General features: G+C 68.9%; 215 protein-coding genes, 4 tRNA genes, 1 other RNA gene and 1 pseudogene (1 of these 221 only partly in view). 101 read left to right on the top strand and 120 right to left on the bottom strand.

Annotated features, from left to right (window positions below; translation table 11 throughout):
* From QTI33_RS25595 to QTI33_RS25575, 5 genes are all read right to left on the bottom strand, one after another.
* On the bottom strand, positions 1–200 hold the beginning of the coding sequence (locus QTI33_RS25595; RefSeq protein WP_286509170.1) for a PqiC family protein. The gene continues 430 nt to the left of window position 1, outside the view; 200 of the gene's 630 nt are visible here — the first part of the coding sequence; it begins with the start codon at positions 198–200; its stop codon lies off the left edge, out of view.
* Entirely contained in the window at positions 197–1,831 is a 1,635-nt protein-coding gene (locus QTI33_RS25590) for a PqiB family protein (protein ID WP_286509169.1), read from the bottom strand. The genes QTI33_RS25595 and QTI33_RS25590 overlap by 4 nt, the downstream gene beginning before the upstream one ends.
* A complete protein-coding gene (locus tag QTI33_RS25585; RefSeq protein WP_286509168.1) occupies positions 1,828–2,493 on the bottom strand; it encodes a paraquat-inducible protein A in 666 nt (221 codons plus the stop codon). Before QTI33_RS25585 ends, QTI33_RS25590 begins: the two co-directional genes overlap by 4 nt.
* On the bottom strand, positions 2,490–3,113 hold the full coding sequence (locus QTI33_RS25580) for a paraquat-inducible protein A (RefSeq protein ID WP_286509167.1): 624 nt from the start codon (positions 3,111–3,113) through the stop codon (positions 2,490–2,492). Before QTI33_RS25580 ends, QTI33_RS25585 begins: the two co-directional genes overlap by 4 nt.
* Before the next feature lie 85 nt (positions 3,114–3,198).
* A complete protein-coding gene (locus QTI33_RS25575; protein WP_286509166.1) occupies positions 3,199–4,119 on the bottom strand; it encodes a LysR substrate-binding domain-containing protein in 921 nt (306 codons plus the stop codon).
* A 78-nt stretch (positions 4,120–4,197) separates the two neighbouring features.
* Here QTI33_RS25575 and QTI33_RS25570 point away from each other — a divergent pair, with 78 nt between their 5' ends.
* On the top strand, positions 4,198–5,376 hold the full coding sequence (locus tag QTI33_RS25570; RefSeq protein WP_286509165.1) for an MFS transporter: 1,179 nt from the start codon (positions 4,198–4,200) through the stop codon (positions 5,374–5,376).
* A 40-nt stretch (positions 5,377–5,416) separates the two neighbouring features.
* Positions 5,417–6,457 (top strand): aldo/keto reductase, encoded by a 1,041-nt coding sequence (locus tag QTI33_RS25565; protein ID WP_286509164.1) that lies wholly within the window; start codon positions 5,417–5,419, stop codon positions 6,455–6,457.
* Here QTI33_RS25565 and QTI33_RS25560 read toward each other — a convergent pair.
* Positions 6,454–6,813 carry a DUF1428 domain-containing protein gene (locus tag QTI33_RS25560; RefSeq protein ID WP_286509163.1) on the bottom strand — a complete coding sequence of 120 codons (360 nt, stop codon included), beginning with the start codon at positions 6,811–6,813 and terminating at the stop codon, positions 6,454–6,456. The genes QTI33_RS25565 and QTI33_RS25560 overlap by 4 nt on opposite strands.
* A gap of 149 nt (positions 6,814–6,962) precedes the next feature.
* Here QTI33_RS25560 and QTI33_RS25555 point away from each other — a divergent pair, with 149 nt between their 5' ends.
* Positions 6,963–8,786, top strand: coding sequence for an SLC13 family permease (locus QTI33_RS25555; protein ID WP_286509162.1), 1,824 nt, complete (start codon positions 6,963–6,965; stop codon positions 8,784–8,786).
* Here QTI33_RS25555 and QTI33_RS25550 read toward each other — a convergent pair whose 3' ends face one another.
* From QTI33_RS25550 to QTI33_RS25460, 19 genes are all read right to left on the bottom strand, one after another.
* Positions 8,787–9,692 carry an SDR family oxidoreductase gene (locus QTI33_RS25550; protein ID WP_286509161.1) on the bottom strand — a complete coding sequence of 302 codons (906 nt, stop codon included), beginning with the start codon at positions 9,690–9,692 and terminating at the stop codon, positions 8,787–8,789.
* A gap of 90 nt (positions 9,693–9,782) precedes the next feature.
* Positions 9,783–10,721: a glutathione S-transferase family protein gene (locus tag QTI33_RS25545; protein WP_286509160.1), complete on the bottom strand. Its 939-nt coding sequence runs from the start codon at positions 10,719–10,721 to the stop codon at positions 9,783–9,785.
* Positions 10,722–10,743: 22 nt separating this feature from the next.
* The gene (locus QTI33_RS25540; protein ID WP_286509159.1) at positions 10,744–12,384 is read right to left on the bottom strand and encodes an isovaleryl-CoA dehydrogenase; all 1,641 of its coding nucleotides are present in this window, start codon (positions 12,382–12,384) and stop codon (positions 10,744–10,746) included.
* A 22-nt stretch (positions 12,385–12,406) separates the two neighbouring features.
* Positions 12,407–13,423, bottom strand: coding sequence for an NADP-dependent oxidoreductase (locus tag QTI33_RS25535; protein WP_286509158.1), 1,017 nt, complete (start codon positions 13,421–13,423; stop codon positions 12,407–12,409).
* Positions 13,424–13,445: 22 nt separating this feature from the next.
* Entirely contained in the window at positions 13,446–13,907 is a 462-nt protein-coding gene (locus QTI33_RS25530) for a PaaI family thioesterase (protein ID WP_286509157.1), read from the bottom strand.
* A 1-nt stretch (position 13,908) separates the two neighbouring features.
* Entirely contained in the window at positions 13,909–14,703 is a 795-nt protein-coding gene (locus QTI33_RS25525; RefSeq protein ID WP_286509156.1) for an SDR family oxidoreductase, read from the bottom strand.
* Positions 14,690–15,004, bottom strand: coding sequence for a Dabb family protein (locus QTI33_RS25520; RefSeq protein ID WP_286509155.1), 315 nt, complete (start codon positions 15,002–15,004; stop codon positions 14,690–14,692). The genes QTI33_RS25525 and QTI33_RS25520 overlap by 14 nt, the downstream gene beginning before the upstream one ends.
* The gene (locus tag QTI33_RS25515; RefSeq protein ID WP_286509154.1) at positions 15,001–15,222 is read right to left on the bottom strand and encodes a hypothetical protein; all 222 of its coding nucleotides are present in this window, start codon (positions 15,220–15,222) and stop codon (positions 15,001–15,003) included. Before QTI33_RS25515 ends, QTI33_RS25520 begins: the two co-directional genes overlap by 4 nt.
* On the bottom strand, positions 15,222–17,054 hold the full coding sequence (locus QTI33_RS25510; RefSeq protein WP_286509153.1) for an acyl-CoA dehydrogenase: 1,833 nt from the start codon (positions 17,052–17,054) through the stop codon (positions 15,222–15,224). Before QTI33_RS25510 ends, QTI33_RS25515 begins: the two co-directional genes overlap by 1 nt.
* A 233-nt stretch (positions 17,055–17,287) precedes the next feature.
* Complete coding sequence (locus tag QTI33_RS25505) at positions 17,288–18,463, bottom strand: acetyl-CoA C-acyltransferase (RefSeq protein WP_286509152.1); 1,176 nt, start codon at positions 18,461–18,463, stop codon at positions 17,288–17,290.
* A 31-nt stretch (positions 18,464–18,494) separates the two neighbouring features.
* Complete coding sequence (locus QTI33_RS25500) at positions 18,495–19,964, bottom strand: M20 family peptidase (protein WP_286509151.1); 1,470 nt, start codon at positions 19,962–19,964, stop codon at positions 18,495–18,497.
* Between the two features lie 19 nt (positions 19,965–19,983).
* Positions 19,984–22,089 (bottom strand): 3-hydroxyacyl-CoA dehydrogenase NAD-binding domain-containing protein, encoded by a 2,106-nt coding sequence (locus QTI33_RS25495; protein ID WP_286509150.1) that lies wholly within the window; start codon positions 22,087–22,089, stop codon positions 19,984–19,986.
* A 178-nt stretch (positions 22,090–22,267) separates the two neighbouring features.
* On the bottom strand, positions 22,268–22,963 hold the full coding sequence (locus tag QTI33_RS25490) for an ABC transporter ATP-binding protein (RefSeq protein ID WP_286509149.1): 696 nt from the start codon (positions 22,961–22,963) through the stop codon (positions 22,268–22,270).
* Between the two features lies 1 nt (position 22,964).
* On the bottom strand, positions 22,965–23,735 hold the full coding sequence (locus QTI33_RS25485; RefSeq protein ID WP_286509148.1) for an ABC transporter ATP-binding protein: 771 nt from the start codon (positions 23,733–23,735) through the stop codon (positions 22,965–22,967).
* Positions 23,732–25,030: a branched-chain amino acid ABC transporter permease gene (locus tag QTI33_RS25480; RefSeq protein ID WP_286509147.1), complete on the bottom strand. Its 1,299-nt coding sequence runs from the start codon at positions 25,028–25,030 to the stop codon at positions 23,732–23,734. Before QTI33_RS25480 ends, QTI33_RS25485 begins: the two co-directional genes overlap by 4 nt.
* A gap of 4 nt (positions 25,031–25,034) precedes the next feature.
* Positions 25,035–25,988 carry a branched-chain amino acid ABC transporter permease gene (locus tag QTI33_RS25475; protein WP_286509146.1) on the bottom strand — a complete coding sequence of 318 codons (954 nt, stop codon included), beginning with the start codon at positions 25,986–25,988 and terminating at the stop codon, positions 25,035–25,037.
* Positions 25,989–26,069: 81 nt separating this feature from the next.
* Entirely contained in the window at positions 26,070–27,308 is a 1,239-nt protein-coding gene (locus QTI33_RS25470) for a branched-chain amino acid ABC transporter substrate-binding protein (protein ID WP_286509145.1), read from the bottom strand.
* Positions 27,309–27,475: 167 nt separating this feature from the next.
* The gene (locus tag QTI33_RS25465; RefSeq protein ID WP_286509144.1) at positions 27,476–29,119 is read right to left on the bottom strand and encodes a 3-(methylthio)propionyl-CoA ligase; all 1,644 of its coding nucleotides are present in this window, start codon (positions 29,117–29,119) and stop codon (positions 27,476–27,478) included.
* Between the two features lie 159 nt (positions 29,120–29,278).
* The gene (locus QTI33_RS25460; protein WP_444814887.1) at positions 29,279–31,075 is read right to left on the bottom strand and encodes a carboxylesterase/lipase family protein; all 1,797 of its coding nucleotides are present in this window, start codon (positions 31,073–31,075) and stop codon (positions 29,279–29,281) included.
* A gap of 234 nt (positions 31,076–31,309) precedes the next feature.
* Here QTI33_RS25460 and QTI33_RS25455 point away from each other — a divergent pair, with 234 nt between their 5' ends.
* A complete protein-coding gene (locus QTI33_RS25455; protein WP_286509195.1) occupies positions 31,310–32,287 on the top strand; it encodes an AraC family transcriptional regulator in 978 nt (325 codons plus the stop codon).
* A gap of 41 nt (positions 32,288–32,328) precedes the next feature.
* Here QTI33_RS25455 and QTI33_RS25450 read toward each other — a convergent pair whose 3' ends face one another.
* Positions 32,329–32,637: an addiction module antidote protein gene (locus QTI33_RS25450; RefSeq protein ID WP_286509143.1), complete on the bottom strand. Its 309-nt coding sequence runs from the start codon at positions 32,635–32,637 to the stop codon at positions 32,329–32,331.
* Positions 32,588–32,884 carry a type II toxin-antitoxin system RelE/ParE family toxin gene (locus QTI33_RS25445; protein ID WP_353506356.1) on the bottom strand — a complete coding sequence of 99 codons (297 nt, stop codon included), beginning with the start codon at positions 32,882–32,884 and terminating at the stop codon, positions 32,588–32,590. The genes QTI33_RS25450 and QTI33_RS25445 overlap by 50 nt, the downstream gene beginning before the upstream one ends.
* 109 nt (positions 32,885–32,993) lie before the next feature.
* Here QTI33_RS25445 and QTI33_RS25440 point away from each other — a divergent pair, with 109 nt between their 5' ends.
* From QTI33_RS25440 to QTI33_RS25420, 5 genes are read left to right on the top strand one after another with little or no spacing between them, the layout of a single operon-like run.
* Entirely contained in the window at positions 32,994–34,475 is a 1,482-nt protein-coding gene (locus QTI33_RS25440) for a protein adenylyltransferase SelO (RefSeq protein ID WP_444814890.1), read from the top strand.
* Positions 34,472–34,891, top strand: coding sequence for a peptide-methionine (R)-S-oxide reductase MsrB (msrB, locus tag QTI33_RS25435; RefSeq protein WP_286509141.1), 420 nt, complete (start codon positions 34,472–34,474; stop codon positions 34,889–34,891). The genes QTI33_RS25440 and msrB overlap by 4 nt, the downstream gene beginning before the upstream one ends.
* An 8-nt stretch (positions 34,892–34,899) precedes the next feature.
* Positions 34,900–35,439, top strand: coding sequence for a septation protein A (locus QTI33_RS25430; RefSeq protein WP_286509140.1), 540 nt, complete (start codon positions 34,900–34,902; stop codon positions 35,437–35,439).
* On the top strand, positions 35,436–35,699 hold the full coding sequence (locus tag QTI33_RS25425) for a BolA family protein (protein ID WP_286509139.1): 264 nt from the start codon (positions 35,436–35,438) through the stop codon (positions 35,697–35,699). Before QTI33_RS25430 ends, QTI33_RS25425 begins: the two co-directional genes overlap by 4 nt.
* Positions 35,700–35,751: 52 nt before the next feature.
* Positions 35,752–36,537, top strand: coding sequence for a foldase protein PrsA (locus tag QTI33_RS25420; RefSeq protein ID WP_286509138.1), 786 nt, complete (start codon positions 35,752–35,754; stop codon positions 36,535–36,537).
* A 167-nt stretch (positions 36,538–36,704) separates the two neighbouring features.
* On the opposite strand, the gene purL is transcribed toward QTI33_RS25420, so the two are convergent.
* The gene (gene purL / locus QTI33_RS25415; protein WP_286509137.1) at positions 36,705–40,778 is read right to left on the bottom strand and encodes a phosphoribosylformylglycinamidine synthase; all 4,074 of its coding nucleotides are present in this window, start codon (positions 40,776–40,778) and stop codon (positions 36,705–36,707) included.
* 80 nt (positions 40,779–40,858) lie between these two features.
* Between purL and map the strand changes: the two genes are divergently transcribed.
* The 3 genes from map to QTI33_RS25400 are packed head-to-tail and all read left to right on the top strand — an operon-like array spanning position 40,859 to position 44,704.
* The gene (map, locus tag QTI33_RS25410; RefSeq protein ID WP_286509136.1) at positions 40,859–41,683 is read left to right on the top strand and encodes a type I methionyl aminopeptidase; all 825 of its coding nucleotides are present in this window, start codon (positions 40,859–40,861) and stop codon (positions 41,681–41,683) included.
* Positions 41,684–41,709: 26 nt separating this feature from the next.
* Positions 41,710–44,298 (top strand): [protein-PII] uridylyltransferase, encoded by a 2,589-nt coding sequence (locus tag QTI33_RS25405; protein WP_286509135.1) that lies wholly within the window; start codon positions 41,710–41,712, stop codon positions 44,296–44,298.
* A 10-nt stretch (positions 44,299–44,308) separates the two neighbouring features.
* Positions 44,309–44,704 (top strand): PPC domain-containing DNA-binding protein, encoded by a 396-nt coding sequence (locus QTI33_RS25400; RefSeq protein ID WP_286509134.1) that lies wholly within the window; start codon positions 44,309–44,311, stop codon positions 44,702–44,704.
* A gap of 10 nt (positions 44,705–44,714) precedes the next feature.
* On the opposite strand, the gene QTI33_RS25395 is transcribed toward QTI33_RS25400, so the two are convergent.
* The 3 genes from QTI33_RS25395 to QTI33_RS25385 form a co-directional block, all read right to left on the bottom strand.
* Entirely contained in the window at positions 44,715–45,764 is a 1,050-nt protein-coding gene (locus tag QTI33_RS25395) for an amino acid ABC transporter permease (RefSeq protein ID WP_286509133.1), read from the bottom strand.
* Positions 45,761–46,768, bottom strand: coding sequence for an amino acid ABC transporter permease (locus QTI33_RS25390; protein ID WP_286509132.1), 1,008 nt, complete (start codon positions 46,766–46,768; stop codon positions 45,761–45,763). The genes QTI33_RS25395 and QTI33_RS25390 overlap by 4 nt, the downstream gene beginning before the upstream one ends.
* A gap of 61 nt (positions 46,769–46,829) precedes the next feature.
* Complete coding sequence (locus QTI33_RS25385) at positions 46,830–47,861, bottom strand: amino acid ABC transporter substrate-binding protein (RefSeq protein ID WP_286509131.1); 1,032 nt, start codon at positions 47,859–47,861, stop codon at positions 46,830–46,832.
* Between the two features lie 153 nt (positions 47,862–48,014).
* On the opposite strand from QTI33_RS25385, the gene QTI33_RS25380 reads away from it, so the two are divergent.
* Positions 48,015–48,461 (top strand): hypothetical protein, encoded by a 447-nt coding sequence (locus QTI33_RS25380; RefSeq protein ID WP_286509130.1) that lies wholly within the window; start codon positions 48,015–48,017, stop codon positions 48,459–48,461.
* Between the two features lie 27 nt (positions 48,462–48,488).
* Here the strand turns inward: QTI33_RS25380 and QTI33_RS25375 are convergent, their stop codons facing one another.
* The gene (locus QTI33_RS25375) at positions 48,489–48,626 is read right to left on the bottom strand and encodes a hypothetical protein (protein WP_286509129.1); all 138 of its coding nucleotides are present in this window, start codon (positions 48,624–48,626) and stop codon (positions 48,489–48,491) included.
* A gap of 104 nt (positions 48,627–48,730) precedes the next feature.
* Between QTI33_RS25375 and QTI33_RS25370 the strand changes: the two genes are divergently transcribed.
* Positions 48,731–49,135, top strand: coding sequence for a DoxX family protein (locus tag QTI33_RS25370; RefSeq protein ID WP_286509128.1), 405 nt, complete (start codon positions 48,731–48,733; stop codon positions 49,133–49,135).
* Here the strand turns inward: QTI33_RS25370 and def are convergent, their stop codons facing one another.
* The 5 genes from def to smc form a co-directional block, all read right to left on the bottom strand.
* Positions 49,136–49,675, bottom strand: coding sequence for a peptide deformylase (def, locus tag QTI33_RS25365; RefSeq protein WP_286509127.1), 540 nt, complete (start codon positions 49,673–49,675; stop codon positions 49,136–49,138).
* Between the two features lie 19 nt (positions 49,676–49,694).
* Positions 49,695–50,009: a hypothetical protein gene (locus QTI33_RS25360; protein WP_286509126.1), complete on the bottom strand. Its 315-nt coding sequence runs from the start codon at positions 50,007–50,009 to the stop codon at positions 49,695–49,697.
* A 71-nt stretch (positions 50,010–50,080) separates the two neighbouring features.
* Complete coding sequence (gene ligA, locus QTI33_RS25355; RefSeq protein ID WP_286509125.1) at positions 50,081–52,171, bottom strand: NAD-dependent DNA ligase LigA; 2,091 nt, start codon at positions 52,169–52,171, stop codon at positions 50,081–50,083.
* 12 nt (positions 52,172–52,183) lie between these two features.
* The gene (locus QTI33_RS25350; RefSeq protein WP_286509124.1) at positions 52,184–53,278 is read right to left on the bottom strand and encodes a cell division protein ZipA C-terminal FtsZ-binding domain-containing protein; all 1,095 of its coding nucleotides are present in this window, start codon (positions 53,276–53,278) and stop codon (positions 52,184–52,186) included.
* 13 nt (positions 53,279–53,291) lie between these two features.
* Positions 53,292–56,807 (bottom strand): chromosome segregation protein SMC, encoded by a 3,516-nt coding sequence (gene smc / locus QTI33_RS25345; RefSeq protein WP_286509123.1) that lies wholly within the window; start codon positions 56,805–56,807, stop codon positions 53,292–53,294.
* Between the two features lie 129 nt (positions 56,808–56,936).
* Here smc and QTI33_RS25340 point away from each other — a divergent pair, with 129 nt between their 5' ends.
* Together QTI33_RS25340 and QTI33_RS25335 are read left to right on the top strand one after the other, a co-directional pair.
* Positions 56,937–57,689 carry a hypothetical protein gene (locus tag QTI33_RS25340; protein ID WP_286509122.1) on the top strand — a complete coding sequence of 251 codons (753 nt, stop codon included), beginning with the start codon at positions 56,937–56,939 and terminating at the stop codon, positions 57,687–57,689.
* Between the two features lie 105 nt (positions 57,690–57,794).
* Positions 57,795–58,487 (top strand): P-loop NTPase family protein, encoded by a 693-nt coding sequence (locus QTI33_RS25335; RefSeq protein ID WP_286367949.1) that lies wholly within the window; start codon positions 57,795–57,797, stop codon positions 58,485–58,487.
* Between the two features lie 5 nt (positions 58,488–58,492).
* Here QTI33_RS25335 and QTI33_RS25330 read toward each other — a convergent pair whose 3' ends face one another.
* From QTI33_RS25330 to QTI33_RS25300, 7 genes are all read right to left on the bottom strand, one after another.
* Positions 58,493–59,026 (bottom strand): disulfide bond formation protein B, encoded by a 534-nt coding sequence (locus tag QTI33_RS25330; protein ID WP_286509193.1) that lies wholly within the window; start codon positions 59,024–59,026, stop codon positions 58,493–58,495.
* A gap of 2 nt (positions 59,027–59,028) precedes the next feature.
* Positions 59,029–60,123 (bottom strand): sulfate/molybdate ABC transporter ATP-binding protein, encoded by a 1,095-nt coding sequence (locus QTI33_RS25325; RefSeq protein WP_286509121.1) that lies wholly within the window; start codon positions 60,121–60,123, stop codon positions 59,029–59,031.
* 12 nt (positions 60,124–60,135) lie between these two features.
* Positions 60,136–61,032: a sulfate ABC transporter permease subunit CysW gene (gene cysW, locus QTI33_RS25320; protein WP_286509120.1), complete on the bottom strand. Its 897-nt coding sequence runs from the start codon at positions 61,030–61,032 to the stop codon at positions 60,136–60,138.
* A gap of 3 nt (positions 61,033–61,035) precedes the next feature.
* Positions 61,036–61,923, bottom strand: coding sequence for a sulfate ABC transporter permease subunit CysT (gene cysT, locus QTI33_RS25315; RefSeq protein ID WP_286509119.1), 888 nt, complete (start codon positions 61,921–61,923; stop codon positions 61,036–61,038).
* Positions 61,924–62,922, bottom strand: a complete 999-nt coding sequence (locus tag QTI33_RS25310; RefSeq protein WP_286509118.1) for a sulfate ABC transporter substrate-binding protein — start codon at positions 62,920–62,922, stop codon at positions 61,924–61,926.
* Positions 62,919–63,497 (bottom strand): RBBP9/YdeN family alpha/beta hydrolase, encoded by a 579-nt coding sequence (locus QTI33_RS25305; protein WP_286509117.1) that lies wholly within the window; start codon positions 63,495–63,497, stop codon positions 62,919–62,921. The genes QTI33_RS25310 and QTI33_RS25305 overlap by 4 nt, the downstream gene beginning before the upstream one ends.
* A gap of 186 nt (positions 63,498–63,683) precedes the next feature.
* The gene (locus QTI33_RS25300; protein ID WP_286509116.1) at positions 63,684–64,601 is read right to left on the bottom strand and encodes a LysR family transcriptional regulator; all 918 of its coding nucleotides are present in this window, start codon (positions 64,599–64,601) and stop codon (positions 63,684–63,686) included.
* A gap of 129 nt (positions 64,602–64,730) precedes the next feature.
* On the opposite strand from QTI33_RS25300, the gene QTI33_RS25295 reads away from it, so the two are divergent.
* The gene (locus QTI33_RS25295; protein WP_286509115.1) at positions 64,731–65,378 is read left to right on the top strand and encodes an FMN-dependent NADH-azoreductase; all 648 of its coding nucleotides are present in this window, start codon (positions 64,731–64,733) and stop codon (positions 65,376–65,378) included.
* A gap of 84 nt (positions 65,379–65,462) precedes the next feature.
* On the opposite strand, the gene QTI33_RS25290 is transcribed toward QTI33_RS25295, so the two are convergent.
* From QTI33_RS25290 to QTI33_RS25240, 11 genes are all read right to left on the bottom strand, one after another.
* A complete protein-coding gene (locus tag QTI33_RS25290; RefSeq protein ID WP_286509114.1) occupies positions 65,463–66,017 on the bottom strand; it encodes an NADPH-dependent FMN reductase in 555 nt (184 codons plus the stop codon).
* An 81-nt stretch (positions 66,018–66,098) separates the two neighbouring features.
* Entirely contained in the window at positions 66,099–67,013 is a 915-nt protein-coding gene (epsC, locus tag QTI33_RS25285; protein ID WP_286509113.1) for a serine O-acetyltransferase EpsC, read from the bottom strand.
* Positions 67,014–67,087: 74 nt separating this feature from the next.
* Complete coding sequence (locus QTI33_RS25280; RefSeq protein ID WP_286509112.1) at positions 67,088–68,527, bottom strand: amino acid permease; 1,440 nt, start codon at positions 68,525–68,527, stop codon at positions 67,088–67,090.
* 168 nt (positions 68,528–68,695) lie between these two features.
* Positions 68,696–68,911, bottom strand: coding sequence for a TOBE domain-containing protein (locus QTI33_RS25275; protein WP_028250350.1), 216 nt, complete (start codon positions 68,909–68,911; stop codon positions 68,696–68,698).
* A 36-nt stretch (positions 68,912–68,947) separates the two neighbouring features.
* The gene (locus tag QTI33_RS25270; RefSeq protein ID WP_286509111.1) at positions 68,948–69,775 is read right to left on the bottom strand and encodes an ATP-binding cassette domain-containing protein; all 828 of its coding nucleotides are present in this window, start codon (positions 69,773–69,775) and stop codon (positions 68,948–68,950) included.
* A complete protein-coding gene (gene ssuC / locus QTI33_RS25265) occupies positions 69,772–70,605 on the bottom strand; it encodes an aliphatic sulfonate ABC transporter permease SsuC (RefSeq protein WP_286509110.1) in 834 nt (277 codons plus the stop codon). Before ssuC ends, QTI33_RS25270 begins: the two co-directional genes overlap by 4 nt.
* A 9-nt stretch (positions 70,606–70,614) precedes the next feature.
* The gene (gene ssuD, locus QTI33_RS25260; protein ID WP_286509109.1) at positions 70,615–71,784 is read right to left on the bottom strand and encodes an FMNH2-dependent alkanesulfonate monooxygenase; all 1,170 of its coding nucleotides are present in this window, start codon (positions 71,782–71,784) and stop codon (positions 70,615–70,617) included.
* A 7-nt stretch (positions 71,785–71,791) separates the two neighbouring features.
* Positions 71,792–72,742, bottom strand: a complete 951-nt coding sequence (locus QTI33_RS25255; protein WP_286509108.1) for a sulfonate ABC transporter substrate-binding protein — start codon at positions 72,740–72,742, stop codon at positions 71,792–71,794.
* A gap of 26 nt (positions 72,743–72,768) precedes the next feature.
* Positions 72,769–72,909 carry a hypothetical protein gene (locus QTI33_RS25250; RefSeq protein ID WP_286509107.1) on the bottom strand — a complete coding sequence of 47 codons (141 nt, stop codon included), beginning with the start codon at positions 72,907–72,909 and terminating at the stop codon, positions 72,769–72,771.
* Positions 72,910–73,003: 94 nt separating this feature from the next.
* Complete coding sequence (gene ssuE / locus QTI33_RS25245; protein WP_286509106.1) at positions 73,004–73,594, bottom strand: NADPH-dependent FMN reductase; 591 nt, start codon at positions 73,592–73,594, stop codon at positions 73,004–73,006.
* A 7-nt stretch (positions 73,595–73,601) separates the two neighbouring features.
* Positions 73,602–74,624 carry a sulfate ABC transporter substrate-binding protein gene (locus QTI33_RS25240; protein ID WP_286509105.1) on the bottom strand — a complete coding sequence of 341 codons (1,023 nt, stop codon included), beginning with the start codon at positions 74,622–74,624 and terminating at the stop codon, positions 73,602–73,604.
* A 126-nt stretch (positions 74,625–74,750) separates the two neighbouring features.
* Here QTI33_RS25240 and QTI33_RS25235 point away from each other — a divergent pair, with 126 nt between their 5' ends.
* From QTI33_RS25235 to QTI33_RS25215, 5 genes are all read left to right on the top strand, one after another.
* The gene (locus tag QTI33_RS25235) at positions 74,751–75,023 is read left to right on the top strand and encodes an oxidative damage protection protein (protein WP_286509104.1); all 273 of its coding nucleotides are present in this window, start codon (positions 74,751–74,753) and stop codon (positions 75,021–75,023) included.
* A 17-nt stretch (positions 75,024–75,040) separates the two neighbouring features.
* Positions 75,041–76,912 carry a bifunctional tRNA (5-methylaminomethyl-2-thiouridine)(34)-methyltransferase MnmC2/FAD-dependent 5-carboxymethylaminomethyl-2-thiouridine(34) oxidoreductase MnmC1 gene (mnmC, locus tag QTI33_RS25230; protein ID WP_286509103.1) on the top strand — a complete coding sequence of 624 codons (1,872 nt, stop codon included), beginning with the start codon at positions 75,041–75,043 and terminating at the stop codon, positions 76,910–76,912.
* 28 nt (positions 76,913–76,940) lie between these two features.
* The gene (locus QTI33_RS25225; protein ID WP_286509102.1) at positions 76,941–77,840 is read left to right on the top strand and encodes a transglutaminase family protein; all 900 of its coding nucleotides are present in this window, start codon (positions 76,941–76,943) and stop codon (positions 77,838–77,840) included.
* Positions 77,841–78,001: 161 nt separating this feature from the next.
* Complete coding sequence (locus QTI33_RS25220; RefSeq protein WP_286509101.1) at positions 78,002–79,015, top strand: patatin-like phospholipase family protein; 1,014 nt, start codon at positions 78,002–78,004, stop codon at positions 79,013–79,015.
* A 3-nt stretch (positions 79,016–79,018) separates the two neighbouring features.
* Positions 79,019–80,473 carry a GntP family permease gene (locus tag QTI33_RS25215; protein WP_286509100.1) on the top strand — a complete coding sequence of 485 codons (1,455 nt, stop codon included), beginning with the start codon at positions 79,019–79,021 and terminating at the stop codon, positions 80,471–80,473.
* 9 nt (positions 80,474–80,482) lie between these two features.
* Here the strand turns inward: QTI33_RS25215 and QTI33_RS25210 are convergent, their stop codons facing one another.
* The gene (locus tag QTI33_RS25210) at positions 80,483–80,746 is read right to left on the bottom strand and encodes a hypothetical protein (protein WP_286509099.1); all 264 of its coding nucleotides are present in this window, start codon (positions 80,744–80,746) and stop codon (positions 80,483–80,485) included.
* A 224-nt stretch (positions 80,747–80,970) separates the two neighbouring features.
* On the opposite strand from QTI33_RS25210, the gene QTI33_RS25205 reads away from it, so the two are divergent.
* Entirely contained in the window at positions 80,971–83,037 is a 2,067-nt protein-coding gene (locus tag QTI33_RS25205) for a carbon starvation CstA family protein (RefSeq protein WP_286509098.1), read from the top strand.
* Entirely contained in the window at positions 83,034–83,252 is a 219-nt protein-coding gene (locus QTI33_RS25200) for a YbdD/YjiX family protein (RefSeq protein ID WP_286509097.1), read from the top strand. Before QTI33_RS25205 ends, QTI33_RS25200 begins: the two co-directional genes overlap by 4 nt.
* On the opposite strand, the gene QTI33_RS25195 is transcribed toward QTI33_RS25200, so the two are convergent.
* From QTI33_RS25195 to QTI33_RS25180, 4 genes are all read right to left on the bottom strand, one after another.
* Positions 83,222–83,875, bottom strand: coding sequence for an ATP-binding cassette domain-containing protein (locus QTI33_RS25195; RefSeq protein WP_286509096.1), 654 nt, complete (start codon positions 83,873–83,875; stop codon positions 83,222–83,224). The two genes, QTI33_RS25200 and QTI33_RS25195, sit on opposite strands and share 31 nt — an antisense overlap.
* Before the next feature lie 4 nt (positions 83,876–83,879).
* Complete coding sequence (locus tag QTI33_RS25190) at positions 83,880–84,638, bottom strand: ABC transporter ATP-binding protein (RefSeq protein WP_286509095.1); 759 nt, start codon at positions 84,636–84,638, stop codon at positions 83,880–83,882.
* A 61-nt stretch (positions 84,639–84,699) separates the two neighbouring features.
* On the bottom strand, positions 84,700–85,443 hold the full coding sequence (locus QTI33_RS25185) for an ABC transporter ATP-binding protein (RefSeq protein WP_286509094.1): 744 nt from the start codon (positions 85,441–85,443) through the stop codon (positions 84,700–84,702).
* The gene (locus QTI33_RS25180) at positions 85,430–86,482 is read right to left on the bottom strand and encodes a branched-chain amino acid ABC transporter permease (RefSeq protein ID WP_286509093.1); all 1,053 of its coding nucleotides are present in this window, start codon (positions 86,480–86,482) and stop codon (positions 85,430–85,432) included. Before QTI33_RS25180 ends, QTI33_RS25185 begins: the two co-directional genes overlap by 14 nt.
* A 97-nt stretch (positions 86,483–86,579) precedes the next feature.
* On the opposite strand from QTI33_RS25180, the gene QTI33_RS25175 reads away from it, so the two are divergent.
* The 15 genes from QTI33_RS25175 to QTI33_RS25105 all read left to right on the top strand — a co-directional run bounded on the left by QTI33_RS25175 (position 86,580) and on the right by QTI33_RS25105 (position 101,683).
* The gene (locus tag QTI33_RS25175; protein WP_286509092.1) at positions 86,580–87,443 is read left to right on the top strand and encodes a MurR/RpiR family transcriptional regulator; all 864 of its coding nucleotides are present in this window, start codon (positions 86,580–86,582) and stop codon (positions 87,441–87,443) included.
* Entirely contained in the window at positions 87,440–89,377 is a 1,938-nt protein-coding gene (locus tag QTI33_RS25170) for a bifunctional 5-dehydro-2-deoxygluconokinase/5-dehydro-2-deoxyphosphogluconate aldolase (RefSeq protein WP_286509091.1), read from the top strand. The genes QTI33_RS25175 and QTI33_RS25170 overlap by 4 nt, the downstream gene beginning before the upstream one ends.
* Positions 89,378–89,396: 19 nt before the next feature.
* Positions 89,397–90,302: an NAD(P)-dependent oxidoreductase gene (locus QTI33_RS25165; protein ID WP_286509090.1), complete on the top strand. Its 906-nt coding sequence runs from the start codon at positions 89,397–89,399 to the stop codon at positions 90,300–90,302.
* A 36-nt stretch (positions 90,303–90,338) separates the two neighbouring features.
* A complete protein-coding gene (locus tag QTI33_RS25160; RefSeq protein WP_286509089.1) occupies positions 90,339–91,658 on the top strand; it encodes an ABC transporter substrate-binding protein in 1,320 nt (439 codons plus the stop codon).
* Positions 91,659–91,669: 11 nt separating this feature from the next.
* Positions 91,670–92,608 (top strand): branched-chain amino acid ABC transporter permease, encoded by a 939-nt coding sequence (locus QTI33_RS25155; RefSeq protein ID WP_286509088.1) that lies wholly within the window; start codon positions 91,670–91,672, stop codon positions 92,606–92,608.
* On the top strand, positions 92,601–93,359 hold the full coding sequence (locus QTI33_RS25150) for an SDR family NAD(P)-dependent oxidoreductase (protein ID WP_286509087.1): 759 nt from the start codon (positions 92,601–92,603) through the stop codon (positions 93,357–93,359). The genes QTI33_RS25155 and QTI33_RS25150 overlap by 8 nt, the downstream gene beginning before the upstream one ends.
* A gap of 4 nt (positions 93,360–93,363) precedes the next feature.
* On the top strand, positions 93,364–94,176 hold the full coding sequence (locus tag QTI33_RS25145; RefSeq protein WP_286509086.1) for an SDR family NAD(P)-dependent oxidoreductase: 813 nt from the start codon (positions 93,364–93,366) through the stop codon (positions 94,174–94,176).
* 240 nt (positions 94,177–94,416) lie between these two features.
* Positions 94,417–96,195: a nitrite/sulfite reductase gene (locus QTI33_RS25140; RefSeq protein WP_286509085.1), complete on the top strand. Its 1,779-nt coding sequence runs from the start codon at positions 94,417–94,419 to the stop codon at positions 96,193–96,195.
* 55 nt (positions 96,196–96,250) lie between these two features.
* A complete protein-coding gene (locus QTI33_RS25135; RefSeq protein ID WP_286509084.1) occupies positions 96,251–96,670 on the top strand; it encodes a DUF934 domain-containing protein in 420 nt (139 codons plus the stop codon).
* Complete coding sequence (locus QTI33_RS25130; RefSeq protein WP_286509083.1) at positions 96,667–97,287, top strand: phosphoadenosine phosphosulfate reductase domain-containing protein; 621 nt, start codon at positions 96,667–96,669, stop codon at positions 97,285–97,287. Before QTI33_RS25135 ends, QTI33_RS25130 begins: the two co-directional genes overlap by 4 nt.
* Before the next feature lie 45 nt (positions 97,288–97,332).
* On the top strand, positions 97,333–98,286 hold the full coding sequence (gene cysD / locus QTI33_RS25125) for a sulfate adenylyltransferase subunit CysD (RefSeq protein WP_286509081.1): 954 nt from the start codon (positions 97,333–97,335) through the stop codon (positions 98,284–98,286).
* Entirely contained in the window at positions 98,286–99,623 is a 1,338-nt protein-coding gene (locus QTI33_RS25120; RefSeq protein ID WP_286509080.1) for a sulfate adenylyltransferase subunit 1, read from the top strand. Before cysD ends, QTI33_RS25120 begins: the two co-directional genes overlap by 1 nt.
* Positions 99,624–99,666: 43 nt before the next feature.
* Positions 99,667–99,996, top strand: coding sequence for a ferredoxin FdxA (gene fdxA / locus QTI33_RS25115; RefSeq protein ID WP_158719560.1), 330 nt, complete (start codon positions 99,667–99,669; stop codon positions 99,994–99,996).
* Positions 99,954–101,018: an NAD(P)/FAD-dependent oxidoreductase gene (locus QTI33_RS25110; protein WP_286509079.1), complete on the top strand. Its 1,065-nt coding sequence runs from the start codon at positions 99,954–99,956 to the stop codon at positions 101,016–101,018. The genes fdxA and QTI33_RS25110 overlap by 43 nt, the downstream gene beginning before the upstream one ends.
* Before the next feature lie 77 nt (positions 101,019–101,095).
* Positions 101,096–101,683 (top strand): phosphatase PAP2 family protein, encoded by a 588-nt coding sequence (locus tag QTI33_RS25105; RefSeq protein WP_286509078.1) that lies wholly within the window; start codon positions 101,096–101,098, stop codon positions 101,681–101,683.
* A 109-nt stretch (positions 101,684–101,792) separates the two neighbouring features.
* Here QTI33_RS25105 and QTI33_RS25100 read toward each other — a convergent pair whose 3' ends face one another.
* Positions 101,793–102,029, bottom strand: a complete 237-nt coding sequence (locus QTI33_RS25100) for a hypothetical protein (protein ID WP_286509077.1) — start codon at positions 102,027–102,029, stop codon at positions 101,793–101,795.
* 508 nt (positions 102,030–102,537) lie between these two features.
* On the opposite strand from QTI33_RS25100, the gene QTI33_RS25095 reads away from it, so the two are divergent.
* Positions 102,538–103,869, top strand: a complete 1,332-nt coding sequence (locus QTI33_RS25095; RefSeq protein WP_286509075.1) for a purine-cytosine permease family protein — start codon at positions 102,538–102,540, stop codon at positions 103,867–103,869.
* On the opposite strand, the gene thiD is transcribed toward QTI33_RS25095, so the two are convergent.
* Positions 103,814–104,659, bottom strand: a complete 846-nt coding sequence (thiD, locus tag QTI33_RS25090) for a bifunctional hydroxymethylpyrimidine kinase/phosphomethylpyrimidine kinase (RefSeq protein ID WP_286509074.1) — start codon at positions 104,657–104,659, stop codon at positions 103,814–103,816. The genes QTI33_RS25095 and thiD overlap by 56 nt on opposite strands.
* A gap of 47 nt (positions 104,660–104,706) precedes the next feature.
* Between thiD and QTI33_RS25085 the strand changes: the two genes are divergently transcribed.
* From QTI33_RS25085 to QTI33_RS25050, 8 genes are all read left to right on the top strand, one after another.
* The gene (locus QTI33_RS25085) at positions 104,707–105,807 is read left to right on the top strand and encodes an FAD-dependent oxidoreductase (RefSeq protein WP_286509073.1); all 1,101 of its coding nucleotides are present in this window, start codon (positions 104,707–104,709) and stop codon (positions 105,805–105,807) included.
* The gene (gene thiS, locus QTI33_RS25080) at positions 105,804–106,001 is read left to right on the top strand and encodes a sulfur carrier protein ThiS (protein ID WP_286509072.1); all 198 of its coding nucleotides are present in this window, start codon (positions 105,804–105,806) and stop codon (positions 105,999–106,001) included. Before QTI33_RS25085 ends, thiS begins: the two co-directional genes overlap by 4 nt.
* 10 nt (positions 106,002–106,011) lie before the next feature.
* Positions 106,012–106,830 (top strand): thiazole synthase, encoded by an 819-nt coding sequence (locus QTI33_RS25075; RefSeq protein WP_286509071.1) that lies wholly within the window; start codon positions 106,012–106,014, stop codon positions 106,828–106,830.
* Positions 106,827–107,747: a thiamine phosphate synthase gene (locus QTI33_RS25070; protein WP_286509070.1), complete on the top strand. Its 921-nt coding sequence runs from the start codon at positions 106,827–106,829 to the stop codon at positions 107,745–107,747. Before QTI33_RS25075 ends, QTI33_RS25070 begins: the two co-directional genes overlap by 4 nt.
* 68 nt (positions 107,748–107,815) lie before the next feature.
* A tRNA-Asn gene (locus QTI33_RS25065) sits at positions 107,816–107,891 on the top strand.
* 210 nt (positions 107,892–108,101) lie between these two features.
* Positions 108,102–108,177, top strand: a tRNA-Asn gene (locus QTI33_RS25060).
* Between the two features lie 91 nt (positions 108,178–108,268).
* Entirely contained in the window at positions 108,269–108,796 is a 528-nt protein-coding gene (locus QTI33_RS25055; protein ID WP_444814889.1) for a thermonuclease family protein, read from the top strand.
* Between the two features lie 213 nt (positions 108,797–109,009).
* The gene (locus QTI33_RS25050) at positions 109,010–109,246 is read left to right on the top strand and encodes a hypothetical protein (protein WP_286509068.1); all 237 of its coding nucleotides are present in this window, start codon (positions 109,010–109,012) and stop codon (positions 109,244–109,246) included.
* Between the two features lie 15 nt (positions 109,247–109,261).
* Here QTI33_RS25050 and QTI33_RS25045 read toward each other — a convergent pair whose 3' ends face one another.
* On the bottom strand, positions 109,262–109,759 hold the full coding sequence (locus tag QTI33_RS25045; protein ID WP_286509067.1) for an ABC transporter ATP-binding protein: 498 nt from the start codon (positions 109,757–109,759) through the stop codon (positions 109,262–109,264).
* A 201-nt stretch (positions 109,760–109,960) separates the two neighbouring features.
* On the opposite strand from QTI33_RS25045, the gene QTI33_RS25040 reads away from it, so the two are divergent.
* Positions 109,961–110,299, top strand: a complete 339-nt coding sequence (locus QTI33_RS25040; protein WP_286509066.1) for a hypothetical protein — start codon at positions 109,961–109,963, stop codon at positions 110,297–110,299.
* A gap of 37 nt (positions 110,300–110,336) precedes the next feature.
* Complete coding sequence (locus QTI33_RS25035; protein ID WP_286509065.1) at positions 110,337–110,936, top strand: DUF2939 domain-containing protein; 600 nt, start codon at positions 110,337–110,339, stop codon at positions 110,934–110,936.
* Positions 110,937–110,943: 7 nt separating this feature from the next.
* Here the strand turns inward: QTI33_RS25035 and QTI33_RS25030 are convergent, their stop codons facing one another.
* Positions 110,944–113,088, bottom strand: coding sequence for an ATP-binding protein (locus QTI33_RS25030; RefSeq protein WP_286509064.1), 2,145 nt, complete (start codon positions 113,086–113,088; stop codon positions 110,944–110,946).
* Positions 113,089–113,273: 185 nt separating this feature from the next.
* On the opposite strand from QTI33_RS25030, the gene QTI33_RS25025 reads away from it, so the two are divergent.
* The 8 genes from QTI33_RS25025 (at position 113,274) to QTI33_RS24990 (ending at position 125,969) form a co-directional block, all read left to right on the top strand.
* Positions 113,274–114,278: a diguanylate cyclase domain-containing protein gene (locus QTI33_RS25025; protein WP_286509063.1), complete on the top strand. Its 1,005-nt coding sequence runs from the start codon at positions 113,274–113,276 to the stop codon at positions 114,276–114,278.
* Positions 114,279–114,361: 83 nt separating this feature from the next.
* Complete coding sequence (gene bcsD / locus QTI33_RS25020; protein ID WP_286509062.1) at positions 114,362–114,835, top strand: cellulose biosynthesis protein BcsD; 474 nt, start codon at positions 114,362–114,364, stop codon at positions 114,833–114,835.
* Positions 114,832–115,215, top strand: coding sequence for a hypothetical protein (locus tag QTI33_RS25015; protein ID WP_286509061.1), 384 nt, complete (start codon positions 114,832–114,834; stop codon positions 115,213–115,215). The genes bcsD and QTI33_RS25015 overlap by 4 nt, the downstream gene beginning before the upstream one ends.
* Complete coding sequence (gene bcsQ, locus QTI33_RS25010) at positions 115,197–116,009, top strand: cellulose biosynthesis protein BcsQ (protein WP_286509060.1); 813 nt, start codon at positions 115,197–115,199, stop codon at positions 116,007–116,009. The genes QTI33_RS25015 and bcsQ overlap by 19 nt, the downstream gene beginning before the upstream one ends.
* Positions 116,006–118,162 carry a UDP-forming cellulose synthase catalytic subunit gene (bcsA, locus tag QTI33_RS25005; protein WP_286509059.1) on the top strand — a complete coding sequence of 719 codons (2,157 nt, stop codon included), beginning with the start codon at positions 116,006–116,008 and terminating at the stop codon, positions 118,160–118,162. The genes bcsQ and bcsA overlap by 4 nt, the downstream gene beginning before the upstream one ends.
* On the top strand, positions 118,159–120,432 hold the full coding sequence (bcsB, locus tag QTI33_RS25000; RefSeq protein WP_286509058.1) for a cellulose biosynthesis cyclic di-GMP-binding regulatory protein BcsB: 2,274 nt from the start codon (positions 118,159–118,161) through the stop codon (positions 120,430–120,432). Before bcsA ends, bcsB begins: the two co-directional genes overlap by 4 nt.
* A gap of 24 nt (positions 120,433–120,456) precedes the next feature.
* Positions 120,457–121,677 (top strand): cellulose synthase complex periplasmic endoglucanase BcsZ, encoded by a 1,221-nt coding sequence (gene bcsZ / locus QTI33_RS24995; RefSeq protein ID WP_286509057.1) that lies wholly within the window; start codon positions 120,457–120,459, stop codon positions 121,675–121,677.
* The gene (locus QTI33_RS24990; protein ID WP_286509056.1) at positions 121,653–125,969 is read left to right on the top strand and encodes a cellulose biosynthesis protein BcsC; all 4,317 of its coding nucleotides are present in this window, start codon (positions 121,653–121,655) and stop codon (positions 125,967–125,969) included. Before bcsZ ends, QTI33_RS24990 begins: the two co-directional genes overlap by 25 nt.
* 4 nt (positions 125,970–125,973) lie before the next feature.
* On the opposite strand, the gene QTI33_RS24985 is transcribed toward QTI33_RS24990, so the two are convergent.
* From QTI33_RS24985 to QTI33_RS24975, 3 genes are all read right to left on the bottom strand, one after another.
* Complete coding sequence (locus tag QTI33_RS24985) at positions 125,974–127,611, bottom strand: putative bifunctional diguanylate cyclase/phosphodiesterase (protein ID WP_286509055.1); 1,638 nt, start codon at positions 127,609–127,611, stop codon at positions 125,974–125,976.
* A 57-nt stretch (positions 127,612–127,668) separates the two neighbouring features.
* Positions 127,669–127,830, bottom strand: coding sequence for a hypothetical protein (locus QTI33_RS24980; protein ID WP_286509054.1), 162 nt, complete (start codon positions 127,828–127,830; stop codon positions 127,669–127,671).
* Positions 127,831–127,968: 138 nt separating this feature from the next.
* Positions 127,969–128,349, bottom strand: coding sequence for an FHA domain-containing protein (locus tag QTI33_RS24975; protein ID WP_286509053.1), 381 nt, complete (start codon positions 128,347–128,349; stop codon positions 127,969–127,971).
* 126 nt (positions 128,350–128,475) lie between these two features.
* On the opposite strand from QTI33_RS24975, the gene QTI33_RS24970 reads away from it, so the two are divergent.
* Entirely contained in the window at positions 128,476–128,679 is a 204-nt protein-coding gene (locus QTI33_RS24970) for a hypothetical protein (protein WP_286509052.1), read from the top strand.
* A gap of 10 nt (positions 128,680–128,689) precedes the next feature.
* Here the strand turns inward: QTI33_RS24970 and QTI33_RS24965 are convergent, their stop codons facing one another.
* The 5 genes from QTI33_RS24965 to QTI33_RS24945 all read right to left on the bottom strand — a co-directional run bounded on the left by QTI33_RS24965 (position 128,690) and on the right by QTI33_RS24945 (position 133,735).
* Complete coding sequence (locus tag QTI33_RS24965) at positions 128,690–128,962, bottom strand: hypothetical protein (RefSeq protein WP_286509051.1); 273 nt, start codon at positions 128,960–128,962, stop codon at positions 128,690–128,692.
* 207 nt (positions 128,963–129,169) lie between these two features.
* Positions 129,170–130,669: a Do family serine endopeptidase gene (locus tag QTI33_RS24960; protein ID WP_286509050.1), complete on the bottom strand. Its 1,500-nt coding sequence runs from the start codon at positions 130,667–130,669 to the stop codon at positions 129,170–129,172.
* Between the two features lie 198 nt (positions 130,670–130,867).
* Positions 130,868–132,178, bottom strand: coding sequence for an ATP-binding protein (locus QTI33_RS24955; protein WP_286509049.1), 1,311 nt, complete (start codon positions 132,176–132,178; stop codon positions 130,868–130,870).
* 85 nt (positions 132,179–132,263) lie between these two features.
* Complete coding sequence (locus QTI33_RS24950) at positions 132,264–132,923, bottom strand: response regulator (RefSeq protein WP_286509048.1); 660 nt, start codon at positions 132,921–132,923, stop codon at positions 132,264–132,266.
* A gap of 41 nt (positions 132,924–132,964) precedes the next feature.
* Entirely contained in the window at positions 132,965–133,735 is a 771-nt protein-coding gene (locus QTI33_RS24945) for an IclR family transcriptional regulator domain-containing protein (protein WP_286509047.1), read from the bottom strand.
* Between the two features lie 119 nt (positions 133,736–133,854).
* Between QTI33_RS24945 and pobA the strand changes: the two genes are divergently transcribed.
* On the top strand, positions 133,855–135,036 hold the full coding sequence (gene pobA, locus QTI33_RS24940) for a 4-hydroxybenzoate 3-monooxygenase (RefSeq protein WP_286509046.1): 1,182 nt from the start codon (positions 133,855–133,857) through the stop codon (positions 135,034–135,036).
* Between the two features lie 15 nt (positions 135,037–135,051).
* Here the strand turns inward: pobA and QTI33_RS24935 are convergent, their stop codons facing one another.
* Positions 135,052–137,376: a xanthine dehydrogenase family protein molybdopterin-binding subunit gene (locus tag QTI33_RS24935; RefSeq protein WP_286509045.1), complete on the bottom strand. Its 2,325-nt coding sequence runs from the start codon at positions 137,374–137,376 to the stop codon at positions 135,052–135,054.
* Between the two features lie 122 nt (positions 137,377–137,498).
* Between QTI33_RS24935 and aat the strand changes: the two genes are divergently transcribed.
* From aat to QTI33_RS24920, 3 genes are read left to right on the top strand one after another with little or no spacing between them, the layout of a single operon-like run.
* Positions 137,499–138,251: a leucyl/phenylalanyl-tRNA--protein transferase gene (gene aat / locus QTI33_RS24930; protein WP_286509044.1), complete on the top strand. Its 753-nt coding sequence runs from the start codon at positions 137,499–137,501 to the stop codon at positions 138,249–138,251.
* Positions 138,248–138,997 (top strand): arginyltransferase, encoded by a 750-nt coding sequence (locus QTI33_RS24925; protein ID WP_286509043.1) that lies wholly within the window; start codon positions 138,248–138,250, stop codon positions 138,995–138,997. The genes aat and QTI33_RS24925 overlap by 4 nt, the downstream gene beginning before the upstream one ends.
* Before the next feature lie 30 nt (positions 138,998–139,027).
* Positions 139,028–139,822, top strand: coding sequence for an IclR family transcriptional regulator (locus QTI33_RS24920; protein WP_286509042.1), 795 nt, complete (start codon positions 139,028–139,030; stop codon positions 139,820–139,822).
* A gap of 39 nt (positions 139,823–139,861) precedes the next feature.
* Here the strand turns inward: QTI33_RS24920 and QTI33_RS24915 are convergent, their stop codons facing one another.
* The 7 genes from QTI33_RS24915 to QTI33_RS24885 all read right to left on the bottom strand — a co-directional run bounded on the left by QTI33_RS24915 (position 139,862) and on the right by QTI33_RS24885 (position 149,080).
* Positions 139,862–141,037 carry a serine hydrolase gene (locus QTI33_RS24915; protein WP_286509041.1) on the bottom strand — a complete coding sequence of 392 codons (1,176 nt, stop codon included), beginning with the start codon at positions 141,035–141,037 and terminating at the stop codon, positions 139,862–139,864.
* Positions 141,038–141,154: 117 nt separating this feature from the next.
* Entirely contained in the window at positions 141,155–142,693 is a 1,539-nt protein-coding gene (locus QTI33_RS24910) for a 2-isopropylmalate synthase (protein ID WP_286509040.1), read from the bottom strand.
* Positions 142,694–142,745: 52 nt separating this feature from the next.
* A complete protein-coding gene (leuA, locus tag QTI33_RS24905; protein ID WP_286509039.1) occupies positions 142,746–144,449 on the bottom strand; it encodes a 2-isopropylmalate synthase in 1,704 nt (567 codons plus the stop codon).
* Between the two features lie 182 nt (positions 144,450–144,631).
* Positions 144,632–145,456: a CDP-diacylglycerol--serine O-phosphatidyltransferase gene (pssA, locus tag QTI33_RS24900; protein ID WP_286509038.1), complete on the bottom strand. Its 825-nt coding sequence runs from the start codon at positions 145,454–145,456 to the stop codon at positions 144,632–144,634.
* A gap of 149 nt (positions 145,457–145,605) precedes the next feature.
* A complete protein-coding gene (gene ilvC, locus QTI33_RS24895; RefSeq protein ID WP_286509037.1) occupies positions 145,606–146,622 on the bottom strand; it encodes a ketol-acid reductoisomerase in 1,017 nt (338 codons plus the stop codon).
* Positions 146,623–146,665: 43 nt separating this feature from the next.
* Positions 146,666–147,157, bottom strand: coding sequence for an acetolactate synthase small subunit (gene ilvN / locus QTI33_RS24890; protein WP_076998466.1), 492 nt, complete (start codon positions 147,155–147,157; stop codon positions 146,666–146,668).
* A gap of 138 nt (positions 147,158–147,295) precedes the next feature.
* Positions 147,296–149,080, bottom strand: coding sequence for an acetolactate synthase 3 catalytic subunit (locus QTI33_RS24885; RefSeq protein WP_286509036.1), 1,785 nt, complete (start codon positions 149,078–149,080; stop codon positions 147,296–147,298).
* Between the two features lie 285 nt (positions 149,081–149,365).
* Between QTI33_RS24885 and QTI33_RS24880 the strand changes: the two genes are divergently transcribed.
* From QTI33_RS24880 to QTI33_RS24855, 6 genes are read left to right on the top strand one after another with little or no spacing between them, the layout of a single operon-like run.
* Positions 149,366–149,932 carry an RNA polymerase sigma factor gene (locus tag QTI33_RS24880; protein WP_286509192.1) on the top strand — a complete coding sequence of 189 codons (567 nt, stop codon included), beginning with the start codon at positions 149,366–149,368 and terminating at the stop codon, positions 149,930–149,932.
* Positions 149,929–150,363, top strand: a complete 435-nt coding sequence (locus QTI33_RS24875; RefSeq protein ID WP_286509035.1) for a DUF3619 family protein — start codon at positions 149,929–149,931, stop codon at positions 150,361–150,363. The genes QTI33_RS24880 and QTI33_RS24875 overlap by 4 nt, the downstream gene beginning before the upstream one ends.
* Positions 150,364–150,377: 14 nt before the next feature.
* Positions 150,378–151,130 (top strand): DUF3106 domain-containing protein, encoded by a 753-nt coding sequence (locus QTI33_RS24870; RefSeq protein ID WP_286509034.1) that lies wholly within the window; start codon positions 150,378–150,380, stop codon positions 151,128–151,130.
* A 6-nt stretch (positions 151,131–151,136) separates the two neighbouring features.
* Positions 151,137–151,688 (top strand): RDD family protein, encoded by a 552-nt coding sequence (locus QTI33_RS24865; protein WP_286509033.1) that lies wholly within the window; start codon positions 151,137–151,139, stop codon positions 151,686–151,688.
* Positions 151,685–152,074, top strand: a complete 390-nt coding sequence (locus QTI33_RS24860) for a diacylglycerol kinase (protein ID WP_286509032.1) — start codon at positions 151,685–151,687, stop codon at positions 152,072–152,074. Before QTI33_RS24865 ends, QTI33_RS24860 begins: the two co-directional genes overlap by 4 nt.
* 19 nt (positions 152,075–152,093) lie before the next feature.
* Positions 152,094–152,687: an LOG family protein gene (locus tag QTI33_RS24855; protein WP_286509031.1), complete on the top strand. Its 594-nt coding sequence runs from the start codon at positions 152,094–152,096 to the stop codon at positions 152,685–152,687.
* 9 nt (positions 152,688–152,696) lie between these two features.
* Here the strand turns inward: QTI33_RS24855 and QTI33_RS24850 are convergent, their stop codons facing one another.
* Positions 152,697–153,035: a P-II family nitrogen regulator gene (locus tag QTI33_RS24850; RefSeq protein WP_286368035.1), complete on the bottom strand. Its 339-nt coding sequence runs from the start codon at positions 153,033–153,035 to the stop codon at positions 152,697–152,699.
* A complete protein-coding gene (locus QTI33_RS24845) occupies positions 153,032–154,726 on the bottom strand; it encodes an NAD+ synthase (protein ID WP_286509030.1) in 1,695 nt (564 codons plus the stop codon). The genes QTI33_RS24850 and QTI33_RS24845 overlap by 4 nt, the downstream gene beginning before the upstream one ends.
* A 107-nt stretch (positions 154,727–154,833) precedes the next feature.
* Between QTI33_RS24845 and QTI33_RS24840 the strand changes: the two genes are divergently transcribed.
* Positions 154,834–155,775, top strand: a complete 942-nt coding sequence (locus tag QTI33_RS24840) for a DMT family transporter (RefSeq protein WP_286509029.1) — start codon at positions 154,834–154,836, stop codon at positions 155,773–155,775.
* Positions 155,776–155,785: 10 nt separating this feature from the next.
* Positions 155,786–156,967: a GNAT family N-acetyltransferase gene (locus QTI33_RS24835; protein ID WP_286509028.1), complete on the top strand. Its 1,182-nt coding sequence runs from the start codon at positions 155,786–155,788 to the stop codon at positions 156,965–156,967.
* Between the two features lie 52 nt (positions 156,968–157,019).
* Here QTI33_RS24835 and ppa read toward each other — a convergent pair whose 3' ends face one another.
* Positions 157,020–157,547: an inorganic diphosphatase gene (ppa, locus tag QTI33_RS24830; protein WP_286509027.1), complete on the bottom strand. Its 528-nt coding sequence runs from the start codon at positions 157,545–157,547 to the stop codon at positions 157,020–157,022.
* 249 nt (positions 157,548–157,796) lie between these two features.
* Between ppa and QTI33_RS24825 the strand changes: the two genes are divergently transcribed.
* The gene (locus tag QTI33_RS24825) at positions 157,797–160,310 is read left to right on the top strand and encodes a sodium-translocating pyrophosphatase (protein WP_286509026.1); all 2,514 of its coding nucleotides are present in this window, start codon (positions 157,797–157,799) and stop codon (positions 160,308–160,310) included.
* 27 nt (positions 160,311–160,337) lie between these two features.
* Here QTI33_RS24825 and QTI33_RS24820 read toward each other — a convergent pair whose 3' ends face one another.
* The 4 genes from QTI33_RS24820 to QTI33_RS24805 form a co-directional block, all read right to left on the bottom strand.
* Entirely contained in the window at positions 160,338–160,904 is a 567-nt protein-coding gene (locus QTI33_RS24820) for a hypothetical protein (protein WP_286509025.1), read from the bottom strand.
* 230 nt (positions 160,905–161,134) lie between these two features.
* Positions 161,135–161,380: a hypothetical protein gene (locus tag QTI33_RS24815; RefSeq protein ID WP_286509024.1), complete on the bottom strand. Its 246-nt coding sequence runs from the start codon at positions 161,378–161,380 to the stop codon at positions 161,135–161,137.
* The gene (locus QTI33_RS24810; protein ID WP_286509023.1) at positions 161,373–161,720 is read right to left on the bottom strand and encodes a hypothetical protein; all 348 of its coding nucleotides are present in this window, start codon (positions 161,718–161,720) and stop codon (positions 161,373–161,375) included. Before QTI33_RS24810 ends, QTI33_RS24815 begins: the two co-directional genes overlap by 8 nt.
* A 60-nt stretch (positions 161,721–161,780) precedes the next feature.
* Complete coding sequence (locus tag QTI33_RS24805) at positions 161,781–163,343, bottom strand: phospholipase D family protein (RefSeq protein ID WP_286509022.1); 1,563 nt, start codon at positions 163,341–163,343, stop codon at positions 161,781–161,783.
* A 95-nt stretch (positions 163,344–163,438) separates the two neighbouring features.
* Between QTI33_RS24805 and QTI33_RS24800 the strand changes: the two genes are divergently transcribed.
* Genes QTI33_RS24800 through QTI33_RS24770 form a run of 7 tightly spaced genes read left to right on the top strand, consistent with a single transcriptional unit; the run spans position 163,439 to position 169,911 of the window.
* Positions 163,439–163,993 carry a peroxiredoxin gene (locus tag QTI33_RS24800; RefSeq protein WP_444814886.1) on the top strand — a complete coding sequence of 185 codons (555 nt, stop codon included), beginning with the start codon at positions 163,439–163,441 and terminating at the stop codon, positions 163,991–163,993.
* A gap of 17 nt (positions 163,994–164,010) precedes the next feature.
* The gene (locus tag QTI33_RS24795; RefSeq protein ID WP_286509021.1) at positions 164,011–165,444 is read left to right on the top strand and encodes an aldehyde dehydrogenase family protein; all 1,434 of its coding nucleotides are present in this window, start codon (positions 164,011–164,013) and stop codon (positions 165,442–165,444) included.
* 33 nt (positions 165,445–165,477) lie between these two features.
* A complete protein-coding gene (locus QTI33_RS24790) occupies positions 165,478–166,239 on the top strand; it encodes an SDR family oxidoreductase (protein ID WP_286509020.1) in 762 nt (253 codons plus the stop codon).
* A gap of 58 nt (positions 166,240–166,297) precedes the next feature.
* On the top strand, positions 166,298–167,416 hold the full coding sequence (moaA, locus tag QTI33_RS24785) for a GTP 3',8-cyclase MoaA (protein WP_286509019.1): 1,119 nt from the start codon (positions 166,298–166,300) through the stop codon (positions 167,414–167,416).
* Positions 167,413–168,063 carry a molybdenum cofactor guanylyltransferase MobA gene (gene mobA, locus QTI33_RS24780; RefSeq protein WP_286509018.1) on the top strand — a complete coding sequence of 217 codons (651 nt, stop codon included), beginning with the start codon at positions 167,413–167,415 and terminating at the stop codon, positions 168,061–168,063. The genes moaA and mobA overlap by 4 nt, the downstream gene beginning before the upstream one ends.
* A 13-nt stretch (positions 168,064–168,076) precedes the next feature.
* Positions 168,077–169,384: a molybdopterin molybdotransferase MoeA gene (gene moeA / locus QTI33_RS24775; RefSeq protein ID WP_286509017.1), complete on the top strand. Its 1,308-nt coding sequence runs from the start codon at positions 168,077–168,079 to the stop codon at positions 169,382–169,384.
* 35 nt (positions 169,385–169,419) lie between these two features.
* Positions 169,420–169,911, top strand: a complete 492-nt coding sequence (locus QTI33_RS24770) for a Crp/Fnr family transcriptional regulator (RefSeq protein WP_286509016.1) — start codon at positions 169,420–169,422, stop codon at positions 169,909–169,911.
* Here QTI33_RS24770 and rnhA read toward each other — a convergent pair.
* Positions 169,908–170,357: a ribonuclease HI gene (rnhA, locus tag QTI33_RS24765; protein ID WP_286509015.1), complete on the bottom strand. Its 450-nt coding sequence runs from the start codon at positions 170,355–170,357 to the stop codon at positions 169,908–169,910. The genes QTI33_RS24770 and rnhA overlap by 4 nt on opposite strands.
* Positions 170,354–171,148, bottom strand: coding sequence for a class I SAM-dependent methyltransferase (locus QTI33_RS24760; RefSeq protein ID WP_286509014.1), 795 nt, complete (start codon positions 171,146–171,148; stop codon positions 170,354–170,356). Before QTI33_RS24760 ends, rnhA begins: the two co-directional genes overlap by 4 nt.
* Here QTI33_RS24760 and QTI33_RS35295 point away from each other — a divergent pair.
* Positions 171,147–171,500, top strand: coding sequence for a hypothetical protein (locus QTI33_RS35295; RefSeq protein WP_444814885.1), 354 nt, complete (start codon positions 171,147–171,149; stop codon positions 171,498–171,500). The genes QTI33_RS24760 and QTI33_RS35295 overlap by 2 nt on opposite strands.
* Positions 171,497–173,071, top strand: coding sequence for a transglycosylase SLT domain-containing protein (locus QTI33_RS24750; protein WP_286509013.1), 1,575 nt, complete (start codon positions 171,497–171,499; stop codon positions 173,069–173,071). Before QTI33_RS35295 ends, QTI33_RS24750 begins: the two co-directional genes overlap by 4 nt.
* On the opposite strand, the gene QTI33_RS24745 is transcribed toward QTI33_RS24750, so the two are convergent.
* From QTI33_RS24745 to dnaX, 6 genes are all read right to left on the bottom strand, one after another.
* Positions 173,068–173,901: an ABC transporter permease gene (locus tag QTI33_RS24745; RefSeq protein WP_286509012.1), complete on the bottom strand. Its 834-nt coding sequence runs from the start codon at positions 173,899–173,901 to the stop codon at positions 173,068–173,070. The two genes, QTI33_RS24750 and QTI33_RS24745, sit on opposite strands and share 4 nt — an antisense overlap.
* Before the next feature lie 2 nt (positions 173,902–173,903).
* Positions 173,904–174,719, bottom strand: a complete 816-nt coding sequence (locus QTI33_RS24740) for an ABC transporter ATP-binding protein (protein ID WP_286509011.1) — start codon at positions 174,717–174,719, stop codon at positions 173,904–173,906.
* Between the two features lie 50 nt (positions 174,720–174,769).
* Complete coding sequence (locus QTI33_RS24735; RefSeq protein ID WP_286509010.1) at positions 174,770–175,804, bottom strand: ABC transporter substrate-binding protein; 1,035 nt, start codon at positions 175,802–175,804, stop codon at positions 174,770–174,772.
* Between the two features lie 121 nt (positions 175,805–175,925).
* Positions 175,926–176,516 (bottom strand): recombination mediator RecR, encoded by a 591-nt coding sequence (gene recR / locus QTI33_RS24730; protein ID WP_286509009.1) that lies wholly within the window; start codon positions 176,514–176,516, stop codon positions 175,926–175,928.
* Positions 176,517–176,533: 17 nt separating this feature from the next.
* The gene (locus QTI33_RS24725) at positions 176,534–176,866 is read right to left on the bottom strand and encodes a YbaB/EbfC family nucleoid-associated protein (protein WP_012747441.1); all 333 of its coding nucleotides are present in this window, start codon (positions 176,864–176,866) and stop codon (positions 176,534–176,536) included.
* A gap of 37 nt (positions 176,867–176,903) precedes the next feature.
* Entirely contained in the window at positions 176,904–178,718 is a 1,815-nt protein-coding gene (gene dnaX / locus QTI33_RS24720) for a DNA polymerase III subunit gamma/tau (RefSeq protein ID WP_286509008.1), read from the bottom strand.
* Positions 178,719–178,828: 110 nt separating this feature from the next.
* On the opposite strand from dnaX, the gene QTI33_RS24715 reads away from it, so the two are divergent.
* Both QTI33_RS24715 and ffs read left to right on the top strand, forming a co-directional pair.
* Entirely contained in the window at positions 178,829–179,950 is a 1,122-nt protein-coding gene (locus tag QTI33_RS24715; protein ID WP_286509007.1) for a M12 family metallopeptidase, read from the top strand.
* 37 nt (positions 179,951–179,987) lie between these two features.
* An RNA gene (ffs, locus tag QTI33_RS24710) (signal recognition particle sRNA small type) lies at positions 179,988–180,084 on the top strand.
* Here the strand turns inward: ffs and QTI33_RS24705 are convergent.
* The 5 genes from QTI33_RS24705 to QTI33_RS24685 form a co-directional block, all read right to left on the bottom strand.
* Positions 180,080–181,063 carry a methyltransferase, TIGR04325 family gene (locus QTI33_RS24705; protein WP_286509006.1) on the bottom strand — a complete coding sequence of 328 codons (984 nt, stop codon included), beginning with the start codon at positions 181,061–181,063 and terminating at the stop codon, positions 180,080–180,082. The genes ffs and QTI33_RS24705 overlap by 5 nt on opposite strands.
* A gap of 328 nt (positions 181,064–181,391) precedes the next feature.
* Positions 181,392–182,384 carry a Bug family tripartite tricarboxylate transporter substrate binding protein gene (locus QTI33_RS24700; RefSeq protein WP_286509005.1) on the bottom strand — a complete coding sequence of 331 codons (993 nt, stop codon included), beginning with the start codon at positions 182,382–182,384 and terminating at the stop codon, positions 181,392–181,394.
* Positions 182,385–182,445: 61 nt separating this feature from the next.
* Positions 182,446–183,327: an isocitrate lyase/PEP mutase family protein gene (locus QTI33_RS24695; RefSeq protein ID WP_286509004.1), complete on the bottom strand. Its 882-nt coding sequence runs from the start codon at positions 183,325–183,327 to the stop codon at positions 182,446–182,448.
* A 95-nt stretch (positions 183,328–183,422) separates the two neighbouring features.
* Positions 183,423–183,959, bottom strand: coding sequence for a LeuD/DmdB family oxidoreductase small subunit (locus tag QTI33_RS24690; protein WP_286509003.1), 537 nt, complete (start codon positions 183,957–183,959; stop codon positions 183,423–183,425).
* Positions 183,956–185,242, bottom strand: coding sequence for a 3-isopropylmalate dehydratase large subunit (locus QTI33_RS24685; RefSeq protein WP_286509002.1), 1,287 nt, complete (start codon positions 185,240–185,242; stop codon positions 183,956–183,958). Before QTI33_RS24685 ends, QTI33_RS24690 begins: the two co-directional genes overlap by 4 nt.
* Before the next feature lie 125 nt (positions 185,243–185,367).
* On the opposite strand from QTI33_RS24685, the gene QTI33_RS24680 reads away from it, so the two are divergent.
* Positions 185,368–186,228, top strand: coding sequence for an IclR family transcriptional regulator (locus QTI33_RS24680; protein ID WP_286509001.1), 861 nt, complete (start codon positions 185,368–185,370; stop codon positions 186,226–186,228).
* Between the two features lie 19 nt (positions 186,229–186,247).
* Here the strand turns inward: QTI33_RS24680 and QTI33_RS24675 are convergent, their stop codons facing one another.
* A complete protein-coding gene (locus QTI33_RS24675; RefSeq protein ID WP_286509000.1) occupies positions 186,248–186,685 on the bottom strand; it encodes a hypothetical protein in 438 nt (145 codons plus the stop codon).
* Positions 186,686–186,720: 35 nt separating this feature from the next.
* Positions 186,721–187,131: a hypothetical protein gene (locus tag QTI33_RS24670; protein WP_286508999.1), complete on the bottom strand. Its 411-nt coding sequence runs from the start codon at positions 187,129–187,131 to the stop codon at positions 186,721–186,723.
* A gap of 131 nt (positions 187,132–187,262) precedes the next feature.
* Here QTI33_RS24670 and QTI33_RS24665 point away from each other — a divergent pair, with 131 nt between their 5' ends.
* The gene (locus QTI33_RS24665; protein WP_286508998.1) at positions 187,263–187,448 is read left to right on the top strand and encodes a hypothetical protein; all 186 of its coding nucleotides are present in this window, start codon (positions 187,263–187,265) and stop codon (positions 187,446–187,448) included.
* 15 nt (positions 187,449–187,463) lie between these two features.
* Here the strand turns inward: QTI33_RS24665 and QTI33_RS24660 are convergent, their stop codons facing one another.
* The gene (locus QTI33_RS24660) at positions 187,464–188,702 is read right to left on the bottom strand and encodes a TIGR03862 family flavoprotein (protein ID WP_286508997.1); all 1,239 of its coding nucleotides are present in this window, start codon (positions 188,700–188,702) and stop codon (positions 187,464–187,466) included.
* A 129-nt stretch (positions 188,703–188,831) separates the two neighbouring features.
* Between QTI33_RS24660 and trxA the strand changes: the two genes are divergently transcribed.
* Together trxA and rho are read left to right on the top strand one after the other, a co-directional pair.
* The gene (gene trxA / locus QTI33_RS24655; protein ID WP_028253873.1) at positions 188,832–189,164 is read left to right on the top strand and encodes a thioredoxin TrxA; all 333 of its coding nucleotides are present in this window, start codon (positions 188,832–188,834) and stop codon (positions 189,162–189,164) included.
* Positions 189,165–189,348: 184 nt separating this feature from the next.
* Positions 189,349–190,614, top strand: a complete 1,266-nt coding sequence (gene rho / locus QTI33_RS24650) for a transcription termination factor Rho (protein WP_158722484.1) — start codon at positions 189,349–189,351, stop codon at positions 190,612–190,614.
* 31 nt (positions 190,615–190,645) lie between these two features.
* Here the strand turns inward: rho and QTI33_RS24645 are convergent, their stop codons facing one another.
* Complete coding sequence (locus QTI33_RS24645; protein ID WP_286508996.1) at positions 190,646–191,707, bottom strand: oxidoreductase; 1,062 nt, start codon at positions 191,705–191,707, stop codon at positions 190,646–190,648.
* Between the two features lie 123 nt (positions 191,708–191,830).
* On the opposite strand from QTI33_RS24645, the gene QTI33_RS24640 reads away from it, so the two are divergent.
* The 3 genes from QTI33_RS24640 to QTI33_RS24630 all read left to right on the top strand — a co-directional run bounded on the left by QTI33_RS24640 (position 191,831) and on the right by QTI33_RS24630 (position 195,283).
* The gene (locus QTI33_RS24640; RefSeq protein ID WP_158722485.1) at positions 191,831–192,100 is read left to right on the top strand and encodes a type B 50S ribosomal protein L31; all 270 of its coding nucleotides are present in this window, start codon (positions 191,831–191,833) and stop codon (positions 192,098–192,100) included.
* A gap of 86 nt (positions 192,101–192,186) precedes the next feature.
* Entirely contained in the window at positions 192,187–193,932 is a 1,746-nt protein-coding gene (locus QTI33_RS24635; RefSeq protein ID WP_286508995.1) for a hypothetical protein, read from the top strand.
* A gap of 76 nt (positions 193,933–194,008) precedes the next feature.
* Positions 194,009–195,283, top strand: coding sequence for an MATE family efflux transporter (locus tag QTI33_RS24630; RefSeq protein ID WP_444814888.1), 1,275 nt, complete (start codon positions 194,009–194,011; stop codon positions 195,281–195,283).
* Here the strand turns inward: QTI33_RS24630 and phoR are convergent.
* The 7 genes from phoR to pstS are packed head-to-tail and all read right to left on the bottom strand — an operon-like array spanning position 195,267 to position 201,879.
* On the bottom strand, positions 195,267–196,601 hold the full coding sequence (phoR, locus tag QTI33_RS24625) for a phosphate regulon sensor histidine kinase PhoR (protein WP_286508993.1): 1,335 nt from the start codon (positions 196,599–196,601) through the stop codon (positions 195,267–195,269). The two genes, QTI33_RS24630 and phoR, sit on opposite strands and share 17 nt — an antisense overlap.
* 56 nt (positions 196,602–196,657) lie before the next feature.
* Entirely contained in the window at positions 196,658–197,350 is a 693-nt protein-coding gene (gene phoB / locus QTI33_RS24620) for a phosphate regulon transcriptional regulator PhoB (RefSeq protein WP_286508992.1), read from the bottom strand.
* 19 nt (positions 197,351–197,369) lie between these two features.
* The gene (gene phoU, locus QTI33_RS24615; protein WP_286508991.1) at positions 197,370–198,071 is read right to left on the bottom strand and encodes a phosphate signaling complex protein PhoU; all 702 of its coding nucleotides are present in this window, start codon (positions 198,069–198,071) and stop codon (positions 197,370–197,372) included.
* Between the two features lie 9 nt (positions 198,072–198,080).
* Positions 198,081–198,863, bottom strand: a complete 783-nt coding sequence (pstB, locus tag QTI33_RS24610; RefSeq protein ID WP_286508990.1) for a phosphate ABC transporter ATP-binding protein PstB — start codon at positions 198,861–198,863, stop codon at positions 198,081–198,083.
* Positions 198,864–198,871: 8 nt separating this feature from the next.
* Complete coding sequence (pstA, locus tag QTI33_RS24605; protein ID WP_286508989.1) at positions 198,872–199,756, bottom strand: phosphate ABC transporter permease PstA; 885 nt, start codon at positions 199,754–199,756, stop codon at positions 198,872–198,874.
* Positions 199,753–200,823, bottom strand: a complete 1,071-nt coding sequence (pstC, locus tag QTI33_RS24600; RefSeq protein ID WP_286508988.1) for a phosphate ABC transporter permease subunit PstC — start codon at positions 200,821–200,823, stop codon at positions 199,753–199,755. The genes pstA and pstC overlap by 4 nt, the downstream gene beginning before the upstream one ends.
* 18 nt (positions 200,824–200,841) lie before the next feature.
* The gene (gene pstS / locus QTI33_RS24595; RefSeq protein WP_286508987.1) at positions 200,842–201,879 is read right to left on the bottom strand and encodes a phosphate ABC transporter substrate-binding protein PstS; all 1,038 of its coding nucleotides are present in this window, start codon (positions 201,877–201,879) and stop codon (positions 200,842–200,844) included.
* A 211-nt stretch (positions 201,880–202,090) separates the two neighbouring features.
* Between pstS and QTI33_RS24590 the strand changes: the two genes are divergently transcribed.
* Positions 202,091–203,608 carry a Ppx/GppA phosphatase family protein gene (locus tag QTI33_RS24590; protein ID WP_286508986.1) on the top strand — a complete coding sequence of 506 codons (1,518 nt, stop codon included), beginning with the start codon at positions 202,091–202,093 and terminating at the stop codon, positions 203,606–203,608.
* 5 nt (positions 203,609–203,613) lie between these two features.
* Here the strand turns inward: QTI33_RS24590 and QTI33_RS24585 are convergent, their stop codons facing one another.
* From QTI33_RS24585 to QTI33_RS24575, 3 genes are all read right to left on the bottom strand, one after another.
* Positions 203,614–204,075 carry a SixA phosphatase family protein gene (locus QTI33_RS24585; protein WP_286508985.1) on the bottom strand — a complete coding sequence of 154 codons (462 nt, stop codon included), beginning with the start codon at positions 204,073–204,075 and terminating at the stop codon, positions 203,614–203,616.
* A 3-nt stretch (positions 204,076–204,078) separates the two neighbouring features.
* Complete coding sequence (gene ppk1, locus QTI33_RS24580; RefSeq protein WP_286508984.1) at positions 204,079–206,217, bottom strand: polyphosphate kinase 1; 2,139 nt, start codon at positions 206,215–206,217, stop codon at positions 204,079–204,081.
* Between the two features lie 121 nt (positions 206,218–206,338).
* A complete protein-coding gene (locus tag QTI33_RS24575) occupies positions 206,339–207,202 on the bottom strand; it encodes a GNAT family N-acetyltransferase (RefSeq protein WP_286508983.1) in 864 nt (287 codons plus the stop codon).
* Between the two features lie 135 nt (positions 207,203–207,337).
* Here QTI33_RS24575 and QTI33_RS24570 point away from each other — a divergent pair, with 135 nt between their 5' ends.
* From QTI33_RS24570 to QTI33_RS24555, 4 genes are all read left to right on the top strand, one after another.
* The gene (locus tag QTI33_RS24570; RefSeq protein ID WP_286508982.1) at positions 207,338–209,020 is read left to right on the top strand and encodes an FAD-dependent oxidoreductase; all 1,683 of its coding nucleotides are present in this window, start codon (positions 207,338–207,340) and stop codon (positions 209,018–209,020) included.
* Between the two features lie 28 nt (positions 209,021–209,048).
* A complete protein-coding gene (locus tag QTI33_RS24565) occupies positions 209,049–209,309 on the top strand; it encodes a UBP-type zinc finger domain-containing protein (RefSeq protein WP_286508981.1) in 261 nt (86 codons plus the stop codon).
* Between the two features lie 71 nt (positions 209,310–209,380).
* On the top strand, positions 209,381–210,085 hold the full coding sequence (locus QTI33_RS24560; RefSeq protein ID WP_286508980.1) for a glutathione binding-like protein: 705 nt from the start codon (positions 209,381–209,383) through the stop codon (positions 210,083–210,085).
* A 52-nt stretch (positions 210,086–210,137) separates the two neighbouring features.
* A tRNA-Pro gene (locus QTI33_RS24555) sits at positions 210,138–210,214 on the top strand.
* Between the two features lie 72 nt (positions 210,215–210,286).
* On the opposite strand, the gene QTI33_RS24550 is transcribed toward QTI33_RS24555, so the two are convergent.
* The gene (locus QTI33_RS24550) at positions 210,287–210,646 is read right to left on the bottom strand and encodes an SPW repeat protein (RefSeq protein WP_286508979.1); all 360 of its coding nucleotides are present in this window, start codon (positions 210,644–210,646) and stop codon (positions 210,287–210,289) included.
* Positions 210,647–210,731: 85 nt separating this feature from the next.
* Positions 210,732–211,550, bottom strand: coding sequence for a class I SAM-dependent methyltransferase (locus QTI33_RS24545; protein WP_286508978.1), 819 nt, complete (start codon positions 211,548–211,550; stop codon positions 210,732–210,734).
* 150 nt (positions 211,551–211,700) lie between these two features.
* Between QTI33_RS24545 and QTI33_RS24540 the strand changes: the two genes are divergently transcribed.
* A tRNA-Arg gene (locus tag QTI33_RS24540) sits at positions 211,701–211,777 on the top strand.
* Positions 211,778–211,807: 30 nt separating this feature from the next.
* On the top strand, positions 211,808–212,182 hold the full coding sequence (locus tag QTI33_RS24535) for a VOC family protein (RefSeq protein ID WP_286508977.1): 375 nt from the start codon (positions 211,808–211,810) through the stop codon (positions 212,180–212,182).
* A 27-nt stretch (positions 212,183–212,209) separates the two neighbouring features.
* On the opposite strand, the gene QTI33_RS24530 is transcribed toward QTI33_RS24535, so the two are convergent.
* Positions 212,210–213,424 (bottom strand): NUDIX hydrolase, encoded by a 1,215-nt coding sequence (locus tag QTI33_RS24530; RefSeq protein WP_286508976.1) that lies wholly within the window; start codon positions 213,422–213,424, stop codon positions 212,210–212,212.
* A 129-nt stretch (positions 213,425–213,553) separates the two neighbouring features.
* On the opposite strand from QTI33_RS24530, the gene QTI33_RS24525 reads away from it, so the two are divergent.
* Entirely contained in the window at positions 213,554–213,751 is a 198-nt protein-coding gene (locus QTI33_RS24525; RefSeq protein WP_286508975.1) for a hypothetical protein, read from the top strand.
* Between the two features lie 24 nt (positions 213,752–213,775).
* Here the strand turns inward: QTI33_RS24525 and QTI33_RS24520 are convergent, their stop codons facing one another.
* Positions 213,776–214,015, bottom strand: a complete 240-nt coding sequence (locus QTI33_RS24520) for a DNA-directed RNA polymerase subunit alpha C-terminal domain-containing protein (RefSeq protein WP_286508974.1) — start codon at positions 214,013–214,015, stop codon at positions 213,776–213,778.
* Between the two features lie 151 nt (positions 214,016–214,166).
* The gene (locus QTI33_RS24515; protein WP_286508973.1) at positions 214,167–215,078 is read right to left on the bottom strand and encodes a LysR family transcriptional regulator; all 912 of its coding nucleotides are present in this window, start codon (positions 215,076–215,078) and stop codon (positions 214,167–214,169) included.
* A gap of 106 nt (positions 215,079–215,184) precedes the next feature.
* Here QTI33_RS24515 and QTI33_RS24510 point away from each other — a divergent pair, with 106 nt between their 5' ends.
* Together QTI33_RS24510 and dkgB are read left to right on the top strand one after the other, a co-directional pair.
* Complete coding sequence (locus QTI33_RS24510; RefSeq protein WP_286508972.1) at positions 215,185–216,387, top strand: MFS transporter; 1,203 nt, start codon at positions 215,185–215,187, stop codon at positions 216,385–216,387.
* Positions 216,384–217,193: a 2,5-didehydrogluconate reductase DkgB gene (dkgB, locus tag QTI33_RS24505; protein ID WP_286508971.1), complete on the top strand. Its 810-nt coding sequence runs from the start codon at positions 216,384–216,386 to the stop codon at positions 217,191–217,193. Before QTI33_RS24510 ends, dkgB begins: the two co-directional genes overlap by 4 nt.
* Before the next feature lies 1 nt (position 217,194).
* Here the strand turns inward: dkgB and QTI33_RS24500 are convergent, their stop codons facing one another.
* Positions 217,195–217,683, bottom strand: a complete 489-nt coding sequence (locus QTI33_RS24500) for a BON domain-containing protein (protein WP_286508970.1) — start codon at positions 217,681–217,683, stop codon at positions 217,195–217,197.
* Between the two features lie 495 nt (positions 217,684–218,178).
* Here QTI33_RS24500 and QTI33_RS24495 point away from each other — a divergent pair.
* Positions 218,179–220,011: pseudogene (locus QTI33_RS24495) on the top strand (hypothetical protein); the annotation flags it as partial.

The raw sequence follows: 220,011 nt of genomic DNA, 5'->3' as shown, positions 1-220,011 counted from the left end.
CGGGCGAAGCGCTCCGGCATGGCGATGGGCGCCAGTTCGATGTAGGCCGGCGTGCCGCCCGCCGCCGCCGCCGCTGCGCGGTTCGGCGTCGCGCTGTCGGCCAGGCTGTAGTACTGCGGCCCGCCGGCGCTGCTGCAGCCGGCCAGCAGCCAGGCCGCACCGAGGGCGGCGGCCGCGAGCCGCAAATGGGTCGTCGTCATTTCTGCTTGTCCTCCGGCTTGCCGCGGATCAGGGATTCGGGGTGGCGCTCCAGGTAGTCGGTCAGCACCCGCAGCGAGCCCGCCGCCCGCGTGACTTCCTGCAGGGTCTGGCGCAGGTCCTGCTGCAGCGGTGCGTCGTCGGCGATGGTCTTTTCGGCCGAGCGCAGGGTCTGGCGCACGTCCTTCAGGGCCGCCGCCATTTCGGGCGTGACGTCGTTGTTCAGGCGCCGGGCGAGCTGCTCGGTGCTGCCCAGGGTCTTGTTGAGGGCGGCCAGCGACTTGCGCAGATCGGCGCCGATCTCCTCGAAAGGCACCTGGTTGAGCTTGCGCGCGATGTCGGCCACCTGCGACTGCAGCTCGTCCAGGCGGTTGGGCTGGGTCGGCAGCTCGAGCGGGTTCTGGTTGGGCTCGAGCTTGGCCGGCTTGGCGTCGGTGAAGAAATCGATCGCCACGTAGACCTGCCCGGTCAGCAGGTTGCCGGTGCGCAACTGGGCCCGCATCCCCTTGCTGACCAGCAGCTGCCAGCGCTCGAACGACGAGAAGCGCGAGTCGGGGTCGGTGGCGGAGCGGCGCCGCAGGCGGTCCGGATAGACCTGGATCACCACCGGCATCCTGAAGGCGCGCTCGCCGCGGTCGAACTCGACCCCGATCGACTTGACCTCGCCGATCACGACGCCGCGAAAGTCGACCGGCGCGCCAGGCGACAGGCCGCGCAGCGACTGGTTGAAGTACAGCAGCATGGTCTGCGAAGGCCCGTCGGGTTCCTTCATCGCGGCGGTCTCGTCGCTAGCCAGCATGAAGGAGGTGTTCTCCGCCGCCACCGGCCCGGTCTGGTCGTCGGGCGCCTGGAAGGCGATGCCGCCGATCAGCACCGTCACCAGCGATTGGGTGCGAACCTTCAGGCCGCTGGCGTTGAGGTCGATGTCGAAGCCGCTCGCGTGCCAGAAGCGCGTGTTGACGCCGACGAACTTCTCGTAGGGCGTGTTGACGAAGACCCGCAGCGTGACGCCGTGGCCGTCGGGGTCGAGCTCGTAGGCCGCGACCTGGCCCACCTTGATGCGGCGGAAGTACACCGGCGAGCCGATGTCCAGCGAGCCGACATCGCGAGCCCGCAGCAGGAACTGCCGCCCCGAGTCGTCGCGCGTGACGATGGGGGGCGTCTCGAGCCCGGTGAACTCGCCCGAGGTCTCCTCCGAGGTGCCGGCATCGACGCCGATGTAGGCGCCCGAGAGCAAGGTGCCGAGACCGGAGATGCCCGAGGTGTCGAGCCGAGGGCGCACCACCCAGAACCGGGTGTCCTGCGCCGTGAAGGCGCTGGCTTCCTTCTTGAGCTGCACCAGCACCCTGACATGCGAGCGGTCGGTGGCCAGGCGGATGTGCGTGACGGTGCCGATCTGCACGTCCTTGTACTTGACCACGGTCTTGTTGGCTTCGAGGCCTTCGGCGCTCTTGAAGGTCAGCACGATCTCGGGGCCGCGGTCCATGAGGATGCGCGCCACCAGCGCCACCCCGACCAGCGCCGCCACGATCGGGATCAGCCAGATCAGCGAGGGCAGCCAGTTGCGCCGCCTGACGACCTTCGGCGCGGCCCGGGGCGGCGGGGGCTCGGGTCGGGTGGTTTCGTCATTCATATCGGTTCATTGTCCATTGTCATTTCTTCGGCCGGTGCAGCCGATGCGGTGTCCCAGGTCAGGCGCGGATCGAAGCTCAGGGACGCCAGCATGGTGAGGACCACCACCGCGCCGAAGGCGGCGATGCCGACCCCGGCCGTGATCTCGGCGAAGCCATGGATGCGCACCAGGCCGGCCAGCAGCGCCACCACGAAGACGTCGAGCATCGACCAGCGCCCGATCACCTCGAGGATGCGATAGAGCTTGGCCCGTTCGAGCTGCCGCCAGCTGCTGCGGCGCTGGGCCGTGATGTTGAGCAGCACCAGCGCGCTCAGCTTGAACAGCGGCACCAGGAAGCTGGCGATGAAGATCAGCGCCGCCAGGCCGTAGGCGCCGGAGACCCAGAAGTAGATCACGCCGCTCAGGATCGTGTCCTGCTGGGTGCCCAGCAGGCTCTTGGTGATCATCACCGGCAGCAGGTTGGCCGGCAGGTAGAGGATCGCGGCGGCAATCAGGTAGGCCCAGGTGCGGTTGATGCTGTCGGGCTTGCGCGCGTGCAGCAGGGTGCCGCAGCGGCCGCAGGCTTCGCCGTCGTGCGCATCCTGCCAGGTGGTGCCGCAGTGGTGGCAGCCCATCAGGCGCTGGGTGGCGGCCGCGCTGTCGACGGACCCGGGTTCGCTCATCCGTCCTGACCCGGCCGCGGCTCGAAAGCCATTTCCCAGAAGGTCCGGGGGTTGAAGGCCAGCACCGCCGTCAGCAGCACCGTGAGCGCCATGAAGGCCCAGAGCGCCGGACCGGCGATCACCTGGGCCATGCTGCTCAGCTTGATGATCGCCACCAGCACGCCGAGCAGGAACACTTCGATCATGCCCCAGGGCCGCAACGCCACCAGGGCGTTCACCAGCACCCCGAAACCCGCCGGCCGCCGCTCGTAGCGCATCGGCACCAGCAGGTAGAAGAGGATGCACAGCTGCAGCAGCGGGAACAGCAGCGTGGTCGCGAGCACCAGCAGCGCCACCGGCGACATGCCTTCCGTGCTCAGCGCCAGCACCGCGCCGACCAGCGTGGTCTCGCTGCTGAGGCCCTGCAGCTCGATCTCGACGATCGGAAACAGGTTCGCGATGGCGAACAGGATCAGGCAGGCGACGGTGAGCGGCAGCACGCGGGCGCTCTGGTCGCCGGCATGGCGGTCGAGTTCGGTGCTGCAGCGCGGACAGTGCGAGACCTCGCGCCGGCGCAGCCGCACGCGGCGGTAGACCGCGTCGCAGCCTTCACAGACGATGGCGTCGGGAACTTCTTTCATGGATTTGCGCAGCTATTGTCAGGCAAGCGCAAAGCGGCTGCTGCGACCTGTTCGCCGGGGCGACACCCAAGGCCGCCGCCGGGTGCTAGACCCGCGGACGCCCATCCTCCGCCACCTGCGCCGCCAGGAAGTCCAGCAGCGCCCGCACCCGCGCCGGCAGGTGCCCGGGCTTGCCCAGGTAGACCGCATGGATCGGCGCCAGGTCGCCCGGGTTGAAATCCTCCAGCACCGGCACCAGCCGGCCGGCGTCGATGTCGGCCTGCACCTGGTAGAGCGACAGCCGGCCCAGGCCGACGCCCGCCAGCACCAGCGCGCGCAGGGCCTCGCCGTCGCCGGCCCGCACGTTGCCGTTGACCGGCATGTCGACCACCCGGCCGTCGACCGCGAGCGGCCAGTCCGGCACGGTGCGCCGGTAGGTGAAGCCGAGCCGGTTGTGCGCTTCGAGCTCCTGCGGCGTGTAGGGCGTGCCGTAGCGGGCGAGGTAGGCGGGCGCGCCGACGATCGCCTGTCCGGTGGCGCCCAGCCGCCGGGCCACCAGGTCGGAGGGTGGCAGTGCACCCCAGCGGATCGCGACGTCGGCACGCTCCTCCATCAGGTCGACCACCCGGTCGGTCAGCACGATGTGGAGCGTGATCTGCGGGTGCAGTTCGAGAAAGCGCGGCACCAGCGGGATCAGCACCTGGTGACCGAAGGGCACGCTCGCGTTGATGCCGACCCGGCCGCTCGGCGCCGCGCCCGAAGCGGCGCAGCGCTCGGCCTCGTCCATGTCGGCCAGCACGCGCACGCCGCGCTCGTAGAAGAGCTGGCCTTCGGCCGTGAGCTGCAGCCGGCGCGTGGAGCGGTGCACCAGCCGGGCACCGAGCCGCGCCTCGAGGCGGCCGACCAGCTTGCTGACCGCCGAAGGGGTCATGCCCAAGGCGCGGGCGCCGGCCGAGAAGCTGCCGCGCTCGACCACCTGCACGAAGGCCTCCATCTCGCCGGAACGGTTGATCTCGGTGCGGGGCATTTATGACTTCAGTTCACAAGAGCATGTCGGGACGGCATTCTATTCATGTTGCGGCAAACCCGGCACAGTGAGGCCATCATGCCTGTCGCCCTCCTCGCCCTCACCGCCGGTGCCTTCGGAATAGGCACCACCGAATTCGTCATCATGGGCCTGCTGCTGCAGGTGTCCGCCGATCTCCAGGTCTCGATCTCGGCCGCCGGGCTGCTGATCTCTGGCTACGCGCTCGGTGTCGCGGTCGGCGCGCCCCTGCTGACCATCGCTACCCGCCGCCTGCCGCGCAAGACCGTGCTGCTCGGGCTGATGGCGATCTTCACGCTCGGCAACATCGCCTGCGCCATGGCCGGCAGCTACGAGCTGCTGATGGCCGCGCGGGTCGTCACCTCGCTGGCGCACGGCACCTTCTTCGGCGTCGGCTCGGTGGTCGCCACCGGCCTGGTGCCGGCGGAGCGCCGCGCCTCGGCGATCGCCGTCATGTTCACCGGGCTCACCGCCGCGACGCTGCTCGGCGTGCCGGCCGGCGCCTGGCTCGGGCTGCACTTCGGCTGGCGCTCGACCTTCTGGGCGGTGGCGCTGATCGGGGTCGCCGCCTTCACCGTGCTGGCGCTGTTCGTGCCGCGCGGCCGGGCCGACGCCGCGCCGTCCGCGCTGCGCGACGAGCTCGCCGTGCTGGCCCGGCCGCAGGTGCTGCTCGGGCTGGCGATGACGGTGCTGGGCTTCGCCGGCGTGTTCGCCGTCTTCACCTACATCCAGCCGCTGCTGACCCGCGTCACCGGCGTGCCGGAGGCCGCGGTGTCGCCGATCCTGCTGTTGTTCGGCGGCGGCCTGGCCGTCGGCAACCTGCTGGGCGGCCGCCTGGCCGACCGCGCGCTGATGCCCTCCCTGCTGGGCTCGCTGGTGGCCCTGGCCGCGGTGCTCGGTGCCATGCAGTGGCTGATTCCCACGCCCTGGAGCGCGGTGGTGTTCGTGCTGCTGCTGGGCATCGCCGCCTTCGCCACCGTCGCCCCGCTGCAGCTGCGGGTGCTCGACAAGGCGGCCGGCGCCGGACAGAACCTGGCTTCCAGCCTCAACATCGCGGCCTTCAATCTCGGCAACGCGCTCGGGGCCTGGGTCGGCGGCGTCGTCATCGAGCGCGGGCCCGGCCTGCAGGCGCTGGGCTGGGTGGCGGCGCTGCTGACCTTGGCCGGGCTCGCGATCTCGCTCTGGAGCCGGGCACTCGACCGACGGCTTCCGGTGGCCGCGGCCACCGCCTGCGCCTGAACCACGCCACCCTTCCACATCACACGGACAAGGACACATCATGGAATACCGCTATCTCGGCCAATCGGGCTTCAAGGTCCCGGCCCTCGGCTTCGGCGCCGGCACCTTCGGCGGCGAGGGGCCGCTGTTCAGCGCCTGGGGCAACACCGATGTCGCCGGCGCCCGCCGCATCGTCGACATCTGCCTTGACGCCGGTGTCAACCTGTTCGACAGCGCCGACGTCTACTCGAGCGGGGCGTCCGAATCGATCCTCGGCGCGGCCATCCAGGGCCGGCGCGACAAGGTCATCCTGTCGACCAAGCTGGCGCTGCGCGCGGGCGACGGACCGAACGACGTCGGCGCCTCGCGCCATCATCTGGTCCAGGGCGTCGATGCCGCGCTGCGGCGTCTGGGCACCGACACCATCGACCTGCTGCAACTGCATGCCTTCGACGCCATGACGCCGGTCGAGCAGGTGCTGCGCACCCTCGACGACCTGGTCCGCGCCGGCAAGGTGCGCTACATCGGCGCGTCGAATTTCTCGGGCTGGCAGCTGATGAAGTCGCTGGCGGCCTCCGATCGGCTCGGGCTGTCGCGCTATGTCGCCAACCAGGCCTACTACTCGCTGGTCGGCCGCGACTACGAATGGGAGCTGATGCCGCTCGGGCTCGACCAGGGCGTCGGTGCGATCGTCTGGAGCCCGCTCGGCTGGGGCCGCCTGACCGGCAAGATCCGGCGCGGACAACCCTTGCCGGCGGCCAGCCGACTGAACGACACCGCCGGCTTCGCGCCGCCGGTGGACGACGAGCGCCTCTACCGCGTGGTCGACGCAATGGACCGGGTGGCCGAGGAAACCGGCAAGACGCTGCCGCAGATCGCGCTCAACTGGCTGCTGCGCCGGCCGACCGTGTCCTCGGTGCTGATCGGCGCGCGCGACGAGGCGCAGCTCAGGCAGAACCTCGGCGCGCTGGGCTGGGAGCTCACGGCCGACCAGATCGCACGGCTCGATGCCGCCAGCGCCACGACGCCGCCCTACCCCTACTACCCTTACTGGAACGGCCAGTTCGCCGAGCGCAGCCCGGTCGCCGTGCAGCCGCGCTAAAGCGCGACCAGAGGCTCGAAGCCGCCCCAGAACATCCGCTTGCCATCGAACGGCATCTCGGCCGGATTCATCATGCCGGCCAGGCGCGGGTCGCTCATCGCCTTGGCGTTGACTTCGTCACGGTGGTCGCGCGACTCGAAGACGATCCACGAGAACACCACGATCTCGTCGTCCTTCAACTGGACGGCCTGCGGGAAAGACGTGTGCTCGCCGGCCTTCACGTCCTCGGCGATCCACTCGCGGTATTCGAGCGCGCCGTGCTCGCGCCAGACCGATCCCGCCAGCGCCGCCATCTGGCGGTAGGCATCGATCTTGTCCTTCTTGAGGGGAAGCACGTAGCCGTCGACATAGGCCATGCCAGGACTCCTTGGTGTGGATCGAACATAAACAGAACCGCGTGGTTCAGTATATGCATTCCTGCGCGGCCGCCAAGCCCCGCATCGGGTTGCGGGATTGCGGGGCCGGATCACGCAGAATCCGGTCTCTCATCCTTGCGGGTTCTCCCATGTCGTCTGAGCTGGTCCAGGTGCTCGTCCTGCTGGGCGTCGCGATCGCCATGTTCGTCTCGGGCCGGCCGCGCCTGGACGCCGTGGCGCTGATCATGATCGTGCTGCTGCCCATGACCGGCATCATCGACATCAACGAGGCGCTGGCGGGCTTTTCCGATCCCAACATCGTGCTGGTCGCCGCCCTGTTCGTGCTCGGCGAAGGCCTGGTGCGCACCGGCGTGGCCCAGCATGTGGGCGACTGGCTGGTGAAGCACGGCGGCCGCAGCGAGACCCGCCTGCTGGCGCTGCTGATGCTGGCGGTCGGCCTGATGGGTTCGTTCATGAGTTCCACCGCCGTGGTCGCGATCTTCATTCCGATCGTGATTCGCATCGCGCAGCAGACCGGCATCGCGGCCGGCCAGCTGCTGATGCCGGTGAGCGTGGCGGGACTGATCAGCGGCATGATGACCCTGGTGGCGACCACGCCCAACCTGATCGTGAACAGCGAGCTGATGCGCCACGGGGCCGCCGGCTTCGGCTTCTTCACCATCACGCCGATCGGCGTGCCGGTGCTGCTGCTCGCGATCGCCTACATGGCGGTGGCCCGGCGGCGCCTGCGCAGCGACAGCAGCGCGCCGGGCGGCGGCCGGCCGAGCCTGAACGACTGGGTGGACCAGTACAAACTGCACGACCGGGCCTTCCGCCTCGCCGTGCAGCCCGATTCGCCGCTGGTCGGGCGCAGCCTCGAAGGCCTCGGACTCGGCGCGGCCGCCGATGCCCATGTGATCGCGCTCGAGCGCCAGCACACGCTGCGGCGCGAGGTGTTGCGGGTCTCGGCCGACACCGAGATCCGGGCCGGCGACATCCTGCTGCTCGACGTCGAGTCGAAGACCTTCGACGTCCCGGCCCTGTGCGAGCGCTACGCGCTGCTCCGGCTGCCGCTCTCCGGCGCCTACTTCACCGACCAGTCGCGCGACGTCGGCATGGCCGAGGCGGTGATCCCGGTCGACTCGACGCTGGTCGGCACCAGCGGCAGCGAATCGCGCCTGCTGGCGCAGCACGGCCTGACGGTGGTGGGCCTGCGGCGCGGCCGGGTCACCCACGCACACGGCCTGGAAAGCGCGCGCCTCAAGGTCGGCGACACGCTGCTGCTGGTCGGGCCGTGGCAAGCCATCCGCGCCCTGCAGACCGACGGCCACGACCTGGTCGGCCTGAGCCTGCCCCAGGAAGGCGGGGCGCTGCTGCCGGCGCCGCGCCGGGCGCCGCACGCGGTGTTCTGCCTGCTGCTGGTGATCGGTCTGATGCTGTCGGGGGCGATCCCCAATGTGCAGGCGGCGATCATCGGCTGCCTGCTGATGGGCCTGTTCCGCTGCATCGACCTGGACTCGGCCTACCGGGCGATCCACTGGCGCAGCCTGATCCTGATCGTCGGCATGCTGCCCTTCTCGCTGGCGCTGCAGCGCACCGGCGGCATCGACCTGGCGGCCGACGGCCTGCTGGCGCTGGTGGGCGGCTACGGCATCCGTCCGGTGCTGGCCTGTCTTTTCGTGCTGTGTTCGCTGATCGGCCTGGTGATCGCGAACACCGCCACCGCGGTGCTGATGGCGCCGGTGGCGCTGGCGCTGGCCAAGCACCTCGACGCATCGCCCTACCCGTTCGCGATGATGGTGGCGCTGGCCGCGTCGGCCGGCTTCATGACGCCGATCTCGTCGCCCGTCAACACGCTGGTCAGCACCGCCGGCAACTACGGCTTCGGCGATTTCGTCAAGATCGGCCTGCCGCTCGCGGTGATGGTGGGGGCCGTGAGCGTGCTCCTCGTGCCTTGGCTGCTGCCGCCCTGATCAACCGGCACGCAGCTGCTCGCGCAGCTTGATGCCGATCTCGGGCCGCTCCAGGAAGGGGTCGGCCGGGTTGGTGATCGACACGATGTTCTCCATCCGGCTCTTCACGTTGCCGAGCGCCTTCGGGTGGCTGAAGACGTAGAACTGGTTGGCGCTGATCGCATCGAACACCATCTGGGCGACCTCGGCGGCGCTGACCTTGCCGCTGCTGACCGCCTTGTTGCTCATCGCCTGGCCGATCAGCTGGCTCCTGGTGAGTTCGCCGCCGGCCAGCGCGCCCGGGCGGTTGCGTTCGCTCTGGGTGATGCCGGTGGGCACGAAGTACGGGCACAGCAGGCTGGCGCCGACCTGGTCGGTGACCAGCTTCAGGTCCTGGTAGAGCGTCTCGGTGAGGCTCACGACCGCGGCCTTGGCGGCGTTGTAGATGCCCATGTTGGGCGGCGTCAGCAGGCCCGCCATGCTGGCGGTGTTGACGATGTGGCCGCGGTACGCCGGGTCCTTCGCCGCCGCTTCGAGCATCATCGGCGTGAACAGGCGCACGCCGTGCACCACGCCCCACAGGTCGACGCCGAGCACCCATTCCCAGTCGGCGACGCTGTTCTCCCACACCAGGCCGCCGGCACCCACGCCGGCGTTGTTGAAGACGAAGTGCGGTGCGCCGAAGCGCTGCTGCACCGCCTGGGCGAGGGCGTCCATCTGGGCCGCGTCGGCGACGTCGACCTTGCGCGCCAGCACCTGCGCGCCGGCGGCTTCCATTTCGGCCTGCGCCCGGTCGAGCGCATCCTGCTGCACGTCGACCAGCACGAGGTTCATGCCGCGGGCCGCGCCGATGCGCGCGCATTCGAGGCCGAAGCCGGAGCCGGCGCCGGTGAGAACGGCCGTCGTGCCCTTGAAGTCCTGGATCATTTGCGCGTGTCCTTTCGTCTCTGGTGTTGGCGGTGAGGCGCTATTGAAATACGAAACCGGCGCGATCGCAGTCGCGAAGGTGCTTCCCGCTCAGGGGGACAGCGCCTTCAACACATACCCGATGCGCGGAAAGTGCACGTGCACCGTGCCCGCGCGCGGATCGGTGCGCCGCAGCGTGTAGTGGGTGCGGGTGGCGGCGACCAGGTCGCCCTCGGTGGTCTCGGGCCCGAAGCTCTCGGCGGCGATCGTGACAGGCGTGCCGAGCGCGAGGCCGTGCTCGTCCTGGAAGGTGCTGTCGGACAGCAGCGTGTGGGGCGTCGACGCGGCCGCCACCTCGATCGCCCGGGCGGCATCGAAGACCTGCATCGTGCCGTGGCCGATGGCCGCCATGCGGTCCATCCAGTCGCCCACGGCGGGCGTCAATTGCAGGATGCCGGCCATCGAGGGCGTGCGCTTGCGCGTGAACCACAGCGGGTGGTAGCAGGCGAAGTCGGCCACGGTGGGGAAGGCGCCGAGCAGGTAGTCGGTGTCGTCGAGCATGTCGGACAGCCGCCGCAGGTACGACTTGTAGGCCGCGGCGGCGTCCGCCGGCCGCAGCCGCACCATGTTGCCGCTCATCGCGCGGCGGTCTTCGGTGAAGGCCTTGGCCAGCTCCGGCGGCGCCTTGCCGAACATGTCGGCCGCGCCCTTGGGGCTGAAGTTGTAGGCCATCGCGGCCCAGAACAGCGTGCTGTCGGCCCATTGCGCGAGCACCCGCGCCAGGCCCTTGCCCGGCTCCGGGTAGATCGACGGCAGCGGCGCCAGGTGTTCGAGCACGTCGCAGATCAGCGCCGTGTCGCAGTAGATGTCGGCGCCAATCTGCAGCACCGGCGTGCGGCGGTAGCCGCCGGTGAGCGCGACCAGGTCGGGCTTGGGCGCGATCTGCGGAATGATCACGGACTTCCAGGCCAGCTTCTTGTAGCCGAGGATCAGCCGCAGCTTCTCCGAGAAAGGCGAGGTGGCGTAGTGGTGGAGGATCAGGTCTGCCATGGGGTCTTTCGAGAATGCGCCGTCACTGGGGCCGCGCGCGGGAAATGATCGCATCGAGGTCGACGCCGGCGCCGAGCGTGCCGAAGGCATGGCCCCAGTCGCCGCCCAGGCGCGAGGCGCAGAAGCCGCCGACCATGGCCGGCGGCGCGGTCTGCACCAGCAGCGCGGCCTGCACCGCGAGGGCCACGTCCTGCGCCAGCCGGCGGGCTTCGACCTCGGTCGCCATGGCCTCGATCCGCGCCGGCAGCGCATCGGCCAGCCGGTCGAGCGCGGCATCGCTGCCGCGCGCCGGCGCCAGTTCCTGCGCCAGCGCGGCGACCGCATCGCCCTTGCGCAGGCCGCGCAGCAGGTCGAGCGCCATGATGTTGCCGGCGCCCTCCCAGATCGAATTGAGCGGCATCTCGCGATACACGCGTGCCATCACGCCCTCGCCGCCCTCTTCCACGAAGCCGTTGCCGCCCAGGCATTCCATCGCCTCCTGGGCGAAATGGCTGCCGCGCTTGCAGATCCAGAATTTGGCCACCGGCGTCAGCAGCCGGGCCATCAGGCGCTCGTGTTCGTCGCCCGCGTGGTCGAAGGCGCGCGCCAGGCGGATCGCCAGCGCGGTCGCGGCTTCGCTTTCGAGCGCCAGGTCGGCCAGCACGTTCTTCATCAGCGGCTGTTCGATCAGCGGCCGGCCGAAGGCCTGGCGCTGCGCCGTGTGGTTCAGCGCCAGGCTCAGGGCCTGGCGCATCAGGCCGCTGGTGCCGAGCGCGCAATCGAGCCGGGTCATGGTGCCCATCTCGAGGATCTGCGGAATGCCGCGCCCCTCCTCGCCCACCAGCCAGGCGCTGGCGCCATGGAACTCGACCTCGGAGCTGGCATTGGCCTTGTTGCCGAGCTTGTCCTTCAGGCGCTGGATGCGGATCTCGTTGCGGCTGCCGTCGGGCAGCACGCGCGGCAGGAAGAAGCACGACAGTCCGGCCGGCGCCTGCGCAAGGATCAGGAAGGCGTCGCACATCGGCGCCGAGAAGAACCACTTGTGGCCGGTGATCGCGTAGCGCTCGCCCCAGCCGTCGCTGCCGGTGTGCACGGCCTGCGTGGTGTTGGCGCGGACGTCCGAGCCGCCCTGCTTTTCGGTCATGCCCATGCCCATCGTGAGGCCGGGCTTGTCGCGCCACAGCCTGAGCGCCGGGTCGTACCAGCGGCTCGCGAGCTTCGGCCCCCAGTCGGCGTACACGCCGCCGTTGCTGCGCAACGCGGGCGTGACGGCGTAGCTCATCGAGATCGGGCACAGCATCGAAGGCTCGAGTTCGGTGAACAGCATGAAGCCGGCCGCGCGCTCGACATGCGGCGACTGCGATTCGCCCGTCCAGGGCGCGCCGTGCAGGCCGGCGCCGACCGCGGCCGTCATCAGCGCGTGGTAGCTCGGGTGGAACTCCACCTCGTCGATGCGGCGGCCGAAGCGGTCGTGGGTGTGGAGCACCGGCGGGTGGATGTTGGCCAGCCGCGCATGGGTCTGCATCCCGATGCTGCCGATCTCGGCGCCGAGGCTGCGCAGCGGATCCAGCTGCAGCTGCGGCGCGTTGTGCTTCAGCGCGTCGGCCAGCGGCCGGTTGGTATCGAACAGGTTGTAGCCGGTGAGCGGCGCCGGCTGGTTGAAGACCTCGTGCGTGCTGTCCATGGCCGGCTCCCTGTGGCTGCGTTCAGATCAGCTTGACCAGCTGCTTGCCGAAGTTCCGGCCCTTCAGCAGGCCGAGGAAGGCCTCGGGCGCCGCCTCGATGCCCTGGGCGACCGACTCGCGCGGCCGCAGCTTGCCGCTGGCGACCAGCGCGCCCAGTTCGGCCAGCGCCTCGGGCCAGACTTCCATGTGCTCGCTGACGATGAAGCCCTCGAGCTTGAGCCGGTTGACCAGGAACAGCGCCGGGTTGGCGAGCGGCAGCGGCTGGCCGTCGTAGCCCGCGATCATGCCGCACAGCGCGATGCGGGCGAAGGCGTTGGTGCGCAGCAGCACCGCATCGAAGATGTAGCCGCCGACGTTCTCGAAGTAGCCGTCGATGCCCTTCGGGCAGGCTTCCTTCAGGGCCGCGCTCATGCTCTTGACGTCCGGATGCTGGCGGTAGTCGATGCAGGCGTCGAAGCCGAGCTCGTCGGTGACGTACTTGCACTTGTCGGGGCCGCCGGCGATGCCGACCACGCGGCAGCCGCGGGCCTTGGCCAGCGCACCGAAGGCGCTGCCGACGGCGCCGCTGGCGGCGGTGATGACCACGGTCTCGCCGGCCTTCGGCGCGATGATCTTCACCAGGCCGTACCAGGCCGTGACGCCCGGCATGCCGACCGCGCCCAGATAGTGCGACAGCGGCACGTGCGTGGTGTCGACCTTCTTGAGCGCGCCGGGCTGCGAGGCGTCGACCACGCTGTATTCCTGCCAGCCGCCGAAGCCGACCACCTTGTCGCCCGCGGCGTACTTGGGGTGCTGGCTCTCGACCACCTCGCCGACCGTGCCGCCCTGCATCACCTGCCCCAGCGGCTGCGGCTGGGCATAGCTCTTGGCGTCGTTCATGCGGCCGCGCATGTAGGGGTCGAGGCTCATGTAGTGGTGGCGCACCAGCACCTGGTTGTCCTTCAGCGCCGGTGTCTCGGTGCTGACGAGCTTGAAGTTGCCGGCGACGGCTTCGCCTTCGGGGCGGTTGTCGAGGATCTGTTGTCTGTTGGTGGGCATGGAGGTCTCCGGGGATAAGGGGTCAGTCGGTCGAAGGCGGGCGCATCGCGTTGGCGCTGGCCGGCCCCGTGGGCAGGCGGCGCTTCACGTACTTGAAGGTCCCGGTGGCATGGGCGCAGAGGCGCTCCTGGGCGTCGTAGATCTTGGCCTCGGTGAAGCCCATCGTCGCGGTGCGGTGCAGCAGGCTGCCGCGCGCGATCAGCGGGCCGACCGAAGGCGCCATGAAGGTGGTCTTCATCTCGATCGTGACGACGCCGATCTCGGGCGTCTCGCTGCGCGCGGCGGCGGCCATGGCGATGTCGAGCATCGTCATGACGGCGCCGCCGTGCGTCACGTCGAAGGTGTTCAGGTGCTCGGGCTTGGCGGTGTAGCGCAGCTCGGATTCGCCGCCCTCGAACTTCGTGATCTCGAAGCCCAGATGGCGCGCGAACGGAATGCGGTCCGTGTAGGAGCGCAGGTTGATGCTGTCGTCGGAATCGGTCATGTCAGGCGCCAAGGACCACGCTCACGCCGCCGTCGATCGCCAGCCACTGGCCCGTGATGTGCTTGCCGGCATCGCTGGCGTACAGCAGCGTGACGCCTTTCAGATCCTCGTCGTCGCCGAGCCGGCCCAGCGGCGCATGGGAGGCCATCTTCTCCTCGCCGATCGACTTGATCAGGCCCGCTGCCATCTTGGTCATGAAGAAGCCCGGGCAGATCGCGTTGACGTTGATGTTGTACTTGCCCCATTCGGCGGCCAGCGTGTGGGTGAAGCCGATCACCGCGCTCTTCGAGGTGTTGTAGGCGATGGTCTGCATCTCGGGCGGGTTGCCGTTGAGGCCGGCGATCGAGGCGATGTTGATGATCCGCCCGGCCTTCTTCGGGATCATGTAGGCACGCGCCACCTGCTGGGCCAGGATGAAGTAGCCGCGGACGTTGAGGTTCATCACCTTGTCCCAGGCCTCGACCGGATGGTCCTCGGCCGGCGCGCCCCAGCTGGCGCCGGCGTTGTTGACCAGGATGTCGATCGCGCCCATGCGCTCCAGCGTCTCGGTGGCGAGGCGGCGGGTGTCCTCCTCCTTCGAGCAGTCGGCCGCGATCCAGCGGGTGTCGATGCCGGCGGCCTGCAGCTCGGCCGCGGCCTGCTCGAGGTCGTCGGCCTTGCGCGAGCTCAGCATGATGCGGGCGCCGGCCTCGCCCAGCGCGTGGGCCATCTGCAGGCCCAGGCCGCGCGAGCCGCCGGTGATCAGCGCGGTCTTGCCGCTGAGGTCGAAAAGCTTCTGGATGCTACGTGCAGTCATGGTGTCTCCGGGAAATTAGGGGGGTTTGATAGTCGAGCACGCTGCGCGACTCGCGCAGGCTGCCGAGCACGGCCGACACCTCGACGTGCTTCGGGTGCTCCAGGTAGTCCTGCAGCGCGGCCTCGTCGTCGAAGGCGGAGTTCAGCACCACGTCGCAATTGGCCTCGAGGCCTGGCGTGCGCACGCCGACCTCGAACTGGCGCATGCCGGGCACCAGGCCCTGGCAGCTGTCGAGCCGGGCCTTGAACGCGGCGGCGTCCTTGGGGTTCTTGAGCTTCCACATCACGATGTGCTTGATCATGGCGCGTCCTTGCCGTCCGGGTAGCGGGAACGAACGTAGATGAGCAGCACGCCGACGGCCACCAGCACCGCGCCGGGCACGGCCAGGACCCAGCCCAGCGCTTCGTCGGCACGGCCGACGGCGATGCCGATGACCACGCCGAAGAGACCGCCGAAGATCAGGATCCAGATCCATTTCTCCAACGTCGCATGCGGCTTCGCCTGTGACACGCCGGCCATCAGAAAGCCTCCTCGGGCAGGGTCGCGCAGGTCGGGTCGCGGCGCTCGACCACCTGGAGCCAGGCACCGATCTTCGGCAGTTCGTAGTGGAAGAAGAAGTCGGCCGCGCCGAGCCGCCCGACCGTGGCCGGCAAGGCCCGGGCGGCGTCGCGCGCCAGCGCGTGCTGCGCGACGTCGAGCCAGATCCAGGCCAGCACCACGTGGCCGAAGGCCTGCATGTAGGGCACCGCGTTGGCCAGCGCCTCCTGCGGGTTGCCGGTGGCCCAGGCGGCCCGGGTGGCCGAGCCGATGCGCGCGAGCGCCTCGCCGAGCGCCTTGGCGTGGTCGGCCAGTGCCGGCACCACGGCGGCGCGCGCGATGGTCTCGCCGACACGGCCGGCCAGCAGCTGCAGGCCGCGCCCGTCTTCCATCAGCACCTTGCGCCCGAGCAGGTCGGCCGCCTGGATGCCGTGGGTGCCTTCGTGGATCATGTTGAGCCGGTTGTCGCGCCAGTACTGCTCGACCGGGAAATCGCGCGTGTAGCCGTAGCCGCCATGGACCTGGATCGCCAGCGAATTGGCTTCCAGGCACCATTCGCTGGGCCAGCTCTTGGCGATCGGGGTCAGCACCTCCAGCAGCAGCCGCGCGTCGTCGGCCGCCTGTGCGTCGCCGGTCTTCTGCTCGTCGACCAGCCGCGCGCAATAGAGCTCCAGCGCCAGGGCGCCCTCGCAGTACGCCTTCTGGGCCAGCAGCATGCGCCGCACGTCGGCGTGCTCGATGATCCGGACCTGGGGCTTGGCCGCGTCCTTGCCGGCCGGGCCCGCGGGCCGGCCCTGCGGCCGGTTCCTGGCGTAGTCGAGCGAGGCGAGGTAGCCCGCCATGCCGAGCATGGTCGCGGCCGTGCCGACGCCGATGCGCGCCTCGTTCATCATGTGGAACATGCAGTGCAGGCCCTTGCCGGGCTGACCCACCAGGTAGCCCACCGCGCCGGCCTTGCCGCCGACCGGGAACTTGCCCTCGCCGAAGTTGAGCAGCGTGTTGGTGGTGCCGCGCCAGCCGAGCTTGTGGTTGAGGCCGGCCAGCGCCACGTCGTTGCGCTCGCCGGTCAGTTGGCCGTCGGTGCCGACCATCTTCTTGGGCACGATGAACAGCGAGATGCCGCGCGTGCCGGGAACCAGCTTGCCGTTCTCGTCGGGAATCTTGGCCAGCACGATGTGCACGATGTTCTCGGTCAGCTCGTGATCGCCGGCCGAGATCCACATCTTGTTGCCGGTGAGGCGATAGCGCGGCCCCAGCGGGTCGTCCTGGAAGCCGGGGCCGTCGGGCACGGCGCGGGTGGCGACGTCGCTCAAGCTGGAGCCGGCCTGCGGCTCCGACAGGCACATGGTGCCCGACCAGCGGCCGGCGAACTCGTTCTTGGCGAAGACCTCCTTCTGCATCTCGGTGCCGTGCACCATCAGCAGGTTGGCGTTGCCGCTGGTGAGCATGTTCGAGCCGATGCTGACCGAGGCCATGGCGAAGAAGCTGTTGGCTGCCGCCGACAGGGTGTAGGGCAGTTGCATGCCGCCGATGTCGTAGTCCTGGGCGGCGCTCAGCATGCCGGATTCGACGAAGGCCTTGTGGGCATCATGGGTGGCCTGCGGCAGGATCACGCGCTCGCCGTCGAAGTGCGGCTCCTGGGTGTCGACGATGCGGTTGCTCGGCGCGTACTTCTCGCGCGCGATGCGCTCGCAGGTGTCGAGCACGGCATCGAAGGTCTCGCGCGAATGGTCGGCGAAGCGCTCGCGCTCGTTGAGCGTCTCGGCATGCAGCCAGTCGTAGAGAAGGAAGTCGAGGGTGGGACGAAGGCTCATGGAGAGGATCGCTGGGCTAGGGGTTGGAATTCGATTCTGCCGCAGCAAGCGATGCCGATGGCAGCCGTGCAATGGTGCCCTGGGCGAGCGCGCAGGGCTTGTCTCGCCGTCGTTGACCGCGCCGATCTCGCAGGTACGGACCTGCCCGCGCGCGCACGCCATCCGCCGCCCGAACGCCGGCGATCAGCTGCTTGCCGATCGCCGATCGCCAGGCGGCGCATGGCGCTCTCGCGTCAGAGGACTTCGAACACGCCGGCCGCGCCCATGCCGCCGCCGATGCACATCGTGACCACGACCTTCTTGGCGCCGCGGCGCTTGCCTTCGATCAGCGCGTGGCCGGTGAGGCGCTGGCCGCTGACGCCGTAGGGGTGGCCGACCGCGATCGCGCCGCCGTCGACGTTGAGCCGGTCGGCCGGGATGCCGAGCTTGTCGCGGCAGTAGATCACCTGCACCGCGAACGCTTCGTTGAGCTCCCAGAGGTCGATGTCGCTCACCTTGAGGCCCAGGCGGTTCAGCACCTTCGGGATCGCGAACACCGGACCGATGCCCATTTCGTCGGGCTCGCAGCCGGCGACCGCGAAGCCGAGGAAGCGGCCCAGCGGCTTCAGGCCCTTCTGCTCGGCGTACTTTTCGTCGACCAGCACGCAGGCGCCGCCGCCGTCGGAGAACTGGCTGGCATTGCCGGCCGAGATCAGGCCGCCGGGGATCGCCGGACGGATGCCACTGATGCCTTCCTTGGTGGTGCCGGCGCGGATGCCCTCGTCGTTCTCGATCGTGACTTCCTTGGTGCGCAGGCCCAGCACGGCATCGGCCACGCCGGCCAGCACGGTGATCGGTGCGATCTCGTCCTTGAAGCGGCCGGCTTCCAGCGCGGCGGTGGCCTTCTGCTGGCTGGCGGCGCCGTACTCGTCCATGGCGTCGCGGCCGATGTTGTAGCGCTTGGCGACCTGCTCGGCGGTCTGCAGCATGTTCCAGTAGATCTCGGGCTTGTGCTTGACCAGCCAGGGGTCGGCCAGCATGTGCTTGTTGGCCTCGTTCTGCACGCACGAGATGCTCTCGACGCCGCCGGCGACGTAGACCTCGCCCTCGCCCGCGATGATGCGCTGGGCGGCGGTGGCGATGGTCTGCAGGCCCGAGGAGCAGAAGCGGTTGATGGTCATGCCCGAAGTGGTGATCGGCAGGCCGGCGCGCAGCGCGATCTGGCGCGCGATGTTCGAGCCGGTGGCGCCTTCGGGGGTCGCGCAGCCCATGATCACGTCGTCGACCGAGGCCAGATCGATGCCGGCGCGCTGCACCGCGTGCTGCACCGCGTGGCCGCCGAGCGTGGCGCCGTGCGTCATGTTGAAGGCACCCTTCCAGCTCTTGGCGAGCGGCGTGCGGGCGGTGGAGACGATGACGGCGCGGGTCATGGTGAGGTCCTTTGAGAAAGAGGAATGGCGATTACTGGGGCTGCGCCGTGTTGAGCAGCAGCTGCTGATAGAACTGGATCATCTCGCCGTAGTTCGAGATCGAGAGGCGTTCGTTGTTGCCGTGAAAGCGCGGCAGGTCCTCGGCCTTGACGCGGAAGGGCGAGAAGCGATAGACCGCGTCGCTGATCAGGCTGAAGTGACGCGAATCGGTGGCCGCCGTCATGAGGCCCGGCGCCACCACCGCATCGGGAAAGCTCTGGCGCACCGCGAGCTCGATCGAGCGATAGCCCGTGCTGTCGGTCGGCGACACCGGCGACGGCTCGGAGTTGCCCGGATAGCGCTTGACCTGGATCGCGTCGTCGCCGAGCGCGTTCTTCAGGTGCTTCTCGACGCTGTCGATGCTGTCGCCCGGCAGGATGCGGAAATTGACCGCCGCCTCGGCCCGCCCCGGCAGCACGTTGTCCTTGTTGCCGGCGCGCACGATGGTCAGCGCGGTGGTGGTGCGCAGCATCGCGTTGCTGCTCGGGCTCTTCTCGAGCTGGCCCTGGACCAGCGGTCCGGTGAGCCACAGGTTGGACAGCAGCACGCGGTTGAGGCCGCCCATCTCGGGCGCCAGCGTGCCGAACATCTGCGCCGCCACGCCCTGGATGCCACCGGCCATCTGATGGGCCTCCAGCCGCGCCAAAGCGGCACTCATGCGGCCGATCGCGCTGTGCTGCGGCGGCATCGACGAGTGGCCGGGGGCGGTGTCGAGCGAGAGGAAGAAGGTGCCGTAGCCCTTTTCGGCCAGGCCGATCAGCGCCGCCGGCTTCGACAGCCCGGGCAGCACGCCGTCCAGCACCAGCAGGCCTTCGTCGAGCACCCAGTCGAGGCGCACGCCGCGCGACTTGAGCAGTTCGGCGATCGACAGCGCGCCGCGCAGGCCGCTGACCTCCTCGTCGTCGCCCATCACGAGGTAGACCGTCTGCGTGGGCTTGAAGCCCTGGCCGATCAGCAGCTCGATGGCCTCCATCTGCGCGAACAGGTTGCCCTTGTTGTCGAGCGTGCCGCGGCCCCAGACGAAGCCGTCCTGGATGGCGCCGCTGAAGGGGTCGACCGACCAGGCCTTCTCGGTGCCCGGCGCGATCGGCACCATGTCCTGGTGCGCCATCAGCGCGATCGGCTTGGCGGCAGGGTCGCTGCCGGCCCAGGTGTAGAGCAGCGCCTTCTGGCCCACCACCTCTTTCTTGAGGGTGGCGTGGACCTTCGGGAACTGCTCGGCCAGGTAGGCATGCAGCTTGTCGAACTCGGCGTCGTTGCCGCTCGGGTTGTCGAGGCTGGACACCGTGCGGAACGGGATCGCGCCGGCCAGCCGCCTGGCGGCCGCCTGCACGTCGATCGCGAGCTTCGGCGCCGGCGCCACAGCGACTTGCCGCGAGGGCGTGCGCCAGGTATTGACCGCCACGGCTGCCGCCAGCACCACCAGCACCAGCAGCAACGCCAGGAATACACGTTTCACCATGAGCGGTCGCCTTCCGTCGTCAGCTGAAGTTCTTGCCTTCGGCCACCAGCTTCTGGATCAGCCCGGCCGGCTGCCAGAAGCTCGCGTCGTCGTGCGGATTCTTCGCGAAGCGCTTCATCGACTCGGCCACGTTGAAGAGGCCGACCTGCGACGCATAGTGCATCGGGCCGCCGCGCCAGATCGGAAAGCCGTAGCCGGTCAGGTAGACCATGTCGATGTCGCCCGACTTCGAGGCGATGCCGTCCTCGAGGATGTGCGCGCCTTCGTTGACGAGCGAATACACCAGGCGCTGGACGATCTCCTCGTCGGAGATCTTGCGCGGCGTGATGCCGATTTCCTTGCGGTGGTCTTCGATCATCTTGTTGACCAGCTCGGACGGGATCGCATCGCGCTTGCCGGCCTGGTAGTCGTACCACCCTGCCCCGGTCTTCTGGCCGAAGCGGCCCAGCTCGCAGAGCTTGTCGGCCGTGCGGCTGTACTTCATGTCGGCGATCTCGGTCGCGCGGCGCTTGCGGATGGCCCAGCCGATGTCGTTGCCGGCCAGGTCGCCCATGCGGAACGGGCCCATCGCGAAGCCGAACTTCTCGACCGCGCGGTCGACCTGCTGCGGCGTCGCGCCTTCATCCAGCAGGAAGCCGGCCTGGCGCGAGTACTGCTCGATCATGCGGTTGCCGATGAAGCCGTCGCAGACGCCCGAGACCACCGCGGTCTTCTTGATCTTCTTGGCCAGCGACATCACCGTGGCCAGCACGTCCTTGGCGGTCTCTTTGCCGCGCACCACTTCGAGCAGCTTCATCACGTTGGCCGGGCTGAAGAAGTGCATGCCGACCACGTCCTGCGGACGCTTCGTGAAGGCGGCGATCTTGTCGACGTCGAGGGTCGAGGTGTTGGACGCCAGGATGGCGCCGGGCTTGGCGACGCGGTCGAGTTCCTTGAACACCGCTTCCTTGACACCGAGTTCCTCGAACACGGCCTCGATGACCAGGTCGACGTCCTTCAGGTCGTCGTAGCTCAGCGTGGTGCTCAAGAGCGCCATGCGCTGCTCGTACTTGTCCTGCTTGAGCTTGCCCTTCTTGACCTGGGCTTCGTAGTTCTTCTTGATGGTGGCGACGCCGCGGTCGAGCGCTTCCTGCTTCATCTCGAGGATCTTGACCGGGATGCCGGCGTTCAGGAAGTTCATCGAGATGCCGCCGCCCATGGTGCCGGCGCCGATCACGCCGACCGCCTTGATGGCGCGCTGCGGCGTGTCGTCGGCCACGTCGGGAATGCGCGATGCCGCGCGCTCGGCCATGAACAGATGGCGCAGCGCCAACGATTCGGGCGTGAACATCAGCGCGGTGAAGAGGCGGCGTTCCTCGGCCATGCCTTCGTCGAACTTCAGCTTGGTCGCGGCCTGCACGGCATCGACGCACTTGAGCGGCGCCGGGTAGTTCTTCGACATGCCGCCGACCATGTTCTTGGCGAACTGGAAGTAGGCGTCGCCCTGCGGGTGCTTGCACGGCAGGTTGCGCACCAGCGGCAGCGCATCGCCGGTCTTGCCGGCCACGGACCTGGCGAGTTCGAGCGCTTCGTCGAACAGCGACTCGGCCGATCCCGAGAGCTTGTCGAACAGCTTCTGGCCGGGCATCGACGCCAGCAGTTCGCTCTTGACGGCCTCGCCGCTGACGATCATGTTGAGCGCGGTCTCCACGCCCAGCACGCGCGGCAGCCGCTGCGTGCCGCCGGCGCCGGGCAGCAGGCCCAGCTTGACCTCGGGCAGCGCGACGCTGGTGCCGGGCGCCGCCACGCGGTAGTGGCAGCCCAGGGCCAGTTCAAGGCCGCCGCCCATGCAGACCGAATGGATCGCCGCGACGATCGGCTTGGTCGAAGCTTCGAGCGCCAGGATGACGCTCAGCAGGTTGGGCTCTTGCAGCGCCTTGGGCGTGCCGAATTCCTTGATGTCGGCGCCGCCCGAAAAGGCCTTGCCCTCGCCGGTGATGACGATCGCCTTGACGGCCGGGTCGTCGATGGCCTTGGAAAGCCCGTCGGTGATGCCGACCCGGGTCGAGAAGCCGAGGCCGTTGACCGGGGGGTTGTTCAGCGTGATCACGGCGACGTCGCCGAGCACTTTGTATTCAGCCGTCATGCTGCGTTCCTTTGGGATGGGAGAGGATCGAAAAAACGGGTTCGAGGGCACGGCGCCACTTGGACGCCCTGCCCCCGCACATAAAAAGCACGAGTGTTCTTTTTTTACCGAATTCTAGGCGTTTCGAGTGACCGGGCAACCCGGCCAAGTCGCTGCCGAGACAAGGGTCGGCAGGAGATTAAACCTCCAGCCATTCCTTCCGGGTAGTGGCATCGGCCCTGAGGCTGTCGGGCGTGCCGTCGAACACGATGCTGCCGTGCCCCATGACCAGCGCCCGGTCGGAGATCTGCATCGCGATGGTCAGCTTCTGCTCGATCAGCAGCACCGAGATGCCCTTGTCCTTGAGGGTGCGCAGGTACTGGCCGACCAGTTCGACGATCTTCGGCGCCAGGCCCTCGGTCGGCTCGTCGATGATGATCAGGTCCGGGTCGCCCATCAGCGTGCGGCACAGGGTCAGCATCTGCTGCTCGCCGCCCGACAGCACGCCGGCCTCGGTGTGCTGGCGCTCCTTGAGCCGCGGGAACATGCCGTACATGTCGTCGAAGGACCAGCGGCTGCCCTTTCCCTTGCCCTTCTGGCCCAGCAGCAGGTTCTGGTGCACCGTGAGCTTGGGAAAGATGTCGCGGTTCTCGGGCACGTAGCCGATGCCCAGGTGCGCCACCTCGTAGGCCTTCTTGCGCAGGATGTCCTTGTCCTTCCAGCGCAGCGTGCCTTCGGCATGCACCAGGCCCATGATCGCCTTGGCGGTGGTCGAGCGGCCGGAGCCGTTGCGGCCCAGCAGCGCGACGATCTCGCCGGGGCCGACGTCGAACGAAACACCATGCAACACATGGCTCTTGCCGTAATAGGCGTGGATGTCTTGGAGTTTCAGCATCTCAGTGTGCTCCGCCCTGCGCATCGGCGACCGAGGAACCCAGGTAGGCCTCCTGCACGCGCGCATTGGCGCGCACCGCGGCCGGCGTGTCGAAGGCGATCACCTCGCCGTAGACCACCACCGCGATCTTGTCGGCCAGGCCGAACACCACGCCCATGTCGTGCTCCACGGTGAGCAGGGTCTTGCCGACCGTCACCTGCTTGATCAGCGCGATGAAGTGCGAGGTCTCGGTCTTGCTCATGCCGGCGGTCGGTTCGTCCAGCAGGATGACCTTGGCGCCGCCGGCGATCGTGACGCCGATTTCCAGCGCCCGCTGCTCGGCATAGGTGAGGTTCACGGCCTGCACGTCGCGCTTGCGGTCGAGGCCGACCTGGTGGATCAGCTCCTCGGTGCGGGCGTTGGCATCGTGCAGGTTCGACAGGAAGCGCAGGAAGCTGTAGCGGTAGCCCAGGCTCCACAGCACCCCGCAGCGCAGGTTCTCGAAGACGCTGAGCTTCGGGAAGATGTTGGTGATCTGGAAGCTGCGCGACAGGCCCAGCCGGTTGATCTCGAAGGGCTTCTTGCCGTCGATGCGCTGGCCGTCGAGCAGGACCTCGCCGCTGCTGGGCGCGAGCCGTCCGCTGATCAGGTTGAACAGCGTCGACTTGCCGGCGCCGTTCGGGCCGATGATGGCGATCCGTTCGCCGGCCTCGACCGCCAGGTCGACGCCGCGGATGATCTCGGTCTTGCCGAAGTTCTTGCGCAGCGACTTGAGTTCCAGGGCGTGGGTCATGCGAGCTCCCTGCGCTTGATCTCGGCCTCGATCTGCTCCTGCGCGGTGCCCCAGGCCCGCACGAAGCGCCGCCGCACGAACTCGAGCGCGACGAGTCCGACGACCATGATCAGCGACGCACCGAACCAGCTGGCCACGCCCGAGGTGTCGAGCGAAACGCCCATGAACGGCAGGTTCGGCCCCAGGGCCGAGTTGAGCTGGATGTGATAGATCATTTCGATGAGGGCGGCGGCGCCGATCACCACCGGGATGATCGCCACCAGCAGGCCGCCGTAGAGCGGCCAGAACTGCTTGAACTTGCCGAACTTGGCGACCCGGAGATTCATCATCACCAGGCTGGCGATGCCGCCCGGCGCGAACATCACCATGAAGACGAAGACCAGCCCGAAATAGAGCTGCCAGGCCTTGGAGAGCTCCGACAGCAGCACCGCCGCGAAGACCAGCAGCACGGCGCCGATGATCGGTCCGAAGAAGAAGATCGCGCCGCCCAGGAAGGTGAACAGCAGGTAGCTGCCCGAGCGCAGCGCATTCAGGCTGTCGGCCGCGTTGACGATCTCGAAATTGATCGCCGCCAGGCCGCCGCCCACGCCGGCGAAGAAGCCGGCGATGATGAAGGCGAAGTAGCGCACCCGCTGCGTGTTGTAGCCGATGAACTCGACCCGCTCCGGGTTGTCGCGCACCGCGTTCAGGATGCGGCCGAGCGGCGTGCCGGTGAAGGCGTACATCAGCGCGGTGCAGACGAAGCAGTAGACGGCGATCAGGTAGTAGACCTGGATTTGCGGCCCGAAGGTGATGCCGAAGAAAGGCCGGCCGTAGACGCGGTCGGTCGTGATGCCGCCCTCGCCGCCGAAGAAGCCCGGGAACATCAGCGCCATGGACGCCACCAGCTCGCCGATGCCCAGCGTGATCATCGCGAAGGTGGTGCCCGACTTCTTGGTCGTGACGAAGCCCAGGATGATCGCGAAGAACATGCCGGCCAGCCCGCCCACCACAGGGATCAGCACCAGCGGGATCGGCCAGCCGCCCTTGCTCGCGAAATTCATCGCATGGATCGCGATGAAGGAGCCGAGCCCGACGTAGACCGCATGCCCGAAGCTCAGCATGCCGCCCTGCCCGAGCAGGATGTTGTAGCTCAGGCAGATGATGATGAGATAGCCCATCTGCGAGAGCATCGTCAGCGCCAGGCTGGTCTTGAAGACCATCGGCGCGACGATCAGGACGATCGCGAACAGCGACCAGATGAAGAAGCGCCCGAGGTTCAGGGGCTTGAAGCGGTAGTACTGCGTATTCGTCATCGGATCAGTCTTCGCGCGTGCCGAGCAGGCCCTTGGGCCTGAAGATCAGGATCAGGACCAGGAAGAGATAGGGCAGGATCGGCGCCACCTGCGAGATGGTGAGCTTGAGCAATGGGTAGCCGAAGGTGCCTTCGTTCACCGCCACGCCCAGCGCCTGCAGGCCGCTGGCCATCGACTGGTCCATCGCCACCGCGAAGGTCTGGACGATGCCGATCAGAAGCGACGCCAGGAAGGCGCCGGCCAGCGAGCCCAGCCCGCCGACCACCACCACCACGAAGATGATCGAGCCCACCGACGCGGCCATGGCCGGCTCGGTGACATAGGTGTTGCCGCCGACCACGCCGGCCAGCGCGGCCAGCGCGGCGCCGCCGCCGAACACCAGCATGAAGACGCGCGGCACGTTGTGGCCGAGCGCCTCCACCATTTCAGGATGCTTGAGCGCGGCCTGGATCACCAGGCCGATGCGGGTGCGCGTGAGCAGCAGCCACACCGACAGCAGCATCAGCAGCGCCACCAGCATGATGAAGGAGCGCGACTTGGGGAACTGGGTGCCGAACAGCGTGAACAGCGGCCCTTGCAGCTGCGTCGGCAGTGCGTAGGGCACGGTGGAGCGGCCCCAGACGAGCTGCACCACTTCGAGGATCAGGAACGAGAGGCCGAAGGTCACCAGCAGTTCGGGCACGTGGCCGAACTTGTGGACGCGGCGCAGGCTGTAGCGCTCGAAGGCGGCGCCCAGGGCGCCGACCAGCAGCGGCGCGATGAACAGCGCGGGCCAGAAGCCGATGATGCCGGAGAGCGTGTAGGCCACGTAGGCCCCCAGCATGTAGAAGCTGGTGTGCGCGAAATTGAGCACACCCATCATGCTGAAGATCAGCGTCAGGCCAGAGCTCAGCATGAACAACAGCAAGCCGTAGCTCACGCCGTTGAGCAGCGAGATGACGAAAAATTCGACGTTCATCGGTCCTCGGGGTCGCAAGGGAAAAGAAAAAGGCCCGAGTGTTGAAGTCGGGCCTCGACCGGTCAGGAGCGGATCACAGCCTCAGGGGCTGGGCCGCTTCATCTCGCAGGTGGTCGGCGTGCTGGCCACGTAGGGCTCGTAGTACTTGACCGGCACGAAGGTGTAGCCCGTGTTCTCGGAGTCGATCGGGAACTTGCCGCCGGCCTTCTCCCACTTCGACACGTACAGGCCCTGCTGCAGCTGGTGGTCGGTCTTGCGCATCTCGACGTCGCCGTTGAAGCTCTTGAAGCGCATGCCCTCCAGCGCCGCCGCCACCTTGACCGGGTCGGTCGACTTGGCCTTGACGAAGCCGTCGACCAGCATCTGCAGCGAGGTGTAGGCCGCCGAGGTGTAGAGGTCTTCCTTGAACTTCTTGTTGAACTCGACGGCCAGGCGCTGCATCTCGCCGCCCATGTTGTAGTGGCCGTAGGCAACCTGGAAGACCTTGCCGGCCGAAGCCGCACCCATCGCGGTCGGCGTGCCGCTCACGGTGCCGTAGTAGGTATAGAACTTGACGTTGTTGAGGCCTGCGTCGTTGGCCGCCTTGATGAGCAGCGCGAGGTCGGAGCCCCAGTTGCCCGTGATCACGGTGTCGGCGCCCGAGGCCTTGATCTTGGCGATGTACGGCGCGAAGTCGCGCACCTGCGCCAGCGGGTGCAGGTCTTCGCCGACGATCTGGACGTCGGGGCGCTTGCGCGCCAGGTTCTCCTTGGCGAACTTGGCCACCTGCACGCCGTGCGAGTAGTTCTGGTTCAGCAGGTAGACCTTCTTGACGTCCGGCTGCTCCTTCATGAAGGTGGTCAGCGCTTCCATCTTCATGGAGGTGTCGGCGTCGAGGCGGAAGTGCCAGTAGCTGCACTTGCTGTTGGTCAGGTCGGGGTCGACCGCCGCGTAGTTCAGGTAGAGCACTTCCTTGCCCGGGTTGCGGGCGTTGTTCTTCTCGAGCGCATCGATGATCGCGAGCGCGGCGCCGGAGCCATTGCCCTGCACCACGTAGCGCGCACCCTGGTCCATGGCCGAGCGCAGGGCGCTGGTGGTTTCCTGCGGGCTCAGCTTGTTGTCGATGCCGATGATCTCGAACTTGACCCCTGCTGCGTTCTTCTTGTTGAACTCGTCGGACAGGAACTGGAAGGTCTTGAGCTGGTTGGTGCCGACGGCTGCCATCAGGCCCGACAGCGGATCGAGCCAGGCGATCTTCACGGTCTCGCCCTTCTGGGCGAAGGCGCCGGTGGCGCTGGCGACGAGGATGGCGGCGGTGGCGATTTTCAGAGCGAATTTCATTCTGGGTCTCCTAGGGTCAAGCTGTCAGGGCTGGGCGAGATTACAAGTCTTTGGGGACCCGCCCGTCAGGGAATGCCCGTAAGAAGGAGGCTGCCGGGGCGGTTTCTATCACCCATGCGACAGCCTCGTCCGGGCTGGTGCTACTCGGCGGTAGGATCGGCTGGTTGTCAGACCCCCGGCAGCTTGTAGTCGCGCAGGAGTTCGCGCAACTTGGTCTTCAGGATCTTGCCGGTGGCACCGATCGGGATCGCCTCCACGAACACCACGTCGTCGGGGATCTGCCACTTGGCGGTCTTGCCTTCGTAGAACTTCAGCAGTTCCTCGCGGCTGACATCGGCGCCCGGCTTCTTCGCCACGGCGATGATCGGCCGCTCGTCCCACTTGGGATGGGCCACGCCGATGCAGGCCGCCATCGCGATCGCCGGATGCGCCACCGCGATGTTCTCGATGTCGATCGAACTGATCCATTCGCCGCCCGACTTGATCACGTCCTTGCTGCGGTCGGTGATCTGCAGGAAGCCGTCGGCGTCGATGGTGGCGACGTCGCCGGTCGGGAACCAGCCGCGGCCCCCGGCATCGGCGACCAGCGGGTTGCCGCCCTCCGCCTTGAAGTATTCCTTGACCACCCAGGGCCCCTTGACCAGCAGGTCGCCGTAGGCCTTGCCGTCCCACGGCAGCTCCTCGCCGTTGCCGTCGACGATCTTCATGTCGACGCCGAAGATCGCCCGGCCCTGCTTCATGCGGATGGCGGTCTGCTGCTCGGGGCTTTGCGCCAGGTGCTTGTTCTTGAGCGTGCACAGCGTGCCGAGCGGCGACATCTCGGTCATGCCCCAGGCGTGCAGCACGTCGACCCCGTAGAGTTCCTGGAAGGCGTGGATCATGGCCGGCGGACAGGCCGAGCCGCCGATCACGGTGCGCTTCAGGCTCGAGAACTTCAGGCCGTTGGCCTGCAGGTGGCCCAGCAGCATCTGCCAGACGGTCGGCACGCCGGCCGCGAATGTCACCTTCTCGGCCTCGATCAGGTCATAGACCGACTTGCCGTCCAGCGCCGGGCCGGGGAACACCACCTTGGCGCCGACCAGGGCCGCGGAGTACGGGATGCCCCAGGCGTTGACGTGGAACATCGGCACCACCGGCAGCACCGAATCGCGCGCCGAGATGCACATCACGTCGGGCAGCGCCGCCGCGTAGGCATGCAGCAGGGTCGAGCGGTGGCTGTAGAGCGCGGCCTTCGGGTTGCCCGTGGTGCCGCTCGTGTAGCACATGCTCGAGGCCGAGTTCTCGTCGAAGGTCGGCCAGGGATAGACGTCGGAGCGCTGGCCCATCCAGGCTTCGTAGCTCACCAGATTCGGCACGCCGGTGTCGGCCGGCAGCTTGTCCGCATCACACAGCGCAATCCACTTCCGGATCGTGGTGCACTTGGCATGAACCGCCTGCACCAGCGGCAGGAACGAGAGGTCGAAGCACAGGATCTGGTCCTCGGCGTGGTTCGCGATCCAGGCGATCTGGTCGGGATGCAGCCGCGGGTTGATGGTGTGGAGCACGCGGCCGGAACCGCTCACGCCGTAGTACAGCTCCAGGTGGCGGTAACCGTTCCAGGCCAGCGTGGCGATCCGGTCGCTGAAGAGCAGCTGCTCGTCCTCGAGCGCGTTGGCGACCTGGCGCGAACGCGCGGCGACCTCGCGCCAGGTCGTCCGGTGGATGTCGCCCTCGACCCGCCGCGAGACGATCTCGGCGTCGCCATGGTGGCGCTCCGCGAACTCGATCAGCGACGAGATCAGCAACGGTTGGTCCTGCATCAAACCCAGCATCTATCAGCTCCTTGCTTAAATATTCTTGGTAATTCCGAGAGGAAAGCCAATGTAACCACCGGCGCCCCGCTGCTGCCGAGAATCCTTCAAATCCGTGTTGCAGTGCAATGCCAGAAACCCGCAGTCCGGTCCCCGAGGAGACCGGACGCGCGGGGCCGGCTACTGGGTCGAGATGCTGGCCGCGCCGGGGGTGGCGTCGAGCAGGAGCCGCGCGGGCCAGGGTGCCCAGGTGGTGCCGAGTGCCGCGCTGTTCGGGTCGCCGGTGCGCATGAAGGCGGCGATGCTGCCCATCATCGCGTTGGCCAGCGCTTCCCTGCCCGGCCGGTTGGCGGCGCTGAAGCTCGCGTTGGCGAACAGCGACGGCCCGAAATTGCCGAACACGAAGCCCAGGTCGAAGGCATGCGCGGCGCCGTAGACCTCGTTCCAGGGCGGCGGCAGCTGGGCCCAGTCGAACTGGTAGTGCCACAGGTTCGACTGCTGCGTCTTCAGCGTGTTCAGCAGGTTGTCGCGGCTCGGCACCATGAAGGCGTTGGTGATGCGGGCGGTCATCGCGTCGTAGCCCGTGCCCGCTGTCGTCACCGGCAGGTAGACCGGGTCGATGATGTCGGCCGAGGTCAAGGTGGTGGCCGCGTCCGGGTCGAAGTTCTGCATCATCGTGAAGCGGGTCGCATCGTCGATCTTGATGCCCGGCTTGGGCCCGCCGACCAGCGGCAGGAAGGGCGTGAAGAGCTTGCCCTCGTCGCGCGTGACGCCCACCAGGGTCGGCACCTTCAGGTACTGGCCGGCGGCCATCGCCGCGATCGGATCGGTCGGCAGGACCGTGCCGTCCGGGATCGGGCCCGAGCCGGTCAGGCCCTTGGCCAGCACGATGCCCAGGATGGTCTTGGCGTCCTTGGCGCGGAGGTAGTCGGCGACGTCGGCCGGGCTCATCCCGGCGGCATAGTTGGTGGCCCCGGCCAGGTCGGCCGCCTTGCCGTCGGCCACCAGCAGGTTCAGCAGCAAACCGTTGCCCTGCGCCAGGTAGGCCGAGGCCGGGTTCAGCGTCGGCAGGCTGCCGGGCGGCAGGTTGCTCGCCAGCGAGATGCCGCCCGACAGCGGGATCGCCTTGTGGAACAGGCCCTTGGCCATCGGCGAAGCCATCAGGGCCAGCAGGTTGATCGCGCCGGCCGACTGCCCCATCACCGTGACGTTGCCGGCGTCGCCGCCGAAGCCGGCGATGTTCTTCTGGATGTAGCGCAGCGCCGCCAGGTTGTCGAGCAGCGCGAAATTGCCCGAGTCGTCGCCCTCGCTGCCGCCCACGCGCAGCTGCGGCAGGTTCAGGAAGCCGAGCACGCCCAGGCGGTAGTTGGCGGTGACGATCACCGCGTTGGCCTTCTTCGCCAGATTGGCGCCGTCGTAGACCGGGTCGGCCGTGTAGCCCGAGATGTTGCTGCCGCCGTGGATGAAGAGCAGCACCGGCAGCTTCTCGTCGGTGCTCGCCGGGCGCCAGATGTTGAGCGTCAGGCAGTCCTCGCTGCCCACCGGGGTGTTCAGGGTGCTGGCGATGGTGGCGTCGTAGGTGTTGTTGGCGCCGGGGCCGTAGATGCGCCCGTTCTGCAGGCAGGGGTTGCCGAACTGCCTGGCCGGGCGGATGCCGGCCCAGGCTTCGGGCTCGGCCGGGGCCCGCCAGCGCAGCGCGCCGACCGGCGGCCGGGCGAAGGGCAGGCCCTTCCAGGACCAGGTGCCCGAGCGGGCGCTGTCGTCGACCCCTTCGACCTTGCCCTGGGCGGTGCTGCGCACCGTGGGCGCCTCGGCGGTCGGTGTCGCGGAAACGGTGGTCACGGGTGTCGGCGTCATGGTCGTGGCCGCGGCGGGCGGCGGAACGGTGAAAGCGGGATCGGACGATCCGCCGCAGGCGGCGATCATGGCGCACAGTAGCACCAATCCCGCGCCCCATTTCCGGCTGGTCTGGGTCATGTCTTGTCTCCTTGTCGGGTTATCCGGAATGCGCGCGGCCGGGGCTGGCCGCGATACTTCTGGGCTTCTTCGCGAGCCCGGAAAAATTCTAGGAACGACCCGCCCCATGCCTGCTATCGCAAGCGCGCCAAACCAGTGACTTCAGCGACACAAGCATCCGAATCGGTGCGCCCTGCCCCGTCGGCGGCCCCGTTGCGCACCAGTTCGGGCGCCTGGCTGCGGGGCGTGCTCGACATGTTCGCGGCCGAAGGGCTCGACGTGCAACAGCTGCTGCGCGACTGCGGCTTCGACGCCACCGGACTCGAGCGGCCCGAGGCCCGCTTTCCGGCCGACGACATCAGCCAGCTCTGGCTGCTCGCCGTGGCCCGCTCCGGCAAGGCCACGCTGGGCCTCTCGCGCGAACTGGCGGCGCGCCATGGCAACCTCGACACGCTCGGCCACGCGATGACCTGCAGCCCGCATCTGCACGCGGGCCTGGAGCGGCTGGCGCGCTACCTGGCGGTGGTCTCGGACGCCGCCACCTTCGAACTCGAGGCCGAGGCGCGCGGCCAGTGGCTGGTGCTGGGCCATGTCGGCAGCCGCCGGCCGGTGCCGCGCCAGCGGGTCGAATACGGGATGCTGACCATGCTGGTGCTGTGCGGCTGGCTGACGCGGCGCGAGTTGCGGCCGCTGGCGGTCGAGTTCGTGTACCCGTCACCGCCGGACGACGCGCCGCACCGGGCCGCCTTCGGCTGCGCGATCCGCTTCGGCGCCGCCGCCAACCGGCTGCTGCTGGCCGACGCCGACATGCGCGCGGCGATCCCTTCGCAGCATCCGGCGCTGGCGGCGCTGCACGAGCGCCTGCTCGACGAGCAGTTGGTCACCTTGGCCGACAGCAGCGTGAGCCGCCGGGTCTGCGCCGAGATCACGCGCCGGCTGCCCGGCGGCGAGCCGCGGCGGCAGGATGTGGCGGCCGGGCTCGGCATCACCGAGCGCACCCTGCAGCGCCGGCTGCAGGCCGAATCGAATTCCTACCAGGCCCTGCTCGACCAGACCCGGCGCGAGCTGGCCCAGCAGTACCTGGCCGACCGGCGCCACACGCTGACGCATGTCGCCGACCTGCTCGGCTTCGTGGACAGCAGCAACTTTTTCAGGGCCTGCAAGCGATGGTTCGGGTTGCCGCCGGCGCAGTACCGGGCGCGATATGCCGAGGGCGGCGGGGCGAATATCTGAGCGCCGTGGGCCGCGCAAGTCCATGAATCTCCGGCCATGGCTCAGGCATGCGCCCTCGGCTGCACGTTGATCTGCAGGCCAAGGGCGCGCATGACCTTCAGGACGGTTGCGAAACTCGGGTTGCCTTCATCGCTCAGCGCCTTGTACAAACCTTCCCGTGTGATGCCGGCATCCCGCGCTACCTGGGACATCCCACGAGCACGCGCCACGTCGCCGAGCGCAGCAGCCAGAAATGCCGGATCGTCGTCTTCGAGCGCGATCGAAAGATAGTCGGCGCAATCCTGTTCCGACTTCAGGTAGTCAGCCGCATCGAACACCGGCAGTTCGGAAACTCTGATCTTCTTGCTCATGGTCCATCCTCGAGGTTGGTTGCACCGGACGCCGCCGAACGAAATACATGCCCCAGCCTGGCCCGAAGAACTCGCGCATTTCATAAACGCCTTCACCGACAGGCTTCACGTCACCCAGGTTCCCGGAAGAAGCCTTGCGCAGTCGCGCCGTCAAACGAAGCTTGGTCATCCGGTCGCGAAGCCCATCGAACCATTGGTCGAATTCGGGCATTCGGCGAATCTCATACATCCATGGATTGGAATCCATGGTTCACATCCGAAGCCAAAAACACCGCAAGTGCAGCATCCCGGACATCCCCGATGGCCCCTCCCGCCCGGGGTCTCGCCCGCTGCGGGACAATCGCCTCCCTATGACCATGCTTGCAGACGAAGCGGAAACCGCCCAGGTCGACCTGGGCCTGCGCTGGGCCCCCGGCTTCTCGGCGCTGGGCCCCGCCTTCTTCACCGAACTCCAGCCGCGCCCCCTGCCCGATCCCTACTGGGTCGGCGGCAGCGCCCGCGTGGCCGCGGAACTCGGCCTGGTCCCGTCCTGGCTGGAATCCGACGAAGGCCTGGCCGCCTTCACCGGAAATGCGCCAGTCGCCGGGACCCGCCCGCTCGCCAGCGTCTACAGCGGCCACCAGTTCGGCGTCTGGGCCGGGCAGCTGGGCGACGGCCGGGCCATCCTGCTGGGTGAAACGGCCGCCGGGCTCGAGCTGCAGCTCAAGGGCGCCGGCCCGACGCCCTACTCCCGCATGGGCGACGGCCGGGCCGTGCTGCGCTCCAGCATCCGCGAGTTCCTCTGCAGCGAGGCGATGCACGGTCTGGGCATCCCGACCACGCGGGCCTTGTGCGTGACCGGCTCCGACGCCCGGGTGCGGCGCGAAGAACTCGAAACCGCCGCCGTCGTGACCCGGGTCGCACCCAGCTTCATCCGCTTCGGCCACTTCGAGCACTTCGCCGCCAACCAGCGCGAGGACGAACTGCGCGCCCTGGCCGACTACGTGATCGACCGCTACTACCCCGAGTGCCGCACCAGTTCCCGCTTCGGCGGCAACGCCTATGCGGCGCTGCTCGAAGCGGTCAGCGAGCGCACCGCCGCCCTGCTGGCCCAGTGGCAGGCGGTCGGCTTCTGCCACGGCGTGATGAACACCGACAACATGAGCATCCTCGGGCTCACGATCGACTACGGGCCGTTCCAGTTCCTGGACGGCTTCGACCCTCGCCACATCTGCAACCACAGCGACACCGCCGGCCGCTACGCCTTCGACCAGCAGCCCAACGTCGCCTACTGGAACCTCTTTTGCCTGGCCCAGGCCCTGCTGCCGCTGATCGGCGAGCAGGAGGTGGCGGTCGCCGCGCTGGAGTCCTACAAGACCGTGTTCCCGCGCGAGTTCGAGGCCCGGATGCGGGCCAAGCTGGGCCTCGCCGAGCCCGCCGAGGGCGACCGCGCGCTGATCGAAGGCGTGCTCCGGCTGCTGGCCCAGGAAAAGGTCGACTACACGATCTTCTGGCGCCGGCTCTCCCATGGCGTGGCCAGCGGCGATGTCGAGCCGGTGCGCGACCTGTTCGTCGACCGTCCGGGCTTCGACGCCTGGCTGCAGACCTACGCCGAGCGCCGCGCCGGCACGCCGGCCGCGGAAGGCGCCGCCCGGATGCTGCGCAACAATCCGAAATTCGTCCTGCGGAACCACCTGGGCCAGCAGGCGATCGAAGCCGCCGGGCAGAAGGACTTCTCCGGGGTCGCCACCTTGCTGAGCCTGCTCGAGACCCCATTTGACGAACATCCCGGCCACGACGCGTTCGCCGGCTTCCCGCCCGACTGGGCCTCCACGATCGAAATCAGCTGTTCATCATGACCTCACCCGTCCAGAAAACCGAAGCCGAATGGAAGGCCCTGCTGGCCGAGAAGGGCGCCGAGCGCGGCGCCTTCGAGATCACGCGGCACGCCGCCACCGAGCGCCCCTTCACCGGCAAGTACGAGGCCCATTGGGACGACGGCACCTACCATTGCATCTGCTGCGGCGCCAAGCTGTTCGAGTCGGCCACCAAGTTCGACGCCGGCTGCGGCTGGCCCAGCTTCTCGCAGGAGGCCGTGCCGGGCGCGATCCGCAACATCGTCGATCGCTCGCACGGCATGGTGCGCACCGAGAACGTCTGCGCCCATTGCGGCGCCCACCTGGGCCATGTGTTCCCCGACGGGCCGACCGAGACCGGCCTGCGCTACTGCATGAACTCGGCCTCGCTGGAGTTCCAGAAAAAAGAGAGCGACTGAACACCCTCATGAAACTCATCCTCGACTTCTTTCCGATCCTGCTGTTCTTCGGCGCCTTCAAGTTCTACGACATCTACACCGCGACCGGCGTGCTGATGGCCGCCACCACCCTGCAGATGGCGATCATCTGGTTCATGGAACGCCGGCTGCAGCCGATGCAGAAGGCCACGCTGGTGCTGATCCTGCTGTTCGGCTCGCTCACGCTGGCGCTGCACGACGACCGCTTCATCAAGTGGAAGCCGACCGTGCTCTACGGCGCCATGGCGATCGCGCTGGCGGTCGCGCTGTGGGTCTTCAAGAAGAACTTCCTCAAGATGCTGCTGGGCGGCCAGCTGGAGCTGCCGACGGCGATCTGGGGCCGCCTGAACGTCGCCTGGATCGCCTATTGCCTCTTCATGGCGGTGCTGAACGGCTACGTCGCGGCCTACTTCACGACCGAGGCCTGGGTCAACTTCAAGCTCTGGGGCTACGTGTTCCCGATCGTGTTCCTGGTCGCGCAGGGGATCTACATCTCGCCGCACCTGAAATCGGACAAGCCCGCCGCATGAGCCTCCCTACCGCCCAGGACCTCGAGGCCCGGCTGCGCGAAACGCTGCAGCCGACCGAACTCGAGGTGATCGACGAAAGCGCCGCCCACGCCGGGCATGCGGGCGCCGGCGCCGAGGGCTACGGCACCCATTTCCGGGTCCGGATCGCCTCCCCGCTGTTCGCCGGCAAGCCCCGCGTGGCGCGCCATCGGCTTGTGTATGATGCGCTGCAACTTTTCATCGCACAGGGCCTTCACGCGCTTGCCATCGAGACGCTCTAGGGCGTCGTTCCCATCACCCGCACGGTCGTGCGGCGCCAACCCCCTCCCCCTTATGAAGAAAAACATCCTCAAGGCCGTCGCGCTCGCCACCCTGGTCGGCGCCATTCCGTTCGCCGCCCTGGCGCAGAACGCCGCCATCGTCAACGGCAAGGCCGTGCCGAAGGCGCGCATGGACGTGCTGGCGCAGCAACTCGCGGCCGCCGGCCGCCCGGTCACGCCCGAGATGCAGGGCCAGCTGCGCGAGGAAGTCATCGCGCGCGAGGTCTTCATGCAGGAAGCCCAGAAGCAGGGCCTGGACGCCACCGACGACTACAAGAACCAGCTCGAACTCGCCCGCCAGGCGATCCTGATCCGCCAGCTGTTCGACAACTACCGCAAGAACAACGCCGTGACCGATGCCGACGTCCAGGCCGAGTACGACAAGTTCGTCGCCGCCAACAGCGGCAAGGAATACAAGGCGCGCCACATCCTGGTCGAGACCGAGGACCAGGCCAACAAGATCCTGGCCGACCTGAAGAATGGCGGCAAGTTCGAGGACATCGCCAAGAAGCAGAGCAAGGACCCGGGCTCGGGCGCCAACGGCGGCGACCTCGACTGGGCCGCGCCCGCGAGCTTCGTGCCCGAATTCTCGGAGGCCATGATCAAGCTCAAGAAGGGCGAGACGACCGCCACGCCGGTCAAGTCGCAGTTCGGCTACCACATCATCCGCGTCGACGACATCCGCCAGGCGCAGCTGCCGAAGCTCGAAGAGGTCAAGCCGCAGGTCGTGCAGCAGCTGCAGCAGCAGCGGCTGCAGAAGTACCAGGAAGACCTGCGGGCGAAGGCCAAGGTCGAGTAAGCGAGCAGGCGAGACGCCTCGTCTGCAGACAAGAAAAGCGGCCCGCGGGCCGCTTTTTCGTTTCGCCCTATTCGTCGTTGCGCGTGAAATTGGCCGTGCCGTCGGCGCGGCCCGGCGTCACGGTGCTGCCGGTCTGGTCGTAGCGCGTCAGGGGCGCGCGGCCGCGCTCAGCCCACCCACTTGCGCGCGTTGCGCCAGATCCGCATCCACGGGCTGAGGGCGCTGGCATCGCCCGAGGTCCAGCTCATCTGGATGTTGCGGAAAACGCGTTCCGGATGCGGCATCAGCGCCGTGAAGCGGCCATCGGGGGTGGTCACCGAGGTCAGGCCGCCGGCGCTGCCGTTCGGGTTGAACGGATAGCGCTCGGTCGGCTGGCCGTGGTGGTCGACGAAGCGCATCGCCGCGATCGCGCGGGCCGGGTCGCCGCGGTGCTTGAAGTTGGCATAGCCCTCGCCGTGCGCCACCGCGATCGGCAGTCGGCTGCCGGCCAGGCCGGCAAAGAACAGGCTCGGTGATTCGAGCACCTCGACCATCGACAGCCGGGCCTCGAAGCGCTCGCTCTGGTTGGTGGTGAAGCGCGGCCACGCTTCGGCGCCCGGAATGATGTCCGCCAGCTCGGCGAACATCTGGCAGCCGTTGCACACGCCCAGCCCGAAGGTGTCGGCGCGGCCGAAGAAGCCCTTGAACTGCTCGGCCAGCCGCGGGTTGAAGGTGATGCTGCGGGCCCAGCCGATGCCGGCGCCCAGCGTGTCGCCGTAACTGAAGCCGCCGCAGGCGACCACGCCCTTGAAGTCGGCCAGGTCGGCGCGGCCCGTCTGCAGGTCGGTCATGTGGACGTCGAAGGCCTCGAAGCCGGCCTCGGTGAAGGCGTAGGCCATCTCGACATGCGAGTTGACGCCCTGCTCGCGCAGGATCGCGACCCGGGGCCGCGCCAGGTTCAGGAAAGGCGCGGCCACGTCGTCGGTCGCGCCCGGCGCCAGCAGCACGTGGGCGCCCGGGTCCTGCGGGTCGCCGGCGGCGGCATGCTCGGCATCGGCGCAGTCGGGGTTGTCGCGCTCGCGGCAGATCTTCCAGCTGACCGAATCCCAGACCTGGTGCAGGTCGCTGAGGCTGGCACTGAAGACCGCCTTGGCGTCGCGCCAGATCTCGACCTTGCCCTTGCCCGCGTCCATGGTCGAGCTGGCAGGCCGGGTCTTGCCGACGAAATGGCTGTGGGCGCTGAGGCCGTGCGCGCGCAGGGTCTGCATGACCTCGTTGCGCTCGGCGGTGCGCACCTGCATCAGCAGGCCGAGTTCTTCGTTGAAGAGCGCCTTCAGCGTGAGCTCTTCGCGCCGCGCGCTGACCTGTCCGGCCCAGTTCTTGGCGTCGCCGTACTCGGCCCGGCTGTCGCTGATGCCGTCGCCTTCGGTGACCAGCAGGTCGACGTTGAGCGCGACGCCGACATGGCCGGCAAAGGCCATCTCGCAGGCGGCGGCGAACAGGCCGCCGTCGCTGCGGTCGTGCAGCGCGAGGATCTTGCCCTCGGCGCGCAGCGCGTTGACCGCGGCCACCAGTTTCACGAGGTCCTGCGGATCGTCGAGGTCGGGCACGGTGTCGCCACTCTGCCCCAGCGTCTGCGCCAGAATGCTGCCGGCCATGCGCAGCCGGCCGCGGCCCAGGTCGACCAGCACCAGCGTGCTGTCGGGCTCATCGGCGTCGAGCTGCGGCGTCAGCGTGCCGCGGACGTCGGCCAGCGTCGCGAAGGCGGTGACGATCAGGCTCACCGGGGACGTGACCTTCTTCGCCTCGCCGCCGTCCTGCCACTGGGTGCGCATCGACAGCGAATCCTTGCCCACCGGGATCGAGATGCCGAGCGCCGGGCAGAGCTCGAGCCCGACGGCCTTGACGGTCTCGTACAGCGCCGCATCCTCGCCTGCTTCGCCGCAGGCGGCCATCCAGTTGGCCGACAGCTTGACCCGCGACAGCTCGATCGGCGCCGCCAGCAGGTTGGTGATCGCCTCGGCCACCGCCATCCGACCCGAGGCCGGGGCGTCGAGCGCGGCCAGCGGCGTGCGTTCGCCCATGCTCATCGCCTCGCCCGCGAAGCCGCGGTAGTCGGCCAGCGTGACGGCGCAGTCGGCCACCGGCACCTGCCACGGGCCGACCATCTGGTCGCGGTGGCTCAGGCCGCCCACGGTGCGGTCGCCGATGGTGATCAGGAAGCGCTTCGAGGCCACGGTCGGGTGCGCCAGCACGTCGATGGCCGCCTTCTGCAGGTCGACGCCCGTGAGGTCGAGCGGCTTGAAGCGGCGCGCCACGGTCTGGACGTCGCGCAGCATCTTCGGCGGCTTGCCCAGCAGCACGTCCATCGGCATGTCGACCGGCTGGGCTTCGGCGCCCTCGTCGGCCACCAGCAGCTGGCGCTCTTCGGTCGCCACGCCGACGACCGAGAACGGGCAGCGCTCGCGTTCGCAGAAGGCGCGGAACTGTTCGAGCGACTCCGGCGCGATCGCCAGCACGTAGCGCTCCTGGCTCTCGTTGCACCAGATCTCCTTCGGCGCCATGCCCGACTCCTCGAGCGGCACCGCCCGCAGGTCGAAGCGCGCGCCGCGGCCGGCGTCGTTGGTCAGCTCGGGGAAGGCATTGCTCAAGCCCCCGGCGCCGACGTCATGGATTGCCAGGATCGGGTTGGCGTCGCCCTGCTGCCAGCAATGGTTGATGACCTCCTGCGCCCGGCGCTCGATTTCCGGATTGCCGCGCTGGACCGAGTCGAAGTCGAGTTCGGCCGCATTGGCGCCGGTCGCCATCGAGCTGGCGGCACTGCCGCCCATGCCGATGCGCATGCCCGGCCCGCCGAGCTGGATCAGCAAGGCGCCGGCCGGGAATGGGATCTTCTGGGTCTGGCCGGCATCGATGCTGCCCAAGCCGCCGGCGATCATGATCGGCTTGTGGTAGCCGCGCTGCACCGTGTCGCGGTCGCTCTCGATGGCCTGTTCGTATTCGCGGAAGTAGCCCAGCAGGTTGGGCCGGCCGAACTCGTTGTTGAAGGCGGCGCCGCCCAGCGGGCCTTCGGTCATGATCTGCAGCGGGCTGGCGATATGGCCAGGCTTGCCGTAGCTGCCCGCGGCGGGCCAGAGCTTCGAGACGGTGAAGCCGGTCAGGCCGGCCTTCGGCTTGGAGCCACGGCCGGTGGCGCCCTCGTCCCGGATTTCGCCGCCGGCGCCGGTGGAAGCACCCGGAAACGGCGAGATCGCGGTCGGATGGTTGTGGGTCTCGACCTTCATGAGCACGTGGCTGAGTGCCTCCTGCTTGCGATAGCCGCCCGACTCGGAGGCCGCCACGAAGCGCTCGATCTGCGTGCCCTCCATGACCGAGGCGTTGTCGGCATAGGCGATCACCGTGTGCTGGGGGCTCAGGCGCTCGGTGTTGCGGATCATCGAGAACAGGCTTTGCGGCTGGGCCGCGCCGTCGATCACGAAGTCGGCGTTGAAGATCTTGTGGCGGCAGTGCTCGCTGTTGGCCTGGGCGAACATCATCAGTTCGACGTCGCTCGGGTTGCGGCCCAGGCGGGTGAAGGCATCGACCAAGTAGTCGATCTCGTCTTCGGCCAGGGCCAGGCCGAAGCGGCTGTTGGCCTCGACCAGCGCCGCCCGGCCGCCGCCCTGGACGTCGACCTGCGCCATCGGCTGCGGCGGCAGTTCGGCGAACAGCTCGGCCGCCTGCTCGATCCGGGCCAGCACCGATTCGGTCATGCGGTCGTGCAGCAGGTCGGCCACCGCGGCCAGCTTGTCGCCTTCGAGCACCGGCGCCTTGCCCAGCAGGGGCGCCTTGAGCACCAGGTGGTATTCGGTCACCCGCTCGACCCGGCGCAGCGCCAGGCCGCAGTTGTGGGCGATGTCGGTGGCCTTGGAGGCCCAGGGCGAGACGGTGCCCAGGCGCGGCGTGACGATCACGGTCGGGCCGGCCTTGGCCGGCGCCGCGAAGGGTTCGCCATAGCCCAGCAGGGCGGCAAATCGCGCTTTCTCTGCCTGGCCGGGGGCGTCGTCGGTGACCACCAGGTGGACGAAACGGGCGCTCAGGCCCTCGATGCGCGGCTCGATGGCCTGCAGGCGGGGCAGCAGCTGCCGGGCCCGAAAATCGCTGAGGGCGCTGCCGCCCTCGAAGAAGCTCACCACGGGGGCGGCATGGACAGCACGGAGGGAAGACGGGTTCACGGGCAGCGTCACGTTCGGGTCGGCCGCAGGGGCCGCGTTGGGATTCATGAGAATGAGGCGGCGGCCGCTGACTGGGGCCATCCGCGCTAACCCTGAATTTTAACGGCTCGGATGGGATAATTCCGGCCATGAGCATTACCTACAAAGACGCCGAGGGCGTGGCCGGCATGCGCGTGGCGTGCCGCCTCGCCTCCGAGGTGCTGGACTACATCACCCCCCACATCGTCCCCGGCGTGACCACCAACCAGATCGACAAGCTCGCCCACGACTACATCACGCAGGTCCAGGGCGCCATTCCGGCGCCCCTGAACTACATGGGCGCCAGCAGCACGCCCTACCCCAAGTCGATCTGCACCTCGGTCAACCACGTGGTCTGCCACGGCATCCCGAACGACAAGCCGCTCAAGAAGGGCGACATCATCAATTGCGACATCACGGTCATCAAGGACGGCTGGCACGGCGACACCAGCCGGATGTTCGTCGTCGGCGACGCCTCGATCGCGGCCAAGCGGCTGTGCGCCTTCACCTATGACGCCATGTGGCACGGCATCGTCAAGGTCAAGCCCGGCGCCCACCTGGGCGACATCGGCTTCGCCATCCAGCGCTTCGCCGAGAGCAACGGCTTCTCGGTGGTGCGCGAATTCTGCGGCCACGGCATCGGCCGCGGCTTCCACGAGGAGCCGCAGGTGCTGCACTACGGCCGGCCGGGCACGCTCGAGGAGCTCAAGCCGGGCATGACCTTCACGATCGAGCCGATGATCAACGCCGGCAAGCGCGAGATCAAGGAAGACGCCAAGGGGGGGCAGTACGACGGCTGGACCATCGTCACCCGCGACCACTCGCTGTCGGCGCAGTGGGAGCACACGGTGCTGGTCACCGAGACCGGCTACGAGGTGCTGACGCTGTCGGCCGGCAGCCCGCCCGTGCCGGCCTTCGTCAGCGCCGCGGCTTGAGCCCGCGCCGGCTGCTCCTGGCGCCCATGGTCGACATCGCCTCGCTGCGCGACGCCTATCGCACGCACAAGCTGGCGCTGTTCGACCAGTTGCGCAGCGCGCGGGCGCCCACGCGCAGCGTGCACACCGTGCTGCGCCAGCTGGCGGCGCTGGCCGACGAAACGCTCGGCGCGCTGTGGGCCGATGCCGACTTCGGCCAGCGGCTGGCGCTGGTGGCGGTGGGCGGCTTCGGGCGCGGCGAGCTGTTCCCCTACTCCGACGTCGACGTGCTGCTGCTGCTGCCCGAGGGCGAGGACAGCGGGGTCGAGCCGGCACGCATCGAGGCCTTCATCGGCCAGTGCTGGGACGCGGGGCTCGAGATCGGCTCCAGCGTGCGCACGGTCTCCGAATGCCTGGACGAAGCGGCCAAGGACGTCACGGTCCAGACCTCGCTGCTCGAATCGCGCCTGGTGATCGGCGACAAGAAGCTCTATGCGAGCTTCCGCAAGAACTTCTTCGCCGCCATCGAACCGCAGGCCTTCTTCGCCGCCAAGTCGCAGGAGATGCGGCACCGCCACCAGAAGTTCGACAACACGCCCTACGCGCTCGAACCCAACTGCAAGGAATCCCCGGGCGGGCTGCGCGACCTCCAGACCATCCTGTGGATGACCAAGGCCGCGGGCTTCGGCAACCGCTGGGACGACCTCGCCAGGAACGGCCTGGCGACCGCCTTCGAGATCCAGCAGATCAAGCGCAACGAGGCGTTGCTGAGCCTGATCCGCGCCCGCCTGCACGTCACGGCCAACCGGCGCGAGGACCGGTTGGTGTTCGACCTGCAGACCGCGGTGGCCGCCACCTTCGGCTATGTCGGCGAGTCGCAGCGCAAGGCCAGCGAGGCGCTGATGAGGCGCTACTACTGGGCCGCCAAGGCGGTCACGCAGCTCAACCAGATCCTGCTGCTCAACATCGCCGAGAAGCTGCAGCCGCAGGCCGACGAGCCGACGCCGATCAACGAGCGCTTCTTCGAAAAAGGCGGGCTGATCGAGGTCGCCAGCGACGACCTCTACGTGAAGGACCCGCACGCGATCCTCGAGACCTTCCTGCTCTACCAGAAGACCATCGGCGTCAACGGCCTGTCGGCGCGCACGCTGCGCGCGCTCTACAACGCGCGCCACGTGATGGACAGCAAGTTCCGCAACGACCCCGTCAACCACGCGACCTTCATGCGGATGCTGCTGGAGCCGCGCGGCATCACGCACGCGCTCCGGCTGATGAACCAGACCTCGGTGCTGGGGCGCTACCTGCGGGTCTTCCGCAGCATCGTCGGCCAGATGCAGCACGACCTGTTCCATGTCTACACGGTCGACCAGCACATCCTGATGGTGCTGCGCAACGTGCGCCGCTTCTTCATCGCCGAGCACGCGCACGAGTACCCCTTCTGCTCGCAGCTCGCGGCCGGCTGGGACAAGCCCTGGATCCTCTACATCGCGGCACTGTTCCACGACATCGCCAAGGGCCGCGGCGGCGACCATTCGACCCTGGGCGCGCGCGACGTGCGGCGCTTCTGCCGCCAGCACGCCATCGCGCGCGAAGACGCCAGGCTGATCGAGTTCCTGGTCTCCGAGCACCTGGTGATGAGCCAGGTGGCGCAGAAGCAGGACCTGAGCGATCCCGAGGTCATCGGCGCCTTCGCCAAGCGGGTCGGCAACGAGCGCTATCTCACGGCGCTCTACCTGCTGACGATCGCCGACATCCGCGGCACTTCGCCGAGGGTGTGGAACGCCTGGAAGGGCAAGCTGCTCGAGGACCTCTACCGGCTGAGTTCGCGCGTGCTGGGCGGGCGCATGCCCGACCCCGGCGCCGAGATCGAGGCCCGCAAGCGCGAGGCGCTGGTGCAGCTGGCGCTGCACGCCGAGCCCCTGCACGCGCACAAGGCGCTGTGGGAGACGCTCGACGTCGGCTACTTCATGCGCCACGACGCCAACGAGATCGCCTGGCACGCCAAGCAGCTGTCGCGCCATGTGCCTCATGCCGGCGTGCCGATCGATCCGCACACGCCGCCGATCGTGCGGGCCCGGCTGTCGCCGGTCGGCGAAGGCCTGCAGGTGGTGGTCTACACGCCCGACCAGGCCGACCTGTTCGTGCGCATCTGCGGCTACTTCGACCAGTCGTCCTTCAGCATCCTGGACGCCAAGGTCCACACGACGAGCAACGGCTTCGCGCTCGACACCTTCCAGGTCGTGACCACCTTCATTCCGGAGCACTACCGCGACCTGATCAGCATGGTCGAGACCGGCCTGGCCAAGACCCTCAGGGAGGCCGGCCCGCTGCCGGCGCCGAGCAAGGGCCGGGTCTCGCGCCGGGTGCGCAGCTTCCCGATCAAGCCGCGCATCAGCCTGCTGCCCGACGAGAAGGCGCAGCGCTGGCTGCTCAGCATCTCGGCCAGCGACCGCGCGGGACTGCTTTACTCGGTCGCCCGGGTGCTGGCGCGCCACCACCTGAACCTGCAGCTGGCCAAGGTCACGACCCTGGGCGAGCGGGTCGAGGACACCTTCCTGATCAGCGGGCCCGAGCTCCAGGGCCAGCGGGCCCAGCTGGCGATCGAGACCGAGCTGCTCGAGGCCCTGGCGGCCTGAGGAGCCGGGCTTGGAAGCGACGCCGCTGCGCCTGCACCCCGGCGACGACCTGCGCGGCGCGCTCGATGCGGCGCTGGCCGCGCGGGGCTGCACGGCCGCGTTCGTGCTCTCGGGGATCGGCAGCCTGGGTGCGGCGCGCCTGCGCTACGCCGGCATCGAGACACCCGAGACCCTGGCGGGCAACCTGGAAATCCTCACGCTGGCAGGCACCCTGTCGCCCACCGGCTCGCACCTGCACATGAGCGTGTCGGATGCCGAAGGCCGGGTGCGCGGGGGCCACGTGGCGCCGGGCTGCGTGGTGCGCACGACCGCCGAGCTGCTGGTGGCATGGCTGCCGGCGTGGCAGTTCGCCCGCGAGGTCGACCCTGCGACCGGGTTTGCCGAGTTGGCGATCCGCAAGGCCTGAAGGCGACGATTCAACCGTGCCCGCTCGACAGCCGCCGCTCCAGCCATCCGCTGTAGCGCGACAGCCCGAAGCACAGCACCCAGTACACCGCGGCGATGAACAGGTAGCCCTCGAGATAGAACGGCCGCCAGGTCGGGTCGCCGCCCAGCGCCAGGCCGAGCGCTCCGGTCAGCTCGAACAGGCCGACCACGGTGACCAGCGAGGTGTCCTTCAAGGTGCCGACCACGTTGTTGGTCAGGGCCGGCACCACCAGCCGCAGCGCCTGCGGCAGCACGATGTCGCGCTGCACCGGCCAGCGGCCGAAGCCGAGCGCCATCGCGGCGTCGACCTGGCCGCGCGGCACCGCCTGCAGTCCGCCGCGGATGATCTCGGCCAGGTAGGCGGCGACGAACAGTGACAGGCCGGCCAGCACCCGCACCAGCACGTCGGGCTGCCAGCCCGCCGGCCACAGCAGCGGCAGCAGGAACGACGCCATGAAGAGCACCGAGATCAGCGGCACGCCGCGCACCAGTTCGATGTAGGTGGCGCAGAGGGTGCGGATCAGCGGCCACTCCGAGCGCCGGCCGAGCGCGAGCAGCAGCGCCAGCGGAAAGGCCAGCGCCAGGCCGACCACCGCCAGCCCGATGGTGAGCGGCAGGCCGCCCCAGCGGTTGGTCGCCACCGCCGCCAGGCCCGCCACGCCGCCGCGCATCAGCAGCACGAACGCGCTCAGCGACAGCAGCCACAGCGGCAGCAGCCACCAGCGCCAGCTGCGCGGCCAGGCGCTCAGCAGCGTGGTCAGCGACAGCAGCGTGACCGCCAGCGCCGGCCGCCACTGGTCTTCGTAGGGGTAGCGGCCGAACAGGATCGGCCGCCACTTCTCGGCGACCACGCCCCAGCAGGCGCCGTGGGGCACGGCCCGGCAGGCCTGCGCATCCGGACGGAACACGGCCTGCAGCACCGCCCATTCGAAGGCATGCAACCCCGCCCAGGAAAACAGCAGCAGCAGCGCCAGCGTGAAGGCGGTGCGCAGCGGCGAGCCCCACAGCTCCTTGCGCCACGCGATCGGGCGGGGGCTCATCGCCAGCCCCTCAGCGCGACGCGCGCGTTGTAGCGGTTCATGGCCCAGGAGATCAGCAGCGAGAGCCCGAGGTACACCGCCATGATCACCGCGATGCACTCGAAGGCGCGGCCGGTCGAGTTGAGCGAGGTGTTGGCGATCGAGACCAGTTCCGGATAGCCGACCGCCACCGCCAGCGAGGAGTTCTTGGTCAGGCTCAGCAGCTGGTTGGTGAGGGCCGGCACGATCACGCGCAGCGCCTGCGGGAGCACCACGATGCGCAGCTGCTGCCACCCGGTCAGGCCCAGGGCCTGGGCGGCCAGCTTCTGGCCCCGCGCGACCGAGGCGATGCCGGCGCGCACGATCTCGGCGACGAAGGAGGCGGTGTAGAGCGCCAGCGCGGTCACCACCGCCAGGTATTCGGGGCTCAGCGCCGCGCCGCCGCTGACGTTGAAGCTGCCGCGCTCGGGCCATTCGAGGTGGCTGGGCCAGAAGGCGCCCTCCTCCCGCACCGGCCAGGGCAGCGACAGCCCGCCCTTGCTGAGCCAGACATCGGGCAGCAGTTCGAGCGGCTCGGTGGAATCCGGCAGCAGCTGCGTGAGCGCGAAGTACAGCATCAGCAACTGCACCAGCAGCGGCACGTTGCGGATCGTCTCGACGTAGGCGCCGCAGAGCCCGCGCACCAGCACGTGAGGCGCCAGCCGGCCGATGCCGATCAAGGTGCCGAGCACGACCGCGATCAGCGCTGCCGGCACGGCGGCCCGCACCGTGTTGATCAAGCCGGCCAGGAAGGCGCGCCAGAACGGCTGGCCGGCGTCGAAGTCGAGCCAGCCCTCGGAGATCTCGAAACCCGCCGGCTGCAGCAGGAAGTCGAAGCCCGAGTGCACGCCGCGGCTGCGCAGCACCTCGAGCGCATGCTGGACCAGCCAGAAGACGCCGAACGCGATCGCCGCGATCAGCAGGGCCTGCAGGGCCCAGGCGAGCCAGACGGCACGGCGCCGCCCGGGCGGCCGTGCAGGACTCAAGAGGCGACCTTCGCGCCCCGCCCTGCGGCGCGCGCTGGGTGGGAAGCGGCCCGGCGCCCGCTCATCGCACCGGCAATCCGTACATCAGCCCGCCCTTGTTCCAGAGGTTGTTCGAGCCGCGCGGCAGCTTCAGCACCGACTTCGGGCCGACGTTGCGCTCGAACATCTCGCCGTAGTTGCCGACCGCCTTGATCGCCCGGTAGGACCAGTCCTTGTCGAGGCCCAGCAGCTTGCCGAGGTCGTCGCCGCTGCCGACCAGGCGCTGCTGCGCCGGGTCCTTGCTGGAGGCCTTGAGCTCGTCGATGTTGGCCTGGGTGATGCCGGATTCCTCGGCCTCGATCAGCGCGTTGGGCACCCACTTGGCGATCGCGAACCACTCGTCGTCGCCGCGGCGCACCAGCGGCGCCAGCGGCTCCTTGGAGATCAGCTCGGGCAGGATCACGTAGTCGTCGGGGTTCGGCGCTTCCTTGTTGCGCAGGCCGGCGAGCGCCGAGGTGTCGGTGGTGAAGGCCTGGCAGCGGCCGGCGAAGAAGGCCTTGAACGAGGCCTCGAAGCTCTCGAACACGACCGTCTTGACCGGGATGTTCTGGGCCTTGAACCAGTCGGCGACGTTCTTCTCGTTGGTGGTGCCGGCCTGGGTGCAGATGGTGGCGTTCTTGAGCTGCTTGGCGCTCGTCACCTTGAGCTTCTTGGGCACCAGGAAACCCTGGCCGTCGTAGTAGGTGATGGTCGTGAAGTGAAAGCCCAGCGAGGCGTCGCGGGTCAGGGTCCAGGTGGTGTTGCGCGCCAGGATGTCGATCTCGCCGGCCTGCAGGGCCGAGAAGCGCTGCTGCGAATTGAGCGGTACGAACTCGACCTTCTTGCCGTCACCGAGCACGGCGGCGGCGATCGCGCGGCAGGTGTCGACGTCGAGACCGGACCAGTTGCCCTGGGTGTCGGGCGCCGAGAAGCCGGCCACGCCGTTGGTCACGCCGCACTTGACGGTGCCGCGCTGCTTGACGGCGTCCAGCGTCTTGCCGGCGAACGCCGGTGCGGCGGTGAAGGCCAGGGTGGCGGCGACAGCGGCGAGCGCCGGGCGGATGCGTGAATTCATGCGGTGGTCCTCTTCTCTTCGAAATGACGTCAGCCGGCAGTTTACGTGCGGTGCGCGGGGACTGGATCGCGGGCTCGTCAACGGAGGACAGCCACGCCAATTTGTGTGCAATCGAAACATTTGCAATATTTTAGAAACCTCATTAGAAAGCAGATGTCATTCGACGCCGCCGCGTCTCCTATCAGCAAGGAATTCGATATGAAGCAGTGCACTGGTGTTTGCTCGCGCCTTGCCAACGCCACGGCCATTGCCGCCTGTTTCTTCACCACGGCAGCGAGCGCGGCGGGCGGCTCGATCACCTTCGCCGGCGCGATCGTTCCTTCGTCGTACGGCGTCGTCGTTTCGACCGCCGCCTCTGACGGCGGCGGCTTCACGGCCCGCGGGACCGAGCTGCGATTCGTTGCATCGCCATCCGACCGCAAGAGCGCCGAGGTGCGCGTCGAACGGCCGGACCGCGAACCCATTCCGATCCGCTGCGGCACCGGGATGCGACCCGCCTCCGGCCACGGCTGCCTGCTGGGCGACCAGGGCGGCAGCCTGACGATGGCGCCGCCAGCCGGCCAACCCGCGGTCGCCGTGGTGATCACGACGTACCACTGACGGCGCCCCGACCGCGGGCGCCCGGTCCTACGGGCAGTCGATGGCGAAGATGATCGCGCCGTTGGCCTCGCCGGGCGTCACGGCCGGATCGGTCTGCAGGTAGCGCGCGGCCAGCGGGCACGGCCTCGACGAACCGCCGGTTGTCTTTCGCAGTCGCGACGCCATCGCTGGCCGAACCAGAAATTGACCCCAAGCGGGACCTCGATGCGACAACCCGGTGCGAGATCGACCACAATCGCGCCTGTTTTTAGCAACGAAAGGTTTTTCACATGATCCGTTCCGACGACACCGGCAAGCTCATCCTGCGCCTGGCCCTGGGCATCCTGATCCTGCTTCACGGCATCGCGAAGCTCAGCAACGGCGTAGGCTTCGTCGAGGGCATGCTGACGTCGCATGGCCTGCCGGGCGCCCTCGCCTACCTGGTCTACGTGGGCGAATTGCTGGCGCCGGTGCTGCTGATCATCGGCGTCTACACGCGTCCGGCGGCCTGGATCACGGTCATCAACATGCTGGTCGCGATCTGGCTGGTCCATCTCAAGGACCTGGCGGTCATCGGCAAGTCGGGCGGCTGGGCGCTCGAGCTGCAGGGCATGTTCCTGTTCGCCGCGCTGGCGGTGGCCTTCCTGGGCGCCGGCCGCTTCAGCCTGGGCGGCACCAGCGGACGACTGAACTGATCAGTCGTCCTCGCCCGCATCGAGGCCCGGAAACAGGACCTCGGTGAAGCCGAAGCGCGAGAAGTCGCGCACCCGCATCGGGTACAGAACGCCCAGCAGGTGGTCGACCTCGTGCTGGACGACGCGGGCGTGGAAACCGCTCACCGTTCGATCGATCGGGTCGCCGTACGGATCGAAGCCGGTGTAGCGGACGCTGGCGAAGCGCGGCACCACGCCGCGCAGGCCCGGCACCGACAGGCAGCCCTCCCAGCCTTCTTCCTCCTGGTCCCCGATCGGCGTGACGATCGGGTTCACCAGCACCGTGCGCGGGACGATGGGCGCATCCGGATAGCGCGGGTTGACGGTGTCGGTGCCGAAGATGACGAGCTGCTGGTCGACCCCGATCTGCGGCGCCGCGAGCCCGGCGCCATTGACCGAATGCATGGTCTCGAACATGTCGCGCACCAGCAGGTGCAGCTCGTCGGTGTCGAAGGCGGCGACCGGCTGCGCCTTGCGCAGCAGCCGGGGGTCGCCCATCTTGAGGATTTCGCGGATGGCCATGCGCGATTATCGCGGCGGCCTAGCGTCGTCCGTAGGACCTGCCGTTGTATCCGGGACGTCCGTAATACCCGGGCCGACCGTAGTACCCCGGGTGGCCGTAGTAGCCGCCACGTCCGTAGTAGCCGGGCCAGCCCGGATAGCGGTAGCCGCCGTAGTAGCCGCCCCAGCCGTAGTAGCCGGTGGCCCCGACGTAGACCGACGGCGCCACCACGACCGGGTCGACGTAGTAGGGATAGGCCGCGCCCGCATAGTACGGGCCGGGCGCCACGCAGCCGCCGAGCAAGGCGGCGCCCCCCACGGCGATGGCGGCCGACACAGAACGAATTCGCTTCATCCGGACCTCCTGGGTCATCCTCGTTTCAACGGCCGGCGCGCCCGCCTGTTGACCGGGAAAACGCAACAACCTCAGGATGGTCCCTGGGCGAGGATCTCCAGCATCTGCGCTTCGTCGATCACGGTCACGCCGAGGTCGCGCGCCTTGTCCAGCTTGCTGCCGGCCTCGTCGCCGGCCACCAGGTAGTCGGTCTTCTTGCTGACCGAGCCCGCCACCTTGGCGCCCGCCTCTTCGAGTTTGTCCTTCGCCTCGTCGCGGCCGAGCGTAGGAAGCGTGCCGGTGATGACGAAAGTCTTTCCCGCCAGCGGCCTGGGCGCGCGGGCGGCGGGTTCGCTCTCTTCCCAATGGACGCCGCAGGCGCGCAGCTGCTCGACCACCTCGCGGTTGTGCGGCTGGTCGAAGAAGGTGCGCAGGCTGGTCGCGACCACCGGTCCGACGTCGTTGACTTCCAGCAGTTGCGCCTCGCTCGCGTCCATGATGGCATCCAGCTGGCCGAAATGCTTCGCCAGGTCCTTGGCCGTGCTTTCGCCCACGTGCCGGATGCCGAGCCCGAACAGGAAGCGCGGCAGCGTGGTCTTCTTCGAAGCCTCCAGCGCCGCGACGATGTTGTTGGCCGACTTGTCGGCCATCCGGTCCAGGCCGGCCAGGGTCGTGAAGCCCAGCTTGTAGAGGTCGGGCAGCGTGCGGATCAGCTCGGCATCGACCAGCTGCTCGACCAGCTTGTCGCCCAGGCCCTCGATGTCGAGCGCGCGCCGGGCCGCGAAATGCAGGATCGCCTCCTTGCGCTGGGCGCCGCAGAACAGGCCCCCGGTGCAGCGGTAGTCGACCTCGCCCTCCTCGCGCAGCGCGTCCGAACCGCAGACCGGGCACTGGTGCGGCATCGTGAACACCGGGCCGCGCTGGTCGTCGGGCCGGGCCGCGCTCTCCGGCAGCACGCCGACCACCTCGGGGATCACGTCGCCGGCGCGCCGGACGATCACGGTGTCACCCACGCGCACGTCCTTGCGCCGGGTCTCGTCCTCGTTGTGCAGGGTGGCGTTGGTCACGGTCACGCCGCCGACGAACACCGGCGCCAGCTTGGCCACCGGCGTGAGCTTGCCGGTGCGCCCGACCTGGATCTCGATCGCCAGCACCTCGGTGAGCTGCTCCTGCGCCGGGTACTTGTGGGCGACCGCCCAGCGCGGCTCGCGCGAGACGAAGCCGAGCTGCCGCTGCAGCGCCACGCTGTCGACCTTGTAGACCACGCCGTCGATGTCGTAGGGCAGCGCGTCGCGCTGGCGGCCGATGGTCTCGTGGAAGGCGATCAGCTCGATGGCGCCGCGGGCGCGCGCGGTCTGCGCCGCCACCGGGAAGCCCCAGGCACTGAACTGCTGCAGCCAGTCGAACTGAGTCGGACAGTCCGGCCCGCCCTGCTCGGGCGGCGTCACCTCGCCCAGGCCGTAGGCGAAGAAGCTCAGCGGCCGCTGGGCCGCGATCGCCGGATCGAGCTGGCGCACCGCGCCGGCCGCCGCGTTGCGCGGATTGACGAAGACCTTCTCGTTCTTCTGGCCGCCCGCGATCTTCTCGCGCTGGCGCTCGTTGAGCGCGTCGAAGTCGTCGCGCCGCATGTACACCTCGCCGCGGACCTCGACCACCGGCGGAATGGCCGACGCGTCGCCCTGCAGGCGCAGCGGGATCTGCTGCACCGTGCGGATGTTCTGGGTCACTTCCTCGCCGATCTCGCCGTCGCCGCGGGTCGCCGCCTGCACCAGCACGCCGTGCTCGTAGCGCAGGTTCAGCGCCAGGCCATCGAACTTGAGTTCGCAGACGTATTCGACCTGCGGCCCGTCCTCGGCCAGGCCGAGCTCCTTGCGGACCCGGGCATCGAAGGCACTGGCACCGGCCGGCGTGATGTCGGTCTCGGTGCGGATCGACAGCATCGGCACCCGGTGGCGCACCTTGGCGAAGCCGTCCAGCGGCTTGCCGCCGACGCGCTGGGTCGGCGAATCGGGCGTGCGCAGTTCGGGATGCTCGGCCTCCAGCGCCTGCAGCCGCTGGAACAGCCGGTCGTACTCGGCGTCCGGCAGTTCGGGCGCGTCGAGCACGTAGTAGAGATGGGCATGGCGGTGCAGTTGCCCGCTGAGCGCAGCGGCTTCCTTCACCGCGTCTTCACGCGTCGTCATGAACGTCTCCGGCTAGCTGAACAAGCGCCGCGCCAGCGGTGAGCCAGCCGACAGGTCGCGCGCGTCGAGCGTGTCGTAGAGCTGCTCGAGGTCGACGCCGATGGCATCCATGGTCTCGTCGCGCAAGGGCTGGCCGTCGCTGTCGGTGACCACGCCGTCCATCTCGCGCGCCAGTGCGGCGGCCGATTCGCGCATGCGCTCGAAGGGGCGCTCCGTGCGGTCGACCTGCGGCACGTCGAGGCTCAGGGTGAGCTCGCGGATCGCCGACTGCGCCGGGTCGTCGGCCAGCGCGGCCTGGGTATCGAAGGACAGCCCGAGGATCGGCGGCAGCCCCTGCTCGCCCGCCGGCAGCACCATCCGCCCGGGGATGATGCCGGCCACGAAGCCGAGGCGGGAGGCGTTCTGCTGCACGTAGCCGGGGCTCCAGGCTGCGTGGCGCGCGCGCAGCACGAAGCCGAGCTGGGCATCGTGCGAACTGGCGAACTGGTCGAGCTCGCGCGCCCGCGCCACCTCGTCGAGCATCTCGGGAAACTCGGGCGCGCCGTTGAGGGCGTCGGCAAAGGCCTGGGCCTTGACCACGAACTCGGAGTATTCGATTTCGTTGAGCGCGCCGGTCCGGTTGGCCATCTGCACGCCGACCTGGAAGGCGCCATAGCGCTGGCCGGCCACCGCCGGCTCCCACTCGCCGGTGAACTCGTTGAGGCCCTCGACCGCCACCGGCTTGCTGCCGGCGCGCCGGGTCGCCGGCATGGCGGCGATCGCGGCGTCGCCGGAGGCCAGGCCGTCGAGCGACACCGGGGCGATGACGTCGATCAGCGGGTCGAGGCCGCCGCGGCGCTCGGCCGACGGCACCGCCAGCGCGCTCGGCGCCGGCAGGTCGGGATCGAACAGCGGCTCGTGCCGCTCGTTGCCGGAAACCTGGTGCGGATCGACATGCAGCACGGGCTCGAGTTCGCCCTGGGGGGCGGCCTCGGGCGCGGCCGGCTCGCTGTCGGGGGCGTCGGGCTGCTTCGGCGCATTGCGGCGCGACATCCACGTGTTGTAGCCGACCACGGTGGCGAGAACCAGTCCGCCGAGGATGGCGAGGGCGACGGTGAGATTGCTCATGGGCCGCGGGTGCTCAGGCGGCTTCGACCATCGATACGGCCGACTCCATGTCGACCGCCACGATGCGCGAAACGCCCTGCTCCTGCATGGTCACGCCGATCAGCTGTTCGGCCATTTCCATGGCGATCTTGTTGTGGCTGATGAAAAGGAACTGGGTTTCTCGGCTCATGGCTGTGACGAGTTTGGCATAGCGTTCGGTGTTGGCGTCGTCCAGCGGCGCGTCCACTTCGTCCAGCAGGCAGAACGGCGCCGGGTTCAGCTGGAAGATCGCGAACACCAGCGCGATCGCCGTGAGCGCCTTCTCGCCGCCCGACAGCAGGTGGATGGTCTGGTTCTTCTTGCCCGGCGGCTGGGCCATGACCTGGACGCCGGAGTCGAGGATTTCGTCGCCGGTCATCATGAGCTTGGCGTTGCCGCCGCCGAACAGCTCCGGGAACATCCGGCTGAAGTGCTCGTTGACGATCTTGAAGGTGCCGCCCAGCAGGTCGCGGGTCTCGGCGTCGATCTTGCGGATCGCGTCCTCGAGCGTGCCGATGGCCTCGTTCAGGTCGGCCGACTGGGCATCGAGGAAGGTCTTGCGCTCGCTGGCGACGGCCAGTTCCTCGAGCGCGGCCAAGTTGACCGCGCCGAGCGCGGCCACTTCGCGATTGAGCCGGTCGATCTCGCTTTGCAGTCCGGTGAGCCGGACCTTGTCGGTCTCGATCGACAGCGCGATCGCCTCCAGGTCGGCCTCGGCATCGGCCAGCAGCTGCTGGTACTGCTCGAAGCCCAGCCGCGCGGCCTGCTCCTTGAGCTGGAAATCGGTGATGCGCTGGCGCAGCGGGTCGAGCTCGCGCTCGAGCTGCAGCCGGCGTTCGTCGCTGGCGCGCAGCTTGATCGTCAGGTCGTCGTACTGGCTGCGCGAGGCGCCGAGCGCGGTTTCGCGTTCGAGCTTGAGCGACAGCGCGTCCTGCAGCCCGGCCTGGGCGGCCGCGTCGGACAGGCGGCCGAGCTCGGCGCGCGCGCGTTCGTCTTCGTCGGTCAGGGCGACGACCTGCTGGTTGGCCGTCTCGATCGCGCGGCTCAGCTCGCCGCGGCGCGCTTCGAGGGTGCGCTGCGCGAAGGTGGCTTCCTGCGCCTGGCGCTCGAGGCTGCGATGCTGTTCGCGGCTGGCCGTGAGCGCACGGCCGGCCTCGATGACCTTTTCATCGAGCTGCGCATGGCGTTCCTGGCTGTCGGCGAGCTGCATGTCGAGCTCTTCGAAGCGCGACTCGGCGGCGATGCGCTTTTCCTGCAGCTCTTCGAGCTGGGCCGTCACCTCGCCCAGGTCATTCGCCAGCTGTTCACTGCGGGCCCGCGTCTGCTCGGCCAGTTGCGACAGGCGCAGCGTCTCGACCTGCAGCGCATGCGCCTGCGACTGGGTCTCGGCCGCTTCGCGGCGCGCCGCGACCAGGCGCTGGGCGGCGTCGCCGTAGGCCGCCTCGGCACGGGCCAGCGCAGTGCGCGATTCGTCGGCGATCAGGGTCTGGGCGCGCAGCTGGCGCTCCAGGTTTTCCATTTCCTGCTGGCGCGCCAGCAGGCCGGCCTGCTCCGAATCCTGGGCATAGAAACTGACGCTGTGGGCCGTGACCGCATGGCCGCTCTGGATGTAGATCACCTCGCCGGGCTGCAGCTTGTCGCGCTGCGCCAGCGCCTCTTCCAGGCTGGCGGCCGTGAAGCAGCCATGCAGCCATTCGGCCAGCAGCGCCTGCTGGCCGGCGTCGGCCAGGCGCAGCAGGTCCGACAGCCGCGGCAGGGTCGACGCGCCGGGCGGCAGGCCCGCCAGCGGCGGCGAATAGAAGGCCAGCTTGGCCGGCGGCGCATCGCCGGCGAAGGCGCGGACCATGTCGAGGCGGCTGACTTCGAGTGCGCCCAGGCGCTCGCGCAAGGCCGATTCGAGCGCGTCTTCCCAGCCGCGCTCGATGTGGATGCGGCTCCACAGGCCCTGCAGGCTTTCGAGCCCGTGCCTGGCGAGCCAGGGCGCGAGCTTGCCGTCGGTCTTGACCTTTTCCTGCAAGGCCTTGAGCGCTTCCAGCCGCGCCGACAGGTCGGCGTGGCGCGCCCCTTCGGCGTTGACCGCCTGCTGCCGCGTGCGCCGGTCGTCGTCGAGTTGCGGCACGGCTTCCTGCAGCTCCTGCAGGCGCGCATCGGATTCGGCGGCCGCCTCCTGGGCGGCGGCCAGCTGCTCCTGCTGGTCGCGCAGCCTCGCCTCGTCGGGCGCCGCGAGCGCGTTCTGGTCGGTGCGCAGCCGCTCGGCGCGCAGGTTGAGCTGGCGGCTCTGGTCCTCGATGTTGCGCTGGTCGGCGGCCAGCACCTGGATCTGCTGCTGCACCTGCACCACCGTCGCGCGCTGGGCGTTGGCCTCGTTCTGGGCCCGCTGCTGGGCGTCCTCGAGCTCGGGCATGCGGGCGTCGTGCTCCTCGAGCTGGGCGGCCAGCAGTTCGGCCTGCTCCTCGGCGTTCACGCCCTGGCCGGCCAGGGTCTCGATCTCGGCCTCGGCGTCTTCGCGCCGCGTGCCCCATTGCCCCATCTGCTCGCGCAGCTGCACCAGCCGCTGTTCGACCCGCTGGCGGCCCTCGACCACGAAGCGGATCTCGCCTTCGAGCCGGCCGACCTCGGCGCTGGCTTCGTAGAGCTTGCCCTGGGCCTGGTTGACCTGGTCGCCGGCGGCGTAGTGGGCCTGGCGCACGGTTTCGAGCTCGGCCTCGATGTGGCGCAGGTCGGCGGTGCGCGATTCGAGGTCGTTGATGGCGCGCTCGGCGTCGGCCTTGACCTTGGCTTGGTCGGCCTCGCTCTCGGTGCGCTTCAGGAACCACAGCTGGTGCTGCTTGCGGGTGGCGTCGCCGGTCAGCTGGTTGTAGCGCGCCGCCACCTCGGCCTGCTTCTCGAGCCGCTCGAGGTTGCTGTTGAGTTCGCGCAGGATGTCCTCGACCCGCGTCAGGTTCTCGCGCGTGTCGCCTAGCCGGTTCTCGGTCTCGCGGCGGCGTTCCTTGTACTTCGAGACGCCGGCGGCCTCTTCGAGGAACAGGCGCAGCTCCTCGGGCTTGGATTCGATGATCCGGCTGATCGTGCCCTGGCCGATGATCGCGTAGGCGCGCGGCCCCAGGCCGGTGCCGAGGAACACGTCCTGCACGTCGCGCCGGCGCACCGGCTGGTTGTTGATGTAGTAGCTCGAATTGCCGTCGCGCGTCAGCACCCGCTTGACCGCGATCTCGGCGAACTGCGCCCACTGGCCGCCGGCGCGGTGGTCGGCGTTGTCGAACACCAGTTCGACGCTGGAGCGGCTGGCCTGCTTGCGGGTGGTGGTGCCGTTGAAGATCACGTCCTGCATCGACTCGCCGCGCAGCTCGGAGGCGCGCGATTCGCCGAGCACCCAGCGCACGGCATCCATGATGTTCGACTTGCCGCAGCCGTTGGGACCGACCACCCCGACCAGCTGGCCGGGAAGCAGGAAGTTGGTGGGTTCGGCGAAGGACTTGAAGCCCGAGAGCTTGATGGAATTGAGACGCACGTCAGGTCGGCCCTAAGCCAGTTGTTTTGCCAAGGTGGGGTGCCAAGGTGTTGATTTGTAAGCAGATTCCGGCGGCTGGCACGCCCAGGCCAGGCCGCCACCTGAGGCGAGGATGATAACGTGCGGACCATGCGCGTTTCCCCTCTTTCCCCCTGCCTGGACCGCCGCGCGTGGCTCATCGGCGGCGGTGCGGCGGCGGCCCTGGCCCTCGCCGCTTGCGGCTCCACCCAGCGCGCCGAACCCTATGCCGGCAACGAATGGCTCCAGAGCGGTGCCAACCGCATCGCCAACCTCGCCTTGCGCGACAACCTGCAGTCGGTGCGGCGCGTGCAGCTGTCGCTCTACCGCCGCAATCCGCGCGAATGGCGCAAGTGGTGCGGCAGCGCCGACGAGGCGATCCAGCGTACCTGGGACGCGATCTCGAACAACGCGGCGCTGCCCCAGCTGCAAGGCGCCTACGGCATCGACGCCATCCGCCTGGCCTTCGAGACCGCGCCCAAGCCCTTCGAAGGCGACCGGGTCGCGGCGCTGGTGGTCGGCTGGGCGGCGCTGCTCAAGCAGGCCAATGGCGACACCTGGGAGCAGAACATGCTCGATGGCGTCAGCGCCGAGAACAGCTTCCGGGCGGCGCGCAACTTCGAGATCTCGCTCTGGCTGATCGGCTCGAAGACCGGCCCCGATGGACAGCCGCTGCTGCTGGCCACCGAGATCAGCGAACGCGGGCGCAACCTGCTGGTCGACCGCGAGCTGTCCAAGGTGGTCGCGCGGCTGGATCTGCTGGCGGCGCAGGCCGACGAGAAGTACCGGCGCGCGGCGCTCGACTTCAGCCAGAACTGGTTCCTGGGGAGCCTGGGGCCGCTCCTGTCGATGGTGCCGAAGTAGCTCGCCGAGTCGGGAACGGGCTCACGCCGAAGCTCATGGCGCGATCCTTGCGGGCGCCGCACCTAGAATGAATCGCAGTTTTCTTCCCACTCTCGCAGGAACCTCATGAGCTCCATCAATTTCATCGGCGGCGAAAAGGGCGGTGTCGGCAAGTCGGTCACGGCGCGAGTGCTGGCGCAGTATTTCATCGACCACAGCCGGCCTTTCGTGGGCTTCGACACGGACCGTTCGCACAGCTCTTTCACCCGTTTCTACGAGGGCTTCGCCTCGCCGGTGGTGGTGGACAGCTTCGAAGGCCTCGACACGGTGGTCAACGGCTTCGAAACCAATCCGCAGCAAAGCGTGATCGTCGACCTGGCGGCCCAGACGCTGGCGCCGCTGTCGCGCTGGATCAAGGAGTCGGACCTGTTCGACGTCTTCGCCGAACTCGGGGTGGCGGTCAACTTCTGGCATGTGCTGGACGACGGCAAGGATTCCAGCGACCTGCTCGGCACCTTGATCGACACCTTCGGCGACCGGCCGAACTACATCGTCGTGCAGAACTACGGGCGCGGCAACGACTTCGGCCTGCTGCTCGGATCGCAGTCGCTCAGCAAGGCCACGGCGCACGGCGCCCGCGTGATCGCCCTGCCCCGGCTGCACGACGCCAGCATGCGCAAGATCGATGCCCGCAACACCAGCTTCTGGAAGGCGGTCAACGACCGCGAAGGCCCGCACGCGCTCGGGCTGCTAGAGCGCCAGCGCGTGAAGACCTGGCTGGCGACGGCCTACGCGGCCTTCGACACCCTGCCGCTATAGAAGGCTCAGCGGGCGGTCTTGAGCGCGGGCCGGATCGGCGGCCGGCGGAACGAGCGCGCCAGCAGCACCAGCAGCGCCAGCCCGAACCCCGTGAAGGCGATGAACGACCAGTTGGCGATCGACAGGCCGAGGAAGGTCCAGTCGATCTGCGAGCAGTCGCCGGCGCCACGGAAGATCATCGGCAGCGCCCGCTGCAGCGGGAAGGTCTCGATCATTCCGTAAATGTCGCGCCCGCACGAAACCACCTCGGGCGGATACCACTGCAGCCAGCTCTGGCTCGCCGCCGTGTAGGCGCCGCCCACGGCCACGACCAGGGCCGTCAGGAGGGTGGCGATGCGCAAGGCCTTGCTGCCGCTGGCCGCCCCGATGCCGGTGAACACCGCCACCAGCACCAGCGCATAGCGCTGCACGACGCACATCGGGCACGGCTCGAGGCCCACCACATGCTGCAGGTACATGCCGAAGGCCAGCATCGCGATGCAGGCCAGGCAGATCAGCGCCAAGGCGCGCCGTGGCGCGCCGAAATACCAGTCGAACAACTTCAAGGTGAAACCCAATCCTCTACGAACACCCTGGCCTTGCGCGGCGTGGCGACCACCTTGTCGCCCTCGCGGAGGCCGAGGTCCCGGAACTGTTGCGCAGGGAGTTGCGCCTCGATGATGGTTCCGGAGCCCGGATTATCTGGATTCGATTCGACCGGTTCGAGTTCCAGCCGCGCGATCGGTCCGACCACGATGGCACGGCTCAGGGTCGCGACGATGCCGCTGGCACCAGGCGCATAGCGCGCCACGTCGAGGTCGTGCGGCCGCACATAGGCCAGCGCCTTGCCGTCGCGCAAGCCCTGCTGGTCGCGGGTGTCGAGCCGGATGCCCTCGACCTGCACCTCGCCCTCGAGCGATCGGCCATGGAACAGGTTGACGTCGCCCAGGAAGCCGTAGACGAAGGGGCTCGCCGGGTGGTCCCACACCTGCTGGGGCGAGCCGACCTGCTCGATGCGGCCGCTGTTCATCAGCACCACGCGGTCGGCCACTTCGAGCGCTTCTTCCTGGTCGTGGGTGACGAAGATGCTGGTCACGTGCAGTTCGTCGTGCAGCCGGCGCAGCCAGCGGCGCAGTTCCTTGCGCACCTTGGCATCGAGCGCGCCGAAGGGCTCGTCGAGCAGCAGCACCTTGGGCTCGACCGCCAGCGCCCGGGCCAGTGCGATGCGCTGGCGCTGGCCGCCCGACAGCTGGGCCGGATAGCGGTCGGCCAGCCAGTCGAGCTGCACCAGCTTGAGCAGGTCGTGCACCTTGGTCTTGATCTGCGCCTCGCTCGGGCGCAGCCCGCGCGGCTTGACCCGCAGGCCGAAGGCGACGTTCTCGAACACCGTCATGTGGCGGAACAGCGCGTAGTGCTGGAACACGAAGCCGACCTGGCGCTCGCGCACATGGACGTCGGTGGTGTCCTCGCCCGCGAACAGGATGCTGCCGGCGCCGGCGGTTTCCAGGCCCGCGATGATGCGCAGCAAGGTGGTCTTGCCGCAGCCCGAGGGCCCCAGCAGCGCGACCAGTTCGCCCGAGGCCACGTCCAGGCTGACATCGCGCAGGGCGTGGAAGTCGCCGAATTGCTTGCTGACGTTTCTGATTTCGATGCTCATGATTTCTCTCTTTCAGCTCGCTGGCGTCGGGCGCTCGGGCGGAAGCTCCGCGATCGCCTTCATCTCGCGCTCGTGGCGCCATTCGATGACCGACTTGATCACCAGCGTGACCAGCGCCAGGATGGCCAGCAAGGAAGCCACCGCGAAGGCGGCCACCGACTGGTATTCGTTGTAGAGCACTTCGACGTGCAGCGGCATGGTGTTGGTCTGGCCGCGGATGTGGCCCGAGACCACCGACACCGCGCCGAACTCGCCCATCGCCCGGGCATTGCACAGGATCACGCCGTACAGCAGGCCCCACTTGATGTTCGGCAAGGTGACGCGCCAGAAGGTCTGCCAGCCGGTGGCGCCGAGCACGATCGCGGCCTGCTCCTCGTCGGTGCCCTGGGCCTGCATCAGCGGGATCAGCTCGCGGGCGATGAACGGGAAGGTCACGAACACGGTCGCCAGCACGATGCCGGGGACGGCGAAGATGATCTTGATGTCGTGCGCCTGCAGCCAGGGACCGAACCAGCCCTGGGCGCCGAACACCAGCACGTAGATCAGGCCCGCCACCACCGGCGACACCGCGAACGGCAGGTCGACCAGCGTCGTCAGGACCGCCTTGCCGCGGAACTCGAACTTGGCGATGGCCCAGGCCGCGGCGACGCCGAAGACCAGGTTCAGCGGCACCGCGATGGCGGCCGTCAGCAGGGTCAGGCGGATCGCCGCCCAGGCATCGGGCTCCTTGAGCGCTTCGAGGTAGGCGCCGAAGCCCTTGCGCAGCGCCTCGGCCGCGACCGCGGCCAGCGGCAGCAGCAGGAACAGGAACATGAAGGCCAGCGCGATGCCGATCAGGGTGCGGCGGACCCAGGCCGACTCGGTGGTGCCGGCCTGCACGCGGCGGATGGTTTTCGAAGGTGCGCTCATGGCTCAAGCCTCCGACCGGCGACGCTTCCAGCCCTGCAGGCCGTTGATGACCAGCAGCAGCAGGAACGAGATCACCAGCATCACCAGCGCCACCGCGGTGGCGCCCGCGTAGTCGTACTGTTCGAGCTTGCCGATGATGATCAGCGGCGTGATCTCCGAGATCATCGGCATGTTGCCGGCGATGAAGATCACCGAGCCGTATTCGCCGATCGCGCGTGCGAAGGCCATCGCGAAGCCGGTCAGCAGCGCCGGCATGATCGACGGCAGGATCACCTTGGTGAAGGTCTGCAGCCGGGTCGCGCCGAGGCTGGTGGCGGCCTCTTCGAGTTCTTTCTCGGTGTCTTCGAGCACCGGCTGCACCGTGCGCACCACGAACGGCAGGCCGATGAAGATCAGCGCGATGACGACGCCGGCCGGCGTGAAGGCCAGCTTGATGCCGAGCGGCTCGAGGAACTGGCCGACCCAGCCGTTGCCGGCCAGCAGCGCGGTCAGCGAGATGCCGGCCACCGCGGTGGGCAGCGCGAACGGCAGGTCGACCAGCGCGTCGACGATGCGCTTGCCCGGAAACTTGTAGCGCACCAGCACCCAGGCCACGAGCAGGCCGAACACCAGGTTGACCAGCGCCGCGATCAGCGAGGCGCCGAAGGTCAGCCGGTACGAGGCCATCACGCGCGGCGCGGTCACCGCCACCCAGAACTGCTCCCAGCTCATGGTGAAGGTCTTGAAGACCAGCGCCGACAGCGGGATCAGCACGATCAGGCTCAGGTAGAGCACCGCATAGCCGAGCGTGAGGTGGAAGCCCGGCAGCACCCGGCGCGACACGCCACGGACCGCTCCAGACGCCAGCGGCGCTGCCGCGGACGACAGCGCCGATGTAGCAGCACCGCTCATTTACTTGGCGCCGGGCGTGTAGAGCTTGTCGAACTGGCCGCCGTCGTTGAAGTGCACCTTCTGCGCTTCGGACAGGCTGCCGAAGAGTTCCTGCACCGTGAACAGCTGCAGCGGCTTGAAGGTCGCGGCGTTCTTCTTGAGCACGGCCTCGGAGCGCGGGCGCAGCGCATGCTTGGCGGCGATCTCCTGTGCTTCTTCCGAATAGAGGTAGTCGAGGTAGGCCTTGGCCAGTTCGCCGGTGCCCTTCTTGTTGACCGTGCGCTCGACGACCGCGACCGGGTTCTCGGCCAGGATGCTGATCGACGGGTAGACCGCATCGACCTTGCCCGAGCCGAACTCGCGGTCGATCGACACCACCTCGGATTCGAAGGTGATCAGCACGTCGCCGATGTTGCGCTGCAGGAAGGCGGTGGTCGCATCGCGGCCGCCGCGCGCCAGGATCGGCACGTTCTTGAACAGCTTGCCGACGAACTCGGCCGCCTGGGCGTCGGTGCCGCCCTTCTTCTTCACGTAGCCCCAGGCCGCGAGGTAGGCGTAGCGGCCGTTGCCGCCGGTCTTCGGGTTGACGACCACCACCTGGACGCCGGGCTTGATCAGGTCGTCCCAGTCCTTGATGCCCTTCGGGTTGCCGTTGCGGGTCAGGAACAGCATCGTCGAGGTGGTCGGCGAGGCGTTGTACGGAAAGCGCTTGGGCCAGTCCTTGGCGACCACGCCGGCATTGGCCAGGAAGTCGATGTCGGTCGAGGTGTTCATGGTCACCACGTCGGCGTCGAGGCCGTCGGCCACCGCCCGCGCCTGGGCGCTGGAGCCGCCATGCGACTGGTCGATCTTGACTTCCTTGCCCGTGGTCTTCTTGTAGTTGGCGACGAAGGCGGCGTTGTAGTCCTTGTAGAACTCGCGCGCCACGTCGTACGACGCGTTGAGCAGGGTCTGGGCCGATGCGGCGCCGCTGGCGGCGAGCACCAGCGTGCCGATGAGGGTCTTGATTCTGGAGGTCATAGGGTTGCCAAGGGTTCTGGATTCTTGTGGCCGGCCATCAAGGCGGTCGGCTCGTCGGTCAGCGATTGGAGCAGCGCCAGGCCCAGGGGCCAGTCGCCGTGTCCGGATTCGATGTTGATGTGGCCGGCATTCTGCATCCGAACGAATTCGCTCCCCCAGGCCCGGGCATAGGCGCCGGCCAGCCGCACCGGGCAGAAGGGGTCGTTGCTGCTTGCCACCAGGATGCTGCGGTAGGGCAGCGGCGCGAACGGGACCGGGGCGAAATCGCTCAACACGGCGCGGCGCTCGGGGTCGGCGGGCGCCACCAGCAGCGCGCCCTGGATCCGCGCCGCGGCCGCCTCGGACAGGTGGGTGGTGGCGATGCAGCCCAGGCTGTGGGCGGCGATGATCACCGGGCCCGGGCTGTCGAGCACCAATTTCTCGAGCGTCGCCACCCAGGCGGCGCGGCTCGGCGTAACCCAGTCGTCCTGCACCACCCGCACCGCGCCCTGCATGCGCTCGGCCCACAGGCTCTGCCAATGGCCGGGGCCGGAATCGCGCCAGCCCGGCACGATGACGATGGTCGGTTTGCTCACGCGCGGTTGGCCTGCTCGTGCGCGGCGTCAGGCGCGGACACGGGGGAAGACGGCGGCGGTGTCGCCGAGGCGCGGGGTGGGCATGGTCGTTCTCTCTCAGGGTGGGAGCGCCATTGTCCGAACCATCGCTTCAACGACAAACGAATATCTAATTGTTTGAATATGGGTTTCTTGACATAAGCAGACTCATTCCGCCAGATGGTGCGGCTCCGCCCCGTCCAGGTTCTCGACCAGGAAGTCGATCAGGCGGCGCACCGCCGGCACCAGGGCGCGGCGGGCCGGGAACACGGCGTGGCAGATCCCGGGCGCCGGCCCCCAGCCCGGCAGCACCTCCACCAGCTTGCCGGCATTGATCTCCCGGCGGCACATGTAGTCCGGCATGACCGAGGCGCCGACCCCCTGCACCACCGCGAACTTGAGCGTCAGCAGGTCGTCGGCGACATAGCGCGGCGTGTGGGTGTGGACCACCACCTTGCCGCTCGGCCCTTCGAGCCGCCAGCTGGCCCGGCCTTCGCCGGTCGACATGGCGACGGTGTCGAGCCTGGCGAGGTCGGCCGGCAGCGCCACCGGGCCCTGGCGCCGCATCAACTCGGGACTGGCGACCAGCAGGCCGCGGCTGACGCCGAAATTCTTCGCCACCAGGGTCGCGCTGTCCTCGATCGCCGGGCGCACCCGCAGGGCCAGGTCGACGCCCTCCTCGACCGGATCGACCGGCCGGTTCAGCACCCGCATCTCGACCCGGACCTGCGGATGGCGCCGCATGAATTCCGGCAGCAGCGGCCCGACGCTGCTGTGGGCCAGCGTGACCGGGCAGGTGAGCCGCACCGTGCCGCTCGGCTCGGTCTGGATCTGGGCCACCGCCTCGGCCGCCGCCTGGGCGGCATCGCGCATCGCCGCGCAGTGCTTGAGGTAGATCTCGCCGGCCGGCGTCAGCGACAGGCGCCGGGTGCTGCGCTGCATCAGCTGGACGCCGAGCTGCGCCTCCAGGTCGGCCACCCGCCGCGACAGGCGGGACTTGGGCACGCCGAGGGCCCGGCTGGCGGCCGCGAAGCCGCCACGTTCGGCGACCTCGGCGAAAAACACCATGTCGTTCAGGTCTGGCATCGGCTCATTGTCCTATTGATGGAACGAACTAAGCCATTTTTGCAGACTTATCAATCAATCGCCACAAAAATAGAATTCATCCCACGCCGACCGATTTCCGTGCCGGCGCTTTCAAAGAAAGCAATGATCATGAAACTCCTGCACGTCGATTCCAGCGTCCTCGGAACCAACTCCGTCTCCCGCCAACTCACCGCCGAAATCGTGGCCGACTGGCGCAAGGCGCACCCGCACACCACGGTCGACTACCTCGACCTGGCGGTCGACACGCCCAACCATTTCAGCGCCGACGCGCTCGGCATCAAGGTCGGCGTCCAGGCCGAGCCGACCGAAGCCCAGCGGCGCGAGAACGAAGTCTCCGAGCGGTTGGTGACGCAGTTCCTGGCGGCCGACGTGATCGTCATCGGCGCCCCGCTCTACAACTTCACGGTGCCGACCCAGCTCAAGGCCTGGATCGACCGCCTGGCGCAGACCGGCCGCACCTTCAAGTACACCGACAAGGGCCCGGTCGGCCTGGCGACCGGCAAGACCGTGATCGTGGCCTCGACCCGCGGCGGCATGTACTCGACCAGCGAAGGCGGCCAGGCGATGGAGCACCAGGAAAGCTACCTGAAGGTGATCTTCGGCTTCTTCGGCATCACCGACGTGCGCTTCGTGCGCGCCGAAGGCATCGGGATGGGCGATGCGGCCAAGGCCGCCGCCCTGCAAGCCGCCCGTGCCGACATCGCGGTCGCGACCGGCAAGGCGGCGAACCAGGACCAGGCCACGCTGGCAGCCTGATCCCGGCCCGGACGCACCGCGCGTCCGGTCGAACGAAAGGGACGACCCGCATCGAGCGGGCCGTCCCTTTCGCGTTGTGCCGCCCTACTTGCCGGTGTGGGTCTTGATCCAGGCCACGTACTTGTCGACCCAGCCCTGCAGGAACTGCTTGCTGCCCTCGGCGATATGGCCCTTGTCGTCGAACAGGCCTTCCTTGTTCTGGATGAAGACCTCGGGCTGGCCCATCGTCGGCACGTCGAGGTAGGCCAGGATCGGCCGCAAGTGCTGCTGCGCCGCGGCGGTGCCGACCGTGCCCACCGACACCCCCACCACGCCGGCCGGCTTGCCGGCCCAGGCGCTCTGGCCGTAGGGCCGGGAGGCATTGTCCAGCGCGTTCTTGAGCACGCCCGGAATCGAGCGGTTGTATTCCGGCGTCACGAACAGCAGGCCGTCCGCGGCCGCGATCTCGGTCTTCAGGCGCAGCACCGACGGCGCCTGCTTGCCGTCGTCGTCCTGGTTGTACAGCGGCAGGTCGTCGATGCGCACATGCTCGAAGGTGAAATCCTCCGGCGCGAGATGCGCGATCGCCAGCGCCAGCTTGCGGTTCAGCGAATCCTTGCGCAGGCTGCCGATGACGACAGCGATCTTTTTCTGGCTCATGAAGACTCCTTGGGAACGGGTTGAAGAAGACAAAGACGAATTCTGCAGGCCGCACCATACGCCGGCCGCAAGACATTCACCTCAGACCGGCCGCCGCTGCGGCGCATTCTGCAGGGTGGCCTGCGTCACGCCGGCGCCGGGCGGCACGTCGTCGGTGATCCAGACGTTGCCGCCGATGGTCGCGCCCTTGCCCAGCGTCACCCGGCCCAGGATGGTGGCGCCGGCATAGATCACGACGTCGTCCTCGACCACCGGATGGCGCGGCAGGCCCTTCTGCAGGTGGCCTTCGGCATCGGTCGGGAAGCGCTTGGCGCCCAGCGTGACGGCCTGGTAGATGCGCACCCGCTTGCCGATCACCGCGGTCTCGCCGATCACCACGCCCGTGCCGTGGTCGATGAAGAAACCGGCGTCGATCTTCGCGCCCGGATGGATGTCGATGCCGGTCTGGGCATGCGCCAGCTCGGCCGCGATGCGCGCCAGCAGCGGCAGGCCGAGGCCGTAGAGCTGGTGCGCGATGCGGTGATGGATCATGGCCAGGATGCCCGGATAGCACAGCAGCACCTCGTCGACGCTGCGCGCCGCCGGGTCGCCCTGGAAGGCCGCCAGCACGTCGCCGTCGAGCAGGCGCCGGATGCCCGGCAGCGCGGCGGCGAATTCGCGCACCGCGGCGCCGGCCTGGGCGTCGATGTCCTCGGCCGCGCGCGGCTCGTGGCGCGCCGTGTAGCGCAGCTCGAGCCGGGCCTGGTTCAACAGGGCGTTGAGGGCCGAGTCGAGCGTGTAGCCGACATAGAAATCCTCGCTCTCGTGGCGCAGGTCGGGCGGCCCGAGGCGCATCGGGAACAGCGCGCCCTTGAGCGACTCGACGATGTCCGCGAGCGCCTCGCGCGACGGAAACTCGCGGCTGCCGGGCTCGCGCGAGCGCCGCTGCGAATCGCGCCACTCGTCACGCGCATCGTGCAGCGCACTGACGATGGCGCCGACATCGAACAAAGACATGCGAACTCCTCCAGTCGTGGGGTCCCGACGATGCACCATCGCGCAAGACCCCACGGCGAGCGGGTTTCTTGCCGTCAGAACGGCCTTCTCACGGCCGGCCCATCGAGCTCGGCCAATGTCGTGAGCGGAATCTCCCGGCCCCGGACGAAGCGCCAGTAGACGAAGCTCATCCCTGCGATCCACACGACGCCAGCGTACAGCGCGGGCCTGGAGGCTTCGTTGACGCCCAGCAGGACGATGGTGAAGGCGAGGAAGCCGATGGCCGCCGCCGGCGCGACCGGCCACCAGGGCACGGGAAAGGCAAGCCCTGCCGCTTCCTGCTTCGCCAACTTCCTGCGCATGCACCAGTGCGACAACAGGATCATCAGCCAGACCCAGACCGTGGCGAAGGTCGCCATCGCGGCGACGATGAAGAACAGCCCCTCGGGGTAGAGCTTGTGCAGGAGCACGCCGGCCAGCATCGCCCCGAGCATCACGATCACCGGGATCACGGGCACGCCGGCCCGCGACACGAGGCCGAGCGCGTCGGGCGCATGCTTGTGCTTGGCCAGGCCATACATCATGCGGGCGGCGCCGAACAGGTCGCTGTTGATCGCCGACACCGCGGCGGTGATCACCACCACGTTCAGGATCTGGGCCGCCGAAGCGACGCCGATGCTGCCGAAGATCTGGACCAGCGGGCTGCTCGCGCCGGTGATCTCGTTCCACGGGTAGATCGACATCAGCACGAACATCGTGCCCACGTAGAAGATCAGGATGCGCGACGGCACGCTGTTGATCGCGCGCGGGATGTTCTTTTCCGGCTGCTGCGCCTCGGCGGTCGTCAGTCCGATGATCTCGATGCCGCCGAAGGCGAACATCACCACGGCGAAGGCCGAGACGAAGCCCAGCAGGCCATTCGGGAACCAGCCCCCATGCGACCACAGGTTCGAGATGCCGGTGGCCGCATGCCGGACCGCGCTGCCGTCGGAAGCCGTCGAGCTGAAGCCGAAGAAGATGATCCAGGCCCCGCCGGCGATCATCGCGCCGATCGCGGCCACCTTGATCAGCGACAGCCAGAACTCCATCTCGCCGAACATCCTCACCGCGCACAGGTTCAGGCCGGCAATGATCAGCGTGATGCCGAGCGACCAGAGCCATGGCGCCACGTCCGGAAACCAGAGCCCCATGTAGATCGAGAACGCGATCACGTCGGCGATGCAGACCAGCACCATCTCGATGATGTAGGTCCAGCCGGTCAGGAAGCCCGCGAGCGGGTTCATGTAGTGGCTGGCATAGCCGCCGAAGGAACCGGGCAGCGGCTGGTGGAGCACCATCTCTCCCAGCGCCCGCATCACGATGAAGACCGCGGCGCCGGCCAGCAGGTAGGCCAGGATGACCGACGGCCCCGCCAGCTGGATCGCCTTGGCCGAACCGTAGAAGAGCCCGGTGCCGATGGCCGAGCCCAATGCGATGAACAGGATGTGGCGGCGACTCAGCCCCTGCTTCAACTCTTTGTGTTGTGCAACTCTCATTTTTTGTTTCTCCCTTGGTTGACTCACGGTGCGGATCAGATGCGCATAGGCTTTCTTTCGATTCGAGGTGGACAACGGCTGCGCCGATTCTCAATTCAACGGATATACCTGTCTATACAGGGTAAACCCAAAGAAAAGCCCGAACCGGGCCTCTCCCCTGCGCGAGGCTCAGAGCTTGGCGATCGACACCTCGGTCGACTTCACCAGCGCGACCACATCGGAGCCGGGCTTGAGCTGCAGCTCGTCGACCGAGCGGGTGGTGATCACCGAGGTCACGATGCCCCACGCGGTCTCGACGTCGACTTCGGAGACGACATCGCCGCGGATGATCTCTCGGACCTTGCCCTTGAACTGGTTGCGCACGTTGATGGCCTGGATGGACATGGAAAACTCCTTGGGTGGGTGGGGAAAAATGGGGGGTCAGACGGCCCAGCGCAGCACGTGCGCGGGTCCGTCGGCCCAACGGGTGTCGTTGGCAGGCTCGGCTTCGCCTGCGTCGGGCTTCTGCAGCACGCGGTCGAGGATGCGTTTCTCGATCGCCGCGAAGGCCGCATCGCCCTGCGAGCGCGGCCTGGCCAGCGTGATGTTCTCGTCGAGCGCGATGCGGCCGTCCTCGATCAGGATCACGCGGTCGGCCAATGCCACCGCCTCCTGCACGTCGTGCGTGACCAGCAGCGCCGTGAAGCGATGGCGCAGCCACAGCCCTTCGATGAGCCGGTGCATCTCGATGCGCGTCAGCGCGTCCAGCGCGCCCAGCGGCTCGTCGAGCAGCAGCAGCCGCGGGCGGTGCACCAGCGCCCGGGCCAGCGCGACGCGCTGGCGCTGGCCGCCCGACAGCCGCGCCGGCCATTCGCCGCGCCGCTCGGCCAGACCGACCTGCGCCAGCACTTCCTCGCCGCGCGCCCGGCTCTCGGGCGGCAGCCCGAGGGTGACGTTGTCGATGACGCGGCGCCAGGGCAGCAGGCGCGCTTCCTGGAACATGATCCGGGTGTCGTCGTGCAGGCCGTCGATGGCCTGGCCGTCGACCTGCAGCGTGCCTTCGGTGGCGGGCTCCAGGCCGGCCACCAGGCGCAGCAGGGTGCTCTTGCCGCAGCCGCTGCGGCCCACGATGGCGATGAACTGGCCGGGCTCGATGTGCAGCTGCGTGTTGCGCAGCACCTCGCGCTCGCCGTAGCGCTTGCGCAGGGAACGGATGTCGAGGCGCACGCCACCGGCGTCCTCGGGGGTCGGTTGCAGCACTGCACTCATTTCGTCACTCCATAGGCCGGGTGCCAGCGCAGCCACCAGCGTTCAAGACCGCGCGCGAACAGGTCGGCCAGCTTGCCGAGCAGCGCGTACAGCAGGATCCCCACCAGCACGATGTCGGTCTGCAGGAACTCGCGCGCATTCATCGTGAGATAGCCGATGCCCGACTGCGCCGAGATGGTCTCGGCCACGATCAGGATCACCCACATCAGCCCGAGCGAGAAGCGCAGGCCGACCAGGATCGAGGACATCGCGCCCGGCAGGATCACCTCCTTGTAGAGCTGCCAGCGCGTGAGGCCGTAGGTGCGGCCCATCTCGATCAGCTGCGGATCGACGTTGCGGATGCCGTGGAAGGTGTTGAGGTAGATCGGGAAGAACACCGACACCGCGATCAGGAACAGCTTGGCCGATTCGTCGATGCCGAACCACAGGATCACCAGCGGGATCAGGGCCAGCGCCGGGATGTTGCGCACCATCTGGATGGTGGAGTCGAGCAGGGTCTCGAAGAAGCGCACCGAACCCGTGAGCAGGCCCAGCGCCAGCCCGAGGCCGCCGCCGATCGCGAGGCCGGCCAGCGCGCGCGCGGCACTGACCTTGACGTGGGTCCAGAGCTCGCCCGAGGCGGTCAGCCGCCAGGCGGCCTTGAGCACGTCGATCGGCGCCGGCAGCACGCGGGTCGACAGCCAGCCCAGCGATGAGGCGATCTGCCAGACCACGACCAGCCCGACCGGCACCAGCCACGGCACCAGGCGGCGCACGACGCCGGTTGCGAAGGCCCTGGCGCTGTTCAACGCCGGCGCGGCCACCGGCAATGCCTGCACTTGTTGGTTCATTCGATCTCCTCAGCTTTGTGCGGCGAGGCGCGAGGGCGCATCGAGATTGGCGACCACCTCGCCGAAGGGCCCGCTCAGCACCTGGCCCGGCAGGCCCGGGCGCTGCTTGCGCGGCAGCAGCGGGAACACCAGCTCGGCGAAGCGGTAGGACTCCTCCAGATGCGGATAGCCCGAGAGGATGAAGTTGTCGATGCCCAGGGCCGCGTACGCCTCGATGCGCGCGGCCACGGTCTTCGGATCGCCGACCAGCGCGGTGCCCGCGCCGCCGCGCACCAGGCCGACGCCGGCCCAGAGGTTGGGGCTGATCTCGAGATCGGCCCGGCTGCGTCGGGCGCCGCCGGCATGCAGCGCCGCCATCCGGCGCTGGCCTTCGGAATCCATCCGCGCAAAGGCGGCCTGGGCCCGGGCGACGGTCTCGTCGTCGACCCGGCTGATCAGCGATTCGGCGGCGCGCCAAGCTTCGTCCTCGGTCTCGCGCACGATGACGTGCAGGCGGATGCCGAACTTGACCGCCCTGCCCTTGCTTTCGGCGCGCTGGCGCACGTCGGCGATCTTCTTCGCGACTTCGGCCGGCGGCTCGCCCCAGGTGAGATAGGCATCGACCTGCTCGGCCGCGAGCTCGTGCGCCGGCGCCGACGAGCCGCCGAACCACACCGGCGGATACGGCTTCTGGAACGGCGGGAAGAGCAGCTTCGCGCCCTTCACGCTCAGGTGCTTGCCGTCGAAGTCGAAGCCCTGGTTGTCGTGGCTGCGGGCGATGATCTCGCGCCAGATGCGGATGAACTCGGCCGACTGCTCGTAGCGCTCGGCATGGCCCAGGGACACGCCGTCGCCTTCGAGTTCGGCCTGGTCGCCGCCGGTGACGAGGTTCACCAGCAGCCGCCCGCCCGAGAGCCGGTCGAAGGTCGCCGCCATCCGCGCCGCCAGGCTGGGCTGGTGCAGCCCGGGCCGCACCGCGACCAGGAACTTGAGCCGCCGGGTGGCGCCGATCAGGCTGGACGCGATCACCCACGGGTCCTCGCACGAGCGCCCGGTGGGAATCAGCACGCCTTCGTAGCCGAGCGAATCGGCCGCCCCGGCGATCTGCTGCAGGTAGGCCAGGTCGACCGGGCGCGCACCCTCGGTGGTGCCGAGGTAGCGGCTGTCGCCGTGGGTGGGAAGGAACCAGAAAATTTGCATGGTCACCTCAGACGGCGGCTTCCAGCAGGTTGATCTTCTTGGGAATGAGGCCGAGCGCGAGGAAGGTGTCGGCGATCTGCTGCTGCTCGCCGAGGATCGCCTTGGTGATCGGCCCGGTGCCGAACGGGGTGCGCGACACCGACAGGTCGACCACCGGTTGCGGCAGGCCCCAGAGCGCCGCGAGTTCGGCCGCGAAGGCGCCCTTGTTGGCCTGCGCCCACTGGTCGACCTTGTCGAGTTCCTCGATCAGGATCTTGATCACGTCGGCGTTCTTGCCCGCATAGTCGAGCGACGAGAAATAGAAGGCCCGGTTGCCGACCACGCCGGTGGCGTCGGCGAGCAGGCGGGCGTCGAGCGACTTCTGCGCGGCCGCCAGGAACGGGTCCCAGATCACCCAGGCGTCGATCGACCCCTTCTCGAAGGCGGCGCGGGCGTCGGCCGGCGGCAGGAAGACGACGCTGACGTCGCCATAGGCCAGGCCGTTCTTCTCGAGCAGCTTGACCAGGAAGTAGTGGACGTTGCTGCCCTTGTTGAGTGCCACCTTCTTGCCCTTGAGATCCTTCACCGACTGGATCGCCGAGCCCTTGGGCACGATCACCGCCTCGGACTGCGGCCGCGGCTGCGTGGCGGCCACATAGGCGAGCGGCGCGCCGGCGGCCTGGGCGAAGATCGGCGGCGCTTCGCCGACGTCGCCGAAGTCGATCGAGCCGACGTTGAGCGCCTCCAGTTGCACCGGGCCGGCGGTGAACTCGGTCCACTTGACCGCAACGCCGAGCGGCGCGAGCCGCTTCTCCAGCGTGCCGCGGCCCTTGAGCAGGCTCAGGTTGCCCTTCTGGTTGCCGATGCGCAGCGTGCGAGCGGGGGCCTGTGCCAAGGCGCCGAGCGCGGGCAGCGCGACGGCGGCGGCGGCGCCCTGGATCAGCCGGCGGCGGGTGGACGAATGAGAATGCGAGGTCATGGAAGTGCTTTCGAGGGGTCGGGTTGTCACAGAGAGACCGAAGTGGCCGCGAGGAAGCTCGTGACCAGCGCGATCGCGGCCACCACCACCACGCTGATCGCCAGGTCGGCGATCCGCGTGCGGGTGCTGCGCCGGGGTTGGAACTGGTCGGTCGGAACGGGCGGCATGGACGTCTTTCAGGCAAAGGCGCTCCCTCGCCGCAGTGCGGCGATGAACGCGAATCAAGAGAATGGTCGGAGTGAGCGGGCGCCGGACGCGCCGTCAGACGCTACATCGCACCTGCGAAAACGCGACGGGCTCGAAGCCCCAGCGCGCTGGCGACTGCAGCTTGAGCCCTTCGCTGGCCAGCGTGTCGACGGCTTCGTCGAGCCGCTGCGCGAGCTCGGCCTGCAGCTGGTAGGCGCCCTCGGGCTGCAGCGTGACCTGGCCGTCGGTGGCATAGACGCCCGGCAGGATCTGCCGCGCCGCCAGCGACTGCAGCACCGGGCGCAGCGCGTAGTCGAGCGCCAGCATGTGGTGCGGGCTGCCGCCGGTGGCCAGCGGCAGCACCGTCTTGCCCTTCAGCGCCGTCTGCGGCAGCAGGTCCAGGAAGACCTTCAGCACGCCGCTGTAGGCGGCCTTGTAGACCGGCGTGGCGATCACCACCACGTCGGCCCGGCGCAACTGCTCGACCGCGTGCTGCACCGACGGATGCGAGGCCTCGCCGAGCAGCAGCGCGTGGGCCGCCAGCTCGCGGATCGCCAGCCGCTCGACGGCCACGCCGCGCTCGGCCAGCCGGGCCGCGACCGTATCGAGCAGCACCGCCGAGCGCGACGGCGCAGAGGGACTGCCGGCAATCAGGAGCACGGTCATGGCGAAATCACTTGCTCAGGTAGATCTGGTCGAACGAGCCGCCGTCGGCGAAGTGGGCCTTGTCGGCCTTGGTCCAGCCGCCGAAGGCCTCGTCGATCGTGAACAGCGTGAGCTTCGGGAACTGCGATGCGTACTTGGCCTTGGCCTTGTCCGAGGTCGGGCGGTAGTAGTTGCGGCCCGCCACGTCCTGGCCTTCGTCCGAGTACAGGTACTTCAGGTATTCCTCGGCCACGGCGCGGGTGCCCTTCTTGTCGACCACCTTGTCGACCACCGCGACGGTGGGCTCGGCCAGGATGCTGATCGACGGCACCACGATGTCGAACTTGTCCGGACCGAATTCCTTCAGCGCCAGGAAGGCTTCGTTCTCCCAGGCCAGCAGCACGTCGCCGACGCCGCGCTGGACGAAGGTGATGGTCGAGCCGCGGGCGCCGGTGTCGAGCACCGGCACGTTCTTGAACAGCTTGCCGACGAATTCCTTGGCCTTGTCGTCGCCGCCGTACTTGCGCTTGGCGAACTCCCAGGCCGCCAGGTAGTTCCAGCGCGCGCCGCCCGAGGTCTTCGGGTTCGGCGTGATCACCTGCACGCCGGGCTTGACCAGGTCGTCCCAGTCCTTCAGGCCCTTCGGATTGCCCTTCTTGACGAGAAAGACAATGGTCGAGGTGTAGGGTGCCGAGTTGTGCGGCAGGCGTTTCTGCCAGTCGGGCTTGACCAGGCCGCCGTGGGTGACGAGCGCGTCGGTGTCACCGGCCAGGGCCAGGGTGGCGACGTCGGCGTCGATGCCGTCGATGATCGAGCGGGCCTGCTTGCCCGAGCCGCCGTGCGACTGCTTGATCGTCACGTCCTGGCCGGTCTTGGCCTTCCAGTACTTGGCGAAGACCTGGTTGTAGTCCACGTACAGCTCCCGTGTCGGGTCGTACGAGACATTGAGCAGGGTCACGCTCTGCGCGAACGACGGCATCGCCGTCAGGGCGAAGCTGGCGGCGGCGGCAGCGCCCAGGGAAAGCTTGATAAAGTCGCGGCGAAGGCTCATGGTCTTGTGCTCGTAGTGGGCATAAAGCTGAAGCCACGTATTCTGATTACGGCATATGGAATAGAGAACGACTGAGTTCTCAGTTCTAAATAGCTAAAACAACTAAGACACCCCAGAGGAAACCACATGGCTCGCATGGTTCAGTGCATCAAGCTCGGCAAAGAAGCCGAAGGACTCGATTTCCCGCCCTATCCCGGCGAACTGGGCAAGCGTCTGTGGGAGAACGTCAGCAAGGAAGCCTGGGCCGCCTGGCTCAAGCAGCAGACCATGCTGGTCAACGAGAACCGGCTCAACCTGGCCGATGCGCGGGCCCGGCAGTACCTGGCCCGCCAGATGGAAAAGCACTTCTTCGGCGACGGCGCCGACGTGGCACAGGGCTACGTGCCGCCACCGGCCTGAGCGGAGGGCGCCGCGCCTTGGCCGAGCCCGTCGACTGGCGCGCGGACGGCATTCCGCGCAGCGCGCGCTTCGACGACATCTACCACTCCGAAAGCGGTGCGCCCGCCCAGGCCAGGCATGTGTTCCTCGGCGGCTGCGGGCTGCCCGCCGCCTGGGCCGATGCGCCGCAATGGCGGATTCTCGAAACCGGCTTTGGTTTCGGCCTCAATTTCCTGACAACCTGGCAGGCTTGGCGGCGCGATCCGCAGCGGTCGCGGCTGCTGCATTTCGTGTCGATCGAGGCGTTTCCCGTCGCGTGCGACGACCTGCTGCGGGCGGCCCAGGCTTATCCCGACCTGCTGCCGCTGGCGCAACGGCTCGCCACCCAATGGCACGGCCTGCTGCCTGGCTTCCACCGGCTCTGGTTCGATGAAGGCCAGGTGCTGCTCACGCTGTGCATCGGCGACGTGCAGCCGATGCTGCGCGCCCAGCGCTTCGAGGCCGACAGCATCTTCCTCGACGGCTTCAGCCCGCAGCGCAACCCCGCGATGTGGTCGGCCGACACGATCAAGGCGGTCTCGCGCTTCGCCCGCCGCGGCACCCGGGTCGCGACCTGGACCATCGCGCGGGCGGTCTGCGATGCGCTGGCCCAGTGCGGCTTCCAGCTGACCAAGGCCCCCGGCATGCCGCCCAAGCGCGACTGCCTGCAGGGCGTGTTCAAACCGGCCTGGGAAGTGCGCCGGCGCGGCCCTGAGGCGGTGCCGCTCGCGCCCGGGCGCTGTGCCGTGGTCGGCGCCGGCCTGGCCGGCGCCGCCGTCGCGGCCAGCCTCGCGCGCCGCGGCTGGCAGGTCGAGGTACTCGAAGCGGCCGAGCGGCCGGCTTCGGGGGCTTCCAGCCTGCCGGCCGGGCTGCTGGCGCCGCATGTGTCTCCCGACGACGCCCTGCTCTCGCGCCTGACCCGCGCCGGGATCCGCGCCACCTGGCAGCAGCTCGAGCCATGGCTGGCCGAGGGCCAGGACTGGCGCGCCAGCGGCGTGCTCGAACGGCGAGCCGACGGCGACGATCGGCTGCCGGCCGGCTGGTCGGCCGCGGGGCCCAACGAAAGCTGGCGCGCCGATCCGGCCCGGCTGCTGGCCGCGGGCCTGCCGGCCGACGCGGCCGCCCTCTGGCACGCGCGCGCCGGCTGGGTGCGGCCGGCGCGGCTGGTCGAGGCCTGGCTGGCGCGGCCCGGCATCACGCTGCGGACGGGCTGCCGCGTGGCGCGGATCGAACCGAGCGGCAGCGACGCGCCGCGCTGGGTGCTGCGCGACGCCGAAGGCCGGCCGCTGGCCGAGGCCGACCGGGTGGTCGTCGCCGCCGGTTTCGAAAGCCGCGCGCTGGCGCCCGCCTATCCCCTGCAGCCCGTGCGCGGCCAGGTCGAATCGGGCCTCATGGCGGACGGCCTGGGCCTGCCCGAAGCGCCCGTGAACGGCGACGGCCACCTGATCGCCGGCGTGCCCGGCCCGGGCGGCCCGGGCTGGTTCGCCGGCGCCACCTTCGACCGCGACAGCACCGATGCCACGCCCCGCGGCGCCGACACCGCGTTCAACCGCGAGCGGCTGGCACGGCTGCTGCCCGCCGCCGCGGCGCGGCTCGACGCGCAGTTCGCGACCGGCACCACCCGGACCTGGAGCGGCGTGCGCTGCGCCTCGGCGGACCGCCGGCCGCTGGTCGGCCCGCTGGCGCCGGGGCCGGGCGGCGGCGTTTGGCTCTGCACCGCGCTCGGCTCACGCGGCCTCAGCTTCGCCGCCCTGTGCGCCGAGCTGCTGGCCGCCCAGTGGCACGGCGAGCCCCTGCCGCTGCCGGCCAGGCTCGCGGCCGCCCTGGGCACGCCGCGCGCCTGGCACGAGAGCGATCGGCCAGCGTTCTAGGCGCGCGCCCGCGGGTCCACAATGGCCCATGGCCATCCGCTACGACATCACCCACACCACCGTCTACCGCTACAAGACGCCCGTCACTTTCGGACTGCACCGCGTGATGTTCAGGCCGCGCGACAGCCACGACCTGCGGGTGCTGGCGACCGACCTGGTGGTCAGTCCCGAGGCCTATGTGCGGATGATCCACGACCCGCACTCCAATTCGGTGGCGCTGGTGCAGCCGATGGGCGAGGCGTGCGAGCTGCGCATCGTCTGCTCGTTCACCATCGAGCACCTGCCGACGCCGATCGACGAACTGGCGCTGGACCCGGCCGCCGAGGTGCTGCCCTTCGCCTATTCGCTGGAGGAGCGGCTCGACCTCGAGCACTACCTGCGGCCGCACCACGCCGATCCCGACGGCACGCTGATCCGCTGGGCCCACCAGTTCCTGCACACCGACCAGCCGAACAACACGCGCGACGTGCTGGCCCGCATGAACGCGCACATCGGCCAGAGCCTGCGCTATGCCGCCCGCGACGAGGAAGGCACGCAGACGCCGCTGGAGACGCTCACGCTCGGCAGCGGCAGCTGCCGCGACTACGCGCTCTTGATGATGGAAGCCGCGCGCCGCCTCGGCATCGCCACCCGCTTCGTCTCCGGCTATCTCTACGATGCGGCGCTCGACACCGGCGAGCCCGCCGAGCCCGCCCAGGCCGTCACCGGCGCCGGCAGCACCCATGCCTGGCTGCACGCCTACCTGCCGGGCGCCGGCTGGATCGCCTTCGATCCCACCAACAACCTCATGGGCGGCGCCCAGCTGATCCGGGTCGGCGTGGCACGCGACCCGGCGCTGGCGGCGCCGATCTCGGGCAGTTGGTACGGCGAGCCCGAGGCCTACGAGGGGCTGGAAGCGACCGTGAGGGTGCGGCGCGTCGCGGGCTGAGCGCCAAAAACCGTCCGACCGCAAGCCCGACGAAGACCTTGCCGCGACGACGCGCCCGCACTTAAAGTGGCTTCCAGCGCCTTTTCCTGGGCGCGGTTCTTGCTGATGACACCGTTCCGACATGCGCTGCCGGGACACTGTCGTCACTCCGGAGGTTCTGATTGAAGACTTTTCCCATTGACCTGGCCTTGCAGGGCGGCGGCTCGCACGGCGCCTTCACCTGGGGCGTGCTCGACCGCCTGCTCGAAGAACCCTGGCTGCGACTGGACGGCATCTCGGGCACTTCGGCCGGCGCCATGAACGCGGCAGCCCTGGCCTCGGGCCACGCGATCGGCGGCGCCGAAGGGGCGCGCGAGTCACTCGACAAGTTCTGGCGCGGCGTCTCCGATGCCGCCAAGTACAGCCCGTTCAAGCGCAGCTGGATGGACATGCTCAGCGGCACCTGGACCCTCGACAACTCGCCGGCCTTCGTCGCCGCCGACCTGGCCACCCGCCTCTGGTCGCCCTACGACCTCAACCCGCGCGGCATGAACCCGCTGCGCGGCATCCTGTCGGAGCTGATCGACTTCGAGCGCCTGGCAGCCTCGCCGATCAAGCTCTTCGTCACCGCCACCAACGTGCGCACCGGCCGCGGCCGGGTGTTCCGCAACGCCGAACTGACGCCCGACGTGCTGCTGGCCTCGGCCTGCCTGCCGACCATGTTCCATGCGGTCGAGATCGACGGCGATCCGTACTGGGATGGCGGCTACGCCGGCAACCCGACGATGACGCCGCTGATCCGCGAATGCCAGTCGAGCGACACCCTGCTGATCCAGATCAACCCGGTCGAGCGCGCGGGCGTCCCGCGCAGCGCCAGCGAGATCAACAACCGCCTCAACGAGCTGTCCTTCAACTCGCCGCTGCTGAAGGAGCTGCGCATGATCGCGCTGCTGCACCAGGTGGCCGATCCCGGCCACGGGGAAGGCGCCGCCTGGGCCCGGATGCGCATCCACCGCATCGCCACCGACGCCATGCTGGCGCTCGGCGCCTCCTCCAAGATGATCTCGGAGTGGCCCTTCCTGTGCCAGCTGCGCGACGAAGGCCGGCGCTCGGCGCAAGCCTTCCTCGACGCCCACAAGGGCGACATCGGCAAGCGCTCGACGCTCGACCTCGACGCCCTGCTCGAAGGGGTCTGAGCCATGGGACTCGCAGGCATCTTCCTCGGCCTCGGGCTGCTGATCTGGCTCTCCTACCGGGGCTGGAGCGTGCTGGTGCTGGCGCCGGCGGCGGCGCTGATCGCCGCGCTGTTCGCCGGCGAGCCGCTGCTCGCCCACTGGACCCAGACCTTCATGGGCTCGGCGGCCGGCTTCCTGGCCAGCTTCTTCCCGCTGTTCCTGCTCGGCGCGGTGTTCGGCAAGCTGATGGACGACAGCGGCTCGGTCCAGACCATCGCCCGCTTCATGACCGAGAAGCTCGGGCCGCAGCGCGCGATGCTCGCGGTGGTGCTGGCCGGCGCCCTGGTCACCTACGGCGGCGTCAGCCTGTTCGTCGCCTTCTTCGTGCTGGCGCCGATGGCCCAGGCCCTGTTCCGGGCCGCCAACATCCCGGCCCGGCTGATGCCGGCGGCGATCGCGCTCGGCACCTCGACCTTCACGATGTCGGCGCTGCCCGGCACGCCCGCGATCCAGAACGCGATCCCGATGCCCTTCTTCGGCACCACGGCCTTCGCCGCGCCCGGCCTGGGCGTGATCGCCTCGGCGATCATGCTGGGCTTCGGGATGTGGTGGCTGCGGCGCGCCGAGGCCAAGGCCCGCGCGGCCGGCGAGACCTTCGGCACCCCCGATTCGGACGCCCACGTCGATGCCGCCGAAGACCCGGTGGTGCGCGAGCGCGCCACCACCGCCGGCAGCTTCGACCCGGCCGAAGTCCAGCACGGCGAGCAGGGCAGCGGCCAGCCCGGCATCGTGGCGGCCCTGGCGCCGCTGGTGGTGGTGGTGGTCGTCAACCTGCTGATGGCGCTGGTGGTGCTGCCGCGCCTGGACACGTCCTACCTGGCCGAGGCCCGCTTCGGCGGCATCGGCCTGGCCAACGTCGGCGGTGTCTGGGCGGTGCTGGTGGCGCTGGCCGCCGCCATGGTGGTGCTGGTCGCGCTGAACTGGAAGCGCCTGCCCTCGCTGCGCGCCACGGTCGACGCCGGCGCCAATGCCTCGGTGCTGCCGGTGGTCTGCGTCGCCAGCCTGGTCGGCTTCGGCGCCGTGGTGGCCGCCATGCCGGCCTTCGAACTGGTGCGCGAGTGGGTGCTGGGCATCGGCGGCGGGCCGCTGGTCTCGCTGGCGCTGTCGACCAACATCCTGGCCGCCCTCACCGGCTCGGCCTCGGGCGGCCTGACGATCGCCCTCGACGCGCTGGGCGGCACCTTCATGCAGCTGGCCGCCACCACCGGCCTCGATCCGGCGCTGATGCACCGGGTGGCGGTGATCGGCGCCGGCACCCTCGACAGCCTGCCGCACAACGGCGCGGTGGTCACGCTGCTGGCGGTCTGCGGCACCAAGCACGGCGAGAGCTATTTCGACATCGTCATGGTGGGCATCGTGGGCGCGCTGATCGCGCTCATCGCCGTCATCGTGCTCGGCTCGACGGTCGGCTCCTTCTGAGCCGCCCTGTCAGCCCACCCGCAGCCGCAAGGCGGCCGGGTGGTGCTCCGGCGGCGCCGCCAGCCGGCGCGCATAGGCCGTCTCGGCCTCCTCCAGCGCTTCGCACAGGCGCTCCAGCGCCCGGATGTCCCCCAGGCCCGGCGGCGTGCCGCTGCCGCACATGAAGTCGCCGAGCGACTCGATCATCTCTTCGCGCGCGGCGGCCACGGCCAGCCGGCAGCGCACCATCTCGCCCCTCAGCTTCGCCAGCTGTCCTCTTTTCGAGCGATGCACGGCATCTCCCCGGTTGTTGTTTGTACTACTTAGCTATTAACCGACATTAGGGCCTGGCCGCGTCCCGGTCCATATGGCTTAGGCGCTATCCGGTCCGGGCAGGCGCAATCCGATTCAATCTGCGCCTTGCGCCGGCGCCGCCGCGGCAGCAAGATGGCGGCCGCCGAAGGAGACATGCCGACGGTCATGTCCGAACCGGCGCCCTTGCCAACAGGAGCCGCGCCATGAACAAGCTGACCTCCCTGCTGCTGTGGCCGGCGATCGCCATCCTCGGCGCCTTCTCGTTCGCCGCGCTGGCATTGGGCCGCGGCGAGAGCGTCAATGCGGTCTGGCTGGTGACCGCGGCGCTGTGCGTCTACTTCATCGCCTACCGCTTCTACAGCAAGTTCATCGCCGACAAGGTGCTGCGGCTCGACGACACCCGCGTCACGCCGGCGCTGCGCCACAACGACGGCATGGACTACGTGCCGACCAACAAGTGGGTGCTCTACGGCCATCACTTCGCGGCCATCGCGGGCGCCGGGCCGCTGGTCGGGCCGGTGCTGGCGGCGCAGATGGGCTACCTGCCCGGCACGCTGTGGATCCTCTCGGGCGTGGTGCTGGCCGGCGCGGTGCAGGACTTCATCGTGCTCTTCGCCTCGGTGCGGCGCGACGGCAAGTCGCTCGGCGAGATGATCAAGATGGAGCTCGGGCCGGTGCCCGGCACGCTGGCGCTGGTCGGCGTGCTGGCGATCATGATCATCATCCTGGCGGTGCTGGCGCTGATCGTCGTGAAGGCGCTCACCGGCAGCCCCTGGGGCCTGTTCACGATCTTCGCCACCATCCCGATCGCGCTGCTGATGGGCATCTACATGCGCATCATCCGGCCCGGCCGCGTCGGCGAGGCCTCGGTCTTCGGCGTGGTGCTGCTGCTGGCGTCGATCTTCCTCGGCCGCGCGGTGGCCGAGAGCGCGACCTGGGCGCCGTGGTTCACCCTCACCGGGCCGCAGCTGGCCTGGGCGCTGATCGTCTACGGCGCCATCGCGGCCAGCCTGCCGGTCTGGCTGATGCTGGCGCCGCGCGACTACCTCAGCACCTTCCTCAAGATCGGCACCATCGTGGCGCTGGCGCTGGGCATCTACTACGTCGCGCCGCTGCTGGCGATGCCGGCCACCACCCGCTTCATCGACGGCAGCGGGCCGGTGTTCTCGGGCAAGCTGTTCCCCTTCCTGTTCATCACCATCGCCTGCGGCTCGGTGTCGGGCTTCCATGCCCTGATCTCCTCGGGCACGACGCCGAAGATGGTCGAGAAGGAGTCGCACATGCGCTTCATCGGCTTCGGCGGCATGCTGGCCGAATCCTTCGTGGCGGTGATGGCGCTCACGGCCGCCAGCGTGCTCGACCCCGGCATCTACTTTGCGATGAATGCGCCGGCGGCGGTGATCGGCACCACCGCGGCCCATGCGGCCGAGGTGATCTCGGGCTGGGGCTTCACGATCACGCCGGAGCTCATCAACCAGACCGCGATCGACATCGGCGAGACCAGCATCCTGTCGCGCGCCGGCGGCGCGCCGACCCTGGCGGTCGGCATGGCGCAGATCCTCGGCCAGGCCTTCGGTGGCAAGTCGATGGAGGCCTTCTGGTACCACTTCGCGATCCTGTTCGAGGCCCTCTTCATCCTGACCGCGGTCGACGCCGGCACGCGCGTGGGCCGCTTCATGATCCAGGACATGCTGGGCCACCTCTACAAGCCGCTCGGCGACACCGAGTTCCTGCCCGCCAACATCGTCGCCACCCTGCTGTGCGTCGGGCTCTGGGGCTACTTCCTGTACCAGGGGGTGGTCGATCCGCTCGGCGGCATCAATACGCTGTGGCAGCTGTTCGGCGTCGGCAACCAGATGCTGGCCGGCATCGCCCTGCTGCTGTGCACCAGCGTGCTGGTCAAGATGAAGCGCGAGCGCTACGTCTGGGTCACCTTGGTGCCGACGGCCTGGCTGCTCGTCACGACGCTGACGGCCGGCGTGCAGAAGATCTTCCACCCCGACCCGGCCATCGGCTTCCTGGCGCTGGCGCGCAAGTTCGGCGACGCCGCCGCCCAGGGCACGCTGATCGCACCGGCCAAGTCGATCGCCGAGATGCAGCGGGTGGCCTTCAACAACACGCTCGACGCCGTGGTCTGCGGCTTCTTCGTGCTGCTGGTGGTCGCGATGTGCGTGTTCGCGGCCAAGATCTGCCTGCAGGCGCTGAAGCAAGCCAGGCCGACTGCCCAGGAGATCCCGCCCATGAGCGGCCCGCAGGGAGCCATGCCGTGAACGTCGCCATCGACCTGGACGCCGAGCGCTCGCTGGGGCAGCGCTTTCGCAGCCTCTGCTCGGCCTGCCGGCAAGTCTTCGGCATGCCCGACTACGAGCGCTACCTCGCGCATGCCCAGGCGCAGCACCCCGGGGCGCCGGTGCTCTCGCGCAACGACTACTGCGCCAAGGTGATCGAGCGCCGCTACGGCCAGGGCGTCGGGCGCTGCTGCTGAGCCTGCGCGGGACCGGCGAGTGCGCCCAGGTAGGCGCACACCCGTTCGTCAGCCATCAGCGAATCGAAGTCCGCCATCTGCGTGACCGTGCCCTTCTGCACGAAGATGAATCGCTCGCAACTCTGGCGCAGGATGTCGACGTGGTACGGCTCGTTCGGGTGCAGGCACAGGAACACCAGCCGCCCGCGCGCCTTGAGCGTGCGGAAGAAATCGAGCATGAAGCCGATGTAGCCGTCCTGGGTGTTGAACTGCGGCTCGTCGAACAGATGCACCAGCGGCGAATCGCAGCGCGCAGGGTCGAGCATGAAGTTCGGCCGGCTGCGCTGGAACGACCGCAGCTGGTACGACTGGTGGTAGTGGATCGCCAGCCGGTCGCGCTCCCGGGTGCGCACGCGATGGATGTCCTGGCCGTTGACCAGCACGCGCCCGGCACTCGGCAGGTTGCTGCCGGTCATGAGTTCGAACAGCGTGGTCTTGCCGGATCCGTTGGGGCCCAGCACGCCGACCACGGCCGGCCGCGCGACCTCGAAATCGGCGGCGAGGCTGAAAGTGAGCTTCGGCCGCAGCAGCCCGCGGGCGTATTGCTTGGCGATCTTGTCGACCTTGAGCAGCGGTGCATTCATGCCGTCATACCCCCAGCAGCCGAAGACGCAGCGCGGCGTCGCTGCGCAAGGCCGCGGCCGGGCCCTCGTGCACGATCGCGCCCTGGTTCATCACATACACGCGGTCGGCCACTTCGAGCGCGCTCTGGACGTTCTGCTCGACCACCAGCACCGAGACGCCCTCGGCTTTCAGCCGGGTGATGGTCTTCATCACGTCCTGCACCACCTTCGGCGCCAGGCCCTGGCTCGGCTCGTCGAACAGCACCAGCCCGGGCGAGCCGAGCAGCGCGCGCGAGATCGCGACCATCTGCATCTCGCCGCCGGACAGGTTCTCGCATTCACGATGCATCAGGTACTCGAGCGCGCTGAAAATCTCGAAGCACTCCTTCTCGGTCCAGCCGCGGAAGCGCGATTTCTTGCGTGCGATCGCGAGGTTGCGCGCCACGGTCAGGGTCGGGAAGATGCGCCGGTCGTCCGGCACCCAGCCGACACCGGCCCGCGCGATGTCGTGGGTCGACGCCCGCGTCACGTCGCGGGCATCGAAGCGGATGGTGCCTGTGCGCGCCGGCGTCAGGCCGAGGATCGAACGCAGCGTGGTGGTCTTGCCGGCGCCGTTCGGGCCCAGCAGCGCGACCACTTCGCCCGCGTCCACGCGCAGCGAGACACCGAACAGGGCCTGGGTCTCGCCGTAGAAGGTGTCGATGCCCTCGATGGCGAGCAATGGCGGCGGCGCGCGATCGGGGGTCGCAGGCGCTTCGCGCAGATCGAATGCCACTGCGTTCACAAGGCAACCTCCGTGCTTTGCACAGCGGTGCGAGCCCCCTTCGGAGCGGCCGGGCGGGGGCTCATGCGAGCACCCCCAGATTGGAACGCGCGACCCATTCGTTGCGCCGGAGTTCGTCCGGCGTGCCCTCTGCGATCACCTGGCCCCAGTGGATCACCGAGATCCGGTCGGCCAGGCCGAACAGGAACTTCATGTCGTGCTCGATCACCATGATCGTCAGCTGCCGGCGCAGTTGCAGGACCAGTTCGGTCAGCCTGGCCGTGCCTTCGGCGCCGAGGCCGGCCGTCGGCTCGTCGAGGAACAGCATCCGCGGCTCGGCGGCCAGCGCAACGCCGATCTCCAGGGCGCGCCGTTCGCCGTACGAGAGGCTGCGCGCCGGCGAAAGCGCCTTGCCGGCCAGGCCGACGCGCGCCAGCACCGCCGCGGCCAGATCCTGCGCCGTGCTGTCGGCGCCCAGGTCGCGCCAGGGATTGAAGCCCTGGCGGCGCACGTGCGGCGTGGCGATCAAGACGTTGTCGAGTGCCGAGTAGTCGTCGAAGAGATTCATGATCTGGAAGGAGCGCGAGATGCCGTGGCGCGCGATCTCCCGCGGCGCCAGGCCGGTGATGTCCTGGCCAGCGAAGCGCACGCTGCCGCGGTCGGGCCGATAGCGACCGGTGAGCACGTTGAAGCAGGTGGTCTTGCCGGCCCCGTTCGGGCCCATGATGCCGACCAGTTCGCCTTCGTCGCAGGCCAGCGTGATGTCTTCGAGCACCACCTGGTCGCCGAAGCGCTTCGACAGGCCCTGGGCTTCAAACAGCTTCATCGGCGCCTCCCCGGGCCGCTGCGGCCAGCATCGCGGTGGACACGGTGCCGGCGGCGCCCGGCGGCCTTCGGCGCCACCTCGCCATCCAGCCCTGCCAGATGCCGGCGATGCCGTCGGGCTTGAAGATCACCAGCGCCATGAAAAGCAGCCCATACCAGAGCAGCCAGGTCTCGGTGTAGACGCCCAGCAGGTCGCGCGCCAGGATGAAGAAGGTGGCGCCGATCACCGGGCCCCAGAAGCTGACGAGCCCGCCCCCGATCAGCACCATCATCACGACGAAGCCCGAGTTGTGCAGGCTCATCACGTTCGGATAGGCCGACTGCTGCGCCATCGCGAACAGGGCGCCGGCCAGGCCCGCGACGCCGGCCGACAGCGTGAAGGCCAGCCACTTGTAGAGCCAGACGTTGTAGCCGACGAAAGCGGCCCGGGTCTCGTTCTGCTTGATGGCACTCAGCACCCTCCCCAGCGGCGAATGCACCAGCCGCCAGAGTCCGACCAGCACCAGCGCGAACGCAGCCAGGCCGAAATAGAACAGCGCGTCGTTGCTCGCGAGGCTGAACGAGACGAAGCCGAAATCGGCCGGCAGCCGCTTGATGTTGAGCAGGCCGTCCTCGCCGCCGGTCACCGAGTGCCATTTGTTGGCGATGAACCAGAAGACCTGGCCGAAGGCGATGGTCAGCAGCGCGTAGTAGATGCCGCGCTTGTGCGAGATGAACAGCGCCACCAGGGCCCCGAGCGCGGTCGCCACCAGCACCGCGCCGACGAGGTCGAACCAGAGGTTCGGCCAGACCCGGAGCTGCAGCAGGCCGAAGGCGTAGGCCCCGATGCCGAAGTAGGCGCCATGCCCGAACGAAGGCAAGCCCGTGAAACCGAGCAGCAGGTTGAAGCCCAGCGCGAACATCATCCAGATCATGATTTCGAGCGCCAGGTACTGGTAGAGCCCGACCTGCGCGACCCACAGCGGCGTCGACAGCAGCAGTGCCAGCGTGAGGACCAGGGGCGCGGGGAACAGGGCGGCGCGGCCGGCGGCGAGGTGCATCAAGTTCCGTCTCCGATTTTTTCAAGGACCGTTGGACAAAACAGAATGTACGTTCTATTATTTAAACATTCAAGAACATTCATTCTATTTTCAGCACATGGACCCGATCGCGAACTACGAGCAGCTCAAGACCCGGATTGCCGACGCTTACCCCGGCATGTCGAAGCAGCTGCAGCGCATCGCCCGCTATGCACTGGAGCGCCCGGACGACCTCGCGCTGGGCACGGTGGCGGCCATCGCCGAGAACACCGAGGTCCAGCCCTCCGCCATGATCCGCTTCGCCAACGCGGTCGGCTATGGCGGTTTCTCCGAGATGCAGCAGGTATTTCGCGGCCACCTGGTGGAGCGCTCGGCGAGCTACCGCGAGCGCATCGTCGAGATGCGGCGCCAGCAGGACCACGATGCGCAGGCACCGGCCGGCGTGCTGCACCAGCTGGCGAGCGACTCGATCGCCGAGTTGGGCCAGCTCGAGGACATGGTCCGCGAGGCCGACCTGAGGGCGGCCGTCAAGCTGATCGCCAACGCGCCCCACATCCACGTGCTGGCGCAGCGCCGGGCGTTCCCGGTGGCGGGCTACCTGGCCTATGCGCTGAGCCAGCTCGAGCTGCGCACCCACCTGCTCGACGGCGCCGGCGGCATGCTGCGCGAGAGCCTTCGTTCGGTGGCGCCGGGCGATGTGCTGCTGGTCGCGAGCTTTCGCAACTACTCGCCCGACGTGCTCGAAGCGGCCCGCCTGCTGCGCGCGCAAGGCACTTCGGTGGTCGCCATCACCGATGGACCGCTGTCGCCGCTCAAGGCCTCGGCCACCGTCTGCTTCGAGCTGGCCGACGACTCGTCCAAACCCTTCCGTTCGCTGGTGGCGCCGCTTTGCCTGGCGCAGGCGCTGGTGGTCAGCACCGGCCACCTGCTGGCGGAACAGGCCGCGTCCAGGCCAGCCGCTTCGAGAAGGAAGAAGACATGACGCGTGCTTTCGATGTGATCTGCATGGGCCGCGCCGCGGTCGATCTCTACGGCGAGCAGGTCGGCGGCCGGCTCGAGGACATGCTGAGCTTCACCAAGTACCTGGGCGGCTCGCCCGCCAACACCGCGGTCGGTGTGGCGCGCCTTGGCCTGCGGCCCGCGATGCTGACGCGTGTCGGCGACGAGCACAACGGCCGCTTCGTGCGCCAGACGCTGGCCGCCGAAGGCGTCGACGTCAGCCATGTCAAGACCGACCCCCGGCGCCTGACGGCCCTGGTGTTCCTCGGCATCCAGGACCGCGAGACCTTCCCGCTGATCTTCTACCGCGACAACTGCGCCGACATGGCGATCGACGAGGCCGACATCACGAGAGAACAGATGGCTTCGGCCACCGCGCTGCTGCTGTCCGGCACCCATCTGTCGCAGCCACAGACCTATCGCGCCTGCATGCGCGCCGTCGAGCTGGCCAGGGAGAGCGGCACCCGCGTGGTGCTCGACATCGACTATCGGCCCGTGCTCTGGGGCCTGACCAGCCCGGGCATGGGCGAGCAGCGCTTCGTGCCCTCGCATCAGGTCAGCGCCCATCTGCAGACGGTGGTGCCTTCATGCGACCTGGTGGTCGGCACCGAGGAAGAGATCCACATCGCGGGCGGCAGCTCCGACACCCTCGCCGCGCTGCGCCGGCTGCGCGAACTGACCGACGGCACGCTGGTCGTGAAGCGCGGGCCGATGGGCTGCGTGGTGTTCGACGGTCCGATTCCGGAGCGGCTCGACGACGGCCTGCGTGGCCCCGGCTTTCCGGTCGACGTCTACAACGTGCTGGGCGCCGGCGATGCCTTCATGGCGGGCTTCCTGCGCGGCTGGCTCAAGGACGAGCCGCTCGATCGTTGCTGCACCTATGCCAACGCCTGCGGAGCCCTGGTGGTCTCCCGCCACGGCTGTGCGCCGGCGATGGCCAGCTGGCAGGAGCTGCAGCAGTTCCTGGCGGTGGGCTCGCACACCCGGCGCCTGCGCGAGGACGTGGCGCTCGAGCATCTGCACCGCGTGACCACGCGCACGCGGCAATGGGACGAGCTGGTCATCCTGGCGTTCGACCACCGCGTGCAGTTCGACGAACTGGCGGCGCGGCACGGTGCCGGCGCATCGCGCATCGAGGACTTCAAGCGCCTGGTGGCCGAGGCCGCGCGGCGCGTGGCGCACCAGGAAGCCGAGCCCGGCTCCCGGCTCGAGGCCGGCATGATCCTCGACAGCCGCTTCGGCGCCGACATCCTGCCGTCGCTCACCGGCAAGGGTTGGTGGGTGGCGCGCCCGGTGGAGCTGCCCGGATCGCGACCGCTGCGCTTCGAGCCCGAGCTTCCCCTGATGCAGGAGCTGCGCAGCTGGCCCGGCGAGCACGTGGCCAAATGCCTGGTCGCCTACCACCCGGACGACCCGCAGCCGCTGCGCGACGAGCAATTGCGCCATCTCGACGAGCTGCAACGCGCGAGCGTCGCCACCTTCCACGAATTCCTGGTCGAAATCGTTCCGCCGCGTGAACTGCCGGCCGACGACAGCACCCTGCCGCGCGCGCTGCAGCAGATCTACGAGGCCGGCATCCGCCCGGACTGGTGGAAGCTGCCGCCCGCCGGCTCGGCCGCGGCCTGGCAGCGCATCGCCGAGGTGGTCCGCGTCCACGATCCGCACTGCCGCGGCGTGCTGCTGCTGGGCCTGGAGGCCAGCGAGGACGCCTTGCGCAGCGGCTTCGAGGCTGCGGCCACGCATCCGATCTGCCGCGGCTTCGCGGTCGGCCGCTCGATCTTCGCCGAGGCGGCGGCCGGCTGGTTCGCCGGCCGGCTCGGCGATGCCGAGGCCATCGACGACATCGCGCAACGCTATGCGCGGCTCATCCGGCTCTGGCGCGAAGCGCGCGCCGGCCACGCCACCAGCCTGGTTTGAACTCTCGAAGGACTCTCACATGACGACCAAGAAAATCGGCTTCATCGGCATCGGCATGATGGGCCACGGCATGGTCAGGAACCTGCTCGCCAAGGGCTTCCCGGTCAAGCTCAAGGTGCACCGCAACCGGGCCAACCTCGCCGACCTGCTCGCCGCCGGCGCGACCGAGGCCGACACCCACGCGGCGACGGCGCAGGATGTCGACATCGTCTTCCTCTGCGTCACCGGCTCCCCGCAGGTGGAGGCGATCGTCTACGGCGCCGACGGCCTGCTCGGCGCCGCGCGCGCCGGGCTCATCGTGGTCGACTGCTCGACCGCCGAGCCCTCGTCGAGCACCAGGATCCGCGCCGACTTCGCGGCCCGGGGCGTCAGCTTCATCGACGCGCCGCTGGCCCGCACGCCGAAAGAGGCCGAGGAAGGCCGGCTCAACACCATGGTCGGCGCCGATCCGGAAGATTTCCGCACCATCGAACCGGTGCTCCAGGCCTTCTGCGAGAACATCTTCCATGTCGGCCCGCCGGGCCACGGCCACGTGCTCAAGCTGGTCAACAACATGATGGCGATGAGCTTCGCCAGTTGCATCGCCGAGGCCTTCGCGGTCGCGGCCAAGTCGGGGCTGGACCTCAAGCGTCTCTACGACGTCGTCTCGGTGGGCGGCGTCAACTGCGGCATCTTCCAGATGATGACGGCCAAGACGCTGACCGAAGGCACGGTCGACGGCTTCAAGTTCGGCATCGCCAACGCACAGAAAGACCTGCGCTACTACACCCACCTGGCCGAGAGCCTGCCGGTCGCGAGCTTCATGGGCGAGGCGGCGCACCAGAGCCTGGTCCAGGCCGTGAACCTGGGCTTCGGCGACAAGCTGATCGCGTCGCTGTTCGAGGCCCAGGAAAAGATCAACGACGTGAAGATCGTTCCGCGCTAGCCCCGCCCCTCATCAAACCCGCAGGAGACAAGCACCATGAAGAAGACAGACAGCACCTCCGATTCACGCCGCGCGCTCCTCAAGGGTGGCGGCCTCGCGCTCGCCGGCGCCGGCCTCTACGGCGTGGCCCCGTTCATGGGCCCCTGGAAACACAACCGGGCCTGGGCCCAGTCGGCGCAGAAGAAGCCGCTGGTGATCGGACTCACGATGGACGCCTCGGGCATGTACGCGGCCTCGGGCGGCGAGGAGCGCCTGGGCGCGATGATGGCCATCAAGGAATTCAACGACAAGGGCGGCGTGCTGGGCCGCCGCATCGAGGCCATCCACATCGACACCGAGACCACGCCGGCCACCGGCTCGCGCGTGGCCGAACGGATGATCACCCGCAACGAGGCCTCGTTCCTGATCGGCGCCGTGCATTCGGGGGTGTCGAACGCGATCTCGCAGGTGGCGCAGAAGTACGGCACGGTCTTCCTCAACACCAACTCGAGCTCGCCGACCGAAGCCGGCAAGGACTGCCACCGGACCAAGTTCGTCTGGGACGGCAACGGCACCAACTTCTCGAACGCGATCGTCAAGAACGCGATCGCCACCAGCGGCCGCAACTGGGTGCTGCTGACCAACGACTACGTCTGGGGCCACAACACCGCCAAGTCCACGCGGGCGATCGTCGAGGCCAACGGCGGCAAGATCGTCGACGAGTTGCTGGTGCCGCAGAACACGCGCGATTTCTCGGCCTACCTGCTGAAGCTCCAGCAGCTCAAGCCCAACGTGGTCGCCACCGCGGTGGGCGGCGACGACATCAAGGCGCTGCGCCAGCAGGTGGTGCAGCTCAAGCTCAACGAGTCGATGGCCTGGATCAACAACCAGCAGGACTGGCCCGACGTCTACGGGCTCGGCCCGGAGGCGATCTTCGGCGTCTTCGGCACCACCTGGTACTACCGGCTCGACCTGCCCGGCGTGAAGGAGTTCGTCGCCGCCTACCAGAAGCAATATCCGGGGATGGCGATCCGGGTGCCGGGCAACGTCTATCACAACACCTACATGGCGACGCGCGAACTGCTGCGCTGCTGCGAGGAGGCCGGCACGGTGCAGAACATCGCGGTCATCAAGAAGCTCGAAGGCCGCAAGATGACGGCGCTCGACCGCCTGCAGCACTACGACGCCTGGATGGACGCCGACACCCACCAGTGCCAGCAGACCATCTACATGGCGCGCTACAACGACAAGCCGGCCGAGAAGGACGACATCTTCAAGATCCTGACGCAGGCCAACCCGAAGGACGTGGTGGACAAGGACGCGGCGGCCGCCTGCAAGCTCGAAAGCTACGACGCCACGCCCAGCTACGACGTCTGACACGGCGAGGCATGCACGCGATGGATTTCCTGTTCCAGCTCCTGCCCCACCTGGTCAACGGCGTCACGCTGGGGCTGCTGTTCGCGCTGATCGCGCTCGGCTTCATGCTGATCGTCGGCGTGATGGAGACCATCAACCTCGCGCACGGTTCGCTGTTCGCGCTCGGCATGTACGTCGCGTTGTTCATCGTCGCGCCCAGGCTCGGGCTGTTCCCCGAGACGCAGGCGGCCTACATGGCGCTGCCGATCGCGCTGCGCTACCTGTTCGCGCTGGTGCTGGCGCCGGTCTTCGTCGGCCTCTTCGGCATGCTGCTGGAGCTGTGCATGCGGCGCACCTACGGCCGCGACCCGCTCTACGGCCTGCTGCTGACCTTCGGCGCCGCGCTGGTCATCGAAGAAGGCATCCGCCTCGTGTGGGGCTCTTCCGAGAAGCAGCTGCAACTGCCGCAGTCGATCTCGGGTGCACTGCTGGTGGGCGACCTGATCTATTCGCGCTACCGCTTCTTCGCCAGCGCCTTCGCGGTGCTGATGATCTTCCTGCTGTGGCTCTTTCTGCAGAAGACCCCCTACGGCGCGATCATCAAGGCCGGCGCGCACGACAGCGAGATGGTGCGCGCACTGGGCATCAACCTGAAGCGGCTGCGGCTCTTCGTCTTCGGGCTCGGTGTTGCGCTGGCAGCCATCGCGGGTGTCGTGATGGCGCCGATCTGGGGCATCCGGCCGCACGTCGGGGTCGACGCGGTGGTGCCGGCCTTCCTGATCATCGTGCTCGGCGGCGTCGGCTCGCTCTGGGGCGCGGTGATCGCCGGGCTGATGGTCGGCATGGTGGTCGGCCTCACGGGCTCCTACGCCTCGGAGTGGTCGCTGATGTCGATGTACCTGCTGTTCATCGCGGTCGTCACCTTCCGCTCGCGCGGACTGTTCGGAAAGAAGAGCGTGCTCGATGTCTGAGACCCTGATCAAGCCCTTGCAGGGCAAGGTGGCGCTGGTCACCGGCGCGGCCGGCACCATGGGCCTGGCCGCCACCCGCGCGCTGCTCGAGGACGGCTGCACGGTGGCGCTGGTGGACACCCACCACGAGCGCACGCTGGCCATCGCCGAAAGCCTGGGCAGCGACGCCCTGCCCTTCTGCTTCGACATCAGCGACCCGGATGCCGTGCGCGAAGGATGCGCGCGCATCGCGGCATCGGTCGGAGCGGTCGACATCCTGGTCAACAACGCCGGCATCCTGTCGAACAACAAGGTCGAGGCCACCGACGCCGGCGAATGGCGGCGCGTGCTGGCGGTCAACCTCGATGGCGCCTTCTACCTGTCGCAGCAGGTGGTTCCTGCCATGAAGGCCCGGCGCTCGGGCCGCATCATCAACACCTGCTCGCTGGCGGCCAAGACCGGCGGGCTGACCGCGGGCACCGCCTACTCCGTGTCCAAGGGCGCATTGACCTCGCTGACCTTCTCTCTGGCACGCGAGCTGGCCGCCTTCGGCGTCACGGCCAACGGCATCTCGCCGGCCTACGTGAAGACGCCGATGATCACCGAGCAGCTGAGCGAGGCGCAGCGCCAGGCCCTGCTGCGGGACATTCCGGTCGGACGCTTCTGCGAGCCCGAGGAATTCGCGCACGTGGTGCGCTTCCTGGCTTCGCCGCTGGCCGGCTTCATCACCGGCGAGGTCATCGACCTCAACGGCGGACTGCTGATGGATTGAACCGATGGACGCACCGACGCCCCGCATCGACTTCGCGCGCGCCCTCGCCGGCCAGTTCAGCCTCGCAGGCAAGGTCGCCTTCATCCCCGGCGGGTACGGCGGCATCGGCGAGGCGATCGCCTGGGCGATGGCGCTGGCCGGCGCCAGGGTCGCCGTCGCAGGGCGCGACGGCGACAAGGCCGACGCGCTCGCGGCCTCGCTGCGCGCGGCGGGCCACGAGGCGATCGGCCTGGCGATGGACGCCCATTCCGTGGCCGACGTGCAAGGGTCGGTCGAGCGTGCGGCGGCGCACTTCGGGCGCTTGGACATCCTCATGAACTGCATCGGCATCCAGCGCGAGCAGGATCTGCTGGAAGTCACGGAAGAGGCCTTCGACGAAGTGACCCAGGTCAACCTGAAGGCCGCCATGTTCCTGGCCCAGGCGGCCGCCAGGCACCAGGTCGCGGGCGGCCGGGGCGGCGCCCAGGTCCACCTGCTGTCGGTGCGCTCGCGCTTCGGCCTGCGCGGACGCGGCTACTCGGCGTATGCGAGCACCAAGGGCGCCCTGGTGATGCTGATCCGCCAGCACGCGGCCGAGCTGGCGCCGCACGGCATCACGGTCAACGGCATCGCGCCGACCGTGGTGCGCACCGACATGGCGCGCCATTGGCTCGACAACCCGGCGACGCAAGAGCAACTGCTGGCACGCATTCCGCTTGGCCGGGTTGCCGAGCCGGTCGACATCGCCGGCCCGGCGGTCTTTTTCTGCGCGCCGGCGGCGTCCTTCGTCACCGGCCAGGTGCTGTACCTCGACGGCGGGATCACGGCGACCCAATAGCCGCCGGGCCGATGCCCTGCAGGCGGCCGCTGCCTTTCCTAGAATCGGGCGGTTCCCGCCGTTTCCGCCTTATCCGGAAAAGCCCTCCGATCGCCCGCAAACCCGCATGGCGACTGGCGAATAAGCTTATCCGCATAAGGCGCGAACCAAAAAATAGTTTGTTTCCATAAGGCTGGCTTTTACATTCCACGCTCGCTTTGACGTGCGGTGGACGCGCCGCCTTCCAGCAACTGACACACGATGTACCAATACACTGATTTCGACCGCCAGTTCGTGCACCTGCGTGCCGCGCAATTCCGCGACCAGTTGGAGCGATGGCAGAGCGGCAAGCTCGCCGAGGACGAGTTCCGTCCCCTGCGCCTGCAGAACGGCTGGTACGTCCAGCGCTACGCGCCGATGCTGCGCGTGGCCGTGCCCTACGGCGAACTCTCGAGCCGCCAGCTGCGCGTGCTGGCGAAGATCGCCCGCGAATACGACGAGCCCGAAGTCGAGGTCTACAAGAACGCGCTGGCCACGCAAGGCAAGCTCGGCACGCACAAGCTGCCGACCCACTACGCCCACTTCACGACCCGCCAGAACGTCCAGTACAACTGGATTCCGCTCGCCAAGTCGGCCGACGTGATGGACCTGCTGGCCTCGGTCGACATGCACGGCATCCAGACCAGCGGCAACTGCATCCGCAACATCACGAGCGACGAGCGCGCCGGGATCGCGGTCGACGAGATCGCCGACCCGCGCCCCTTCGCCGAGATCATGCGGCAGTGGAGCACGCTGCACCCCGAGTTCGCCTTCCTGCCGCGCAAGTTCAAGATCGCGATCACGGGCTCGACCGAAGACCGCGCCGCGACCGGCTGGCACGACGTCGGCCTGCACCTGCGCAAGAACGAGGCCGGCGAGCTCGGCTTCCGCGTGCAGGTGGGCGGCGGCATGGGCCGCACGCCGATCATCGGCACCGTGCTGCGCGAGTTCCTGCCCTGGAACCAGATCATGAATTACCTCGAAGCGGTGATCCGGGTCTACAACCGCTACGGCCGGCGCGACAACATCTACAAGGCGCGCATCAAGATCCTGGTCAAGGCCGAGGGCCAGCGCTACATCGACGACGTCGAGGCCGAGTACAAGCAGGTCATCGAACACGACGGCGCGCCGCACACCATCACCCAGGCCGAGCTCGACCGCGTGAGCGCCTCCTTCGTGCCGCCGCAACTCGCCACCCGCGTGTTCCGCAGCGCCGAGGCCACCGATGCCGACCTGCGCGCCCAGGCGGCCGACGACGTCATGTTCGCGCGCTGGCTGGCGCGCAACGTGGCGCCGCACCAGAACCCCGCGCTGCGCGCCGTCACGCTGTCGTTCAAGCGCCGCCTGCAGGCGCCCGGCGATGCCTCGGCCGACCAGCTCGACACCGCCGCCCGCCTGGCCGACCGCTTCAGCGCCGGCGAGGGCCGCGTCACGCACGACCAGAACCTGCTCCTGCCCTGGGTGCATGCCGAAGACCTGCACGCGCTGTGGCTCAATGCCCGCGAGGCCGGCTTCGCCAGCGCCAACGTGCACCTGCTGACCGACATGATCGCCTGCCCCGGCGGCGACTTCTGCGCCCTGGCCAACGCGCGCTCGATCCCGATCGCCGAAGCCATCACCGAGCGCTACCAGGACCTCGACGAACTCGACGACCTCGGCGAGATCGACCTGCACATCAGCGGCTGCATCAACTCCTGCGGCCACCACCACAGCGGCCATATCGGCATCCTCGGCGTCGACAAAGACGGCAAGGAGTGGTATCAGGTCACGCTCGGCGGCTCCGACGGCTCGCTGCTCAGCGGCGCGCCGCAGGCCGGCAAGGCGGTCGGCCCGTCGTTCTCGGCGGCCGAAGTGCCCGACGTGATCGAGGCCGTGCTCAACACCTACCGCGACACCCGCGAGCCCGGCGAAACCTTCATCGACGCGCTGCGCCGGGTCGGCCCCGAGCCCTTCAAGGCCGCCGCCAACGGTGCCCGCTTCAAGGTCGAGGTGACCGCATGAGCCGCCCGGCCGCCCCGAAGGCGAATACCGTAGCGCGCAGCGCGGAGGTTTCCGAATGAACAAGACCCTGACACTGATCGCCGCCGAGGACCACGTCGACAACGGCGACCCGACCGTGCTGCAGCTGGCCAACGATGCCGATCCGCTGGCGATCGAGGTCTGCCTGGACGACGTCGAGCGCATCGACCTCGACTTCCCGAAATTCACCGACGGCCGCGCCTACAGCCAGGCCTTCCTGCTGCGCCGCCGCCTGGGCTTCAAGGGCGACATCCGCGCCACCGGCGACGTGCTGATCGACCAGCTGGTGCAGATGCAGCGCACCGGCTTCTCGAGTGCCGTGCTCAAGGAAGGCGTCGACGCCTCCGCCGCCCAGCGCCAGTTCGACCGCTTCGCCGCCTTCTACCAGGGCGACGCGGTGCAGGCGGCGCCGCATTTCGTCGCGGCACCCGAGACTGCATCGGAGCCTTCGGCATGAGCCTCGACCTCGCACGCATCAACACTGAACTCGGCCGCAACGCCGAAGGCCTGGTGGACTGGGCCGTCGGCCTTGGCCAGCCGACCATCGTCACCACCAATTTCCGCCCCTTCGAGGCCGTGATCCTGCACATGGTGGCGCGCGCCAGGCCCGATGTGCCGGTGATCTGGATGGACAACGGCTACAACACCGAGGCCACCTACCGCTTCGCCGACGAGGTGACGAAGCTGCTGGGCCTGGACCTGCACATCTACCTGCCGCGCCGCTCGCGGGCGCACCGCGAAGCGGTGGAGGGGCCGACGCCGGCACTCGACGATCCGCGCCACGCCGCCTTCACCGAAGAGGTCAAGCTGGAGCCCTTCGCCCGCGCACTGCGCGAGACGGCACCGAAGGTCTGGTTCACCGCGCTGCGGGCCACCGACACCGCCGTGCGCGCGCAGATGGACCCGGTCAGCGTCAATCCGGACGGCCTGATCAAGGTCGCGCCGCTGCTGCACTGGTCGTCGAAGGAGCTGTACGCCTACTGCGAGGCGCATGGCCTGCCCAACAACTTCGACTACGTGGACCCGACCAAGGGCGAAGACAACCGCGAGTGTGGACTGCATCTCGCGCACTGAACGCCAACGCCCGACCGACTCCCCGCCTGCAAGACCCCCCACCCGATGAACGCCCGAACCGAACCCGACCTGCTGTTGTCGACCGCACAGACGCTGGCCCACCTGTCCAACACCCAGCTCGACGCCCTGGAAGAAGAGACCATCTTCATCCTGCGCGAGGTCGCGGCCTCCTTCGAGCGGCCGACCCTGCTGTTCTCGGGCGGCAAGGATTCGCTGGTGCTGCTGAAATGCGCCGAGAAGGCCTTCGGCGCGGGCCGCATCCCGTATCCGCTGCTGATGATCGACACCGGCCACAACTTCCCCGAGGTGACCGCCTTCCGCGACCAACGCGCCCAGGAGCTCGGTGCCGAGCTGATCGTGCGCAACGTCGAGGATTCGATGAAGCGCGGCACGGTGCGCCTGGCCCACCCGGGCGAATCGCGCAACGTGCACCAGTCGGTGACGCTGCTCGAGGCGATCGAGGAGTTCCGCTTCGACGCCCTGATCGGCGGCGCCCGCCGCGACGAGGAGAAGGCACGTGCCAAGGAGCGCATCTTCTCGCACCGCGACAGCTTCGGCCAATGGCAGCCCAAGGACCAGCGGCCCGAGCTGTGGACCCTGTTCAACACGCGGCTCGCACCGGGCGAGCATTTCCGCGTCTTCCCGATCTCGAACTGGACCGAACTCGACGTCTGGCAGTACATCGAGCGCGAGCGCATCGCCCTGCCCTCGATCTACTACACGCACAAGCGCGAGGTGGTCGAGCGCCGCGGCCTGCTGGTGCCGGTGACCGCGCTCACGCCGCCGCGCGACGGCGAGCAGGTCGAGGTGCGGGACGTGCGCTTCCGCACCGTCGGCGACATCACCTGCACCTGCCCGGTCGACAGCCTGGCGGCCGATGCCGGCGACGTGGTGGTCGAAACGCTGGCGGCCGACGTCAGCGAACGCGGCGCGACCCGCATGGACGACAAGACCTCCGAAGCCTCGATGGAAAAGCGCAAGAAAGACGGTTACTTCTGATGACGATCGCGACCCCCTCCCCGGCGTCCACCGCCCTTCACGCCGAGACCGGCGCCGCCCTGCGCTTCATCACCTGCGGCAGCGTCGACGACGGCAAGAGCACCCTCATCGGCCGCCTGCTGGTCGACAGCAAGACCGTGCTGCAGGACCAGCTGGCCGGCGTGCAGCGCGGCGGCGAGACCGACCTGGCGCTGCTCACCGACGGCCTCTCGGCCGAGCGCGAGCAGGGCATCACGATCGACGTCGCCTACCGCTACTTCTCGACTGCGCACCGCAAGTTCGTGATCGGCGACGCGCCCGGCCATGAGCAGTACACGCGCAACATGGTCACGGCCGCATCGAGCGCCGACGCCGCCGTGGTGCTGGTCGACGCCACCAAGCTGGCCTGGGCCGCCGAAGTGGGCGACGGCGAGGTGGTCCGGCGCGAGCTGCTGCCGCAGACCCGCCGCCACACGCTGCTGTGCCATCTGCTGCGCGTGCAGTCGATCGTCTTCGCGGTCAACAAGCTCGATGCCATCGACGACGCCGAGCTGGCCTTCGAGCGCATCTCGGAGGCGCTCGCGAATTTCGCCGAAGCGGCCGGCGTCGAGGTCAAGGCCACGGTGCCGATCTCGGCCCTCAAGGGCTGGAACGTGGCCTCGCGTCATCCGGCCTGGGCCGGCTACGAAGGGCCCAGCCTGCTCGAGCTGCTCGAGCAACTGCCGGTCACGGCGCAGGACGAGGCCGTGCCCTTTGCCTTTCCAGTGCAGTGGGTCGAGAAGTTCTCGGCCTCGGCCGACACCTCGCGCGGCCGCCGCGTGTTCTGGGGCCGGGTCGCCAGCGGCCACATCGAGCCCGGCCAGCGCATCACCGTGCTGCCGAGCAACCAGCACGCCACGGTGGCGCAGGTGCTGAACCACACGCGCGAGCCCAAGGCCGTGCATGCCGGCCACAGCGCCGGCATCGTGCTCGACCGCGAACTCGACGTCTCGCGCGGCGACTGGCTGCTGGCGCCCGACGCCTTCGAGCCGGTGCGCGAGATCACCGCCACGGTGGCCTGGCTCGACGACGAGCCGCTGGTCGCCGGCCGGGTCTACTGGGCGCTGCAGGGCCACCGCTGGGTCAAGGCCAAGGTGGCGCGCATCATCGACCGCGTGAACATCACCACCCTCGACGCCGAGCCGACCGACCAGCTGGAGGCCAACGCCATCGGCGACGTGGTGCTGTCGCTGCAGCAGCCGCTGGCCGTGCTGCCCTTCACCCAGTCGCGCACCTTGGGCTCGCTGATCCTGGTCGATACCGCCTCGCACCGGACCTCCGCCGCGGTGCTCGTGCGGCCTGCCGCCACAAAGGCCTAAAATTCGGGGTTTTCCCGATCATTCCCTTCCGCTTGCCAAGAAAATGACCCACGTCGTCTCCGAATCCTGCATCCGCTGCAAATACACCGATTGCGTCGACGTCTGTCCGGTCGACTGCTTCCGTGAAGGGCCGAACATGCTGGTGATCGATCCCGACGAGTGCATCGACTGCGCGGTCTGCATCCCCGAGTGCCCGGTGAACGCGATCTACGCCGAGGAAGATTTGCCGGCCAACCAGCTGGCCTTCATCAAGCTCAACGCCGAGCTGGCGCTGGCCGACGGCTGGAAGAGCATCACCAAGCGCAAGCCGGCGCTGCCCGACGCCGAAGAGTGGAAAGACAAGACCGACAAGATCGGGGAGTTGGTGCGCTGAGCACGCAGGCAGCCCTGATCGAAACCGATGCGCTGATCATCGGCGCGGGCCCGGTCGGGCTGTTCCAGGCCTTCCAGCTCGGCCTGCTCGAGATTTCCTGCCACATCGTCGACGCCCTGCCGCGCGCGGGCGGCCAGTGCGTGGCGCTGTACGGCGACAAGCCGATCTACGACATCCCGGGCACGCCGGTCACGACCGGCCGCGGCCTGGCCGACGCCCTGCTGCAGCAGATCGCGCCCTTCAAGCCGCAATTCCACTTCGACGAGCAGGTCGCGACGCTGGCCCGCCAGGACGACGGCCGGCTGCTGCTCGGGACCACGCGCGGCCATGCCTTCCTTTGCAAGACGCTGTTCATCGCCGCCGGCGTCGGCGCCTTCGTGCCGCGGCGCATCGCGGTCGAAGGCATCGCCGGCCTCGAAGGCACGCGGCTTTTCTACCACCCCGACACGCTCGAACGCTTCGCCGGCCAGTCGGTGATCGTCCACGGCGGCGACGATGCCGCGCTGGACACCGCGCTGGCGCTGCTGCCGCTGGCCAGTGCGGTCACGCTGCTGCATCGGCGCGACGTCTTCCAGGCCGAGGAGGCCACGGTCGCGGCCGTGCACGACCGCATCGCCGCCGGTGCCCTGCGGCTCCAGGTCGGGCAGCCGGTCGGTTTCGACCCCGCCCATCTCCAGGTCGCCACGCCGGACGGGCAGACGGTCGCGTTGCCCTTCGACAGCCTGGTCGGCTGCCTGGGCATCTCGCCGCGGCTCGGGCCGATCGCCGACTGGGGCCTGGCGCTGGAGCGCAAGCAGTTGCCGGTCGACACCGAGAAGTACCAGACGCAGGAGCGCGCGGTCTTCGCCGTCGGCGACATCAACACCTACCCCGGCAAGAAAAAGCTCATCGTCTGCGGCTTCCACGAGGCCACGCTGGCGGCCTGGGGCGCGGCGGCGATCGTGTTTCCCGACAAATCCATTCCGCTGCAGTACACCACCACCAGCACGCGGCTGCACACCCTGCTCGGCGTCGCCCACTGAGATCCGATCGAAGCCTGAACCGGACGTGAACGGCACGTTCATGATGGGGACACCCGCGGGCCTTAGGATCGCCTGCCATGCAGGCCGTCAACATCTCTCTTTTTCAATGGCTCGCAGCGGGCCCTGCGCCCGACGCGCACCTTCTCTGGCTTGCGGCGCTGCTGGCCGAGGGAACCTCCTGGCTCTGCCTGGCGCTGCTGGCCGTGGCCGCATGGCGGCAGCCGGCCCAACGTGGCTACGCCATGGCGACCCTGGCCGCCGCCGCCGCCGCCGCGCTGGCGGCGCATGCGCTGGCCGGCGCCCTCAACCTCCCCAGGCCCTTCGTGGCGGGCCTGAGCCCGAACTACATCGCCCACGGCGCCCGCGGCGCGCTGCCGAGCGCGCATGCGAGCGTGATGTTCACGCTGGCGCTGGTGCTGTGCCTGCGCCCGGCCCTGCGAACGCTCGGCCTCGCGGTGTTCGCGATCGCCCTGGTCACGGGCTGGGCCCGCATCTACGTCGGCGCCCATTTTCCGTTCGACATCGCAGCCGGGCTCGCGCTGGGGGTCGTGATCACGGCGCTGTTCTGGGTGCTGGGTGTCGTCGTGCGCCGCATCGTCGTGCCGCTGGTCGCGCGCGACGATGCGCGCTCGGCGGCGAAGCCCACCGGCTCCCCCGCCGCCTGACGCGGGGCTCGCGCGAAAGCGGCCTTCCACCGATCGCGAAACGGAAGACCGCAAGCTCGCGCTGCGCGGGCTGCCGCACGACGAGATGTCGGCCGACTGTTCTTGGCCATCATGGGAAGCTCAAGTCCAAACCGAGCATGCTGCCAAGGCCGAAGGCGAGGAGCGAAAGGCCCAGGAGCGACAGCACGAAGACTGCGGCCACCTTGCCGCCCGTGCGTAGCACCGCGCTCTGCTTGTCCTTCCCCTTCTTCCCTCGCTCATAGTGCCACTTGATGGCGAAGAACATGCCCGTGCCGAACACGAGAACCTTGAACGCGATGAAGACGATAGGGACCCAATCCATCATTTCGAGTATTTCCAGGGCGATGACTTGACACCATCGAGAGCGACGCGCCGGTGATGACGCGGCAGCCTTCGGTGAATTGATTCGACCTCAGTTGTCGGGCTCTATTCTTGCGCGTGAACGGGGTTGCGGCAGCACGTGCCACAGCCCAAGGGTGCGCGATGACGGCTCTGTGCTGGACCGAGCGGAGTTCCGCTCTGGGCCGAATTCTGCCCCACGGCTTGAAGTCCGCCGAACCTGGCCGCATCAGGCCTAAAATGGGCGTTCGCTAGGGGTGCTGCGTCGGCTTGCCGGCTTGGCTGAGAAAAAAACCCTTTGAACCTGTCCGGTCGATCGTCTTCGCTGCGCACCGCCGTGCACGAAGTGACGGCCGGAGTCCCACGACGTGTAGTTGGTGGGCCTGAGGTAATCCTCGCGCAGGGAAGCTGGTCCGGCGGCCGCCGCGTTGTCTCGCGCGGCGGTCAGGTCGCCGGCCTCGCCCACCTGCCACACACTTGCATGGAGCAAATGGATGGCAAACACAACCCGTGAACAGGCTGCGGCCAACGAGGCGCTGACGCCGCTGGGCGAATCGCATCGCGTCTTCCTGTGGCGCGACCACATGGCGCTCTGGTTCAGCCTGGGCGTCGGCCTGCTCGTGATGCAGATCGGCGCCTACCTGGTGCCCGCAGTCGGCACCCGCGACGCGATGCTGGCGATCGTGCTGGGCTCCTGCATCGGCGCCGGCCTGCTCGCCTGGACGGCCCGCGTCGGCTGCGAAAGCGGCCTGGCCAGCGCCGGGCTCATGAACGCCACCTACGGCAGCGCCTTCGCGCGGCTGCCGGTGGTGCTCAACATCGTGCAGCTCATCGGCTGGACCACCTTCGAGTTGGTGATCATGCGCGAGGGCACCCAGGCCATCGGCGCGCAGGCTTTCGGCTGGTCGCTCGGCGGCCCGCTGGGCACCGTGCTGACGACGCTGCTGTGGGGCGCCGTGCTGCTGGCCTTGCTGGCCGGTTCGATGGTCAAGCTGGTGCGGCGCTTCGTGAGCCGCTTCGGCCTGCCGCTGGTGGTGCTCTCGCTGGCCTGGCTGAGCTGGCAGTTCGCGGCCCGGCTCCACGCCAAGGGACTGGAGGCTTTCTGGACCCGCCCCGGCGACGGCTCGATGGGCATGTTCGGCGCGCTCGACCTGGTGATCGCCATGCCCGTCTCCTGGCTGCCGCTGGTGGCCGACTACGCACGCCACGGCAAGCGCAGCACGGGCGGCCTGGGCGGCGCCTTCAGCGGCACCTGGATCGGCTATGTGCTGGCCAACATCTGGTGCTACGCGCTCGGCGTGATGGTCGTCAGCGTGGCCGAGCCCGGCACCGACCTGGTCGCGGCCCTGCTGCTGGCCCAGGGCGGCCTGGTCGCACTCGGCCTGATCCTGATCGACGAGCTCGACAACGCCTACGGCGATGTCTATTCAGGCTCGGTGTCGGCCCACAGCCTGCAGCCGCGCTGGACGGTGCGCCGCTGGGGCCTGCTGCTGGCCGCGGTCTGCATCGGCTTCGCGCTGGTGCTGCCGATGCACACGCTCGAACCCTTCCTGCTGCTGCTGAGTTCGGTCTTCGTACCGCTCTACGGCGTGATCCTCGGCCGGCTCGGGACCGGCAACGCGCCGGTACCGCTGGACAGCCGCCGCGTGGACCTGGCCGCGGCCGCCATCTGGATCGGCGGCATCGCGGTCTACCACGCCTGCGCCGCCTGGGCGCCGCAGTGGGGCTCGGCGCTGCCGACCCTGGCCATCACCTTCGTGCTGGCCCTGGTCACACGCCCGGCACAGGCAGGCGGACGCTCGGCACTGGCGCAAAGCCGTGGTTGAGGGGGCCGTGACCCGCTCCGACCTGCATGTCCGCGCCCGCCGCCATGGCGGCGACGACATAGCCGCGGGCCCGTTCCACCGCCTCGGGCAGCCCATGGCCGAGCGCCAGGTGGGCGGCGATCGCCGACGACAGCGTGCAACCCGTGCCATGCAGGTTGCGGCTCCGGATGCGGGCCGAAGACAGCTGCAGCCGCTCGCCGTCGGCCTCGGCCAGCAGGTCGACCACGTCGTTGCCCGGCAGGTGGCCGCCCTTGAGCAGCACCGCCCTGGCGCCGAGCGCGAGCAGTTCGGAGGCCGCGTCGTCGAGCGCACCGACGCCGTCGATCGGATGGCCGATCAGCAGCGCCGCCTCGTCGAGGTTGGGCGTGACGACGACCGCGCGCGGGAACAGTTCGCGCACCAGCACGGCCACCGTCTCGGCGGCGATCAGCCGGTCGCCGCTGGTGGCGACCATGACCGGATCGAGCACCACGTTGGGCAGTTGGTAATGATCGATGGCCCAGGCCACCACCTCGACGATCTCGGGCGCGTGCAGCATGCCGAGCTTGACGGCGTCGACGCCGATGTCCTCGACCACCGCCTGGATCTGCGCCTTCAGGAAGGCCGGCGGCACGCCGTGGATGCCCGACACGCCGAGCGTGTTCTGCGCCGTCAGCGCGGTGATCGCGGTCATCCCGTAGCAGCCGAGGGCCGAGAAGGTCTTCAGGTCGGCCTGGATGCCGGCGCCGCCGCCGCTGTCGGAGCCGGCGATCGAGAGCACGCGCGCGTAGCGGGAAAATGCAGAGGTCATGTTGAAAATTATCGGCCACGCACGCCATGGCCCACGCTGAACCCGTGATGAGCCCGTCCCAAGAATTCCCTTTCCGCTCCGCGGCCGTGCTCGGCGCCGGGCTCATGGGCCGCCTGCTCGCCCTGGCGCTGGCCCGGGCCGGCTGCGAGATCGACCTCTACGACGCCGGCGGCCCGCAGGCCGAGGGCGCCGCCGCCCGCGTCGCGGCCGCGATGCTCGCGCCGCTGGCCGAATCGGCCGTGGCGCCGCCCTCGGTCGTGCGCATGGGCCATCACGCGCTCGAGCGCTGGCCGACGCTGATCGCCTCGCTCGCCGCCCCGGTGTTCTTCCAGCGCGAAGGCACGCTGGTGCTGTGGCACCGCCAGGACGCCGCCGAGGCCGCACGGCTGCGCCGCGTGCTGGAGCGCACCGGCGAGCTGGTGCCGGAGCTGCCCGCGATGCGCACCCTGGATGCCGCCGGCATCGAGGCCCTCGAACCCGCGCTGGGACGGCGCTTCGCGCAGGCGCTGCTGCTGCCCGACGAAGGCCAGCTCGACAACCGCGCCTTGCTCGACGCCCTGCTGGCCACCCTGCAGGCGCAGCCGAAGGTGCGCCTGCACTGGCAGGCGCCGCGCGCGTCCGACGACTTCGCGCCCGGCGCCGCCGGCCAGCCCGAGCGCGTGATCGACTGCCGCGGCCTCGGCGCCAGGCCGCAATGGAACGCGCTGCGCGGCGTGCGCGGCGAAGTGATCCGGGTCCATGCGCCCGAGGTCACGCTGCGGCGGCCGACCCGGCTGGTGCATCCGCGCTACCCGATCTACATCGCGCCCAAGCCCGATCACCTGTTCGTCATCGGAGCCACCGAGATCGAGTCGGACGACCTGTCGCCGGCCAGCGTGCGCTCCACGCTCGAACTTCTGAGCGCCGCCTATGCGGTGCACAGCGGCTTCGCGGAAGCACGCATCGTCGAGATCGCGACCCAGTGCCGCCCGACCCTGCCCGACAACCTGCCGGCCGTGCGCACGTTGCGCCCGCACGTGATGCAGGTCAACGGCCTCTATCGCCACGGCTTCATGATCGCGCCGGCGATCCTCGACGTCGCGCTGGAGCTGCTGGCCACGGGCCGGTCGGCGTTGGCCGCCCGCTTCGGCCTCGCAACCCACCCATGAACCTGCTGATCAACGACCAACCCCACCAGCTGCCGACGGGCGCGACGCTGTCGGACGCGCTCGCGCTCATCGAGGCCAAGCCGCCGTTCGCCGTCGCCGTCAACCGCCAGTTCGTGCCACGCTCGAACTATGGCGCCCACCTGCTGCAGGCCGACGACCGCATCGAAGTGATCCGCCCCGTGACGGGCGGCTGAGGACCACACCATGACACCGATTCCCGCCAACGATCCGCTCGTGCTCTACGGCCAGAGCTTCGACAGCCGGCTGCTGCTCGGCACCGCGCGCTACCCCTCGCCCGACGTGCTCGAGGCGGCCGTGCGGCGCGCCAAGCCTGCCATGCTCACCGCCTCGCTGCGCCGCCAGACCGCGACGGCGGGCGGCGCCGGCAGCGACAACGGCTTCTGGGACCTGCTGCGGCGCCTGGGGGTGCCGGTGCTGCCCAACACGGCCGGCTGCCACAGCGTGCAGGAGGCCATCGCCACCGCGCAGATGGCGCGCGAGCTGTTCGACACGCCCTGGATCAAGCTCGAGCTGATCGGCGACGACTACACGCTGCAGCCCGACACGCTGAACCTGGTCGACGCCGCCGCGCAGCTGATCCGCGACGGCTTCCAGGTGCTGCCCTATTGCACCGAGGACCTGGTGCTGTGCCAGCGCCTGGTCGACGTCGGCTGCCAGGCCGTGATGCCGTGGGCGGCGCCGATCGGCACCGGCCGCGGCCCGGTCAACCCCTACGCCTTGCAGGTGCTGCGCGAGCGGCTCGCTGTGCCGCTGCTGGTCGACGCCGGGCTCGGCCTGCCCTCGCATGCCTGCCAGGTGATGGAATGGGGCTACGACGGCGTGCTGCTGAACACCGCGGTGGCGCTGGCGCAGGACCCGGTCGCGATGGCGGGGGCCTTCGCCGACGCGGTGCAGGCCGGGCGCTCGGCGCACCATGCCGGCGCCATGGCGGCGCAGGATTCGGCCCAGCCCAGCACCCCGGTGCTGGGCACGCCCTTCTGGCATCACGCAGCTTCCCAATGACCGCCATGACCGACGCCTCCACCATCGCTCGGGCCATCGTGGCGGCCCACGCCGCGCGCTTCGGCGCGACGGGCGACGCCGCGGATTCGTTCACGTCCGACGACCCGATCTACCGCGGCGCCAAGCAGGCCTGCGGCACGCTGGGCTTCATCGACATCGACGCCGAATGCCTGGCGCGCGCATGGCAGGCCCAGAGCGAGCGCAACGGCCGCTTCGACGCCGAGGCCTGGCCCGACACTCCGGCCGATTTCGGCCTGCGCGCCTTTCCGCCGACGCGCCGCGACGACTCTTTTCCGCCCTGCCCCGAGAAGCTCGGCCTCTATGCGGTGCTGCCCGATGCCCGATGGGTCGGCCGCATGGCGCGCGCGGGCGTGCCGACGGTGCAGCTGCGCTTCAAGTCGGACGATGCCGGCGCCATCGAGCGCGAGGTGCAGGCGGCCGTCGAGGCGGTGCGCGGCACCGGCGCCCTGCTCTTCATCAACGACCACTGGAAGCACGCCATCGCCGCGCGGGCCTACGGCCTGCATCTGGGCCAGGAAGACCTCGACGCGCTGGCTCCCGCAGACTTGCGGACGATCCGCGACGCCGGCATCCGCCTCGGCGTCAGCACCCACGGCTACGCGGAAATGCTGCGCGCCGACCGCGCAAGCCCGAGCTACCTCGCGATGGGCGCGGTCTACCCGACCACGCTCAAGCGGATGGCGACCGCGCCGCAAGGCGTGGCGCGCCTGGCTGCGTATGCGCGGCTCATGCGGGGCTATCCGCAGGTCGGCATCGGCGGCGTCGATGAAGCGCGCATGCCCGAAGTGCTGGCCACGGGCGTCGGCTCGGTGGCCGTGGTGCGCGCGCTGGTGGCCGACCCGCAGCCCGAGGAGGCGGCAAGTCGGCTGATGGCGATCTGCAACCGCGCCACCTGAGGCACCGCCGCAGGATGCCGGGCTTCTTCCGAAGAGGGCCAAAAACCGCGCTATAATCTAAGGCTTGTTCCTCGATAGCTCAGTCGGTAGAGCGCCGGACTGTTAATCCGTAGGTCCCTGGTTCGAGCCCAGGTCGAGGAGCCAGAATCAAGCCGCAGTGAACCTGTTTTCCGGCGGCAAAAACAACAAGAGCTTCAGCTCTGCATTCGGCCTCCACGGCGAGCTTCGAGTGCCTCTACAGAACGCGCCCAGGTCGGCGCGTTTTTTTTCGCTTCGGCGACCTCACTTTTGTAGCGCGCTGCGTGCGTGCCTCGAAATTCGGCCCATTCACTCGATATATAATCTGAGGCTTGTTCCTCGATAGCTCAGTTGGTAGAGCGCCGGACTGTTAATCCGTAGGTCCCTGGTTCGAGCCCAGGTCGAGGAGCCAGAATGTGCCGCAAGGCCACTGGATGCCCCGCTACTCAAAAGGTAGCGGGGCATTTTCCTTTGGGGTGCCGATCCAGCAACCCGCTCCGTCGATGCGCCGCCTTTTCTTCGCCCTCTTCCTCGCCCTTCCTTTCGCCCTCCACGCCGCGCCGCGCACCTGCCTGGTCGTCGGCGTCACCGATGGCGACACGCTGACGGCGCGCTGTCCGAGGCCAGGCGGCTACGAACGGCTGAAGGTCCGCCTCGATGCCATCGACGCGCCCGAGAAACGCCAGGCTTTCGGCGCCCGCGCGAAGCAAGCCCTGTCGCGCCTGGTGTTCGCGAACGAGGTCGAGCTCGACTGCGCCAAGACCGACCGCTACGACCGCGCGGTGTGCAGCGTTCGGGTCGCGCCGGCGTCGGCGCCGCAGGGTCCGAAGACACTGGACGCCGGACTGGCGATGCTCACGCTGGGCATGGCCTGGTGGTACCGCGCCTATGCCGACGAGCAGGCCCCCCAGGCCCGCGGCCAGCATGAATTCGCCGAGGCCGAAGCAAGGGCGAAGAAGATCGGGCTGTGGCGGGACCCCCGCCCGGTCCCGCCGTGGGAATGGCGCAGGACAGAGCGCGACGGGCACTGACCCGCGGCGCTTCATCGATCCGGATGCAGGCCCCGGCAGCGACGTTCAGCGCCGCCGCACCCCGGTGAGATTCCGGTCGGCTGCCGGCCGCTGGGAGGCCCACAGTCAGGTTCCGCATCGCACAATTCCGCCATGCCCTCTGCGTCCATCGAACTCTCGCCCCAGCCACTGGCAGCCCCGCGGTCGCGGCCTGCCCATCTCATGCGCCCGCCCATGGCTCGGCTCGCCGCCGGGACCGGACGCTGGCGACCCCGGGTCTCGCGCTACCGCATCGTCGTGATGGTCGTCTTCGCGATGGTGGTCCTGGCTGTCGGCTGGTCCGACCAGCATTTGCCCGCCGCAGCCGTCGTCGTCGTCGGATCGGCCGCGGTCAGCCTCTGGGTCCTGACGCTGCTCGGCTCGCTCGGCATCGGTCCGGTCGCCGCCATCCGGGACGCCATCCGGCGCTGACCGACCCGACCCGTTTCAGAAGCTCCTGCTGTAGGCCAGGAAGGCCGCCGCCGTCCCGAGCAGGCCGAACTGGATCGAGTCCCTGGGCGTGATCCGCCAGCCGATCGCCGGAATCGCGGCCACGCCCCAACCGTCGTGGTTGAACGGAACCTTGCGCTCGTACTTGCCCTTGTAGCCATACAGCAGGCCGCCCGTGAGCTTGACGAAGAGCTCCGGCACCCCGAACAGCCCGTCGAAGCGCCAGCCGACATAGGCATACGCGCAAGGATCGCCGAAGGAATTGCTGAACGCGGCGGCGCCCCACACGGGTCCATCGAACGTGCCGCGTTCGAGGCCCACCATCACGACCTGCTCGTGATCCGCATCGTTGCGCCAATGCAGTGCGAAGGGCGCGATCATCGCCTCTCGGTAGCCGGTATTGGAAAGCGTGTCGGAACCCGTCTGCCCTGCCCGCACCGGGGCAGCCAACAAGACGCAAAGGGCGCAGCCCACCCACGCATGAGTGCCGTTCATTGAAATCCTCCCTGGATTTTTCTCCGATCAAAATAGACCGTTCAGATATAACGATCGACTTGTCGATTTCGATTATTGGGAAATTCCCGTAAGAAAATAGGCTGCGGCTGAGGACTCGCTCCCCGCCTGTCGGACGCGGCGCAGTGGATCCGTCGAGCCTGGCCTACGCCGGCGCCGGCCGGGCAGCACCAGGATTCGGGCATGCGCACATCTCACCTTGCAGCGCTGGGCGTGGCCGCATGCTGTGCCGCCGCCCTCGCCCAGACCCCCAAGCTGCCCTTGAAGAGCGACGACAGCGGCACGCTCTACGTCGAACCCAACGTCTCCCCGACCGAGAAGTCGATGGAGTCGAAGGGCGCCACCGTCGGTGCCGAGCGCCCCGACGGCAGCGCCAAGTACATCGGCGTCGACACCACCGGGACCCGGCCGACCTATTCGCTCGGCGGCAGCACGGCCGGCGATCTGTCTTATTCCGCCGGCGTGTTCTCGGACGGCAAGGAAAAAAAGGGCGTGAAAGCCGGCGTGACCCTCAAGTACTGACGCGCGACGAGCGCACGTCGATGGGCAGAATCAGGGGATGAAGAAATCCCAACGCCTGGCTGCGGCCGGCCTCGCCCTGCTGCTCCTGCTGGCCGGCGCCGGCTACTGGTACCTGTCACCCTTTCTCGCCGTGCGCCAGCTCCAGGACGCCGCGCAGCGCGGCGACGCCGACACCTTCAACGCCCACATCGACTATCCCCGGCTGCGCGAAAGCCTCAAGGCACAGCTGACGGCCCTGCTGGCGCAAAAGCTCGGGGCGCCGAAGGACGGCGGCAGTCCGTTGGCCGCGCTCGGCAATGTGATCGGCTCCAGCCTGGTCAATCCACTGGTGGACTCGATGGTGCGGCCGGAAACGGTGATGGCTGCCATGCAGAACGGCCGCCTCGGCCGCAGCGCGCCCGAGCCGGCGCCGCCGGCCCCAGGCAGCGCTCCTGCAGACAGCGCCGCGCCGCAGCCGAAGAAGGCGCGCTGGCACATCGAACGCCAGGGCGCCAGCCGGATTACCGCCTACGCCGTCGACCCGGCCCGGCCCGACGAGCCGGACAGCGAGCGCCTCGGCCTGGTGTTCGAGCGCAGCGGCTTCGCCGACTGGAAGCTCACCGACCTCCGGCTGCCGGCCTCCGCCTTCAGAAAGTAGGGCACGCTCAATCGTCGACCACTTCCTCGAGCGCCGCGTCGACCCGCTCCACTTCCCGCTCCAGCAGTTCGGCCGCGGCGCGCACGGTGTCCCAGTCGCCCTGGCGCCACGCGTTCTCGACGTTCTTGGCCTGCCGCGCCGCCTGGTGCGCGCCGATGCTGGCCAGCGCGCCCTTGAGCGCGTGCACCTGCTCCTGCCCGGCGGTGGCGTCGCCGTCCCGCAGCGCCGCGGCGATCGCCGCGCGCCGCACCGCCATGTCGCTGCGCATCGCGACCGCGATCTCGCGCACCACGGCCAGGTCGCCGCCCAGCGTGCGCACCAGTTGCCGCATGTCGACCGCCGGCGGCAGCTCCGCCTCGGGCTCGAAGAGGTCCTCGATGCCCAGCTGCCCGGGGTCCCACGCGTCCCCCGCTTCGCGGCGCGCCGCCCGGGCCTCCTGGATGGCCTGGGCCAGCAGGGCCGGCGACACCGGTTTCGAGACATACGAATCCATGCCGGCGGCCAGGCAGCGCTCGCGGTCGCCGGCCATCGCGTGCGCGGTCAGCGCCACGACCGGCGTGTGCCCGCGCCGCGGCTCGGCGGCTTCCACGGCGCGGATCTGCGCCACGGCGTCGAGGCCGCTCAGCACCGGCATCTGCACATCCATCAGCACCAGGTCGAAGCGGCGCTCCCGCCAGCAGCGCACCGCCTCCTCGCCGTTGCGCGCCACGTGGAAGGTGCAGCCCATCTGCGTCAGCAGCTTGCGCATCAGCAGCTCATTGACTGCATGGTCTTCCGCCACCAGCACGTGCAGGCCCTGCAGGGTCACGACCTCGAGCGGGGCCGGTTCGGTCAGCACGCTCATCTCGTCGGCGGCGTGTTCGAACACCGCCGTGAAGCGAAAGGTGCTGCCCTCGCCCGGCCGGCTCAGCAGGTTCAGCGAGCCGCCCATCATCGACACCAGCCGGGCGCAGATCGCCAGGCCGAGCCCGGTGCCGCCATAGCGCCGCGTGATCGATGCATCGGCCTGCGTGAAGGCCTCGAAGATGTGCGCCTGCTTGTCCTGCTCGACCCCGATGCCGGTGTCGCGCACCGTGAACAGCAGGCGCAGCTGATCGCGCCGCAGCTCGCCCTGGTTGGGCGCCAGCCGCACGGTCACGGCGATGCGGCCGGCATCGGTGAACTTCACCGCGTTGGACACCAGGTTGGAGATCACCTGGCGCAGCCGCCCCGGGTCGCCCGCCACCTTCCACGGCACGTCCTCCGCGATCTCGATCTCGACCTTCAGGCCCTTCTTGGCCGCCGCCGGCCGGTGCAGCGCCACCGCCTCGCGCACCCAGCGGCCGACGTCGAAGCGCACCTGCTCGAACACCAGCTTGCCGGCCTCGATCTTCGACAGGTCGAGCACGTCGTTGAGCAGCGCCAGCAGCGAGGTGGCGGAGTTGTCGATCAGTTCCAGGTGCTGGCGCTGCTCCTCGTTCAGCGGCGACTGGTGCAGCAGCCGGGTCAGCCCCATCACGGCATTGAGCGGCGTGCGCACCTCGTGGCTCATGTTGGCCAGGAATTCGCTCTTGGCCCGGTTGCTGGCCTCGGCCTGGGCCCGGGCCTGCTCGATCTCGGCATGCATCGTGCGCCGGGCCGTGATGTCGGTGTTGAAGCCGGTCAGGCGCAAGGGTGCGCCCGCGGCATCGCGCTCGGTCACCATGCCGACGCTCTCGATCCAGATCCAGCCGTTGGCGCTCGAGACCCGGTGCTCTGCGATGTAGCGGTCGGCCTGGCCGCTCAGCGCATCCTTCAGGGCCTGGCGCACCAGCGGCAGGTCGTCCGGGTGGACCCGGGCCTCCAGGGCGCTCAGCTCCCAGCGGCGGTCCTCGACCTCTTCGCCGATCATCCGGCCCCAGCGGCGGCCGAGCAGCACCCGTCCGCCCGCCATGTCCCACTCCCACTGGGCCACGCGGGCCGCCTCGGCCACCATCAGGTGGCGCTTGGCGGCCACCAGCACCTTGTGCGAGGCGTCGAGCGCCTGGTCCTGCTCGCGCACCCGGGCCGCGAGCTTGTCGCGCTCGGCCGTGAGCGCCACCACGCGCCGGACCAGTTCGAGCTGGCGCTGCTGCGAGGCTTCCAGGCGCGCCAGCGCATCCTGCGGGTCGGCCCCCGGGGCCGGGTGTGTCATCTCGTCTGCTGCCATCCACGGGGCCTTTGTCGGGACATCGGGGCGAGCCCTGATAATGAACATGGGCCGCCTTCCGGGCGACCCCACGTCTTGCTGAAACTGTTCCAGGTCTCCATGGCACATCCGACGATCACCATCAAGCCCACCGCCGCCCGGCTCGCCCCGGCGTTCATCGTCCGATGAGTATGCCCGGGAATACGCGAGCCGAAGATCCGGACGACGGCGCGCAGGACACGGTCACCGTGCTGCTGGTCGACGACCAGGCCGTGATCGCGATGATGGTGCGCAAGATGCTCGCGGTCGACCCCGCGATCGAGGTCCATGTCTGCGCCCACGCCACCGAGGCCGTGGCCCGGGCGCGCGAGGTGCGCCCCACCGTGATCCTGCAGGACCTGGTCATGCCCGAGGCCAACGGCCTCGACCTGGTGCTGGCCTACCGCTCGATGCCCGAGACCCGCGACATTCCGATCATCGTGCTGTCCTCCAACGACGAGCCGGAGATGAAGCGATCGGCCTTCGCGATCGGCGCCAACGACTACGTGGTCAAGCTGCCGGAGCCGATCGAACTGATCGCCCGGATCCGCTACCACTCGCGCGCCTACATGGCCCTGGTCGAGCGCGACAACGCCTACCGGGCGCTGCGCCTGAGCCAGCAGAAGCTGCTGCTCAGCAACCTCGAACTGCAGCGGCTGACCAACTCCGACGGCCTCACGGGACTGCCCAACCGGCGCTCGTTCAACGACTACCTGGCACGCGCTTGGGCGACCTCGCAGAGCCAGGGGTCGCCGCTGTCGCTGTTAATGATCGACGTCGACTATTTCAAGAACTACAACGACCGCTTCGGCCACCTGGCGGGCGACGACGCGCTGAAATGCGTGGCCGAGGCGATCCGCAAGGCCCAGCCGGATCCGGCCTGCCTGCCGGCGCGCTTCGGCGGCGAGGAATTCGCCATGGTGCTGCCGGGCGTGACGGCCGCGCAGGCCGGCGCCATTGCCGAGACGCTGCGGCAGGAGGTCGAGCGGACGACGCTGCCGCACAAGGCGCCGGAGCCGACCTCGGTCACCGTCAGCGTCGGCACCGCCACGATGGTGGCGCCGCCCGACGCGACGCCGGACCTGCTCATCGCGGCCGCCGACGCCCGCCTGTACGAAGCCAAATGCGGCGGCCGCAACCGGGTCGTCGGCCACTGAACCCGAAATCGCATCCACACGACAGCCGGGCGCCGCTTTGTTGTCAATCCGCTGCAGCGCCGTGACAATCGAAGCCGTTGCCCATGACAGACAAAGACGCCCTCCTCAGCTACTACGAACGCCGTACATGCTCCGCCCAGTGGATGGAATTCAACCGGGCTTTCGCCGCCGAACTGAGCGCCGGCCTGCCGCCTGAGGACATCCGCCAGCTGTTCCGCCGGATCGGCGAGCGCATCGCGCTGGCGCTGCCGGTGGAGCGCTGCGATACCGTCGAGCAGCTGCGCGCCGCTTTCAACGGCCGCTGGGAGGCGATCGACTGGGGCTTCGCCACGCTGCACGAGCAGGACGACCACCTGCGCATCGTGCACGCCTGCAGCCCGCTGGCGATGGCCTTCGGGCCCGACGCCGAACCCTGGGCGGACGGCTTCTTCGAGGGTGCCTACCAGACCTGGTTCGCGGCCCAGGGCACACCGCCGGCGCTGCGGGTGCGGGCCGAAGCCGCGGCGGCGGACGGATCGCAACAGGTCGTGCTGCGGCTGGGCAGGGCCCAGCCATGAGCAACGACGATCGCGAAGCCGAGGACGTGGCGGGGCTGTTCCGCAAGTTCGGCGGCGACGCCAAGGGCTACAAGGAATTCGAGCCGGCGCCGGAAGTCGGCCAGCCCCAGGGCGCATGGACGCTGGTCCCGGGGTCGCCGGGTGCGCCGGCCGCGCCGGCAGCGGCCGTCACGGCGCCCGCACCCCGTGCCCCCGATCCGGAGCCCGCGGCAGCCGCACCGGCGCCGACGCCAGCGGGCCCCGCGCCCAGCGCGGTCGCGGCGTCGCCGGCCGGCGCGCCGCGCGAGCTCGACCTCCTTTTCGCCCGGCTGGCCGGCCAGCAGCAAGCGGCCTCCGAAGGCGGCCACGGGCTCATGTCCCGATGGCGCAAGCCCACCTGACGATGCCCGTGGTCGCGGTCATCGGTGCCAAGGGCGGCGTCGGCAAGACGACGGTGGCGGCAAATCTCGGCACCTCACTGGCGGAAGCGGGCCATCCGGTCCTGGCCATCGACCTCGATCCCCAGAACGCGCTGCGCTTCCACCTGGCCCTCGATCGCACGGCCTGCGAGTGCGGCCTGGCCGGCGCGCTGGCCGGACGCGCGAGCTGGGCCCAGGCGATGCAGCCGGGCCGGGGTGGCGTGGTGCTGCTGCCCTTCGGCGCGATCGACGACGAACACCAGATCGACCTCGAGCGCCAACTGGCCGACCATCCGGGCTGGCTGGCCGAGACGCTGGCGCGCTTCCGGCTCCCGCCCGAAACCCTGGTGCTGCTCGATACGCCGCCGGGGCCGTCGGTCTACCTGCAGCAGGCGCTGCGCGTGGCCCAGCTCGGCGTGGTGACGGTGCTGCCCGACGCCGGGTCCTTCGCCACGCTGCCGCTGGTCGACCGCATGGTCGACAAGTACTGCCGCGGCCGTCCCGATTTCATCGCCAGCGTCTGCATCGTCAACCAGGTCGACGCCGGCAAGCGCCTCAATCGCGACGTTCTGCAGGCGCTGCGCCAAGAGCTCGGCGACCGGCTGCTCGGCGTGGTCCACCAGGACCAGGCCGTGTGCGAGGCGCTGGCCAGCGCCACCGATGTGCGCCGCTACGCCCCCTTCAGCCAGGCCGCGGACGACTTCGTCCAGTGCGCGCGCCAGCTCCTCCGACGCCTCGCGCCACCGGCGCACCCCGCAGAGATCCGCCGACCATGACCACCCCCGCCGCGCCGCCTCCCCCGAGCCATCGGCTGCCCCGCTTCGTCGCCTGGGCCATCACGCTGGTGGTTCTGCCGATGATCGTCATCACGCCGCTGACCTTGCACCAGCAGCTCACGCTGTCGGTCGCGATCTTCATCGCCGCGCTGGTGCTGAACCGCTTCCCGGGCCGGATCCCGACGCTGGTGATGATCTTCCTGTCGGTCATCGTCTCGTCGCGCTACATGTACTGGCGCATCACCGAGACCATGTACATGGACAACCTGCTCGACCTAGTGCTGGGCAGCGGGCTCCTGATGGCCGAGATCTACGCCTTCGTGGTGCTGCTGCTGGGCTACATCCAGACCGCCTGGCCGCTGGAGCGCAAGCCGCATCCGCTGCCGGACGATCCACGCGACTGGCCGACGGTCGACGTCTTCATCCCGACCTACAACGAGCCGCTGTCGGTGGTGCGGCCGACGGTGCTGGCGGCCCAGTCGATCGACTGGCCGCCGGACAAGATCAACATCTTCGTGCTCGACGACGGCCGCCGCGAGGAGTTCCGGGTGTTCTGCGAAGGGGTCGGCGTCCACCACGTGACGCGCGACAACAACCGCCATGCCAAGGCCGGCAACATCAACGCGGCGCTGAAGAACACCAGCGGCGAATTCATCGCCATCTTCGACTGCGACCACACGCCGACGCGCTCCTTCCTGCAGATCGCGATGGGCTGGTTCGGCCGCGATCCGAAGCTCGGCATGGTGCAGACGCCGCACTATTTCTTCTCGGCCGACCCGTTCGAGAAAAACCTCGATACCTTCGGCACCGTGCCCAACGAGGGCGAGCTGTTCTACGGCCTGATCCAGGACGGCAACGACCTCTGGAACGCGACCTTCTTCTGCGGCTCCTGCGCGGTGCTGCGCCGCACGATCTGCGAGGAGGTCGGCGGCATCGCGGTCGAGACCGTGACCGAGGACGCCCACACCGCGCTCAAGATCCACCGCCGGGGCTACAACACGGCCTACCTGGCGCTGCCGCAGGCGGCCGGCCTGGCGACCGAGAGCCTGTCCGGCCACGTCGGCCAGCGCATCCGCTGGGCCCGTGGCATGACGCAGATCTTCCGGGTCGACAACCCGCTGCTCGGGCGCGGCCTGAACTGGGCCCAGCGCCTTTGCTACATCAACGCGATGCTGCACTTCCTGTACGGACTGCCGCGCATCATCTACCTCACGGCACCGCTGGCCTACCTGCTGTTCGGCGCCAGCGTAATCCACGCCTCGGCGCCGATGATCTTCGCCTATGCGCTGCCGCACCTGTTCCACGCCAACCTGACCAACAGCCGCATCCAGGGACGCTTCCGCTACCTGTTCTGGAACGAGGTCTACGAGGCGGTGCTGGCCTGGTACATCTTCCGCCCGACGCTGGTGGCGCTGATCAACCCCAAGCTCGGCAGCTTCAACGTGACGGCCAAGGGCGGCCTGATCCAGGAGCAGTACTTCGACACCGAGATCGCCAAGGCCAGCCTGTTCCTGCTGGCGCTCAACTTCCTCGGCGTCGCGGCCGGCCTCTGGCGCCTGACCTGGGTCGACGCCGACAACATCGCCACCGTCTGGCTCAACCTGGCCTGGACCGCCTACAACCTGATGATCCTGGGCGCCTGCGTGGCGGCGGCCAACGAGTCGCGCCAGGTGCGCGGCGCCCACCGGGTGACGCTCAACGTGCCGGCCACCCTGCATTTCGCGGACGGCCACTCGATGCGCTGCAACACCTTCGACTTCTCCAGCGGCGGACTGGGCCTCGAGCTGCCAGCGGAGATCGCGCTCGCCCAGGACGCGCCGCTGGAGGTGGCCTTGTACCGCGGCGAGACCGAATACCGCTTCCCGGCGACGGTGCGCTTCAACCGCGGCAAGCGCCTGGGCTTGCAGTTCGGCGCGCTCGACTTCGCGCAGGAGCGCGCGCTGGTCCAGTGCACCACCGCCCGCGCCGACATCTGGGCCGCGCGCTGGGGCAACCACCCGCGGGTGCCGGCCCACCGCGTGATCGGCCACATCGCGCGCATCAGCCTGATCGGCTTTCGCGACATGTTCGGCCACTACGCGCGCGCCGCCGGCCGCAAACTGCGCCCGGCCCCGGCCGCGCCGCGCACCGCCAACGCAAAGGAACCTACGTGACATCGGCGCTTCATCGGAAACAGGCGGGCGCGATCGCGCTGGCCTTGCTGGCCTGGGCCGGCGGCTCGGCGCTGGCGCAGGGCAAGCCCGCGGCCTCCACGCCCGCGGCGCCCGGCCTGCCCGCCATCGCGCAGCCGGCACCCCCTGCCGGCACGACACGCGAACTGACGCTGACCCAGCTCGGCGTCGACTACGCGATCAACCTGCGCGGCATCAGCGGCACGGTCGGCATCCCGTTCAGCGTCCGGGCCGACGAGCTGGTCACCAGCGCGGCGCTCAAGCTCAACTACGCCTATTCGCCGGCGCTGATCCCGGAGCTGTCCCACATCAAGGTCAGCGTCAACGACGTGCTGGTGACCACGCTGCCGGTGGTGCGCGGCGAAGCCGGCAAGCCCCAGAGCGCCGAGATCCCGATCGACCGGCGGCTGATCACCGACTTCAACCGCATCAACATCGAACTGGTCGGCCACTACACGCGCGAATGCGAGGACCCGGTGCACAGCAGCCTGTGGGCCACGGTGGATGCCTCGAGCACGCTGCGCCTCAACGTCGTGCCGCTCAAGGTGGCGTCCGACCTCGGCAGCCTGCCGCAGCCCTTCTTCGACCGCCGCGACGTCCGCCGCGCCAGCATCCCCTTCGTGTTCGGCAACGCCGCCGGCACGCCGACCCTCGAAGCCGCGGGCATCGTCTCGTCCTGGTTCGGCGGCCTCGCCGGCTACCGCGGCGCGGTGTTCCCGGTCAGCAACGGCGAACTCCCGGCTGCCCATGCGGTCGTGTTCGCCACGCCCGAGACCACCATCGACGGCCTCAGCCTGCCGCCGATCCAGGGCCCGACCCTCAGCGTGGTCGACCATCCGCGCGACGCCACCCACAAGCTGCTGCTGGTGCTGGGCCGCAATCCCGCCGAGCTGCGCACCGCGGCCGCGGCGCTGGCGGTCAACAGCCGGGTCTTCACCGGCGGCACGGCGACGGTCAGCAACTTCCAGGAACCGCCGGCGCGCCGGCCCTACGACTCGCCGCGCTGGCTCGCCGACGACCGGGCGGTGAAGCTCGGCGAACTGGCGCCGGTGGCCGACTTCTCGGTCGCGGGCTATGCGCCCGACGTGGTCAAGGTCAACCTGCAGCCGGCGCCCGACCTGTTCACCTGGCGCAGCCGCGGCTACCCGCTCGACCTGCGCTTCAACTACACGCCGCGGGTGCGGGCCGACCAGTCGACCCTCAACCTGAGCCTTAACGAGAGCTTCGTCGCCTCGCTGCCGCTGCGGGCGGCCAATCCGGCCGGCGAACACTGGTGGAACCAGTTCCTGCTGCCGCTGCTGCCCGACGGCACCGTGTCGCAGAGCAAGAGCCTCCATTTGTCGCCGCTGGTGGTGGGCTCGCGCAGCCAGCTTCGCATGCACTACTACTTCGAGCCGCAGGCGAGCGACTGCAAGCCGCTGCTCGACAACGTGCGCGGCAACATCGACCCGGCCTCGACCATCGACGTCTCGGGGCTGCCGCACTACATCGCGATGCCCGAACTCGCGGCCTATGCCAACAGCGGCTTCCCCTTCTCCCGCCTGGCCGACCTGGCCGACACCGTGGTCGTGCTGCCCGACCAGCCCGAGGCCAGCGACGTCGAGACCTACCTGGCCTTGCTCGGTCACCTGGGCAACGCCACCGGCTATCCGGCGCTCAGGCTCACGCTCGGGCGCGCGGCCAATGTCTCGCAGTGGGCCCAGAAGGACCTGCTGGTCCTCGGCAGCCTGCAGAGCCAGCCGCTGTTCACCCAATGGGCCGACCGGATGCCGCTCAAGCGAAGCGCGGAAGCCAAGCAGTTCCACCTGGGCAGCTGGATCGACGACACGCTCGACCTGATCACCGGCACCCGCCAGCGCGAGGACCTGCCCGCCACGACCCGGATGACGGTGGCCGAGGACGGCACCGATGCCGTGTTGGCCGGCTTCGAGTCGCCGCTGCAGAAGGAGCGCAGCGTGGTGGCGGTGGTCGCCACCGCGGCCTCGCAGCCGGCGCTGCTGAACGCGCTGATGAGCCCGAGCCTGGTGCGCGACATCCAGGGCAGCACCGCCTTCGTGCGCGGCACCCAGGTCAGCAGCCTGCTGGCCGGAGGCACCTACTACGTCGGCCGCCTGCCGCCGGTGATGTGGCTGCAATGGACCCTGTCGCGCAGCCCGCTGCTGCTGGCGGCGGCGGTGGTGGCGCTGGCCTTCATCGGTGCCGTGGCGGCCTACCTCAGTCTTCAACTGCGCGCCCGCCGTCGGCTGCGCTGACACGGCCTCGAAAGCCCCCTGGCCATGACCCGACCTCCCTCGCTCGCCCCCTCCGCCCCCGCCGCGACCATCGGCCGCCGCCGCTGGCTGGCGGGCCTGGCCCTGATGCCGCTCGCCAGCGCCCTGCCGGCCGCGGCGCAGCAGGCCGTCGGCGCCTGCCTGCCGGCGACCGACTGGACCTCCTTTGCCGCCCGCCACCTGCAGGCCGATGGCCGCATCGTCGACTTCGACACGCCCAAGCAGCACTCGACCTCGGAAGGCCAGTCCTATGGCCTGTTCTTCGCGCTGGTGCACAACGACCGCGCCGCCTTTGCGCGCATCCTCGAATGGACCGAGAAGAACCTGGCGGCCGGCAGCCTCGCGCAGCGCCTGCCGGCCTGGCAGTGGGGCCACAAGCCGGACGACAGCTGGGGCGTGCTCGACGACAACCCGGCCTCCGACTCCGACCTCTGGATCGCCTACGCACTGCTGGAAGCCGGCCGGCTGTGGAACGAGCCGCGCTACCAGACCCTGGCCCGCGCGGTGCTGGCGATGGCCGCGCGCGACGAGGTCGTGAGCTTGCCGGGGCTCGGCCGCATGCTGCTGCCATGGCCCAAGTCGGTGGCCAAGGGTCCGGCCTGGCGGCTCAACCCGAGCTACCTGCCGCTGCAGCTGCTGCGCCGCTTCCAGCAGCTGGACGGCAAGGGCCCGTGGGGCGAGATCGCCGACAACACGGTGCGCATGATCGCCGCGGTGACGCCGCAGGGTTTCGCGCCCGACTGGTGCGCCTGGTCGACCAAGGAGCAGGCCTTCGTCGCCGATCCGGAGAAGGGCGCGGTCGGCAGCTATGACGCCATCCGCGTCTACCTCTGGGCCGGCATGCTGCACGCCGCCGATCCGGCCCGCCAGCCGCTGCTGAAGTCGCTCTACGGCCCGCGCCGGCTGCTCGAACAGGGCAAGCCGATGGCCGAATTCGTCGACACCGACACCGGTGTCATGCGCGGCACCGGCCCGGTCGGCTTTTCGGGCGCGCTGCTGCCCTACCTCAAGGCGCAGGCGCTCACGCCGCAGCTCGACGCCGAGCTGGCGCGCGTTCGCGCCCGGGTCGGCAGCCCGGCCCAGCCCGCGCCCACGCCCCTTCCGTACTACGAGCGCATGCTGCTTCTCTTCGGACAAGCCTGGCTCGATGGCCGCTTCGCGTTCAGCCGCACCGGCCAGCTGCAAACCCATTGGAGACTGCTATGCCCCGCCACCCAACTCGCCTGAAGGGCTCCACCGCCGCGAGTCGCCTGATGGCCTGCCTGGGCCTGGTCGGCGCGCTGTACGCAGGCACGCCGGTGCACGCCCAGGGCGACGCCAAGACGGCCCTGATCGAACAGGGCAACTACTGGCAGAGCATGGGCCGGACCGAGCTGGCCGAGGAGAGCTGGCGCAAGCTCTTGAGCATCGATCCGCAGTCGGCCGATGCGATGTACGGCATGTCGCAGGTGGAACTCGCGCGCGGCAAGCCCGAGCCGGCGCGCGGCTGGATCACGCGGCTGCACGCCGCCCATCCCGACGACCCGCGCGGTGCGCCGCAGGGCGCTCAATCCGGCACGCCGCAGACCGACCTGCAGCGCGCACGCGCCGCCTCCAAGGCCGGGCGCACCGCCGAGGCGATCCAGATCTACCGCGCGATCTTCGCCAACCGGCCGCCGCCCGAGCCGCTGGCGGTTGAGTACTACCAGCTGCTCGGCGGCACCCAGCAGGGCTGGGAAGAAGGCCGCAAGGGACTCGACCAGCTGGTCAAGGACAAGCCCGACAACCTCGGCTACAAGCTGGCGCTGGCCCAGCTGCAGACCTACCGCGAACCGACCCGGCGCGAAGGCATCCGCAGCCTGATGGCGCTGTCGACGCAGCCCGGGGTGGGCGTGGCGGCCACGGCCAGTTGGCGCCAGGCGCTGATCTGGCTGGACGCCCGCCAGCCCGACGCACCGCTCTACACCGAATTCCTGGCCGCTCATCCCGATCCCGCCGTGCAGGCGCGGCTGGACGGCCTGAGCGCCGCCCGCAGCGCCGCCACCCCGGCCTCGCCGGCTGCCCAGCCGCTCGGCGAAGGCTTCAAGGCGCTTGATCGCGGCGACACGGCGACCGCCGAGCAGCGCTTCCAGCAGGCCCTGAAGGTCGAGCCCGGCGACGCCGAGGCGCTCGGCGGCCTCGGCCTGATCCGGCTGCGGCAGGAGCGCTTCGCCGAAGCCCAGCAGCTGCTCGAGCAGGCCGCGAAAAGCGCCGGCGGCGGCAAATGGGCCTCGGCGCTGCAAAGCGCCACCTACTGGAACCTGGTCGGCCAGGCCAATGCGGCGCGGGCCAAGGGTGACACCCGCACGGCCCAGGGCCTGCTCGAACGCGCCATCAAGATCGACCCGCGAGAGAGCGTCGGGCAGGTCGCGCTGGCCGACCTGCGGCTGGCGGCCGGCGACTACGCCGGCGCCGAGCAAGGCTACCGGCGCGCGCTCGACGGCAAGCCCAACGACACCCAGGCGCTGCGCGGCCTGATCACGGCCTACACCCGCCAGGGCCGCAGCGACGAGGCGATGGCCCTGTCGCAGCGGCTCAGCCCCGAGCAGGCGCGGCAGGTCGGCAGCCTGCAGGACGTGAAGGTGGAGGCGGCGCGCGCCAAGGCCCGCGCCCAGACCGAGGCCGGCGACAACGCCGGCGCCCAGCGCACGCTCGAGGACGCCATGCTGGCCGCCCCCGACAGCCCCTGGGTCCGGCTCGACCTGGCCAACATCTACCGTCGCCAGGGGCTGATGGCGCAGGCCCGCGGCGTCATGGACGGCCTGCTGATGTCGCAGCCCGACATGCCCGACGCGCTCTACGCGAGCGCCCTGCTCGCTTCCGATGCCGGCGACCCGGCGGCCGGCCTGCAGTACCTCGACCGCATCCCGGCCGCCTCGCGCACGCGCGACATGACCCAGCTGCAGCGCCGCCTGTGGGCCGCCGGCCAGGCGCAGCAGGCGCAGGCGCTGGCACGGCAGGGCCAGGTGGCCGCGGCCCGCGGCGTGCTGGCGCAGACCGAAGCGGCGCTCGGCGCCGACATGCCGCCCGAGCTCTGGGGCCAGCTGGCCGGCGCCTACGCCGACATCGGCGACGCGCCACGCGCCCTGGCGATGAGCCGCCAATTGCTGGCGCGCAGCCCGAACCCGGGCGTCGGCGACCGCCTGCTCTACGCCTCGGTGCTGCTCAAGACCCAGCAGGACGTCGAACTCTCCGCCGTGCTGCGGCAGCTGCAGCCGGCCAGCATGACCACGGCCCAGCGGGCCGACTACGAGCGCCTGAGCATCGCCTTCAGCCTGCGCCAGGCCGACGCCTTGCGCGAGGCCGGCAACCTCGAAGCGGCCTACAACGCGATGGCGCCGGTGCTGGCGGCCCGGCCCGACGACCCGCAGGTGCTGGCCGCGCTGGCCCGGCTCTATGCGGCAGCACGCGACGAGAAGCAGGCGCTGGCGATCTACCAGCGCATCCTGCAGCGCAGTCCGACCGACCTCGACACCCTGCTCGCCGCCGCGGCCAGCGCCAGCGCGCTGCGCGCCCACGGCGAGGCCGAAAGCTACGTGCAGGCGGCCCTGAAGCAGGCCCCCGACCAGTCGCGCGTGCTGGCGGCCGCCGGCCGGGTCTACCGCAATGCGGGCGACAACGCCCGGGCCGAGCAATACCTGCGCGCCGCCGTCGCCGCCGACAGCCGCGCGGCCGGCGGCGTCGGCCTGGCGGCCGGCCAGGCCAACATGCCCGCCGCCAATCCCTTCGCGGGCATGACCGGCGGCGCCGCCAGCGGCGGCAACCCGTTCGCCGCCAGCCTGCCGCCGGTCGGGCTGCCCGCGCCGGGCTATCCGGCGGCCGCCGGCGCCCAGGCCTCGCCCTTCGCCGGCATGCGCGGCGGCGCGGCACCGATCGCGACGCTGCCGCCATTGCCCGTGGCCGCGCCGCCCGCCTACGCCGCGACGGCGGGTGTGCCGGCGGCCAACCTGCCCTGGAGCGCCGGCGGCACCGCGGCCGCACCGGCGACCGCCGCCGCGACCGCGACCAAGTCCACCGCCCCGCGCAACAGCGCCGAATTCCGCCGCCGCAATGCCGCGGCCGGCCAAGCGACGCCGACGGCCGCTGCACCGTTGCCTCCACCGGCACTGGCCGCGCCCCCATATGCCCAAGTCCAGGCCCAGGCGCAAGCCTATCCACTGCCCCAGCCCGCCGGCCAACCGGCCTATCCGCTGCCGCCCCCCGTGCCCGGCAGCACCCTGGCGACCGAAGGCAGTTGGAACGCCCCGCCACGCGCCGGTGCGGCACCGGCCAACCCGTTGCTGAGCGAATTGCAGGACCTCCAGTCCGAACGCAGCACGACGCTGGACATCGGCAGCGTCTACCGCAGCCGCGACGGCGAATCGGGCCTGAGCCGCCTGCAGGACCTGCAGGTGCCGATCGAGGCCCGCTTCCCGGCCGGCAACGGCAAGGTGGTGCTGAGCGCCACGCCGACGGTGCTCGACAACGGCGCGCTGGCCCAGGACTACGGCACCTCGAGCCGCTTCGGCGGCGGGCCGCAGGCGGCGATCGACCTGCTCGCGGGCCGGGTGCCCGCGGTGGATGCCCAGCACGCCAGCGGCGTCGGCCTCGCCGTCGGCTACGAAGGCAAGAACCTGAACGCCAGCATCGGCACCACGCCGCTCGGCTTCCAGGAGACCAATGCGGTCGGCAATCTGACTTACAGCGGCGCCCTGTCCGACACCGTGTCCATGAAGGCCGACCTGTCGCGCCGCGCCGTGACCGACAGCCTGCTGTCCTTCGCCGGCACCGAGGACACCCGCACCGGCGACCGCTGGGGCGGCGTGGTGGCGACCGGCGCGCGGCTCGACCTGACCCGCGACGACGGCACCTACGGCATCTACGGCTACGGCTCGGCCCATTCGCTCACCGGCCGCAACGTGGCCGACAACTCGCGCTACGAGCTGGGCGGTGGCATGTACGTGCACCTGCTGAGCAAGCCCGGCTCGACCCTCACCGCCGGCATGAACCTCGACCTGCTGAGCTACGACAAGAACCTGAGCTTCTTCACCTTCGGCCAAGGGGGCTACTTCAGTCCGCAGTCCTATGTGAGCGTGGCCTTCCCGGTCGACTGGACCGGCCGCGAAGACCGGCTCTCGTGGCGGCTCAACGCCTCGCTGGGCATCCAGTCGTTCACGGAGGACGCCTCGCCCTGGTTTCCGACCGACCCGGCGCGCCAGGCGGCCGCCGCGAGCGCCGTCGCGAACGCCACCGGACTGGGCCTCAACAAGGCCCCGTTCACCGGCTACTACCTGTCGAACAGCCACACGGGCGTGGCCTACAACCTGGCCGGCGTCGTCGAATACCAGGTGGCACCGCAGCTCTTCCTGGGCGGCGCCATGGCCTTCAACAACGCGCAGAACTACCGCCAGGTGACGGTCAGCGCGTACCTGCGCTACATGCTCGGCAACACCGGACGCTACGGCGCCCCGGCCGGCGCCACGCTCAAGCCGGTGAGTTCGCCCTACACGCCGCTGCTCTGAGGGCTCAGCAGCCCGCCGCCCGGCCCCAGGGCGGCGCCTGCTCGAAGCCGGCGATCCACGCCGGCACCTCGGCGGCCGGCAGCGGCTTGGCGATGCCGTAGCCCTGCCCGAGCGTGCAGCCGAGCGCCAGCAGCGCATTGCCGTGCGCCACCGACTCCACCCCTTCGGCGATGGTCTTGCGGCCGAAGCCGCGCGCCATCACCAGGATGCCGCGGATGATCGCCTCGTCCTCCGGATCCTCGAGCATGCCGCGCACGAAGGACTGGTCGAGCTTGAGCGCGGTCACGGGCAGGCGCCGCAGGTAGGTCAGCGACGAATAGCCGGTGCCGAAGTCGTCCATGACCACCGGCACCCCGAGCGCCTTGCAGGCGCCGATGAAATCGGCGACGGCGCCGAAGTCCTTGATGGCGGTGGTCTCGAGGATCTCGAGCTCGAGCACGCCCGCGTGCAGCTGCGGAAAGCGCCCCAGGTGGAAGCCCAGCCGCTCGATGAAATCCGGCCGCAGCAGGTGGCGCGGACTGATGTTGACGCTGACCGAGGTCTGGACTCCCGCAGCCAGCCAGTCGGCCGCCTGCCGCACCGCCTCGCCGATGGCCCAGTCGCCGAGCTGCTCCACCAGTTCGTGGTCCTCGATCATCGGCACGAAGGCGGAGGGCTGCAGCAGCCCCCGCTCGGGATGTTGCCAGCGCACCAGGGCCTCGAAGCCGATCACCCGGCCGCACTGCATGTCGACCTTGGGCTGGTAGGCCAGCAGGAACTCGTGGTTCGCCAGGCCGGCCTGGATCCGCTCGCGGATGCGCTGTTCCTGCTGTTCTTCGTGCGCCTGGCCGGCATCGAAGAAATGGACCTGGCTGCCGCCGGCCCGCTTGGCAAAGAACACCGCATGCTGCGCCTGCTGCAGCATGACCTCGGTCGGCTGCTCGCCCAGGCGCATCAGCGACACGCCGACGCTGATGCGCAGCCGCGCCGAGCGGTCCTGGAGCCGGAACGGATGCGCCAGCCGGGCCAGGATCTGCTCCAGCAAGGCCTCGGAATGCGCCGCGTCGTTGACGAACAGCAGCAGCGCGAACTCGTCGCCGCCGACCCGGGCCACGCTGGCATCGCCCGGCACCGCGGCCTTCAGGCGGCGCGCCACCTCGCGCAGCACCGCATCTCCGCCCACCGGGCCGAAGCTCTCGTTGATGTCGCGGAAATGGTCGAGGTCGAGGTAGCAGACCGCCAGCAGGCGCTCGCCGTCGCCGTTGCGCACCGGTGCCGGATTGAGCTCCTCGGCCGAGGGCACGCGATTGGGCAGCCGCGTCAGCGCGTCATGGCGCGACAGCAGGTCGAGCCGCTCGCCGCGCACGCCGCGCGCCGTCGGCGTGAAGCTCCACAGCACGCATCGGTCGTCCATGCGCTCGCCGCGCAGGTCGGCCATGATCGTGTGGCCGTGCCGGGCCCGCAGCACGACCCGGCGGCCATCGACCGCGCCGCGCGCCGGGAGGTTCATCTCGGTGCCGGAAGCGGGCGGCAGGACATCGTCGAAGGGCATGTCCGTGAGCGCGCCCGACGGATAGTCGAGCAGCGTGTGCGCGTCTTCGTCGGCCCAGAGAATCAATCCATCGCAAATCTTGAGGTGGCCAACGAGGGTGCGGGTGGGCATGGGCGCTATTGTTCACGGAAAACGAAGCGCCCGACGTCCCCCCGATGACGGATCGGATCAGCGCAGCGGTGCCCCGCGAATCGTGTCGGCCGATTTCTTGATCTGGTGGACCATGCGGCGCTGCAGCGGCGATGCCCCCCGATGACTCAGGACGTCGATCAGCCAGCCGCCCGCCACCAGGATCGCCAGTACGCCAAGGGTCAAGACCTCAGAGTCCATGCTGTGCTCCCGGAGTCGTCGAGCGCTCACTGTGCGCCGCAAACGGGCTGACGGGAATCAGCCGAACGGCTTGTGTTGCTATCCGATCGGATTGCGACTTACTTCCTTTTTTCCAGCATCTTTCGAGGCTGGCACCGCTCAGGGCTTGGCGTTCAGCCGCTGCAGGTCGATGTCGGCCAGGCGGCCCGGCACGGTCACCAGCCGCAGCGCCTCCGCGGCCCCGATCGGACCGCCCTGCGACAGGAAGCGGATCTGATAGCCGCCGATCTTGATTTCGTCGCCGTTGCCCAATTCGGTGCCCTCGACCCGCTGGCCATTGACGTAGGTCCCGTTGTGGCTCTGCAGATCGCGGATCGTCATGGCGTTGCCCACCGCCTCGAACACCGCGTGGGAGCGGCTCACGAGCGGGTTGTCCAGCACCAGGTCGCAGCTGTCGGCGCGGCCGACGACGAAGGGGGTGCGGGTCATGTTGACCTGCTTGGCCGAACCGTTCTTCTGCAACACGATCAATCTCGTCATTGTTCCTTGCTCTCCATGGTGAATGCCTGAACGCATGGCCGCCCTTCCGGTCTATGCCGCTTTGGGGGTGCCATGCCTCCTTCGGAGAGATGGGCGAAAGAGCGGCGGCCGCGTAACTTCAGGATCATGCAACATCCCGACACGCTCGCTGCCAGATTTCTGCTGCCGTTCGCGGCGGTCGGCTTTCATCGCCGGTCCCCGGCGCCCTGCCGCACGCCGGCCCCGCCGTTGCTGGTGCTGCGCGGCGTGTCGCAGCGAGGCACCATCCGCTCGCGGGCGGCCCAGGTGATCGCGGTCACGGCCCTGCACTTCGATGCCCAGGGCCGTTGAACGCAGGCCCCTAGAGAATCGAATGGTCGGTGGTGAACATGCACGAGTCCGGGCCGCTGGAGAAGGCGGTGGTCACCCCGCCCGCGTCGGGCAAGGGGGCCGCGGTGCTCTCGCCGATGCTGACCGGCGTCTTCGGCTTGCCGAAGGGCGCGAGGCCTTGCAGCACGCGAAGCGCCGAGGCGCCCTGGATCAGCGCTTCCGAATAGTCGGGAACGCCCTGTGTCGAGCAGTCGATCGGCCTGAATCCCAGGCAATCCTCGGACTCGGCCTGGACTGCCTCCATCAGAACCCAATGGAATTCATTGGGCTCCAGCTCGAGAACAGTCAGCGCTATATCGCGAAGTGCCACCGGGAAACCTTTCGATCAGTGAAGCCTGGATTGTTACTGGGCGGTGATTTGATCGCCAAGGCACTTTTGCACGCTGTCCTGACGATCGGCCCGCGAGACCGGCACTAAGTCGCAATCGGCCGGTCCCTCGAGCGCAGCCCGTCAGCCCAGGCGGACCGGCACGAAGATCTTGTTGCCGTCGCGCTGGATCAGCAGCGCCACCGACCTGTCGGCCTTGGCCACCACCTCGCGCACCTGGTCGATGCTCTTGGCCGGCGTGCCGTTGATGGCCAGCAGCACGTCGCCGGTCTGCACGCCGGCCAGCGCCGCCGGGCCCGCGACCTCCGCGATCAGCAGGCCGCCGTCGACCTGGGCTTCACGCTGTTCCTGCGGCTGCAGCGGGCGCAGCGCGAGACCGAGCTTGCCCTGCTTGGCGCCGCCCTCCTCGTTCTTCGCCACCGCGGTGCCCTTCTCGGCCGCGTCGCCCAGCTTGGCGGAGATTTCCTCGCGCGCACCCTGGCGCCAGATCTCGAGCGTGATCTTGCTGCCGGGCTTCCTCTGGCCGATCAGCGCCGGCAGGTCGCCCGAGGCCACGATCGGCTCGCCGTCGACCTTGCGGATCACGTCGCCCGAGCGCAGGCCGGCCTGGTCGGCCGGGCCGCCCTTCTCGACGTTCGAGACCAGCGCGCCCTCGGGCTTGTCGAGCTTGAACGAATCGGCAAAGGCCTGGTTCACTTCCTGGACCGCGACGCCCAGGCGCGCATGGGTGGCGCGGCCGGTGGCGACGATCTGGTCCTTGACCTGCATCGCGACCTCGATCGGGATCGCGAACGACACGCCCTGGTAGCCGCCGCTGCGGCTGTAGATCTGCGAGTTGATGCCGACCACCTCCCCGCGCGTGTTGAGCAGCGGGCCGCCGGAGTTGCCCGGATTGATCGCGACGTCGGTCTGGATGAAGGGCACGTAGCCGTCGTCCGGCAGCGAGCGGCCCTTGGCACTGACCACGCCGGCGGTGACGGTGTTCTCGAAGCCGAACGGCGAGCCGATGGCCAGCACCCATTCGCCAGCCTTCAGGGTCTTCGTGCTGCCGACCGCCAGCACCGGCAGGTTCTTGGCCTCGATCTTGATCACGGCGACGTCGGTCTTGGGGTCCGAACCGAGCACCTTGGCGCTGAACTCGCGGCGATCGGTCAGCTTGACCGTGACTTCCTTGGCGTCCTTCACGACGTGGGCGTTGGTCAGGATGATGCCGTCGGCGCTCAGGATGAAGCCCGAGCCCTGGCCGCGGACCGGGGTCTCGCGCTGCGGCTGCTGCTGGCCGCGCGGGCCCTGGCCGCCACCGAAGCGGCGGTAGAACTCGTACATCGGATCGTCCGGATCCATCTGCGGGCCGCCTTCGGCGGCGGCCGTCTTGGTGGTGCCGGTGACGCTGATGTTGACCACCGCCTGGCCGTCGCGGGCGGTGATGGTGGAGAAGTCGGGCATGGACACCGTCGGCGCGCTGGTGCCAGCGGCGGTGGTGCCAGCGACGGCAACGGCCTGCGCCGGGGGCGCGGCCACGGCACGGGCGCTGGTGTAGGCGCCAGTGCCGACGGCACCGATCACGCCGGCGGCTGCCAGCGAAAGCACGAGCGCGCGGGGCGAGGTCAAACCGGTTTTCATCAGAAATCCTTTCGAGTGTGGGAAGAGAGCACGAAAGGAATGTCGGGCCCCTGGCTTAGGCCCGGCTTAAATTGGCTCGCCCCCAGGTTGCCCGGCACTTCGTGTCCGGGCGCCTCCAGTCGCTGCCAGAGCCAGCGGCCTGGCAAAGCCAGTTCCGCGGTGGTTCACCAACGGGCCGGGCTGCGCCGGCCGGGGCAGTCAGGCCGCGGCGGGGAAGCGAACCAGAACGCGCAGGCCGCCGAGAGACGATGGCTCCAGCGACACGGCCGCGCCGTGCAGGTCGGCGATCGACTTGACGATCGACAGGCCCAGGCCGCTGCCGGGGGCCTGGGCCTGGCCGGCGCGGTAGAAGCGGTCGAGCACGCGCTCGCGCTCGCTCTCGGGCAGGCCGGGTCCGCTGTCGTCGACGCTCAGTTCGACCCCGCCCGGGCCGGCGGCGATCCCGACGTCGACACGGCCGCCGGGCGGCGTGTACTTGACCGCGTTGTCGATCAGGTTGCGCAAGAGCGTGCGCAACGCTTCCGGCTGGCCCCGCACCGTCGCCGGGTCGGCCCGCGCCATGCCGATGTCGATGTCGCGCGACTGGGCCGCGGCCACGGTGTCGGAAATCGCCAGACGCGCCACCTCGGGCAGACTGACCGCTTCCGGCTGAGCGCCAGCCGCCGCGCTGGCCTCGTGCCGTGCCAGGGCCAGCATCTGCTCGACCAGCCGGGTCGCCCGGTCGATGCCGGCGGCCAGCCGGGCCACCGCCAGCTCGCGCGTCGCGTCGTCGGCGGCCCGCTGCAGGCCCTGCACCTGCAGCTTGAGCGCCGCCAGCGGCGAGCGCAGCTCGTGCGCCGCGTCGGCGACGAAGTGCTTCTGGGCCTCGAAGGCCTGGCGCACCCGCACGAACAGCAGGTTCAGCTCGTGCACCAGCGGCCGCACCTCCTCGGGCAGGTCGGCCTCGTTGAGCGGCGACAGGTCGTCGGCCTGCCGGGTCGCCACCTGGCGGCGCACCCGGGCCACCGGGGCCAGCGAGCGGCTCACCACCCACCAGACCACCAGCATCAAGAGCGGCGCTGCCAGCACGATCGGCCCGACGGTGCGCAGGGCCAGCGTGCCCGCCATGCGGCGCCGCGCCGCCATGTCCTGCGCCACCTGGATCACCAGCGCCCCGGTCGCCAGCGAGAACACGCGGTAGGTGGTGCCGCGCGCCTTCACGTTGGAGAAGCCGAGCACCGCACGCTGCGGCAGCGCCGACTGGGCGGCCGAATCGAAGATCCGGATGCCGTCCAGGGTCCAGATCTGGACGATGAACTCGAAATTCTCCTCGCCGCCGCCGAGGCCGCCGACCGTGGAACTCGGCGGCAGGCCGGCACGCAGCGACAGCGCCATCTGCTGCATGTGCTGGTCGAAGATGTCGTCGGCCGCCTCGAGCACCGCGCGGTAGGTGACGACGGCCTGGGTGCCCGCCGCCAGCACGATGGCGGCCAACAGGAACCACAGCAACCGGGCCCGGAGCGACTTCATCGATGCCCCCACGCTCGGCACTTCGTGTCCTCGCTGCCCCCCGAGGGGGCGCGAGCTTGCTTGGGGCGGCCCGGCGCGGCGCTCTTCATTCCTTGGGCACCATGTAGCCCACCCCCCGCACGTTGCGGATCAGGTCGGCGCCCAGCTTCTTGCGCAGCCCATGCACATAGACCTCGACCGCGTTGCTGCTGATCTCGTCCTTCCAGCTGTAGAGTTTCTCCTCGAGCTGGGCCCGCGACAGCACCATGCCGGGCCGGGCCAGCAGCGGCTCCAGCACCGCCCACTCGCGCGCCGACAGGATCACCGGCTGGCCGCCCACGCTGACCTCGCGGGTGGCCGGATTGACGCTCACGCCCATGTGCTCGTAGACCGGCTCGGCCCGCCCGGAGGCCCGCCGCAGCAGCGCCCGGATGCGGGCCAGCAGCTCGTCGAGGTCGTAGGGCTTGAGCACGTAGTCGTCGGCGCCGGCATCGAGCCCCTCGATGCGCTGGGCGACCGAGTCGCGCGCGGTCGCGATCAGCACCGGCATGCGCTGCTTGCGGGCCCGCAGCGCGCGCAGCACGTCGAGCCCGTCGCGGCGCGGCACGCCGAGGTCGAGCAGCACCAGGTCGTACTGCTGCGTGCGCAGGGCGGTGTCGGCGGCCTCGCCGTCCTTGACCCAGTCGACCGCGTACTGCTCCGCCCGCAGCAGGTCGAGCACGGCTTCGCCGATCATCACATCGTCTTCGAGCAGCAGCAGTCGCATGGTTCAGTCTTCCGCGGTGGGCCGAACGCGATGGTAGCGACTCACAGCAGGGCCCTGACCTCTCGGGCCGCATCGAACAACAGCGGCAGCAGGTCGCGGCGCAGGACCTCCTCCTGGTAGCGGCCGCCCGACAGCACCACGTTGAGCGCCGCCACCGTGCGCCCCTGCATGTCGCGCAGCGGCACCGCCAAGGCCTGGACGCCGAGTTCGTGCTCCTCGCTGGCAAAGCAGAAGTCGTCCTTGCGGGCCTGCGCGATGCGCTGGCGCAGCCCCCGGGCCTGGGTGATGGTCTGTGGCGTCAGCCGCGACAGCCGCCGCGCCTTGAGCCATTCGGTGAGCTGGGCCGGGCTGAGCGCGGCCAGCAGCACCCGGCCGGTGGAGGTCGCGTGCGCCGGCAGCCGGGCCCCGAGATGCAGGCCGTAGGCGAGCACCCGGGTCGGCGCCGCGTAGCTGCCGCTGCGCGCGACGATCACCACCTCCTCGCCGTCGAGCACCACGGCCGAGAACGACTCCTGGGTCTGGGCCGCGAGCCGGTTCAGGGTCGGCTGCAGCGCCCGCGGCAGCCGCGACGACGCCAGGTAGCTGCCCGAGAAGCGCAGCACCTTGGGCGACATCCAGAAATAGCTGCCGTCGGTTTCCAGGTAGCCCAGGTGCGCCAGGGTCAGCAGGTGGCGCCGGGCCGCGGCGCGCGTGAGCCCGGCCCGCTCGGCGGCCAGGGTGGCGTTGAGCCGCTGGCGCTCGGTGTCGAAGCTCTCGAGCACGGCCATGCCCTTGGCAATGCCCTCGATGAAATCTGCTTTGGCGATGGTCATGGTCGAAAGGGATTGCGCGATGATCGCGCAAGTGCTTTCATGATCGCACAGCGCGTGCCGGCCGGCGCCCCCGGAACGGAACCGACGCCCTACGCTTGCGCAAACTTCAGGAGACTCGCATGCGAACACAGGTTGCCATCATCGGCGCAGGCCCCGCCGGGCTCTTGCTCGGCCAGCTGCTGCACAAGGCCGGCATCGACAACGTCATTCTCGAACGCCAGAGCGGCGACTACGTGCTGGGCCGCATCCGCGCCGGGGTGCTCGAGCAGATCACGATGGACCTGCTGGCGCGCGCCGGTGTCGACACCCGGGCCAAGGCCGAGGGCCTGCCGCACGAGGGCATCGAGCTGCTGTTCAAGGGCGCCCGGCATCGCATCGACCTGCACGGCCTGACCGGCGGCAAGCAGGTCACGGTGTACGGCCAGACCGAAGTGACCCGCGACCTGATGGAAGCGCGCGAGGCCGCCGGCCTGACCACCATCTACAACGCCGCCTCGGTCAGCCTGCACGACTTCGACACCGCCCGCCCCCGGGTGCGCTACCAGAAGGACGGCGCCACCCACGAGGTCGAATGCGACTTCATCGCCGGCTGCGACGGCTACCACGGCATCAGCCGCGCCAGCGTGCCGGCCGACGCGCTCCACACCTACGAGAAGATCTATCCCTTCGGCTGGCTCGGCGTGCTGGCCGACGTGCCGCCGGTGTCGCACGAGCTGATCTACGCCAACACCGCCCGTGGCTTCGCGCTGTGCAGCATGCGCAGCGCCACCCGCAGCCGCTACTACGTGCAGGTGCCGACCGAGGAAAAGGTCGAGGACTGGAGCGACGAGGCCTTCTGGAACGAGCTGCGCCTGCGCCTCGACCCCGAGGCCCGCGAACGCCTCGTGACCGGTCCCTCGCTCGAGAAAAGCATCGCGCCGCTGCGCAGCTTCGTGGCCGAGCCGATGCGCTTCGGCAGCCTGTTCCTGGCCGGCGACGCGGCCCACATCGTGCCGCCGACCGGCGCCAAGGGCCTGAACCTGGCCACGGCCGACGTCGGCTACCTGTCGCGTGCCTTCGAGATCTTCTACGGCGAGAAGACGCCCTCGGCGCTGGACCGCTACTCCGACCTCTGCCTGCGCCGGGTCTGGAAGGCCGAGCGCTTCTCGTGGTGGTTCACTTCGCTGATGCACCGCTTCCCGGACACCGGCGAATTCGGCCAGAAGATCCAGGAGGCCGAGCTCGACTACCTGGTGCACTCGCATGCGGCCTCGACCTCGCTGGCCGAGAACTATGTCGGCCTGCCGATGGAAGACTTCTGAGCGCTGCGGGACAGACTAGGCCGCCTGCATCAACCGCCAGACCCGATCCGGCGTCAACGGCATGTCCAGATGCGGCGTCCGGTCCGCCAGCCCGTTGCGCGCCAGCGCATCCGCCACCGCATTGACCACCGCCGGCGTGGCGCCGATGGTGCCCAGCTCGCCCACGCCCTTGACCCCCAGCGGGTTGTTCTTGCAGGGCGTCGACTCGTCCATCTCCATGCGGAACATGGTGGCGATGATGTCGGCGCGCGGTGCCGCGTAGTCCATCAGGCTGCCGGTCAGCGGCTGGCCGGTCTCGCTGTCGTAGACCACCCGCTCGCACAGCGCCTGGCCGATCCCCTGCACCGCCCCGCCCTCGAGCTGGCCGCGCACGATCAGCGGGTTGACCACCCGGCCGACGTCGTTGACCGAGGCATAGGTCTGGATGCTGATCTCGCCGGTGGGCGGATCGATCTCGACTTCGGTGATGTGGCAGCCGTTCGGCCAGGTCGGCCCGGACACCGTGCTGGTCGAGTCGACGAAGATCTGCTGCTCGGCCTGCTTGCCGGCCAGCGTGAAGAGGTCGAGTTTCAGGTCGGTGCCCGCCACCTTGAAGACGCCGGCCGCGTACTCGACGTCGGCTGTCGCCACCTCGAGCTCCTGGGCCGCCAGTTCGCGGCCCTTCTCGATGGTGCGCTCGGCGCCGACACGGACCGCCGAGCCGCCGGCGAACAGCGAGCGCGAGCCGGCGCTGCCGAAGCCGTCGCCGCGGTCGGTGTCGCCCAGCACGATGTGCACCTGCGCGATCGGCACGCCGAAGGCGTCGACCACCAGCTGCGCCAGGGTGGTCGCGATGCCCTGCCCCATCGCGTTGACGGCCGAGAACACCTCGATCACGCCGTCGGCGCGCACCGCCACCGTCACCCGCTCCTCGAACACGTTGCCGCCGGTCCACTCGAGGAAGGTGGCGATGCCCAGGCCGCGCATGCGCCCCTGCCGCTTCGATTCGGCCGCCCGGGCGTCGAAGCCCTGCCAGTCGGCCAGCGCCAGCGCCTGGTCCATGACCGATTCGAAGGCCCCGGTGTCGTAGACCTGCTGCATCGGGTTCTTGTAGGGCATCTGCGCCGGGCCGATGAAGTTGCGCCGGCGCAGCTCGATCCGGTCGATGCCGGTCTGGCGCGCCGCCTCGTCCATCAGCCGCTCCATCGTGTAGATGGCCTCGGGCCGGCCGGCGCCGCGGTAGGCGCCGGTGGGGGCGGTGTTGGTCAGCACCGCCTTGAAATGGAAGTCGATGGTCTGGATGTCGTAGACGCTGGTCTGCACCCACGGACCGATCAGCAGTTGGATCGCGACCCCGGTGGCGGTCGCGTAGGCGCCGACGTTGGCATGGGTGCGGATGCGCAGGCCGAGGATCTTGCCCTGGGCATCGAGCGCCAGTTCCGCCTTGGCCTCGATGTCGCGGCCGTGCGAGGTGGTCAGGAACTCTTCGCTGCGGTCCGCCACCCACTTCACCGGGCGCCGCAGCGCGCGGGCGGCGTAGGCGACCGCGATGTCCTCGGGGTAGGCGCCGGTCTTCATGCCGAAGCCGCCGCCCACGTCGCCCACCACCACCCGCACCTTGTCCTTGGCGAGGCCGATCGCGTCGCACACCGAATCGCGCACGCCGGAAGGCATCTGCGTGCTCATCCGGATCGTGATGCGGTCGGTGGCCGGATCGAATTCGGCCAGCACGGTGCGCGGCTCGATCGTCAGCGCGACCACGCGCTGGTTGAGCACGTCCAGCGCCACCACGTGGCTGGCCTTGGCGAAGGCTTGCGCGGTCGCTTCGGCACTGCCGTGGCGCATCTCGGCCGCGATGTTGCCGGTGCCCTCGTCGCAGAGCAGCGGTGCGCCCTCGGCAGTCGCCCCTCGCAGGTCGACCACCATGGGGAGCTCTTGGTAGTCGACCATCACCGCCTCGGCCGCATCGCGCGCCTGGGTCAGGGTCTGGGCGACCACGATGGCGACCGGCTCGCCGACGAAACGCACCCGCTCCAGCGCCAGCACGCGGCGCGCGGGCGTCGCGCAGTCGGCGCCGTCGGCGCGCTTGAAGGGCGCGCCCGGCATCGGCTTGACGCCGGCCTGGTCGAGGTCGGCACCGGTGAAGACGCCGAGCACGCCGGGCATCCCCCGGGCCGCCGCCGTATCGACCGCCACCAACCGCGCGTGCGGATAGGGCGAACGCACGAAGCACAGCCAGCTCTGGCCCGCCGGCGCGACGTCGTCGGTGTAGCGGCCGGCACCGGCCAGCAGTTTCTCGTCCTCGAGCCGTCTGACGGCCTGGCCGCTGCCGAAGCGCATGGGGTTCGTATCTGTGGTCACCGTGGGTCCTCTTGCAGTCTGGGGGGGCATTTTTTTCGGGCGCAGGAACGACTATAGGGTTTTGGGGATCATTCGGCTTGGGCTTCGGAATCGTCTGTCCGAAGCCGTGTATACCTGCCACCATGCAACTGCCCTGGCTCGATCCCGGAGACCCCCTGCCCGATGCCGCCCTGGCGTGGGGTGAGGCCGACCCCGTGCCCGGCCTGCTGGCGGCCGGCGGCAGCCTCGACGTCGCCAGTCTGCTGCGGGCCTATGGCAGCGGCATCTTTCCATGGTTCAGCGAGGGCCAGCCGATCCTCTGGTGGAGCCCCGACCCACGCATGGTGCTGCAGACGGCCGATTTCCGGCTCCACCGGTCGCTGCGCAAGACCCTGGACGCCTTTCGCGCCTCGCCGCGCTGCGAGATCCGTTTCGACCACGGCTTCGAGACCGTCATCTCGGCCTGCTCCCAGGCGCCGCGGATCGGCCAGTCCGGCACCTGGATCCTGCCGGAGATGGTGGCCGCCTACGGCGAGCTGCACCGGGCCGGCCATGCCCACAGCATCGAGACCTGGATCGACGGCGCGCTCGCGGGCGGCCTCTACTGCGTCGCCATCGGCCGCGCGGTGTTCGGCGAATCGATGTTCACGCGCCGCCCCGACGCCTCCAAGATCGCGCTGGCGGCCCTGGTCGCGTTCTGCCGCCGCCAAGGCATCGCCATGATCGACTGCCAGCAGAAGACCAGCCATCTCGCCAGCCTCGGGGCGCGCGAAATGCCGCGCCAGCGCTTCGTGTCGCACGTCGCCCACGCGCGCCGGGAGACCGGCCCTCACTGGCGCTTCGAGCCCGTATACTGGAACGAACTCCTGCCTGCGCGAAGCTCCAACCCGACGTGACGCACCTCAAGGATCTCCCGCTCCACACGCTGCAGTTCTACGCAACGGCCCCCTATCCGTGCAGCTATCTGCCGGACCGGCAGGCGCGCTCGCAGGTCGCCACGCCGAGCCACCTGATCCACAACGACGCCTACTCGGACCTGGTGCTGAGCGGCTTCCGCCGCAGCGGCATGTTCACCTACCGGCCGTATTGCGACGGCTGCAGCGCCTGCGTGCCGCTGCGCGTGCTGGCCAACGAATTCAAGCCCAATCGCAGCCAGCGCCGCGCCGTGTCGCGCCACGCCGGCCTGCAGGCCCGGGTGCTCAAGCTGTGCTTCGTGCCCGAGCACTACCAGCTCTACCTGCGCTACCAGAACGGCCGCCATTCGGGCGGCGGCATGGACCACGACAGCATCGACCAGTACACCCAGTTCCTGCTCCAGAGCCGGGTCAATTCGCGGCTGGTCGAGTTCCGCGAGACGCTGGCCGACGGCAGCGCCGGCGCCCTCAAGATGGTCTCCATCCTCGACGTGCTGAACGATGGCCTGTCGGCGGTCTATACCTTCTACGAGCCCGAACCGGGTGCCGGCTACGGCAACTACAGCGTGCTGTGGCAGATCGAGCAGGCCCGCAAGCTCGCCCTGCCCCACGTCTACCTCGGCTACTGGATCGAAGGCAGCGCCAAGATGAACTACAAAGCGCGTTTCACGCCGCACGAAGTGCTGATCGACGGACGCTGGCAAGCGCAAACCCATTTCACCAAGTAAAATGGCGACCGGTCTCCCACCGCGTTGCACATGAGAAAACCACAATCAGACGTTCCCGCCACGCCCGTGATCCAGGTCATCGAGCGGATGTTCTCGCTCATCGATGTGCTGGCGTCGCGTGAAGAAGCGATTTCCCTCAAGGAGATCAGCGAAAAGACGGGCCTGCATCCGTCGACCACGCACCGGATCCTCAACGACCTGGCGGTCGGGCGCTTCGTCGACCGCCCCGAGGCCGGCAGCTACCGGCTCGGCATGCGGCTGCTGGAGCTGGGCAACCTGGTCAAGGGCCGGCTCAACGTGCGCGACGCAGCGCTGACCCCGATGCGGGAATTGCACAAGCTGACCCAGCAGCCGGTCAACCTCAGCATGCGCCAGGGCGACGAGATCGTCTACATCGAGCGCGCCTACAGCGAGCGCTCGGGCATGCAGGTGGTGCGCGCCATCGGTGGCCGCGCCCCGCTGCACCTCACGTCGACCGGCAAGCTGTTCCTGGCGGTCGACGAGCCCCAGCGCATCCGCAGCTACGCCACCCGCACCGGCCTGGCCGGCCACACGCGCAACAGCATCACGCAGTTGCCGGCGCTGGAACGCGAACTGTCCAAGGCCCGCCAGTACGGCATCGCGCGCGACAACGAGGAACTCGAGCTCGGCGTGCGCTGCATGGCCGCCGGCATCTACGACGACCAGGGCAAGCTGGTCGCGGGCCTGTCGATCTCGGCCCCGGCCGACCGGCTGGACGAAGGCTGGCTGCCAAAGCTGCAAGCCACCGCCAACGAAATCTCGGGCGCCCTGGGTTACAAGGCGGAGCAGCAGGGGGCGTCGTGAGACCTTCCTCGGTCCTCAACGGACCGGAGGACCCCGCCCTCAGCTCGCGGCGTGCGCGAAAGCCTGCTGCAAGCCGGGATTCGGCCGGCCCATGTGGGTCGCCTCGACCCAGCGGCGGACGCGCTCGGCATCGCCGATGCGGCTGAACTTGCCGGCGGAATCCAGGAACACCATGATCAGCTTGCGGCCGGCGATCTTCGCCTGCATCACCAGGCATTGGCCGGCTTCCGAGATGTAACCGGTCTTCTGCACCCCGATGTCCCAATCCGGGCTCTTGACCAGGCGGTTCGTGGTGTTGAACTGCAGCGTCCGGTTGCCGACTTCCACCTGGTACTCGGGCGAGGTCGACAGTTGGCGCACGGTGGCATCGGCGTAGGCGGCGTTGACGAGCAGGGCCAAGTCCTGGGCGCTCGACTGGTTGCGGCTCGACAGGCCGGTGGGCTCGACGTAGCGCGTGTCCTTCATGCCGAGCATCTTGGCCTTGGCGTTCATGACGCTCACGAAGGTGGACAGGCCGCCGGGATAGGTGCGGCCGAGGGCATGGGCCGCACGGTTCTCGCTCGACATCAGCGCCAGGTGCAGCAGTTCGCCGCGCGGCAGGCTGGTGCCCACCACCAGACGCGAACGGCTGAACTTCTCGGTGTCGACGTCGTCCTGGGTGATGGTGACCAGTTCGTCGGACGGCAGCTTGGCTTCGCTGATCAGCAGGCCGGTCATGAGCTTGGTCAGCGACGCGATCGGCAGCACGGCGTGGTCGTTCTTGCTGAACAGGACTTCCTGGGTGTCCTGGTCGATCACCAGGGCCACGCTGGATTTCAGGTCGAGCGCGTCTTCGGTGCTGTGGAGGCCGGCCATCTGGCCGAAGGATTGGCGCGCCGGCGCGGCTTCCGCGACCCGCACGATCGAGCGGCGCTGCACGGCCACCACGGTCCTGCCATTCTTCTGGCGGATCGTCGCTACCACATTGCGCCCGCCGCTCACGCTCTTGTCGGCTTTGTCAACGTTGGCGACCGGCTTGCCGCTGCTGCGTTTCGCGCTCGCGCCCGTCGAGGCCTTCCGGCTCGAATCGGCGCTCACGGCCGCCTTCTTCTTGGCGGCGGTGGCGGCCTGCGCGCCGGGCAACAAAAACGCCGTCGCACACAGAACGACGGCGGCAAGGCGAAGGGTAGGTAGGAACCGCTGGCTGGAAACTCGGTAGGAACGGGCTTCAGACATTCAAAACTCTCCAGCGGCGATAAAAGGTGACCGCAGTGTAAACGAAATCAAAAAAGACACGCAATATCAGTTACTTGCACCCTCTTCTTCAAATCGAATACAAGGAGCATCAAAAACCTAACCTTGTGCAGCTACTCTCTCAGCTTGGCTCTGTAACTTGTTGAGAGCACTTAAGTATGCTTTTGCCGAAGCGACCACGATGTCGGGATCGGCACCCACCCCATTGACCACCCGGCCGGCATTCTGCAGGCGAACCGTCACTTCCCCCTGGCTTTCGGTCGATCCACTGATCGCATTGACCGAATAGAGCACCATCTCGGCCCCGCTCTTCACATGGGCCTCGATCGCCTTCAGGGACGCGTCGACCGGACCGTTCCCGTCGGACTCGCCCGTGACCTCCTTGCCCTGCACGGTGAAGACGATGCGGGCCTGGGGCCGCTCACCTGTTTCACTATGTTGCGACAAGGATACAAAGCCGAACTGCTCACCAACGTGCGAGAGCTCTCCGTCGCTGACCAGCGCGAGGATGTCTTCGTCAAATATTTCACTTTTTCTGTCGGCCAGTTCCTTGAAGCGGGCGAAGGCGGCGTTGATGTCGGCCTCGCTCTCCATCGTGACGCCCAGGTCCTGCAGCCGCTGCTTGAAGGCGTTGCGGCCGCTGAGCTTGCCCAGCACGATCTTGTTGGCGCTCCAGCCCACGTCCTCGGCCCGCATGATCTCGTAGGTGTCGCGCGCCTTGAGCACGCCGTCCTGGTGGATGCCGGAGGCGTGGGCGAAGGCATTGGCCCCCACCACCGCCTTGTTCGGCTGCACCACGAAACCGGTGGTCTGGCTGACCATCCGGCTGGCCGCCACGATGTGGCGGGTGTCGATGCCCATCTCGAGGCCGAAGTAGTCCTTGCGGGTCTTGACCGCCATCACGATCTCTTCGAGCGAGCAGTTGCCGGCGCGCTCGCCCAGGCCGTTGATGGTGCACTCGACCTGGCGGGCGCCGCCGATCTTCACGCCGGCCAGCGAATTGGCCACCGCCATGCCGAGGTCGTTGTGGCAGTGGACCGACCAGATCGCCTTGTCGCTGTTCGGGATGCGCTCGCGCAACGACTTGATGAAGTTGCCGTAGAGCTCGGGGATCGCATAGCCGACGGTGTCCGGCACGTTGATCGTGGTCGCGCCTTCGTTGATCACGGCCTCGAGCACCCGGCACAGGTAGTCGGGATCGCTGCGGTAGCCGTCCTCGGGGCTGAACTCGACGTCGGCCACCAGGTTGCGCGCGAAGCGCACCGCCAGCTTCGCCTGCTCGAACACCTCGTCGGGCGTCATCCGCAGCTTCTTCTCCATGTGCAGCGGCGAGGTCGCGATGAAGGTGTGGATGCGCCCGTTGGCGGCTCCCTTGAGCGCCTCGGCCGCGCGCGAGATGTCGCGGTCGTTGGCGCGCGACAGGCCGCAGACGGTCGAGTCCTTGATCGCCTTGGCGATCGCGCTCACGGCATCGAAGTCGCCGTTCGAGCTGGCCGGGAAGCCGGCCTCGATGACGTCGACCCGCAGCCGCTCGAGCTGGCGCGCGATGCGCAGCTTCTCGTCCTTGGTCATGGACGCCCCGGGCGACTGCTCGCCGTCGCGCAGGGTGGTGTCGAAAATGATCAGTTTGTCAGCCATCGTGGATCTCCTTGTGCCGGGACGCGCCCAGGGGCCGCGTCCGTGCGTCGCCTTATGCGGATTCAGCCACCGATTGTGCGCTGTGCGCGCCCCGTGCCCGCGCCCGGGTCAACCCCGAAACGATGGCCTTGAGCGAGGCCGAGATGATATTGGCATCGATGCCGACACCGAACAGCGTCATCGCTTCGTCGACGCGCAACTCGAGGTAGGCGACCGCCTGGGCGTCGGCGCCGGCGCCGATCGCATGCTGGTGGTAGTCGATCACGCGGATTGCGTGACCGGTGGCGCTGGCCAGGGCGTGGATGAAGGCGTCGATCGGCCCGTTGCCGCGGCCTTCGACCGGGCGGATGTCGCCCTCCCACGGCAGGTCGGCGCGCAGCACCACCGAGGCGGTGGCGCCTTCGCCCTGCTCTTCGAGCACCTGGTGCTGCGGGCCGTTGTCGTCGCGCACGCCGTACTCGCGCTCGAACAGCGCATAGAGGTCGGCGGCCGTCAGCTCCTTGCCGGCGACGTCCATCACGCGCTGCACGGTCTGGCTGAATTCCATCTGCAGGCGGCGCGGCAATTCGAGCCCGTATTCGCTTTCGAGCAGGTAGGCGATGCCGCCCTTGCCCGACTGGCTGTTGACCCGGATCACGGCTTCGTAGCTGCGGCCGACGTCCTTCGGATCGATCGGGAGATACGGCATGTCCCAGATGTCGCCATCGCGGCGGGCGCTGAAGGCCTTCTTGATCGCGTCCTGGTGCGAACCCGAGAACGAGGTGTAGACCAGGTCGCCGACATAGGGATGGCGCGGATGGACGGGCAGCTGGTTGCAGTGCTCGACGGTGGCGCGGATCTCGTCGATGTTCGAGAAGTCGAGCTCGGGCGACACCCCCTGCGTGTAGAGGTTGAGCGCCACGTTCACCAGGTCGAGGTTGCCGGTGCGTTCGCCGTTGCCGAACAGGCAGCCTTCGATGCGGTCGGCGCCCGCCATCAGGGCGAACTCGCCGGCCGCGGTGCCGGTGCCGCGGTCGTTGTGCGGATGCACCGACAGCACGATCGCGTCACGGCGCGCGAGATGGCGGTGCATCCACTCGATCATGTCGGCGAAGATGTTCGGCGTCGAATGCTCGACCGTCGACGGCAGGTTGACGATGCACTTGCGCGCGGGCGTCGGGGCCCAGACTTCGGTGACCGCATCGACCACCCGCTTGGAGAACGCGAGGTCGGTGCCCGAGAACATCTCGGGCGAATACTGGAAGGTCCATTGCGTGGCCGGCTGCCTGGCGGCGCAGTCGTTGAACATCCGCGCATGGGTGGTCGCGAGTTCGACGATCTGGTCCTCGTCCATGCCCAGCACCACGCGCCGCATGACCGGCGCCACCGCGTTATAGAGGTGGACGATGGCGCGCGGCGCGCCCTGCAAGGCTTCGAAGGTGCGCTCGATCAAATGGTCGCGGGCCTGCGTGAGCACCTGGATCGTGACATCGTCGGGAATGCGGTCTTCCTCGATCAGCTTGCGCACGAAGTCGAACTCGACCTGCGAGGCCGAGGGAAAGCCCACCTCGATTTCCTTGAATCCGATCGCCACCAGCGTCTCGAACATCTTCATCTTGCGGGCGATGTCCATCGGCTCCACCAGCGCCTGGTTGCCGTCGCGCAGGTCGGTCGACAGCCAGATCGGCGCACGGGCCAGCACGGCGTCGGGCCAGGTGCGGTCCTTCAAGGCGATCGGGGCGAAGGCGCGGTACTTGCGGTCGGGTTGCTTCAACATCTTGGATTTCTCGCTGTGGTTGGGAATCCACCAGCAACCCCAAACAAAACGGCCCGTTGCTGGTGCGAACGGGCCGTGGTGAGGGATTTGCGCGCGCGCTCTACCGTCTCCGCCCGAAGGGGATCAGTAGTAGGGCCAGCGAAATCTTGTTCATGAGGGCTTCGAATGTAGCACAGTGCGGCTCAATTGTGGAGTCCGCGTTCGTCCGGCTCGTCCGTCGAGATGCTGATCACGCTCACCTGCTGCCCCTTGGCCTTGCGCCACGCATAGACCACGTAGCCGCTCAGCCCGTAGGCGACGAAGACCCCGAACAGCACGGTCGGCGGATGGATGTTGATGACCGCGATGCCGAGCGCGATCAGCACGATCACCGCGAACGGCACGCTGCGCTTCATCTGGATGTCCTTGAAGCTGTAGAACGGCGCGTTGGTCACCATCGAGAGCCCCGCATACAGCGTGAAGGCGAAGGTGACCCAGGTGATCTGGTTCCACGACAGGTACAGCACCTCGCCGCCGCGCTTGCCCCATTCGGTCACGAGCCAGATGAAGCCGGCCACCAGCGCCGCCGCCGCCGGCGACGGCAGGCCCTGGAACCAGCGCTTATCGACCACCCCGGTGTTGACGTTGAAGCGCGCCAGCCGCAGCGCCGCGCAGGCGCAGTAGACGAAGGCGGCGATCCAGCCCCAGCGGCCCAGTCCCTTGAGCGACCACTCGTAGGCGATCAGGGCCGGCGCGGCGCCGAAGGACACCATGTCGGACAGCGAGTCCATCTGCTCGCCGAAGGCGCTTTGGGTGTTGGTCATGCGCGCCACGCGGCCGTCCAGGCTGTCGAGCACCATGGCCGCGAAGACGCCGAGCGCGGCCAGGTCGAAGCGCGCGTTCATGGCCATCACGACCGAGTAGAAGCCACCGAACAGGGCCGCCAGCGTGAACAGGTTCGGCAGGATGTAGATGCCCTTGCGCCGCTTGCGCGTCGGCACGTCGTCGGGAAGCGTGTCGTCATGCATGGGGTCGGCCTCCAGGGCGAAAGGGGCTCGGGGACGGGGCAGGACGGGAGATGGCAAACATCGGTGGCAGTTTAGTTCAGGCGCAGGGCGCGCCTCCATGAAAAAGGGCCACCGCAGGGTGGCCCTTCATGCATCGGAAAGAATCCGGATCAGTTGCGGGTCTGGTCGACCAGCTTGTTCTTCTTGATCCAGGGCATCATCGCGCGCAGCTGTTCGCCCACGACTTCGATCTGGTGCTCGGCATTGATGCGGCGGCGGCTGATCAGCGCCGGCTGGCCGGCGGCCGCTTCGAGCACGAAGCTCTTGGCGTATTCGCCGGTCTGGATGTCCTTCAGCACTTGCTTCATGACCTTCTTGGTCTCGTCCGTGACGATGCGCGGGCCGGTCACGTACTCGCCATATTCGGCGTTGTTCGAGATCGAGTAGTTCATGTTGGCGATGCCGCCTTCATAGATCAGGTCGACGATCAGCTTGAGCTCGTGCAGGCATTCGAAGTAGGCCATCTCGGGGGCGTAGCCGGCTTCCACCAGCGTCTCGAAGCCGGCCTTGATCAGTTCGACCGTGCCGCCGCACAGCACCGCTTGCTCGCCGAACAGGTCGGTCTCGGTTTCTTCGCGGAAGTTGGTCTCGATGATGCCGGCCTTGCCGCCGCCGTTGGCGGTGGCGTACGACAGGGCCAGGTCACGCGCCTTGCCGCTCTTGTCCTGGTGCACGGCCACCAGGTGGGGCACGCCGCCGCCCTGGGTGTAGGTGCTGCGCACGGTGTGGCCCGGTGCCTTGGGAGCGACCATCCAGACGTCGAGGTCGGCGCGCGGCTGCACGAAGCCGTAGTGCACGTTGAAGCCGTGGGCGAAAACCAGCGAAGCGCCTTCCTTGATGTTCGGCGCGACGTCGTTCTTGTAGACGCTGGCGATCTGCTCGTCGGGCAGCAGGATCATGACCACGTCGGCGGACTTCACCGCCTCGGCCACTTCGGCGACCTTGAGGCCGGCCTTGCCGACCTTGTCCCATGAGGCGCCGCCCTTGCGCAGGCCGACCACGACCTTGACGCCGCTGTCGTTCAGGTTCTGCGCGTGTGCATGGCCCTGGCTGCCGTAGCCGATGATCGCGACGGTCTTGCCCTTGATGAGGCTCAGGTCCGCGTCCTTGTCGTAATAGACTTTCATGAGAGTGCTCCTTCGTTGATTCGGTGGGTGTGGATGAGGGGGTTCAGACGCGCAGGATGCGCTCGCCGCGGCCGATGCCGCTGGCGCCGGTACGGACGGTCTCGAGGATTGCGCCGCGATCGATGGCTTCGAGGAAGGCGTCGTTCTTGCCGTGGTCGCCGGTGAGCTCGATGGTGTAGCTCTTGTCGGTCACGTCGATGATGCGGCCGCGGAAGATCTCGGCCATGCGCATCATCTCTTCGCGCTCCTTGCCGACCGCGCGCACCTTGACCATCATGAGCTCGCGCTCGGTGTAGGCGCCTTCGGTGAGGTCGACCACCTTGACCACCTCGATCAGGCGGTTCAGGTGCTTGGTGATCTGCTCGATCACGTCGTCCGAGCCCGCGGTGACGATGGTCATGCGCGACAGGCTCGGGTCCTCGGTCGGCGCGACGGTGAGCGATTCGATGTTGTAGCCGCGGGCCGAGAACAGGCCGACGACGCGGGAGAGTGCACCGGGCTCGTTCTCGAGCAGCACGGCAATGATGTGTTTCATGTCAGCAGGACTCCTCTTTTCGCCGCCCTCCCCCGTGCACGGTAATGCGCGGGCTCGACAAGCGATTGAATCGTCTCAAAAAGGGGTTGAAACCCGGTCCTTCGGACACGGGGACTTGTGGCTTCGCTTTCGCTCGCGCTAGAGGTCTTCGGAACCCAGCAGCATCTCGGTGATGCCCATGCCCGCCTTGACCATCGGGAACACGTTCTCGGTCGGGTCGGTGCGGAAGTCCATGAACACGGTGCGGTCCTTGAGCTTGCGCGCCTCGCGCAGCGCCGGCTCCACGTCCTGCGGCCGTTCGATCAGCAGGCCGACGTGGCCATAGGCCTCGGCCAGCTTCACGAAGTTGGGCAGCGCGTCCATGTAGCTGTGGCTGTAGCGGCCCGAGTACTCGATCTCCTGCCACTGGCGCACCATGCCGAGGTAGCGGTTGTTGAGCGAGCAGATCTTGATCGGCGTGTTGTACTGCAGGCAGGTCGAGAGCTCCTGGATGCACATCTGCACCGAGCCTTCGCCGGTGACGCAGAACACTTCCGACTCGGGCTTGGCGAGCTTGATGCCCATCGCGTACGGAATGCCCACGCCCATCGTGCCCAGGCCGCCCGAATTGATCCAGCGCCGCGGCTCGTCGAAGCGGTAGTACTGCGCGGCCCACATCTGGTGCTGGCCGACGTCGGACGTGATGTAGGTGTCGGCGTCCTTGGTCATGTTCCACAGCGTCTCGATGACGTACTGCGGCTTGATCACCTCCTTGTTGCCGCGGTCGTACTTGAGGCAGTCCTTGCCGCGCCATTCCTCGATGGTGCTCCACCAGCTGGCCAGCGCGCCGGCGTCGGGGCGCGTGGTGCTCTCGCGGATCATCGAGATCAGCTCGGTCAGCACGTCCTTGACGTCGCCGACGATCGGGATGTCGACCTTGACGCGCTTGGAGATGCTCGACGGGTCGATGTCGACGTGGATGATCTTGCGTTCGTTCTGGGCGAAGTGCTTCGGATTGCCGATCACGCGGTCGTCGAAGCGCGCGCCCACGGCCAGCAGGACGTCGCAGTTCTGCATCGCGTTGTTGGCTTCGATGGTGCCGTGCATGCCCAGCATGCCGAGGAACTTGCGGTCGCTGGCCGGATAGGCGCCCAGGCCCATCAGCGTGTTCGTGACCGGGTAGCCGAGCATGTCGACCAGGGTGCGCAGCTCGTTGGTGGCGTTGCCGAGCAGCACGCCGCCGCCGGTGTAGATATAGGGCCGCTTGGCCGTCAGCAGCAGCTGCAGTGCCTTGCGGATCTGGCCGCCGTGGCCCTTGCGCACCGGGTTGTACGAGCGCATCTCGACCTTGTCGGGATAGCCGCTGTAGGGCACCTTCTTGAAGGAGACGTCCTTCGGCACGTCGACCACCACCGGCCCGGGGCGGCCGCTGCGGGCGATGTGGAAGGCCTTTTTCATGGTCATCGCCAGGTCCTTGGGATCCTTGACGAGGAAGTTGTGCTTGACGATCGGCCGCGTGATGCCGACGGTGTCGCATTCCTGGAAGGCGTCGAGGCCGATTGCGGCGGTCGGCACCTGCCCCGAGATGATCACCATCGGGATCGAGTCCATGTAGGCCGTCGCGATGCCGGTGACCGCATTGGTCAGGCCGGGACCGGAAGTGACCAGCGCGACGCCGACATCGCCGGTGGCGCGGGCATAGCCGTCGGCCGCGTGGACGGCGGCCTGCTCGTGGCGCACCAGCACGTGCTGGATGGTGTCCTGCTTGTAGAAGGCGTCGTAGATGTAGAGAACCGCGCCGCCGGGGTAGCCCCAGACGTACTTGACGCCTTCGGCCTGCAGTGCCTTGACCAGCACCTCGGCGCCCATGAGTTCTTGGGTTTGGTTGCCCATCCCGGAGGATGCGGCTGCTGCGGAAGTGAGTTCCGCCTTGGAGATTTCCATGATGAACCTTTGTGTTTTTTCGGGAACGAAAAACCTTGGGTGCCCCTTCGCCAGCTCTTTTGAAGCCGCGTCAGGACTTGAGGCCACAACCATGGGCGTATCTGTATACCGCCGGACCGTGACCCGTTTGCCTTTTGACTTGCGAGGCGGATTATGACACGCACGAATCCGCATAGGCGGCCCGAGCGGGCCCGATGGGGCCGGAGGCATAATCCGCGGCGACAAAAAGACAAACGTCCCCGAGACTTTTCCCCACGCGGCGCCCTTCCCCGGCGCCGGATTCGCTTGGCCACTGAAAAAGAACTTTCCGACTTCCTGAAGAGCGTCGAACGACGGGCATTCAAGCGCTCCGTCTACCACGTGCGGGACGAAGAGGCGGCGCTGGACATCGTGCAGGACAGCATGATGAAGCTCGCCGAGCACTACGGGGACAAGCCGGCCAACGAACTGCCGATGCTGTTCCAGCGGATCCTTTCGAACTGCACGCTGGACTGGTTCCGGCGCCAGAAGACCCGCCGGGCCCTGTTCTCGAACCTGAGCGACTTCGAATCGCTCGACGACGAAGGCGAATTCGACCTGCTCGAGCATGTCCAGGCCCCGACCGACACGCGTGAAAGCGAGAGCGCCGAGGACGCCACCCGGCGAACGCAGATCTTTCACGAGATCGAAGAAGAAATCGCCGCACTGCCAGGGCGTCAACGCGAGGCCTTTCTGATGCGTTACTGGGAGGAAATGGACGTCGCCGAGACGGCCGCCGCGATGGGCTGCTCCGAAGGGAGCGTCAAGACCCACTGTTCGCGGGCCGTGCACGCCTTGAGCAAGGCGCTCAAAGCCAAGGGAATTTCGCTATGAAACCAACAAACACCGCCCCGCCAGGGTCCGCCGTTGCCTTCGAAGAGCAATTCGGCCGCCGGGTCGCCGCGCGCCTGTCCGCCGGCAACCTCGATCTCTCGCACGAGGTCGGCGAGCGCCTGCGCGCGGCCCGCGTGCAGGCCGTGGCCCGCCGCAAGACCGTGCCGGAACTCCGAACGGCCCCGGTGGTGGTCGCCAGCGGCCGCGCCGCCGTGCTGGGGGGCGGCTGGTGGACGCGCATCGGCTCGGTGGTGCCGCTGGTCGCGCTGGCGGCGGGCCTGATGGCGATCAGCGTGATCCAGGAAGAACGCCGAACCGACGAACTGGCGGAAGTCGACTCGGCGCTCCTGACCGACGACCTGCCGCCCGCGGCCTACACCGACCCCGGCTTCGCCCAGTTCCTGAAGACCAGCGACGCTGGCGAGCGCTGATTCCCCCGCAACGAATGCTGCCTTCACTCCCCCTCTCTTCGGCGGCCGGCGTCCTGTGCGCGGCCGCGCTGGTGCTGGTCGCGTTCGAGAGTGCGGCCGGGCCGCCCGCCGACGCGCCGCCGGCCAAGGCGGTGGCGCCGGCCGTCAAGGCCGTGGCCAAGCCGGCCTGGCGCGACCTGACCGCGCGCCAGCAGCGGGCCTTGGAGCCCCTGGCTTCCACCTGGGACGAGCTGACCGAGCCCCATAAGCGCAAATGGCTGGCGATCGTGCGCGATTACGCGGAGATGTCGACCGCGGACCGTGAGATCCTGCACAGCCGCATGGAAGAGTGGGCCAAGCTGAGCAACCGGGAGCGAGCCCAGGCGCGGCTCAATTTCGCCGACGCGAAGCGCCTGCCCGCCGATGAGCGCAAGGCCAAGTGGGAGGCCTACCAGGCCCTCAGCGACGAGGAAAAGAGCCGGCTCGCCGCCAGCGCGCCGACGACCTCGCCAGGCGCGGCCGCGGCGATCCGTCCGGTTCCGCTTCAGAAGCTGGCGCCGGTGCCCGCGGCCGGTGCCGACCCTCAGCACACGCCGCGCATCCAGCTCGCACCACCGGCTGCGCCGATGGTCGTCGCGCGGCCGGCCGCTCCGGTGCCTGCCGCCACCGCCCCCGTCTCCGCCGAAGCGCAGGTCCCGCCGCCCGCCCCCAGCGCACCCGCTGCGGAGCCGCCGGTGGCATCGACCCCGCCGGTTCGCCAAGCCGAACAGCCATCGTCGGCGCCCTGACCGTCGATGGCATCCAGTTTCTCCGGCGCGACCGGTCCGCACGCGGCTGCCGGTGAGGACGCCGCCCCCCCGGCCACGCCCGGTCTCTGGCGCCGCATGGCCTGCTGGCTCTACGAAGGCATGCTGCTGTTCGCGGTGGTGTTCGTCGCCGGCTGGCTGTTCAGCACCCTGGGCCAGATGCGTGACGCGATGGATTCGCGGAGGCATCTGCTGCAGGCTTTTCTGTTCATCGTCTTCGGCGTCTACTTCGTCTATTTCTGGGCCAAGGGCCAGACCCTGGCGATGAAGACCTGGGGCATCCGCGTGGTCGACCGCCGCGGCCGGGCCCTGAGCCAGGGCCGGGCCCTGCTGCGCTACCTGCTGAGTTGGGTCTGGTTCCTGCCGCCGCTCGCGCTCATCGCCCCCTTCAAGCTCGGCGGCGGCGAAGCCGCCGTGCTGGTCCTCGGCTGGGTGGCGGTCTGGGCCCTGCTGGCGCGCTTCCATCCCGAGCGCCAGTTCTGGCACGACGCCTGGGCTGGCACCCGCTTGATCAGCTCCAGGCCGATGAGCCGGCGATGAGCGGCTCCGAGCCGGTCAATCCGCAGGCCCTGCGGCGCGGCATCCGGCGCGTCTGGCATGCCGCCCTGATCTCGGTGAACGGCTTTCGCGCCGGTTGGCGCGAGGCCGCCTTCCGCGAAGAAGTGGCCTGCGCCGTCGTGATGGTCCCGGCCGCCTTCTGGGTCGGCCGCAGTTGGGTCGAGGTGGCGCTGCTGGTTGCCACGGTGGTGCTGGTGCTGATCGTCGAACTGCTCAACAGCGCGATCGAGGCCGCCATCGACCGCATCGGGCCCGAATGGCATTCGCTGTCGAAGGCCGCCAAGGACCTGGGCAGCGCGGCCGTGCTGCTGTCGATCCTGCTGTGCGCTGGCGTCTGGCTGGCCGCTTTATGGCAAAGGTTCATCTAGGCGCGGCATGATCGGGGGCATGACTTCCCCCTCTTTTTCGATTTGCGTCTATTGCGGCTCGCGTCCCGGCGAGCGTCCCGAATTCACCGCCGTGGCGCAGGCGGTCGGCCGCTGGATCGGCGAGCGCGGCGGCCAGCTGGTCTACGGCGGCGGCCGCACCGGCCTCATGGGCAGCGTGGCCGAGGCCACCCGCGCGGCCGGCGGCCGGGTGGTCGGCATCATTCCCAAGGCCCTGGTCGACAAGGAACTCGCCAACCGCCAGAGCGACGAACTGCACGTGGTCGACACCATGCACGAGCGCAAGGCCATGATGGGCGAACGCGCCGACGCCTTCCTGGCCTTGCCCGGCGGCATCGGCACCTTCGAGGAACTGTTCGAGATCTGGACCTGGCGCCAGCTCGGCTACCACGACAAGCCGGTCGGCATCCTGAACGCCGGCGGCTACTACGACGGCATGCTGGCGTTCCTGGCGGAGAGCGTCCGCACGGGCTTCATGAACGACTGGCAGATGACCCTGGTGCGCACCGGCACCGACACCGGCGCCCTGCTCGAGGCCCTGGCCGAAGAAGCCAGGCAGCATCCCAAGGGCGACAAGCTCGCCGAAGTCCTCTAGCGGGCGAACCTATACAGCGGCTTCGTCTTCTTCGCCGGTGCGGATGCGGACCACGCGTTCGACGTTGGTGACGAAGATCTTGCCGTCGCCGATCTTGCCGGTGCGCGCGGCGCTGACGATGGCGTCGACGCAGCGCTCGACGTCGGCTTCGTTGACCACCACCTCGACGCGCATCTTCGGCAGGAAGTCGACCACGTACTCGGCGCCGCGGTAGAGCTCGGTGTGTCCCTTCTGGCGGCCGAAACCCTTGACCTCGGTGACGGTGAGTCCGGTGACGCCGACCTCGGCCAGGGCCTCGCGCACGTCATCGAGCTTGAACGGTTTGAGGATGGCGGTGATTTGCTTCATACGGTCTTTCTTCCGGCGGTTTCGTTGAACTTGCTGGTGATAGGGTAGCGCCAATCCTTGCCGAAGCTGCGATGGGTGACACGGATACCCACCGGCGCCTGGCGCCTTTTGTACTCGTTGATCTTGATGAGGCGCGCCACGCGCTCGACGACGGCACGCTCGTAGCCGGCGGCGATGATCTCGTCGATGCCTTCGTCGTCCTCCATGTAGCGCGCCAGGATGCCGTCCAGGATGTCGTAGGGCGGCAGGCTGTCCTGGTCGGTCTGGTCGGGCCGCAGTTCGGCGCTCGGCGGCCGGGTGATGATCCGCTCGGGGATCGGCTCGGTGCCGGTGCCGTAGGGGTCGTGCGCGTTGCGCCAGCGCGCGAGGGCGAACACGGTGGTCTTCAGCAGGTCCTTGATGACCGCGAAGCCGCCCGCCATGTCGCCATACAGCGTGCAGTAGCCGGTCGCCATCTCGCTCTTGTTGCCGGTGGTCAGCACGATCGAGCCGAACTTGTTCGACAACGCCATCAGCAGGGTGCCGCGGATGCGAGCCTGCAGGTTCTCCTCGGTCGTGTCCTCGGCCAGACCCTTGAACTCCTCGGCCAGCGCGCCGCGGAAAGATTCGAAGGTGTGCTTGATGGAGATCTCGTCGTAGCGCACGCCGAGCCGCTTGGCCATGTCGCGGGCGTCGATCCAGCTGATGTCGGCCGTATAGGGCGAGGGCATCATCACGGCCCGCACCCGGTCCTTGCCGAGCGCGTCGACCGCGATCGCCAGCACCAGCGCCGAATCGATGCCACCCGACAGGCCGAGGATGGCGCCCGGGAATCCGTTCTTGCCGATGTAGTCGCGCACGCCCACGACCAGCGCATCCCAGAGCTGGGCCTCGGGCGCGCGCGGGGCGGCGACGGCGGCCTCGCCGCGCACGAAGCCGACGCCGCTCGCGCGCCGTTCGAGCTGGGCGAAGACCAGGCGCTCCTGGAAGCTTTCGGCCTGCAGGGCCCTGCTGCCGTCGGCCTCGAGGGCGAAGGAGGCGCCGTCGAACACCACCTCGTCCTGCCCGCCCACCAGGTGCGCGTAGACCAGCGGCAGCCCCACCGCGGTGGCGCGCTCGGCCATGCGCGCGACCCGCTCGCCCTCCTTGCCGACATGGAAAGGCGAGGCATTGATGACCGCGAGGATCTCGGCGCCGCCGTCCTTGGCGAGCTGGGCCGGGGCGTCGAACCAGGCGTCCTCGCAGATCAGCAGGCCGACCTGGATGCCGCCGGCCTCGAAGACGCAAACGCCTTCGCCCGGCGTGAAGTAGCGGCGCTCGTCGAACACCTGGTAGTTCGGCAGTTCGCGCTTCGCGTAGGTGTCGAGGATGCGGCCCTCGCTCAGCACGCTGGCGGCGTTGTGGCGCAGTTGCACCGCGACCGACCGGCTGCGCAGGCTGCCGCCCGTGGGATGCCCCACCACCACCACCATGCCGTCGAGGTCGGCGAGCTCGGCGGCCACGGCACGCACCGCGTCGTCGCAGGCCGTGACGAAAGCCGGCCGCAGGAACATGTCCTCGGCGGCATAGCCGCAAATCGACAGTTCGGGCGTGAGCAGCAGGCGCGCCCCCTGGCCGTAGGCGTCGCGGGCCGCGTCGACGATCCTGCGGGCGTTGCCGCCGAGGTCGCCCACGACGAAATTGAGCTGCGCGATGGCGAGTTTCAGGGTCATGTCGATGTAGAAAAAAGGCTGGTCGATTATGTCATCGGCCTTCGAATCCCATGGCTTGCGGACCGCGTTCCACACGCCTCGACGCGGGCTGTTACCCTCGACGGGCGATGCGCACAGGTTCTTCTTCCCCCAGCTTCTCCGACGCCGTTGCGCCCCGGCCCCAGGGTAGGGCCTACCTGCTGCTGGTGCTGGCGACGCTGATCTGGGGCGCCAATGCCGTGGCGGCCCGGCTGGCGGTCGGCGAGGTCTCGCCGATGATGCTGACCTTCTCGCGCTGGATCGTCTGCTGCCTCGCCCTGGCCCTGAGTTCGCGGCGCGATATCTCGACGCACTGGCGGGCCTTGCGGCCGTCCTGGCGGCCCATCGCCTTGATGGGCACGCTCGGCTTCACCGGCTTCAACGCGCTCTTCTACGCCGCGGCGCATCACACCACCGCCATCAACATCGCAATCATCCAGGGCACCATTCCGGTGCTCGTGCTGCTGGGTGGCTTCGTCTTCTTCGGCAGCCGCATCGGCCTGCTGCAGATCGTCGGCGTGCTGGTGACGCTGACCGGCATCGTGGTCGTGGCGTCGCGCGGGCAGTTCGCGCTGCTGGCCGGCCTCGCCTTCAACATCGGCGACGTCTGGATCGTGCTGGCGTGCATGCTCTACGCCGGCTATGCGCTCGGGCTGCGCAACCGGCCGGCGGTGCCGGCCATCGTCTTCTTCGCCGCGATGGCGGCGGTGGCGGCACTGACCTCGGTGCCGCTGGTGGTGGCCGAGATCGCGACCGGCCACTTCTTCATGCCGACCGCCACCGGCCTCGCCCTGATCGTCTTCATCGGCCTGCTGCCGAGTTTCGTCTCGCAGATCTTCTTCATCCAGGCGGTGGCGGCGATCGGGCCGGCGCGCGCCGGGCTGTTTCTGAACCTGGTGCCGATCTTCGGCCCGCTGCTGGCGGTGCTGGTCCTCGGCGAGCCGCTGTCGGCCTACCATGCGCTCGCCTTGGCGCTGGTGCTGGGCGGCATCTACATCGCCGAGTCCTTCGGACCCGGCAAGCAACGCTGACCCCACGCCCTTGACCACGCCGATCGTCCGCATCCACCGTTCGCCGTCCGAGATCGACGCCGCCGACTGGGACGCGCTGCTGGCCCTGCAGCCTGCGCCCTCCCCCTTCCCGCGCCACGCCTACCTGGCTGCGCTCGATGCCAGCGCCAGCGCCTCGCCGGCGAGCGGCTGGACGCCGCAGTTCGTCACGCTGTGGCGCGGCAAGCGGTTGATGGCGGCCTGCCCGCTCTACGTCAAGGACCACTCGTACGGCGAGTACGTTTTCGACTGGGCCTGGGCCAACGCCTACGACCAGCACGGGCTGGCCTACTACCCGAAGGCGGTCTGCGCGGTGCCCTTCACGCCGGTGCCGGGGGCGCGCCTGCTGGCCCGCGATGCCGAGAGCCGCGCCTTGCTGGTGCAGGCCCTGGTCGCCTGGTGCAAGGAGGAAGAACTGTCGTCGCTGCACCTGCTGTTCGGCGCCGACGAGGACATCGCCGCCTGTTCGGAAGCCGGCCTGATGCTGCGCCATACGGTCCAGTTCCACTGGCACAACGCCGATTGGCAGGACTTCGACGCCTTCCTCGCCAGCCTCGCCCACGACAAGCGCAAGAAGATCCGCCAGGAGCGCCGCAAGGTGCGCGATGCCGGCGTCTCCTTCCGCTGGTCGCGCGGCAGCGACATTCGCGCGGCCGACTGGGATTTCTTCTATCGCTGCTATGCCCGCACCTACCGCGAGCACGGCAACCCGCCCTACCTGAACCGCGACTTCTTCCACCGCATGGCCGCCGACATGCCCGAGGCCTGGCTGCTGTTCATCGCCGAGCGCGACGGCAAGCCGATCGCGGCCAGCCTGATCGCGCTCGCGGCCGGGCCCGGCGGCGTGGACGACTCGCCGGCGCCACGGGTCGCCTACGGCCGCTACTGGGGCGCGCTCGAACGGGTCGACTGCCTGCATTTCGAGGCCTGCTACTACCAGCCGCTGCAGTGGTGCATCGAGCACGGCGTGCGTCGCTTCGAAGGCGGCGCCCAGGGCGAGCACAAGATGGCGCGCGCGCTGATGCCGGTGCGCACCACCAGCGCCCACTGGCTGGCCCACCCGGCCTTCGCCGATGCGGTCGAGCGCTTTCTCGAGCGCGAGGGCGCGGGCATCGAGAACTACCTGGACCACCTGGGCGAACGCAGCCCGTTCCGCCACCCCGAACCCCCATGAAAAAACGCCTCGCGGCAGGCACCGCGAGGCGTCGATCTCGAAACGGCGTCGTTTACTTCTTGTAGTTGGCGATGCCGTCCATGATTTCCTTCTTGGCGGCATCGATGCCTTCCCAGCCCAGCACCTTGACCCACTTGCCGGCCTCCAGGTCCTTGTAGTGCTCGAAGAAGTGCGTGATGGCCTTCAGGCGCATCGGGTTCACGTCTTCCACCGTCTTCCAGTGGCTGTAGATCGGCAGCACCTTGGTGGTCGGCACGGCCAGCACCTTGCCGTCGACACCGGCCTCGTCTTCCATCATCAGGATGCCGATCGGGCGGCACGGCACCACCACGCCGGGCACCAGCGCCCAGGGCGTGATCACCAGCACGTCGACCGGATCGCCATCGCCCGACAGCGTCTGCGGCACGTAGCCGTAGTTGGTCGGGTAGTGCATCGCGGTGGTCATGAAGCGGTCGACGAAGATCGCGCCCGACTCCTTGTCGACTTCGTACTTGATCGGGTCGGCGTTCATCGGGATCTCGATGACGACATTGAAGGCTTCGGGGGCGTCTTTGCCGGGGGAAACTTGGCCGAGGGACATGGTCTGTCTTTGGAGTAGTTGAAAGTGTTATCGGGATGCGGACAAACCCGAAGTTTACTTTCCATGTCACCGGACGGTCGCACACAAAGCCGTTTTTGCCTGTAAATTGCCCACGTTGGCCAATCGGTCCCTGCCCTTCGCGGCACCGGGGCTTCGAGGAAGCAACGCGGCGGAAGCACTGTCCCGTACGCGTTGCGCACCGGGTCCGGCTTTCGTCTCCATTAGTTACAACGAACGAACTGGAGAAGCATGACTGGCAACACCCCTCTCGTCCTCGCCATCGTCTGCGGCTTGGTGGCCGTGGCTTATGGCTTCTGGGCGCGCAGCTGGATCCTCGCGAAAGACCCGGGCAATGCCCGAATGCAGGAGATCGCGGCCGCGATCCAGACCGGCGCCGCGGCCTACCTCGCGAAGCAGTACCGCACCATCGCGATCGTCGGCCTGGTGCTGGCGATCCTGATCGCCCTCTTCCTCGACTTCACCACCGCCGTGGGCTTCGTGATCGGCGCCGTGCTCTCGGGCGCCTGCGGCTTCATCGGCATGAACGTCTCCGTGCGGGCCAACGTGCGCACCGCGCAGGCCGCCACGCAAGGCATCGGCCCGGCCCTCGACGTCGCCTTCCGCGGCGGCGCCATCACCGGCATGCTGGTGGTCGGCCTGGGCCTGCTGGGCGTGTCGGGCTTCTACTGGTTCCTGGTGGGCAACGGCGGCCTGACGCCGGACAAGAGCCTGGCCAGCCTGCTCAACCCGCTGATCGGCTTCGCCTTCGGCTCCTCGCTGATCTCGATCTTCGCCCGGCTCGGCGGCGGCATCTTCACCAAGGGCGCCGACGTCGGCGCCGACCTGGTCGGCAAGGTCGAGGCCGGCATCCCCGAGGACGATCCGCGCAACCCGGCGGTGATCGCCGACAACGTGGGCGACAACGTCGGCGACTGCGCCGGCATGGCCGCCGACCTGTTCGAGACCTACGCCGTGACCTTGATCGCCACCATGGTGCTGGGCGCACTGATGGTGGCCGCGGCGCCGGTCAACGCGGTGTTGTATCCGCTGGCGCTGGGCGGCGTGTCCATCATCGCGTCGATCATCGGCTGCTTCTTCGTCAAGGCCTCGCCGGGCATGGTCAACGTGATGCCGGCGCTCTACAAGGGCCTCGCGGTGGCGGGCATCCTGTCGCTGATCGCCTTCTGGTTCGTCACCGCATGGCTGATCCCCGACAACGCGATCGCCGCCACCGGCAGCCAGCTGAAGCTGTTCGGCGCCTGCTTCGTCGGCCTGGCGCTGACGGCGGCGCTGGTGTGGATCACCGAGTACTACACGGGCACGCAGTACAAGCCCGTGCAGCACATCGCGCAAGCCTCGACCACCGGCCACGGCACCAACATCATCGCCGGCCTCGGCGTCTCGATGCGCTCCACCGCCTGGCCGGTGATCTTCGTCTGCATCGCCATCCTGGCCTCCTACATGCTGGCCGGCCTCTACGGCATCGCGGTGGCCGCCACCGCCATGCTGAGCATGGCCGGCATCGTGGTCGCGCTCGACGCCTACGGCCCCATCACCGACAACGCCGGCGGCATCGCCGAGATGTCGGAGCTGCCGGCCAGCGTGCGCGACATCACCGACCCGCTCGATGCCGTGGGCAACACCACCAAGGCCGTGACCAAGGGCTACGCGATCGGCTCAGCCGGCCTCGCGGCACTGGTGCTGTTCGCCGACTACACCCACAAGCTCGAGAGCTACGGCCTCGCCATCAGCTTCAACCTGAGCGACCCGATGGTGATCGTCGGCCTCTTCATCGGCGGCCTGATCCCCTACCTGTTCGGTGCCATGGCCATGGAAGCCGTGGGCCGCGCGGCCGGCTCGGTGGTCGAGGAGGTGCGCAGGCAGTTCCGCGAGATCCCCGGCATCATGGAAGGCACCGGCAAGCCCGAGTACGGCCGGGCCGTGAGCATGCTGACCGGCGCGGCGATCAAGGAAATGATGATCCCCTCGCTGCTGCCGGTGGTGGTGCCGATCCTGGTCGGCCTGCTGCTCGGACCCAAGGCCCTCGGCGGCCTGTTGATGGGCACCATCGTCACCGGACTGTTCGTCGCCATCTCGATGTGCACCGGCGGCGGCGCCTGGGACAACGCCAAGAAGTACATCGAGGACGGCCACCATGGTGGCAAGGGCTCCGAGGCGCACAAGGCCGCGGTCACCGGCGACACCGTGGGCGACCCTTACAAGGACACGGCCGGCCCGGCGGTCAATCCGCTGATCAAGATCATCAACATCGTGGCCCTGCTGATCGTGCCGCTGGTGGTGAAGTTCCATGCTGGCGATGCGGGCGCGATGACGGCGCCCGCGGTGGCCCCGCCCCCGGTCAGCGCGCCGGCCGCACCGGCACCGGGACCCGCCGCGGCGGCCCCTGTCGCGGCGCCGGTCGCCGCCGCCGACGGCGGCGCCTCGATCAAGACCGAGGGCGGCGTGGTCAAGTTCTACTTCGCCACCAACAGCGCCGAAGTGCCTGCCGGATCCAGCGCGGCGCTGGCCGAGGTCGTGAAGGCGGTGCAGAGCGGAGGCCGGGTGCTGGTGAGCGGCTACCACGACGCCAGCGGCGATCCCGAGAAAAACGCCGAACTCGCCAGGCAGCGGGCGATGGCCGTGGGTTCCGCGCTCAAGATCGCCGGCGTGCCCGAAGACAAGCTCGAACTCGCCAAGCCCGCCCAGGCCCAGGCCGACGGGCCGCCGGCCGAAGCGCGCCGGGTCGAAGTCAAGCTGCAGTAGCGCCCGGCCAGCGGGGCTGCGCGCCGCTCAGTTGAGGCTGGCGCGCTGCACCGGCAGCGCGCCCTGCTCGGTGCGCAGCGGCACGCCCTGCAGGGTGTCGAAATCCGACGGTGCCTCGGGCACCCGCATTTCCTCGAGTTCATGCAGCGAGGCCACCCAACGGCCGGCGGCGGACTCAGCCGGCTCGTCGTTGGTGAAGATGCCGTCGCGGATGTAGAAGGTCTCGCCCGCCGGGCGCTCCATGTGGAGCTCGATCAGGCGCGCGATCGGGAAGGTGTAGGTGACCAGCTTTTCCTTCGTCTTGCGGTCCTTGGCGCCGCAGTTGAAGAAGCCTTCGGCCGCGATCACGATGCACGAACCCTCGACCGAGCTGTCGATGTCGCCGCCGCAGCGCCAGATGGCGGTCGGCAGCCGCACGCGCACCTTGTCGATGACCAGGTCGCGCTGCTTGTTGAGCCCATTGAGCGGCGGCACCAGCGAACGCAACTGCCGCAGGCGTTCGGCAAAGTTGTCGTCGATGCAGAACTCGACATGGTGCGTTGCGCCGCCCGAGCGCTTGACGACCTGCATGATGACGTGACGCAGCTGGCTCACAGAAGCCGTCCTTTCGCAAGCATTCGAGTCAGTTTCGACCCGTTGCAGGCAATGGTATTCATTGGAAGCATTGAATCTACTCAATTAGAACTTAGGTATTGGCACAATCTGTTGCACCAATTGTTTCTAACTGTAGTCCGAATTGCCTTCAATGGATAGGCAACACGAAGTATTAAATTGACTCAATCAATTATCAATGGACTGCCGATAGCCATCGCTGGCTCGCCCTGTCAGGCCCCGCCGCCGGCTTCCACCAGTTCGTCGAGTGCCTTGCAGGACGGCGCGCAGACGGTCTGCGACTTGCCCAGCAGCTGCCGGGTTCGCATTTGGGAGCGCACCCGATGCTTGCCGCACATGAAGCAGGACATGGTGGCGCCGCTGAAGGACGCCGAGGCCCGGAACGGCGAGCCTGGTGCCTTGGCCTTGTAGCGCAGCCCGTCGGCCACCACGGCGGTCTTGACCTCGGCCTTACTCATGGGCGGCTTCCGGTCCGGCGGCGCGCATGGCGCGTTCGATGGCCTTGCGGGCGGCCAGTTCGGCGGCCAGCGAGGCGTCGAGCGCCGAGCGGCACAGGCCGGCATGCTGGTAGTTGAGGTTTTCGTACACCTCGGAGGCGGCCGGATAGGCGTCCAGCAGCTGGCCCAGCTCGGAGCCGGCCTCGGCATCTCGGAATTGCTCGACCAGGTGCGTCACCACCGACCGGTATTGCTCGGGGCCTACCGGCACGGCGCTGTGTTCCAGCCGCTCGAGGAGCTGGGCCAGGACATGCGTGACGGCCAGATCGGCCTTGTGCGCGGGGGTGTGGGTAGCGTTCATGCACGGCATGTGGGGCCGTGCCGAAGGATTGCAAGGGCGTGAAAGAACCATCCCCCGAGCCTACAACAGCATCTCCGGCACGATCGGGGCGATGAGGGAATTGTAGAAACGCTTGAAAAAGCCGGACTCGGGCTCCGATGTGAGGATCATCTCCTTTTCGCCGTCGGTGGTGAGCCATTCGAGGGCGCCGGTGCTCTTGTCCAGCCGCAGGCGGTAGGAATTCTGGAATTTGCTGATGTTGATCACCCGCAGCATTTCCCGCGCCAGCTGGGGGCTGTCGACCACCACCCCCATTTCGGTGTTCTGGGTTGCCGAGCGCGGGTCCAGGTTCATCGAGCCGATGAAGATGCGCCGCCGGTCGATCGCGGCCGTCTTGGCGTGCAGCCGGCCGAGCGAATTGCCGAACATGTCGAAGCGCTTGTTGGCCGTGGTGCGCGCGGGGCTCAGCTCGTAGAGGTCGGCGCCGCTGGCGAGCAGGCGCTCGCGGTAGCGCGCATAGCCGGTGTGGACCAGCGGCTCGTCGTTGGCGGCCAGGGAGTTGGTCAGCAGCGTCAGCTTGACCTTGCGCCGCGACAGGTCCTCGAACGCGGCCATCCCCTTCTCGCCCGGCACCAGGTAGGGCGAGGTCAGGTCGACTTCGAAGCGAGCATCCATCAGGAGGCCCCAGACCTTCATGGTGACGCTGGTCGCGAGCGCCTCGTCGGCGCTCATCGCGGCCGGCTTGGTCGGCGGATCGGCCACCGCATGCGCCTCGCCCCACAGCAGTCCCATGCGGCCGCCGTCGAGTTCCTCGGCGATCGGCCCGTAGCCGAGCACGTCCGAAGGCGGCAGCTCGATCTTCGGCGGCGGGGAGCTCATCCCGATCCAGGCATCGAAGTCGTCCGGGCCGCCCGGGCGGCCGCGCACGATCTCGGCGATCGGCCAGACCTGCTCGGCGTTCCAGTAGGCATCGAAGATCGCCTCGAACTCGGCCACCACCCGGCCGACCACCAGGGCGTCCATGTCGATGAAGTTCTGCGCCTGGCTGAGGACGAAGTACTCGTCCGCGATGTTGCGCCCGCCGACCACCGCCACCGCGCCGTCGGCGATGAAGAGCTTGTTGTGCATGCGGTGGTTGAGCCGCGGGATGTCCTGCGGCGAGGCGACGAAGCGCGACAGGAAGCCGTCGCGGCCGCAGCAGAAGGGGTTGAAGAGCCGAACCTCCACGTTGGGCGTGCGCGACAGCGCCAGCAGCGGCTGCTGGCTCTTCGCGGTGTAGAGGTCGTCGACCAGCACCCGCACCTTGACACCGCGGGCGGCGGCTTCGCGCACGGCGCGCATCAGCAGCCGCCCGGTGGCGTCGTTCTCGAGCTGGTAGTACTGCACCACCAGCGATTGCTGAGCCCGCTGGGCGAGCTGGATGCGGGCATCGAGCGAATAGACGCCCAGCGGCATCAGCCGGAATCCCGAGTGCTCGCCCGGCGGCGTCGAATCGGCGACGATCTTTGCCAGCCGGGTCGAGCGATCGGGCGCCGCCGCGTAGTCGGCCGGGCGGTCGCGGGCGATCGGCAGCGAGCCGCAGGCGCCCAGCAGGGCGATGCCGGCGCCGAGCAGCGCCAGGCGAAACCAGCGGAGCAGGTCCATCCTCATAGGTCGTGTGCTTTCGTGGCGGCGGGCGGGCGTCGGGGACCACGGCATGCGGTCCTAGAATTCGAAACGCTTCCACCCGGGGTGACATCATGACGTTCTCGATCAGCGCACGCGCAATTTTCATGGCGGCCGCCACCGCGCTGGCCCTGCCGGCCGTTGCCGCGCTGGACATCGGCGACCCGGCGCCGAAATTCACGGCCAACGCGGCACTCGGCGGCAAGACCTTTCGCTATTCGCTCGCCGACGCGCTGGCCAAGGGCCCGGTGGTGCTCTACTTCTTCCCGGCGGCCGACTCGGCCGACTGCTCGATCGAGGCCCACGCCTTCGCCGAGGCCATCGACCAGTTCACGGCGCTCGGCGCCACGGTGATCGGGGTGTCGGCCGACGACATCGACACGCTGGCGAAGTTCTCGGTCAAGTCCTGCCAGAGCCGGTTTCCGGTCGCCTCCGACGAGGCCAAGACCGTGATCGAGGGCTTCGACGCCCTGATGCAGACCCGGCCCGACTTCGCCAATCGCCTGTCGTACGTGATCGCGCCCAGCGGCAAGGTCGCCTACTACTATCAGAACCTGAATCCGGACAAGCACGTCGAGCGCATGCTCAACGCGCTGCGGGCCCTGCCGAAGGCGCCGCCTTCGCGCTGACCTTTAAGATTTGCCCCATGCAACTCAACTACATCGGCAACGAGAACGTTGCTTCCTCCTCCGGCCGCACGCTGCCGGTGATCGATCCTTCCGACGGCCAGCCCTTCGACGAGCTGCAGCGCGGCAACGCCGCCGACATCGACGCCGCGGTGCAGGCGGCGCGCCATTGCTTCGAGACCGGCTGGCACAAGGTCAGCGCGGCCGAGCGCGGCCGGCTGCTCTACAGGCTGTCGCAGAAGATCGCCGAACATGTCGACGAGCTGGCGCTGATCGAGCAGCGCGACTGCGGCAAGCCGGTCAAGCAGGCCCGCGCCGATGCGCTCGCGCTGGTGCGCTACTTCGAGTTCTATGCCGGCGCCTGCGACAAGCTGCACGGCGAGACGATTCCCTACCAGGACGGCTACAGCGTCTTCACCTGGCGCGAGCCGCACGGCGTCACGGGCCACATCATCCCGTGGAACTACCCGATGCAGATCTTCGGGCGCAGCGTCGGCGGCGCCCTGGCCGCGGGCAACGTCTGCGTGGTGAAGCCGTCCGAGGACGCCTGCCTGTCGCTGATCCGGGTCGCCAAGCTGGCGGCCGAAGCGGGCTTTCCGCCCGGGGCGCTGAACATCGTCACCGGCCTGGGCCATGAGGTCGGCGACGCCCTCGCGCGCCACCCGGGCATCGACCACATCAGCTTCACGGGCAGCCCCAAGGTGGGGACGCTGATCCAGCAGGTGGCCGCCGAGCGGCATTGCCCGGTGACGCTCGAGCTCGGCGGCAAGAGCCCGCAGATCGTGTTCGCCGACGCCGACCTGGGCGCGGCGATCCCGGTGCTGATCAACGCCATCGTCCAGAATGCCGGCCAGACCTGTTCGGCCGGCTCGCGGGTGCTGATCGACCAGGCCATCTACGAGCCGCTGCTTGAGCGCCTCGGCCATGCCTTCGAGGCGCTGCGGGTCGGCCCGGCGGCGATGGACCTCGATGTCGGTCCGCTGATCCGCCAGACGCAGCAGCAGCGCGTCTGGGACTTTCTCTCGGACGCCCACGTGGCCGGCATTCCGATGGTGGCGCAGGGCGTGGTGGTCGACGAGGCGCCCGAAGCCGGCTTCTACCAGGCCCCCACCCTGCTGCGCGACGTGCCGGTGGACCACCGGCTGGCGCAGGAGGAAGTGTTCGGCCCGGTGCTGGCCGCGATGCCGTTCCGCGACGAGGACGAAGCCGTCGCGCTGGCCAACGCCACGCCGTTCGGCCTGGTCGCGGGCATCTGGACGAACGACGGCGGACGGCAGTTCCGGATGGCCAAGCGGGTCAGGAGCGGCCAGGTCTTCATCAACAACTACGGCGCCGGGGGCGGCGTCGAGCTGCCCTTCGGCGGTGTCAAGTCCTCGGGCTACGGGCGCGAGAAGGGCTTCGAGGCGCTGTACGGCTTCACCACGCTCAAGACCGTCGCTGTCAAGCACGGCTGAGCGACACATCACAAACGAACGGAGATCAGAGACATGCGGGTCAAGGACAAATCCATCATCGTGACCGGTGCCGGCGGCGGCATCGGCGAGGGCATCGCGAAACGGCTGGCGGCCGAGGGCGCGCAGGTCATCGTCAACGACATCAACCAGGCGCTCGGCGAGCAGGTGGTCGAGGCGATCCTGCGCGACGGTGGCCGGGCCTCGTTCTTCGCCGCCGATGTCACCAGATCCGAGGCGATGAAAGCCCTCGTCGACGCCGCCGTGCAGCGCCATGGCAAGCTCGACGTGATGGTCAACAACGCCGGCTGGACGCACCGCAACCGGCCGGCGCTGGAGGTCAGCGAGGACGAGTTCGACCGCTGCTATTCGGTCAACGTCAAGAGCATCTACCTGTCGACCATCCATGCGGTGCCGGCCTTGCGGGCCAACGGCGGCGGATCGTTCATCAACATCGCCTCGACGGCGGGCGTGCGCCCCCGCCCCGGCCTCACCTGGTACAACGGCTCCAAGGGCGCCGTGATCACGACCAGCAAATCGCTGGCCGCCGAGCTCGGACCCGACAACATCCGGGTCAACTGCATCAACCCGGTGTTCAACCCGGACACCGGCCTGGCGGCCGAGTTCGCCGGCGGTCCGGTCACCGAAGAGCGCAAGGCCAAGTTCCGCGCCACCATCCCGCTGGGCCGCTTCTCCACCGCGCTCGACGTCGCCAACGCGGCGCTCTACCTGGCCAGCGACGAGGCCGCGTTCATCAGCGGGGTCTGCATCGAGGTCGATGGCGCCCGTTGCGTCTGATCCACCTCAAGGCCTTGCCACCGTATCAGGCCGGGCGATGCGGTAAATTGGCCCTCCCATGAGTTCGCAGCATGTCGTCAACATCGCCGAGATCGGTCGCGCGGCCCGCGCCGGGCCGGCCGCGCCCGCCGTGGCGGCCACCGGCGTGCTGCTCGACCGGCTGGCCCGGCCGCTGACCGACCTGCGCATCAGCGTCACCGACCGCTGCAACTTCCGCTGCAGCTACTGCATGCCGAAGGAAGTGTTCGACAAGGACTACCGGTACCTGCCCCACAGCGCGCTGCTGAGCTTCGAGGAGATCACGCGGCTGGCACGCCTGTTCGCCAGCCACGGCGTGCACAAGATCCGGCTCACCGGCGGCGAGCCGCTGCTGCGCAAGAACCTGGAGGTGCTGATCGAGCAGCTCGCCGCGCTGCGCACGCCGCAGGGCCAGCCGCTGGACCTCACGCTGACCACCAACGGCTCCCTGCTGGCGCGCAAGGCCCCCGCATTGAAGGCCGCCGGCCTGAAGCGCGTGACCGTCAGCCTCGACGGCCTCGACGACACGGTGTTCCGCCAGATGAACGATGTCGACTTCCCCGTCGCCGAAGTGCTGGCCGGCATCGAGGCCGCGAAGGCGGCCGGCCTGGGCCCGATCAAGGTCAACATGGTGGTCAAGCGCGGCACCAACGAACAGGAAATCCTGCCGATGGCGCGCCACTTCCGCGGCAGCGGCGTGGTGCTGCGCTTCATCGAATACATGGACGTCGGCGCCACCAACGGCTGGCGCATGGACGAGGTGCTGCCATCGGCCGAGGTGGTGCGCCGCCTCGGCGCCGAATTCCCGCTCATGCCGCTGGAAGCCAGCGCTCCCGGGGAGACCGCACAGCGCTGGGCCTACGCCGACGGCGGCGGCGAGATCGGCGTCATCAGCAGCGTGACCCAGGCCTTCTGCCACGACTGCAGCCGCGCCCGGCTGTCGACCGAAGGCAAGCTCTACCTGTGCCTGTTCGCGAGCCAGGGGCACGACCTGCGGCCACTCCTGCGCGGCGATGCCGACGACACGCAGATCGCCTCCGCGCTCGGCCACATCTGGCAGGGCCGCGGCGACCGCTACTCCGAGCTGCGCGCCTCGCGCGTTCCCGACACCGATGCCGGCGCGGCGCGCCGGGTCGAGATGAGCTACATCGGCGGATGAGCGCGCCGGCCCCCATCGCTGCCAGCGACATCACCGGCCTCGTGCTCGCCGGCGGGCGCGGTTCGCGCATGGGCGGCGTCGACAAGGGCCTGCAGAGCTTCAACGGCATCCCGCTCGCGCTGCATGCGGTGCAGCGGCTGGGCCTGCAGGTCGGCCATGTGCTGGTCAACGCCAATCGCAACCTGGCCGCCTACGAGTCCTTCGGCGTGCCGGTCTGGCCCGACGGGCTGGCCGACTACGCCGGTCCGCTGGCCGGCTTCCTGACCGGCCTGGAGCGCTGCGAGACCCCCTACCTGCTCACCGTGCCGTGCGACTCCCCGCTGTTCCCGCTCGACCTCGCCAGCCGGCTGGCGACGGCCCTGGCGGACCGGCAGGCGGACATCGCGATGGTCTGTGCGCCCGAGGCGGCGGGTCCGCCGGGCGCCGCATCGGCGCTGTTCCCGCAGCCGGTGTTCTGCCTGCTGCGCACCACGCTGCTCGAGAGCCTGGTGCGCTTCACGCAGGACGGCGGCCGCAAGATCGACCAGTGGACCGGTCAGCACCACACCGTGCTGGTGCCCTTCGACCGCCCTGGCGACGCCGCCAACGCCTTCTTCAATGCCAATACGCTGGCCGAGTTGCACACGCTCGAGCGCCAGCCTTCGTGATGCCCCTCCCGCCATGAGCCGAATCGCCGAAATCGCCGCCGCGCTGGCGGGCTACGACCCCAAGGCGCTGGGCGTCGATGCCGTGCAGGCTTTCCTGGCGCAGCTGGCCGGGCCGGCGATCGTCACCGAGGTCGAGCGCCTGGCCCTGCGCGATGCGCTCGGACGGGTGCTGGCCGAGGACATCGTGTCGCCGGTCAGCGTGCCGCCCCACGACAACTCGGCCATGGACGGCTTCGCCTTCGATGGCGCGCAGCTCGCAGCCGCCGGCGACACCACGCTGAGCCTGCGGGTGGTCGGCACCGCCCTGGCCGGCGCCGCCTGGCGCGGCGCGCCGGGCGCGGGCGACGCCGTCAAGATCATGACCGGCGCCGTGATGCCGGCCGGCCTCGACACCGTGATTCCGCAGGAGTTCTGCACGGTCGAGGGCGACCGGGTGAGCTTCCCGGCCCAGGCGCTGCGGCGCGGCGACAACCGCCGCTTCGCCGGCGAAGACCTGATGCAGGGCCAGCCGGCGCTGCGGCGCGGCCAGATCGTCACCCCGGCCGCGCTCGGCATGGTGGCCAGCCTCGGGCTGCCGATGGTGCCGGTGCTGCGGCGCCTGCGCGTCGCCTACTTCTCCACCGGCGACGAGATCCTGAGCCTTGGCGAACTGCCGCGCGAAGGCGCGGTCTACGACAGCAACCGCTACACGGTGTTCGGCCTGCTGGCGCGGCTGGGCTGCGAGGTGATCGACCTCGGCCTGGTGCGCGACGACCCGGCGGCGCTCGAATCGGCACTGCGCCGCGCCGCCGCCGAGGCCGACGCCATCATCACCAGCGGCGGCGTCAGCGTCGGCGAGGCCGACCACACGCGCGCCGTCATGCAGCGGCTCGGCGACATGGCGTTCTGGCGCGTCGCCATGCGGCCCGGCCGGCCGATGGCGGTCGGCCTGATCCCGGCGCCGGGCCCCCCCCGCGGGCCGGCCGTGCTGTTCGGTCTGCCGGGCAACCCGGTGGCCGTGATGGTCACCTTTCTCGCCTTCGTGCGCCCGGCGCTGCTCCAGATGATGGGCTGCAACCCCGCCTGCGCCGCGCCGCCGCCGCTGCTGCGCGCCACCAGCGTCGACGCGATCCGCAAGAAGCCCGGGCGCACCGAATACCAGCGCGGCCGGGTCGAGCAGGTGGCGGGTGCCCTGCCGCAGGTGCGCATCGCGGGCAACCAGGGCTCGGGCGTGTTGAGTTCGATGGTCGAGGCCAACGGGCTGGTGGTGCTGCACCATGACCAGCAGAGCGTGGCGCCGGGCGACACGGTCGACGTCATGATCTTCGAAGGCGTGGTGTAAGGTCGGTCCCCGCCCAGGCCTCATTGGAGTTGCGCATGGCAGCGAGCAGGATCGAACTGATGCAGCAGATGCCGATCTTCGGCGCCATTGCTGCGGACACCGTCGAGTTCCTGCTGACGGCTGCGCCGCTGGTCAAGGTGCCGCGCGGGGGCTATTTTTTCCGCGAGGGCGAGCCCGGCCACGGCATGTTCGTGCTCGAGACCGGCAGCGTGACCATCTCCAAGACCTGGCATTCGCACGAGTTGCTGATCCGGCGCCTGGCCCAGGGCGATTGCTTCGGCGAGATGGCGCTGCTCGACCTCTTCCCGCGCAGCGCCTCGGTCCGTGCCGACGTCGACTGCAGCGCGATCGAACTCACTGCCGCCAACCTCTACCGGGTCTTCGAACGCGACGTCGAGCAGTTCGCGCTGATCCAGATGAACATCGCCCGCGAGATGAGCCGCCGCTTGCGGGTCACCGACGACCTGCTGTTCAGGGCCCGCATGGGCGACGTGCCCGAGGCGCCGGAGCGGCTGCTGCGGCGCTAGATCCGTCCGAGCGCCCGCTCGACGCCCTTGTTGGCGAGCGCATCGGCGCGCTCGTTGCCCGGATCGCCCGAATGGCCCTTGACCCAGCGCCATTCGATCTGGTGGCCGCCCTCGGCCACCAGCTTGTCGAGTTGCTGCCAGAGCTCGACGTTCTTCACCGGCTGCTTGGTCGAGGTGCGCCAGCCCTTGGCCTTCCAGCCGCGGATCCACTCGGTGATGCCCATGCGCACGTACTGGCTGTCCAGGTAGAGGACGACCTTGCACGGGCGCTTGAGCGCGCCCAGGCCTTCGATCACGGCCTGCAGTTCCATGCGGTTGTTGGTGGTGTTGAGTTCGCCGCCGAAAAGCTCTTTTTCGGTGGCGCCCGACTTGAGCCATGCGCCCCAGCCGCCGGGACCGGGGTTGCCCTTGCAGGCACCGTCGGTATAGATCTGTACTTCGTTCAAGAACCGCTTCCTTCTTCTAGCTGGCCGCCATTGTCGCGCCCCCGGTGCATCTTGCCGGCGATCGGCACCGGCGCGCTGGCGCGCGATGCGGCACGGCGCCAGTCGGCGCTCAACAGGCGCAGCCCGCGCACCCGTTTCACGGCCACCAGGAAATAGACCGCACCGAAGATCGGCCACCAGCGCTCGCCGGCGGCGTCGAACCAGCGGCAGCGCTCCAGCCAGGCCTCGCTGCGCACGGCCGGCCGGTAGACGCCGAACCGGCCCGACTCGACCTCGAAGCTCAGCAGCCGCAGCCAGTCGCGCATGCGCCGGTAGCCGATGAAGTCGCCGGCCTCGGGCAGGAACAGCTCGCCGAACCCCAGCCCGCGGTACAGGTGGGCGCGCCGCTGCCGCATGCCCCAGAGGCTGGCCGGGTTCAGGCCGCAGATGACGACCCGCCCCTCGGGCACCAGCACCCGCTCGACCTCGCGCAGGGTCGCGTGGGGGTCGGGGCTGAGCTCGAGCGTGTGCGGCAGCACCACGAGGTCGAGGCTGTTGGCCGGAAAAGGCAGGGCCGAAAAGTCGGTCCACAGCGCGGCCGCGCCGGCCTGGGCCGGGTCGGACAGTGCCAGCCAGCGGTGCGGCATGCGGTTGGCGCGCAGCCCCTGGACCTCGCTGAGGCCCAGCTGCAGCGCGTGATAGCCGAAGATGTCGGCCACCGCCTGGTCGAACTGGGCCTGCTCCCACGCCAGCAGGTAGCGGCCCGGGGGGGTCTCGAACCAATCGTGCAAACCTATAATTTGACCGCTCATGACCCTCGTTCCGCTGCCCGCCCTTGCCGACAACTACATCTGGATGCTGCAGGAGGGGCGCAACGCGATCGAGGTCGACCCAGGGGATGCAAGACCCGTGTTCGATGCACGCGGGCGCGAGAAACTGCAACTGGCCGCGATTCTAGTCACGCGCCCCCGCGCCGATGGCGTCAACGGTGTGGCGGCGCACCACGGATACACACTTGCTAACCGGAGATTCGCGCAAAGCGTGGAACCCCGCAAGCCGGATCCCACTCACTCCACGGCGCATTGCGACGCATTGCGTGCGCGCGGCGAGCCGCCACGGCCCTCGCTCGCTGCCCGGCACCCATGGAAGAACGACTCTCGATGAAATTTCTGCTAGCCGCCTGCCTCGCGGGCTCCCTGTTCCTGGCGGGTTGCGCCACGGGCACCGGTCCGTCGACGGATGGGTCGTCGTCCAATGCCGCCGCCGGCGGTGCCTCGCCGGTCTACCCGCGCGGCAGCCTGACGCCGATCACCTCGGGCGACACCAAGTCGCGCCCCGTGGTCACGCTCGCCCCGCCGGTCGACATGTGGGACCGCATCCGCCGCGGCTTCAAGATGCCCGACCTCGACAGCGACCTGGTGCGCGACCGCGAGCAGTGGTATGCCAGCCGGCCCGACTACATCCAGCGCATGACCGAGCGCTCCAACCGCTACATCTTCCACATCGTCGAGGAACTCGAGCGGCGCGACATGCCGACCGAGATCGCGCTCTTGCCCTACATCGAGAGCGCCTTCAATCCGCAGGCCGTGTCGAGCGCGCGCGCCGCCGGCATGTGGCAGTTCATGCCGGCCACCGGCACCGACTACGACCTGAAGCAGAACATCTTCCGCGACGACCGGCGCGACGTGGTCGCCTCGACCCGGGCGGCGCTCGACTACCTGCAGCGGCTCTACGGCATGTTCGGCGACTGGCAGCTCGCGCTGGCCGCCTACAACTGGGGCGAAGGCAACGTGGCCAAGGCGATCGCCAAGAACCAGCGCGCCGGCCTGCCGACCACCTACAGCGACCTGTCGATGCCGGCCGAGACCCGGCTCTACGTGCCGAAGCTGCAGGCCGTCAAGAACATCGTCGCCAATCCGGCGCGCTTCAATGTCGACCTGCCGCTGATCGCCAACCACCCCTACTTCCAGACCGTCACGCTCAAGCGCGATCTCGACGTCACGCTGGCGGCCAAGCTGGCGGACGTGCAGATCGAGGACTTCCGGGCCCTCAATCCCTCGGCCCACAAGCCGGTGCTGCTGGCGGCCGGCACGCCCGAGATCCTTCTGCCGTGGGACAACGCGGCCGTGTTCCAGCGCAACTTCGAGGCCTACAGCCAGGGCCAGTACGCCAGCTGGACCGCCTGGACCGTGCCCTCGACCATGACCGTGGCCGATGCCGCGCAGCGCGCGGGCATGAGCGAGACCGACCTGCGGGCCATCAACAACGTGCCGCCGCGCATGCTGATCAAGTCCGGCTCGACCTTGATCGTTCCACGCAGCGCGAGGGTCCAGGAGGACGTTGCGGCGGCGGTGGCCGACACCGGGCAGCTGAGCTTCCAGCCCGAGATCGTCACCCGCCGCACGGTGATCAAGGCCGGGCGCCAGGACAGCGTCGCCAGCATTGCGCGGCGCTACCGGCTGAGCCCCGCCAGCGTTGCCGAATGGAACGACGTCAAGGCGAGCCACACCTTCCAGCGCGGCTATGAAGTGGTGGTGTTCCTGCCCGTGCGGGCCGCGAAGGCCGCCGGCGTGGGCTCGGGCATCGGCCGCGCGCCGGTGCTCAAGAGCAGCGCCGTGCCGCCGCGCGGCGGCACCAGCGCCAAGAGCTCGTCCGCCAAGCTGACCAAGACCTCGAGCAGCAAGGAAGTCGTGCGCGAGAAGCGCGGCGGCACGCCGTCGAAGAAAAAACGCTAGAGCTTCTCGGTCTCGCCGCTGCGCGGCTGCCACTTCATGAGGCGCTTCTCGAGCACGCCGACGATCGCATCGAGCAGCAGCGCGAAGGCGGTCAGCACCACGATGCCCGCAAACACGGTGTTGACGTCGAAGGTGCCCTCGGCCTGCAGGATGAGGTAGCCCACGCCGCGCGCCGAGCCCAGGTACTCGCCCACCACCGCGCCGACGAAGGCCAGCCCGACCGAGGTGTGCAGGCTGGAGAACACCCAGCTGGTCGCGCTCGGCAGGTAGACGGTGCGCAGCAGCTGCCGCTGGTTGGCGCCGAGCATGCGCGCGTTGGCCAGCACCACCGGGCTGACCTCGCGCACGCCCTGGTAGACGTTGAAGAAGACGATGAAGAACACCAGCGTGACCGCCAGCGCCACCTTGCTCCAGATGCCGAGGCCGAACCACAGCGCGAAGATCGGCGCCAGGATCACGCGCGGCATCGAGTTCGCCGCCTTGATGTAGGGGTCGAAGACCAGGCTCGCGGTCGGCGCCAAGGCCAGCCAGAGGCCGCAGGCCAGGCCCAGCACGGTGCCGATCACGAAGGCCAGCAGGGTCTCGAGCAAGGTGGTGCCCAGGTGCACGTAGATGTCGGCGTTGCCCGCCAGGCCGTCGGGGAACAACGCATTCGGCGGGATCGCGAACGGCATGAACCAGCGCCAGATGCGGCCGGCCACCTGGATCGGTTCGCCGACGAAGAAGGCGAACTGCTGGTTGCGCGACGCCAGGTGCCAGCCTGCCAGCAGCGCGACCAGCACCGCCAGCTGCCAGAAGCGCGCATTGCTCTCGCCGGGTCGGATGCGCATGGTCAGGCAGCCTTCTTCAACTGCTGCGCATAGCCCTTGAGCACCTCGTCGCGCAGCACGTTCCAGATCTGCGTGTGAAGCTCGACGAAGCGTGGCTGCACGCGGACCTCGGCGACGTCGCGCGGCCGCGGCAGGTCGATCTCGAACTCGCCGATCGGGTGGGTCGCGGGGCCGGCGGAGAGCACCACCACGCGGTCGCTCATCGCGATCGCTTCGTCGAGATCGTGGGTGATGAAGAGCACCGCCTTTTTCTTGGCAGCCCAGAGGTCCAGCACTTCGTTCTCCATCAGTTGCCGGGTCTGGATGTCGAGCGCGCTGAAGGGCTCGTCCATCAGGATGATGTCCGGGTCGAGCGCCAGCACCTGCGCCAGCGCGGTGCGCTTGCGCATGCCGCCGGAGAGCTGATGCGGATAGCGGTCGCCGAAGCCCGCCAGGCCGACCCGCGCGAGCCAGGCCTCGGCCTGCTCCCTGGCCTGGGCATCGGGCACGCCGCGGTACTGCAGGCCCACCCTCACGTTGTCCAGCGCGCTGCGCCAGGGCATCAGCGCTTCGGTCTGGAACATGTAGCCGGCCCGCGTGTTGATGCCGGACAGCGGCTGGCCGAACACCCGCACCGATCCCGACGAGGGCTCGAGCAGGCCGGCGCCGACGTTCAGCAAGGTCGACTTGCCGCAGCCGGTCGGGCCGACCACCGAGACGAACTCGCCGTCGGCGATGCGCAGCGTGGTGTCCGCCACCGCGGTGTAGCGCTGGCTGTGGTCGTCCTTCGCGCGGAAGGTGCAGCGGATATCGATCAGTTCGAGCGCGTGGGCGGCCATGGGCTTGGAAGAAAAAACCCGGCCTGGGCCGGGTTGCAGCGACACCGGGGTCAGGCTTTGAACTTGTCCTTGGCGCGCCGCGCAAACTCGTTGGTGTAGAGCTTCGCCAGGTCGATCTTGTCGGCCTTGACCGTGGGGTCGAAGCTCGCGATGGCGGTGAGCGCGGTCTTGGGGCCGTCGGCCGGCACCAGTCCATCGATCGCGATGGCCTCGCGCACCTTGTCGAACGAGGCCAGGTACAAGGCCCGGTCGCCCAGCAGGTAGGCCTCCGGCACGGTCTTGATGATGTCGCCCGGCCCGGCGGTCTGCAGCCACTTGAGGCCATGCACGATGGCATTGGCCAGGGCCTGGCAGGTGTTGGGGTTCTTCTGGATGAACTCCGACGAGGCATAGAGGCAGGCGGCCGGCATCAGGCCGCCGAACACCTCCTGCGTGCCCTTCAGGGTGCGCGTGTCGCTGATGATCTTCACGTCGCCCTTCTGCTCGAGCATCGTCATCACCGGATCGGTGTTGCTGATCGCGTCGATCTGGCCCGAACGCAGCGCCGTCAGCGCGCCGGCGGCCACGCCGACGCCGATGTAGCTCACGTCGCTGGCCTTGAGCCCGCCGCGCGACAGCAGCAGGTTGGCCACCATGTTGGTCGACGAGCCCGGCGCCGAGACCCCGATCTTGCGCCCCTTGAGGTCGGCGATGCCCGAGTAGGCGGGCATGTTCTTGGTCGACACGCCGATGGCGATCTGCGGCGCGCGCCCCTGCAGCACGAAGGCCTGAAAGAACTGGTTCTTGGCCTGCAGGTTGATGGTGTGCTCGAAGGCGCCCGAACAGACGTCGGCCGAGCCGCCGACGACCGCCTGCAACGCCCTGGCGCCGCCGGCGAAGTCCGATATTTCGACGTCGAGCCCTTCGGCCTTGAAGTAGCCGAGCTGCTCGGAGATGGTGAGCGGCAGGTAGTAGAAGGCCGCCTTGCCACCGACCGCGATGGAGACCTTGGATTTTTCGAGCTTGGGCTGGCCATGGACCAGTGGCGCCCCGATCGCAGCGGCGCCCAGCGCTGCGGCAACGGTAAAGGTACGGCGATTGAGCATGAGTGGCGCCCGCGGGCTCTTTTCGTGTGATTCGAATCGAGCTTAGGGGCGCCCCCCTGCCCCTGCATCGGGAACATCCCGTGCGGGTTTTTACGTAAACTGAAAGGCTCTTGCCCGGCCCTCAGCGACGGTCGACCAGCGCATGGGCGATGGTGCCGAGATCGACGTATTCGAGCTCGCTGCCGGCCGGCACGCCGCGCGCCAGCCGGGTCACCGAAAGGCCGCGCTGCTTGAGCGCATCGCCGATCACATGGGCCGTGGCCTCGCCTTCGGCGGTGAAGTTGGTGGCGAGGATCACCTCGCTCACGATGCCGTCGAGCGCGCGCGCGAACAGCTTCGCGAGTCCGATGTCGTTCGGCCCCACGCCATCGAGCGGGCTCAGCTTGCCCATCAGCACGAAGTAATAGCCGCGGAACACGCCGGTGCGCTCGAGCGCGGCCTGGTCGGCCGGGGTCTCGACCACGCAGAGCTTGCTGCCATCGCGCCGGGCATCCTGGCAGACGCTGCAGACCTGGCCTTCGGTGAAGGTGTTGCAGCGCTCGCAATGGCGCACGTTGCTGGCGGCCTGCTGCAGGGCGCGCGCCAGCATCAGCGTGCCTTCGCGGTCGTGCTGCAGCAGGTGGAAAGCCATGCGCGAGGCCGACTTGGCGCCGACGCCGGGCAGCCGGCGCAGCGCCTCGACCAGCGCATCGAGCGAACTGGAATCCGCCATCGAGGGCCGATGGAGGCTCAGAACGGCAGCTTCATGCCGGGCGGCAGGCCGGGCATGCCGGCGGTCAGCTTGCCCATTTTCTGCTCGCTGGTCTCCTCGGCCTTGCGCACGGCGGCGTTGAAGGCGGCGGCCACCAGGTCTTCGAGCATGTCCTTGTCGTCGGCCAGCAGGCTGGGGTCGATCGTGATGCGCTTGACATCGTGCTTGCAGGTCATCACGACCTTCACGAGACCGGCACCCGATTCGCCTTCGACCTCGATGGTGGCCAGTTCTTCCTGGGCCTTCTTGAGGTTGTCCTGCATGGCCTGCGCCTGCTTCATGAGGCCGGCCAGTTGTCCTTTGTTGAACATGGGGGATCCTGTCGATCGTTTGAAAAAAAGAGTTTAGTCAGTTGGGGGCAGCGGGCCGCAGCGTCCCCGGAACGATTTTCGCGTCCCAGTCGCGCATCATCGACTGCACCTCGGGGTCGTTGTGGATCGCTTCCTCGGCGATGCGCTGGCGTTCTTCGGCCGCCTGCCGGTTGCGGCGCGCCGGACTGTCGACCACGCCGCCGATCTCGATCGCGATTGTCACCGCGTGGCCCATGGCCGCGAGCGCGCCCTGCAATTTCTCGCGGCTGCTGGTCTGGTTGAGCGACTCGCGCTCGACCCGCAGCAGCCACTGGTCGACGTCGCGCGCCACCAGCTGCGATTGCAGGGCGAGCTCGCGCGTCAGCGCGGTGATGGCCTCGGCCACCACCATCTGCGTCACGGTGGCATGCCAGAAATCGCCCTCCTCGCTCGGCGGGATCGGCGTCGACGCCACAGCAGACGGCGCCTCGCGCGCGCCGGCCGGCGGCTGCACGCGCACCGGCATGGCCATCAGCCTGGCGGCTGGCTCGGGCGTGGCGGCCGGCCTGGGCGGCGCGGCAGCGCTCAGCGCCGGGGCCTCGACCACCGGCAGCCGATGGCCCGGCGCCGCGGGGGCCGCCACCGCAGGAGGCCGCGCCGGCTCGACCGGCGCCGGCGCAGCCACCGGCGGAGGCAGCGGTGCGGCCGCAGGCGCCTGCGCAGGCGCAGCGTCATTCAGAGTTTTTTTTTCCACCCCGGCCGCAGCGGCCGGCTTGAAGGCCAGCAGGCGCAGCAGCACCATCGTGAGCGCCGCGTACTCGTCGGGCGCCAGGCCGAGTTCGCCGCGGCCGTGCAGGCAGAGGCTGTAGAGCAGTTGGGTCTCGTCGGCCGGCAGCAGGGCCGCCAGCCGGGCGGTCTCCGCCGCATCGGGATCGGCGCCATCGCGCGACTCGGCCCGCGAAGGCACCGCCTGCAGCACCGCCATCGCCTGCAGCACGGTGGTCATTTCCTCCAGCGTGGAAGCGGCCGAGAGACCGTCGCGGCGCAGCCCTTCGGAGGTCTCGACCACCGTCTTGCCGTCGCCTTGCGACAGCGCCTCGATCAGCCGGAACACGTGGCCGCGGTCGACGCTGCCGAGCATCTGGCGCACGCCCGCCTCCAGCAGCTCGCCGTTGCCGAAGGCGATCGCCTGGTCGGTCAGCGAGAGCGCATCGCGCATCGAGCCGCGGGCGGCGCGCGAGATCAGGCGCAGCGCCGGCGGCTCGGCCGGCACCGCCTCGGACTGCAGCACCTGCGTGAGGTGCTCCAGCACCGTCTCGGGCGCCATCGGCCGCAGGTTGAACTGCAGGCAGCGCGACAGCACCGTGACCGGCACCTTCTGCGGGTCGGTGGTGGCCAGCACGAACTTGAGGTATTCGGGCGGCTCCTCGAGCGTCTTCAGCATGGCGTTGAAGGCGTGGCCGGTGAGCATGTGGACTTCGTCGATCATGAAGACCTTGAAGCGGCCCTGCACCGGCTTGTAGACCGCCTGCTCCAGCAGCGCCTGGACCTCGTCGACGCCCCGGTTGGAGGCCGCATCGAGTTCGGTGTAGTCGACGAAGCGGCCGGCGTCGATGTCCTTGCACGCCTGGCATAGGCCGCACGGCGTGGCCGTGATGCCGCCCTGCCCGTCGGGCCCCTGGCAGTTGAGCGACTTGGCCAGGATGCGCGAGACGGTCGTCTTGCCGACCCCGCGCGTGCCGGTGAAGAGGTAGGCGTGATGCAGCCGCTGCGAGGTCAGCGCGTTCTCGAGCGCCTGCACGACGTGCTCCTGCCCGACCATCTCGCTGAAGGTTCGGGGACGGTGTTTGCGAGCGAGCACGAGGTAGGCCATCGCCGCATTTTAGGGTGACGCGGCGCCCTCCCTGCGCCGCGGCCTACGCCATCTTGCAGATGGCTTTCGCGGCCGCCGCGCCTAGCATGAAAAAACACGAGGAGATCGAGATGCCCACTGCGACCCGCAAGGCGGCCCGCCCGGCTGCCGCCAAGAAATCCGGTGCGCGCGCAGCCGTCGAGGCGCGGCGCTATTGCGCGCAACCGGTGCAGCCGGTGCGCCAGTTCGACGCCGGCGTCGCCGCCGGCCGCGTCCGTGCCATCCTGGCCGCGGGCAAGAAATGGGTCAGCGGCACCCAGATCACCTACTACTGCTTCAAGCGCGGCGACAGCGTGCCCGCCGCCTGGCAGGGCGGCAGTGCCGACATCGCGGTGGTCGACGGTTCCTTCGAAACCTGGGCCAAGCTCGGCCTCAGCATCGCCTTCCGGCGCGTGGAGGCGCCCGAGGATGCGATCGTGCGGATCGGCTTCGATCCGCAGGACGGCTCCTGGTCCTATGTCGGGCGCGATGTGCTCAACACCCGGTCGCCGCAGGAACGCACGATGAACTTCGGCTGGGCGCTGACCACCACCTATGGTCACGACACGGCGCTGCACGAGATCGGCCATACGCTGGGCCTCGAGCACGAGCACCAGAACCCGAACGCGGGCATCTCCTGGAACCGCGACGCCGTGCTGGCCTATTTCAAGGGGCCGCCGAACAACTGGAACGAGTCGCAGATCGAGTGGAACATCCTGCGCAAGATCCCGGTGTCGGAGATCAAGGGCACGACCTGGGACCCGGACTCGGTCATGGAGTACCAGTTCGGAGCCGGGCTGATCATCGCGCCGGAGAAATACCAGGCAGGCCTGCAGCCCAAGGGCGGGCTCTCTTTCGCGGACAAGGCCTGGGTGGTGGAGTCGTACCCGGGCGTGCGGACGCCGGTGGCGACGCCGCTGAAGATCGGGCTGTCGCAGTTGCTCAAGCTCAAGGCCGGCGAGACCCGCACCTTCGAGTTCTCGCCGACGCGCACCCGGACCTACAACATCGGCACCTTCGGCACGTCGGACACCGTGCTGGTGCTGTTCGAGGTCACACCGGCCGGCAACGTGCAGATCGCGGGCGCCGACGACAGCGGCACCGACCTCAACGCCAAGGTGACGATGCGGCTGCAGAAGGGCCGCAAGTACCAGGTGGGGGTGCGCCTCTACTATGCCGACGCGGCACTCGAAACCTCGTTGATGGTCTGGTGAAGGCCGGGGCTTTCGCGGTCGCCTACAATCCTCGGTTGACGGGCCTCCCCGCATGGTGAAGTGGCCAACCGGGTCAGGTGGGGAACCAAGCAGCCCTAACTGCGTAGCCAGTGCCGGGGGTAAGGCTCGTCAACCTCTCACTTTGTACGTTTCTCCACGGGGAAACGGGCATTTTCCAAGCGTGACGCGGACTTGCAGTCGGCGCACGAGGCAGGGCACCCTGTCCGTGCGTCGGCGCTCCAATGCCAACGGCGGGGGCGCGGCCACCGAGGTCGAGGCGGCGCTCAGCGGCCGATGCGTCGAGTCTGTCCGGGAAAAATACAACCCGGAGAAGGCCTGTATGGCGCACTCCGGATGTCCCGGAATCCACAGGCTGCGCTCGTGAACCTTCCATTCGTCCTTCAGCGTGTAGCCTAGGCCCTCGACCTCGCTGACGAATTTGGCGCGGTTGTAGACATGCACCGGCGCGTAGCAGTCGCAGCCGATATTCTGGGCCGTTACGAAGTCGCTCCCGTCATAGATCGGAAGCTTGTTCAGAAGGATGTGGGATGGGCGCGCTCCGGACATTTGGAGCCAGCGATCCAATCGACCTTCGTCCATGTATTGGAGGGCGCCAGAGGAAAGCCAGATCGTGGCACGCCTTCCCGCCTCCCGGACGTCGCGGGTGAAGCGAAGCGCGGTCGTCTTGCGAGCGGCAAACTCCCTGCCAATGGCGATCATCGCCGGCAACTCCGCCACCTCCCAGATCAGATCGTCCGGCATTTGCAGATAGCGCCCATAGGCGTAGTAATGCACGCCGTAGGAGCCACCGATGTCGAGCAACGTTCTGGCGCCGTCGCGAAAAGCGAGCTGCAGCCACCACATCATGGGGTAGTCATAGGCAAACACGTGACGGGCATGCTGCTGGTAGCCGCGGACCAAGGCCGCGTTGTCGAATCCTTCGTTGCGGGGCAGCCAGGCACGGGCGGCGTCGAAGCACTCGAAGACGCCGAAATATTTGCAGAATCCAGCGGGCGTGTGGAACTCCTCGCTTTTCAGTCGGAGCAGCACCGAGCGAAGCACCGGGGCATTGGGCAGCTGCCGCAACCGTCTCGTCCAATTGAGCATCGTCATCTTTGCCTCCTGTTTCAGTCCCTCTGCAGCAGTGAATGCGATCGTGAGGGGTGCTGCCATCGGCAAGACCTTCGAAGGAGGCTGCCGTCGGCCTCCTTGGCATGGGCGCGGCATGAACGGTGCATGCGCGCATCGCCAGCAGCCGACCGCGGGTGCTGGGCGATCAGCGACGCGCGAGGCGGCTTGTGCGGAACGTTGGGCGCGACGGTCGCTGCGGCGCGCAGGGGTTCGGCGAGATCGGTCCGGGACCGACCATCGCGAAAATTGTAGGAGCTTGCCTGACCCTCGCCAATTCGAACCTACCCTGCCCCGTCGTGGCAGCGAGCGCTCAGTCGAGCTGCAGCCCCGCCGCCTGTGCGGCCTTGGGCAACACCGCCAGCTCGCGCTGGAGCACCTGCGCGAAATCCGCGGCGCTGTTGCCGCTGACCGGGGCCACGCCGCCGAGTTCGTTCAGCCGCTTGCGGAACGCCGGTTCGGCGACGATCTGCGCGATCTTGTCGTTCAGGAGCTTCACCACCGGTGCCGGCGTCTTGGCCGGCGCCACCACGCCGAACCAGACGTCGAAATCCACGCCCCCTGGCACGCCCTGCTCGGTCAGCGTGGGGATGCCCGGCCAGAGTTCGGAGCGGCCGTTGCGCAGCACGCCGATGGCGCGCAACTTGCCTGATTGCACGAAGCTGCGCGCATCGCCCGTCCCGAGCAGGCCCCACGCCACCTCGTTGGCCATCAGCGCCTGCACCAGCGGTGCACCGCCCTTGTAGGGCACGTGCACGAAGTTGCCGTTCGCGTGCGCATTGATCGATTCGGAAGCCAGGTGCGACAGGCCGCCGGCACCGGCCGAACCGTAGGCCAGGCCGTCCTTGCCCGCCTTCTTGCCGGCGGCCAGCAGTTCCTGCACGTTCTTGTAGGGAGAGTTCTCCGGCACCACCAGCAGCAGCGGCGCCAGCGAGACCTGGGCGACCGGCACGAAGTCGGAAGCGGCGAAGCCGGCCTTCTTGTAGATCACCGGGTTGATCGACAGCATGCCGGTCAGCGTCATCGCCAGGGTGTGGCCATCGGGACTGCTTTGCGCCACGGCGTTCATGGCGATGTTGCCGCCGGCGCCGGGACGGTTCTCGACCACGATGCTCTGGCCGAGTTCCTCCTGAAGGCGCGGGACCAGCATGCGCGCCGCCACGTCGGTGGCGCCGCCCGGCGGGTACGGCACGACGATCCGGATCGGCTTGGTCGGAAAGGCGCTGCCTTGCGCCGTCGCCGCGCCGAAGGCCAGCGCCAGAGTGGCGGCCACCACGAGGTGGCCCATCAACTTGAAAGTACGCACGTTTGCTCCTGATCGTTCTACTGGGAGGAAAGGAAGGGGATGGGTCGGGAAAGGCGCGCCGTCAGTGGCTGCTGCCGACTTCGTAGCGGGCCTGCCGCTCCTCGAGCGCATGCCAGCCGATGATGTCCTTGAAGGCCGCCATGGTGGTCTGTTCGAAGGGCAGACCGTCGAAGTCGCCGCAGCGGCGCCGCGCCAGCTCCTGCAGGTTGCCGCGCACCGCCTGCACGATGCTCAGCAGGCTGGCAATGGGGTAGGTGGCGAAAGCCGCGACCTGCTCGATCTGGGCCCGGCTCAGCGACGTCATCCAGGTGCCCGCCATCAGCTGCAGCGACAGGCGGCGGCCGCACACCTCGCGCAGCTGGACGAGTTGCTCGTAGCTGTGGAAGGTGCGCGAGATGGGCTGGATCAGATCGGCGCCGGCTTCGGCGTACCGGGCCGCGCGCTCCAGGGCCTCGCCCGCGTCCATGGCGTCGGTGCGCGCGACGATGAGCAGGTCGGCGTCCTGGCGCGCATCCACCGCGGCCTTGATGCGCGCCACCGCCACCTCCATCGGCACCACGATCGATTGGGTGGCCGCAGCCGGGCAGCGCTTGGGGCTGACCTGATCTTCCAGCGAGAGCGCGGCCACGCCGGCCTTCTCGAACTCGCGCACGGTGCGCCCGACGTTGAGCACGTTGCCGTAGCCGGTATCGGCATCGGCAAAGACCGGCTTTCGAACCGCGTTGACCATCCGGTTGACGGTCGCCACGTTCTCGGTCAGCGTGTAGAGCTCCATGTCGGGCTGTCCGAGCAGCGAGGCGGAAATGCCGAAGCCGGTGCTGAAGACGCCATCGAAGTCCGACTGATCGACGAGCAGCGCCGACAGGGCGTCCTGTGCGCCGCCGAACCAGAAGGTGGGCCCGTGGGTGATGCGTTGGCGAAGCGCCTGGCGGCTGGGGGTCATCTCGTTGCTCCAGATATTCGTGCCCTTGTCCGAAGCGGTCCGCGGCACGGTTGATTGAGAAAAAGTCCGCATGGCGCGGGGCGGCGCCGATCGAGTCAGGGCGACTGCGCCTCGGGGTTCTCGGCTTTCGCGATGCGCGCCTTGAGATAGGGGATCAGGCCGCCCGCATCGAGCATGCCGCGCTCGGAAGCGGAAAAAGGCTGAAGCGGCAGCTTCTGGCCGGTGCGGGTGTTGCTCACTTCGCGGGTGTCCCAGTTCACTTCCAGCGCATCGCCGCGCGCGGCGGCGGCGCGGATGCCGGGACAGGTGACCAGCGGAAAGCCCATGCTCATTTCCCCGCGGAAGAATCCCGGCGAGAACGACTCCGCGATCACGCAGGAAATGCCCAGGTGCCGCATCGCCCGCATGGCCGGATAGTGCGGATGTCCGTAGCCGAAATTGCGCCCGCCGACGAGAACGTCCCCCTTCTGCACGGTGCTGGCGAAGTCGGGCAGGTAGTCGGCCATTGCCAATGCGGCGAGCTCCGCCACGTCGGTGATCTTGATGTTGCGCACGCCGACGATCAGGTCGATGTCGAAATCGTCTTCGTCGAAGATCCAGGCCACGCGCCCGCGCAGGTTGACGAGGCTCATGCGGCGGCTCCGGCGGCTGCGGCGGCTGCGGCCGCTTCGGCCAGGTACGGGCGCGGATCGGCGATGCGGCCCTCCAGCGCCGACGCCGCCACCACGGCCGCGTTGCAGATGTAGATCTCGGAATCGACGCTGCCCATGCGGCCCGGCGTGTTCAGCGTGCCGGTGGACACGGCGCGCTGGCCGGCGCTCATGGTGGCGATCCGGCCGAAGCAGTAGTCGCAGCTGGGCGAGCTGATGAAGGCACCGGCCTCGACCAGGCATTCGATCAGGCCTTCGCGTGCCGCCGCCGCCATGATGGCCTTGGACGTCGGCACCACGTGCAGCTGGAAGCCGGGCTGGATGCGGCGCCCGCGCAGCACCTGCGCCGCCACGCGCAGGTCCTCCAGCCGCCCGCTGGCGCATGAACCGAGGTAGCCCGTGTGAACCTCCACGCCGATGTAGTCCTTGAGGTCGCGCGTGTTCGCCGGGCTGGGCGGCACCACCACGATGGGCTCGAGCGCCGACACGTCGATGGTCACGACCCGCTCGTAGACGGCATCGGCGTCGGGATACACCGGCTCCAGGTCCAGCTTCGAGCGGCCGGCCACGTAGGCGAGCGTCTTCGCATCGGGCGCAATGAGCATGGTGGTGGCGCCGAGGAACATCGCCTGGCCGCAGATGGTCTGCCGGCCTTCGATGCTCATCTGGTCGATGACGGGGCCGCAGAGTTCGACGGCCTTGAAGCAACAGGACGCCGGCCCCATCACGCGCACCATCTGGTGGAACACGTCACGCGCCATCACGCCGGGCTGAAGCGTGCCGACCAGCTCCACCTTGACCGTCGCCGGGACGGTCATGGTCACGTTCTCCGTCACGAAGGATTCGATCACGCCCTTGCGGGCGCCGAACGCGAAGCTGCCGAAGGCGCCCAGCTGGCTGACGTGGCCGTCGAAGTGCACGACGAAGCCGCCCGGCGTGGCATAGCCCAGCTCGGCCGCCACCTGGTGGCCGATGCCCTCGCGCTCGTAGACCGGAACGCCTTGTTCCTTGCCCCAGGCGCGGGTGACCTTGTGCAGCTCTTCTTCCTTCGGCGCCGCAGCCGGCACCATGTGATCGATGAAGAGGACGAAGCGCTCCGGACTGGACACTTTCTCGATGCCGAAGTCCTCGCGCGTCTCCTTGAAGAAGACGTCGGTGTAGCCGGGGAAGTCGTAGCTGATGACGAAGTCGGGGCGCGCCGTGATCTCTTCGCCCGGCTTCACGCGCACCTTGCCGGAGGCGCGGGCCAGGATCTTCTCGGTCATCGTGTGGGGCATTGTCGATTCCGTTTGACTCCCACGATGTGGGAGTTCTTCATTTGTCGGTGCTTTCGACTATATTGACCTCCCCTTAGAAACCGTTCGGGTGCAACCCGAATTACTGCCACATCGTGGAAACAAATGACAAGCCGCGCAAGCGCCGCGGCCCCGCGAGCCCCGAAGCCCAGGAACCGCTGGCGAGGAGCGGCACCCAGAGCATCGAGCGGGTGGTGGGCATGCTGCGCGTGATCGCAACGCGCGGACGGCGCGGCATGCGCATCGCGGACGTCGTCGACGTCAGCGGCCTGCCGATGTCCACCTGCTTTCGCATGCTCCAGCGCCTGGAACTGGAAGGGCTGGTGTATCGCGACCCGCTGACGCGCAAATACCACCTGGGTCCGCTGCTCTATGAGCTCGGATTGCTGGCCCAACCGCGCTATCAGCTGAGCGACCTGTGCTACGAAGCGCTGCAACTGATTGCCGACCAGACGCAGGACACGGTGTACCTGAGCGAGCGGCGCGGCGCCGAATCGATCTGCACCAGCCGCGCGCTCGGCGACTACCCCATCAAGGCCCTGACGCTCGACGTCGGCATCCGCCGGCCGATGGGGGTGGGCGCGGGCGGCCTCGCCATCCTCAGCGCCCTGCCCGAGGCCGAAGCCGACCACATCGTGGAGGCCAGTGGCGCGCAATATGCGAAGTTCGGCTCCTTCGACCCCGGCTTCCTGCGCGCGGCGTTGATCGAAAGCCGGGCCCGGGGCTATTCGTTCCTGGACAGTGCCGCGACGCCGGGCACCGCAGCCGTCGGTGTCGCCTTCCCGCCCAAGAACCCCATCGCCGCCATCAGCGTGGCCGCCATATCCAGCCGGCTCGGCCCCTCGCGGCGGGTCGAAGTGGCAAGAATCATCCAGAAGCAGGTTCGCGGGATCTGCGCACTGCTGCAAGCCCAAGCGCCGTCGGCGGCGGTCGGACAGCGCAAGCCGGCCGTGTAGCGCGGCGTTGTTCGGCGGCTCACGGCGCGTCCCGCATTCGCGCGCGCCCTTCGCCCAAGGCCAGCGACAGGTAGTGCCGCAGATAGCGCGCGCGGGCCTCGCAGCCCCAGTAGGCCCCGAGCGCGTCCAACTGGGAAATCCGCACGCAGCTCAGCGCCTCGGGCGCCGCGTCGGGGCAGGCCGGCAACACCGGAAACGTCACGGGAACCGGTGCCGGCCGGTGGGTGGCGATCGATTGCCGCATCCCGTGCGCCAGTTCGTCGGCCGAGGGGCTCAACGCATGGCGCACATCCGATGTCGGTACCCAGACGGCGCCCCGGTGGGGCAGGACCCGGATGCGGGGCCGCTCCTCGAAGGCCGTCTCCCATTGGACCTCGATGGGGATCGGGGCCAGGGGCCGCCGGGGCGGCCGCGGGCGCGCGCAGTTCCCGGCCAGCGTCAGAAGCTTGGTGAACATGGGCCGGCCCGGGTCGCGCTGTGGCGGCGCCACGATCAGTCGGGCTGTCGGCCCGGGTCCGGGCGACCGGCTTCATCGGCCATGCGCTCGAGCTCTTCGAGGATGGCCCAGGCTTCGCCCTCCTCCCCCTCCAAGGCCTCGGTCAGCAGTTCGACGGCGAAATCCATCTGCATCGGCGTGAAGAACTGCGCCACCATGCCCAGGGTCTGTTGGGCACCGCGCCGCGGGCGGCCGGTGGCGGTCTCGGCCAGGAACAGGGCCCGGACCAGGTTCACCTGCGGATAGCTCAAGGCCTGCTCGCCGCAGTCGTGCAAATGCGACGTGAGGGCGCGCGCAGCGCGTCGACAGGCATGGGATGCCTCGGGGCTCAGGGCGGAGGACAGCGCATCGGCGCGGCCGCCTCGGGCCAGCAGCTCAGCGGCGGTGTGTGTGGGGTTCGGGCTCATGACCCTAGCATCGACGAGGTTGCTGAGGGCTGCCTTAAGTCGAAGGTGTCGACGGGGAATCAGAAATACTGTTTTTTTATACAGTTGTTTCTATAGAATGAACCGCCCCACCACAACGCCAAGGCGAGACCATGCCCCTCCCCACACCCTCGTCGAACGCCGGCAGGGTGCTGCCGTTCGAGCCACGGCCCCGCGTTGCGAGGCGCGCGCCCTGGCCGTTTCCGGTGGCCTGCGAGCCGCCCGCGGCACCGCAGATCAAGACCCAGGCGGCGCGGGTCATCGCCACCACCGCCCGCCATTGGCTGGGCCGGGCCTGAGCGAACGCAAGGGCCCTACTTCAGGCGCGCCAGCACGCCGCGCGCGGCCTGCGCACCGCTCGCCATCGCAACGGTCAGCAGGTAGCCGCCGGTCGGCGCCTCCCAGTCGAGCATCTCGCCGGCGAAGAAGACGCCCGGCAGCGCGACCCCCATCAACTGGTCGTCGAGCGCATCGAAGCGCACGCCGCCGGCGGTGCTGATCGCCTCGTCGATCGGGCGCGCGGCCGTCAGGCGCAGCGGCACCGCCTTGAGGGTCTCGGCCAGCTTGTCCGGTGAGTGCATCTCGTCGCGGCTGAGCACCTCATGCAACACGCCGGCCTTGATGCCCTCGATGCCCAGCCGGCTCTTCAAATGACTGGCCAGCGATCGCGCGCCGCGTGGATGCAGCACTGCGGCGCGCACCTGCTCGGCGCTGCGATCGGGCAGCAGGTCGAGCATCAGGGTGGCGCTGCCGCGCTCGGCGATCTCGTCGCGCAGCAGGGCCGACGCCGCATAGACCAGGCTGCCCTCGATGCCGGTGGCGGTGGCGACGAACTCGCCCTTGCGCGCGAAGCTGCGGCCGCGCCCGTCGCTGAACGCGATCGCCACCGACTTGAAGGGCATGCCGGCGAAACGCTCGGCGAAGTGCGGCGTCCAGCCGAGGTCGAAGCCGCAGTTGGCCGGCACCAGGGGTGCCACGCCGACGCCGCGCCCGGCCACCCATGGCACCCAGGCGCCGTCGGAACCCAGCCGCGACCAGCTGGCGCCGCCGAGCGCCAGCACCACCGCGTCGTGGGAGGCCCCCACTTCGCCATCCGGCGTGGCGAAGCGCAGTGTGGTGGCCGCGGCCTGCGCGTCGGCCCAGCCGAGCCAGCGATGGCGCATGTGGAAGCGCACGCCGGCCTGCCGCAGCCGATGCAGCCAGGCACGCAGCAGCGGCGCGGCCTTCATGTCCTTCGGGAACACGCGCCCCGAGGTCCCGACGAAGGTCTCGATGCCGAGGCCCTGCGCCCAGGCCTGCACCTGCTCGGGACCGAACGCGCGCAGCAGCGGCGCCAGTTGGGCGTTGCGCTCGCCGAAGCGGCCGGCGAAGCGTTCGAAGGGTTCGGAATGCGTGAGGTTCAGGCCGCCGCGTCCCGCCAGCAGGAACTTGCGCCCGACCGAGGGCATGGCGTCGTACACATGAACTTCGACGCCTTCGGCGGCCAGGGTCTCGGCGGCCATCAATCCGGCGGGGCCGCCACCGACCACCGCGACTTTCTTTTCTTGGTTCATGGGTCGAGTGTCACCGCTTTGCCTATCGGCGCCATAGCCTGGGGGCCGACCACGCCACCACTTGGTTTCTGTCACAATGACCTGCACTTTGGCGACACCGAAACTCTCCGCGCAGAAGGACACAACCCCATGGCCAGCGACCTCATCAAACACATCTCCGACTCCTCCTTCGAAGCCGACGTGCTCAAGTCCGGCAAGCCCGTGCTGGTCGACTACTGGGCCGAGTGGTGCGGCCCGTGCAAGATGATCGCGCCGATCCTCGACGAGGTGTCCAACACCTACGAAGGCAAGCTGCAGATCGCCAAGATGAATGTCGACGAGAACCGCGACATCCCCGCCAAGTTCGGCATCCGCGGCATCCCCACCCTGATGCTGTTCAAGGACGGCCAGCTCGCCGCCACCAAGGTCGGCGCCATGAGCAAGGCGCAACTCACGGCCTTCATCGATCAGCAACTCGCCTGAATCGTTTCCCGGCTGCCCGCGCGCAACGCGCCGGCAGCCGCCGATTTTCCTGTCATAATCTCTCGCAGATCACCGGCCCATCCAGGGACCCGGTTCGAGTTCCCCGGTTTGTGAGGCCTCTCTCGCCTCTCCTCAAACCTCCCCCTCCTGGTTTCAGACTGATTTCCCCGCACGGGGTCATTCCATGCACTTAAACGAACTCAAGGCACTCCACGTGTCCGAAGTCCTCAAGCAGGCCGAAGCCCTTGAGATCGAAAACGTCGGCCGCATGCGCAAGCAGGAGCTCATGTTCGCGATCATCAAGAAGCGCGCGAAGGCCGGCGAACAGGTGTTCGCCGACGGCGTGCTCGAGATCCTGCCGGACGGCTTCGGCTTCCTGCGCAGCCCCGACACCAGCTTCACCGCCAGCACCGACGACATCTACATCTCGCCGAGCCAGGTGCGCCGCTTCAACCTGCACACCGGCGACATGATCGAAGGCGAAGTGCGCACGCCCAAGGACGGCGAGCGCTACTTCGCGCTGACCAAGCTCGACAAGGTCAACGACGGCCTGCCCGAGAACAACAAGCACAAGGTCATGTTCGAGAACCTGACCCCGCTGTTCCCGAAGGAGCAGATGAAGCTCGAGCGCGACGGCTTCAAGGGCGAAGAGAACATCACCGGCCGGATCATCGACATCATCGCGCCCATCGGCAAGGGCCAGCGCGCCCTGCTGGTGGCGCCGCCCAAGAGCGGCAAGACGGTGATGATGCAGCACATCGCGCACGCGATCAGCGCCAACTACCCCGAAGTGCACATGATGGTGCTGCTGGTGGACGAGCGGCCCGAAGAAGTGACCGAGATGCAGCGCACCGTGAAGGGCGAGGTCATCGCCTCGACCTTCGACGAGCCCGCCGCCCGCCACGTGCACGTCGCCGAAATGGTGATCGAGCGCGCCAAGCGCCTGGTCGAGCTCAAGAAGGACGTCGTGATCCTGCTCGACTCGATCACCCGCCTGGCCCGCGCCTACAACAACGTCGTGCCCTCGTCGGGCAAGGTGCTGACCGGCGGTGTCGACTCCAACGCGCTGCAGCGCCCCAAGCGCTTCCTGGGCGCGGCGCGCAACGTCGAAGAAGGCGGCTCGCTGACCATCATCGGCACCGCCCTGATCGACACCGGCAGCCGCATGGACGAAGTGATCTTCGAGGAGTTCAAGGGCACCGGCAACTCCGAAATCCACCTCGACCGCCGGCTCTATGAGAAGCGCGTGTTCCCCTCGATCCAGCTCAACCGCAGCGGCACCCGGCGCGAAGAACTGCTGCTCGCGCCCGAGATCCTGCAGAAGACCCGCATCCTGCGCCAGCTCATGTACAACATGGACGAGATCGAGTCGATGGAGCTGATGCTCAAGAACATGAAGGCGACCAAGACCAATGTCGAGTTCTTCGACATGATGCGTCGCGGGGGCTGAGCCCCTTCGCCTTCAGCGCGCTGGCGAGCCGTCAGCGCGCCGCCAGGGCCCGGCCTTCCGCCGCGCTCTGGCGACCCAGGTCGAGCAGTTCCATCAGCTCGACCGCCTGCTCCGGCGTCACCGGATTCGGGCCCTCCCCCAGGATCGCATCGCGCACCGCCGCGTAATAGCGCACGTAGTTCCCCGCCTGCGTGGGCAGCTTCTGCATGCGTGCGCTGCCATCCAGTCCCACCAGCGTGAGTTCGCCGTCGACCGGGTCGGCGCCCCATTGCGCATCGCCGGGCCGGCCGCCGGCGCGCAGCGCGTCTTCCTGCGGATCGACGCCGCGCTTCAGGTAGCTGCCGCGGGTGCCGTGCACGATGTAGCGCGGCGCCGGGAACGCGGCCAGCGTGGTCGCGTGCAGCACCACCCGCAAGGGCGCGTGTTCGCCGCTCTCGTAGCGCAGCACGGCATGGAAGTAATCCTCGACCAGCGCCCGTTCGCGCAGCGCGGCGGTGTCCAGTTGCAGCGTGTCGGGCCGGCCGAAGAGCTGCACCGCCTGGTCGACCAGGTGGGCGCCCAGGTCGACCCACAGGCCGGCGCCGGGCACCGGCTGCTCGCGCCAGCGCTCGCGCACCTGCGGCCGGAAGCGGTCGAAGTGCGATTCGAAATACACCGGCCGACCGAGCTCGCGGCGCGCGAGCAGGTCGCGCAGGCTCAGGAAGTCCGAATCGAAGCGCCGGTTCTGGTAGACCGACAGCAGCCGCCCCTGGCGCTGCGCCAGTGCGGCGAGCTCGCGTGCCTGGGCCGCATCGAGGGTGAAGGGCTTGTCGACCACCACGTGCTTGCCGGCCTCCAGCGCCGCCCGGGCCAGCGGATGATGCTGGGCGTTGGGAGCGGCCACCACGACCAGGTCGATGTCGCTTCGCCGCAACAGGGCGCCGACGTCCGGGACCACGTCGACCCGGGGCCAGTCGGCATGCACCTTGTTCGGCTGGGAACTGGCCACGGCGCCGAGTTCGAGCCCCGGAACCGCCGACAGCACGGGCGCATGGAAGGTCTGGCCGGCGAATCCGTAGCCGACCAGGCCGGCTTTCAAGGTGGGAGATGGCATGCTGAAACGGGCCTCTGGCGCTGAAACAGGCCAGTATGCGATAATTGCGGGCTTAGCGAAAAGTGCTCTCGTAGGCGTCCTGCCCGTCAAGTGGCTCTCGCATCGACCCAAAGGATCTGAATCATGGCTAAAGAAGGCATTCACCCCAACTACCGCGAAGTTCTGTTCGTGGATCTCTCGAACGGCTTCAAGTTCGTGACCCGTTCGTGCGCGAACACCAAGGAAATGGGCAAGACCGACGACGGTCGCGAACTGCCTCTCTTCAAGCTCGACACCTCGAGCGAGTCGCACCCCTTCTACACCGGCACGCAAAAGTCGGTCGACAACATGGGTGGCCGCGTCGAGAAGTTCCGCAACCGCTTCGGCAAGACGACCGGCGCCGCCTCCAAGTAAGGAGGGCGCTTCCGCGTCGAGGGCAGCCCGGTTTACCGCGCTGCCCTTTTTCACATCTGCCCCATCGAACGCTTCCTGCCCGCCCCTTGAACCAGCCGACGCCTGCGATCGTTGCCCAAAGCGCCGTGCGCCGCCTGCCGCGGATCGCGCTGCTGCTGCTGTGCGCGGCCTACCTGATGCCGGGCTTGCTGGGCCGGGGCCCCTGGAAGAGCGCCGACATCGCGGCCTTCGGCTTCATGGCCGAACTGGCGCAGGGCGGCGGCGGCCTGGCCCGCTGGTTCGATCCGATGCTGCTGAGCCTGCGTCCCGAGACGCCGGCGCTGCTGCCCTACTGGATCGGCGCCTGGGCGATCAAGATCGCGCCGGCCTGGATCAACCCCGACCTCGCAGTGCGCATCGCCTTCGCCCTGCTGCTGTGGGGGGCCTTCACCGCCACCTGGTACGCCGCCTACTACCTGGCACGCACGCCGCGGGCGCAGCCGGTGGCCTTCGCCTTCGGCGGCGAGGCCCGGCCCACCGACTATGCACGGGCGATCGCCGACGGTGCCCTGCTGGCGCTGATCGCCTCGCTGGGGCTGGCCCAACTGGGCCATGAGACCACGCCGGCGCTGGCCCAGCTGTTCTTCGCCGCGCACCTGTTCTACGGCGTCGCGGCGCTGCCCTATCACCGCATCGGCGCCTTCGTCGCCTTGCTGGTCGGCAGCCTCGGCCTGGTGCTGTCCGGCGGGCCGACGGTGGGCCTGGCGCTGGGACTCGGCTGCGTGGGGGTGCTCGGCGCGGAGCGCCGCCGCAGCAGCGACGACGAAATGTCCGAGTCCGAGCCGACCTACAGCCGCGGGGCGATTGCCGCCGTGCTCGGCACGACGCTGCTGGCCGGCGCGCTGGGCGCCGGACTCGGCCTCTTCCAATGGAAGATCGACCTGCCCGGCAGCGACCCGAACGTGCGCCTGTTCGCCGACCTGCGCGACCAGGCCAAGCTGCTGCTGTGGTTCACCTGGCCGACCTGGCCGCTGGCGTTGTGGACCCTCTGGCGCTGGCGCCGGCAGCTGCTGGCGCGCCACGTGGCCCTGCCGCTCTGGTTCGCCCTGGTACCGCTGCTGGCGACCTGGACCACCGATTTCTCCGAACGCTCGCTGCTGCTCGGGCTGCCGGCTCTCGCCACGCTGGCGGCGTTCGCGCTGCCGACCCTGCGGCGCAGCGTGGCGGCGCTGATCGACTGGTTCACGCTGCTGTTCTTCACCGGCTCGGCCATCATCATCTGGGTGATGTGGGTGGCGATGCAGACCGGCGTGCCGGCCAAGCCGGCCGCCAATGTCGCCAAGCTGGCGCCCGGCTTCGTGCCGCAATTCTCCGCCGTGGCCTTCGTCTTCGCGCTGGTCGCGACCCTGGCCTGGGCCTGGCTGGTGCGCTGGCGCACCGGCCGCCATCGCGCCGCGCTCTGGAAGACCCTGGTGCTGCCGGCCGGTGGCGCCGCGCTGTGCTGGATGCTGCTGATGACGCTGTGGCTGCCGCTGCTCGACTACGCGCGCAGTTACATCCCGCAGGTCCGTGCGATCTCCGACAAGGTCGGCCAGCCCGAGTGCATCTCCGAACTCGCGCTCAGCCCGCCGCACCTCGCCGCGCTGCGCTACCACGGCAATTTCAAGCTGCGGTCGCTCACCACCGAGGCGCCCTGCCCCTGGCTGCTGGTGAGCCCCGCGGCGATCGCCCGGCTGCACGACATCGTGAGCCTCGACGGCTGGCGCCTGATCGGCACCTTGCGCCGCCCGACCAGCCCGAGCGACGACCTGCTGCTCTACCAACGCATCGCGCCGGCCGGTGGCGGTGGCTAGCAGGCCCGGCGCCAGCCGGGAACGAGGCGTGATCGCCCGCCACGCCGCGACGGTGCTGGTCGGCCAGCTCGCGGTGATGGCCTTCGGCGTCACCGACACGATCGTGGCCGGCCGCTATGCCGAGGGCGCGCTGGCGGCCTTGTCGGTCGGCTCGGCGATCTTCATCAGCGTCTACGTCTCGCTGATGGGCGGGCTGCAGGCCCTGCTGCCGATCTGGGCCGAACTGCACGGCGGCCGGCGCACCGCCGAAGTCGGCCGTTCGGTGCGCCAGTCGCTCTACCTCTGTGCCGCCGCGGTCGCGCTCGGCATGGCGCTGCTGCTCTTCCCCGCGCCCCTGCTGCGCTGGACCGAGGTGCCCGCGGCCATGCGCGAAGACGTCGAGGCCTACCTCCGGGTGCTGGCCTTCGGGCTGGCGCCGGCGCTGCTGTTCCGCGTCTTCAGCACCCTCAGCCAGAGCCTGGGCAAGCCGCAGCTCGTGACCTGGCTGCAGCTGGCCTCGCTGGGCCTGAAGCTGCCGCTGTCGATCTGGTTCGCCTTCGGCGGCGCCGGGCTGCCGGCGATGGGACTGGTGGGCTGCGGCTGGGCCACGCTGGTGGTCAACTACGCGATGCTCGGCGCCGCCATCTGGCTCTTGCGCAGCGATCCCTTCTACACCGGCTACCGCTTCTGGCAGCGCGTCGAGCCGCCCGACTGGCGACAACTGCGCCAGTTCGCCCGGCTGGGCGTGCCGGCCGGGCTGTCGGTGCTGGTCGAAGTGACTTCGTTCACGCTGATGGCGCTGTTCATCGCCCGGCTGGGCACCGCGGCCTCGGCGGCCCACCAGATCGCCGCCAACCTCACGGCGGTGGCCTACATGATGCCGCTGTCGCTCTCGATCGCGACCAGTGCGCGCGTCAGCTTCTGGCTCGGCGCCGGCGACGCCGCGCTCGCGCGGCGCGCCTGTGCCCGCGGCTTCGAGCTGACCGTGCTCTTCGCCTTGCTGTTCGCGGCCGCGATGGCGGCCCTGCGCTGGCAGCTGGCCGCCGTCTACTCGGCCAACCCGGCGGTGATCGCGCTCGGCGCCACGCTGCTGCTGGCCACCGCCCTCTATCACTTCGCGGATGCACTGCAGACGCTGTGCGTCTTCGTGCTCCGCTGCTACCACGTCACGGTGATGCCGCTGGCGCTGTATTGCGCGCTGCTGTGGGGCATGGGGCTGGGCGGCGGCTACCTGCTGGCCTACCGCGGCATGGGGCCCTGGCCCGCGATGGCGTCGCCGCTCGCCTTCTGGCTGATGGGCGCCGCGGCCCTAGCGCTCACGGCCGGCCTGTTCGTCGCGCTGCTGCTGGCGACGCTCAGGCGACGGCGCTGAGGGGCGTCGCCTGCCGCAGCCGGGCCGGCGGAAACACCAGCGCGAAGCGCGAACCCTTGCCGAGCGTGCTCTCGATGCGCAGTTCGGCGCCATGGCGCTGCGCAATGTGCTTGACGATCGCCAGCCCGAGGCCGGTGCCGCCGGTCTCGCGCGAGCGGCTGCGGTCGATGCGGTAGAAGCGTTCGGTCAGCCGCGGCAGATGCTCGGCCGCGATGCCCGGACCGCTGTCGCGCACCGCGTATTCGCCACGGCCGTCGGGCAGCAGGCGCCAGCTCACGGCGACTTCGCCGCCGCCGGGCGTGTAGCGGATCGCGTTGCTCAGCAGATTCGACATGGCGCTCTGCAGTTCGGTCGGCGCGCCGGCGATCTCGGAGTCGGCGTCCATCGAGAACGACAGCCGATGCCCGTGCGCGCTCAGCCGGCTCGACAAGCCGCGGCCCTCGTCCTCGCACTGCGCCATCAACGCCCGCATGCGCGTCCAGCGGGTCGCCGGCGGGGCCGCGCTACCCTCCAGCCGCGACAGGGTCAGCAGGTCGTTGACCAGCGTTTCCATGCGGTGCGACTGCTGCGACATCAGGCCCAGGTAGCGGGCCCGCTCCTCGGCGTCGAGCGGCAGGTTCTGCAGCGTCTCGACGAAGCCGGCCAGCACCGTGAGCGGCGTGCGGATCTCGTGCGAGACGTTGGCGACGAAGTCGCGTCGCATCGCCTCGGCCTGCTCGAGCGAGGTGATGTCGCGCGTCAGCAGCATGCGGCGGTTGCCGGCATAGGGGTGCACCTGCACCGACAGGCGGGCCGGATGGCTGCGCTGCTGCGGCCCCTGGGCGTCGATCACGACGTCGCGGCTGTAGTTCCAGGACGCCAGGTAGGCCACGAACGCCGGGTCGCGCACCAAGTTCGCCATGTGCTGCAGCAGGTCGCGCTCGGCATCGATGCCGAACTGGCCGGCGGCCGTCTGATTGCACCATTCGATGCGGCCCTGTTCGTCGAGCAGCACCACGCCGTTCGGCGAGGCCTGGATGGCGGCCAGGAATTCCTGCAGCCGGTCTTCGGCCTGGCGGGTCTGCTGTTCGCGCTCGCGCAGCAGCTTGCGGATGCGCTCGGACAGTTCGCCCCAGACGCCAGGTCCGCGCGAGGGCAGCCCGGCGGCATCGCGGCGCAGCACGTTCAGCAGCCGCTGGGCGCGCCAGGCATCGAGCAGCAGCCACAGCACGGCGCCCAGCCAGGCCCCGAGCCAGGCGTAGTGCCAGTTCAGCAAGGCCGTGGCCAGGCCGCCGCCCAGGGCGGAAGCAGCGAGGAAGGTGGCGATACGAAACGGCATGCCGGACGATTATCCCGCCCGGCCGCAGCCGGCCAGGCCTCTGGCGCGATCGGTGCTCAGACGGTCGCCTGGGCCGTGAGCCGGTAGCCGGCACCGCGCACCGTCTCGACCATCGGCGCGGCGGCGCCGAGCGACTCGCGCAGGCGCTTGACGTGGACGTCGACCGTGCGCTCCTCGATGTAGACGTGGTCGCCCCACACCTTGTCGAGCAGCTGGGCCCGGCTGTGGACGCGCTCGGCGTGCTGCATCAGGAAGCCCAGCAGCTTGAACTCGGTCGGCCCCACTTTCAGCGGTGCGCCCTGCCAGGTGACCCGGTGGGTGGCGGTGTCGAGCGCCAGCTCGCCGATCTCGACCCGCTCGGCCACCGCCTCGGGCGCCCGGCGGCGCAGCACGGCGCGGATGCGCGCCAGCATCTCCTGGGTCGAGAACGGCTTGGTGATGTAGTCGTCGGCGCCGGCATCCAGCCCGGCCACCTTGTCGGGTTCGTCGCCGCGCGCGGTCAGCATCAGGATCGGCATGCTCTTGGTGCGCGGGTCCTTGCGCCACTGGCGGGCCAGCTGCAGGCCGCTCTGGCCGGGCAGCATCCAGTCGAGCAGCACCAGGTCGGGCAGGAAGGCGTCGATCTCGCGCTGCGCCGCGGCGCCGTCTTCGGCCCAGATCGGCTCGAAGCCGTTGTGGCGCAGGTTGACGGCGATCAGCTCGGCGATCGACGACTCGTCTTCGACGATCAGGATCCTTGGTTTCTTCATGAATTCAGTGGCGATGCGCTCATTGCAGCGCGGACTCGATGTCCTGCATCGAAGTGTGCCGCACATCGGCGCCCTTGACGATGTAGATGATGAACTCGGCGATGTTCTTGGCGTGGTCGCCGATGCGCTCGATCGCCTTGGCAAGGAACAGCAGGTCGAGGCTGGCGGAGATCTTGCGCGGGTCTTCCATCATGTAGGTGACCAGCTTGCGCACGAAGCCGTCGAACTCCTTGTCGATCAGGTCGTCGTCCTTCAGGATCGACAGCGCCGCCGCGGTGTCCAGGCGCGCGAAGGCGTCGAGTGCCTTGCGCAGCAGGCCCGAGGCCAGGTCGGCGGCGATGCGCAGCTCGCTCGAGGGCAGCGCCCGGGCCGAGCCGCTCTCGATGATCGACTTGACCATGCGGGCGATCTTGTTGGCCTCGTCGCCCACGCGCTCGAGGTTGGCGGTGGTCTTCGAGATGGCAATCAGCAGGCGCAGGTCGCGCGCGGTCGGCTGGCGGCGGGCGATGATCGACGACAGCTCGCGGTCGATCTCGATCTCCATCGCGTTCACGCGGTGCTCGGTCTCGGCGACCCGCTCGGCCGCCTCGGCGTCGAACTCCTGCAGCGCGTAGACCGCCTGGTGGATCTGGGCCTCGACCATGCCGCCGAGCTCCATCACGCGCGACGACACCGTGTTGAGTTCGCTGTCGAACTGGCTGGAAAGATGTTTTTCGGTCATGTCGTCCCCTTAGCCGAAACGGCCAGTGATGTAGTCCTCGGTCTCCTTGCGCTTCGGCTTGAAGAACAGCTCTTCGGTGGCGCCGAACTCGATCAGGTCGCCCAGGTACATGTAGGCGGTGTAGTCGCTGCAACGCGCCGCCTGCTGCATGTTGTGCGTCACGATGACCACGGTGTACTCGCTTTTGAGCTCGGCGATCAACTCCTCGATTTTCGCCGTCGAGATCGGATCGAGTGCCGAGCAGGGTTCATCGAGCAGCAGCACCTCGGGCTTGATCGCGATGCCGCGGGCGATGCACAGGCGCTGCTGCTGGCCGCCCGACAGGCCGGAACCGCTTTGCTGCAGCTTGTCGCGCACCTCGGTCCACAGGGCCGCCTTCTTGAGCGCCCATTCGACCCGGTCGTCCATCTCGGAGGCGCTGAGCGTCTCGAACAGCTTCACGCCGAAGGCGATGTTGTCGTAGATCGACATCGGGAACGGCGTCGGCTTCTGGAACACCATGCCGACCTTGGCGCGGATCAGCGCCACGTCCTGCTTGGAGGTGAGCAGATTCTCGCCGTCGAGGGCGATGGTGCCCTCGGCGCGCTGCTCGGGATAGAGCTCGAACATGCGGTTGAAGGTGCGCAGCAGGGTCGACTTGCCGCAGCCCGACGGGCCGATGAAGGCGGTCACCTTGTTTTCTGGAATCTCGAGGTTGATGCCCTTGAGCGCGTGGAACTTGCCGTAGTAGAAGTTCAGGTCCTTGACCGAGATCTTCGAGCGCGTCGGCTGTGCGAGGGTGGTGGTAGGCATGTTTTTTCTCAGAGCTTGTTGCGCGTCAGGACCCGCGCGAGGATGTTGAGTGCCAGCACGGCGACGGTGATCAGGAACACGCCGGCCCAGGCCAGCTGCTGCCAGTTCTCGTACGGGCTCATCGCGAACTTGAAGATGGTCACCGGCAGGCTGGCCATCGGCTGCGTCACGTCGGAGGTCCAGAACTGGTTGCTGAGCGCGGTGAACAGCAGCGGCGCGGTCTCGCCGGCGATACGCGCCACCGCCAGCAGGATGCCCGTGACCACGCCGGCGCGGGCCGCGCGCAGCGTGATGCTGAGGATCACCTTCCACTTCGGCGTGCCGAGCGCATAGGCCGCTTCGCGCAGGCCCGGGGGCACCAGCTGCAGCATGTTCTCGGTGGTGCGGATCACGACCGGAATCACGATCAGCGCCAGCGCCAGCGCGCCGGCCAGGCCCGAGAAGGACTTGAAGTAGGCCACCACCACGGCGTAGACGAACAGGCCGATCACGATCGACGGGGCCGACAGCAGGATGTCGTTGACGAAGCGCACGATGGTCGACAGCCAGCCCTTGGGGTTGTACTCGGCCAGGTAGATGCCGGCCATGATGCCGATCGGCGTGCCGACGAAGGTGGCCATCAGCACCATCACCAGCGAGCCGAAGATCGCGTTGGCGATGCCGCCGGCCTCGTTCGGCGGCGGCGTCATTTCGGTCAGCGTGCTCAGGGCCAGGCCGCCGACGCCCAGGCGCAGCGTTTCCCAAAGGATCCACACCAGCCAGAAGACGCCGAAGGCCATCGCGGCCAGCGACAGGGTCAGGGCGACGAAGTTGAGCCGCTTGCGGCCGGCGAAGCGGGCCGCGCGCGTCTCTTCGAGCGTCTTGGCGTTCAGGAGTCGTTCCGCAGTGGTCATGATTTGGTGCCCTCGCTCTTCTTCATCTGCGCCAGCAGCAGCTTGGACAGCGACAGCACCACGAAGGTGATGAAGAACAGCACCAGGCCGAGGTACATCAGCGAGGCCTGGTGCAGGCCGGCCCCGGCTTCGGCGAACTCGTTGGCCAGCACCGAGGTGATGCTGTTGGCGGGCTCGAAGACCGACAGGGAGTTGAGCTGGTTGGTGTTGCCGATCACGAAGGTGACCGCCATGGTCTCGCCCAGCGCCCGGCCGAGGCCGAGCATGATGCCGCCGACGACGCCGGCCTTGGTGTAGGGCAGCACCACCTTGGAAACCACTTCCCAGGTGGTGGAGCCCAGGCCGTAGGCCGACTCCTTGAGCAGCGGCGGCGTGACCTCGAAGACGTCGCGCATCACCGAGGCGATGAACGGGATGATCATGATCGCCAGGATGATGCCGGCCGACAGGATGCCGATGCCCACCGGCGGGCCCGACACCAGCGCGCCCAGGTAGGGCACGCCCTCGAACAGCTTCTGCAGCGGCTGCTGCACGTAGGTCGACAGGATCGGGCCGAACACCAGCAGGCCCCACATGCCGTAGACGATCGACGGAACGGCAGCCAGCAGCTCGATCGCGGTGCCGAGCGGCCGCTTGAGCCAGGCCGGCGACATCTCGGTCAGGAACAGCGCGATGCCGAAGCTCACCGGCACCGCGATCAGCAGCGCGATCAGCGAGGTGGCCAGCGTGCCGTAGATCATCACCAGGCCGCCGTACTGGTCCTGCACCGGGTCCCAGACGCTGCTGGTGAGGAAGCCGAGGCCGAACTTGGAGATCGCGGGCCAGGCGCCGACCAGCAGCGACAGCAGGATGCCGATCAGCATCGCCAAGGTCAGCAGCGCGGCGCCCTTGGCGGCCCAGCCGAACAGGCGGTCGGTGGCGGGGCCGCTGCGCGGCCGCTTGGCCGGCGGTGGAGTGACTTTGGCACGCGCGCGCTCGGCCGAGAGGTCGAGCGGGCCGGCGCCGGCGGGGAATGTGGATGACACGGGTCGCTCCGATTCCGGCGCGCGGTCAAGCGGTGTGCTCATGCGCGCCGGGGGGTGGTCTTACTTGATCGCGACGGGCTTGCCCGACGCGTCCTTGATGTCACCCCAGGCGGTGGCGATGGCGCCCTTCACCTTGTCGGGCATCGGCACGTAGTCCAGGTCGCCGGCGGTCTTGTCGCCGTTCTTGTAGGCCCAGTCGAAGAACTTGAGCGTGGTGGTGGCCTGGGCCGGCTTCTCCTGCGACTTGTGCATCAGGATGAAGGTCGCGCCGGTGATCGGCCAGGCGTCCTTGCCCTGCTGGTCGGTCAGCACCTGGTAGAAGGTCTTCGACCAGTCGGCGCCCGCGGCCGCCGCCTTGAAGGCGTCGTCGTCCGGCGAGACGAAGTGGCCGGCCGCGTTCTGCATCTGCGCGTAGGTCATCTTGTTCTGCTTGACGTAGGCGTATTCGACATAGCCGATCGAGTTCGGCAGCCGGTTCACGAAGGCGGCGACGCCCTCGTTGCCCTTGCCGCCGGCGCCCGTGGGCCAGTTCACGGCCGTGCCGTCGCCGACCTTGGCCTTCCAGTCCGGGTTGACCTTGCTCAGGTAGTTGGTGAACAGGAAGGTGGTGCCGGAGCCGTCGGCTCGGCGCACCGGGGCGATGGTGGCGTCGGGCAGGTTCAGCGAGGGGTTCAGCGCCTTGATGGCGGCGTCGTTCCACTTGGTGATCTTGCCGAGGTAGATGTCGCCCAGGACCGCGCCGCTGAGCTTGAGTTCGCCCGGCTTGATGCCCTGGATGTTGACCACCGGGATCACGCCGCCGATGACGGTCGGGAACTGCATCAGGCCCTTGGCCTTGAGTTCGTCGTCGGACAGCGGCATGTCGGAGGCGCCGAAGTCCACCGTCTTGGCATCGATCTGCTTGATGCCGGCACCCGAGCCGACCGACTGGTAGTTGATCTTGGCGCCGGTGGCCTTGTTGAAATCGGCGGCCCACTTGGAGTAAAGCGGGGCCGGGAAGCTGGCGCCGGCGCCGGTGGCTTCCTGGGCGAAGGCCGGAAGATGGGCGAAAGCGGCGGCGATCAGGCCGGCGGCTGCAAATTTGAACGTCGTTTTCATGGTGCTTCCTTTGAGCTGCAAGAGACCCCCTTGGAGGGCTTGGCAGCGACTCTAGAAAGCTTGTGTGACAGCGTCGTGACACCCGCCCACAGAGGGAAAATCGCCCTTGGCGGCGCGTATCCATGTGTCGCTGTCACATATTCGTCACACGGCCCGCCTAGCCTCGAAGCCCCGCCGGGCTACGATCAGGCCCCGACCTCTCCACCTCATCATGAAAAACGGAACCCGCCTCGCCGCGGTCGACCTCGGTTCGAACAGCTACCGGCTCGAAATCGGCCAGGTCGACCATGGCCAGATCCACCGCACCGAGTACCTCAAGGAGACCGTGCGCCAGGGCAACGGCCTGGACGACGCGCGCAACCTGACGCCGGAGGCGATGCAGCGCGGCTGGGACGCCCTGGCGCGCTTTGGCGAACGGCTGGCCGGCTTCGACCGCTCCCAGGTCCGGGCCGTCGCCACCCAGACCCTGCGCGAGGCGCGCAACCGGGACGAATTCCTGCTGCGCGCGCGCACCGTGCTCGGTTTCGGCATCGACGTCATCACGGGCCGCGAAGAGGCCCGGCTGATCTACCAGGGCGTCGCCCACACCCTGCCCCACACCGACGCCAGCGACCGCGAACGCCGCCTGGTGGTGGACATCGGCGGCCGCTCGACCGAGATGATCATCGGCCAGGCGCACGAGGCCGAAGTCATGGAGTCGTACCGGGTCGGCAGCGTCGCCTGGTCGATGAAGCATTTCCCGCAGGGCCTGTTCACCCCCGCGGCCTTCCAGGCCGCGGAAGTGGCGGCCAAGGCCGTGCTCGACGATGCGCTGGGCACCTACTTTCCCGACCGCTGGGACGTGGTGTACGGCGCCTCGGGCACCATCGGCGCCGTCGGCGACGTGCTGGCCGCGGCCGGCTACGAGCCGGGCCTGGTCACCCGCGAAGGCCTCGACTGGCTGGTCGACCGGCTGCTGCGGGCCGGCAGCGCCGACCGGCTGCGCATCGACGCCATGCGCGAAGACCGCAAGCCGGTGATCGGCGGCGGCGTCAGCGTGCTGCGGGCGGTGTTCGACCTGCTCGAGATCGAGGAGATGCGGGTCGCCCAGGGCGCCCTGCGCCATGGCGTGCTGTACGAACTGCTGGAGCGCGACGACGTGGTCGCCGACCTGCGCACCGCCACGGTGGCGCGGCTCGCGTCCCGCTTCCCGGTCGACCGGGCCCAGGTCAAGCGGGTCGGCGAGACCGCGGCCTCCCTCTATGTGCAGCTGAACCCGGCGGCGCGCGGCGGCAGCACCACCAGCCGGGCCGGCCGGGCGCTGCGCAAGCTCGGCTGGGCCGCCCAGCTGCACGAGATCGGGGCCCAGATCTCCCACAGCGAATACCACAAGCACGGCGCCTACATCCTGGACAACGCCGACGCCCCCGGCTTCGCGGTCAACGAGATGCATGCCCTGAGCCAGCTGGTGCTCGGCCACCGCGGCAAGCTGCGCAAGCTCGAAAGCGCACTCGACGACGAGACTTTCGTCTCGCAGCTGATCGCCTTGCGGCTGGCCGTGATCCTGTGCCACGCGCGCCGCGATCCGGACCTGCAGGGTCTGACGCTGGAACGCCCCGAAGGGCGGCGCTTCATCGTCGGCTGCCGCCCCGGCTGGTCGGCGCTGTTCCCGCAGTCCGCCCACCTGCTGCGCGAGGAAGTGCTGGCCTGGCAGAAGACCCCGTGGCGGGTCGAGGTCTCGGACGCCTGAGGCGCCTAGAGCAGCTCGGGCGCCTGGACGGTCACCACCACGGTCTGCACATCGCCGTCGCGCTCGCGCGTGCGAATCCACCAGACCGCCCCCTTGCGCACCGGGCAGCTGTCCTGCTGCAGTCCCAGCAGCAGCGAGATTGCCTGCCCCAGCGAAGGCTGGTGCCCGACCATCAGCACCACCGACTTGCCGTTCGGCCAGCCGGCCGCGGCCAGCAGCGCATCGGGGGTGGTGTCGGGCGCCAGTTCGGTACGCATCTTGAACTTGCGCCCGAGCGCCAGCGCGGTCTGCTCGCAGCGGCGCGCCGGGCTGCAGACGATGCGGGTGCCCTCGGGCAGCTGGCGGTCGAGCCAGGCGGCCATGCGCTTGGCCTGCTTCTCGCCGCGCGCGGTCAGCGAGCGCTGCATGTCGTCGCAGCCTTCCACCCAGTCGTCGGCCTCGGCGTGGCGCCAGAAAATGAGGTCCATGGTTCAGTCCCGTGATGCGGCGCGACTGCGTCCGCGCGATGCGTAGCGGTTCATGAGCGCGGTCTGGGCGCCATGGGCCTCGATGGCCCGCGAGGCGCCCTCCTCGCCCGGATGGGTGTCCTCGTAGACCCGGTGGTAGGCGCCGTCGGCGCCCAGGTCCCAGGCATCGCGGCCGTCGTGCAGGTAGGCCACCAGGCACTCGTCGATGAGCCGCTGGCGCAGCACCGGATCGGTCACCGGCCAGGCCAGCTCGATGCGCCGCATCATGTTGCGGTTCATCCAGTCGGCACTCGACAGGTAGAGCGACTCGTCCTGGCCCTGGCGGAAATAGAACACCCGCGAATGCTCCAGGAAGCGGCCGATCACCGAGCGCACCCGGATGTTGTCGGTCAGGCCCGGCACCCGGGCCGGCAAGGTGCAGGCGCCGCGCACGATGAGGTCGATCTTGGCGCCTTTCTGGCCCGCGCGGACCAGGGCGGCGATCAGCGCCTCGTCGGTCAAGGCGTTCATCTTGGCGACGATGCGGGTGGCTTCGCCGGCCGCGGCCGCCGTGCCGAGCGCGTCGATGCGGGCGATCAGGTTGCGATGCAGGTCGAAGGGCGCCAGCCACATCCGGTGGAGCTTCGGCAGCCGGCTCTGGCTGGCCATGTGCACGAACACCGCCTCCATGTCGGCGGTCAGCAGCGGGTCGGCCGTGAGGTGGCTGATGTCGGTGTAGAGCGCGGCGGTGCGCGGGTTGTAGTTGCCGGTCGACAGATGGCCGTAGCGCTGCATCTTCTTGCCTTCGCGGCGCGTCACCAGCAGCATCTTGGCGTGGGTCTTGAGCCCGACCACGCCGTAGACCACCTGGGCCCCGATCGACTCGAGCATCTCGGCCCAGTTGATGTTGGCCTCTTCGTCGAAGCGCGCCTTGAGCTCGACCACCACCGTCACCTCCTTGCCGCGGCGAACGGCCTCGCGCAGCAGGTCCATCAGCTCGGAGTCGGTGCCGGTGCGGTAGATGGTCTGCTTGATCGCCAGCACCTGCGGGTCTTGCACCGCTTCGCGCAGGAAGGCCAGCACGCCGCCGAAACTCTCGAAGGGCTGGTGGATCAGCACGTCGCTGCGCTGCAGCCGGTCGAAGAAGGACTGGCCCGGCGACAGCGTGATCGGGTAGGACGCCTGGTACGGTTGGAAGCGCAGCTGCGGTTCGTCGAGCAGGTCGATCAGCTGGGTCAGGCGCGCCAGGTTCACCGGCCCGTGGACACGGTAGAGCGCGGGCGGCGGCAGGTTGAACTGCGCCAGCAGGAAGCTGGCCAGCGCCTCGGCGCAGCTGGACGAGACCTCCAGCCGCACGGCCTGGCCGTAGTGGCGATGCTGCAGCCCCTGGCGCAGCGCGGTGCGCAGGTTGCGCACGTCCTCTTCGTCGACCGCCAGATCGGAATGCCGGGTGACGCGGAACTGCGAGAACTCGCCGACCTCCCGGCCCGGGAACATGCTCGACAGGTGGGCCCGCACCACGCTCGACAACGCGATGAAGAGCGTCTTGCCGCCCGACAGCTTGGCCGGCATGCGGATCACCCGCGGCAGCACGCGCGGCACCTTGAGGATGGCGATCGGGTTCTCGCGGCCGAAGGCGTCCTTGCCGCCCAGCCGGACGATGAAATTGAGCGACTTGTTGGCGACCTGCGGGAACGGATGGGCCGGATCGAGCCCGACCGGGATCAGCAGCGGGCGCACCTCGCGCTCGAAGTACTCGTGCACCCATTTGCGCTGGGCCGGATTGCGCTCGCCGTGGGAGATGATGTGGATGCCCTGGGCCGCGAAGGCCGGGATCAGGGCCTCGTTGTAGAGCCCGTACTGGCGCCCCACCAGCGAGTGCGCCGCCGCGGCCAGCCGCTCGAAGCTCTCGACCGTGTAGTTGCCCTTCTGCTCGCCGGCGACGCCGGCCGCCAGGTGCGGCGCGGCCCGGACCTCGAAGAACTCGTCGAGGTTCGAGGAAACGATGCACAGATAGCGCAGTCGCTCGATCAACGGCACTTCGGGGCGGTAGGCCCAGTCGAGCACGCGCTCGTTGAAGGCCAGGATGGCGTGGTCCCGATCGAGCAGGGTCAGGGCGGGTTCGGCGTTGGCGGGCGAGGTGTCGTGAGTGGCTGGCGACATGAAGAGAGATTCTGTAACAACCGCCGCAGAAATGCTAAGCGGTCGCAGCCCGCCAGTGTCGAGGCCGAACATGACAGTTTTGTGACCGTCACATGACAGCTGCACGCGGCCCGGGCGCCGCTCAGCGGCCCTGGAAGTGGCGCTTGTAGCGCGCCGGCAGGTCGTCGATGCGCATCAGCATCGGCAGGTCGGCGGTGTTGAAATCCGGGTCCCAGGCCGGCGGGCCGAGCACCTTGGCGCCGAGCCGGAGGTAGCCCTTGATGAGCGCCGGCGGCTCGACATCGAGTGCGCCGTCGAGGCGCTGCACCGGCAGCGGCAGGCGCGGCTGCACCTGGTACTGGATCGGCGCCATGTGGGTGGCCGAGAGCTGGCGCCAGATGCTGGCCGCGGCATCGCCGCTGGTCACGCCGTGATGCCACATCGGGATGCTGGCGCAGCCGATCATGGTGTCCAGCTTGTTGCGGCTCATGAAGCCCGCCAGGGCGCCCCAGAGCGCCAGGATCACGCCGCCTTGGCGATGCTCGGCATGGACGCAGCTGCGGCCCAGCTCGACCATGCGCTCGCGCAGGTCGCGCAGCCGGGTCAGGTCGAATTCGATGTCGCTGTAGGTGCTGCCGACGCGCCGGGCCTGGGCCGGCGTCAGCACCCGGTAGGTGCCGATCACCTGGCCGCTGGCGTCGTCGCGCACCAGCAGGTGCTCGCAGAAGTCGTCGAAGAGGTCGATGTCATGCCCGGCGACCGGCGTCGTCAGCCGCGCGCCCATCTCTCCGGCGAACACCGTGTAGCGCAGCCGCTGGGCGGCGCGGACCTCGTCCTGGTGGCGGGCCCAGCTCACGCTGATGCCAGCGGCGCTGTCGGCGGCCGCTGGCCGGGCGCGCGGCACGGCAATTGCATCGGCATGGCGTGCCGGTTCCGGCGCGGGCCACAGGGCGCCGCGCAGGCCCAGCTGCGAAAACGGGAAGGTGGGCGTGGGCAGTTCTTTCATGGGGACCCTTTCTGCGAAGGCAGTCTCGGCACCCGCGGTGAAACAAGCATGTCCGTTCGAAGGCAATTCGATGACGGCGGGCGCTGCCGGCCGCTTCAGCGTTTAATTCCGCAGATTCGTTCCCATGGAGAGCCGATGGCCACCGAAACAAGAATTGAAGTCGAGACCCGCCGCCACCAGATGTTTCCGGTCCTGAGCGCGCAGGACATCGGGCGCATCCGGCGCTTCGGCAGCGTGCGGCGCTTCGCGCGCGGCGACTGCCTGTTCCGCGCCGGCGAGCCCGGGCCCGGAATGTTCGTCGTGCTCGAAGGCGTGGTCGCCATCACGCAGCGCGACGGCCTGGGCCACGTGGTGCCGATCGAACACCAGGGCCCGGGGCATTTCCTGGCCGAGATCGCCCAGCTGTCGGGGCGTCCCGCCCTGGTCGACGGCCACGCCGAGGAAGACGTCGAGACCCTGCTGGTGCCGCCGGACCAGTTGCGCGCGCTGATCATCGCCGAGGCCGACCTGGGTGAGCGGCTGGTGCGGGCGATGATCCTGCGCCGGGTGGCGCTGATCGAGTCCGGCGCCAGCGGGCCGGTGCTGATCGGGCCGCCGCAGTCGGCCGGCGTGCTGCGGCTGCAGAACTTCCTGGGCCGCAACGGCTACCCGTACCACGTGGTCGATGCCACCCAGGACGCCGATGCGGCGGCGCTGCTCGAGCAGTACGGCGAGGCCGAACTGCTGGCCGTCTGCCCCGACGGCAGCGTGATGCCGAACCCGACCGAGCACGCGCTGGCCCGCTGCCTGGGCATGGTCGACAGCATCGAGCACGAAGACCTGTTCGACGTGCTGGTGGTCGGCGCCGGCCCGGCGGGGCTCGCCACCGCGGTCTACGCGGCCTCCGAAGGCCTGCGCGTGATCGTGGTCGACTGCCGCTTCTTCGGCGGCCAGGCCGGCGCCAGCGCCCGGATCGAGAACTACCTGGGCTTCCCGACCGGCATCTCGGGCGGGGCGCTGGCCGGGCGCGCCTATGTGCAGGCGCAGAAGTTCGGCGTCGAGATGCTGATCCCGGCCCAGGTCGAATCGCTCGACTGCAGCGCCGCCGAAACGCGCGGCGAAGTCTCGGTGCTGCTGGCCGACGGCCGGCGCCTGAGGTCGAAGACGCTGGTGATCGCCAGCGGCGCGCGCTACCGCCGGCCCGAGGTGCCGCGGCTGGCCGATTTCGAGGGCCGGGGCATCTGGTACTGGGCCTCGGCGCTGGAGGCCAAGCTCTGCGCCCGGCAGGAGGTCGCGCTGGTCGGCGGCGGCAACTCGGCCGGCCAGGCGGCGGTCTTCCTGTCGCAGCATGCGGCCAAGGTCAACGTGCTGGTGCGCGGACCCTCGCTGGCCGCCACCATGTCGCGCTACCTGATCGATCGCATCGAGGCCAGCGACAACATCGAGCTGCACCCGCACACCGAGCTGGTGGCGCTGCACGGCGAGCCGGGCAGCGGCCTGAACGGCGCCACCTGGCGAGACCGGCGCAGCGGCCTGCAGGAAGACTGCCCGGCACGCAACATCTTCCTCTTCATCGGCGCCGTGCCCGAGACCGACTGGCTCGAGGGCTGCGGAGTGGCGCTCGACAAGCACGGCTTCGTGCTCACGGGCCAGGTGGCGCGCGGCGGCTTTCCGGCCAAGACCGCGGCGGCGCTCGAATCGAGCGTGCCCGGCGTGTTCGCGGTCGGCGACGTGCGCTCGGGCTCGGTCAAGCGCGTCGGCGGCGCCATCGGCGAAGGCGCCGCGGTGGTCGCCCTGATCCATCAGCATCTGGCTGCTGCAGCCGCGACGGCGGCCTGACGCGCCCGACGACCAAGGAGTTCCCTCGATGTCCGTCTACCCCTGCTCCCACGTGCCGAACGTGATCGTGCCGCCTTCGTCGGCCGGCTGCGAGGAATGCCTCGCGCTCGGCGACACCTGGGTCCACCTGCGGCTGTGCGTGCATTGCGGCCATGTGGGCTGCTGCGATTCGTCGAAGAACCGGCACGCGACGCGCCATTTCCACGCCACCGGGCATGCCGTGGTCGCGTCGCTGGAGCCGGACGAGGACTGGATGTGGTGCTATGCCCACGGGAGCCAGGTCGGGTAGGCGAACTGGGCGACGGCCGGCACGAATTCCCGGCCGGGGCTATGCTGGCCGGCTTTTCATCCCGACGCACCATGACCCAAGCCCCCATCGACGTCTATTCCTGGCCCACGCCCAACGGCCACAAGGTCCACATCATGCTGGAGGAGTGCGGCCTGCCCTACCGCGCGCACCCGATCCACATCGGCAAGGGCGACCAGTTCGAGCCCGCATTCCTGAAGATCAGCCCGAACAACAAGATCCCCGCCATCACCGACCCCCACGGACCCGACGGCCAGCCGATTTCGCTGTTCGAGTCGGGTGCGATCCTGGTCTATCTGGCCGGCAAGACCGGCAAGTTCCTGCCGACCGGCGACCGCGAGCGCTACGCGGTGCTGCAGTGGCTGATGTTCCAGATGGGCGGCGTCGGCCCGATGCTCGGCCAGGCCCATCATTTCCGCCTTTATGCGCCCGAGAAGATCGGCTATGCGATCGAGCGCTACAGCAACGAGGCCAAGCGGCTCTACGGCGTGATCGACAAACAGCTGTCGAGCCACCCGTTCATCGCCGGCGAGAGCTATTCGATCGCCGACATCGCGATCTTCCCGTGGCTGCGCAGCTGGGAGAACCAGGGCATCGTGCTGGCCGACTACCCGCATTTGAAGAAGTGGTTCGACGGCATCGCCGCGCGGCCCGCGGTGCAGCGCGGCGTCAAGGTGCTGGCCGACCTGCGGCAGCCGATCACGGGCGACAAGGAACGCGAAATCCTGTTTGGCAGCAAGCAGTATCAGCGGCGCTGAGGCGGTTTGCCCGGCCGAGCCTTCGATTCCCGGGTTAGAATCGAAGGCTCGTCGGGGTGTAGCGCAGCCTGGTAGCGCATCTGGTTTGGGACCAGAGGGTCGAAGGTTCGAATCCTTTCGCCCCGACCATCAAAAAGTGAACGCCTGCAAGGACTCCGGTTCTTGCAGGCGTTTTGCTTTTCGCGGCGGACGCGCCAGCCGTCAGTGCGCCGGCTTGCCTCTGTGGATGTAGTCCTTGTCGGTCGCCAGCACCCAGAGCGCCAGGACGACCACCGCGACCCCCGTGCACACGGCCGCCATCTTGGGCTCGCGCATCGCGGCGAAGCCGAGCGCCCACGGCGAGATGACCATCCACAGCCCCAACGCGCCTTCGGTCCATTCTTCCCACGCGCGGGGAACGAAGGTGGCGCCCAGCGCGGTGGCGCCCAGCAGGATGCCCACGGCCACCGCGTTCATGGATGGCGTGGCCTGGTCCTGGAAGCCCACCACCCAGGGCGACAGGATCAACCAGACACCGAGCACCGCGTTCAGCGGATCCTGCCAGTGTTTGACGTGCTTCATGGCTCTAACCTCCTGACGTCGCATGATCGCGGCGACCCTCTTTCGACTGCCAGGCGGGCGCGAAGGTTCAGTCCGGCGCCCTGCTTCAGTTGCTTGCCATGACCACCTGGGCCTGGATCCGCCCGTCGACCGCGCCGCTGCCGAAGCGCGCTTCCAGGGCCCGGGCACAGGCGCTGGTGGCGGCGGCCAACCCGTCGGCCGCGCGCGCCTCGATCTCGTTGCGCAGCGGCGTCCCCTGGCAGTAGGCCAGCGCCACCGCCTGGGCCGAGGGGGCGCGGCTGCGGGCCGTCACGGTCTCGATCACCGGTGCCGCCGCGAATCCCGCGTCGGCCAGGTCGCGCGCGATCCGTTCGGGTTCGAAATAGCCGTGGGGCGTGCGTGCCATGAAACGCGGGGGGTCGTCGGGATAGAGCGCAGCGAGCGCGGCGGTGACCACGTCCGCGAATTCGTTGACCTCGATCCGGTCCCAAACATTGAACAACAGTGCGCCGCCGGGCCGAAGCACCCGCCGCGCCTCGGCGAAGGCGGCCGGCTTGTCGGGAAAGAACATGACGCCGAACTGGCACACCACCAGGTCGAACGCCCCCGCCGCGAACGGCAGCTGCATCGCGTCGGCCGGCTGCCAGACCACCGGCCGCGCGGTGCCGACGGCGGCCGCGCGCGCCAGCATCGGCGGGTTCAGGTCGGTGGCCACCAGCGCGACCTGCGGCGGGAGCGTCCTGGCCAGCGCGCGGGTGACGACCCCCGTGCCGGCCGCCGTCTCCAGCACCCGGCCCGGCGCCAGCGCCGCCGCCCGGCGCGCGAGGTCGAGCGCATAGGGTTCGAAGATCAGGGGCACCAGTTGGGTGTCGTAGAGCTCGGGAATCGAGCCCGCGAAGTTCGCGTCGGAACTGGGTGTGTCCATGAAGGCCTCCTGCAGGTCGGGTTCGCGCCGCCCGCCAGTATCCCCGGCCGCCTCGCCGCCGCCAACTCCGGCGCCCCGCGGCCACCGTAGAATCGCGGTCGCGCACCCGCTGCCCCGGCAGGCCCGGTCGCGGCTTTTCAGTTTCTCTGCGCGGCGGTAGCTCAACCGGATAGAGCACCAGCCTTCTAAGCTGGGGGTTACGGGTTCGATTCCTGTCCGCCGCGCCATTGCACGTGATTCCCGACCAGGAGACATCGATGCTGCAGCAATCCCCCTTGTACGCCTACATTCCCGCCCGCGACATGGCACGGGCGCGCCGCTTCTACGAAGAACAGCTGGGCTTCACGCCCGCGGCCGAGATCGCCGGCGGCGTGCACTACGCGTTCGCGGGCGGCACCGGCTGCTTTCTCTACCCGACGCCCAACGCCGGCACTTCGCAGGCCAGCCAGGCCTTCTGGCAAGTGGCCGACATCGAGCGCGAGGTCGCCGAGCTGAAGGCGCGCGGCGTGGTCTTCGAGCGCTACGGCATGCCGGGCGAGGACGCCAGCGGCATCGTGACCCAGGGCGGCGCCAGGGCCGCGTGGTTCAAGGACAGCGAGGGCAACATCATGGCGGTGATCCAGAGCCTCTAGCGAGGCTTGGTCCGTCCCGCCAGCATCTCAGACGCGCAGCAGGAAGCCGCTGCGCAAGGCCAGCCACTCGACCTCGCCGGCGGCCAGGCCCGGCGCCGATGGCGCCTCGGCGGCGAACAGCATCCGCTCTTCTTCCAGCAGCCATCCCTGGCGCAGCACGCGCAGCCGGCAGCCGCCGAGGTCGATGCGCTCGCCCGGGGCTGTCGGCATGCCGTGCGCCGAGAGCACCCAGCGCACCGGCCCGGGCGCCGACGACAGCAGCAAGGCGCGGTGCCGCTCGTCGCCGCCGTCGACGTCGATCAGCGCCCACTCGTTGCGCTCGCCACCCACCAGGTAGCCATTGACCAGCTGGCCGCCCCGGCGCACCGTCGCTCGCAGCACCCGCGGCGACAGCGACATCACCAGGCCATCGTCCAGTTCGCAGCGGCCGTGGCCCTCGCCCTCCGGGTCGATGCGGGCGATCTCGGCATAGGCGGGCTCGTCGGGATTCACGGCGCGCAAGCCGTCCGCCGCCAGGGCGCGGCGCGGCATGACCAGCGGGATCTGCGGCAACCCGCGGGCGTGCGCCATGCAAGCCTCGGCACTGTCGAAGGCCGCCAGTTGCTGCAGCACCCGGCGCTGCACGTTCATGAGCCGCAGGCCGCGGGCCGGATCGAGGGCCTCGGCCGGCCGCAGCCAGAAGTGCTCCACCGTTTCCCGGCCGTCGGGGCGGGCCTGCTGCCGCTGCGGCGCCAGCGCGACGAAGAAGCGGGTGTCGAAACGCCGCGGCATGCCGGGCGGCGTCAGCCAATGGGCGAAATAGGCCAGCCGATCGGCCGCCAGCCGCCAGCCACGCTCGGCACACAACCCGCGCAGCGAGGCCGCGCCCTCTTCCGTGGTGGCCCGCAGCGCCGCGAGCTCGGCGTCGGGCAGCGCGTCGAGGGCAACCGGGCGGCCGTCGGCCCCGCTGGCGAACAGCAGGCCGGCCTCTTCGAAGCATTCGCGGATCGCCGCGGCGTAGAAATCGAGTCCCCCCTCCGGCAACGCCAGCCGCTGGCTCGCCGCGGCATCGTCGGGCGCGTCGCAGCAGGCATGCAGCAGGCGGTCCTGGGGGTCGACACCGCCACCGGGAAAGACGCTGGCGCCGCTGTTCTGGTCGCCCTCCTCCTCGGCACGGCGCAGCATCAGCACCTCGAGGCCGGCGGCCCCATCGCGCAGGACGATCAGCGTGGCCGCGAAACGGATCGGGCGCCGGGGCGCCAACGGGGGGGAGTGATGAGCTGGATTCATGCGAGGTCGGCTGCCGTTTTACCAGCTTCGCGCCTCGTCTGGAGGGGGGAGGAAGGCGGCCGCCGATTGCGCCACACTCCCGCGCGTCGACGGAGGTTTTACTTGGTCAAGAAGATTCAGCTCAATGACGAACAATGGCGCACGCTGCTGGCCCTTCACGAGGCCCATACGCGGCGCTCGCCGACCGAGGCGATCAGCGTGTCGGAGCGCCTGCTGTCGAACGGACTGGTCGGCTGCGACCGGCAGGGCGGCAAGTTCCTGACCGAACAGGGCCGCGAACGCCTGAACCAGGGTCGCTGAAACCGGGACCGCCCGGCCGCCGGCTCATTCCGCGAGCCGCAGGCCCTGGCGGTCGATGCTGTCGACGATCTCGCGCAGCGAATTGCGGCCCAGCCGCGACAACGCGAACAGCTTGCGCGCCGGCAGCCGGACCAGGTCGCGGACCGTGTTGAGCTCGTTGACCCGCAGCAGGTTGGTGGTGCGGTCGCACAGTCGAAGGACGGCGATGTCGGCGTCGAGGACCGGGTCCGGCGTGGCGGCGTGGGCGGGGTGGCGTGGATCCATGGCGATGCCTCCTGAAAACGATGGCTGGAACTTGCACAGTTCATGCCAAGCCCGGGAGGCCCCTGTTTCGTGGATTTTCCCTGCAGAATCAAGTGTTTCGACTGAATAGAGAACAATCGTCTTGTTGTTTTTTCAGACGCTTGTCTTTTTTTCACACAGGGTTTTCCAGAACCCCGCCGCCGCCCAGGCGCTCGCCCACGAAGTCGAGGAAGCAGGTGATCCGGGCCGACAGCTGCGTGTTGCGGTAGTAGACCGCGTTGATCGGCTGGCGCACCTCGACGGTGTCGCGCGCCAGCAGCTGCACCAGGTCGCCCCGGGCGCAATCGGCCGCGGTCATGAAGTCGGCCAGGCAGACGATGCCCGCCCCGGCCAGCGCGAGCTGGCGCAGCGTCTCGCCGCTCGAGGCCGTGAGCGCCGGCGTGATCGGCCATTCGTCGCCCTGCGGCCCGCGCAGCGGCCAGCGGTTGAGCGACTCGGGCTGCGTGAAGCCCAGCAGCTGGTGGCGGGCGAGGCCCGCCACGCTCTTCGGCCGGCCCTGCTCGGCGAGGTAGGCCGGGCTCGCCAGCACCCGCAGCCGGCTGGTGGCGAGCGGGCGCGCGTGCAGCGTCGAATCGCGCAGCGCGCCGATGCGGATCGCGATGTCGGTGCGGCGCTCCAGCAGGTCGATGTTGAGTTCGTCGCTGTCGAGCTCGAGTTCGATCTGCGGATAGGCCCGCCGGAACGCCGGCACCAGCGGCACGATGGCATGCAGCATGAACGGCGACGCCGCGTTGACGCGCAGCCGGCCGGCGGGCTGCTGGCGCCGCGCCGCCATCTGCTCCTCGGCCTCGTCGATCGCCGCCAGGATCGCGCGCGCCCGCGCCAGGAAGGCACGCCCCTCCTCGGTGAGCTCGAGCCGGCGCGTGGTCCGGCGCAGCAGCGTGGTGGCCAGCTTGCGCTCGAGGCGCCCGAGCGCACGGCTCACGCCCGACACCGTCTGGCCGAGCTGCTCGGCCGCCGCGGTGATGGAACCGCCATCGACTACCGCGACCAGGGCTTGCAACTCCTCGACAGTGGTTTTCACAGGCTTCTCATTATTGATTTCAAGTCAATTAAATTCTGCTACAGACCCTCTTATTCTGCAAAGGTCAGGCCGCCACACTCGCACCCTGATTCCAAGGAGTGCATTCATGCCCATTGCTTTGCTGGCGCTGACGATCAGCGCCTTCGCCATCGGGACGACCGAATTCGTGATCGTCGGCCTGATCCCCACCATCGCGGCCGATTTGCAGATCGGGCTGCCCTCCGCCGGCCTGCTGGTCAGCCTCTACGCGCTCGGCGTCGCCATCGGCGCGCCGGTGCTCACCGCGCTGACCGGCAAGCTGCCGCGCAAGGCCTTGCTGCTCGGCCTGATGGCACTGTTCACGCTCGGCAACCTGCTGGCCTGGAAGGCGCCGGGCTACGAGACGCTGATCGCCGCGCGCATCCTGACCGGGCTCGCCCACGGCGTGTTCTTCTCGATCGGCTCCACCATCGCCACCGGCCTGGTGCCGAAGGAAAAGGCCGCCAGCGCGATCGCCCTCATGTTCACCGGCCTGACGGTGGCGCTGGTCACCGGCGTGCCGCTGGGCACCTTCATCGGCCAGCATTTCGGCTGGCGCGAGACCTTTCTCGCCGTCGCGGCGCTCGGCGTGATCGCCTTCATCGGCAGCGCGCTGTTCGTGCCCAGCGACATCCGCCACCGGCCGCCCGCCTCGCTGGGGCAGCAACTCCGGGTGCTGGCCGAGCCGCGCCTGCTGCTGGTCTACGCCAAGACCGCGATCGGCTACGGCGGCTCGTTCATTCCCTTCACCTTCCTGGCACCGATCCTCACCGAGGTATCGGGCTTCAGCCCCGGTGCCGTCGGCGGCGTGATGCTGGTGTACGGGCTCTCGGTGGCCGCCGGCAACCTCTGGGGCGGCAAGCTGGCCGACCGGCTGGGCCCGGTGCCGGCGCTCAAGATCATCTTCGCCCTGTTGGCGGCGGTGCTGCTGTTGCTGACATTCACGGCGCCGCACAAGTGGCTGGCCCTCGCCACCGTGCTGTTGTGGGGCGCCGTGGCCTTCGGCAACGTGCCCGGCCTGCAGGTCTACGTGGTGCAGCAGGCCGAACGCCACGCGCCGCAGGCGGTCGACGTCGCCTCGGGCCTCAACATCGCGGCCTTCAACCTCGGGATCGCCGGCGCGGCCTGGGCCGGTGGCCTGGTGGTCACGCACCTGGGTCTGGTCCACACGGGCTGGATCGGGGCGCTGGTGGTGCTGGTCGCGCTGGCCCTCACGGCCTGGAGCGGGCGGCTCGACCGCGCCCGCCCGGCCCCACCCCTCGATTTCCGTCAACCAAGGACCACATCATGACCCACACCCTTCCTCCCTTCGGCCTCGGCACCTTCCGCCTCCAGGGCCAGGCCGCCATCGATTCGGTCGCGACCGGCCTGGAACTGGGCTACCGCGCCGTCGACACGGCCCAGATCTACGGCAACGAGGCCGAGGTCGGACAGGCCATCGCCGCCAGCGGAGTGGCGCGCGACGCGCTGTTCCTGACCACCAAGATCTGGACCGACAACTACCCGGCCGACAAGCTGGTCCCGAGCCTGAAGGACAGCCTCGCCAAGCTGCGCACCGACCACGCGGACCTGGTGCTGATCCACTGGCCGTCGCCGGGCGGTGCCGTGGCGGTGGCCGAGTTCATGGGCGCACTGGCCGACGCCAAGGCGCGCGGCCTGGCGACGCAGATCGGGGTCTCGAACTTCAACATCGAACTGCTGCGGCAAGCCATCGCGGCAGTGGGCGCCGGCGAGATCGCCACCCACCAGATCGAATTGCATCCCTACCTGCAGAACCGCAAGGTGGTGGCGTTCGCCCACAGCCAGGGCATCCCCACCACGTCCTACATGACGCTCGGCTACGGCTCGGTGCTGAAAGACCCGGTGATAGGCGAAATCGCCGCGGCGCGGCAGGCGACCCCGGCCCAGGTCACGCTGGCCTGGGCCATGCAACTGGGCTATGCCGTGATCCCGTCGTCGACCCGGCGTGCCAACCTGGCCAGCAACCTGCTGGCGCGCGAACTGCGTCTGAGCGAGCCCGAGATGGCCAAGATCGCCGCACTGGACCGCAACGGCCGGCTCACCAGTCCCGAGGGCCTGGCGCCGGCTTGGGATTGAGTCAGAGCGCCCGGACGTCGAGCGCGTTGTCGACGGCGCTCACCCCCTGGACGCCGCCCGCCAGTTCAGCCGCGCGCGCCTTGGCGGCCGCGCTGGACGCCTGACCCGCCAGGTGCACGACGCCACCGCGGGTCTGGACCTCGATCCGGCTCGCCTTGAGCTCCGCATCCCTGGCCAGGGCCTGGGTCACCGACGCGGTGATGGCGGCGTCGTCGACGGTCGCCACGGCCGCGTTGCCGGCATTCTTGAGCGCACTCCCGACCGCCGCGGCATCCTGCCTGACCTCGGGCGAGGTGATGAAGGCACGGGTCTTGTCACGCGCCAGTTCGGCCATTTCAGCTGCCTTGTTGCCGGCGGCGGCCGCCGCCTTCTCGGCCTGGCCGACGGCGTCCGGCGGCCGGCGCGTCGCATCTCCGCCCCGGTCCGTGCACGCGATCAGACCGACCAGGCAGCCTGCTGCCACCACGCCGCCGATCCATTGCTTGCTCATTGCAGATCCTCCTTTTCACGGTGAGCGCGAGGGTGCCTCCAACGGGCTTCTCGCGTCCGCGAATTCTGTCCATCACCCCTGCATTGACGGCGGCGGAAAAAGGCCCAATTCCACTGTAGGCTGAATACGAATCTATTAATCTCGCATGATGAAATCAAATGACAGAATGTTGCCTGCGCTTACATGCCTTTTCCAGAAAATAGAACGCAGTTGTCGCTGAATTCGTCACCAGCCAATACGGTTGTAACAACGCTCAAGTCGTTTAAACACATAACGAAAGGAATTGAAAGAATACTTGCTGCGTAGGACCCTTCCCACGTACAAACCGGTATTCGTCTTAATCTCGAGGTCTTTTTGTTGAAAACATTAGATAAAAGTTCGCTTCTGCTTCTTATTGCAGCAGGGACATTGGCAGGTTGTGGGGGTGGGGGAAGCAGCGGCGGACTGGGTGTCGCCGCGCCGGGCAGCGTCGACAAGGTCGAGTCTGCCTCCACCGTGGATGGAACCGGCACGCTGATCGCCGACGCGAGCGCTGCGGTGCCTGCATCGACCGACAAAAAGGACGGTACGGTTCTCGCCGCTGTCACCGCGGTCGTCACCTACCCTGCGCCCGCCGGCCAAGTGGCGACGCACGTCGCCAACGAAGGTGAAGTCTTCACGCTGCCGACCACCACGCTGGTCCGCTTCGGCAAGGACTCGTCCTGGGCCGCCACCTATGCGCCCGCCAACATGGCCGTCTATTGCGGCGCCGCCATCTTCGGCAATCCCGGCGTCGCGGCACCGCGTGTCTGCGAAGCGCTGACGGCGGCCGGCACGCCGGCACCCGCGCCAGCCCCCGCACCTGCACCGGCTCCGGCTCCAGCAGCCCCGGCGCCCGCGCCGGCACCAGCGCCGGCACCAGCGCCAGCGCCAGCAGGCCAAGTCGCGAAGCAGGTCGCGAACGAGGGTCAGGTTTTCACCCTGCCGACCACGACGCTCGTGCGCTTCGGCAAGGGCACGTCGTGGTCCTTCACCTACGCCCCCGCGAACACGGCGGTCTACTGCGGCGCCCAGATCTTCGGCGAGCCCGGCGTGGCCGCGCCGCGTGTCTGCGAATCGCTGACGGCGGGAACCCCCGCGCCCGCACCGGCTCCGGCGCCCGCTCCGGCTGCACCGGCTCCCGCACCGGCACCGGCTCCGGCGCCCGCTCCGGCACCCGCACCCGCGCCCGCACCGGCTCCCGCCCCCATCTCGGGCGACGTCGTGGATTCGTCGATGAACGTCATCGCCTCGTCCTACCGGGCCATGGCGGCTCAGATGAGCAAGGACGCCGGCATCGCCTACCGCTACGGCCCCCCCGCCGGCGAAACGGCGGTCGGCAACATCGGCATTCCGACGCTGTACGCCCGCGATCCTGCCAATCCGCTGAATGTGCCGGGTCGCGGCACCTTGGCCGGTACCTGGCAGATCGGTGGTCCGCTGACGGCCGACGCCGGCCTCTATTCGACCAGCTCGGCCAACCTGACCTATGTGGCCGACAACCCGGCGCAGCGCATGGGCGTCACCGACCTGCAGGTGACCGGCTACCAGTACAACACCTTCGCCCAGACGCCGCAGCTCAGCTGGACCACGGGCGGCGCGACGGCCAACTACATCGACAGCCTGAACGCCGCGAGCTACAAGCAGTCCGGCATCGTCAGCGGCGACCCGGTGGCGATCGGCCGCTGCGAAGGGCAGACCGGCTTCTGCAACCAGTCGCTGGTGGCCTACCAGAACGGCGTGATCGGCACCTCCGGCAACAACACGGCGAACAACAAGACGACGACCAAGCTGCCCGCCAACAAGGTGCCGACCAGCATCGCCATCACCAACGACAACGAGTTCGCACTGGTGACGGTGTGGGACACGACCGCGCTCAAGGGCCAGGTCGCGGTGGTCGCGCTGGCCGGCCTGTGCAATGGCTGCAGCCCCTACTCGTCGGCGAACATCTACAACTACTGGTACGAATGGGCGGCACCGTACCCCGGGCTCTTCAACGTCGGCGACATCGCCTTCATGAAGATCCTGGGCTATGTCGACCTGCCGGGCATGGCGGCGCCGACCGAGATCGCCGTCACCACCGGCCTGAACCAATGGGCCACCCTGGACGTGAATGGCCGAGGCATCGCGTGGCAGACGCCGCTGACGAGCCAGAGCAACCGCCAGAGCTTCCTGAGCGGCGGCAGCAACTACGGCCGCTACGCCAAGGGCGGCGTGGCGGTGGTGGTCTCGAAGTCGGAGCAGAAGGTGGCGTTCATCGACCTGAAGCCGTTGTTCACCTACGTCAACAGCGTCTACTTCGGTGGCGAC

The sequence above is a fragment of the Variovorax davisae genome (assembly GCF_030316845.1).
Lineage (GTDB): Bacteria > Pseudomonadota > Gammaproteobacteria > Burkholderiales > Burkholderiaceae_C > Variovorax > Variovorax davisae.
Note: the sequence above shows the minus strand (reverse complement) of the source record. Positions and strands in the feature narration are given on the sequence as shown.

What these genes read in the sequence shown, in the direction of transcription:
- QTI33_RS25590 (WP_286509169.1), bottom strand. Translation starts at nt 1,831, where the DNA reads ATGAATGACGAAACCACCCGACCCGAGCCCCCGCCGCCCCGGGCCGCG.
- QTI33_RS25585 (WP_286509168.1), bottom strand. Translation starts at nt 2,493, where the DNA reads ATGAGCGAACCCGGGTCCGTCGACAGCGCGGCCGCCACCCAGCGCCTG.
- QTI33_RS25580 (WP_286509167.1), bottom strand. Translation starts at nt 3,113, where the DNA reads ATGAAAGAAGTTCCCGACGCCATCGTCTGTGAAGGCTGCGACGCGGTC.
- QTI33_RS25575 (WP_286509166.1), bottom strand. Translation starts at nt 4,119, where the DNA reads ATGCCCCGCACCGAGATCAACCGTTCCGGCGAGATGGAGGCCTTCGTG.
- QTI33_RS25570 (WP_286509165.1), top strand. Translation starts at nt 4,198, where the DNA reads ATGCCTGTCGCCCTCCTCGCCCTCACCGCCGGTGCCTTCGGAATAGGC.
- QTI33_RS25565 (WP_286509164.1), top strand. Translation starts at nt 5,417, where the DNA reads ATGGAATACCGCTATCTCGGCCAATCGGGCTTCAAGGTCCCGGCCCTC.
- QTI33_RS25560 (WP_286509163.1), bottom strand. Translation starts at nt 6,813, where the DNA reads ATGGCCTATGTCGACGGCTACGTGCTTCCCCTCAAGAAGGACAAGATC.
- QTI33_RS25555 (WP_286509162.1), top strand. Translation starts at nt 6,963, where the DNA reads ATGTCGTCTGAGCTGGTCCAGGTGCTCGTCCTGCTGGGCGTCGCGATC.
- QTI33_RS25550 (WP_286509161.1), bottom strand. Translation starts at nt 9,692, where the DNA reads ATGATCCAGGACTTCAAGGGCACGACGGCCGTTCTCACCGGCGCCGGC.
- QTI33_RS25545 (WP_286509160.1), bottom strand. Translation starts at nt 10,721, where the DNA reads ATGGCAGACCTGATCCTCCACCACTACGCCACCTCGCCTTTCTCGGAG.
- QTI33_RS25540 (WP_286509159.1), bottom strand. Translation starts at nt 12,384, where the DNA reads ATGGACAGCACGCACGAGGTCTTCAACCAGCCGGCGCCGCTCACCGGC.
- QTI33_RS25535 (WP_286509158.1), bottom strand. Translation starts at nt 13,423, where the DNA reads ATGCCCACCAACAGACAACAGATCCTCGACAACCGCCCCGAAGGCGAA.
- QTI33_RS25530 (WP_286509157.1), bottom strand. Translation starts at nt 13,907, where the DNA reads ATGACCGATTCCGACGACAGCATCAACCTGCGCTCCTACACGGACCGC.
- QTI33_RS25525 (WP_286509156.1), bottom strand. Translation starts at nt 14,703, where the DNA reads ATGACTGCACGTAGCATCCAGAAGCTTTTCGACCTCAGCGGCAAGACC.
- QTI33_RS25520 (WP_286509155.1), bottom strand. Translation starts at nt 15,004, where the DNA reads ATGATCAAGCACATCGTGATGTGGAAGCTCAAGAACCCCAAGGACGCC.
- QTI33_RS25515 (WP_286509154.1), bottom strand. Translation starts at nt 15,222, where the DNA reads ATGGCCGGCGTGTCACAGGCGAAGCCGCATGCGACGTTGGAGAAATGG.
- QTI33_RS25510 (WP_286509153.1), bottom strand. Translation starts at nt 17,054, where the DNA reads ATGAGCCTTCGTCCCACCCTCGACTTCCTTCTCTACGACTGGCTGCAT.
- QTI33_RS25505 (WP_286509152.1), bottom strand. Translation starts at nt 18,463, where the DNA reads ATGACCCGCGCCGTCATCGTCTCCACCGCCCGCACGCCGCTCGCCAAG.
- QTI33_RS25500 (WP_286509151.1), bottom strand. Translation starts at nt 19,964, where the DNA reads ATGGTGAAACGTGTATTCCTGGCGTTGCTGCTGGTGCTGGTGGTGCTG.
- QTI33_RS25495 (WP_286509150.1), bottom strand. Translation starts at nt 22,089, where the DNA reads ATGACGGCTGAATACAAAGTGCTCGGCGACGTCGCCGTGATCACGCTG.
- QTI33_RS25490 (WP_286509149.1), bottom strand. Translation starts at nt 22,963, where the DNA reads ATGCTGAAACTCCAAGACATCCACGCCTATTACGGCAAGAGCCATGTG.
- QTI33_RS25485 (WP_286509148.1), bottom strand. Translation starts at nt 23,735, where the DNA reads ATGACCCACGCCCTGGAACTCAAGTCGCTGCGCAAGAACTTCGGCAAG.
- QTI33_RS25480 (WP_286509147.1), bottom strand. Translation starts at nt 25,030, where the DNA reads ATGACGAATACGCAGTACTACCGCTTCAAGCCCCTGAACCTCGGGCGC.
- QTI33_RS25475 (WP_286509146.1), bottom strand. Translation starts at nt 25,988, where the DNA reads ATGAACGTCGAATTTTTCGTCATCTCGCTGCTCAACGGCGTGAGCTAC.
- QTI33_RS25470 (WP_286509145.1), bottom strand. Translation starts at nt 27,308, where the DNA reads ATGAAATTCGCTCTGAAAATCGCCACCGCCGCCATCCTCGTCGCCAGC.
- QTI33_RS25465 (WP_286509144.1), bottom strand. Translation starts at nt 29,119, where the DNA reads ATGCTGGGTTTGATGCAGGACCAACCGTTGCTGATCTCGTCGCTGATC.
- QTI33_RS25460 (WP_444814887.1), bottom strand. Translation starts at nt 31,075, where the DNA reads ATGACCCAGACCAGCCGGAAATGGGGCGCGGGATTGGTGCTACTGTGC.
- QTI33_RS25455 (WP_286509195.1), top strand. Translation starts at nt 31,310, where the DNA reads ATGTTCGCGGCCGAAGGGCTCGACGTGCAACAGCTGCTGCGCGACTGC.
- QTI33_RS25450 (WP_286509143.1), bottom strand. Translation starts at nt 32,637, where the DNA reads ATGAGCAAGAAGATCAGAGTTTCCGAACTGCCGGTGTTCGATGCGGCT.
- QTI33_RS25445 (WP_353506356.1), bottom strand. Translation starts at nt 32,884, where the DNA reads ATGGATTCCAATCCATGGATGTATGAGATTCGCCGAATGCCCGAATTC.
- QTI33_RS25440 (WP_444814890.1), top strand. Translation starts at nt 32,994, where the DNA reads ATGCTTGCAGACGAAGCGGAAACCGCCCAGGTCGACCTGGGCCTGCGC.
- msrB (WP_286509141.1), top strand. Translation starts at nt 34,472, where the DNA reads ATGACCTCACCCGTCCAGAAAACCGAAGCCGAATGGAAGGCCCTGCTG.
- QTI33_RS25430 (WP_286509140.1), top strand. Translation starts at nt 34,900, where the DNA reads ATGAAACTCATCCTCGACTTCTTTCCGATCCTGCTGTTCTTCGGCGCC.
- QTI33_RS25425 (WP_286509139.1), top strand. Translation starts at nt 35,436, where the DNA reads ATGAGCCTCCCTACCGCCCAGGACCTCGAGGCCCGGCTGCGCGAAACG.
- QTI33_RS25420 (WP_286509138.1), top strand. Translation starts at nt 35,752, where the DNA reads ATGAAGAAAAACATCCTCAAGGCCGTCGCGCTCGCCACCCTGGTCGGC.
- purL (WP_286509137.1), bottom strand. Translation starts at nt 40,778, where the DNA reads ATGAATCCCAACGCGGCCCCTGCGGCCGACCCGAACGTGACGCTGCCC.
- map (WP_286509136.1), top strand. Translation starts at nt 40,859, where the DNA reads ATGAGCATTACCTACAAAGACGCCGAGGGCGTGGCCGGCATGCGCGTG.
- QTI33_RS25405 (WP_286509135.1), top strand. Translation starts at nt 41,710, where the DNA reads ATGGTCGACATCGCCTCGCTGCGCGACGCCTATCGCACGCACAAGCTG.
- QTI33_RS25395 (WP_286509133.1), bottom strand. Translation starts at nt 45,764, where the DNA reads ATGAGCCCCCGCCCGATCGCGTGGCGCAAGGAGCTGTGGGGCTCGCCG.
- QTI33_RS25385 (WP_286509131.1), bottom strand. Translation starts at nt 47,861, where the DNA reads ATGAATTCACGCATCCGCCCGGCGCTCGCCGCTGTCGCCGCCACCCTG.
- QTI33_RS25380 (WP_286509130.1), top strand. Translation starts at nt 48,015, where the DNA reads ATGTCATTCGACGCCGCCGCGTCTCCTATCAGCAAGGAATTCGATATG.
- QTI33_RS25375 (WP_286509129.1), bottom strand. Translation starts at nt 48,626, where the DNA reads ATGGCGTCGCGACTGCGAAAGACAACCGGCGGTTCGTCGAGGCCGTGC.
- QTI33_RS25370 (WP_286509128.1), top strand. Translation starts at nt 48,731, where the DNA reads ATGATCCGTTCCGACGACACCGGCAAGCTCATCCTGCGCCTGGCCCTG.
- def (WP_286509127.1), bottom strand. Translation starts at nt 49,675, where the DNA reads ATGGCCATCCGCGAAATCCTCAAGATGGGCGACCCCCGGCTGCTGCGC.
- QTI33_RS25360 (WP_286509126.1), bottom strand. Translation starts at nt 50,009, where the DNA reads ATGAAGCGAATTCGTTCTGTGTCGGCCGCCATCGCCGTGGGGGGCGCC.
- ligA (WP_286509125.1), bottom strand. Translation starts at nt 52,171, where the DNA reads ATGACGACGCGTGAAGACGCGGTGAAGGAAGCCGCTGCGCTCAGCGGG.
- QTI33_RS25350 (WP_286509124.1), bottom strand. Translation starts at nt 53,278, where the DNA reads ATGAGCAATCTCACCGTCGCCCTCGCCATCCTCGGCGGACTGGTTCTC.
- QTI33_RS25340 (WP_286509122.1), top strand. Translation starts at nt 56,937, where the DNA reads ATGCGCGTTTCCCCTCTTTCCCCCTGCCTGGACCGCCGCGCGTGGCTC.
- QTI33_RS25335 (WP_286367949.1), top strand. Translation starts at nt 57,795, where the DNA reads ATGAGCTCCATCAATTTCATCGGCGGCGAAAAGGGCGGTGTCGGCAAG.
- QTI33_RS25325 (WP_286509121.1), bottom strand. Translation starts at nt 60,123, where the DNA reads ATGAGCATCGAAATCAGAAACGTCAGCAAGCAATTCGGCGACTTCCAC.
- cysW (WP_286509120.1), bottom strand. Translation starts at nt 61,032, where the DNA reads ATGAGCGCACCTTCGAAAACCATCCGCCGCGTGCAGGCCGGCACCACC.
- cysT (WP_286509119.1), bottom strand. Translation starts at nt 61,923, where the DNA reads ATGAGCGGTGCTGCTACATCGGCGCTGTCGTCCGCGGCAGCGCCGCTG.
- QTI33_RS25310 (WP_286509118.1), bottom strand. Translation starts at nt 62,922, where the DNA reads ATGACCTCCAGAATCAAGACCCTCATCGGCACGCTGGTGCTCGCCGCC.
- QTI33_RS25300 (WP_286509116.1), bottom strand. Translation starts at nt 64,601, where the DNA reads ATGCCAGACCTGAACGACATGGTGTTTTTCGCCGAGGTCGCCGAACGT.
- QTI33_RS25295 (WP_286509115.1), top strand. Translation starts at nt 64,731, where the DNA reads ATGAAACTCCTGCACGTCGATTCCAGCGTCCTCGGAACCAACTCCGTC.
- QTI33_RS25290 (WP_286509114.1), bottom strand. Translation starts at nt 66,017, where the DNA reads ATGAGCCAGAAAAAGATCGCTGTCGTCATCGGCAGCCTGCGCAAGGAT.
- epsC (WP_286509113.1), bottom strand. Translation starts at nt 67,013, where the DNA reads ATGTCTTTGTTCGATGTCGGCGCCATCGTCAGTGCGCTGCACGATGCG.
- QTI33_RS25280 (WP_286509112.1), bottom strand. Translation starts at nt 68,527, where the DNA reads ATGAGAGTTGCACAACACAAAGAGTTGAAGCAGGGGCTGAGTCGCCGC.
- QTI33_RS25275 (WP_028250350.1), bottom strand. Translation starts at nt 68,911, where the DNA reads ATGTCCATCCAGGCCATCAACGTGCGCAACCAGTTCAAGGGCAAGGTC.
- QTI33_RS25270 (WP_286509111.1), bottom strand. Translation starts at nt 69,775, where the DNA reads ATGAGTGCAGTGCTGCAACCGACCCCCGAGGACGCCGGTGGCGTGCGC.
- ssuC (WP_286509110.1), bottom strand. Translation starts at nt 70,605, where the DNA reads ATGAACCAACAAGTGCAGGCATTGCCGGTGGCCGCGCCGGCGTTGAAC.
- ssuD (WP_286509109.1), bottom strand. Translation starts at nt 71,784, where the DNA reads ATGCAAATTTTCTGGTTCCTTCCCACCCACGGCGACAGCCGCTACCTC.
- QTI33_RS25255 (WP_286509108.1), bottom strand. Translation starts at nt 72,742, where the DNA reads ATGACCTCGCATTCTCATTCGTCCACCCGCCGCCGGCTGATCCAGGGC.
- QTI33_RS25250 (WP_286509107.1), bottom strand. Translation starts at nt 72,909, where the DNA reads ATGCCGCCCGTTCCGACCGACCAGTTCCAACCCCGGCGCAGCACCCGC.
- ssuE (WP_286509106.1), bottom strand. Translation starts at nt 73,594, where the DNA reads ATGACCGTGCTCCTGATTGCCGGCAGTCCCTCTGCGCCGTCGCGCTCG.
- QTI33_RS25240 (WP_286509105.1), bottom strand. Translation starts at nt 74,624, where the DNA reads ATGAGCCTTCGCCGCGACTTTATCAAGCTTTCCCTGGGCGCTGCCGCC.
- QTI33_RS25235 (WP_286509104.1), top strand. Translation starts at nt 74,751, where the DNA reads ATGGCTCGCATGGTTCAGTGCATCAAGCTCGGCAAAGAAGCCGAAGGA.
- QTI33_RS25225 (WP_286509102.1), top strand. Translation starts at nt 76,941, where the DNA reads ATGGCCATCCGCTACGACATCACCCACACCACCGTCTACCGCTACAAG.
- QTI33_RS25215 (WP_286509100.1), top strand. Translation starts at nt 79,019, where the DNA reads ATGGGACTCGCAGGCATCTTCCTCGGCCTCGGGCTGCTGATCTGGCTC.
- QTI33_RS25205 (WP_286509098.1), top strand. Translation starts at nt 80,971, where the DNA reads ATGAACAAGCTGACCTCCCTGCTGCTGTGGCCGGCGATCGCCATCCTC.
- QTI33_RS25195 (WP_286509096.1), bottom strand. Translation starts at nt 83,875, where the DNA reads ATGAATGCACCGCTGCTCAAGGTCGACAAGATCGCCAAGCAATACGCC.
- QTI33_RS25185 (WP_286509094.1), bottom strand. Translation starts at nt 85,443, where the DNA reads ATGAAGCTGTTTGAAGCCCAGGGCCTGTCGAAGCGCTTCGGCGACCAG.
- QTI33_RS25180 (WP_286509093.1), bottom strand. Translation starts at nt 86,482, where the DNA reads ATGCACCTCGCCGCCGGCCGCGCCGCCCTGTTCCCCGCGCCCCTGGTC.
- QTI33_RS25175 (WP_286509092.1), top strand. Translation starts at nt 86,580, where the DNA reads ATGGACCCGATCGCGAACTACGAGCAGCTCAAGACCCGGATTGCCGAC.
- QTI33_RS25170 (WP_286509091.1), top strand. Translation starts at nt 87,440, where the DNA reads ATGACGCGTGCTTTCGATGTGATCTGCATGGGCCGCGCCGCGGTCGAT.
- QTI33_RS25165 (WP_286509090.1), top strand. Translation starts at nt 89,397, where the DNA reads ATGACGACCAAGAAAATCGGCTTCATCGGCATCGGCATGATGGGCCAC.
- QTI33_RS25160 (WP_286509089.1), top strand. Translation starts at nt 90,339, where the DNA reads ATGAAGAAGACAGACAGCACCTCCGATTCACGCCGCGCGCTCCTCAAG.
- QTI33_RS25155 (WP_286509088.1), top strand. Translation starts at nt 91,670, where the DNA reads ATGCACGCGATGGATTTCCTGTTCCAGCTCCTGCCCCACCTGGTCAAC.
- QTI33_RS25150 (WP_286509087.1), top strand. Translation starts at nt 92,601, where the DNA reads ATGTCTGAGACCCTGATCAAGCCCTTGCAGGGCAAGGTGGCGCTGGTC.
- QTI33_RS25145 (WP_286509086.1), top strand. Translation starts at nt 93,364, where the DNA reads ATGGACGCACCGACGCCCCGCATCGACTTCGCGCGCGCCCTCGCCGGC.
- QTI33_RS25140 (WP_286509085.1), top strand. Translation starts at nt 94,417, where the DNA reads ATGTACCAATACACTGATTTCGACCGCCAGTTCGTGCACCTGCGTGCC.
- QTI33_RS25135 (WP_286509084.1), top strand. Translation starts at nt 96,251, where the DNA reads ATGAACAAGACCCTGACACTGATCGCCGCCGAGGACCACGTCGACAAC.
- QTI33_RS25130 (WP_286509083.1), top strand. Translation starts at nt 96,667, where the DNA reads ATGAGCCTCGACCTCGCACGCATCAACACTGAACTCGGCCGCAACGCC.
- cysD (WP_286509081.1), top strand. Translation starts at nt 97,333, where the DNA reads ATGAACGCCCGAACCGAACCCGACCTGCTGTTGTCGACCGCACAGACG.
- QTI33_RS25120 (WP_286509080.1), top strand. Translation starts at nt 98,286, where the DNA reads ATGACGATCGCGACCCCCTCCCCGGCGTCCACCGCCCTTCACGCCGAG.
- fdxA (WP_158719560.1), top strand. Translation starts at nt 99,667, where the DNA reads ATGACCCACGTCGTCTCCGAATCCTGCATCCGCTGCAAATACACCGAT.
- QTI33_RS25105 (WP_286509078.1), top strand. Translation starts at nt 101,096, where the DNA reads ATGCAGGCCGTCAACATCTCTCTTTTTCAATGGCTCGCAGCGGGCCCT.
- QTI33_RS25100 (WP_286509077.1), bottom strand. Translation starts at nt 102,029, where the DNA reads ATGATGGATTGGGTCCCTATCGTCTTCATCGCGTTCAAGGTTCTCGTG.
- QTI33_RS25095 (WP_286509075.1), top strand. Translation starts at nt 102,538, where the DNA reads ATGGCAAACACAACCCGTGAACAGGCTGCGGCCAACGAGGCGCTGACG.
- thiD (WP_286509074.1), bottom strand. Translation starts at nt 104,659, where the DNA reads ATGACCTCTGCATTTTCCCGCTACGCGCGCGTGCTCTCGATCGCCGGC.
- QTI33_RS25085 (WP_286509073.1), top strand. Translation starts at nt 104,707, where the DNA reads ATGAGCCCGTCCCAAGAATTCCCTTTCCGCTCCGCGGCCGTGCTCGGC.
- thiS (WP_286509072.1), top strand. Translation starts at nt 105,804, where the DNA reads ATGAACCTGCTGATCAACGACCAACCCCACCAGCTGCCGACGGGCGCG.
- QTI33_RS25075 (WP_286509071.1), top strand. Translation starts at nt 106,012, where the DNA reads ATGACACCGATTCCCGCCAACGATCCGCTCGTGCTCTACGGCCAGAGC.
- QTI33_RS25070 (WP_286509070.1), top strand. Translation starts at nt 106,827, where the DNA reads ATGACCGCCATGACCGACGCCTCCACCATCGCTCGGGCCATCGTGGCG.
- QTI33_RS25055 (WP_444814889.1), top strand. Translation starts at nt 108,269, where the DNA reads ATGCGCCGCCTTTTCTTCGCCCTCTTCCTCGCCCTTCCTTTCGCCCTC.
- QTI33_RS25050 (WP_286509068.1), top strand. Translation starts at nt 109,010, where the DNA reads ATGGCTCGGCTCGCCGCCGGGACCGGACGCTGGCGACCCCGGGTCTCG.
- QTI33_RS25045 (WP_286509067.1), bottom strand. Translation starts at nt 109,759, where the DNA reads ATGAACGGCACTCATGCGTGGGTGGGCTGCGCCCTTTGCGTCTTGTTG.
- QTI33_RS25040 (WP_286509066.1), top strand. Translation starts at nt 109,961, where the DNA reads ATGCGCACATCTCACCTTGCAGCGCTGGGCGTGGCCGCATGCTGTGCC.
- QTI33_RS25035 (WP_286509065.1), top strand. Translation starts at nt 110,337, where the DNA reads ATGAAGAAATCCCAACGCCTGGCTGCGGCCGGCCTCGCCCTGCTGCTC.
- QTI33_RS25030 (WP_286509064.1), bottom strand. Translation starts at nt 113,088, where the DNA reads ATGACACACCCGGCCCCGGGGGCCGACCCGCAGGATGCGCTGGCGCGC.
- QTI33_RS25025 (WP_286509063.1), top strand. Translation starts at nt 113,274, where the DNA reads ATGCCCGGGAATACGCGAGCCGAAGATCCGGACGACGGCGCGCAGGAC.
- bcsD (WP_286509062.1), top strand. Translation starts at nt 114,362, where the DNA reads ATGACAGACAAAGACGCCCTCCTCAGCTACTACGAACGCCGTACATGC.
- QTI33_RS25015 (WP_286509061.1), top strand. Translation starts at nt 114,832, where the DNA reads ATGAGCAACGACGATCGCGAAGCCGAGGACGTGGCGGGGCTGTTCCGC.
- bcsQ (WP_286509060.1), top strand. Translation starts at nt 115,197, where the DNA reads ATGGCGCAAGCCCACCTGACGATGCCCGTGGTCGCGGTCATCGGTGCC.
- bcsA (WP_286509059.1), top strand. Translation starts at nt 116,006, where the DNA reads ATGACCACCCCCGCCGCGCCGCCTCCCCCGAGCCATCGGCTGCCCCGC.
- bcsZ (WP_286509057.1), top strand. Translation starts at nt 120,457, where the DNA reads ATGACCCGACCTCCCTCGCTCGCCCCCTCCGCCCCCGCCGCGACCATC.
- QTI33_RS24990 (WP_286509056.1), top strand. Translation starts at nt 121,653, where the DNA reads ATGCCCCGCCACCCAACTCGCCTGAAGGGCTCCACCGCCGCGAGTCGC.
- QTI33_RS24985 (WP_286509055.1), bottom strand. Translation starts at nt 127,611, where the DNA reads ATGCCCACCCGCACCCTCGTTGGCCACCTCAAGATTTGCGATGGATTG.
- QTI33_RS24980 (WP_286509054.1), bottom strand. Translation starts at nt 127,830, where the DNA reads ATGGACTCTGAGGTCTTGACCCTTGGCGTACTGGCGATCCTGGTGGCG.
- QTI33_RS24975 (WP_286509053.1), bottom strand. Translation starts at nt 128,349, where the DNA reads ATGACGAGATTGATCGTGTTGCAGAAGAACGGTTCGGCCAAGCAGGTC.
- QTI33_RS24970 (WP_286509052.1), top strand. Translation starts at nt 128,476, where the DNA reads ATGCAACATCCCGACACGCTCGCTGCCAGATTTCTGCTGCCGTTCGCG.
- QTI33_RS24965 (WP_286509051.1), bottom strand. Translation starts at nt 128,962, where the DNA reads ATGGAGGCAGTCCAGGCCGAGTCCGAGGATTGCCTGGGATTCAGGCCG.
- QTI33_RS24960 (WP_286509050.1), bottom strand. Translation starts at nt 130,669, where the DNA reads ATGAAAACCGGTTTGACCTCGCCCCGCGCGCTCGTGCTTTCGCTGGCA.
- QTI33_RS24955 (WP_286509049.1), bottom strand. Translation starts at nt 132,178, where the DNA reads ATGAAGTCGCTCCGGGCCCGGTTGCTGTGGTTCCTGTTGGCCGCCATC.
- QTI33_RS24950 (WP_286509048.1), bottom strand. Translation starts at nt 132,923, where the DNA reads ATGCGACTGCTGCTGCTCGAAGACGATGTGATGATCGGCGAAGCCGTG.
- QTI33_RS24945 (WP_286509047.1), bottom strand. Translation starts at nt 133,735, where the DNA reads ATGACCATCGCCAAAGCAGATTTCATCGAGGGCATTGCCAAGGGCATG.
- pobA (WP_286509046.1), top strand. Translation starts at nt 133,855, where the DNA reads ATGCGAACACAGGTTGCCATCATCGGCGCAGGCCCCGCCGGGCTCTTG.
- aat (WP_286509044.1), top strand. Translation starts at nt 137,499, where the DNA reads ATGCAACTGCCCTGGCTCGATCCCGGAGACCCCCTGCCCGATGCCGCC.
- QTI33_RS24920 (WP_286509042.1), top strand. Translation starts at nt 139,028, where the DNA reads ATGAGAAAACCACAATCAGACGTTCCCGCCACGCCCGTGATCCAGGTC.
- QTI33_RS24915 (WP_286509041.1), bottom strand. Translation starts at nt 141,037, where the DNA reads ATGTCTGAAGCCCGTTCCTACCGAGTTTCCAGCCAGCGGTTCCTACCT.
- QTI33_RS24910 (WP_286509040.1), bottom strand. Translation starts at nt 142,693, where the DNA reads ATGGCTGACAAACTGATCATTTTCGACACCACCCTGCGCGACGGCGAG.
- leuA (WP_286509039.1), bottom strand. Translation starts at nt 144,449, where the DNA reads ATGTTGAAGCAACCCGACCGCAAGTACCGCGCCTTCGCCCCGATCGCC.
- pssA (WP_286509038.1), bottom strand. Translation starts at nt 145,456, where the DNA reads ATGCATGACGACACGCTTCCCGACGACGTGCCGACGCGCAAGCGGCGC.
- ilvC (WP_286509037.1), bottom strand. Translation starts at nt 146,622, where the DNA reads ATGAAAGTCTATTACGACAAGGACGCGGACCTGAGCCTCATCAAGGGC.
- ilvN (WP_076998466.1), bottom strand. Translation starts at nt 147,157, where the DNA reads ATGAAACACATCATTGCCGTGCTGCTCGAGAACGAGCCCGGTGCACTC.
- QTI33_RS24885 (WP_286509036.1), bottom strand. Translation starts at nt 149,080, where the DNA reads ATGGAAATCTCCAAGGCGGAACTCACTTCCGCAGCAGCCGCATCCTCC.
- QTI33_RS24875 (WP_286509035.1), top strand. Translation starts at nt 149,929, where the DNA reads ATGAAACCAACAAACACCGCCCCGCCAGGGTCCGCCGTTGCCTTCGAA.
- QTI33_RS24870 (WP_286509034.1), top strand. Translation starts at nt 150,378, where the DNA reads ATGCTGCCTTCACTCCCCCTCTCTTCGGCGGCCGGCGTCCTGTGCGCG.
- QTI33_RS24865 (WP_286509033.1), top strand. Translation starts at nt 151,137, where the DNA reads ATGGCATCCAGTTTCTCCGGCGCGACCGGTCCGCACGCGGCTGCCGGT.
- QTI33_RS24860 (WP_286509032.1), top strand. Translation starts at nt 151,685, where the DNA reads ATGAGCGGCTCCGAGCCGGTCAATCCGCAGGCCCTGCGGCGCGGCATC.
- QTI33_RS24855 (WP_286509031.1), top strand. Translation starts at nt 152,094, where the DNA reads ATGACTTCCCCCTCTTTTTCGATTTGCGTCTATTGCGGCTCGCGTCCC.
- QTI33_RS24850 (WP_286368035.1), bottom strand. Translation starts at nt 153,035, where the DNA reads ATGAAGCAAATCACCGCCATCCTCAAACCGTTCAAGCTCGATGACGTG.
- QTI33_RS24845 (WP_286509030.1), bottom strand. Translation starts at nt 154,726, where the DNA reads ATGACCCTGAAACTCGCCATCGCGCAGCTCAATTTCGTCGTGGGCGAC.
- QTI33_RS24840 (WP_286509029.1), top strand. Translation starts at nt 154,834, where the DNA reads ATGCGCACAGGTTCTTCTTCCCCCAGCTTCTCCGACGCCGTTGCGCCC.
- ppa (WP_286509027.1), bottom strand. Translation starts at nt 157,547, where the DNA reads ATGTCCCTCGGCCAAGTTTCCCCCGGCAAAGACGCCCCCGAAGCCTTC.
- QTI33_RS24825 (WP_286509026.1), top strand. Translation starts at nt 157,797, where the DNA reads ATGACTGGCAACACCCCTCTCGTCCTCGCCATCGTCTGCGGCTTGGTG.
- QTI33_RS24815 (WP_286509024.1), bottom strand. Translation starts at nt 161,380, where the DNA reads ATGAGTAAGGCCGAGGTCAAGACCGCCGTGGTGGCCGACGGGCTGCGC.
- QTI33_RS24810 (WP_286509023.1), bottom strand. Translation starts at nt 161,720, where the DNA reads ATGAACGCTACCCACACCCCCGCGCACAAGGCCGATCTGGCCGTCACG.
- QTI33_RS24805 (WP_286509022.1), bottom strand. Translation starts at nt 163,343, where the DNA reads ATGGACCTGCTCCGCTGGTTTCGCCTGGCGCTGCTCGGCGCCGGCATC.
- QTI33_RS24800 (WP_444814886.1), top strand. Translation starts at nt 163,439, where the DNA reads ATGACGTTCTCGATCAGCGCACGCGCAATTTTCATGGCGGCCGCCACC.
- QTI33_RS24795 (WP_286509021.1), top strand. Translation starts at nt 164,011, where the DNA reads ATGCAACTCAACTACATCGGCAACGAGAACGTTGCTTCCTCCTCCGGC.
- QTI33_RS24790 (WP_286509020.1), top strand. Translation starts at nt 165,478, where the DNA reads ATGCGGGTCAAGGACAAATCCATCATCGTGACCGGTGCCGGCGGCGGC.
- moaA (WP_286509019.1), top strand. Translation starts at nt 166,298, where the DNA reads ATGAGTTCGCAGCATGTCGTCAACATCGCCGAGATCGGTCGCGCGGCC.
- mobA (WP_286509018.1), top strand. Translation starts at nt 167,413, where the DNA reads ATGAGCGCGCCGGCCCCCATCGCTGCCAGCGACATCACCGGCCTCGTG.
- moeA (WP_286509017.1), top strand. Translation starts at nt 168,077, where the DNA reads ATGAGCCGAATCGCCGAAATCGCCGCCGCGCTGGCGGGCTACGACCCC.
- QTI33_RS24770 (WP_286509016.1), top strand. Translation starts at nt 169,420, where the DNA reads ATGGCAGCGAGCAGGATCGAACTGATGCAGCAGATGCCGATCTTCGGC.
- QTI33_RS35295 (WP_444814885.1), top strand. Translation starts at nt 171,147, where the DNA reads ATGACCCTCGTTCCGCTGCCCGCCCTTGCCGACAACTACATCTGGATG.
- QTI33_RS24760 (WP_286509014.1), bottom strand. Translation starts at nt 171,148, where the DNA reads ATGAGCGGTCAAATTATAGGTTTGCACGATTGGTTCGAGACCCCCCCG.
- QTI33_RS24750 (WP_286509013.1), top strand. Translation starts at nt 171,497, where the DNA reads ATGAAATTTCTGCTAGCCGCCTGCCTCGCGGGCTCCCTGTTCCTGGCG.
- QTI33_RS24745 (WP_286509012.1), bottom strand. Translation starts at nt 173,901, where the DNA reads ATGCGCATCCGACCCGGCGAGAGCAATGCGCGCTTCTGGCAGCTGGCG.
- QTI33_RS24740 (WP_286509011.1), bottom strand. Translation starts at nt 174,719, where the DNA reads ATGGCCGCCCACGCGCTCGAACTGATCGATATCCGCTGCACCTTCCGC.
- QTI33_RS24735 (WP_286509010.1), bottom strand. Translation starts at nt 175,804, where the DNA reads ATGCTCAATCGCCGTACCTTTACCGTTGCCGCAGCGCTGGGCGCCGCT.
- recR (WP_286509009.1), bottom strand. Translation starts at nt 176,516, where the DNA reads ATGGCGGATTCCAGTTCGCTCGATGCGCTGGTCGAGGCGCTGCGCCGG.
- QTI33_RS24725 (WP_012747441.1), bottom strand. Translation starts at nt 176,866, where the DNA reads ATGTTCAACAAAGGACAACTGGCCGGCCTCATGAAGCAGGCGCAGGCC.
- dnaX (WP_286509008.1), bottom strand. Translation starts at nt 178,718, where the DNA reads ATGGCCTACCTCGTGCTCGCTCGCAAACACCGTCCCCGAACCTTCAGC.
- QTI33_RS24715 (WP_286509007.1), top strand. Translation starts at nt 178,829, where the DNA reads ATGCCCACTGCGACCCGCAAGGCGGCCCGCCCGGCTGCCGCCAAGAAA.
- QTI33_RS24705 (WP_286509006.1), bottom strand. Translation starts at nt 181,063, where the DNA reads ATGACGATGCTCAATTGGACGAGACGGTTGCGGCAGCTGCCCAATGCC.
- QTI33_RS24695 (WP_286509004.1), bottom strand. Translation starts at nt 183,327, where the DNA reads ATGACCCCCAGCCGCCAGGCGCTTCGCCAACGCATCACCCACGGGCCC.
- QTI33_RS24690 (WP_286509003.1), bottom strand. Translation starts at nt 183,959, where the DNA reads ATGAGCCTCGTCAACCTGCGCGGGCGCGTGGCCTGGATCTTCGACGAA.
- QTI33_RS24685 (WP_286509002.1), bottom strand. Translation starts at nt 185,242, where the DNA reads ATGACCGAGAAGATCCTGGCCCGCGCCTCCGGCAAGGTGCGCGTGAAG.
- QTI33_RS24675 (WP_286509000.1), bottom strand. Translation starts at nt 186,685, where the DNA reads ATGTTCACCAAGCTTCTGACGCTGGCCGGGAACTGCGCGCGCCCGCGG.
- QTI33_RS24670 (WP_286508999.1), bottom strand. Translation starts at nt 187,131, where the DNA reads ATGAGCCCGAACCCCACACACACCGCCGCTGAGCTGCTGGCCCGAGGC.
- QTI33_RS24665 (WP_286508998.1), top strand. Translation starts at nt 187,263, where the DNA reads ATGCCCCTCCCCACACCCTCGTCGAACGCCGGCAGGGTGCTGCCGTTC.
- QTI33_RS24660 (WP_286508997.1), bottom strand. Translation starts at nt 188,702, where the DNA reads ATGAACCAAGAAAAGAAAGTCGCGGTGGTCGGTGGCGGCCCCGCCGGA.
- trxA (WP_028253873.1), top strand. Translation starts at nt 188,832, where the DNA reads ATGGCCAGCGACCTCATCAAACACATCTCCGACTCCTCCTTCGAAGCC.
- rho (WP_158722484.1), top strand. Translation starts at nt 189,349, where the DNA reads ATGCACTTAAACGAACTCAAGGCACTCCACGTGTCCGAAGTCCTCAAG.
- QTI33_RS24645 (WP_286508996.1), bottom strand. Translation starts at nt 191,707, where the DNA reads ATGCCATCTCCCACCTTGAAAGCCGGCCTGGTCGGCTACGGATTCGCC.
- QTI33_RS24640 (WP_158722485.1), top strand. Translation starts at nt 191,831, where the DNA reads ATGGCTAAAGAAGGCATTCACCCCAACTACCGCGAAGTTCTGTTCGTG.
- QTI33_RS24630 (WP_444814888.1), top strand. Translation starts at nt 194,009, where the DNA reads ATGGCCTTCGGCGTCACCGACACGATCGTGGCCGGCCGCTATGCCGAG.
- phoR (WP_286508993.1), bottom strand. Translation starts at nt 196,601, where the DNA reads ATGCCGTTTCGTATCGCCACCTTCCTCGCTGCTTCCGCCCTGGGCGGC.
- phoB (WP_286508992.1), bottom strand. Translation starts at nt 197,350, where the DNA reads ATGAAGAAACCAAGGATCCTGATCGTCGAAGACGAGTCGTCGATCGCC.
- phoU (WP_286508991.1), bottom strand. Translation starts at nt 198,071, where the DNA reads ATGACCGAAAAACATCTTTCCAGCCAGTTCGACAGCGAACTCAACACG.
- pstB (WP_286508990.1), bottom strand. Translation starts at nt 198,863, where the DNA reads ATGCCTACCACCACCCTCGCACAGCCGACGCGCTCGAAGATCTCGGTC.
- pstA (WP_286508989.1), bottom strand. Translation starts at nt 199,756, where the DNA reads ATGACCACTGCGGAACGACTCCTGAACGCCAAGACGCTCGAAGAGACG.
- pstC (WP_286508988.1), bottom strand. Translation starts at nt 200,823, where the DNA reads ATGAGCACACCGCTTGACCGCGCGCCGGAATCGGAGCGACCCGTGTCA.
- pstS (WP_286508987.1), bottom strand. Translation starts at nt 201,879, where the DNA reads ATGAAAACGACGTTCAAATTTGCAGCCGCCGGCCTGATCGCCGCCGCT.
- QTI33_RS24590 (WP_286508986.1), top strand. Translation starts at nt 202,091, where the DNA reads ATGAAAAACGGAACCCGCCTCGCCGCGGTCGACCTCGGTTCGAACAGC.
- QTI33_RS24585 (WP_286508985.1), bottom strand. Translation starts at nt 204,075, where the DNA reads ATGGACCTCATTTTCTGGCGCCACGCCGAGGCCGACGACTGGGTGGAA.
- ppk1 (WP_286508984.1), bottom strand. Translation starts at nt 206,217, where the DNA reads ATGTCGCCAGCCACTCACGACACCTCGCCCGCCAACGCCGAACCCGCC.
- QTI33_RS24575 (WP_286508983.1), bottom strand. Translation starts at nt 207,202, where the DNA reads ATGAAAGAACTGCCCACGCCCACCTTCCCGTTTTCGCAGCTGGGCCTG.
- QTI33_RS24570 (WP_286508982.1), top strand. Translation starts at nt 207,338, where the DNA reads ATGGCCACCGAAACAAGAATTGAAGTCGAGACCCGCCGCCACCAGATG.
- QTI33_RS24565 (WP_286508981.1), top strand. Translation starts at nt 209,049, where the DNA reads ATGTCCGTCTACCCCTGCTCCCACGTGCCGAACGTGATCGTGCCGCCT.
- QTI33_RS24560 (WP_286508980.1), top strand. Translation starts at nt 209,381, where the DNA reads ATGACCCAAGCCCCCATCGACGTCTATTCCTGGCCCACGCCCAACGGC.
- QTI33_RS24550 (WP_286508979.1), bottom strand. Translation starts at nt 210,646, where the DNA reads ATGAAGCACGTCAAACACTGGCAGGATCCGCTGAACGCGGTGCTCGGT.
- QTI33_RS24545 (WP_286508978.1), bottom strand. Translation starts at nt 211,550, where the DNA reads ATGGACACACCCAGTTCCGACGCGAACTTCGCGGGCTCGATTCCCGAG.
- QTI33_RS24535 (WP_286508977.1), top strand. Translation starts at nt 211,808, where the DNA reads ATGCTGCAGCAATCCCCCTTGTACGCCTACATTCCCGCCCGCGACATG.
- QTI33_RS24520 (WP_286508974.1), bottom strand. Translation starts at nt 214,015, where the DNA reads ATGGATCCACGCCACCCCGCCCACGCCGCCACGCCGGACCCGGTCCTC.
- QTI33_RS24510 (WP_286508972.1), top strand. Translation starts at nt 215,185, where the DNA reads ATGCCCATTGCTTTGCTGGCGCTGACGATCAGCGCCTTCGCCATCGGG.
- dkgB (WP_286508971.1), top strand. Translation starts at nt 216,384, where the DNA reads ATGACCCACACCCTTCCTCCCTTCGGCCTCGGCACCTTCCGCCTCCAG.
- QTI33_RS24500 (WP_286508970.1), bottom strand. Translation starts at nt 217,683, where the DNA reads ATGAGCAAGCAATGGATCGGCGGCGTGGTGGCAGCAGGCTGCCTGGTC.